This is a genomic window from Actinoallomurus sp. NPDC050550 (assembly GCF_040655075.1).
Taxonomy (GTDB): domain Bacteria; phylum Actinomycetota; class Actinomycetes; order Streptosporangiales; family Streptosporangiaceae; genus Actinoallomurus.
Genome location: NZ_JBFAJC010000004.1, coordinates 57,672 through 288,357 on the forward strand (window position 1 = coordinate 57,672; position 230,686 = coordinate 288,357).

General features: G+C 70.5%; 203 protein-coding genes, 1 tRNA gene and 1 pseudogene (2 of these 205 only partly in view). 121 read left to right on the forward strand and 84 right to left on the reverse strand.

Features of this window, described 5'->3' with window-relative positions; translation table 11 throughout:
• The 3 genes from AB0I04_RS06695 to AB0I04_RS06705 form a co-directional block, all read left to right on the forward strand.
• Positions 1–1,548, forward strand: partial view of a transglycosylase domain-containing protein gene (locus AB0I04_RS06695; RefSeq protein ID WP_360880177.1) — the 3' portion only. Its footprint begins 666 nt before the window's first position; 1,548 of the gene's 2,214 nt are visible here — the last part of the coding sequence; its start codon lies off the left edge, out of view; it ends in the stop codon at positions 1,546–1,548.
• A gap of 99 nt (positions 1,549–1,647) precedes the next feature.
• Positions 1,648–4,038: a penicillin-binding protein gene (locus AB0I04_RS06700; RefSeq protein WP_360880180.1), complete on the forward strand. Its 2,391-nt coding sequence runs from the start codon at positions 1,648–1,650 to the stop codon at positions 4,036–4,038.
• Positions 4,039–4,288: 250 nt separating this feature from the next.
• Positions 4,289–5,809: an MFS transporter gene (locus AB0I04_RS06705; protein WP_360880183.1), complete on the forward strand. Its 1,521-nt coding sequence runs from the start codon at positions 4,289–4,291 to the stop codon at positions 5,807–5,809.
• 85 nt (positions 5,810–5,894) lie between these two features.
• Here AB0I04_RS06705 and AB0I04_RS06710 read toward each other — a convergent pair whose 3' ends face one another.
• The 4 genes from AB0I04_RS06710 to AB0I04_RS06725 all read right to left on the reverse strand — a co-directional run bounded on the left by AB0I04_RS06710 (position 5,895) and on the right by AB0I04_RS06725 (position 10,459).
• A complete protein-coding gene (locus tag AB0I04_RS06710; RefSeq protein ID WP_360880187.1) occupies positions 5,895–7,607 on the reverse strand; it encodes an alpha/beta hydrolase-fold protein in 1,713 nt (570 codons plus the stop codon).
• A 125-nt stretch (positions 7,608–7,732) separates the two neighbouring features.
• The gene (locus AB0I04_RS06715) at positions 7,733–8,620 is read right to left on the reverse strand and encodes an ABC transporter permease (protein ID WP_360880191.1); all 888 of its coding nucleotides are present in this window, start codon (positions 8,618–8,620) and stop codon (positions 7,733–7,735) included.
• On the reverse strand, positions 8,610–9,389 hold the full coding sequence (locus AB0I04_RS06720) for an ABC transporter ATP-binding protein (RefSeq protein WP_360880194.1): 780 nt from the start codon (positions 9,387–9,389) through the stop codon (positions 8,610–8,612). Before AB0I04_RS06720 ends, AB0I04_RS06715 begins: the two co-directional genes overlap by 11 nt.
• A gap of 26 nt (positions 9,390–9,415) precedes the next feature.
• Positions 9,416–10,459 (reverse strand): ABC transporter substrate-binding protein, encoded by a 1,044-nt coding sequence (locus AB0I04_RS06725; protein ID WP_360880197.1) that lies wholly within the window; start codon positions 10,457–10,459, stop codon positions 9,416–9,418.
• Between the two features lie 290 nt (positions 10,460–10,749).
• Between AB0I04_RS06725 and eno the strand changes: the two genes are divergently transcribed.
• From eno to AB0I04_RS06770, 9 genes are all read left to right on the forward strand, one after another.
• Positions 10,750–12,030: a phosphopyruvate hydratase gene (gene eno / locus AB0I04_RS06730; protein WP_360880201.1), complete on the forward strand. Its 1,281-nt coding sequence runs from the start codon at positions 10,750–10,752 to the stop codon at positions 12,028–12,030.
• Positions 12,031–12,042: 12 nt separating this feature from the next.
• Positions 12,043–12,465 (forward strand): septum formation initiator family protein, encoded by a 423-nt coding sequence (locus tag AB0I04_RS06735; protein WP_360880204.1) that lies wholly within the window; start codon positions 12,043–12,045, stop codon positions 12,463–12,465.
• 327 nt (positions 12,466–12,792) lie between these two features.
• Positions 12,793–13,368 carry a DUF501 domain-containing protein gene (locus AB0I04_RS06740; RefSeq protein ID WP_360880207.1) on the forward strand — a complete coding sequence of 192 codons (576 nt, stop codon included), beginning with the start codon at positions 12,793–12,795 and terminating at the stop codon, positions 13,366–13,368.
• Positions 13,365–13,499, forward strand: a complete 135-nt coding sequence (locus AB0I04_RS06745) for a hypothetical protein (protein ID WP_360880210.1) — start codon at positions 13,365–13,367, stop codon at positions 13,497–13,499. The genes AB0I04_RS06740 and AB0I04_RS06745 overlap by 4 nt, the downstream gene beginning before the upstream one ends.
• A complete protein-coding gene (locus AB0I04_RS06750) occupies positions 13,496–14,581 on the forward strand; it encodes a Ppx/GppA phosphatase family protein (RefSeq protein ID WP_360880213.1) in 1,086 nt (361 codons plus the stop codon). Before AB0I04_RS06745 ends, AB0I04_RS06750 begins: the two co-directional genes overlap by 4 nt.
• A 112-nt stretch (positions 14,582–14,693) precedes the next feature.
• A complete protein-coding gene (locus tag AB0I04_RS06755; protein ID WP_360880216.1) occupies positions 14,694–15,518 on the forward strand; it encodes a uracil-DNA glycosylase in 825 nt (274 codons plus the stop codon).
• Positions 15,519–15,882: 364 nt separating this feature from the next.
• Positions 15,883–17,256 carry an NAD(P)/FAD-dependent oxidoreductase gene (locus AB0I04_RS06760; RefSeq protein ID WP_360880219.1) on the forward strand — a complete coding sequence of 458 codons (1,374 nt, stop codon included), beginning with the start codon at positions 15,883–15,885 and terminating at the stop codon, positions 17,254–17,256.
• Positions 17,257–17,355: 99 nt separating this feature from the next.
• Positions 17,356–17,430, forward strand: a tRNA-Leu gene (locus AB0I04_RS06765).
• Between the two features lie 430 nt (positions 17,431–17,860).
• Complete coding sequence (locus AB0I04_RS06770; protein WP_360880222.1) at positions 17,861–18,646, forward strand: Bax inhibitor-1/YccA family protein; 786 nt, start codon at positions 17,861–17,863, stop codon at positions 18,644–18,646.
• Between the two features lie 215 nt (positions 18,647–18,861).
• On the opposite strand, the gene AB0I04_RS06775 is transcribed toward AB0I04_RS06770, so the two are convergent.
• The 4 genes from AB0I04_RS06775 to AB0I04_RS06790 all read right to left on the reverse strand — a co-directional run bounded on the left by AB0I04_RS06775 (position 18,862) and on the right by AB0I04_RS06790 (position 22,917).
• Positions 18,862–19,272 (reverse strand): PPOX class F420-dependent oxidoreductase, encoded by a 411-nt coding sequence (locus AB0I04_RS06775; protein WP_360880225.1) that lies wholly within the window; start codon positions 19,270–19,272, stop codon positions 18,862–18,864.
• A gap of 5 nt (positions 19,273–19,277) precedes the next feature.
• Positions 19,278–19,505, reverse strand: a complete 228-nt coding sequence (locus AB0I04_RS06780) for a DUF4287 domain-containing protein (protein ID WP_360880228.1) — start codon at positions 19,503–19,505, stop codon at positions 19,278–19,280.
• A 494-nt stretch (positions 19,506–19,999) separates the two neighbouring features.
• Complete coding sequence (locus AB0I04_RS06785) at positions 20,000–21,220, reverse strand: acetyl-CoA C-acetyltransferase (RefSeq protein WP_360880232.1); 1,221 nt, start codon at positions 21,218–21,220, stop codon at positions 20,000–20,002.
• A 290-nt stretch (positions 21,221–21,510) separates the two neighbouring features.
• Positions 21,511–22,917, reverse strand: a complete 1,407-nt coding sequence (locus AB0I04_RS06790) for a PQQ-binding-like beta-propeller repeat protein (protein WP_360880235.1) — start codon at positions 22,915–22,917, stop codon at positions 21,511–21,513.
• A gap of 134 nt (positions 22,918–23,051) precedes the next feature.
• Between AB0I04_RS06790 and AB0I04_RS06795 the strand changes: the two genes are divergently transcribed.
• A complete protein-coding gene (locus tag AB0I04_RS06795; RefSeq protein ID WP_360880238.1) occupies positions 23,052–24,422 on the forward strand; it encodes a cystathionine beta-synthase in 1,371 nt (456 codons plus the stop codon).
• Positions 24,423–24,626: 204 nt separating this feature from the next.
• Here the strand turns inward: AB0I04_RS06795 and AB0I04_RS06800 are convergent, their stop codons facing one another.
• Positions 24,627–25,985 (reverse strand): DUF222 domain-containing protein, encoded by a 1,359-nt coding sequence (locus AB0I04_RS06800; protein ID WP_360880241.1) that lies wholly within the window; start codon positions 25,983–25,985, stop codon positions 24,627–24,629.
• Between the two features lie 382 nt (positions 25,986–26,367).
• Between AB0I04_RS06800 and AB0I04_RS06805 the strand changes: the two genes are divergently transcribed.
• Together AB0I04_RS06805 and AB0I04_RS06810 are read left to right on the forward strand one after the other, a co-directional pair.
• Positions 26,368–27,168 (forward strand): alpha/beta hydrolase, encoded by an 801-nt coding sequence (locus tag AB0I04_RS06805; protein WP_360880244.1) that lies wholly within the window; start codon positions 26,368–26,370, stop codon positions 27,166–27,168.
• 36 nt (positions 27,169–27,204) lie between these two features.
• Positions 27,205–28,254 (forward strand): MerR family transcriptional regulator, encoded by a 1,050-nt coding sequence (locus tag AB0I04_RS06810; protein WP_360880247.1) that lies wholly within the window; start codon positions 27,205–27,207, stop codon positions 28,252–28,254.
• Positions 28,255–28,426: 172 nt separating this feature from the next.
• Here the strand turns inward: AB0I04_RS06810 and AB0I04_RS06815 are convergent, their stop codons facing one another.
• A complete protein-coding gene (locus tag AB0I04_RS06815) occupies positions 28,427–30,586 on the reverse strand; it encodes an MMPL family transporter (RefSeq protein ID WP_360880251.1) in 2,160 nt (719 codons plus the stop codon).
• 178 nt (positions 30,587–30,764) lie between these two features.
• Between AB0I04_RS06815 and AB0I04_RS06820 the strand changes: the two genes are divergently transcribed.
• Positions 30,765–31,922 (forward strand): cystathionine gamma-synthase, encoded by a 1,158-nt coding sequence (locus tag AB0I04_RS06820; RefSeq protein ID WP_360880255.1) that lies wholly within the window; start codon positions 30,765–30,767, stop codon positions 31,920–31,922.
• A 7-nt stretch (positions 31,923–31,929) separates the two neighbouring features.
• On the opposite strand, the gene AB0I04_RS06825 is transcribed toward AB0I04_RS06820, so the two are convergent.
• Together AB0I04_RS06825 and AB0I04_RS06830 are read right to left on the reverse strand one after the other, a co-directional pair.
• On the reverse strand, positions 31,930–32,529 hold the full coding sequence (locus tag AB0I04_RS06825; RefSeq protein ID WP_360880258.1) for a hypothetical protein: 600 nt from the start codon (positions 32,527–32,529) through the stop codon (positions 31,930–31,932).
• Between the two features lie 123 nt (positions 32,530–32,652).
• The gene (locus AB0I04_RS06830; protein WP_360880261.1) at positions 32,653–33,843 is read right to left on the reverse strand and encodes an MFS transporter; all 1,191 of its coding nucleotides are present in this window, start codon (positions 33,841–33,843) and stop codon (positions 32,653–32,655) included.
• A 47-nt stretch (positions 33,844–33,890) separates the two neighbouring features.
• Between AB0I04_RS06830 and AB0I04_RS06835 the strand changes: the two genes are divergently transcribed.
• Positions 33,891–35,291, forward strand: a complete 1,401-nt coding sequence (locus tag AB0I04_RS06835) for a PLP-dependent aminotransferase family protein (RefSeq protein ID WP_360880264.1) — start codon at positions 33,891–33,893, stop codon at positions 35,289–35,291.
• A gap of 146 nt (positions 35,292–35,437) precedes the next feature.
• On the opposite strand, the gene AB0I04_RS06840 is transcribed toward AB0I04_RS06835, so the two are convergent.
• Positions 35,438–37,402, reverse strand: coding sequence for a VWA domain-containing protein (locus AB0I04_RS06840; RefSeq protein ID WP_360880267.1), 1,965 nt, complete (start codon positions 37,400–37,402; stop codon positions 35,438–35,440).
• A gap of 177 nt (positions 37,403–37,579) precedes the next feature.
• Entirely contained in the window at positions 37,580–38,962 is a 1,383-nt protein-coding gene (locus AB0I04_RS06845) for a sigma 54-interacting transcriptional regulator (RefSeq protein WP_360880270.1), read from the reverse strand.
• A 608-nt stretch (positions 38,963–39,570) separates the two neighbouring features.
• On the opposite strand from AB0I04_RS06845, the gene AB0I04_RS06850 reads away from it, so the two are divergent.
• From AB0I04_RS06850 to AB0I04_RS06870, 5 genes are all read left to right on the forward strand, one after another.
• On the forward strand, positions 39,571–40,764 hold the full coding sequence (locus tag AB0I04_RS06850; RefSeq protein WP_360880273.1) for an FIST N-terminal domain-containing protein: 1,194 nt from the start codon (positions 39,571–39,573) through the stop codon (positions 40,762–40,764).
• Positions 40,761–41,684, forward strand: a complete 924-nt coding sequence (locus AB0I04_RS06855; RefSeq protein WP_360880276.1) for an ROK family protein — start codon at positions 40,761–40,763, stop codon at positions 41,682–41,684. Before AB0I04_RS06850 ends, AB0I04_RS06855 begins: the two co-directional genes overlap by 4 nt.
• Positions 41,685–41,733: 49 nt before the next feature.
• Complete coding sequence (gene ilvA / locus AB0I04_RS06860) at positions 41,734–42,945, forward strand: threonine ammonia-lyase (protein WP_360880279.1); 1,212 nt, start codon at positions 41,734–41,736, stop codon at positions 42,943–42,945.
• Between the two features lie 165 nt (positions 42,946–43,110).
• Positions 43,111–44,061, forward strand: a complete 951-nt coding sequence (locus AB0I04_RS06865) for an ATP-binding cassette domain-containing protein (RefSeq protein ID WP_360880282.1) — start codon at positions 43,111–43,113, stop codon at positions 44,059–44,061.
• A 4-nt stretch (positions 44,062–44,065) separates the two neighbouring features.
• Entirely contained in the window at positions 44,066–44,842 is a 777-nt protein-coding gene (locus tag AB0I04_RS06870) for an ABC transporter permease (RefSeq protein ID WP_360880285.1), read from the forward strand.
• A gap of 79 nt (positions 44,843–44,921) precedes the next feature.
• Here the strand turns inward: AB0I04_RS06870 and AB0I04_RS06875 are convergent, their stop codons facing one another.
• From AB0I04_RS06875 to hppD, 3 genes are all read right to left on the reverse strand, one after another.
• Positions 44,922–46,400 (reverse strand): M1 family metallopeptidase, encoded by a 1,479-nt coding sequence (locus tag AB0I04_RS06875; RefSeq protein ID WP_360880288.1) that lies wholly within the window; start codon positions 46,398–46,400, stop codon positions 44,922–44,924.
• A gap of 96 nt (positions 46,401–46,496) precedes the next feature.
• Positions 46,497–47,924 (reverse strand): M1 family metallopeptidase, encoded by a 1,428-nt coding sequence (locus AB0I04_RS06880; RefSeq protein WP_360880291.1) that lies wholly within the window; start codon positions 47,922–47,924, stop codon positions 46,497–46,499.
• 154 nt (positions 47,925–48,078) lie between these two features.
• A complete protein-coding gene (gene hppD, locus AB0I04_RS06885) occupies positions 48,079–49,254 on the reverse strand; it encodes a 4-hydroxyphenylpyruvate dioxygenase (RefSeq protein ID WP_360880294.1) in 1,176 nt (391 codons plus the stop codon).
• A gap of 159 nt (positions 49,255–49,413) precedes the next feature.
• On the opposite strand from hppD, the gene AB0I04_RS06890 reads away from it, so the two are divergent.
• Positions 49,414–49,881 (forward strand): Lrp/AsnC family transcriptional regulator, encoded by a 468-nt coding sequence (locus AB0I04_RS06890; protein ID WP_360880297.1) that lies wholly within the window; start codon positions 49,414–49,416, stop codon positions 49,879–49,881.
• Positions 49,882–50,403: 522 nt separating this feature from the next.
• Here the strand turns inward: AB0I04_RS06890 and greA are convergent.
• Together greA and AB0I04_RS06900 are read right to left on the reverse strand one after the other, a co-directional pair.
• Entirely contained in the window at positions 50,404–50,904 is a 501-nt protein-coding gene (gene greA, locus AB0I04_RS06895) for a transcription elongation factor GreA (protein WP_360880300.1), read from the reverse strand.
• A gap of 133 nt (positions 50,905–51,037) precedes the next feature.
• Complete coding sequence (locus tag AB0I04_RS06900) at positions 51,038–51,403, reverse strand: DUF4307 domain-containing protein (RefSeq protein ID WP_360880303.1); 366 nt, start codon at positions 51,401–51,403, stop codon at positions 51,038–51,040.
• Positions 51,404–51,659: 256 nt separating this feature from the next.
• On the opposite strand from AB0I04_RS06900, the gene mca reads away from it, so the two are divergent.
• Both mca and AB0I04_RS06910 read left to right on the forward strand, forming a co-directional pair.
• Positions 51,660–52,517 (forward strand): mycothiol conjugate amidase Mca, encoded by an 858-nt coding sequence (gene mca, locus AB0I04_RS06905; RefSeq protein WP_360881030.1) that lies wholly within the window; start codon positions 51,660–51,662, stop codon positions 52,515–52,517.
• Positions 52,514–52,750 carry a hypothetical protein gene (locus AB0I04_RS06910; protein ID WP_360880306.1) on the forward strand — a complete coding sequence of 79 codons (237 nt, stop codon included), beginning with the start codon at positions 52,514–52,516 and terminating at the stop codon, positions 52,748–52,750. The genes mca and AB0I04_RS06910 overlap by 4 nt, the downstream gene beginning before the upstream one ends.
• A gap of 486 nt (positions 52,751–53,236) precedes the next feature.
• Here AB0I04_RS06910 and AB0I04_RS06915 read toward each other — a convergent pair whose 3' ends face one another.
• Positions 53,237–53,962: a phosphatase PAP2 family protein gene (locus AB0I04_RS06915; protein WP_360881032.1), complete on the reverse strand. Its 726-nt coding sequence runs from the start codon at positions 53,960–53,962 to the stop codon at positions 53,237–53,239.
• A 292-nt stretch (positions 53,963–54,254) separates the two neighbouring features.
• On the opposite strand from AB0I04_RS06915, the gene AB0I04_RS06920 reads away from it, so the two are divergent.
• From AB0I04_RS06920 to AB0I04_RS06930, 3 genes are all read left to right on the forward strand, one after another.
• Complete coding sequence (locus tag AB0I04_RS06920) at positions 54,255–54,950, forward strand: response regulator transcription factor (RefSeq protein WP_360880308.1); 696 nt, start codon at positions 54,255–54,257, stop codon at positions 54,948–54,950.
• The gene (locus AB0I04_RS06925) at positions 54,950–56,422 is read left to right on the forward strand and encodes a HAMP domain-containing sensor histidine kinase (RefSeq protein ID WP_360880311.1); all 1,473 of its coding nucleotides are present in this window, start codon (positions 54,950–54,952) and stop codon (positions 56,420–56,422) included. The genes AB0I04_RS06920 and AB0I04_RS06925 overlap by 1 nt, the downstream gene beginning before the upstream one ends.
• A 707-nt stretch (positions 56,423–57,129) precedes the next feature.
• Positions 57,130–58,743, forward strand: a complete 1,614-nt coding sequence (locus AB0I04_RS06930; RefSeq protein WP_360880315.1) for a trypsin-like peptidase domain-containing protein — start codon at positions 57,130–57,132, stop codon at positions 58,741–58,743.
• Positions 58,744–59,728: 985 nt separating this feature from the next.
• On the opposite strand, the gene AB0I04_RS06935 is transcribed toward AB0I04_RS06930, so the two are convergent.
• Positions 59,729–61,204: an efflux RND transporter periplasmic adaptor subunit gene (locus AB0I04_RS06935; RefSeq protein WP_360880318.1), complete on the reverse strand. Its 1,476-nt coding sequence runs from the start codon at positions 61,202–61,204 to the stop codon at positions 59,729–59,731.
• A gap of 190 nt (positions 61,205–61,394) precedes the next feature.
• On the opposite strand from AB0I04_RS06935, the gene AB0I04_RS06940 reads away from it, so the two are divergent.
• Genes AB0I04_RS06940 through AB0I04_RS06955 form a run of 4 tightly spaced genes read left to right on the forward strand, consistent with a single transcriptional unit; the run spans position 61,395 to position 65,278 of the window.
• Positions 61,395–62,612 (forward strand): HlyD family efflux transporter periplasmic adaptor subunit, encoded by a 1,218-nt coding sequence (locus AB0I04_RS06940; RefSeq protein ID WP_360880321.1) that lies wholly within the window; start codon positions 61,395–61,397, stop codon positions 62,610–62,612.
• Positions 62,609–63,343, forward strand: a complete 735-nt coding sequence (locus AB0I04_RS06945) for an ABC transporter ATP-binding protein (protein WP_360880324.1) — start codon at positions 62,609–62,611, stop codon at positions 63,341–63,343. Before AB0I04_RS06940 ends, AB0I04_RS06945 begins: the two co-directional genes overlap by 4 nt.
• The gene (locus tag AB0I04_RS06950) at positions 63,340–64,623 is read left to right on the forward strand and encodes an ABC transporter permease (protein WP_360880327.1); all 1,284 of its coding nucleotides are present in this window, start codon (positions 63,340–63,342) and stop codon (positions 64,621–64,623) included. The genes AB0I04_RS06945 and AB0I04_RS06950 overlap by 4 nt, the downstream gene beginning before the upstream one ends.
• Before the next feature lie 16 nt (positions 64,624–64,639).
• On the forward strand, positions 64,640–65,278 hold the full coding sequence (locus tag AB0I04_RS06955) for a hypothetical protein (RefSeq protein WP_360880330.1): 639 nt from the start codon (positions 64,640–64,642) through the stop codon (positions 65,276–65,278).
• A 422-nt stretch (positions 65,279–65,700) separates the two neighbouring features.
• Here AB0I04_RS06955 and AB0I04_RS06960 read toward each other — a convergent pair whose 3' ends face one another.
• A complete protein-coding gene (locus AB0I04_RS06960) occupies positions 65,701–66,240 on the reverse strand; it encodes a hypothetical protein (RefSeq protein ID WP_360880333.1) in 540 nt (179 codons plus the stop codon).
• A 298-nt stretch (positions 66,241–66,538) separates the two neighbouring features.
• Between AB0I04_RS06960 and AB0I04_RS06965 the strand changes: the two genes are divergently transcribed.
• Together AB0I04_RS06965 and AB0I04_RS06970 are read left to right on the forward strand one after the other, a co-directional pair.
• Positions 66,539–67,327 (forward strand): MBL fold metallo-hydrolase, encoded by a 789-nt coding sequence (locus tag AB0I04_RS06965; protein WP_360880336.1) that lies wholly within the window; start codon positions 66,539–66,541, stop codon positions 67,325–67,327.
• A gap of 122 nt (positions 67,328–67,449) precedes the next feature.
• Positions 67,450–68,148 carry a class I SAM-dependent methyltransferase gene (locus AB0I04_RS06970; protein WP_360880339.1) on the forward strand — a complete coding sequence of 233 codons (699 nt, stop codon included), beginning with the start codon at positions 67,450–67,452 and terminating at the stop codon, positions 68,146–68,148.
• A 184-nt stretch (positions 68,149–68,332) separates the two neighbouring features.
• Here AB0I04_RS06970 and AB0I04_RS06975 read toward each other — a convergent pair whose 3' ends face one another.
• Complete coding sequence (locus tag AB0I04_RS06975; RefSeq protein ID WP_360880342.1) at positions 68,333–69,889, reverse strand: hypothetical protein; 1,557 nt, start codon at positions 69,887–69,889, stop codon at positions 68,333–68,335.
• A gap of 255 nt (positions 69,890–70,144) precedes the next feature.
• Here AB0I04_RS06975 and AB0I04_RS06980 point away from each other — a divergent pair, with 255 nt between their 5' ends.
• On the forward strand, positions 70,145–71,335 hold the full coding sequence (locus tag AB0I04_RS06980; RefSeq protein ID WP_360880345.1) for a hypothetical protein: 1,191 nt from the start codon (positions 70,145–70,147) through the stop codon (positions 71,333–71,335).
• Between the two features lie 95 nt (positions 71,336–71,430).
• On the opposite strand, the gene AB0I04_RS06985 is transcribed toward AB0I04_RS06980, so the two are convergent.
• Positions 71,431–71,808, reverse strand: coding sequence for a hypothetical protein (locus AB0I04_RS06985; protein ID WP_360880348.1), 378 nt, complete (start codon positions 71,806–71,808; stop codon positions 71,431–71,433).
• Positions 71,809–72,056: 248 nt separating this feature from the next.
• Here AB0I04_RS06985 and AB0I04_RS06990 point away from each other — a divergent pair, with 248 nt between their 5' ends.
• Both AB0I04_RS06990 and AB0I04_RS06995 read left to right on the forward strand, forming a co-directional pair.
• Positions 72,057–74,042 (forward strand): thioredoxin domain-containing protein, encoded by a 1,986-nt coding sequence (locus AB0I04_RS06990; RefSeq protein ID WP_360880351.1) that lies wholly within the window; start codon positions 72,057–72,059, stop codon positions 74,040–74,042.
• 268 nt (positions 74,043–74,310) lie between these two features.
• The gene (locus AB0I04_RS06995; protein ID WP_360880354.1) at positions 74,311–75,459 is read left to right on the forward strand and encodes a C40 family peptidase; all 1,149 of its coding nucleotides are present in this window, start codon (positions 74,311–74,313) and stop codon (positions 75,457–75,459) included.
• Between the two features lie 37 nt (positions 75,460–75,496).
• Here the strand turns inward: AB0I04_RS06995 and AB0I04_RS07000 are convergent, their stop codons facing one another.
• Positions 75,497–76,114 (reverse strand): TetR family transcriptional regulator, encoded by a 618-nt coding sequence (locus AB0I04_RS07000; RefSeq protein ID WP_360880357.1) that lies wholly within the window; start codon positions 76,112–76,114, stop codon positions 75,497–75,499.
• Positions 76,095–77,624 (reverse strand): DHA2 family efflux MFS transporter permease subunit, encoded by a 1,530-nt coding sequence (locus AB0I04_RS07005; RefSeq protein WP_360880361.1) that lies wholly within the window; start codon positions 77,622–77,624, stop codon positions 76,095–76,097. The genes AB0I04_RS07000 and AB0I04_RS07005 overlap by 20 nt, the downstream gene beginning before the upstream one ends.
• A 114-nt stretch (positions 77,625–77,738) precedes the next feature.
• On the opposite strand from AB0I04_RS07005, the gene AB0I04_RS07010 reads away from it, so the two are divergent.
• The 8 genes from AB0I04_RS07010 to AB0I04_RS07045 all read left to right on the forward strand — a co-directional run bounded on the left by AB0I04_RS07010 (position 77,739) and on the right by AB0I04_RS07045 (position 86,156).
• A complete protein-coding gene (locus AB0I04_RS07010) occupies positions 77,739–78,263 on the forward strand; it encodes a hypothetical protein (RefSeq protein ID WP_360880364.1) in 525 nt (174 codons plus the stop codon).
• Positions 78,264–78,627: 364 nt separating this feature from the next.
• Positions 78,628–80,163 carry a phosphoenolpyruvate carboxykinase gene (locus tag AB0I04_RS07015; protein WP_360880368.1) on the forward strand — a complete coding sequence of 512 codons (1,536 nt, stop codon included), beginning with the start codon at positions 78,628–78,630 and terminating at the stop codon, positions 80,161–80,163.
• A gap of 184 nt (positions 80,164–80,347) precedes the next feature.
• Positions 80,348–80,971: a hypothetical protein gene (locus AB0I04_RS07020; protein WP_360880371.1), complete on the forward strand. Its 624-nt coding sequence runs from the start codon at positions 80,348–80,350 to the stop codon at positions 80,969–80,971.
• 33 nt (positions 80,972–81,004) lie between these two features.
• Positions 81,005–81,766: an isoprenyl transferase gene (locus AB0I04_RS07025; protein ID WP_360880374.1), complete on the forward strand. Its 762-nt coding sequence runs from the start codon at positions 81,005–81,007 to the stop codon at positions 81,764–81,766.
• A 162-nt stretch (positions 81,767–81,928) separates the two neighbouring features.
• The gene (locus tag AB0I04_RS07030) at positions 81,929–83,236 is read left to right on the forward strand and encodes a PhoH family protein (RefSeq protein WP_360880377.1); all 1,308 of its coding nucleotides are present in this window, start codon (positions 81,929–81,931) and stop codon (positions 83,234–83,236) included.
• Between the two features lie 531 nt (positions 83,237–83,767).
• Positions 83,768–84,643 carry a lytic transglycosylase domain-containing protein gene (locus AB0I04_RS07035; RefSeq protein ID WP_360880380.1) on the forward strand — a complete coding sequence of 292 codons (876 nt, stop codon included), beginning with the start codon at positions 83,768–83,770 and terminating at the stop codon, positions 84,641–84,643.
• 257 nt (positions 84,644–84,900) lie between these two features.
• Positions 84,901–85,389, forward strand: coding sequence for a transglycosylase SLT domain-containing protein (locus AB0I04_RS07040; protein ID WP_360880383.1), 489 nt, complete (start codon positions 84,901–84,903; stop codon positions 85,387–85,389).
• Positions 85,390–85,691: 302 nt separating this feature from the next.
• The gene (locus AB0I04_RS07045) at positions 85,692–86,156 is read left to right on the forward strand and encodes a lytic transglycosylase domain-containing protein (protein WP_360880386.1); all 465 of its coding nucleotides are present in this window, start codon (positions 85,692–85,694) and stop codon (positions 86,154–86,156) included.
• A gap of 50 nt (positions 86,157–86,206) precedes the next feature.
• Here AB0I04_RS07045 and AB0I04_RS07050 read toward each other — a convergent pair whose 3' ends face one another.
• A complete protein-coding gene (locus AB0I04_RS07050) occupies positions 86,207–87,610 on the reverse strand; it encodes a class II fumarate hydratase (protein ID WP_360880389.1) in 1,404 nt (467 codons plus the stop codon).
• Between the two features lie 428 nt (positions 87,611–88,038).
• Complete coding sequence (locus AB0I04_RS07055; protein WP_360880392.1) at positions 88,039–90,051, reverse strand: protein kinase; 2,013 nt, start codon at positions 90,049–90,051, stop codon at positions 88,039–88,041.
• A gap of 134 nt (positions 90,052–90,185) precedes the next feature.
• Here AB0I04_RS07055 and AB0I04_RS07060 point away from each other — a divergent pair, with 134 nt between their 5' ends.
• The 3 genes and pseudogenes from AB0I04_RS07060 (at position 90,186) to AB0I04_RS07070 (ending at position 93,058) form a co-directional block, all read left to right on the forward strand.
• Positions 90,186–91,466, forward strand: a complete 1,281-nt coding sequence (locus AB0I04_RS07060) for a serine/threonine-protein kinase (protein ID WP_360880395.1) — start codon at positions 90,186–90,188, stop codon at positions 91,464–91,466.
• 137 nt (positions 91,467–91,603) lie between these two features.
• Positions 91,604–91,807 (forward strand): annotated as a pseudogene (locus AB0I04_RS07065) (recombinase family protein); the annotation flags it as partial.
• The gene (locus AB0I04_RS07070; RefSeq protein ID WP_360881034.1) at positions 91,781–93,058 is read left to right on the forward strand and encodes a zinc ribbon domain-containing protein; all 1,278 of its coding nucleotides are present in this window, start codon (positions 91,781–91,783) and stop codon (positions 93,056–93,058) included. The pseudogene AB0I04_RS07065 and the gene AB0I04_RS07070, both read left to right, overlap by 27 nt.
• Positions 93,059–93,152: 94 nt before the next feature.
• Here the strand turns inward: AB0I04_RS07070 and AB0I04_RS07075 are convergent, their stop codons facing one another.
• From AB0I04_RS07075 to AB0I04_RS07085, 3 genes are all read right to left on the reverse strand, one after another.
• On the reverse strand, positions 93,153–93,668 hold the full coding sequence (locus tag AB0I04_RS07075) for a DUF6879 family protein (protein ID WP_360880398.1): 516 nt from the start codon (positions 93,666–93,668) through the stop codon (positions 93,153–93,155).
• Positions 93,652–93,858, reverse strand: a complete 207-nt coding sequence (locus AB0I04_RS07080; RefSeq protein WP_360880401.1) for a hypothetical protein — start codon at positions 93,856–93,858, stop codon at positions 93,652–93,654. Before AB0I04_RS07080 ends, AB0I04_RS07075 begins: the two co-directional genes overlap by 17 nt.
• 174 nt (positions 93,859–94,032) lie before the next feature.
• Positions 94,033–95,676 carry a fumarate hydratase gene (locus AB0I04_RS07085; RefSeq protein ID WP_360880404.1) on the reverse strand — a complete coding sequence of 548 codons (1,644 nt, stop codon included), beginning with the start codon at positions 95,674–95,676 and terminating at the stop codon, positions 94,033–94,035.
• A gap of 140 nt (positions 95,677–95,816) precedes the next feature.
• Here AB0I04_RS07085 and AB0I04_RS07090 point away from each other — a divergent pair, with 140 nt between their 5' ends.
• On the forward strand, positions 95,817–95,978 hold the full coding sequence (locus tag AB0I04_RS07090; protein ID WP_360880406.1) for a hypothetical protein: 162 nt from the start codon (positions 95,817–95,819) through the stop codon (positions 95,976–95,978).
• 188 nt (positions 95,979–96,166) lie between these two features.
• On the opposite strand, the gene AB0I04_RS07095 is transcribed toward AB0I04_RS07090, so the two are convergent.
• The 4 genes from AB0I04_RS07095 to AB0I04_RS07110 form a co-directional block, all read right to left on the reverse strand.
• Positions 96,167–98,248 carry a protein kinase gene (locus AB0I04_RS07095; RefSeq protein ID WP_360880408.1) on the reverse strand — a complete coding sequence of 694 codons (2,082 nt, stop codon included), beginning with the start codon at positions 98,246–98,248 and terminating at the stop codon, positions 96,167–96,169.
• A 195-nt stretch (positions 98,249–98,443) separates the two neighbouring features.
• The gene (locus AB0I04_RS07100) at positions 98,444–99,088 is read right to left on the reverse strand and encodes a hypothetical protein (RefSeq protein WP_360880411.1); all 645 of its coding nucleotides are present in this window, start codon (positions 99,086–99,088) and stop codon (positions 98,444–98,446) included.
• Positions 99,089–99,112: 24 nt separating this feature from the next.
• Complete coding sequence (locus AB0I04_RS07105) at positions 99,113–100,057, reverse strand: EamA family transporter (RefSeq protein ID WP_360880414.1); 945 nt, start codon at positions 100,055–100,057, stop codon at positions 99,113–99,115.
• A gap of 251 nt (positions 100,058–100,308) precedes the next feature.
• Positions 100,309–101,382, reverse strand: a complete 1,074-nt coding sequence (locus tag AB0I04_RS07110) for a DMT family transporter (RefSeq protein WP_360880417.1) — start codon at positions 101,380–101,382, stop codon at positions 100,309–100,311.
• 87 nt (positions 101,383–101,469) lie between these two features.
• Here AB0I04_RS07110 and AB0I04_RS07115 point away from each other — a divergent pair, with 87 nt between their 5' ends.
• From AB0I04_RS07115 to AB0I04_RS07130, 4 genes are all read left to right on the forward strand, one after another.
• Positions 101,470–102,912: a PLP-dependent aminotransferase family protein gene (locus AB0I04_RS07115; RefSeq protein WP_360880420.1), complete on the forward strand. Its 1,443-nt coding sequence runs from the start codon at positions 101,470–101,472 to the stop codon at positions 102,910–102,912.
• Positions 102,913–103,207: 295 nt separating this feature from the next.
• Positions 103,208–103,465, forward strand: a complete 258-nt coding sequence (locus AB0I04_RS07120) for a hypothetical protein (RefSeq protein WP_360880423.1) — start codon at positions 103,208–103,210, stop codon at positions 103,463–103,465.
• A 329-nt stretch (positions 103,466–103,794) separates the two neighbouring features.
• Positions 103,795–104,619: an AraC family transcriptional regulator gene (locus tag AB0I04_RS07125; protein WP_360880426.1), complete on the forward strand. Its 825-nt coding sequence runs from the start codon at positions 103,795–103,797 to the stop codon at positions 104,617–104,619.
• Between the two features lie 78 nt (positions 104,620–104,697).
• On the forward strand, positions 104,698–105,129 hold the full coding sequence (locus AB0I04_RS07130; protein WP_360880429.1) for a VOC family protein: 432 nt from the start codon (positions 104,698–104,700) through the stop codon (positions 105,127–105,129).
• Positions 105,130–105,154: 25 nt separating this feature from the next.
• Here AB0I04_RS07130 and AB0I04_RS07135 read toward each other — a convergent pair whose 3' ends face one another.
• On the reverse strand, positions 105,155–106,366 hold the full coding sequence (locus tag AB0I04_RS07135) for an MFS transporter (RefSeq protein WP_360880432.1): 1,212 nt from the start codon (positions 106,364–106,366) through the stop codon (positions 105,155–105,157).
• A gap of 196 nt (positions 106,367–106,562) precedes the next feature.
• Here AB0I04_RS07135 and AB0I04_RS07140 point away from each other — a divergent pair, with 196 nt between their 5' ends.
• The gene (locus AB0I04_RS07140; RefSeq protein WP_360880435.1) at positions 106,563–107,162 is read left to right on the forward strand and encodes an RNA polymerase sigma factor; all 600 of its coding nucleotides are present in this window, start codon (positions 106,563–106,565) and stop codon (positions 107,160–107,162) included.
• The gene (locus tag AB0I04_RS07145; RefSeq protein WP_360880438.1) at positions 107,159–108,187 is read left to right on the forward strand and encodes a CU044_5270 family protein; all 1,029 of its coding nucleotides are present in this window, start codon (positions 107,159–107,161) and stop codon (positions 108,185–108,187) included. Before AB0I04_RS07140 ends, AB0I04_RS07145 begins: the two co-directional genes overlap by 4 nt.
• 51 nt (positions 108,188–108,238) lie before the next feature.
• On the opposite strand, the gene AB0I04_RS07150 is transcribed toward AB0I04_RS07145, so the two are convergent.
• A complete protein-coding gene (locus AB0I04_RS07150) occupies positions 108,239–109,021 on the reverse strand; it encodes an ABC transporter permease (RefSeq protein WP_360880441.1) in 783 nt (260 codons plus the stop codon).
• On the reverse strand, positions 109,014–109,949 hold the full coding sequence (locus AB0I04_RS07155) for an ABC transporter ATP-binding protein (RefSeq protein WP_360880444.1): 936 nt from the start codon (positions 109,947–109,949) through the stop codon (positions 109,014–109,016). The genes AB0I04_RS07150 and AB0I04_RS07155 overlap by 8 nt, the downstream gene beginning before the upstream one ends.
• 53 nt (positions 109,950–110,002) lie before the next feature.
• Between AB0I04_RS07155 and AB0I04_RS07160 the strand changes: the two genes are divergently transcribed.
• The 4 genes from AB0I04_RS07160 to AB0I04_RS07175 all read left to right on the forward strand — a co-directional run bounded on the left by AB0I04_RS07160 (position 110,003) and on the right by AB0I04_RS07175 (position 114,082).
• Positions 110,003–110,608 carry a DUF1707 domain-containing protein gene (locus tag AB0I04_RS07160; RefSeq protein WP_360880447.1) on the forward strand — a complete coding sequence of 202 codons (606 nt, stop codon included), beginning with the start codon at positions 110,003–110,005 and terminating at the stop codon, positions 110,606–110,608.
• A gap of 336 nt (positions 110,609–110,944) precedes the next feature.
• Positions 110,945–112,198, forward strand: a complete 1,254-nt coding sequence (locus tag AB0I04_RS07165; protein ID WP_360880450.1) for an extracellular solute-binding protein — start codon at positions 110,945–110,947, stop codon at positions 112,196–112,198.
• A gap of 10 nt (positions 112,199–112,208) precedes the next feature.
• Positions 112,209–113,168, forward strand: coding sequence for a sugar ABC transporter permease (locus AB0I04_RS07170; protein WP_360880453.1), 960 nt, complete (start codon positions 112,209–112,211; stop codon positions 113,166–113,168).
• On the forward strand, positions 113,165–114,082 hold the full coding sequence (locus tag AB0I04_RS07175; RefSeq protein WP_360880456.1) for a carbohydrate ABC transporter permease: 918 nt from the start codon (positions 113,165–113,167) through the stop codon (positions 114,080–114,082). The genes AB0I04_RS07170 and AB0I04_RS07175 overlap by 4 nt, the downstream gene beginning before the upstream one ends.
• Before the next feature lie 47 nt (positions 114,083–114,129).
• On the opposite strand, the gene glpX is transcribed toward AB0I04_RS07175, so the two are convergent.
• On the reverse strand, positions 114,130–115,164 hold the full coding sequence (gene glpX, locus AB0I04_RS07180) for a class II fructose-bisphosphatase (protein ID WP_360880459.1): 1,035 nt from the start codon (positions 115,162–115,164) through the stop codon (positions 114,130–114,132).
• A gap of 234 nt (positions 115,165–115,398) precedes the next feature.
• On the opposite strand from glpX, the gene AB0I04_RS07185 reads away from it, so the two are divergent.
• The 5 genes from AB0I04_RS07185 to AB0I04_RS07205 all read left to right on the forward strand — a co-directional run bounded on the left by AB0I04_RS07185 (position 115,399) and on the right by AB0I04_RS07205 (position 120,267).
• Positions 115,399–115,986, forward strand: coding sequence for a TetR/AcrR family transcriptional regulator (locus AB0I04_RS07185; protein ID WP_360881036.1), 588 nt, complete (start codon positions 115,399–115,401; stop codon positions 115,984–115,986).
• Entirely contained in the window at positions 115,970–116,668 is a 699-nt protein-coding gene (locus tag AB0I04_RS07190; protein ID WP_360880462.1) for a DUF4245 domain-containing protein, read from the forward strand. The genes AB0I04_RS07185 and AB0I04_RS07190 overlap by 17 nt, the downstream gene beginning before the upstream one ends.
• A gap of 150 nt (positions 116,669–116,818) precedes the next feature.
• Complete coding sequence (locus tag AB0I04_RS07195) at positions 116,819–118,450, forward strand: substrate-binding and VWA domain-containing protein (protein WP_360880465.1); 1,632 nt, start codon at positions 116,819–116,821, stop codon at positions 118,448–118,450.
• A gap of 3 nt (positions 118,451–118,453) precedes the next feature.
• Positions 118,454–119,632 carry a histidine kinase gene (locus tag AB0I04_RS07200; protein ID WP_360880468.1) on the forward strand — a complete coding sequence of 393 codons (1,179 nt, stop codon included), beginning with the start codon at positions 118,454–118,456 and terminating at the stop codon, positions 119,630–119,632.
• Positions 119,629–120,267, forward strand: coding sequence for a response regulator transcription factor (locus AB0I04_RS07205; protein ID WP_360880471.1), 639 nt, complete (start codon positions 119,629–119,631; stop codon positions 120,265–120,267). Before AB0I04_RS07200 ends, AB0I04_RS07205 begins: the two co-directional genes overlap by 4 nt.
• Positions 120,268–120,275: 8 nt before the next feature.
• On the opposite strand, the gene AB0I04_RS07210 is transcribed toward AB0I04_RS07205, so the two are convergent.
• Complete coding sequence (locus AB0I04_RS07210) at positions 120,276–120,512, reverse strand: exodeoxyribonuclease VII small subunit (protein WP_360880474.1); 237 nt, start codon at positions 120,510–120,512, stop codon at positions 120,276–120,278.
• Between the two features lie 39 nt (positions 120,513–120,551).
• Between AB0I04_RS07210 and AB0I04_RS07215 the strand changes: the two genes are divergently transcribed.
• The gene (locus AB0I04_RS07215) at positions 120,552–121,022 is read left to right on the forward strand and encodes a GNAT family N-acetyltransferase (protein ID WP_360880477.1); all 471 of its coding nucleotides are present in this window, start codon (positions 120,552–120,554) and stop codon (positions 121,020–121,022) included.
• 12 nt (positions 121,023–121,034) lie between these two features.
• Here AB0I04_RS07215 and AB0I04_RS07220 read toward each other — a convergent pair whose 3' ends face one another.
• Both AB0I04_RS07220 and xseA read right to left on the reverse strand, forming a co-directional pair.
• Complete coding sequence (locus AB0I04_RS07220; RefSeq protein WP_360880480.1) at positions 121,035–121,760, reverse strand: hypothetical protein; 726 nt, start codon at positions 121,758–121,760, stop codon at positions 121,035–121,037.
• A gap of 137 nt (positions 121,761–121,897) precedes the next feature.
• A complete protein-coding gene (gene xseA / locus AB0I04_RS07225; RefSeq protein ID WP_360880483.1) occupies positions 121,898–123,103 on the reverse strand; it encodes an exodeoxyribonuclease VII large subunit in 1,206 nt (401 codons plus the stop codon).
• 57 nt (positions 123,104–123,160) lie between these two features.
• On the opposite strand from xseA, the gene AB0I04_RS07230 reads away from it, so the two are divergent.
• Complete coding sequence (locus tag AB0I04_RS07230; protein ID WP_360880486.1) at positions 123,161–123,472, forward strand: PadR family transcriptional regulator; 312 nt, start codon at positions 123,161–123,163, stop codon at positions 123,470–123,472.
• Positions 123,469–124,440, forward strand: a complete 972-nt coding sequence (locus AB0I04_RS07235; RefSeq protein ID WP_360880489.1) for a hypothetical protein — start codon at positions 123,469–123,471, stop codon at positions 124,438–124,440. Before AB0I04_RS07230 ends, AB0I04_RS07235 begins: the two co-directional genes overlap by 4 nt.
• A 177-nt stretch (positions 124,441–124,617) precedes the next feature.
• Here the strand turns inward: AB0I04_RS07235 and AB0I04_RS07240 are convergent, their stop codons facing one another.
• Positions 124,618–125,544: a hypothetical protein gene (locus AB0I04_RS07240; protein WP_360880492.1), complete on the reverse strand. Its 927-nt coding sequence runs from the start codon at positions 125,542–125,544 to the stop codon at positions 124,618–124,620.
• A 160-nt stretch (positions 125,545–125,704) separates the two neighbouring features.
• On the opposite strand from AB0I04_RS07240, the gene AB0I04_RS07245 reads away from it, so the two are divergent.
• The gene (locus AB0I04_RS07245) at positions 125,705–126,652 is read left to right on the forward strand and encodes a 4-hydroxy-3-methylbut-2-enyl diphosphate reductase (protein WP_360880495.1); all 948 of its coding nucleotides are present in this window, start codon (positions 125,705–125,707) and stop codon (positions 126,650–126,652) included.
• Positions 126,653–126,659: 7 nt separating this feature from the next.
• Here the strand turns inward: AB0I04_RS07245 and AB0I04_RS07250 are convergent, their stop codons facing one another.
• The gene (locus AB0I04_RS07250) at positions 126,660–127,292 is read right to left on the reverse strand and encodes a DUF6542 domain-containing protein (protein WP_360880498.1); all 633 of its coding nucleotides are present in this window, start codon (positions 127,290–127,292) and stop codon (positions 126,660–126,662) included.
• 73 nt (positions 127,293–127,365) lie between these two features.
• Positions 127,366–128,580 carry a DNA recombination protein RmuC gene (locus tag AB0I04_RS07255; RefSeq protein WP_360880501.1) on the reverse strand — a complete coding sequence of 405 codons (1,215 nt, stop codon included), beginning with the start codon at positions 128,578–128,580 and terminating at the stop codon, positions 127,366–127,368.
• A 108-nt stretch (positions 128,581–128,688) separates the two neighbouring features.
• On the opposite strand from AB0I04_RS07255, the gene ychF reads away from it, so the two are divergent.
• From ychF to AB0I04_RS07305, 10 genes are all read left to right on the forward strand, one after another.
• Positions 128,689–129,768, forward strand: a complete 1,080-nt coding sequence (gene ychF, locus AB0I04_RS07260; protein ID WP_360880504.1) for a redox-regulated ATPase YchF — start codon at positions 128,689–128,691, stop codon at positions 129,766–129,768.
• 415 nt (positions 129,769–130,183) lie between these two features.
• Entirely contained in the window at positions 130,184–130,969 is a 786-nt protein-coding gene (locus tag AB0I04_RS07265; protein WP_360880507.1) for a conjugal transfer protein, read from the forward strand.
• A gap of 82 nt (positions 130,970–131,051) precedes the next feature.
• Complete coding sequence (locus AB0I04_RS07270; protein ID WP_360881038.1) at positions 131,052–131,315, forward strand: hypothetical protein; 264 nt, start codon at positions 131,052–131,054, stop codon at positions 131,313–131,315.
• A 61-nt stretch (positions 131,316–131,376) separates the two neighbouring features.
• The gene (locus tag AB0I04_RS07275) at positions 131,377–134,646 is read left to right on the forward strand and encodes a TcpE family conjugal transfer membrane protein (RefSeq protein WP_360880510.1); all 3,270 of its coding nucleotides are present in this window, start codon (positions 131,377–131,379) and stop codon (positions 134,644–134,646) included.
• A gap of 163 nt (positions 134,647–134,809) precedes the next feature.
• Positions 134,810–137,347 carry an ATP-binding protein gene (locus AB0I04_RS07280; protein ID WP_360880513.1) on the forward strand — a complete coding sequence of 846 codons (2,538 nt, stop codon included), beginning with the start codon at positions 134,810–134,812 and terminating at the stop codon, positions 137,345–137,347.
• A gap of 83 nt (positions 137,348–137,430) precedes the next feature.
• Positions 137,431–139,731 (forward strand): type IV secretion system protein, encoded by a 2,301-nt coding sequence (locus tag AB0I04_RS07285; protein WP_360880516.1) that lies wholly within the window; start codon positions 137,431–137,433, stop codon positions 139,729–139,731.
• Between the two features lie 7 nt (positions 139,732–139,738).
• On the forward strand, positions 139,739–140,368 hold the full coding sequence (locus AB0I04_RS07290; RefSeq protein ID WP_360880518.1) for a hypothetical protein: 630 nt from the start codon (positions 139,739–139,741) through the stop codon (positions 140,366–140,368).
• A gap of 10 nt (positions 140,369–140,378) precedes the next feature.
• The gene (locus AB0I04_RS07295) at positions 140,379–141,518 is read left to right on the forward strand and encodes an NlpC/P60 family protein (RefSeq protein ID WP_360880521.1); all 1,140 of its coding nucleotides are present in this window, start codon (positions 140,379–140,381) and stop codon (positions 141,516–141,518) included.
• An 18-nt stretch (positions 141,519–141,536) separates the two neighbouring features.
• Positions 141,537–141,929, forward strand: coding sequence for a (deoxy)nucleoside triphosphate pyrophosphohydrolase (locus tag AB0I04_RS07300; protein ID WP_360880524.1), 393 nt, complete (start codon positions 141,537–141,539; stop codon positions 141,927–141,929).
• Positions 141,926–142,225 carry an MTH1187 family thiamine-binding protein gene (locus tag AB0I04_RS07305; RefSeq protein ID WP_360880527.1) on the forward strand — a complete coding sequence of 100 codons (300 nt, stop codon included), beginning with the start codon at positions 141,926–141,928 and terminating at the stop codon, positions 142,223–142,225. Before AB0I04_RS07300 ends, AB0I04_RS07305 begins: the two co-directional genes overlap by 4 nt.
• Here AB0I04_RS07305 and AB0I04_RS07310 read toward each other — a convergent pair.
• Positions 142,220–144,118 carry a serine/threonine-protein kinase gene (locus tag AB0I04_RS07310; protein ID WP_360880530.1) on the reverse strand — a complete coding sequence of 633 codons (1,899 nt, stop codon included), beginning with the start codon at positions 144,116–144,118 and terminating at the stop codon, positions 142,220–142,222. The two genes, AB0I04_RS07305 and AB0I04_RS07310, sit on opposite strands and share 6 nt — an antisense overlap.
• Positions 144,119–144,428: 310 nt before the next feature.
• On the opposite strand from AB0I04_RS07310, the gene typA reads away from it, so the two are divergent.
• Entirely contained in the window at positions 144,429–146,285 is a 1,857-nt protein-coding gene (gene typA / locus AB0I04_RS07315; protein WP_360880533.1) for a translational GTPase TypA, read from the forward strand.
• A 43-nt stretch (positions 146,286–146,328) separates the two neighbouring features.
• Here the strand turns inward: typA and AB0I04_RS07320 are convergent, their stop codons facing one another.
• From AB0I04_RS07320 to AB0I04_RS07345, 6 genes are all read right to left on the reverse strand, one after another.
• A complete protein-coding gene (locus AB0I04_RS07320; protein ID WP_360880536.1) occupies positions 146,329–147,561 on the reverse strand; it encodes a response regulator receiver protein in 1,233 nt (410 codons plus the stop codon).
• Positions 147,558–149,930: a serine/threonine-protein kinase gene (locus tag AB0I04_RS07325; protein WP_360880539.1), complete on the reverse strand. Its 2,373-nt coding sequence runs from the start codon at positions 149,928–149,930 to the stop codon at positions 147,558–147,560. Before AB0I04_RS07325 ends, AB0I04_RS07320 begins: the two co-directional genes overlap by 4 nt.
• A 70-nt stretch (positions 149,931–150,000) precedes the next feature.
• Positions 150,001–150,573: a DUF4282 domain-containing protein gene (locus AB0I04_RS07330; RefSeq protein WP_360880542.1), complete on the reverse strand. Its 573-nt coding sequence runs from the start codon at positions 150,571–150,573 to the stop codon at positions 150,001–150,003.
• A gap of 207 nt (positions 150,574–150,780) precedes the next feature.
• A complete protein-coding gene (locus tag AB0I04_RS07335) occupies positions 150,781–151,551 on the reverse strand; it encodes a succinate dehydrogenase/fumarate reductase iron-sulfur subunit (protein ID WP_360880545.1) in 771 nt (256 codons plus the stop codon).
• Between the two features lies 1 nt (position 151,552).
• On the reverse strand, positions 151,553–153,463 hold the full coding sequence (locus AB0I04_RS07340; protein WP_360880548.1) for a fumarate reductase/succinate dehydrogenase flavoprotein subunit: 1,911 nt from the start codon (positions 153,461–153,463) through the stop codon (positions 151,553–151,555).
• Positions 153,464–153,475: 12 nt separating this feature from the next.
• On the reverse strand, positions 153,476–154,306 hold the full coding sequence (locus AB0I04_RS07345) for a hypothetical protein (protein ID WP_360880551.1): 831 nt from the start codon (positions 154,304–154,306) through the stop codon (positions 153,476–153,478).
• 263 nt (positions 154,307–154,569) lie between these two features.
• Between AB0I04_RS07345 and AB0I04_RS07350 the strand changes: the two genes are divergently transcribed.
• Positions 154,570–155,148 (forward strand): hypothetical protein, encoded by a 579-nt coding sequence (locus tag AB0I04_RS07350; protein WP_360880554.1) that lies wholly within the window; start codon positions 154,570–154,572, stop codon positions 155,146–155,148.
• Positions 155,149–155,232: 84 nt separating this feature from the next.
• Here AB0I04_RS07350 and AB0I04_RS07355 read toward each other — a convergent pair whose 3' ends face one another.
• Entirely contained in the window at positions 155,233–156,159 is a 927-nt protein-coding gene (locus tag AB0I04_RS07355; protein ID WP_360880557.1) for a LysR substrate-binding domain-containing protein, read from the reverse strand.
• Between the two features lie 88 nt (positions 156,160–156,247).
• On the opposite strand from AB0I04_RS07355, the gene AB0I04_RS07360 reads away from it, so the two are divergent.
• The 3 genes from AB0I04_RS07360 to AB0I04_RS07370 are packed head-to-tail and all read left to right on the forward strand — an operon-like array spanning position 156,248 to position 159,665.
• Positions 156,248–156,988 carry a succinate dehydrogenase cytochrome b subunit gene (locus AB0I04_RS07360; RefSeq protein WP_360880560.1) on the forward strand — a complete coding sequence of 247 codons (741 nt, stop codon included), beginning with the start codon at positions 156,248–156,250 and terminating at the stop codon, positions 156,986–156,988.
• A gap of 2 nt (positions 156,989–156,990) precedes the next feature.
• The gene (locus AB0I04_RS07365; RefSeq protein ID WP_360880563.1) at positions 156,991–158,925 is read left to right on the forward strand and encodes a fumarate reductase/succinate dehydrogenase flavoprotein subunit; all 1,935 of its coding nucleotides are present in this window, start codon (positions 156,991–156,993) and stop codon (positions 158,923–158,925) included.
• Positions 158,925–159,665, forward strand: coding sequence for a succinate dehydrogenase/fumarate reductase iron-sulfur subunit (locus tag AB0I04_RS07370; RefSeq protein WP_360880566.1), 741 nt, complete (start codon positions 158,925–158,927; stop codon positions 159,663–159,665). Before AB0I04_RS07365 ends, AB0I04_RS07370 begins: the two co-directional genes overlap by 1 nt.
• A 70-nt stretch (positions 159,666–159,735) precedes the next feature.
• On the opposite strand, the gene AB0I04_RS07375 is transcribed toward AB0I04_RS07370, so the two are convergent.
• The gene (locus AB0I04_RS07375) at positions 159,736–161,112 is read right to left on the reverse strand and encodes a hypothetical protein (protein WP_360880569.1); all 1,377 of its coding nucleotides are present in this window, start codon (positions 161,110–161,112) and stop codon (positions 159,736–159,738) included.
• A gap of 275 nt (positions 161,113–161,387) precedes the next feature.
• Between AB0I04_RS07375 and AB0I04_RS07380 the strand changes: the two genes are divergently transcribed.
• The 7 genes from AB0I04_RS07380 to AB0I04_RS07410 are packed head-to-tail and all read left to right on the forward strand — an operon-like array spanning position 161,388 to position 170,565.
• On the forward strand, positions 161,388–162,980 hold the full coding sequence (locus AB0I04_RS07380) for an ABC transporter substrate-binding protein (protein WP_360880572.1): 1,593 nt from the start codon (positions 161,388–161,390) through the stop codon (positions 162,978–162,980).
• A 1-nt stretch (position 162,981) separates the two neighbouring features.
• Positions 162,982–163,908 carry an ABC transporter permease gene (locus AB0I04_RS07385; protein WP_360880575.1) on the forward strand — a complete coding sequence of 309 codons (927 nt, stop codon included), beginning with the start codon at positions 162,982–162,984 and terminating at the stop codon, positions 163,906–163,908.
• Positions 163,901–164,827, forward strand: a complete 927-nt coding sequence (locus AB0I04_RS07390; RefSeq protein WP_360880579.1) for an ABC transporter permease — start codon at positions 163,901–163,903, stop codon at positions 164,825–164,827. Before AB0I04_RS07385 ends, AB0I04_RS07390 begins: the two co-directional genes overlap by 8 nt.
• Positions 164,827–165,837: an ABC transporter ATP-binding protein gene (locus AB0I04_RS07395; RefSeq protein ID WP_360880582.1), complete on the forward strand. Its 1,011-nt coding sequence runs from the start codon at positions 164,827–164,829 to the stop codon at positions 165,835–165,837. The genes AB0I04_RS07390 and AB0I04_RS07395 overlap by 1 nt, the downstream gene beginning before the upstream one ends.
• Entirely contained in the window at positions 165,830–166,864 is a 1,035-nt protein-coding gene (locus AB0I04_RS07400) for a dipeptide ABC transporter ATP-binding protein (protein WP_360880585.1), read from the forward strand. Before AB0I04_RS07395 ends, AB0I04_RS07400 begins: the two co-directional genes overlap by 8 nt.
• 48 nt (positions 166,865–166,912) lie before the next feature.
• Positions 166,913–168,607: an ABC transporter ATP-binding protein gene (locus AB0I04_RS07405; RefSeq protein WP_360880588.1), complete on the forward strand. Its 1,695-nt coding sequence runs from the start codon at positions 166,913–166,915 to the stop codon at positions 168,605–168,607.
• Positions 168,604–170,565 (forward strand): ABC transporter ATP-binding protein, encoded by a 1,962-nt coding sequence (locus AB0I04_RS07410; RefSeq protein ID WP_360880590.1) that lies wholly within the window; start codon positions 168,604–168,606, stop codon positions 170,563–170,565. Before AB0I04_RS07405 ends, AB0I04_RS07410 begins: the two co-directional genes overlap by 4 nt.
• Before the next feature lie 117 nt (positions 170,566–170,682).
• Here AB0I04_RS07410 and AB0I04_RS07415 read toward each other — a convergent pair whose 3' ends face one another.
• A complete protein-coding gene (locus AB0I04_RS07415) occupies positions 170,683–171,429 on the reverse strand; it encodes a GntR family transcriptional regulator (protein WP_360880593.1) in 747 nt (248 codons plus the stop codon).
• A 199-nt stretch (positions 171,430–171,628) separates the two neighbouring features.
• Here AB0I04_RS07415 and AB0I04_RS07420 point away from each other — a divergent pair, with 199 nt between their 5' ends.
• The 8 genes from AB0I04_RS07420 (at position 171,629) to AB0I04_RS07455 (ending at position 181,385) form a co-directional block, all read left to right on the forward strand.
• Complete coding sequence (locus tag AB0I04_RS07420) at positions 171,629–172,549, forward strand: ABC transporter substrate-binding protein (protein WP_360880596.1); 921 nt, start codon at positions 171,629–171,631, stop codon at positions 172,547–172,549.
• 74 nt (positions 172,550–172,623) lie between these two features.
• Positions 172,624–173,523 carry an amino acid ABC transporter permease gene (locus tag AB0I04_RS07425; protein ID WP_360880599.1) on the forward strand — a complete coding sequence of 300 codons (900 nt, stop codon included), beginning with the start codon at positions 172,624–172,626 and terminating at the stop codon, positions 173,521–173,523.
• Entirely contained in the window at positions 173,520–174,296 is a 777-nt protein-coding gene (locus tag AB0I04_RS07430) for an amino acid ABC transporter ATP-binding protein (protein ID WP_360880602.1), read from the forward strand. Before AB0I04_RS07425 ends, AB0I04_RS07430 begins: the two co-directional genes overlap by 4 nt.
• Entirely contained in the window at positions 174,296–175,558 is a 1,263-nt protein-coding gene (locus AB0I04_RS07435; RefSeq protein WP_360880605.1) for an amidohydrolase, read from the forward strand. Before AB0I04_RS07430 ends, AB0I04_RS07435 begins: the two co-directional genes overlap by 1 nt.
• On the forward strand, positions 175,555–176,685 hold the full coding sequence (locus AB0I04_RS07440; RefSeq protein WP_360880608.1) for a PLP-dependent aspartate aminotransferase family protein: 1,131 nt from the start codon (positions 175,555–175,557) through the stop codon (positions 176,683–176,685). The genes AB0I04_RS07435 and AB0I04_RS07440 overlap by 4 nt, the downstream gene beginning before the upstream one ends.
• Positions 176,686–176,731: 46 nt before the next feature.
• The gene (locus AB0I04_RS07445; RefSeq protein WP_360880611.1) at positions 176,732–179,065 is read left to right on the forward strand and encodes a pyruvate dehydrogenase; all 2,334 of its coding nucleotides are present in this window, start codon (positions 176,732–176,734) and stop codon (positions 179,063–179,065) included.
• A gap of 96 nt (positions 179,066–179,161) precedes the next feature.
• Positions 179,162–180,466, forward strand: a complete 1,305-nt coding sequence (locus AB0I04_RS07450) for an amidohydrolase (RefSeq protein ID WP_360880614.1) — start codon at positions 179,162–179,164, stop codon at positions 180,464–180,466.
• A 40-nt stretch (positions 180,467–180,506) separates the two neighbouring features.
• Positions 180,507–181,385 carry a DUF1963 domain-containing protein gene (locus tag AB0I04_RS07455; protein ID WP_360880617.1) on the forward strand — a complete coding sequence of 293 codons (879 nt, stop codon included), beginning with the start codon at positions 180,507–180,509 and terminating at the stop codon, positions 181,383–181,385.
• Positions 181,386–181,519: 134 nt separating this feature from the next.
• Here AB0I04_RS07455 and AB0I04_RS07460 read toward each other — a convergent pair whose 3' ends face one another.
• From AB0I04_RS07460 to AB0I04_RS07475, 4 genes are all read right to left on the reverse strand, one after another.
• The gene (locus AB0I04_RS07460) at positions 181,520–181,963 is read right to left on the reverse strand and encodes a response regulator (RefSeq protein WP_360880620.1); all 444 of its coding nucleotides are present in this window, start codon (positions 181,961–181,963) and stop codon (positions 181,520–181,522) included.
• Positions 181,960–183,543: an ATP-binding protein gene (locus AB0I04_RS07465; protein WP_360880623.1), complete on the reverse strand. Its 1,584-nt coding sequence runs from the start codon at positions 183,541–183,543 to the stop codon at positions 181,960–181,962. Before AB0I04_RS07465 ends, AB0I04_RS07460 begins: the two co-directional genes overlap by 4 nt.
• Positions 183,540–184,739, reverse strand: coding sequence for a SpoIIE family protein phosphatase (locus tag AB0I04_RS07470; RefSeq protein ID WP_360880626.1), 1,200 nt, complete (start codon positions 184,737–184,739; stop codon positions 183,540–183,542). Before AB0I04_RS07470 ends, AB0I04_RS07465 begins: the two co-directional genes overlap by 4 nt.
• A gap of 73 nt (positions 184,740–184,812) precedes the next feature.
• Complete coding sequence (locus AB0I04_RS07475; RefSeq protein WP_360880629.1) at positions 184,813–186,900, reverse strand: prolyl oligopeptidase family serine peptidase; 2,088 nt, start codon at positions 186,898–186,900, stop codon at positions 184,813–184,815.
• A gap of 98 nt (positions 186,901–186,998) precedes the next feature.
• Between AB0I04_RS07475 and AB0I04_RS07480 the strand changes: the two genes are divergently transcribed.
• Genes AB0I04_RS07480 through AB0I04_RS07490 form a run of 3 tightly spaced genes read left to right on the forward strand, consistent with a single transcriptional unit; the run spans position 186,999 to position 189,784 of the window.
• The gene (locus AB0I04_RS07480) at positions 186,999–188,453 is read left to right on the forward strand and encodes a protein kinase (RefSeq protein ID WP_360880632.1); all 1,455 of its coding nucleotides are present in this window, start codon (positions 186,999–187,001) and stop codon (positions 188,451–188,453) included.
• A gap of 11 nt (positions 188,454–188,464) precedes the next feature.
• Positions 188,465–189,313, forward strand: a complete 849-nt coding sequence (mshB, locus tag AB0I04_RS07485; RefSeq protein ID WP_360880635.1) for an N-acetyl-1-D-myo-inositol-2-amino-2-deoxy-alpha-D-glucopyranoside deacetylase — start codon at positions 188,465–188,467, stop codon at positions 189,311–189,313.
• Positions 189,314–189,319: 6 nt separating this feature from the next.
• Positions 189,320–189,784, forward strand: coding sequence for a DUF6113 family protein (locus AB0I04_RS07490; protein WP_360880638.1), 465 nt, complete (start codon positions 189,320–189,322; stop codon positions 189,782–189,784).
• 137 nt (positions 189,785–189,921) lie between these two features.
• Here the strand turns inward: AB0I04_RS07490 and AB0I04_RS07495 are convergent, their stop codons facing one another.
• The 4 genes from AB0I04_RS07495 to ddaH all read right to left on the reverse strand — a co-directional run bounded on the left by AB0I04_RS07495 (position 189,922) and on the right by ddaH (position 194,370).
• Complete coding sequence (locus tag AB0I04_RS07495; RefSeq protein ID WP_360880641.1) at positions 189,922–191,535, reverse strand: MFS transporter; 1,614 nt, start codon at positions 191,533–191,535, stop codon at positions 189,922–189,924.
• A complete protein-coding gene (locus AB0I04_RS07500; RefSeq protein WP_360880644.1) occupies positions 191,532–192,128 on the reverse strand; it encodes a PadR family transcriptional regulator in 597 nt (198 codons plus the stop codon). Before AB0I04_RS07500 ends, AB0I04_RS07495 begins: the two co-directional genes overlap by 4 nt.
• 153 nt (positions 192,129–192,281) lie before the next feature.
• Positions 192,282–193,475 (reverse strand): ornithine--oxo-acid transaminase, encoded by a 1,194-nt coding sequence (gene rocD, locus AB0I04_RS07505; protein ID WP_360880647.1) that lies wholly within the window; start codon positions 193,473–193,475, stop codon positions 192,282–192,284.
• Positions 193,476–193,524: 49 nt separating this feature from the next.
• Positions 193,525–194,370, reverse strand: a complete 846-nt coding sequence (ddaH, locus tag AB0I04_RS07510; RefSeq protein WP_360880650.1) for a dimethylargininase — start codon at positions 194,368–194,370, stop codon at positions 193,525–193,527.
• 126 nt (positions 194,371–194,496) lie between these two features.
• Here ddaH and AB0I04_RS07515 point away from each other — a divergent pair, with 126 nt between their 5' ends.
• Both AB0I04_RS07515 and rraA read left to right on the forward strand, forming a co-directional pair.
• Entirely contained in the window at positions 194,497–194,952 is a 456-nt protein-coding gene (locus tag AB0I04_RS07515) for an Lrp/AsnC family transcriptional regulator (RefSeq protein WP_360880653.1), read from the forward strand.
• 14 nt (positions 194,953–194,966) lie between these two features.
• The gene (gene rraA / locus AB0I04_RS07520) at positions 194,967–195,446 is read left to right on the forward strand and encodes a ribonuclease E activity regulator RraA (RefSeq protein ID WP_360880656.1); all 480 of its coding nucleotides are present in this window, start codon (positions 194,967–194,969) and stop codon (positions 195,444–195,446) included.
• Here the strand turns inward: rraA and AB0I04_RS07525 are convergent.
• From AB0I04_RS07525 to AB0I04_RS07545, 5 genes are all read right to left on the reverse strand, one after another.
• Positions 195,443–196,177 (reverse strand): hypothetical protein, encoded by a 735-nt coding sequence (locus AB0I04_RS07525; RefSeq protein WP_360880659.1) that lies wholly within the window; start codon positions 196,175–196,177, stop codon positions 195,443–195,445. The two genes, rraA and AB0I04_RS07525, sit on opposite strands and share 4 nt — an antisense overlap.
• A gap of 29 nt (positions 196,178–196,206) precedes the next feature.
• Positions 196,207–196,962: a hypothetical protein gene (locus AB0I04_RS07530; protein ID WP_360880662.1), complete on the reverse strand. Its 756-nt coding sequence runs from the start codon at positions 196,960–196,962 to the stop codon at positions 196,207–196,209.
• On the reverse strand, positions 196,956–197,558 hold the full coding sequence (locus AB0I04_RS07535) for a hypothetical protein (RefSeq protein ID WP_360880665.1): 603 nt from the start codon (positions 197,556–197,558) through the stop codon (positions 196,956–196,958). Before AB0I04_RS07535 ends, AB0I04_RS07530 begins: the two co-directional genes overlap by 7 nt.
• A gap of 109 nt (positions 197,559–197,667) precedes the next feature.
• Complete coding sequence (locus AB0I04_RS07540) at positions 197,668–198,306, reverse strand: hypothetical protein (RefSeq protein ID WP_360880668.1); 639 nt, start codon at positions 198,304–198,306, stop codon at positions 197,668–197,670.
• A 244-nt stretch (positions 198,307–198,550) separates the two neighbouring features.
• On the reverse strand, positions 198,551–199,417 hold the full coding sequence (locus AB0I04_RS07545; RefSeq protein WP_360880671.1) for a class I SAM-dependent methyltransferase: 867 nt from the start codon (positions 199,415–199,417) through the stop codon (positions 198,551–198,553).
• A 197-nt stretch (positions 199,418–199,614) separates the two neighbouring features.
• Between AB0I04_RS07545 and AB0I04_RS07550 the strand changes: the two genes are divergently transcribed.
• From AB0I04_RS07550 to AB0I04_RS07560, 3 genes are all read left to right on the forward strand, one after another.
• Complete coding sequence (locus AB0I04_RS07550; RefSeq protein ID WP_360880674.1) at positions 199,615–200,508, forward strand: hypothetical protein; 894 nt, start codon at positions 199,615–199,617, stop codon at positions 200,506–200,508.
• A gap of 45 nt (positions 200,509–200,553) precedes the next feature.
• A complete protein-coding gene (locus AB0I04_RS07555; protein WP_360880677.1) occupies positions 200,554–201,504 on the forward strand; it encodes a hypothetical protein in 951 nt (316 codons plus the stop codon).
• 260 nt (positions 201,505–201,764) lie between these two features.
• On the forward strand, positions 201,765–202,634 hold the full coding sequence (locus tag AB0I04_RS07560) for an enoyl-CoA hydratase-related protein (protein WP_360880680.1): 870 nt from the start codon (positions 201,765–201,767) through the stop codon (positions 202,632–202,634).
• A gap of 195 nt (positions 202,635–202,829) precedes the next feature.
• Here AB0I04_RS07560 and AB0I04_RS07565 read toward each other — a convergent pair whose 3' ends face one another.
• Positions 202,830–202,973 carry a hypothetical protein gene (locus AB0I04_RS07565; RefSeq protein ID WP_360880683.1) on the reverse strand — a complete coding sequence of 48 codons (144 nt, stop codon included), beginning with the start codon at positions 202,971–202,973 and terminating at the stop codon, positions 202,830–202,832.
• Between the two features lie 205 nt (positions 202,974–203,178).
• Here AB0I04_RS07565 and fdxA point away from each other — a divergent pair, with 205 nt between their 5' ends.
• Together fdxA and dapC are read left to right on the forward strand one after the other, a co-directional pair.
• Positions 203,179–203,505, forward strand: coding sequence for a ferredoxin (gene fdxA, locus AB0I04_RS07570; protein WP_360880686.1), 327 nt, complete (start codon positions 203,179–203,181; stop codon positions 203,503–203,505).
• Positions 203,506–203,695: 190 nt separating this feature from the next.
• Entirely contained in the window at positions 203,696–204,778 is a 1,083-nt protein-coding gene (gene dapC, locus AB0I04_RS07575; protein WP_360881040.1) for a succinyldiaminopimelate transaminase, read from the forward strand.
• 34 nt (positions 204,779–204,812) lie between these two features.
• On the opposite strand, the gene AB0I04_RS07580 is transcribed toward dapC, so the two are convergent.
• From AB0I04_RS07580 to AB0I04_RS07595, 4 genes are all read right to left on the reverse strand, one after another.
• The gene (locus tag AB0I04_RS07580; RefSeq protein WP_360880689.1) at positions 204,813–204,959 is read right to left on the reverse strand and encodes a hypothetical protein; all 147 of its coding nucleotides are present in this window, start codon (positions 204,957–204,959) and stop codon (positions 204,813–204,815) included.
• 79 nt (positions 204,960–205,038) lie between these two features.
• On the reverse strand, positions 205,039–205,464 hold the full coding sequence (locus AB0I04_RS07585; protein WP_360880692.1) for a VOC family protein: 426 nt from the start codon (positions 205,462–205,464) through the stop codon (positions 205,039–205,041).
• A gap of 26 nt (positions 205,465–205,490) precedes the next feature.
• Positions 205,491–206,000 (reverse strand): pyridoxamine 5'-phosphate oxidase family protein, encoded by a 510-nt coding sequence (locus AB0I04_RS07590; protein WP_360880695.1) that lies wholly within the window; start codon positions 205,998–206,000, stop codon positions 205,491–205,493.
• 13 nt (positions 206,001–206,013) lie between these two features.
• Positions 206,014–206,556, reverse strand: a complete 543-nt coding sequence (locus tag AB0I04_RS07595; RefSeq protein ID WP_360880698.1) for a cysteine dioxygenase family protein — start codon at positions 206,554–206,556, stop codon at positions 206,014–206,016.
• Between the two features lie 105 nt (positions 206,557–206,661).
• Between AB0I04_RS07595 and AB0I04_RS07600 the strand changes: the two genes are divergently transcribed.
• On the forward strand, positions 206,662–209,319 hold the full coding sequence (locus AB0I04_RS07600; protein ID WP_360880702.1) for a LuxR C-terminal-related transcriptional regulator: 2,658 nt from the start codon (positions 206,662–206,664) through the stop codon (positions 209,317–209,319).
• 74 nt (positions 209,320–209,393) lie between these two features.
• On the opposite strand, the gene AB0I04_RS07605 is transcribed toward AB0I04_RS07600, so the two are convergent.
• Positions 209,394–210,902, reverse strand: a complete 1,509-nt coding sequence (locus tag AB0I04_RS07605; protein WP_360880705.1) for an MFS transporter — start codon at positions 210,900–210,902, stop codon at positions 209,394–209,396.
• A gap of 134 nt (positions 210,903–211,036) precedes the next feature.
• On the opposite strand from AB0I04_RS07605, the gene AB0I04_RS07610 reads away from it, so the two are divergent.
• The 3 genes from AB0I04_RS07610 to AB0I04_RS07620 are packed head-to-tail and all read left to right on the forward strand — an operon-like array spanning position 211,037 to position 213,155.
• Positions 211,037–211,798: a TetR/AcrR family transcriptional regulator gene (locus AB0I04_RS07610; RefSeq protein ID WP_360880708.1), complete on the forward strand. Its 762-nt coding sequence runs from the start codon at positions 211,037–211,039 to the stop codon at positions 211,796–211,798.
• Positions 211,795–211,953 carry a hypothetical protein gene (locus tag AB0I04_RS07615; protein WP_360880711.1) on the forward strand — a complete coding sequence of 53 codons (159 nt, stop codon included), beginning with the start codon at positions 211,795–211,797 and terminating at the stop codon, positions 211,951–211,953. Before AB0I04_RS07610 ends, AB0I04_RS07615 begins: the two co-directional genes overlap by 4 nt.
• A 59-nt stretch (positions 211,954–212,012) precedes the next feature.
• A complete protein-coding gene (locus AB0I04_RS07620) occupies positions 212,013–213,155 on the forward strand; it encodes an acyl-CoA dehydrogenase family protein (RefSeq protein WP_360881042.1) in 1,143 nt (380 codons plus the stop codon).
• Between the two features lie 85 nt (positions 213,156–213,240).
• Here the strand turns inward: AB0I04_RS07620 and AB0I04_RS07625 are convergent, their stop codons facing one another.
• Positions 213,241–214,164, reverse strand: coding sequence for a zinc-binding dehydrogenase (locus AB0I04_RS07625; protein WP_360880714.1), 924 nt, complete (start codon positions 214,162–214,164; stop codon positions 213,241–213,243).
• 65 nt (positions 214,165–214,229) lie between these two features.
• Positions 214,230–214,655, reverse strand: coding sequence for a nuclear transport factor 2 family protein (locus AB0I04_RS07630; RefSeq protein WP_360880717.1), 426 nt, complete (start codon positions 214,653–214,655; stop codon positions 214,230–214,232).
• A 140-nt stretch (positions 214,656–214,795) separates the two neighbouring features.
• Between AB0I04_RS07630 and AB0I04_RS07635 the strand changes: the two genes are divergently transcribed.
• The gene (locus AB0I04_RS07635; protein ID WP_360880720.1) at positions 214,796–215,722 is read left to right on the forward strand and encodes a LysR substrate-binding domain-containing protein; all 927 of its coding nucleotides are present in this window, start codon (positions 214,796–214,798) and stop codon (positions 215,720–215,722) included.
• On the opposite strand, the gene AB0I04_RS07640 is transcribed toward AB0I04_RS07635, so the two are convergent.
• On the reverse strand, positions 215,712–216,539 hold the full coding sequence (locus AB0I04_RS07640) for a hypothetical protein (RefSeq protein WP_360880723.1): 828 nt from the start codon (positions 216,537–216,539) through the stop codon (positions 215,712–215,714). The genes AB0I04_RS07635 and AB0I04_RS07640 overlap by 11 nt on opposite strands.
• Before the next feature lie 70 nt (positions 216,540–216,609).
• Between AB0I04_RS07640 and AB0I04_RS07645 the strand changes: the two genes are divergently transcribed.
• Positions 216,610–217,446, forward strand: a complete 837-nt coding sequence (locus AB0I04_RS07645; RefSeq protein WP_360880726.1) for a 2,3,4,5-tetrahydropyridine-2,6-dicarboxylate N-succinyltransferase — start codon at positions 216,610–216,612, stop codon at positions 217,444–217,446.
• Between the two features lie 106 nt (positions 217,447–217,552).
• Here AB0I04_RS07645 and AB0I04_RS07650 read toward each other — a convergent pair whose 3' ends face one another.
• Together AB0I04_RS07650 and AB0I04_RS07655 are read right to left on the reverse strand one after the other, a co-directional pair.
• Positions 217,553–218,377 (reverse strand): lysozyme, encoded by an 825-nt coding sequence (locus tag AB0I04_RS07650; protein ID WP_360880729.1) that lies wholly within the window; start codon positions 218,375–218,377, stop codon positions 217,553–217,555.
• A gap of 262 nt (positions 218,378–218,639) precedes the next feature.
• Positions 218,640–219,548 (reverse strand): peptidoglycan recognition family protein, encoded by a 909-nt coding sequence (locus AB0I04_RS07655; protein WP_360880732.1) that lies wholly within the window; start codon positions 219,546–219,548, stop codon positions 218,640–218,642.
• Between the two features lie 213 nt (positions 219,549–219,761).
• Here AB0I04_RS07655 and dapE point away from each other — a divergent pair, with 213 nt between their 5' ends.
• Complete coding sequence (dapE, locus tag AB0I04_RS07660) at positions 219,762–220,817, forward strand: succinyl-diaminopimelate desuccinylase (RefSeq protein WP_360880735.1); 1,056 nt, start codon at positions 219,762–219,764, stop codon at positions 220,815–220,817.
• Between the two features lie 47 nt (positions 220,818–220,864).
• Positions 220,865–221,260 carry a MerR family transcriptional regulator gene (locus AB0I04_RS07665; RefSeq protein ID WP_360880738.1) on the forward strand — a complete coding sequence of 132 codons (396 nt, stop codon included), beginning with the start codon at positions 220,865–220,867 and terminating at the stop codon, positions 221,258–221,260.
• A gap of 133 nt (positions 221,261–221,393) precedes the next feature.
• Here the strand turns inward: AB0I04_RS07665 and AB0I04_RS07670 are convergent, their stop codons facing one another.
• Together AB0I04_RS07670 and AB0I04_RS07675 are read right to left on the reverse strand one after the other, a co-directional pair.
• Complete coding sequence (locus tag AB0I04_RS07670) at positions 221,394–223,550, reverse strand: bifunctional polysaccharide deacetylase/glycosyltransferase family 2 protein (RefSeq protein WP_360880741.1); 2,157 nt, start codon at positions 223,548–223,550, stop codon at positions 221,394–221,396.
• Complete coding sequence (locus AB0I04_RS07675) at positions 223,550–224,026, reverse strand: hypothetical protein (RefSeq protein WP_360880744.1); 477 nt, start codon at positions 224,024–224,026, stop codon at positions 223,550–223,552. The genes AB0I04_RS07670 and AB0I04_RS07675 overlap by 1 nt, the downstream gene beginning before the upstream one ends.
• 115 nt (positions 224,027–224,141) lie before the next feature.
• Here AB0I04_RS07675 and AB0I04_RS07680 point away from each other — a divergent pair, with 115 nt between their 5' ends.
• Entirely contained in the window at positions 224,142–224,948 is an 807-nt protein-coding gene (locus tag AB0I04_RS07680) for a TIGR00730 family Rossman fold protein (protein WP_360880747.1), read from the forward strand.
• Positions 224,948–225,532, forward strand: a complete 585-nt coding sequence (locus tag AB0I04_RS07685; RefSeq protein WP_360880750.1) for a TIGR00730 family Rossman fold protein — start codon at positions 224,948–224,950, stop codon at positions 225,530–225,532. Before AB0I04_RS07680 ends, AB0I04_RS07685 begins: the two co-directional genes overlap by 1 nt.
• Before the next feature lie 7 nt (positions 225,533–225,539).
• Here the strand turns inward: AB0I04_RS07685 and AB0I04_RS07690 are convergent, their stop codons facing one another.
• Complete coding sequence (locus AB0I04_RS07690) at positions 225,540–226,064, reverse strand: hypothetical protein (RefSeq protein ID WP_360880753.1); 525 nt, start codon at positions 226,062–226,064, stop codon at positions 225,540–225,542.
• An 86-nt stretch (positions 226,065–226,150) separates the two neighbouring features.
• Between AB0I04_RS07690 and AB0I04_RS07695 the strand changes: the two genes are divergently transcribed.
• Genes AB0I04_RS07695 through AB0I04_RS07705 form a run of 3 tightly spaced genes read left to right on the forward strand, consistent with a single transcriptional unit; the run spans position 226,151 to position 227,834 of the window.
• On the forward strand, positions 226,151–226,837 hold the full coding sequence (locus AB0I04_RS07695) for a hypothetical protein (protein ID WP_360880756.1): 687 nt from the start codon (positions 226,151–226,153) through the stop codon (positions 226,835–226,837).
• Positions 226,834–227,268 (forward strand): SRPBCC family protein, encoded by a 435-nt coding sequence (locus AB0I04_RS07700; protein ID WP_360880759.1) that lies wholly within the window; start codon positions 226,834–226,836, stop codon positions 227,266–227,268. The genes AB0I04_RS07695 and AB0I04_RS07700 overlap by 4 nt, the downstream gene beginning before the upstream one ends.
• Positions 227,265–227,834, forward strand: a complete 570-nt coding sequence (locus AB0I04_RS07705; protein ID WP_360880762.1) for a DNA-3-methyladenine glycosylase I — start codon at positions 227,265–227,267, stop codon at positions 227,832–227,834. The genes AB0I04_RS07700 and AB0I04_RS07705 overlap by 4 nt, the downstream gene beginning before the upstream one ends.
• A gap of 171 nt (positions 227,835–228,005) precedes the next feature.
• On the opposite strand, the gene AB0I04_RS07710 is transcribed toward AB0I04_RS07705, so the two are convergent.
• Together AB0I04_RS07710 and AB0I04_RS07715 are read right to left on the reverse strand one after the other, a co-directional pair.
• On the reverse strand, positions 228,006–230,597 hold the full coding sequence (locus tag AB0I04_RS07710; protein ID WP_360880765.1) for an ABC transporter permease: 2,592 nt from the start codon (positions 230,595–230,597) through the stop codon (positions 228,006–228,008).
• A 2-nt stretch (positions 230,598–230,599) separates the two neighbouring features.
• Positions 230,600–230,686, reverse strand: the end of a protein-coding gene (locus AB0I04_RS07715) for an ABC transporter ATP-binding protein (RefSeq protein WP_360880768.1). It continues 657 nt past the right edge of the window; the window shows 87 of its 744 coding nt (coding positions 658–744); the start codon falls outside the window, past its right edge; its stop codon occupies positions 230,600–230,602.

The window sequence follows — 230,686 nt, forward strand, 5'->3', positions numbered from 1 at the left end:
GCGGCGACGCTCGCCGGGATCGTACGGGCGCCGCAGACGTACAACCCGAACCTGCACCCGATGCGCGGCCGGGAACGCCGCGACACCGTCCTCGACCGCATGGCGCAACTGAAGGTGATCACGCCGCAGCAGGCCACGGAGACGAAGGCCCTGCCGCTCACGCTGCGGATCACCGGCACGCCGAACGGCTGCGTGGAGAGCTCGGCGCCGTTCTTCTGCGACTACGTCCAGCGGGAGATCCTGGCTAACCGGGCGTTCGGCAAGACGGCGCAGGAACGCCGGTTCCTGTTGCAGCGGGGCGGTCTGCAGATCCACACCACGCTCGAACCCCGCATGCAGAAAGCCGCCCAACGTGCTCTGAACCACTACGTACCGCCCAACAACAAGTCGGGTAAGGCGGCTGCCGAGGTTCTCGTCCGGCCGGGGACGGGGGAGATCACCGCGATGGCCCTCGACCGGAAGATGGGCGACAGCACCAAGCGGGGCACCCTGTGGGTGAACCTCGCCGCCGACTCCGACCACGGCTCCAGCCTGGGCATGCAGGCGGGGTCGACGTTCAAGGTGTTCACCCTGGCGGCGGCGCTGGACAAGGGCATGGCTTTCGGGGACCAGCTCGACGCGCCGAAGTCGTTCGTCCCCACCGGCTTCCGGAACTGCGCCGGGGACCGGGTCGGCGACCCCCACGTCTCCCTCGGCAACGCGGCCGACGGGGAGGGCGGGAAGAAGTTCACCCTCGTGACCGGCACCTGGCATTCGGTGAACACCTTCTTCCTCGCGCTGGAGCGCAAGGTCGGGCTGTGCGGGACGTACAAGATGGCCAATCGCCTGGGCATGCGCCGGGCCACCGGGGAGAAGCTGGAGCAGTACCCGTCGTTCACGCTCGGGTTCAACACCGTCTCGCCGCTGCGGCTCGCGGCCGCGTACGCGGCGTTCGCGGCGCGCGGCCGCTACTGCCGCCCCATCGCGATCACGCGGATCGACGGGCCGACCGGATCGCTGCCGGCACCCCGCGCCAAGTGTCACCAGGTCATCGACAAGGGCGTCGCCGACGCGGTCAGCCACGTGCTCCAGGGGGTGCTGACCAAGGGCACCGCCAAGGGCAACGACATCGGACGGCCGGCGGCCGGCAAGACGGGGACGGTCGACAACTTCTCGGCCGCCTGGTTCGCCGGTTACACCCCTGACATGGCCAGCGCCGTGTGGGTCGGCGACCCGCGGGGCGGATACAAGCATCCATTGCGCGACGTCTGCCTGGGGGAGGCCTGCTACGGGGAGGTGTTCGGCGCGGACGTGCCCGCTCCGATCTGGCGGGAGACGATGGAGGCCGCGCTGCGAGGGGTCCCGGAGCACGGCTTCCACGGCCCGCCCGGGGACTACTTCCGGAAGGGGAACGGCGAGGAGGAGGACAAAGACAAAGACAAGGACAAGAAGGACAAGGACGCGCCCGAGAACCAGGACGGGACGGAGCCGCCGCACGAGCCGGACGGCCGTACGCCGCGCCCCATCATCAAGGGCTTGCCGTTCTTCTGGCCGTGGCTCCCTGATTGAGTGTGAAATGTGTTGCATTCGCCTCGTAAGAGGGGATTCGGTGGTGTTTTGTTAGGGCAGTGAGATCCGCCTGGGGCCCGTTCGTCGTACGCTGACCCCGTGCCATCTGGGGGTAGCCAGCAGCGAGACGCCATGGGGATCATCGGGCGTCTCGCGGGCACCGGCGTCATCGCCGGGGTGCTCGTGGCGCTGATCGCCTTCTCCACCGTCGGGGTGGCCGGCATCGGCGCGCGTAACGGCGCGAACTGGTTCGAGGACATCCCCGGCGATCTGCGCACCCCGCCGGTCGCACAGCGCTCGGTGATCCTGGCGGCCGACGGGTCGAAACTCGCGACGTTCTACTACGAGAACCGCCTCGACGTTCCCCTGGACAAGGTGGCACCCGTCATGCGCAAGGCGATCCTCGCCATCGAGGACAGCCGCTTCTACGAACACGGCGGGCTCGACTTCAAAGCCACAGTGCGCGCTCTCGCCAGCAACCTCGCCGCCGGGCAGGTGACGCAGGGCGGGTCGGGCATCACCCAGCAGTACATCAAGAACCTCCTCGTCGAGACCGCCGACACCGACGCGGAACGACAGGAGGCCCGGGCGGAGACGCCCGCGCGGAAACTCCGCGAGCTCCGCTACGCCGTGGCGATCGAGAAGCAGCTCACCAAGGACCAGATCCTCGACCGGTACCTCAACATCGCCTACTTCGGCAGCGGCGCGTACGGCATCGAGGCCGCCTCCCGGCACTACTTCGGCAAGCCCGCCACCCAGCTGTCCCTCGCCGACGCGGCGCTCCTCGCCGGCATCGTCCGCTATCCGTACGCCTACGACCCGACGGTCAACCCGGGTCTGGCCACCCAGCGGCGCAACACCGTGCTGGATCGCATGCGCGAGCTCGGCTGGATCCCGGCCGCCACCGCGTCGGCCGCCCAGCGGGCGCCCCTGAACCTGCACGTCAAGTCGACCCCGAATGGCTGCGTGGAGAGCTCCGCGCCGTTCTTCTGCGACTACGTCGAACGTGAGATCCTCGACGACTCGGCCTTCGGCGCCACCGCCAAGCAGCGGCAGCAACTGCTCCAGCAGGGCGGGCTGACCATCCGGACGACCCTGGACCCCCGGATGCAGCAGGCCGCGCAGCGCGCGGTCGATCACTACGTGCCGCCGAAGAACTCCAGCCACAAGGCGGCCGCCGAGGCGCTCGTCGAGCCGGGCACCGGCCAGATCAAGGCCATCGCCGTCGACCGAAAACTGGGGCCCAGCGAGCAGCGGGGCAAGACCTGGGTCAACTTCGCCGCCGACTCCGACCACGGCACCAGCATCGGCATGCAGGCCGGGTCCACTTTCAAGATCTTCACGTTGGCGGCCGCCCTGGACCAGGGAATGGCCTTCGGGCACCGCCTCATGGCTCCCGACCACTACACCCCGACCGGGTTCCGCGACTGCGACGGACGGTCGGTGAACTCCAACGAGTCGCTGGGCAACGCCGGCGACGGCGAGGGCGGCCGGACGTTCAGCCTCGTCACCGGCACGTGGCACTCGGTCAACACGTTCTTCCTCCGGCTGGAGAAGCAGGTCGGCCTCTGCGACACGGTGAAGATGGCCGAGAAGCTCGGCATGCGGCGCGCCGACGGCTCCGCGCTGCAGCAGTACCCCTCGTTCACGCTGGGCTTCAACACGGTCTCGCCGGTGCGCCTGGCGGCGGCGTACGCGGCGTTCGCGGCGCGCGGCGAGTACTGCAAGCCGATCGTCCTGACGAAGATCACGGACACGGCCGGCCACGAGCTGAAGGTTCCGAACGCCGGCTGCCACCAGGCGATCGACAAGGGCGTCGCCGACGCGGTCAACCACGTGCTGCAGGGCGTGCTCACCAAGGGCACGGCGGCCGGCATGGGCATCGGCCGCCCCGCCGCGGGCAAGACCGGCACCGTCGACGGGTTCTCGTCGGCCTGGTTCGCCGGGTACACGCCCGACCTGGCGAGCGCGGTCTGGGTCGGCGACCCGCGAGGCGGCTACCGGTACCCCCTGCGGGACGTCTGCCTCGGCGGCAGCTGCTACGGCGAGGTGTTCGGTGCGGACATCCCCGCGCCCATCTGGCGGCAGACGATGCTCGGCGCGCTGGAGGACGTGCCCGAGCACGACTTCCACAGCCCGCCGAGCGACTACTACAGCGAGGGCTCCGGTGAGGACCGCGTCCAGGTCCCGGACGTGCTCGGTCTCAGCCCGTCGGAGGCCGCCTCCCGGCTGACCGCGGCGGGCTTCGACGTGAGCTTCGGGCCGCGCGTCGACTCCGACACCTACGCCAAGGGCACCGTCGCGCGTACCTCGCCCGGTGCCGGCGCGTCGGTCGAGCCCGGCGAGACGGTCACCATCTACGTCAGCAAGGGCGCGAAGAAGGGACCCAAGCCCCCCATCGTCGTGCCACCGCCCGGCGGGCCCAGCTTCCCGCCCGTGCCGACGCCCCCCGGCGGGCCTCCGGTGGGCCGGACTCCCGACGGCCTCTGATCCGCGCCGCCCCTGACTCGATCCGCGTCGGAAGGGCGGCGGCCGGTCCACGCGTTCGTACATTTCGGGCGTATGACGTAATTCACCACATTGTGTGAATGTGGCGACCTTTAGTGCTTAACGGGTGGGAAGCGATGAACCGCGCCCGGAACCTCAGATCTGTCCGCAATCCCTTCACCGCGTCGTGACGGCTTTCTACCGTGATCGAAACCTGACGGTATGCAACCAATCACACGGCAAAGGAGACGACGTGGGCGCTACCCCGCTGCAGCCCACCGTGCGAAGCCTCGTGCCCGCACGGATCGATCGGCTGCCCTGGTCACGCTTCCACACCCGGATGATCGCCGCCCTCGGGGTGGCCTGGGTGCTGGACGGGCTGGAGATTCAGATCGCCAGCATTGTCGGACCGGTCCTACAACACGCCGGAACCCTGCACCTCAGTTCGCAAGAGGTGGGGTTCTCGGCGACCATTTACCTGATCGGCGAGGTGGTCGGCGCGCTGGTGTTCGGCCGGCTGTCCGACAAGCTCGGACGGCGCAAGCTGTTCATCGCCACTCTCGGCCTCTACCTCGTCGCCAACGGCCTGACCGCGTTCTCGTTCAACTACGGGATCTTCCTCGCCTTGCGCTTCATCGCCGGAATGGGCATCGGCGGTGAGTACGCGGCGATCCACTCCGCGATCGACGAACTGATCCCGGCGCGCTTCCGCGGCCGGGTGGATCTGGCGGTCAGCGGCACCTACTGGTTCGGCGCGATCATCGCGTCGCTGAGCGAGTACATCCTCCTCAACAAGGACATCCTCCCGGACAACTGGGGCTGGCGGGTCGGCTTCTTCATCGGCCCGATCCTCGGCCTGGCGATCTGGGGGCTGCGCCGCACGCTCCCGGAGAGCCCCCGCTGGCAACTCGCCCACGGGCAGGCGGAAGAGGCGGAGAAGACCGTCGCGCAGATCGAACGCGAGGTCGAGGCCTCCGGCAAGACCCTCGAGCCGGTCGACCCCGACAAGTACATCGAAGTACGCCCGCAGGAGTCGGTGTCGTTCCTCCAGGTCGCGCGGATCCTGTTCCGGCAGTACCCCTCGCGGTCGCTCCTCGGCGCCACGCTGATGATCAGCCAGTCGTTCCTCTACAACGCGATCTTCTTCACGTACGGCCTCGTGCTCAAGCACTTCTACGGGGTGTCCGACCACGACGTGGCGAAGTACTTCTTCGCCTTCGCGGCCGGGAACCTCCTGGGCCCGCTGCTGATCGGGCGGCTGTTCGACACGATCGGCCGCAAGCAGATGATCGCCGGAACGTACCTCGTGTCCGGCGCGCTCCTCGCGGTCAGCGGCTACCTGTTCAAGATCGGCAGCCTGACGGCGTTCACGCAGACGGCGCTCTGGACGGTGATCTTCTTCATCGCATCGGCGGCGGCCAGCTCGGGCTACCTCACCGTGAGCGAGATCTTCCCGATGGAGCTGCGTTCCCAGGCGATCGCGCTGTTCTTCGCGATCGCCCAGGTCTTCGGGGCGCTCGGCCCGACGATCTTCGGCTCGCTGATCGGCGACCAGGACCACCCGGACCGGGGCAAACTGTTCATCGCCTACCTCATCGCGGCGGGCGTCATGGGCATCGCCGGAGTCGTCGCCGCGATCTTCGGCGTGAAATGCGAGGGGGCGTCCCTGGAGGACATCGCCACTCCGCTCAGCTCGATCAAGAAGGTGCCTGAGCGGCTCGCCGAGACCCTCGACGACATCGAGGCGGGGCCCGGCCCCGCGCCGGCGGTCTGACGCCGCACTGGCGGTTTGAGAAATGCACGGTCCCGCGCCGGAGTCCTCCGGCGCGGGACCGTCGTCTTTCAGTAGGGAAGAGCGGTCAGCGGGGGAGACCGACCGATTTCTCCGGGGGCATGATGACGCCGCCGGAGGCGTTCAGCCGGGCCTTCGCCGCCGGGCCGCGCCAGGCGCGGACGTCGGTGCCGGACGGGGCATGACGGGCGATGTAGTCGGCGTAGACCGTGAACCACTCCTGCGCGGTGTACGGCGACCAGCCGTGCTGCTTGGCGCGGCCGTACACGAACGTCGCGTCCGCGGTGGGCGACGTGCGCGCGTCGAGGGTCTGCTGCAGCAGCTGCACGGCGTCGTTGAGGAAGTAGGTGTCGGTGTCGCCGACGTAGACGTAGAGCTTGCCCTGGAGCTTCGGGCCGAGGGTCGGCCATTCGGCGGCGAGCTTGGCGCTCAGGTCCATCGGCTTCCACCGCGCGGCGACGGCGGGATCGATCGCGCCCGTCCGCTTGTCCCAGGCGAGGGCCGGATAGCCGTCCGCGCCCTGCGGGCCGTACACCGCCTCCCAGATCGCCCAGGCGCCCCCGGACCGGTCACGGTCGCCGCGCGCCAGCTCCCAGAGGTTCTCCTGCGCCATCACGTAGTTGGTATCGCCGGCGACGTTCCGGCTGTCCGGGCGGGGCGTGCGGTCCCAGTCGCGGATCGTGTCGTAGGCGTTCGCGTCGCCGTACACGTTGACGATCTGGTGACGGTGGAAGTCGACCGGATCCGGATAGCCGGCGAACGTCCCGCCGTACACGTCCGGATAGAACACCTGGCTGGCGAGGGCCTCCCAGCCGCCCGTCGAGCCGCCCGCCGTGATCCGCGCCCAGGGCGCCGCGATCGTGCGGAACCTGGTGTCGATCGCGGGGATCAGCTCCTTGGTCGTGGCGTCGCCGTACGGGCCGAGGTTCGCGGAGTTCACCACGTACGAGGAGTCGTAGAAGGGGTTCTCCTCACGGACCTCGACGCTGATGAACCGGGGTGCGCTCCCCGACATCCACCACTTGGAGAAGGCGTTGCCCTGGTCCTCGCGGAACCCGTGCGGCGCGTTCGTCGTGAAGTGCGCGAAGTGGTACTCGACCGGGTAACGCGTGTTCCCGGAGGCGTCGTAGTCGGCGGGCAGGAGCACGTTCGCGCCGACGTACATCGGCTGTCCCCAGAACTTCGACAGGGACGGGCTGAGGATCTTGATGTGCTTGACGTGCGGTGTGTCCGCCGGGTTGCCCTGCTGGCAGGTGCCGCCGGCGGGCACCGGCTCGGCGGGTGTGATCACGTGGTCCAGGTTCAGCCGGATCGTTCCGGAGCGCCTGGGCGCGACGTCGATCGTCTGCGGCGTGCCGTACAGGTTGCCGGGCGAGTTGAACAGGTCCTGTCCGTCGCCGCACGGCATGTGGAGCTTCACGGTCGAGCCGTCGGCGCGGTGGAACGTCGTGTACACGTTGAAGAACGCCTGCACCGTGTAGCGCCCCGACGGCAGGTCGCGCAGCCGCTCCAGGGGATAGCCGTACGCCTGGCCGTCGACGTACGCGGTGCTGCCGGGCCGCAGACCGTCGACGTCCCGGCCCCAGAAGGGCACGCCGCCGGTGATGTCGATCTGCTCGCGTGGTTCGGGCGTGCCCTTGCGGGAGACCACGACGTACACGCGGCCGTCCGCGGCGGCCTGCCGGACGGATGAGGGGAACGATACGGCGAATCGCAGCGACGGATGTGCGTCATCGGCGGCGGCCGTTCCGGCCCCCACCAGCAGCATCAGGCTTGCCACGCCAAGGACACGAGCCCGCACGGGCGTGCCTCCTCTTGATCAAACTCGAGGTTACGGCGTGGACGATGTCACGAATTCGGCCGCTACGGAATGGGTCTTCGGTTAACACTCGGTTCTTGGCCGGTTCAGGACGGGTCGAGGCCGCGCCGGGCGCGCAGGGCGCGGTCGGCGGCGGAGAACAGCCGGTCGATCACGATGCCGATCACCAGGATCACGATCATGATCGCGATCATGTCCGGTGCGTCGATGTTCTCCCGGGCGTACTCCAGGCGGACGCCGAGCGACGTGTGATGCCCGATGATCACCAGCAGCTCGCCCGCCATCAGGCTGCGCCACGCGAACGCCCAGCCCTGCTTGAGCCCGGTCACGAACGCCGGAAGCGACGCGGGCAGGATCAGATGCCGGTACAGCGCGAAGCCGCGCAGCCCCAGGATCTTCCCCGCCCGCAGCAGGATCGGCGGCGTGTAGTCGACGCCCGCGATCAGGCCGTTGGCGATCGACGGCGCCGCGCCGAGCACGATCACGAACATGATCGCGCTCTCGCTGAGCTGGAACAGCAGGATGGCGAGCGGGAACCAGGCGATCGAGGGCATCGTCTGCAGCCCGGTGATCAGCGATCCGAACGCCACCCGCAGGAACCGTACGCGCGACACCACGGCGCCGATCACGGCCCCGACGAGGATCGCGAGCGCGAACCCGATCACGGCCCGGCGCATGGTCAGGCCCAGCCCCGACCAGAACGCCGACTCGCTCAGATCCTTGCCCAGCTGAGGGAAGACCTGGGCCGGCCCGGGGAGGACGTACGTCGGCTTCCAGCCGCTGAGGACGACGAGTTCCCAGACGCCGATCGCGATGGCGACCGCGGCGAGGACCGGCCACACCGACGCCCACAGCCGCCGCAGGAGGCCGGGGCGGGAGCGCGCCGCCATCTCCAGCGCGTCCAGCCCCGCGATCTGACGGTCGAGCACATCGGTTCCGGCCGGTGAACCGCTCTTTCGGATGTCATGATCCATGACGGCCGACCTCCTCGCGCAGCCGATCGGTGATCCGTCCCGCGAGGGTCGCGACCTCGCCGGAGTCGATGCGCCGGGGGCGATCCAGCGGCACGGGGAACTCCTCGACCACGCGGCCGGGACGGCTGGACAGCAGGACGACGCGGTCGCCGAGACGTACGGCCTCGCGCACGTTGTGCGTGACGAACAGCACGGTCAGGGAGCGCTCGGACCAGATGCGCTCCAGCTCGTCGTGGAGCAGGTCACGGGTCATCGCGTCGAGCGCGCCGAACGGCTCGTCCATCAGCAGCACGTCGCTGTCCTGAGCGAGGGCCCGGGCGATGGCCACGCGCTGGCGCATCCCGCCGGACAGCTCGTGCGGCCGCTTCCTACCGAAGCCGTCGAGATGCACGACCTCCAGCAGTTCGGCCGCCCGCCGCCGGCGTTCGGCCTTCGGGACCCCGCGGGTGCGCAGTGCCAACTCGACGTTGCCGGCGACGGTCAGCCACGGGAACAGCGCGGGCTCCTGGAACATCAGGCCCACCCGCGCTCCGCCGACGTCGATCGTGCCGAGCGTCGGCCGGTCCAGCCCGGCGACCAGCGACAGCAATGTGCTCTTGCCGCATCCGGACGCTCCCAGAATGCAGACGAATTCCTCGGGGGCGACCGACAGCGACACCTGGTCCAGGGCCAGGAGCGCGCCGCCGCCGGTGCCGTACGCCTTGGAGACACCCTCGATCCGGACCGAAGGCGCGGTCGTGCGCCGCGGATCCTCTGTCGTCACAGCCATGTCTTCTCCCTCGGGTGAGCGTCCGGTCAGGACTCGCTCACCGCCGGCTTGCCCTTGGACTTCAGGACCTCGTTGAGCGGGCCGAGGTCGTAGATGCCCTTGAGGTCGACGTGGTCCAGCAGGCCGACCGCCTCGGCGTGCTGGGCGCTCGCGTTCAGCGACGACGCGATGGGGTCGTTGGTGAAGGTGACGTTCTTGAACGTGGCGTCCAGGGCGGCCTGCTTGAGCGGCTTGCCGGTCAGGGAGGCCAGTTCGGTGTTCGCGGCCTGCTCCGCGCCGGCCTTGTCGGAGTTGATGTAGTCGGTCGCCTCGACCTGCGCCTCGAGCAGCTTCTTCACCAGGTCGGGGTGCTTCTTCAGGAACTCGGTGCGCACGATCAGGTTGGTGATAACGAACTTGCCGCCCGGCCACAGCGAGGCCTCGTCGACCAGCTTCTTGCCCTTGTCCTCCAGGATCAGCCGGGAGGCGTACGGCTCCGGCACCCACGCCCCGTCGATCTGACCCTGCGCGAACGCCTGCAGGGTCTGGGAGTTGTCCTGGGGGACGACGTGGACGTCGCCACCGCCGGTCTTGTCCGTCTTGAGGCCCTGCTGCTTGAGCCAGTAGCGCAGGGCGACGTCCTGGGTGTTGCCGAGCTGCGGAGTGGCGATCTTCTTACCGCGCAGATCGCCGGCGGACTTGATGGACGGCTTGACGATCAGGGCGGCGCCGCCACTGGCCGCACCAGAAATGATCTTTATGGCCTGGCCGTGCGATTTCACGAAGGCGTTGATGGCGGGGTTCGGGCCGACGTACGTCGCGTCCACCGCCCCGGAGAAGATCGCCTCGGTGGCGGCCGGGCCGGCGTTGAACGTCAACGTTTTCGGCGCCTTGCCGAGGTACTTGGTGAAGATCCCCTTCTGCACGCCGACGAGCGCCGTGGCGTGGGTGATGTTCGGGAAGAAGCCGAGCTTGACGGTGGTGTCGTCGCCGGAGGAGGAGCCGGATGCCTTGTCGCCGCCGCCGCACGCGGTGAGCAGCCCGGTGCCGGCGAGGAGGGCGAGGGCGAAGGCCGCGGACCGCGGTTTCATTGTGACTCCCATTTTGTCGATCGAACAGGTCTGTTTGGTCGCTTAAGTAGACAAGGCACACGAAGTAAGCGTCAAGTAGCCGCGATACGGGTGTAACCGGCCAACTACGGGGCGAAGGGGTGCCAGCTGGGCCCTCGTCCATGGAGGCGGGGCATCCCGTGGCACGATCCGGCCACCGGAGGCCGCCGCGGGACGAGAAAGGCGCAACGGGGGTGGCGTTGCACGACCGTCCTACCCGGGTTGGCTAGGCTCAGGGCGGAAACGTTTGGCAGTGATCACAAGGAGCTCAAGTGTCGTCGATCGATGCCGTACACGCTCGGGAGATCCTCGACTCGCGTGGTAACCCCACAGTCGAGGTGGAAGTGCTGCTCGACGACGGCAGCGAAGCACGCGCCGCCGTGCCCAGCGGCGCCTCGACCGGCCAGTTCGAGGCCGTCGAGCTCCGCGACGGCGGCGAGCGCTACAACGGCAAGGGCGTCGAGAAGGCCGTGCTCGGCGTGCTCGACGAGATCGCCCCCGAGATCCTGGGCTACGACGCGGACGACCAGCGCCTGATCGACCAGGCGCTCATCGACCTCGACGGCACCCCGGACAAGTCCCGCCTCGGCGCCAACGCCATCCTCGGCGTCAGCCTGGCGGTGGCCAAGGCGGCGGCGAAGGCGGCGAACCTCCCGCTCTTCCGTTACGTCGGCGGGCCCAACGCCCACCTGCTGCCGGTGCCGATGATGAACATCCTTAACGGCGGCGCCCACGCCGACACCAACGTCGACATCCAGGAGTTCATGGTCGCGCCGATCGGCGCGTCGACGTACAGCGAGGCGCTCCGCTGGGGCGCGGAGACGTACCACGCCCTGAAGGCCGTGCTCAAGGGCCGCGGGCTCGCGACCGGGCTCGGCGACGAGGGCGGCTTCGCCCCCGAGCTGCCGAGCAACCGTGACGCCCTCGACCTGATCCTCGAGGCCATCCAGCGGGCCGGGTTCCGGCCGGGCACCGACATCGCGCTCGCCCTCGACGTCGCCGCGACGGAGTTCCACTCCGACGGCGCGTACGCCTTCGAAGGTGGCAAGCGGTCCGCCGAGGAGATGGCCTCCTACTACGGTGAGCTGCTCGACGCGTACCCGCTCGTCTCCATCGAGGACCCGCTGTCCGAGGAGGACTGGAGCGGCTGGAAGGCCCTCACCGACGCCGTGGGGTCCCGCGTTCAGATCGTCGGCGACGACCTGTTCGTGACCAACCCCGAGCGGCTGCAGCGCGGCATCGACGCCGGCTCGGCCAACGCGCTCCTCGTCAAGGTCAACCAGATCGGCACGCTGACCGAGACCCTCGACGCGGTGAGCCTCGCCCACATGAACGGCTTCCGCACGATGATGAGCCACCGTTCGGGCGAGACCGAGGACACCACGATCGCCGACCTGGCGGTGGCCGCCGGCTGCGGCCAGATCAAGACGGGCGCCCCGGCGCGGAGCGACCGGGTCGCCAAGTACAACCAGCTGCTGCGCATCGAGGAGCTCCTCGACGACGCCGCGCGGTACACCGGTGCGGCGGCCTTCCCCCGGTTCAGCTGGGAGTAAGAGCCCGCTCCGATGGCCGAGGCGAAGCGGCGACCGCCTGAGCGGAACGCCAGGGAGGCGCGGCGGACTCATCTGACGAGTCGCGCCGCGATCCTGGCGGTCGTCGCATGCGCCATCGCCCTGAGCCTCGCCTATCCCGTCCGGGAGTACATCGCCCAGCGCCGGGAGATCGCCCAGCTGCGCGTACAGCAGCGCGTGGCGCAGGCTCAGGTCGAGCAGCTCTCCCAGCAGAAGCAGCGGCTCGGCGACGAGTCGTACATCAAACGGGAGGCCCGCCGCCGGCTGCACATGTGCGACCCGGGGGCGAAGTGCTACGTGGTGCTGGGCGGGGGCCAGAGCGGCGGCCAGGACGCCGGTCACAAGCGCCGGCCGCCCACCCCGCCCTGGTACGTCACCTTGTGGCGGTCGGTGGACGCGGCCGATCGCCATCGCTGACCGCGTACCCTTTCAGTCGGCATTCGGACTCGGCCGGCATCCGGACGTGGTCTGTATGCGGACTCGGCCGGTATTCGGATTCGGCGCGGCGCCTGCGGTGACGCTCGGTGATGCGAGGTCGAGTGGATGCCGGCTCGGTGGCACCGGGTCGAGCGGGGTCGGTTCCAGAGTTGTGGGTTCGAGCGGCGGCCTCGGCCCCGCGGTTCCGGTCGGTCTGGTTGGAGAGGGTGCACGTTCGACAGGGCAGGATTCGGTGGATGCAGGTTCCGGCGGTACGGGCGTATGCCGGCAGGCGGGACCTGCCGGGTGACTCCGGAGGACGTACCGGTGATCGATGAACGCGACGTCGCGGCGGTGACCGCACAGCTGGGCCGTGAGCCGCGGGGGCTGCGGGCGGTCGCGCATCGCTGCCCTTGCGGACTGCCCGACGTCGTCGAGACCGCGCCGCGACTGCCCGATGGCACGCCTTTTCCGACGTTGTTCTACCTGACCTGCCCCAAGGCGGCCTCGGCGATCGGCACGCTCGAGGCCAGTGGGCTGATGCGCGAGATGACGGCCCGGCTGGCCGCCGATCCGGAACTGGCCGCCGCGTACGAGGCCGCACATCGCGACTACCTCGATCGTCGTGATGCCGCCGCCGAGGACGAGGGTGTCGAGCCGCTCCCCGACGGAATGCAGAGCGCGGGTGGCATGCCGACCCGGATCAAGTGCCTGCACGCCCTCATCGCCCACGAACTCGCCGTACCCGGGGCGAATCCCTTCGGGCGGGAGGCCCTGGAGGCACTGCCCGAGTGGTGGCGTACCGGTCCATGTGCGGTTTCCGGTCCGCGCCCGGCTCTGAGCGGCCCCGAAGGTGAACGGTCTTCAGAAACTGGTGACACAGAGAGTCAAGGGCTGTCATGATCTATGTTGCGCCGGGGGAGGCGGCCGGAACGGACGCCGTGGGGGCGCCGAGCCTGGGCGGCTCGGCCGGAGGTGACGGAGCGCGGCGCCGCCGCGCCGACAAGGTGCGCCTGGAGGCGAACGAATCGTGAGCACAGCGACACGCGTCGCGGCGGTCGACTGCGGTACGAACTCGGTTCGTCTGCTCATCGCCGACATCGCGGACGGTCGGCTGACCGACCTCGAACGGCGAATGGAGATCGTCCGTCTCGGGCAAGGTGTCGACGAGACCGGCCGGCTGGCTCCCGAAGCGCTCGACCGCACGTTCGCCGCCATGCGCGGTTACGCGAAGCTGATCGCCGCACACGACGTCGCCGGCACCCCGATCAAGACGAGGGTCGTCGCCACGAGCGCCACCCGCGACGCGACCAACCGCGACGACTTCGTCCGCGGCGTCGTCGACATCTTCGGAGTCGAACCCGAAGTGATCTCCGGCGACGAAGAGGCCCGCCTCTCGTTCATCGGCGCGACCAAGGACCTGTCGTCGCTACGGCCCATGCGTCCGTACCTCGTCGTCGACATCGGCGGCGGCTCCACCGAGTTCGTCTTCGGAACCACTGAGGTGGAGGCCGCACGCTCGGTCGACATCGGCTGTGTGCGGCTCACGGAACGACACCTCCGCTCCGATCCGCCCTCACCGGAACAGATCGCCGCGGCCGTCGCGGACATCGACGCCGCCCTCGCCAGCGTGCGCTACGGCGAGGCGGAGCCGGAGGCGGCGAGTCCGAACGGGCTCTCCGGACGTGGCCCGGCCGCCGCCGACCCGGCGGTGACCGCCCGCGTCGGCACCGAGGTCACGCCCCCGCGCGAACCCGGCGCCGACCAAGCCCCCGGTGACCTCCCCGCCGTTCCCGTCACCGAGGCGCGCACCCTCGTCGGTCTGGCCGGGTCGGTGACCACGGTGGCGGGCATCGCACTCGGCCTGCCCGAGTACGACTCGGAGCGCATTCACCTGTCTCGTATCCGGGCGCGGCAGGTGCACGACGTGACGCGGACGCTGCTCCGCTCGACACACGACGAGCGCAGCCGGATCGGCGTGATGCACCCTGGACGGGTGGACGTCATCGGCGCCGGAGCGCTCATCCTCGACCGCATCATGCGCGAGTACGCCTTCGCCGACCTTGTCGTGAGCGAGCGGGACATCCTCGACGGCATTGCCTGGTCGCTGGTCTGAGGGGATGTCTGGTGAAATGCCGGACGGTGTGTCTGCTGGGTTGCCGGACGGTACGTCTGGTGGGATGTCGGACGGTATGTCTGGTGGAATGCTGGAGGGTACGACTGGTGGGATGAACGCCCCCTTTGTTCCCCCGGGGTCCGGGCATCCCGAGGATCCGGCCACCCCCGAGACGCCCGTCGCGCGGACCTCCGAGGACGTCCGCGTCCTCGCGCCCGCCGCGCCCACGCTCGGCGAACTCGTGGCCCGGCAGTCGGTATGCCGCGCCTGCCCCCGTCTCGTCGAGTGGCGCGAACAGGTCGCGGTCGAACGCCGCCGGGCGTACGCGGACGAGGAGTACTGGGGACGGCCGGTCCCCGGCTGGGGCGACCCCGAGCCGCGCGTCCTCATCGTCGGTCTCGCACCCGCCGCCCATGGGGGCAACCGCACGGGACGGATCTTCACCGGCGACCGTAGCGGTGACTGGCTCTTCGCGTCGCTGTATCGGACCGGGCTGGCAGCGATCCCCACCAGCACCCATGCCGGCGACGGCCAGCGGCTGCTCGGTGCCCGTGTCGTCGCCTCGGTACGCTGCGCGCCGCCCGCCAACAAGCCGACGACTGCCGAACGCGCCACCTGCTTCCCCTGGCTGGCGCGGGAACTGCGGTTCGTGGCGGGCACGGTCCGGGCGATCGTCGTATTGGGCGGGTACGGCTGGCAGGCTCTGTGGCCGGCGTTGAACGAGACCGGGTACGCGCTGCCCAGACCCCGGCCCGCGTTCGGTCACGGAGTCGAGGTTCCGCTGACCGCGCCAGGCGGCGGATCGACTCTCCTCCTCGGCTGCTATCACCCGAGCCAGCAGAACACCTTCACCGGGCGGGTGACCGAGGAAATGCTCGACGCCGTATTCCTCAGGGCCCGGGAGTACGCGGGGCCGCCGGCGGGCCGGTCCGGCTGAGTCTTCCCGGCTGGGGCTGCGAGAGCGCGCTACGCCCTGCGGTGCGTGCGTACGGACCCAGGGGACGGCGCTCGCGTGTTGAGTCGGGGCGAGGGATCGGCTCGGTGGTGAGAGAGCCAGGCCGGGCGAGTGACGGGCGGAGCGATGCCCAGTGGAGCCCCCGCTTCCACTGGACAGCCCCCGTGGCCCCGCCGGTCACTCGGCTCGGCTTCCTTCTCCTTGTTTGACGCGGCAGCAGGCCGAGTGGTTCGTGCGTGATGCGATTCACAAGGTCACCTCTCCCATCGTGGATCGTCCAGGAGTACGGTAAAAGCGTAGGTTGTGAAAACTTTCACAAAGTGCCGCGCAGTTTCGGGAGGGTCCCATGGGTACCGAAACCGGTATGGCCAAGCACGTGCTCATCGTCGGTGGCGGCTACGTCGGCATGTACACCGCTCTCCGCCTGCACAAGAAGATGCGCCGCGAGCTCAAAAGCGGTGAGCTCAAGATCACAGTCGTCGATCCGCAGTCGTACATGACCTACCAGCCGTTCCTGCCGGAGGCAGCGGCGGGCAACCTCGAGCCACGGCACGTCGTGGTCCCGTTGCGACGTGTGCTGCCGCGAGCGACGATCCTCAATGGCCGCGTCACCCGCATCGAGCACGCGAACCGCCAGGCATGGGTCGAGATCGTGGGCAGCGCCTCCGCGGAGGGGGTGGGCGGCGGCCAGGTGGATCGGTCGCCGGAGACGCGCGTACTGTCCTACGACACCCTCGTCTTCTGCCCGGGATCGATCTCCCGAACGCTGCCGATTCCCGGCCTCGCCGAATGCGGCATCGGTTTCAAGACGGTGGGTGAGGCGATCTACCTACGCAACCACGTCCTCGCCCAGCTCGACATCGCCGCTTCCACCGCGAACCCGCAGACACGGAAACGGGCCTTGACCTTCGTCTTCGTGGGCGGCGGCTTCGCGGGCGTCGAGGCACTGGCCGAGCTCGAGGACCTGGCCCGCGACGCCTGCGAGTACTACCCGAACATCGACCCGTCCGACATGCGGTGGATCCTCGTCGAGGCGAGCGACCACATTCTGCCGGAGGTCGGTGCGGACATGGGTCGGTGGACCGTCGAGGCGCTGCGCCAGCGCCGTATCGCGGTCAAGCTCGAGACGCTCCTCAAGTCCGCCGAAGGCCATCACATCGTGCTCAGCGATGGAGAGGAATTCGACGCCGGCACCCTCGTTTGGACGGCCGGCGTGAAGCCCAATCCCGTTGCCAAGCAGACCGACCTTCCGATCGATGAGAAGAGCCGGGTCAAGGCGACAGCCGAATTGACGGTTGAAGGCGTGTCCGACGCGTTCACCGCAGGCGACACCGCGGCCGTCCCCGACCTGACGGAACCCGGCGCGTTCACCGCGCCGAACGCTCAACACGCGGTTCGACAGGCCAAGACTCTTGGAGACAACGTTGTCGCGTCGCTGCGGGGCAGGCAACTACAGCCTTACAAGCACGCATATGCCGGATCCGTCGCGAGTCTCGGCCTGCACAAGGGCGTCGCTCAGATCTACGGGATCAAGATGCGTGGTCTCCCCGCATGGTTCATGCACCGTACGTACCACCTGTCCCGGGTGCCGACCTTCAACCGCAAGACGCGGGTGACCGCCGACTGGACTCTCGCCGTCTTCTTCAAGCGTGAGGTCGTGTCACTCGGTGCCATCCAGCGGCCACGCGAAGAGTTCGAGCTCGCGGCGCGGAAAGACTGAGCGGTATTCGGCCTGTATTTAGGGCGCGGCACTAATAGGCGTTATTTGTCGCATTTACTGGGTGGTCCCTTATTGGCGCATGCCCGGTATGATTACGCCGCCCCCGTAGCCCAACAGGCAGAGGCAGACTCCCTAAAAGAGTCGGTTGTGTCGGTTCGACTCCGACCGGGGGCACTGTTGCCTTGACAGTTGTCGATGGTGGAGTCGACATGTTTGGTCCAACGTGCCCGCGGAGGCTTATCTGCCTGCCGGTGCCGCCGGTATCGGTCTGCCGATTCGCGACCGATACCGGCCGCGCCGATCCCAGCGATCCATGATATAAACCGGCCACCTGCGGCTCTTATGACGTGAGCGTTGCCGCGGACGTCTGCTCGCCGGAGAAGGTCGCCGGTCGGCGCTCGAGGTCGTCGGCCAAGGGGCCGGCCGACGTTGCGCGGATGCTCTGTGAGGGTCATCGCCCGCGGTCAGGGGAATGTTCGTCGGAGTACGTCGGACCACCCTGCGGTTCCACATGTGGAGTGGTGGGTGACCCGCCGTGGTGGCGGGAACACGGCGACCATGACCGGTCGTTAACGTGATCGACAACGAGTCGGGAGGGTATTGCATGGAGAGTAGCAATCCGGTCTTCTCCCGGCGTGGCGCCTTCGGGCAGCAGGCATCGGGACCAGTGCCGAGCGCTTACCAGTTCGAGGCGATGTACAACGCGCCCACGTACGCGCCGCCCCGGACGATGACCATGGACGACGTCGTCGTGCGTTCGTTCTTGACGCTCGGCACACTCGTCGCGGTCGGCGCACTCGCATGGGTCTTCGTGCCGGAGCGCATCGCGAACGCCGTGGCGGTCGCCGCCGTGGTCGTCGGTCTGATCTTCTGGGCGATCCTGACGTTCGGCCGCAAGGTCAATCCGGTTCTCGTGCTGGGCTTCGCGGCCTCGTACGGTGTGGCGGTGGGCGTGATCAGCCATGCCTACAACTCTGTCTACAACGGGATCGTCCTCCAGGCCGTGGTCGGGACCGCGCTGGCCTTTGGCGCAATGCTCGCCGTGTACGCCTTCCGGATCGTCCGCGTCACCCCGAAGTTCGTGCGTTTCGTGATCGCGGCCGGTCTCGCCCTCGTGGGCCTGATGGTGCTCAACCTGCTGGTATCGATCTTCCACGTCGGTGGCATCGGGATCAGGGAGAACGGTCCGCTCGGGATCATCTTCAGCGTCGCGGCGATCCTCGTCGGCTGTCTCTACCTGTTGCTGGACTTCAGTTCCATCGAGGACGGCGTCCGCTCCGGTGCCCCAGAGAAGGCTTCATGGCTCGCTGCGTTCGGACTCACCCTGAGCCTGGTCTGGATCTATCTGGAACTGCTCCGGTTCCTGTCGTACTTCTACAGTCGCGACTGACGTACGGCGGCGGAGCCGTGTCACCCGGGCAGGGTGCATCGGCGTGGGTTGAGCGCATCGATGTTGTCGATCGAGGATGACGTGCATCTGCGCTGGTCCGTCGAGTCGGCCCCGGGACCGGCCGCCGCCCGGACGCTGGTGTCCGGGCCGAGTCGTCTGCCGGATGGAGCAATACGCTGACGCCCCCGCGTTCGCGCGGGGGCGTCAGCGTCACGTCAACCGTGAATGTCGGGGCCGGTGCGGGTGATCGTCGCCCGGATGACGACCCGGCGATCTCGTTCCATCGCGGCGCGATAGTCGTCCCAGTCGGGATGCTCGCCGGAGATCTTCCGGTAATAGTCGATCAGGGGCTCCATGGCCTCGGGCAGACGAACGATCTCGGCTTCGCCGTCGACCTGCATCCACTCGCCGAAGAAGGCGTCGGTGAAGACACAGAAGGTCACGCGAGGCTCGCGCATCACGTTGCGCGTCTTCACCGCGGTTTCTCGGGTACTGACGACGACCCGACCCGCGTCATCGACCGCGCAGAGAACAGGTGAGGTTTGCGGGCGCCCATCGGCGTGAGACGTCACCATCACCGCTCGATGGTGCTTCGCGATGAAGTCGAGCGCCCTGCGCCGGTCCACCCCGCTCAGAACCGGACGGCGCGGCGGTGCAGCTCGTGTTCGTGCACGAGGGCGGCCGCGTACCCGTGCGATAGCCCGTGTTCGTCGGCCAGCCAGTTCACCCGCTCGTCGCATCGTAGGAAGGCGGGGCCGTTGTCGATGGCTTCGAACCACTCGGGGAGGTCACGTCCTGTGACTTTCGGGATGCGTGCGATGAGATTCTTGTGCGTCTCCGGTGAGTGGTTCAAAGACATAGGCACCTCCTGGCTGGGCGTGCTGCTTGTGATGACTCTGCAACAGCGATCCCAATCACACAACCCCCCGGGGGAGACCTTTCTGTCACGGGACGTAGATCCTTGATTGCATACCGTCCCTGATAAGTTACGAACTGCTAACGAAACCTCCGGGCGATGGTGTCCCGCCGGGGGATTTCTCGTGAACTGGCCGCCCAGTGGGGTGAGCCGGCGCGCCTCGCGCCGCAGGCGTCGCATCAGATGTCGGGCCACGTCCGCGGGAGCGTCGGCGTCCGGTGCGGCTTGGTCGGCACGGCTTGGCTCGGCTCAGCCTGGTTTGCACGGCTTGGCTCGGCTCAGCCTGGTTTGCTCGGCTCAGCCCGGCTTCGTCTGGCCGGGCATCCGGCGTGGCGCGTCCGGGTCGGTGCGACAGGTGGTTTCCGGCGTGGTGGCACGCCGGAAACCACCAGCAGTGCGCTCATCGCATGCCCGGTCCTGCGCAGTAGCCGCTGTGCTCAGCTGAGACGTTCGAAGACCATCGCCATTCCCTGGCCCCCGCCGACGCACATCGTCTCCAGCCCGAAGGTCTTGTCGCGCCACTGGAGACCGTTGAGGAGCGTGCCGGTGATCCGCGCCCCGGTCATGCCGAACGGGTGACCGACCGCGATCGCGCCGCCGTTGACGTTCAGCTTGTCGATGTCGATACCCAGGTCCTGGTACGACGGGATCACCTGCGCGGCGAACGCCTCGTTGATCTCGACGAGATCGATGTCGTCGATGGTCAGGCCGCCGTTCTTCAGAGCGCGCCGAGACGCCTCCACCGGCCCGAGCCCCATGATCTCCGGCGACAGCGCCGACACGCCAGAGGAGACGATGCGGGCAAGCGGAGTGATGCCGAGTTCGGCGGCCTTGGTGTCGCTCATCACAATGACCGCGGCCGCACCGTCATTGAGCGGGCAGCAGTTACCCGCGGTGATCGTGCCATCCGGGCGGAAGACCGGCTGGAGCTGCGAAACCTTCTCCAGTGTCGTACCGGCGCGCGGGCCGTCATCCTTGGCGACGACGGTTCCGTCCGGCAGTTCGACCGGCATGATCTCGCGTTCGAAGAAGCCGTTCTTGATCGCCTCTTCGGCGAGGTTCTGCGAGCGTACGCCGAACTCATCCTGCTCGGCACGGCTGACACCGCGCAGCTGGGCGACGTTCTCCGCCGTCTGGCCCATCGCGATATAGACGTCCGGAAGCGTGCTGTCCTCCCGCGGGTCGTGCCACGTTTCGGCGTTGCCTTCGGCCCGTTTGGCGGTACGGGCCTGGGCCTCGGAGAACAGCGGGTTCTGGGTGTCGGGAAGACCGTCGCTACTGCCCTTGGCGAACCGGCTGACCATCTCCACCCCAGCCGACACGATCACATCGGCCTCGCCGGACTTGATGGCGTGGAAGGCCATCCGCGTGGTCTGCAGGGAAGATGAGCAGTAGCGGGTGATCGTGGCGCCTGGCACGTTGTCGTATCCGAGGAGGATGGCGACCACGCGAGCCATGTTGTAGCCCTGCTCGCCGCCGGGCAGGCCGCAGCCCAGCAGAAGATCATCAATGTCATTCGGATCCAGCTGCGGAACCTTGTCCAACGCCGCCCGCACGACGCGGGCGGTGATGTCGTCGGGACGCAGGTCCTTCAGCGACCCCTTGAACGCTCGCCCGATCGGGGAGCGAGTGGTCGCGACGATGACAGCCTCAGGCATGATGGAGCTCCTCCTCCTTGGCCGACCCGGGCACTGATGGCCCTGTGCCCCGTTCGCAGGCTACTGCCTATCGGCGCTCGAACCTACTGATGGGTAGCCAATCGAAGGGCCATCAACTCGGCAATACCTCGGGCGTCGGGCGAATCCCCCGGACCGGCCGCTGTTCCCTCATCTGGCCCCTGCGGACACCCTTGAGCAAGGACTCTGAGGGCGGAGCGGCCGGCGGATGCGAGTCGCCCGACGGCGCGCCGTCGCGTGCCCTGCGGCTGACGCGTCGGCTGCGCCCGTGGCTAACCGAGCATTCCCGGGACGGTGCCCTCGGCGTCATGTCGACCGTGCAGGCCGCCGTGTTCATCTCGCCATACTCGCCAACCATCGACGGCGCCGGTGTACCAGCCAGGGGGCGGTTCGGTGGACGCGAGTCTTCGGCCGGTCATCATGTCGTACGGACATATGGCGGGGATCGGAAAGAACCCCGTGCTTCCGTTGATCTTCAGTGGTGACGGTGTCGTCGTGCAGAACGACCACGCCTGGACATGCCCGGCGATCAGCCCTCCGGTCCGGAGGTCGTACGTCTGACCGGGGTGGCCTGGTCGGAGCAGGCCCAGCGCTGACAGATCGGCGGGGAACGCGGGCCACCGCTCGGGGCCGGAGTTCGGTGGCGCAGGGATCGTCGCCACGGCCCGGCCGGTGTGTGGGTTGAACTGGGTGAAACCGCCATAGCGGTCATTAGGGTCGACGTCACCGGTCACCAGCGCCACTGCGGGATTGGCGCTCGGGTACAGGCGGAGCGACCGGCGGTGGACCCACTGCAGCGCGCCGTCCTCCGTGCGGAGAGAAAAGAAACCGAACGCCGACATCGATGCCCCTTGGCGTGCCCGGAAGGGAGCGAGATAGCCGATCAGGTCGTCGTCGAGGGTACCGAAGGACCAGCCACCGGACAGGTCGACGGTGCCGCCGAGAGCCTGCTCGACAGGGAACGACCACAGCGACCGGCCGCTCGCCAGGTCGTGAGCCTCTATCACCGGATGTGCGGCGATCCGGAACACCACCACGCGTCGGCGATCGGCCCATTCGACCTCGGCGACGCCCGGCATGGTCCACGACGTCTTGCCGGTGACGGGATCGAGCACCGCGAATCGTGCGTTCTTTCCGGCGGTGAGCTCCGACAGGCAAAGCGAGTCACCGCACCGCGTAGGTCCGAACGTCGTCCCGACGGTGCGCGCCCACCGCTGACTTCCGGTACGGACATCCCGGCCGACCACCTCGGCCCCGGAAGATCGTGGCTCGACGCTTCCCACGACGGCACGGCCGGGCGGCCCGGCCACGGCCGGCGGCGCGACGCCCAGGTCGGCCGGGCGACCCGACGTCGTGGATGGCCGAGACCACAGGCGCCGCCCGGTGGCGAGGTCGAAGACGATCGTCCACAGCCGTCCTGCGTCGTCGAGCGAGGTGACCGCCGTGACGCCTCCGCCGACAGCCGGCCGACTCACGACACCGGCGGATGCGTCCTGCCATCCAGCGGCGGCGGAGGTCGGATCAGGCTGGCCGGACACCGAGCACCCGAGAGCGCCCGACAGCGTGGCGAACTGGAGGGAGACGACCGCGATGCCGTGCCGTAAGCGTCCAGCGTGTCGCCGATGGGTACGAGGGGGCGGTCCGGAACACCCGTCACGCCGTCGGCCGCTTGACGCCATGCTCGTCTCCCGGAGGGTCGTCCACGCCTGGACAGACGGTAACAACAAAACGCGACGACTGCAGCACGGACCGTAATGATGGTAGGTGAGGTACCTTCTGAGCAGAACTATTGCCGACGACAGGGACGTCGCTGGTGCACGTGCACAACTCGCTGACGGAGCTCATCGGGGACACCCCCTTGGTACGCCTCCGCAACGTCACGACCGAAGCCACGGCGCAGGTCCTGGCCAAGGTCGAATATTTCAATCCGGGCGGGTCGGTAAAGGACCGCATCGCCGTTCGCATGGTCGAGTTCGCCGAAGAGTCCGGCGCCCTCAAACCGGGCGGCACGATCGTCGAACCCACCTCCGGCAACACGGGCGTCGGACTCGCCATCGTGGCCCAGGAGAAGGGCTACCGGTGCGTGTTCGTCTGCCCCGACAAGGTGGCGAACGACAAGATCGCCGTGCTTCGCGCGTACGGCGCGGAAGTCGTGGTGTGCCCCACGGCGGTGTCTCCTGACCACCCGGACTCCTATTACTCGGTCTCCGACCGCCTCGCCGCGGAGATCCCGGGAGCCTGGAAGCCTGACCAGTACGCCAACCCGAACAACCCGCGCTCGCATTACGAGACGACGGGCCCGGAGATCTGGGCGCAGACCGAGGGGCGTGTCACGCACTTCATCGCGGGGATCGGCACGGGTGGCACCATCACCGGAACCGGTCGATACCTCAAGGAGGTCTCGGGCGGGCGCGTCCAGGTCATCGGCGCGGATCCGGAAGGGTCGGTCTACTCCGGCGGCACCGGCCGGCCGTACCTCGTCGAGGGCGTTGGCGAGGACATCTGGCCGGAGACGTACGACCGCGACATATGTGACCGGGTCATCGCCGTGAGCGACAAGGATTCGTTCACCATGACCCGGCGGCTGGCGCGGGAAGAGGGGCTACTGGTCGGCGGTTCCTGCGGGTTGGCGGTCGTGGCCGCGCTCCGAGTCGCGGCTGAGGCCGGTCCGGACGACGTGGTCGTCGTCCTGCTGCCCGATGGCGGACGAGGCTACCTGTCAAAGATCTTCAATGACGACTGGATGGCCGACTACGGTTTCCTCACCTCCGAGACCGAGGAGCCGCGAATCGCCGACGTGCTCGCGCGGAAAGGCTCCGGGCTGCCGGAGTTCGTGCATGTTCACCCGCACGAGTCCGTGGGCACCGCAGTGTCGATCCTTCGCGAATACGACGTCTCCCAGTTGCCTGTGATGAAGGAGGAGCCGCCCGTGATGGCCGCCGAGGTCGTCGGCTCTGTGGGGGAGCGTGACCTTCTCGCGGCGCTGGTGAGCGGCAAGGCGGCTCTGGAGGACCCGTTGGGAGACCACATGGCGCCACCGCTGCCGATGGTGGGGTCAGGAGAAGCCGTGAGCAAGGCCGTGAGCGTCCTGGAGAATGCCGGTGCCGCCGTCGTGCTCGTCGACGGCAAACCGGCCGGTCTCATTACCCGGCAGGACCTTCTCGGTTTCCTCGCAAGCGGCTGAGCGCCGCTACGTGGCTGTTCCTCGCGCTAACGGCTGCACCAGGTGCTATCCAGCTGTTCCCGCACCACGTGGTGATTTCCCGGGCTGAGTAGTCGTTCCCCGTGAGGAGGCCCATTGCCTCACGGGGAACAGCTGCACACGGTGAGACGCCGACTCTGAACGAGCGGTGCCTGCGCAGCCCTCGGTGCCGACCCTCGAGAAGCTCTAGTCGTCCGAGTCCGGTGGCTCGCCGTCCGGTGACTCGGTGTCTGGTGGTTCGGTGTCTGGTGGTTCGCCGTCCGGTGGGTCCGGCGGCTTCTGGCGGATGTGACCCACGCGGTCCTCGTGGTTCTGCTTATCGAGGTTGTGCCAGCGGCAGAGGGGCTGGCCATTGTCGAGGTCGGTGCGGCCGCCTTGCGCCCAGGGCTGTTTGTGGTCGATGTCAGCCCAAGCCGGTGGCCGATCGCAGCCCTCCGCGGCACAGGTGTCGTGCAAGGCCAGATAGATGTCGCGTTGGTCGCTGGAGAAGAGCCGACGGGTCCGGCCCCAGTTAAGTGGCTGTCCACCGGCGGTGAACCGGTCGGCGACCGAGCCGTCAGGCCCGATGAAGATCTGATGGATCCCGGCGTGGTGGCGCTGGATCATCTCCCGGATCTGCGCGGCGGTCAGGACGGTGCCGAATTCGGTGCGGCCCGCTGGAGCCTGAGCGGCCGGCACGTCGGGATCAACGGCGGCCGTGCTGGCGATCACGTGGACCCGCACTGGGGCGCCACCGCGCTCGCGGTACCCGTGTCGCCCGGCCGCTTTCAACGCGACCTGGCAGGCGGTGACCAGTCCGCGCAGGCGCCGATGGCCTGGGAGATTCTGCCAGCGCGGCAGCTCGGCGTTCGGCGTCGGCGCGAACGCATCGATCGCCTTCTCTACGATGGCGAGGTCCTCGGCGCCCATTTCCGCGCTGAGGAGTCCGATGCCGTCGATGCCCTGCCCGACGTTGAGGAACGACTGCCGGTCGATCTGACGACGGCGTCGCTCGGCGGTCTCGCCGTCGAGTGTCACCGCGATCCGGGTGGCGGCCTTGCGCAACTGCCCCGGCGTCCCCGCGGAGGCGAACTCAAGTAGCGCCGGCTGCGCGGCCTGCGCCACGCGTTCGGGAGTCCAGGAGTCGGTCATCGTGTCAGCGGCTCGATCGATCCCCTCTGCGATCGTCGCAACGTCCCCGAACTCGATTTCGCCGTCCTCGAAGGCGGCGAGCGTGTCGGCCAGCAGGGAACGGCGAGCCGCGAGGGTGGCGAGCTGTTTGGCCTCCCACGGGCGCAGTCGGCATCGCCGTCCCAGCCACCCGGTGAGGGACGGGCAGCCATCGGCCGCCGGACCGCCCAACGCGTCGAACCTGCCGAGTCTGCGTGCCGCCTCGAGCTGCAGACATCCGATCGCGCGGACGATCAGCGCGCTCTCCTCGCCTATGTCCGCCGCCGTGGAGGCGTCGATGTCACCGGCGGCCAGCATCGCCAGCCCCGCCTGGATCGATTCCAGAGCCTGAGCCGCCGATGCCACCTCACCTGAGCCCGCCTCGCCGGTATCCACCCCACCTTCCTACCGTCCGTAGAGGCACCGATGACAGCGCGTCGCATCGCCCTGTGGATAACCGGCGCCGGTGCCGAAGCGGCGCGACCGACGAACTCGGTCCGACTGTCGTGGGTTGAGTCTCAAGCGACTTGAGCCTTCATAGTCGGTCGCAGAGGGCGCTGAGGAACAGACCCGCTAAGGAACAGAGTCCGCTAAGGAACAGAGTCCGCTAAGGAACAGAGTCCGCTAAGGAACAGAGTCCGCTAAGGGACCTCGCACCGAGGATCCCCGACGCGGCGCCGATTACAGATGCCGACGCAGACCTCGAACGCTGATCCGGATTTGCGGATTGGTCAGTACAGAGAAGCGCATCGGTCGGTACCGAGAACCGGGAGGCGTGATGCCCGAAGCAGTCGCATCATTTTCGGAACACACGGTGATGTCAGGGAACGTCGAGCTCGCTGTTCGAGATCACGGCGGCTCCGGCGATGCGGTCGTGCTGTTGCACGGGGGCGGGCGGAGCATGGAGGACTGGCGGTTGGTCGTGCCTCCGCTGGTAGAGGCCGGACTGCGGGTGGTGACGGCAGACCTGCGGGGGCACGGAGGTTCCGGACCGGGAATGTGGTCCTGGGAAGCCGGGCTGAAGGATCTGGCCGCGGTCGTCGGGGACCGCGGGCTGGACCGGCCGGCCGTGGTGGGACATTCGTTGGGCGGGCTGGTCGCGGCTCTTTGGGCGACGCGACATCCGGAGTGCCCTCTCGCGGTGAATCTCGACGGCCACACCAATCCGATCGGCCCGTTCGCCGGGCTCGATGCTGAGGCAGCGCGAGCCGCGGAGGCGACCATGCGCGACTTCCTCGAGAGCTCCGTGCGGCAGGCCGGTGACCCAACACTGGCACGACTGGTGGCCGAGTTGGGCAACCTTGATCTTTTCGCCACTTACCGGGCGGCGCGCTGCCCGCTGGTGGTGGTCGCATCGGCCGGCCGAGGCATGGCCGAGCTGCTGCCATCCAACGTCGCCGCGGTGTTCCCGGCGTATCAGCGGGGCTTCGCCAAGGAACTGTCCGCTGCGGAGGCCGTAACACCCCTGCTGTCCGTGGTGGACGTCGACACCGGCCATGATGTGCACTTGGAGGATGCCGATCAGGTCGTCCGCCTGGTTCTGGACCGGTTGGTTCCGGAAACACGCCGGACGTCGTAAGCCGACGCTCGGAGGCCGTAGATCCGCGGGGAATGCGTGAGGCTTGACGGTGTGAACGAGGACGGCTGCTACACCATTGGTCAGGTGGCCCGGCTCAGTGGTCTGTCAGTGCCGACGGTTCGCTACTACTCCGACGCGGGGCTGGTTCCGCCCAGCGGCCGGACCGCCGGCGGTTACCGGATCTATGACCGGGCGGCGCTGACACGGCTGGAACTCGTCCGGACTCTCCGCGACCTCGGTGTCGATCTGGCCACAGTCGCTCGCGTGCTCGCCGGTGCGGAGACTCTGGCCGAGGTCGCCGATCGGCAGATCGCCGCCTTGGAAGTGCAGGTACAGGCGCTGCGCGTGCGCCAGGCCGTGCTGCGTCACGTCGTCACGAGTGGTGCGGACGCCGCCGACATGGCGCGCGCGAACCGGCTGGCCAGGTTGTCCGTCGACCGGCGTCGCCGGATGGTGGCGGACCTCATCGAGGAGGCGACCCGAGGGCTCGACATGGAACCGGGCTTCGCGGCTCATCTGCGATCGATGCTGCCCGATCTGCCGGAGGCCGCCGCGCCGGAGCAGATCGAGGCCTGGGTCGAGCTGGCCCGCTTGGTCGGTGACGAAGGATTCCGCGCGGACGTCCGGCAGGCCTTCGAAAGACACGCCGCCGATCGTGCCTCCGGAGCCGACAGGGGCGATCCGGCGAGCTGGCCGCGGGCCGAGAAGGCCACGGTCGAGCTCGCGGGCAAGGCGCTCGCGACCGGCATCTCGCCGATGGCTACGGAGGCCAGGCCCATCGTCGAAGAGCTGGTCGCCGTCTTCGCCGACGCTCATCGACGCCGCGACGACGCGGACTTCCGGTCATGGCTCGCCGAGCGTCTCCGTATCGGCGCGAATGCCCGGGTATCTCGTTACTGGACATTGCTAGCCGTCATCAACGGTCGGCCCGCCAAGACCGACCCGGTGCGGGCCGCTCAGTGGTTCCTGACCGCGCTCAGGGCGGCCGGCACTCCGCCTGCTGCCGACGTCCCACCTCCGGTCGAGGTCCCATCTCCGGCCCAGGTCCCACTTCCAGCCGACATTCCGCCCTCAAACGGCACCTGACCCCCGCCTCGACAATCGATCCGCGACACCCGGCGCGGCCTCTGACCATTGGAATCGCCGGAACGGGGAAGCCCCGGCGACGCGACTGCGTCACCGGGGCTTCCCCGTTCCAACTGCGATGAATCGCTACGACCAGCTGTCAACGGTCGCGCACGGGCGCCAACCCACTGGGTCAGCCCCGACGATCGGCCATGTCGTACCGCTCCACCGTGGGCGGTTCCTCCGGCCGGCGAACGGCGTCACCACGCCCGGGCCACCAGGCCTTGTGACCCATCAGCGCCGTGATGGACGGCACGAAGAACGCCGACATGACGAAGGCGGACAGGAGGATGCCGATGGCGACACCGAACCCGATCTCCGCCGACATCGAGTCGGGTGACAGGGTCAGCACCCCGAACGTACCGGCCAGGATCACGCCGGCCGCCGCGACGGTCGGTCCGGCGTGCTGGATGCCGAGCGCGGCGGCGCGCCGTGGGTCATGCCCCTCGCGTGCCTCCTCGCGCAGCCGCGCGATCATCAGGATGTTGTAGTCCGTGCCGATCGCGAGGACGAAGAGGTACAGGATGATCGGGAGCTGGAACATCAGCCCGCTCTTGCCCTCGACCCCCTGGAACAGCCCGACGGTCGCGCCGAGCGTGGCCGCGAAGCCGAGCAGCACCGCGATCACCAGGTAGACCGGAGCGACCAGCGCGCGCAGCAGCAGCGCGAGGATCAGGCCGATCAGCAGCACCGCCACCGGGAGGATGACCGACAGGTCACGGTTGTTGATCTCGTTGATGTCCGCGAACGCGGCCGTGGTCCCACCCACGAGCACCTTGGTTCCCGGCGGTGCGTTCTGGTGGGCGAGGTCCCGGAACGGCCCCTTGACCAGACTGATCGCCTCGTTCGAGTTGGGGTTCAGCTTGAGGATGACGGTGATCTTGGCGACGGACTGGTCTGTGTTGTACTGCGGAGGCGACACCTGGCCGACGCCCTTGGCACCCCCCAGCGTCTGGTCGAACTTTTGGACCGCGCTCTTGTCGAGCGAGCCGTTGCCCTGGACGTACACCTCGGTGGGAGCGGTCAGGCCGGACGGCAGACTGGCCCGGAAGTCCTTGAGCGCCTTGGCCGACTCGGTGTTCTGCGGGGCCGCGGCCTGGAAGTCGTAGTCGGCCTTGAAAGCGAGAGCGCCCGCGGCGAGGGCCGCGAGGACGAGGCCGGAGGCGATCGCGGCGACGACCGGGCGGCGCCCGACGCCGTTGCCGACGCGCACCCACAGTCCGGGCTTCGGCTCCTTCTTCCACGACTTCGACGGCCAGAACACGACGCGGCCCATCAGCGACACGACCGCGGGGACGAGCGTCAGCGACGTGATGAACATGACGCCGACGGCGATCGCGAGCTGGGGACCGAGCGCGCCGAACGCCTTGAACGAGGCGAGCACCAGGACGATGAACGCGGCGATGACGGCGCCCGCGGCGGAGGCGATGGCCTCGCCCACCCGCTCGACGCTCGTGATCATCGCGGTCTTCTTGTCCTCGCCGGCCCGCAGGCGTTCCCGGTAACGGAAGAGCAGGAACAGGATGTAGTCGGTGCCGATGCCGTACAGGACGACGAGGATGATCGTGTTGAAGCCCTCGTCGAAGCTCAGGTCGAACGCCTTCCCGATGAAGGCGGTGACCGCGTTCGCCACCAGCGACACCAGGACGATCACGATGATCGGTAGCAGCGCCGCGATCGGGCTGCGGAAGATGATCATGATCAGCGTGATGATGAGAACGATCGTCGCGAGTCCGATCAGCGCCATCGTCTGCTGCTGGGACTTCTGGTTGTCCAGGCTGGACGCGAAGTTGCCCGTCACGCCGTACGTCAGCCCGCTGCCCTTGAGCTGGTCGGCGGTCACGCTGCGGATCTGCTTGACGGCGTCCTGGTTCTTCGTCTGCGTCTTGCTGTCGAACCCGTTGGGCAGGCCTGCGACGATGAGCTGAACCTTGTGGTTCTGCGACAGCATCTGCGGGCTGGTGACGACCTGCTGGACGTTCGGGATCGCCTTGGCCTGGATGGCCTTGACGACCTCGCCGATCTTCTGCTGGTCGGCGGTCGTCAGCCGGCCCCCGTCGCTCCGCTTGACGACGACCATCTCGCGGCTGAACTTCTGGTCACCGGTCGGGAAGGCCTTCTCCGCCAGCTTCGACGCCGCGACCGACTCGTACTTGCCCGGCAGGAACGCCTGCTGGTCCGACTTGGTGGTCATTTTGGGGGCGAACACCACCAGGGCGGCCGCCGCGACGAGCCACGCGACGATCGTCCACCATGGGTGCCGTACGACACCACGCCCCAGCCATCCGAACACGGGTGGCTCCCCTTCGTAGATTGTTCTTGAGTACCGTCCGACTGTAGGCAGCCAAAGCCGCCCTTACCTCCCCTTGGCAGTTGATTTCCGGTCTAGTCCCTATGGCGGAGAGGGTTCATCCCTGGGTAGGGACGATGCGGTGCACTTGTGCCCCTCCCGAGGCACTAACCTCGCGTGCATGGACGGTTTCAACCACGAGACCGGCTTCGAGACGCTCGCCATTCACGCAGGTCAAGAGGCCGATCCCGCGACAGGGGCGGTCGTACCGCCGATATATCAGGTGTCCACCTACAAGCAGGACGGCGTCGGCGGCCTGCGCGGAGGATACGAGTACAGCCGGTCGGCCAACCCGACCCGTACGGCGCTGGAGGAGTGCCTTGCCGCGCTCGAGGGCGGCGTACGGGGCCTGGCGTTCGCCTCGGGAATGGCCGCCGAGGACACCCTGCTCCGCACCATCTGCAAGCCGGGCGACCACGTCCTGATCCCCGATGACGCCTACGGCGGCACCTATCGGCTGATCTCGAAGGTCCTCACCCGGTGGGGGGTTACGTACGATCCGGTGCCGCTGACGGACGTCCAGGCCGTACGCGCGGCCGTCCGCCCGGAGACGAAGCTCATCTGGGTGGAGACTCCCACGAACCCGCTGCTGGGCGTGGCCGACATCGCCGCCCTGGCACACGTGGCGCGGGAGACGGGCGCCCGCCTCATCGTGGACAACACCTTCGCCTCGCCCTACCTCCAGCGGCCGCTCGCCCTGGGCGCCGACGTCGTCGTCCACTCCACGACCAAGTACATCGGCGGCCACTCCGACGTGGTCGGCGGCGCGCTGGTCGCGGCCGACGTCGAGCTCGCCCAGGAGCTGGCCTTCCACCAGAACGCCATGGGGGCGGTCGCCGGGCCGTTCGACGCATGGCTCACCCTGCGCGGCGTGAAGACGCTGGGCGTCCGCATGGACCGGCACTGCGCCAACGCGATGCGCATCGCCGAGTTCCTCAGCCGGCACCCCCGGGTCAGCGCCGTGCACTACCCGGGCCTGCCCGAGGACGCGGGCCATGAGGTGGCGGCCAAGCAGATGCGAGCGTTCGGTGGCATGGTGTCGTTCCGGCACGCCGACGGCGAGGAGGCGGCCGTACGGGTCTGCGAGCGCGCCAAGATCTTCACCCTCGGCGAGTCCCTCGGCGGCGTCGAGTCGCTGATCGAGCACCCGGGCCGGATGACCCACGCCTCGGCCGCCGGGTCACCGCTGGAGGTGCCGGGCGACCTCGTACGCCTGTCGGTCGGCATCGAGGACGTGGACGACCTGCTCGCCGATCTGGAGCAGGCGCTCGAGGTCTAGGACACGCCTAGGCGTTCCAGACCATCAGGACGAGGACCACGATCCAGATCAGGGCGACGACGCCGGAGATGGTGGCGATCCGGCCGGTCTCCACTTTGGCGATCTCGCCGAGCGGAGCACGTGCGGGCACGGGCCCTGGCGTTCCGGCGCCCGGGCCCGTCTCGGCTTCCGTCGCCGGGCCGTCACCGGGCGCGGTGACGGTCTCCGCGGCCTCGGCCGGAGTAGCCTCCGCCGGGGTCGCCGGAGCGGCCTCGGCGGGCGTCGGGGCCGGCCGCCGCTCGGCGTCGGCGAGTTCGAGTTTGTGAACGGCCTTGCGCTGATCGCGTTCGACGATCACCAACAGCGCCAGCGCGACGATGAACAGCGTCATCGACGCGGACAGCCACACCTTGCTGAACTGCCCGTGCGCCAGGAGCCCGCCGAACAGGAAGATGCCCAGCGTGAGCAGGCCGTAGATGCGGGTGACACGGTGGAGGTAGCGCACGATGCCCGGCTCACCCCGGCGGATGTAGCGGGGCGTCGCCATGGTCGCCGCGGTCAGCGGCCCCAGAGTGAAGATCGCGAAGCCGATGTGCAGCGTCAGTAGCAAGCGATCAGCGCTCGACATGGTGCCGACCCTAGCCCGAACAAGCCGATACTCCCAGTAAGACTCACTCTATCTCCGCCGGGATCCCAGCCCCTGGAGCCGCAGAGAGCGGCCCGGACACCCCCCCGACAACGCCACCACATCTCACCGGACGGCTCCGACGGCGCGCCGGTCGCGCCAGGCCGGGACGAGCGCGACGGCCATCAGAGCGCCGGTGAGGACGAACGCCCAGGCGTACCCGGTCCGCCCGGCGAGCACCCCGAACCCCGCGGCGCCGACGCCCATGCCCGCGTCGTATGCGAAGTTCCACAGCGCGCCGACGACACCGTAGCCGGAAGACGTCACACGCGCGTACATCATCGTCAGGGTGGCGTTCTGCGTGATCCCGAAGCCGATGCCGAACAGTGCCACGCCCGCGACGACGGTGACAGGGTTTCGAGTCTCCGCCGTGACGAGCATTCCGGCGGCCGACGCCACCAGGCCGGGGATGACAAGTCGCGCGGTTCCGTGCCGGTCGCCGTACCGGCCCGCGAACCAGCGCGCCACCGTGGACGCCGCAGGCTGGACGAACAACGCGACGGCGACCAGGCCCGTGAGCCGCGGCGGAACGGCGAGCGGCAGGAACGTCACGATGATCCCCGCGCCGAGCGCGGTGGCCGCGAAGACGAGCGTGGGCCGGACGAGGGCGGTCGAACGGAGGCCGGCGACGACCCCGATGGGGCGTTCGGACCGGGGTTCGCGCTTGGGCAGGCCCGGAACGACGACGAGCGGGGCCAGTGCCACGACGGCGGCGGCGCCGCAGACCGGGGCGTATCCGACGTGCCGGGCGAGCCACACCCCCAGGGGCAGGGCGACGAGCGACGGGACGCCGGACACGATGCCGGCGAGAGCGAGACCCTCGCCCCTCCGCTCCGCGGGGATCAACGACACGGTCAGCGCGGCCCCCGCGACGATCGTGAGCGCGAATCCCAGGCCGCGTACGAGGCAGATCGCGACGATCCACGCCAGGTTCCCCGAGGCGGTCAGGACGAGCGCGGGCGCGCCGAGAAGGGCCAGCCCGCCCGCCAGCACGCCGCGGTGACCGTATCGGGCGACGAGCCGTGGGGCCGCCAGCTCGCCGATGACGGTGGCCAGCATGAGCGCGCTCGTCGCCAGCCCGGCGGCGCCCCCGCCCGCTCCGGAGGATGCGGTCGCGTAGAGCGGAACGACCGACAGCAGCAGGAAGAAGTTCGCCGAGGCGCCGATCACGGTGACGAAACGCAGGGCCAGCGGCCTGCTCAGGAGGGGCGGTCTCGCCGCGGCGGGCGCGGTCCGGGGGATCATCGGCGTCGTCATGAGCCTGACGGTATGAGGCAGGCGGATCGCCGGTAAGTTCCACTTTCATGCCGCTTGAGTGGTCCAGTTTGTCGCCCGATCTGCTGCTCGCCATCGACAGGGACGGCCGAGAGCCCATGCGCTGCCAGCTGGAACGCCAGATCCGCGACGCGATCCGATCCGGACGGCTGCGGGTCGGCGAACGGCTGCCGTCGTCCCGAGCGCTCGCCCGCGACCTCGGACTCTCCCGGGGACTCGTGCAGGAGTGCTACACCCAGCTCCAGGCCGAGGGCTATCTGGTGGCGCGCGCCGGTTCCGCCACCCGGGTCGCGGCGGGCGCGTGCGTCGCACCGGTGCCGGCCCCGCCACCGGATCGGCGTCCGCGCCTGCTCGCGGACTTCCGGTGGGGCGTGCCCGACCTGGGCGGCTTTCCGCGTGCCGACTGGTCATGGGCGATGCGGGAAGCCGTACGGACGCTGCCGAGGTCCGCGCTCGACTACGGCGACCCCCGCGGCAGCGCGGTACTCCGTGACGTCCTGGCGGGTTACGTCCGGCGGGTGCGGGCCGCGTCGGCGGATCCGGAGAGCATCGTGATCTGTTCGGGCTACGCGCAGGGACTCAACGTCGCCCTGCGGGCGTTGGCCCGTACGGGCGTCCGCACCGTGGCGTACGAGGACCCGGGCTCGCCGGGGACGGTGACCTCGGCCGCGGTCAGGGCCGGCCTGTCGGCGATACCCGTGCCGGTCGACGAGCACGGGATCGACGTCGCGGCGCTCGCCGCGACGGACGCCCGCGCCGTCGTCGTCACGCCCGCGCACCAGTGGCCCACCGGGGTCGTCCTGGCACCCGAGAGGCGGTTGGCCCTGATCGAGTGGGCGGCGCGTCGCGACGCGGTCGTCATCGAGGACGACTATGACGCAGAGTTCCGCTACGACCGAGAGCCGGTCGGCGCACTGCAGGGACTCGCCGCCGACCGGGTGATCGCCATCGGTACCGTCAGCAAATCGCTGGCGCCGGCGCTGCGGATCGGCTGGACCCTCTGCCCACCCGCCCTCGCCCGGCAGATGGCCGAGGACAAGAGCCTGGACGACCGGGGTTCTCCAGCGCTCGACCAGCACGCTCTCGCAAGGATGATCGAGTCGGGCCGATTCGACCGGCATCTGCGCCGGATGCGCGGCGTCTACGCGGCGCGCCGGACGGCACTGGTGGAGGCGCTCGCCGAGCACGCTCCGAGCGTCCGGGTGACCGGTCTCGCCGCCGGTTTCCACGCGGTGGCGCACCTTGACGGATCGCTCGACGAACACGCCGTGATCGCCGCCGCCCGGGAACGCTCGGTCGGTCTGTACGGCATGAGCCCATGCCGTTCCGGGCACGAGGGCACGCCGGTGCAGCTGATCCTCGGCTTCGGCGACGTCGGCGAGCGCGCGATCAGGGCGGGCGTCCCAGCGGTCGCCGACCTGCTGACCTGAACCGACACCGTGACCGAGTCACTCCATTCAAGAGCACGCCCAGCCGCGCGACCGCGTTACTCCGGGCCACGCGGCCCCGTCACTCCGGCCGGGAACGGCGCCTCGCCCGCGCGGCCGGACCGGTCCCGTACCCGCCGCGCGGAGGCTCAGCCGCTCCGGCCGCGGCGGACGCGAAGATAGTCACGGACGACGTACTCGCCAAGCCGGTCGGGCGTGGGAGCGAAGACCCGGCCGCCGTTACGCCGCGCCACCTCCTGGACGAAGGACACGAGGCGTTCGTCGTCGGCGAGCATGAAGATGTTCAGCGTCGCGCGCCGCCGGGTCATCTTGTCCACCTCGGCGAGCGTGAGCTCCAGCGTCTCCCGCGACGGCGGCCAGTCGAACGACGAGCGGCCGTCCCGCAGCAGGTGCGCGGTCGGCTCGCCGTCCGTGATGATCAGCACGATCGGCTCGTGCTCCGGGTGTTTCTCCAGGTGACGTCCTGCGATGAGCAGGGCGTGGTGCAGGTTGGTGCCCTGCACCATGTCCCAGTCCAGGCCGGCCAGCTCGGTGGGCGGCAGCACCCGCGCGTAGTTGGAGAACCCGATGACCTGGATCGCGTCCTGCGGGTACTTGCTGGACACCAGCGTGTGCAGGGCGAGCGCGGTCTGCTTCGCCGATCCCCAGGTGCCGCGCAGCGCCATGGAGTACGACAGGTCCACCAGCAGGCACACCGCCGCCGCCGTACGGCGCTCGGTCTCGAGGACCTCGAAGTCGTCCACGGTCAGGCGCACACCCACACCGCCGGACCGGCGCTCGCCGCGCCGCAGCGCGTTCGACACGGTGCGTACGACGTCGATCGGCTGCTCGTCGCCGTGCTGCCAGGGACGGCTCCCCCCGGTCAGCTCGCCGGCCTGTCCCGCGTCGGACTGGTCATGGTCGCCGCGCCGGGCGGTGTCCAACTGAGCGAACACCCGCCGCAGCGCGGTCTCCCCGAGACGGCGGACCGCCTTCGGCGTCAGGTCGAGGGCACCGCCCCGGCGCTTGAGGTAGCCCTGGCGCTCGAGCTCGGCCTCGATGCGGCGCAGCTCGGCGAGGTCGTCGACCGCCTGCCGTCCCAGGGCGCGGCGCACCGCCTCCTCGTCGATGTCGTCCATCCGCGCGCCGGGGTAGTCCTGCCGCAGCGCGCCTTCCAGCTCGGCCAGGTCCGCGAGCTCCTGCAGCGCGGTCGTCGCGTCGCCCATGGACATCGGGTCGTCGCCGGTCATGCGCTCGGACCCGGACCAGTCGAGGTCGGGCCGGCGCTGCCGCAGCGACGAGGACAGGCGTTCCATCTCCATGGCCAGCCCGGCGTCCTCGAGCGTCTGCGCCATGAGCGCGGCGAGCTCCGCGCGCTGCTCGGGGGTGAGCGAGGCGAGCAGCCGTTCGGTGGCCGCGGCGCGCCGCGCCAACGAGTCGACGAGCTGCTCGAGATTCTGCGGATCATCCGGGAAGAAGTCGCCGTACTCCCGCATGAAGGCGTCGAAGTCCTCCTGGGTGTGCTCACCCCGGGCGTCCTTCTCGAGCATGCCATTGAGCGCGGCCATCATGTCCTTGACCCGCTGCATCGCCGCCGGGTCCGGGTCGCTCAGGGCCTGCTTCATGCCGCGGAACTGCGCGTCCAGCACGTCGCGCCGCAGCAGGTCTTTCAGCTCCTCGAACGTCCGCCGGGCGTCCGGCGACCGCCATTCGTACGACGCGAGGCGGCGGACCGCCTGCGCGGTGTCGGCCGGGAGGGCGTCCAGCTCGGCCTCCCGCAGCCGCGCCTCGTCGCTCGGGTCGGGGAACAACTCCGCGCGCTCCTGGCCGATCGCCCGGTCGAGCAGGGACCGCGCCTCCTCGAGCGTGCCGTCCAGCCGGCCGCGTCCGCGCAGCTCCTGCCGACGGGCCCGGACCTGCCGCAGCAGGTCGTCCAGGCCGCGCCGCCGCTGTTCGCCGGGCAGACCCCGGCGGAGCAGGTCGCGCAGCGCGTCAGCGGGGCTCGTACCCTCCAGCATCGAGTCGCCCATGGCGTCGAGGGCGGCGCGCACGTCGTACGGGGGCGCGAGCGGGTCCGGCCCCTCGTGGTACGAGCCATAGCGATATCCGGCCATGGTGACCTCCTAGGGCGTGTCCGGTGGATCTTGTTCGTAGCGAGCGGTGTCCAGAGCGCGCCTCGCAAGGCGGAGGAGGGAGGCAGCCCGGTGTTGGCTGCCGACCGACGACAACGCGGCGAGGCGCGCTCTGGACGCCGCGCAGCCGGACGGAGATCCACCGGACACGCCCTAGGGTCATATCCGGTACGTCGAGGCTCCGTCGGCGGTGTCCTTGGACAGCCGGCGCATCAGATAGAGCCCTTCCAGCGCGAACTCCAGCGCCGCCGCCGCGTGCCCGGGCGACTCGCCCTCCATTCCGAGGCTGTGCATGATCCGCGCCAGGCCGGACACCGGGCCGATCCGGTGCAGCAGCTCGGCGGCGGGCACCAGCTCGCCGGAGTCGACCGTCGCTCCCCGGTCGAACCGGTCCAGCAGACCGCTGAGGTCGACCGGGCCGAGCGCGCGCCGCCAGGTCTCCGCCGTCGCCCGGCGCAGCAGGTGCGCGAGCACCTCGTCCTCGCGGCCCTCCTCGCTGACCTCGAACTCCACCTTGCCGAGCAGGGTCGGCACGATCGACGGCAGGTCGCACACGCGGGCCACCGGCTGCTCCTCGCCCGCGATCGCCGACCGGCGCATCGCGGACGCCGCCACCGTCTCGGTCGCGGCGATCGCGAACCGCGCGGACACACCGGACCGGGTGTCGACCGCCGGGGACTCCCGGACCAGCCGGGTGAACCGCGCGATGACCTCCATCAAATGGACGGGCACCGCCGCGGAGACCTCGGCCTCCTGGCCGATCAGCACCAGTTCGTCGTCCACGTCCAGGGGGTAGTGCGTCCGGATCTCCGCCCCGAAGCGGTCCTTCAGCGGGGTGATGATCCGGCCCCGGTTGGTGTAGTCCTCCGGGTTGGCGCTGGCCACCAGCAGGACGTCCAGCGGCAGCCGCAGGTTGTAGCCGCGGATCTGCACGTCCCGCTCCTCCAGGACGTTCAGCAGCGAGACCTGGATGCGCTCGGCGAGGTCGGGCAGCTCGTTGACGCAGAAGATCCCGCGGTTCGTCCGAGGCACCAGCCCGTAGTGCACGGTCTCCGGGTCCCCGAGGGTGCGGCCCTCCGCCACCTTGATCGGGTCGATGTCGCCGATCAGGTCGCCGACGCTCGTGTCCGGGGTGGCGAGCTTCTCTCCGTACCGTTCGTCCCGATGCTTCCAGGCGACCGGCAGATCATCGCCCAACTCGGCGAGCAACCGGCGGCAGCGCACGCACACCGGTGCGTACGGATGGTCGTTGATCTCGCAACCGTCGACCACCGGCGTCCACTCGTCAAGCAACCCGCCGAGCGTACGGATCAGCCGAGACTTGCCCTGCCCGCGCTCGCCGAGGAGGACCAGGTCGTGTCCCGCGAGCAGAGCACGCTCAAGGTGCGGCAGGACCGTGTCGTCGAACCCGACGATGCCCGGGAACCGCGGCTCGCCCGAGCGCAGGCGGGCGACGAGGTTCTGCTGGATCTCGGCCTTGACGGACCGGTGGACGTGGCCACCGGCCCGAAGCTCGCGGAGTGTCGTTGGTCGCGTATTCACTGTCGGCACCGCTCCTCACTCGCTGGACGGCCGGCGCGCCGCGTGCCGCGGCACGCGGTCGAACCTCCCCGGCCGGCCACTCCGCTCGCCACGTCTGGCTCGCTGTGTTCAATGGTCGCTCGGCCCTCTTCGCTCGCTTCGCGGGCGGCATCGTTCCTCGGCCGCCCACTCCACTCGCCGCGTCGGGCTCGCGCGTGGTTCAAGGATCGCTCACCGTCCCGGCTCGCTTCGCGGGCGGCGTCGTCGTGTCGGACGCGCGCCAAGAGACGCTGCCGGCCGCCCGCTCCACTCGCTGCGTCGGGCTCGCTGTGTTCAATGGTCGCTCGACCCTCCTCGTTCGCTTCGCGGGTGGCCTCGTTCCTCGGCCGCCCGCTCCGCTCACTGTGTCGGGCTCGCTCCGTTCAAGAGTCGCTTGGGTTCGACCCTATGCCGGGATCTTCGCCGCCGCATCCGACCACGGGGCGCGTCGTCCGAGGGAGAGGGACGCTGCCGGGTGACCGAATGGCGCCGGCGCTGCCATCATTACCGGCCGATCCTGGTCGCGTGGCGTCGTCTGATGCCTGTGGTAGACCGTAATCATCCGCAGTCGCGGGGAGGGGAGGGGGCCGATGGCACGCTTCGGTGACGGGCTGGCGGTCGGGCCGGATCTGGTCGAGGCCGCGGAGTCCGCGGTGACCCAGGCGGTCGCGCCGCTGGACGGTCTTCCGGACCTGGTCTTCGTCTTCGTGTCCGCGCCGGATCCGGACGCCGTCGAGCCCGCGGCGCGGCGGGCGATGGAGATCGCGGGCACTCCCAACGTCATCGGCTGCGGCGCCCCCGGAGTGATCGGTGGGAGCCAGGGGGTCGAAGGGGCGAGCGCGGTCAGCGCCTGGGCGGCCCGGCTTCCGGAGGCCCGCGTCGAGCCGTTCCGGCTGGAGACGCTGAAGTTCCCCGCCGCGGAGACGGAGTCGCTGCCGCGCCTGGCGGTCGTCGGCATGCCACAGACCCGGGACGACGACGTGGTGGCCGTGCTGCTGGCCGACCCGTACAGCTTCCCCGTGGACGCGTTCGTCGAGCGGTCCGGCGAGGTGCTGCCCGGACTGCCGCTCATCGGCGGTCTGGCGACCGGGCAGGGGGGCCGGGGGACCACGCGGCTCTTCGCGGACGGGGAGATCGTCGACTCTGGGGCCGTCGGAGTGCTGCTCGGCGGGTCCGTGATGACCTCGACAGTGGTGAGCCAGGGCGCCCGGCCCGTCGGCCCGACCATGGTGGTCACCAAGGCCGAGGAGAACATCCTGTACGAACTGGCCGGCATGTCGGCGCTGGCCAAGCTGGAGGAGATCGTCACCGACCTGCCGGACGACGACCGGGAGCTGATCGAGGCCGGGCTGCTGATCGGCGTGGCCATGGACGAGTACGCCGACGAGCACGAACGCGGCGACTTCCTCGTCCGCGGGGTGATCGGCGCGGACCCGGAGGTCGGCGCGCTCGCCACCGGCGACGTCATCGAGATCGGCCGTACGGTCCGCTTCCATGTGCGCGACGCCGGTGCGGCGGACGAGGACCTCACCCATCTCCTGGGCGACCTCGACCTGGCCCCCATCGAGGGTGCGCTGCTGTTCGCCTGCACCGGGCGGGGCCGCAGGATGTTCCCGACCTCGAATCACGACGTACGAGCGCTGCGTGACGTGCTGGGAGGGCCGGGTATCGGCGGGTTCTTCGCCGCCGGCGAGATCGGCCCGGTCGCGGGGCGCAACCACGTGCACAGCTTCACCGCGTCGATCCTGGCCTTCGGGCCCGGCAGCAAGGAGGACCCCGCGTGACCGGCTCCGTTCTCGCCATCGATGTCGGCGGCACGAAGATGGCCGCCGCCCTGGTCGAGCCGGGCGGGCGGATCGCCGCCTATGAGCGGATCGCGACCCCGCAGCCGCCGCACGCCGACGCCGACGGCCTCTGGCGGACGGTGCTGACCCTGATCGACAAGTTCCCGGTCGAGCGGCTCGCCGGCGTCGGGGTGGGGTGCGGCGGGCCGATGAGCTGGCCGAGCGGAAAGGTGTCCCCGCTCAACATCCCCGCGTGGCGGGGGTTCCCGCTGCGCGAGCGGCTTCTGGAGCGATTCCCGGGCCTGCCGGTGCGCCTCCACAACGACGCGGTGGCGGTGGCGGTGGGAGAGCACTGGCGCGGCGCCGGCCGTGGACGTGACGGCATGCTCGGCATGGTCGTCTCGACCGGTGTGGGTGGCGGGCTGATCCTCGGCGGCCGCCTGGTCGACGGTGTCAGCGGAAACGCCGGGCACATCGGCCACGTGATCGTCGATCACGAGGGGCCGGCCTGTGAGTGCGGCGGGCGCGGTTGCCTGGAGGCCATCGCCCGGGGTCCCGGGCTGGCCGCCTGGGCGCGGGAGCAGGGCTGGCCGGGCGAGAGCGGTAAGGAGCTCGCCGACGACGCCGCCCGAGGCCACCCCATCGCCGTCCGGGCGATGAACCGCGCCGGGTGGGCGCTCGGCGTGGCGATCGCCTCCGCGACGCACCTGTGCGACCTGGAGGTCGTGGCGATCGGCGGGGGCCTGTCCCAGGCGGGGCCGCTGCTGTTCCGGCCGCTCGAGGAGACGCTGCGGGCGCACGCCCGGATGGAGTTCGCCCGGCAGGTGCGGGTCGTGCCCGCGGCGCTGGGGCAGACGGCGGGCCTCGTCGGCGCCGCGGCGTTCATTCTCGCCGCCGACCGCTACTGGACCGCGGACTGACCGCGCACGTGCGGGCAGGGGTCCGCGATGGCCGTGGGAGACTCTTCGCATGAGCGGTACCGTCAGCGCGGATGACGTTCGCGCGGCTCGCGAGCTGCTGCGCGAGGTCACAGTGACCACGCCGATCCTGGAGTCCCGGTCGCTGTCGGCGAAGGTCGGCGGCCCCGTCCTGCTCAAATGCGAGAACCTCCAGCGCTCGGGATCGTTCAAGTCCCGCGGGGCGTACGTCCGCATCTCCCGCCTCACCGACGAGGAGCGGGCGCGCGGCGTGGTCGCGGCCAGCGCGGGCAACCACGCGCAGGGCGTGGCGCTGGCCGCCACCCTGCTCGGCGCCCGCAGCGTCGTCTTCATGCCCGAGGGCGCGCCGCTGCCCAAGGTCGCCGCGACCCGGGCGTACGGCGCGGAGGTGATCTTCGGTGGGCCGGGCGTGGACGCCTGCCTGGACGCCGCGAAGGCCTACGCACGCGACAACGGCGCCGTGTTCATCCACCCGTTCGATCACGCCGACGTGGTGGCGGGGCAGGGCACGGTCGGCCTGGAGATCCTCGAGCAGTGCCCGGAGGTCCGCACCATCGTCGTGCCGGTCGGAGGCGGCGGCCTGATCGCGGGGATCGCGGCGGCCGTCAAGGAGCTCCGGCCCGACGTCCGGGTGATCGGCGCGCAGGCGGAGCAGGCGGCGGCGTTCCCGCCCTCGCTGGCCGCGGGCCGTCCCGTGGCGGTGGAGCCGGCCGGGACCATGGCCGACGGCATCGCGGTCGGCCGGCCGGGCGACCTGACGTTCGAGCTGGTCTCCAAGCTCGTCGACTCCGTCGTCACCATTTCCGAGGAGACGCTGTCCCAGGCCCTGCTGAACTGCCTAGAACGCTCCAAGCAGGTCGTCGAGCCCGCCGGCGCGGTCGGCGTCGCCGCCCTCCTGGACCGGCCGCACATGTTCGAGCCGCCCGTGGTGACCGTCCTGTCCGGCGGGAACATCGACCCGCTGCTGCTGTCGAAGGTGCTCCGGCACGGCCTGGCCGTGGCCGGCCGCTACCTGATGTTCCGCGTACGGCTCCGCGACCGTCCGGGCGCACTCGTGACGCTGCTCGGTGAGCTGGCCGAGCTGGAGGTCAACGTCCTCGACGTCGTCCACCAGCGGACCGCCGCCCGGTTGAACGTCGACGAGGCCGAGGTGCTGCTGCATCTGGAGACGCGCGGCCCGGACCACTGCGACGAGGTGCTCGGCCGCCTGCGCGCCGAGGGGTACACGCTCAGCTTCACCTGACCCGCGCCAGCCCCTTTGTCCGGCTTCGGGTTTCACCGGGTGGTTAATCGGTTGTGCCTGATCAGGGCGCCGCGTACGGTCGGGGCGCGATCGCCTGCGCCGGAGTGTCGTATCCACCTGATATCACCGGCGGAGATCCCACTTCCGTTCTCTGCGGGGGACCACGTGTCCGACATCATCGTTGCCGAAGGCCTGGTCAAGCACTACGGAAAGGTCACCGCGCTGGACGGCGTGGACCTGCGGGTGCCGGCCGGCACCGTTCTCGGTCTGCTCGGCCCCAACGGCGCGGGCAAGACCACGGCCGTACGAATCCTCACCACGCTGCTGCGACCGGACGCGGGGCGCGCCTCGATCGCCGGTCACGACGTCGCCCGGGAGCCCGGCGCCGTCCGTAAGATCATCGGGCTGTCCGGGCAGTACGCCGCGGTCGACGAGCACCTCACCGGCCGGGAGAACCTCGAGATGGTCGGCCGGCTCTACCATCTGGGCGGCAGGGCGGCCCGGGATCGCGCCGGGGAGCTGCTCGACCGGTTCGCCCTGAGCGACGCGGCCGATCGGGTCACGAAGACCTACTCCGGCGGGATGCGCCGGCGTCTCGACCTCGCCGCGAGCCTCGTCGCGCGCCCGCAGGTCATCTTCCTCGACGAGCCGACCACCGGCCTCGACCCGCGCAGCCGCCTCGGCATGTGGGACGTCATCCGGGAGCTGGTCCGCGAGGGCTCGACGCTGCTGCTGACCACGCAGTACCTCGAAGAGGCCGACGCGTTGGCCGACGACATCGCGATCATCGATCAGGGCAAGGTGATCGCCACGGGCACCGCGAACGAGCTCAAGGCGCAGGTCGGGGGCGAGCGCGTCGAGCTGACCGTCGCCGACCGGTCCGAACTGGCCAAGGCCGCCACCGCGCTGCGCCGGGTCGCCACCGACGAGCCGGTCGTCGACGAGGACAGCCACCTGGTGACCGTTCAGGTCACGGGCGGCACCCGCGCGCTCGCCGAGGTCGTCCGCGAGCTGGACACCGCGGGGGTCGAGGCGCAGGACCTGGCGCTTCGCCGTCCCACCCTCGACGAGGTCTTCCTGTCCCTGACCGGTCACGTCGCCGACGAGGAGAAGTGATCCCATGAGCGTCCCGTACGCCGTCGCCGACGCGGCGGTCATCACCCGGCGTCACCTGAAGCACACGACGCGGATCCCCGAGCTGCTGTTCTTCTCGATCATGCAGCCGATCATCTTCATCCTGCTGTTCACGGTGGTCTTCGCCAACGCGATCAAGATCCCGGGCATGGACTACAAGAACTACATGATGCCCGCGATCTTCGTGCAGACCATGGCGTTCGCCACCGCGGGCACCTCCGTCGGCCTCGCCGACGACCTGCACAAGGGGCTGATCGACCGGTTCCGGTCGCTGCCGATGGCCCGGTCGGCCGTGCTGGTCGGCCGGCTGGTCGCGGAGTCGGCCCGCAACACCCTCACGCTGCTCATCATGGTCGCGGCCGGATACGCCGTCGGGTTCCGGTTCCAGAACGGCGTGGCGCCGGCGCTCGGCGGCATCCTGCTGCTGATCGCCTTCGCGTTCGCGTTCTCCTCGATCGGAACGGTGATCGGCCTGGGCGTGAAGTCGGTCGAGGCGGCCAACATGGCCGGCATGATCTGGATCTTCCCGCTGACCTTCCTGAGCAACGGGTTCGTCGGCATGGACAGTCTGCCCGGCTGGCTCCAGGACGCCGTCCGGTACAGCCCCGTGACCACGATGAACGACGCGCTGCGGGCCATGTTCTACGGCCACGGGCGGGCCATCGCCACGCCGGCCCTGCAGTCGGCCGCCTGGATCGTCGGCATCACGCTGGTCTTCCTGTCCCTCGGCGTCCGCCAGTACAAGAAGGCCGCCAGCCGCTGAGCACCACGGCCGAAGCGAACGACCCGGCGGCCTCGAATGAGGCCGCCGGGTCGCGGTCGTTCTGGCGCCGTGGTCCCGCTCAGAGGGCGGGCTTGCCCGCGGAGTAGACCCACGCCTTGAACAGCTTGTCCAGGTCCTTGTGGGTGAAGTGCTCGGTGAAGGCGATGAACTGCGCCGTCGTGTCGTTGCCGTAGCGGTGCGCCGCCGGCCACGCCTTGATCAGCTTGAAGAACGTCTCGTCGCCGACGGCCTTGCGGATCTGGTGGATCGTCATCGCGGCGCGCGTGTACACGAGGTCGTCGAAGATGTGGTCACGGCCCGGGTCGGCGACCTTGCCGCTCCAGTCGGTCTTCGCGGAGGCGTACGCCTCGTCGAACAGCTGCTGCGCGGTCTTGCCGCCGTGCTGCTCGCTGTACAGCCACTCGGTGTAGGTCGCGAACCCCTCGTTCAGCCAGATGTGCTTCCACTGCGCCGGCGTGACGGAGTCGCCGAACCACTGGTGCCCCAGCTCGTGCGCGAGCAGGTCCGCGCTCGGCAGCGCACCGGCGGCGCGCCGCGCGTAGACCGGACGGCCCTGGGTCTCCAGGGAGTAGCCGACGTTCGGGGCGAGCACGTCGATGCCGCCGACGGAGCCGAACGGGTAACGGCCGAACAGCTTCTGCTCCCACTCGACGACGTTCGCGGTCGCCGTGTTGAAGTCACCGGAGGGGGAGGCCACAGAGACCGCGGGAAGGCGGCGCCGGTCGGTGCTCTCCGACGCGGTGGTACGGGCCGCCGCCTTCACCGCGGCCGGGTCGACCGCGGTGATGTTGCGCAGGCCGCTCGGCGTACGTGTGTCCTTGACGTCGAAGTGGCCGATCGCCACCATGACGAGCTCGCTGGCGGTCGGCTGCCGGTCGATCCAGCGGTAGGTGGTCGTCGACCCGTGCGTGCCGGTGCCGGCGGGCTCGCCGTTCGCGAGCGCCTTCAGGCCCTTCGGCACCGTGATGGTGAAGTCGTAGGTCGCCTTGTCACCGGTGCTGTCGTTGACGGGGTACCAGGTCGCCGAGCCGAACGGCTGCGACAGGGCCACGGCGCCATCGTGGGTGGCGATCCAGCCCGAGACGCCGAGCGCCTTGTCGTTGATCATCTGGGGCACGCCGGAGTAGGCGACGTCGACGGTGAACGCGCGTCCCTTGCGCAGACCGTGCCGGGGCGTGATCACGAGCTCCTGCGCGCCGGTGCGCGTGTACGCGGCCGCCTGCCCGTCGACCGTCAGCTTGCTGATCTTGAGCGGGCCGAGGAAGTCCAGGTCGAACCGGGACAGGTTCTGCGTGGCGGTCGCGAAGATCTTCGCGTGCGCATTGATCGCTTTGGTGCCGGAGTCGTACGCGAGCGACAGGCTGTAGTGCCGGGCGTTGTAGCCGCCGTTCCCCATGTCGGGGAAGTACGGGTCCCCGGCGCCGGGTGCGCCGGGCGTGAAGCCGCTCTGGGCCTCGGCGGCGGAAAGGGGGGTGAGCAGACCGGCCGCCGCCACGATGGCGGCGATCGACAGAGCTCGTGGGGTAAGCCTCGCCATGCAACTCTCCAGTTGTCTTCTGAGCACAACGCCCGAGGGGCAACGCGGGACACAGCATGCTCTCTGTCACCACGCACCACAAGGCCGCTTCGTCTATCACCACGTGGTCGGCCGCGTCGTCCCGTACAGCCACACCTGGAAGAACCGGCCGAGATCCTTACCGGACATCCGTTCGGCGAGCGCGATGAACTGCGGCGTCGTGGCGTTCCCGTGCCGGTGCTGACTCGTCCAGGCCCGCAGGATCGCGAAGAACGTCGCGTCGCCGACCTTCTGCCGGAGGGCGTGCAGGGTCATCGCGCCGCGCTCGTACACCGAACGGCCGAACAGCCGGGTCCGGCCGGGCGCGGCGGGGGGCACGGACCACAGGTCCGGGCTGTCGGTCTGCCGGTACCGCTGGTCGAACTGGGTCTGCACCGACGGCCCGGTGCCGTTCCGCTCGCCCCATATCCACTCGGCGTATGTGGCGAAGCCCTCGTTGAGCCAGATGTCGCTCCAGTGGGTGAGGGTGACGCTGTCGCCGAACCACTGGTGCGACAGCTCGTGGGCGATGGTGGTGGGATCGCCGCCCATCGGCCCGCCGTACTCCGGCTTGGTCTGGGTCTCCAGGGCGAAGCCCACCTGGACGTCGTCGACGACGCCTCCGGTGGAGCCGAACGGGTACGGGCCGAACAGCTTCGCCCACGTGTCGGTGACGCGCGCGGTCGTGTCGTACAGCTTGTCCACGGTCGTCGTCGTGATCGCGGGATCGACGGCCGCGTAGATCGGGATGCCGCCGGGCGTACGGCCGGTACGGACCTTGAACCGTCCCACGTCGACCATGGCCAGGTAGGTCGCCATGGGGGAGTCCTCGCGCCAGGAGTAGGTCGTCGAGTCACCGGTGGTACGGGTGCCGGTCGGCCGGCCGTTGGCGATCGCGGTGAGCCCGCGCGGAACCGTGACGCGGAAACCGAACGTCGCCTTGTCCGCGGGGTGGTCGTTGGAGGGGAACCACGTGTGCGCCCCGCTCGGCTCGTCGCCGGTGAAGACCCCGTCGGAGGTGGGGAGCCAGCCGTACCTGCCGAGTACCGGATCGTTGATCGCGTGCGGGTTCCCGGAGTACTCCACCTGGACGGTGAAGTTCCCACCCCGGGCGATCGACGTACGAGGGGTGACGACGAGCTCGCTGCCGTTCCGGGTGTACGAGGCGGCCGCGCCGCCGACCGTCACCTTCGAGACGGTGAGCCCGCTGAGATCCAGGTCGAAGCGGGTCAGCCGGTCCGTCGCGACCGCGGTGACGGTCGCGGTCCCGGCCAGCTCGGGAGTGGCGCGTGGCTTGATGCGCAGGTCCAGGTCGTAGTTCCGTACGTCATAGCCGCCGTTGCCGTCACCAGGGGTGTAGGGGTCTCCCACGCTGGCGGCCCCGACGCCCGGGGCCGCGGAGGCCACCCGCGACACCGGTGACCGCGCAGGGTCGCCGTTGTCCGAGCAGGCGGTGAGGACGCTGAGGGCCAGCGCGCTCGCAATGATCCGGGACGCATGGCTCACCGACCCAGCCTGACGGCAAAACGGCGATATGGGCAACTCGGCGCTTTACCCGATCCGGCCCGGGAAGGGGGTCTACCGGATCGGGCGGCACCCGCTTTGGCGACTTTTTACCGGCCGATTGCGGTCGATCTCCGCTTTGCCGCCGGCTCGCCGACTAGAGATTTCCGCGGCGTTCCTGCTCGCGCTCGATCGCCTCGAAAAGCGCCTTGAAGTTGCCCTTGCCGAATCCGAGTGAGCCGTGCCGTTCGATCAGTTCGAAGAAGACCGTCGGTCGGTCCTGCACCGGCTTGGTGAAGATCTGCAACAGGTAGCCGTCCTCGTCTCGGTCCACCAGGATCCCGCGCTTCTGCAGCTCCTCGATCGGCGCGCGGACCTCGCCGATGCGTTCGCGCAGCTCCGGGTCCTCGTAGTAGGAGTCGGGCGTGTTCAGGAACTCCACGCCCGCCGCGCGCATCGCGTCGACCGCGTGCAGGATGTCGCCCGTCGCCAGCGCGATGTGCTGCATGCCGGGGCCGCCGTAGAACTCCAGATACTCGTCGATCTGCGACTTCTTCTTGGCGATCGCCGGCTCGTTCAGCGGGAACTTCACCTTTCTGGTGCCGTCGGCCACGACCTTCGACATCAGAGCGGAGTACTCGGTGGCGATGTCATCACCGACGAACTCCTTCATGTTGGTGAAGCCCATGACGCGCTGGTAGAACTCCACCCACTCGTCCATCTTGCCGAGCTCGACATTGCCGACGCAGTGGTCGATCGCCTGGAAGTGCCTCTTGGCGGGCGGCGCGACGATGGGGTCGACCGCGACGTATCCCGGCAGGTACGGGCCGGAGTAGTCGGTCCGCTGGACGAGCGAGTGCCGTGTCTCGCCGTAGGTGGCGATGGCCGCGATCACGACCTTGCCGTGGTCGTCCTCGAGGACGTGCGGGGCCTCGACGCTCCGCGCGCCCTGGGCGATAGCGTGCCGGTAGGCCGTCTCGGCGTCCGGCACCTCGATGGCCAGGTCGATCGCGCCGTCGCCGTGCTCCGCGACGTGCCGGCCGAGGTCGGTGCCGGCGCGGACGGCGCCCTTGAGGACGAACCGCGCGCCGCCGGACTCCAGCACGTACGCGGCCTCGTCCCGGCTGCCGGTCTCCGGCCCCTTGTACGCGACGCACCGCATCCCGAACGCGGTCGAGTAGTAGTGCGCCGCCTGCCTGGCGTTGCCCACGGCGAACACGACGGCGTCCATGCCCTTGACGGGGAACGGGTCCTCGCGGCGCGCCTGCGGTGCCCCACGGTCGTCGGTGCGCTGCTCCGGCGTCAGGTCCTTCTGCTCGGCTACGTCGGTCATGGTTACTCCCTGCGCGGTAGTGAGCGACGTTCCCCCACAATGTCGATCGTCGGCTACATAGTGCGCAAGGCGCGTCGACTTCACTGCACAACCTGTACAGTATGCGCGGGGAGGCAGGGGCATATCTGTACACCCTGACCAGGTGGCCGAGAGGGCGACATGATCGATGACCTGGACGCCCGGCTGATCGGGCTGCTCACGGAGGAGCCGCGCACCGGTGTGCTGGAGTGCTCACGCCGGCTCGGCGTGGCGCGCGGCACCGTGCAGGCGAGGCTGGACCGGCTCCAGGAGCGCGGAGTCATCCGCGGGTTCGGACCGGACGTGAACCCCGCGGCGCTGGGCTACCAGGTCGCCGCGTTCGTCACCCTGGAGATCAGGCAGGCCGGTGGCCACGACCCCGTCGCCGACCGGCTGGCGGCGATCCCCGAGGTGATCGAGGTGCACACGATCACCGGCGGGGGCGACATGCTGTGCCGCATCGTGGGGCGGAGCAACCAGGATCTCCAGCGCGTCATCGACCAGATCGTCGACGTGGAGGGCGTCCAGCGGACGTCGACCGTCATCGCGCTGGCCACGCCCGTTCCGCAGCGGACACTGCCCCTGGTACGAGCGGCCGCCCGACCCTGAGCCCGGCGTCCGGTCCGCGGCGACGGTCCGGCCTGCGGCAAGGCGGCATAAGCCGAGCGCCCGGCCTGAGGCGAAGGTCCGGCGTATAACGGACGTCCAACCTGAGGCTGGCGTCCGATTCGAGGCGAGGGTCCGGAATGTGACGGGCGTCCGGCCTGGGGCGAGGGTCCGGCATATGACGGACATTCGGCCTGAGGCTGGCGTCCGATCCGAGGCATGGGTCCGGAATGTGACCGGTGACCGGTGTCCGGGCCGAGGCGAAGGTCCGACCTGAGGCCGGTGTCCGGGCCGAGGTGAAGGTTTGATTTGAGATGGGCGTCCGATCCGAGGCGAAGTCCGCATAAGACCGGCGTCCGGCCCTGGCGAGCGTCATTGCCCCGCACGCCACGTGCGTGCGGGCAATGACGGATACGACCGTCCGGCCGTCCTCAGCGTGGACCTTTTTCGCCCACGCTGAACGCGCCGGCCCAGAGCCAGGATCCGGCCGGCGCCGGACGACCCAAGCCGGTGATCAGAGGTGGATCAGCCGCCGACGTACGGCGTGGCGTCGAGGATCTCGACCTGCATGCCGCGCCCGTTCGGCAGCGTGTACTTGGCCTTCTCGCCGACCTTCTTGCCGTTGATCGCGGCGCCGAGCGGGGACTTGGGGGAGTAGACGTCGATCGGGGCGCCGCTCTCCTCACGGGAGGCCAGCAGGAACGTGACCTCCTCGTCGTCGCCGACGAACTGCACGGTCACGGTCATGCCGGGTCCGACCACGCCTTCGGTGCGGGGGGCCTCGCCCACGCGGGCGTTCTGCAGGATCTGCTGGAGCTGGAGGACGCGGCCCTCCTGCTTGCCTTGCTCCTCCTTGGCAGCGTGGTATCCGCCGTTCTCCCGCAGATCCCCTTCGTCGCGAGCGGCCTCGATCTTCTGCGCGATCGCGATCCGGCCCTCGCCCGTGAGGTAGTCCAGCTCAGCCTTGAGCCGGTCGTACGCCTCCTGGGTGAGCCAGGTGACGTTCTCATTGCGGGTTTCGGTCACGGGTACTCCTCATCCACATGAAGTGCGGCCGTTGAACTCTCTAGGCTACCGGCATTTGAACGTGAAGTAGCCGAGGGACGAGAGCTTTATGCCGTTATGACGTTCATGTTTGTTCCCCGGCGGGGAACCCTTTTTAACCTGTTCGGCAGTCCGTGACGGTCACGGATGTGGCGCGTGCGGAGGTCGGCAGCTCCTGGTGTCTCTCGACGCTGCCGGTCCCCGGCGGGATGGTGATCTCGGTCCGGCCGAGCTCGCCGTGGTCGGTGCCGTACGCGACGATCGCGCAGCGCACGTTCTCGCCCTTCGGCTTGCTGACCTGGTAGTGCACGCGCGCCGATCGGTCGGCCAGCTGGAAAGAGATTACCTCCGGGGTCACGCCGGGCTTGCCCTCGGAGTATCCCACGATGATCGCCCAGCCCACGGCGCAGACCGCCACGAACACGCCGATGACCCCGTAGGCCACCATGTTGCCCTTGCGGGCGGTACTGCTCGTGCTCATCGGCGTCGCGGCGTGGCCGCCTCGGGGGTGGGACCGAGGGCGAACACCGCATCCCTCCCTCGAATGTCGGTGGCGGTCGTTACCGTGTCCGCGCGCGGGAATCTCCGTGCGGGGGTCCGGTGTTCTCCGGAAGAATCCTTCTCGGCGGGAGCGGCCTCCGGCGATCCGGTGGCCGCGCACGCGACGATTACGACCTTACGCTCACGGGGAGCCTACGTTGTCCGAGGTATCGACCGGTTCGGAGCCGTTGCGCCTGATGGCCGTCCATGCTCATCCGGACGACGAGTCCAGCAAGGGTGCCGCCACCATGGCACGTTACGCCGCCGAGGGGGTTCAGGTGCTGGTGGTCACCTGCACCGGGGGTGAGCGCGGCGACATCCTCAACCCGGCGATGGAGAAGCCGGAGATCAAGGCCAACCTCGCGGCGGTGCGCATGGAGGAGATGGCCAAGGCGCGCGAGATCCTGGGCGTCGAGCAGCAGTGGCTTGGCTTCGTCGACTCGGGGCTGCCCGAGGGCGACCCGCTGCCGCCGCTGCCGGAGGGTTGCTTCGCCCTGCAGCCGCTCGAGGTGGCGAGCGAGCCGCTGGTCCGGGCCATGCGGGAGTTCCGGCCGCACGTCGTGCTGACCTATGACGACAACGGTGGCTATCCCCACCCGGATCACATCATGTGCCACAGGGTCTCGGTGGAGGCCTTCGAAGCGGCCGGCGATCCCGACCGCTACCCCGGCGCCGGTGAGCCGTGGCAGCCGCTGAAGCTCTACTACCACATGACCTTCCACCAGAAGCGGTTCGAGGCCGAGCACGAGGCGATGATCAAGGCTGGCCTCGAGTCGCCGTACGCCGAGATGCTCAAGCGCTGGCAGGACCGCCCGCTCCAGTGGGAGATCACCACGCAGGTGCCGTGCGCCGACTACTTCGAGGTGCGCGATCAGGCGCTGCTGGCGCACGCCACCCAGATCGACCCGAACGGCCCCTTCTTCGCCTGCCCGACGGACATCAAGCGTGAGGCATGGCCGACCGAGGACTACCATTTGGCGCGTTCCCTGGTCGATACGGAGCTGCCGGAGGACGACCTGTTCGCCGGCGTCCGGGAAAAGGTGTGTCTGCCATGATGGTTCTCGCCGTCAACGAAGACCAGGTCACCCCTGGCGTGGTGGCCTTCTTCATCGTCGCGGCACTGGGCCTGACGCTCTTCTTCCTGATCCGTTCGATGAACAAGCAGATCCGGAAGATCGAGGCCCCGAGCGAGGAAGAGCTCCGGCAGGCCGACTGGGAGCGCCGGCAGAAGGAGAGCGCCCGGTCCAAGGAGAGCGCCGAGTCCAAGGAGGACGAGCGCGACGCCTGACCTCTCGCTCGCGGCAGACCTTCCCGCGGCGGCGAGGCGACCAGCGCAGCGAGCCGGCACCACGACCGGATCGGCACCACGACCGGATCGGCACCACGACCGGATCGGCACGGCGGGACGTTGCCGGGCGACGATCGGCGCGGCGGCGTGACCGGCTTCGCGCGGTGACCGGTACGGCGAGACGTTGCCGCGCGGCCACCGGCGTGGCGAACCGGCACCACGACGGGGCCGGCGCCGCGAGGCGGCCGGCGAGTCGACCGGCGCGACGGGATCGGCGCCGCGAGGCGACCGACTCCACGCGGCGACCGGGCCGGCAGGGCGGCCGGCACCGCGATGGGACCGGCGCCAAGGGGCGGCCGGCGCGGCAGAGCGACCGGCTCCGCGCGACGACCGGCGCGATGACCCGGCATCGCGGCGCGACCAGCGCGGCGAGGGGCGGCCAGACCGGTGCGTGCGGCGCGAGTCGTGTGCCCCCGAGCGGCCGGGTCAGGTGAGCGACCGGGCGGCCGGGTCAGGGCGAGGCGGATACTCCGGGATCGCGGCCGACGGCGTGCGGTCGCGAAGGCGATCCAGCCGGCCGGCGATCCCGGCTCCGATGACGATCACGGCCAGCCCGGCGACGGCGTCGGCGAGGTAGTGGTTGCCCGTCCCGATCACGACGGCGACCATGAAGACCGGGTAGGCGACCGCGACGACCTGGAGCCACCGGCGGACGGTGTTGCGGGCGATCTGCCAGCCGCACCAGGCCGCCCAGCCCACATGGAGCGAGGGCATCGCGGCGAACTCGTTCGTCAGCCCGCCCAGGCCCTTCGGCGCGCTGGCATCCCCGGACCACCAGCCCCAGTCCTGGTACTTCGCGAGCGTGTCGACGAAGCCGGGCAGCATCCGCGGCGGGGCCGTCGGGAACAGCGAGAATCCCACGAGCCCGAGCAGCGTGGCCACGACAAGGGTCGTACGGGCCCGCGCGTACTGCCAGGGGCGCTTCTTCCAGAGCCAGACGAGCACGATCGGTGTGACGAGGTAATGCAGGGTCGCGTAGGCGTACGACATCGTGACGCCGAGGATCGGCCAGGCGGAGACGGCGTGGTTGACGGTGCGCTCGTGGGCGACGCGCAGAGCCTGCTCGATGCCCAGCACGTGATGCGCGTCGGCGAGCGCCTGCCCGTGGCCGGCGGCCACCAGCACGCGCACTCCGTCGTACATCAGGTACACAGCCAAGAGCAGGAGCACCTCTCGCCACCAACGGCTACGGGTCCGGAAGGAGGCGGCCTGAAGCGGGGGTGGTGCCGAATACACCCGGGGAACTTTCGTCACCAATGCGGGACCCCCTCCGCCGTCGTACCTCTGGTCGAGGTCGCTCGGTACCCTCATGAAACGGTGTTATGTGTAACGTACATCTACCTACTTCATTCCCCGCAGGGGCCCAGGGGTCCCGTGGTGTCTCACGAGGAGGCTCTCAGGAGGCCTTCAGGTAGTCCTCAACTCCGCAGGTCACTATGGAGGGGTGAGCGAAGCGCGTCTCCTGGTGGTCGAAGACGAACCCAACATCCTCGAGCTGCTGTCCGGCAGTCTGCGGTACGCGGGATTCGAGGTGGCGACGGCGACCGGCGGCACCGATGCCGTCCAGGTCGCCCTGCAGCGCCGGCCGGACCTGATCGTGCTGGACGTCATGCTGCCCGACATGGACGGCTTCGACGTCATCCGGCGGCTGCGCGGCGGCGGGGCGCACATTCCCGTGCTGTTCCTGACCGCGCGGGACGCCACTCAGGACAAGATCCGCGGGCTGACGCTGGGCGGGGACGACTATGTCACCAAGCCGTTCAGCCTCGAAGAGGTCATCGCGCGCATCCGCGCCGTGCTGCGCCGTGCCCAGGGCGGCCCGGCCGAGCCCCCGCCCCGGCTGAGCTTCGCCGACCTCGAACTGGACGAGGAGAGTCACGAGGTGTGGCGGGCGGGCAAGCCCATCCAGCTGTCGCCCACCGAGTTCAAGCTGCTGCGCTACTTCATGACCAACGCCAATCGCGTGTTGTCCAAGGCGCAGATCCTCGACCACGTCTGGGACTACGACTTCCGCGGCGACACGGGCATCGTCGAGTCCTACGTCTCGGTGCTGCGCCGCAAGCTCGACAAGCTCGGCCCGCGCCTCATCCATACGCTGCGCGGTGTCGGTTACGTGCTGCGCCTGCCGCCGGAACGCTGATGACCGTCTGGGTACGGAGCCTGTCCGCCCGGACCCCCCTGCGGATCAAGCTCATCGCGACCATGCTGGCGCTGGTCGTCCTAGCGCTGATCGCGGTGGGAGTGGTCAGCGTCTCGGCGATGCGCTACTACCTGGTGCGCAAGGCTGATGATCAGCTGCACCAGACGGCCGGCCGCGCGGTCGCGGCGGCCCTTTCCGGCAAGCACCTACCCGGCCCGATCGGCCGATCCGTCGTGCAGATACGCGACGCCCAGGGGCAGATCCGTGAGAAGAGTCCTCCTCCGCTCTGGGGGCCCGCTCCGCCGGACCCCGCCGTCCCGGACGACCCGGCCTGGCTGGATCAGCACGCTCAGCGATCGGTGACCATCGGCGCGGTGCGCGGAGACGCTCGCTGGCGCGTGTACGTCCTGCCGGCCGGAAGCGCCTACATCGTCGTCGGCACCGACCTGACCGATGTCGGGCACACCATGGGCAGGCTCGTCGGCGTCGAACTGATCGTCGGCAGCGTCGTCCTCGTCCTCGTCGCCGGGCTCGGGATCGCCATCGTGCGCGCCAGCCTGCGGTCCCTCGAACGGATCGAGCACACGGCCGCCGCCATCGCAATGGGCGACCTGTCACGCCGTGTGCCCGACGCCGACCCGCGTACGGAGGTCGGCCGCCTGGGGGACGCCCTCAACGGCATGCTCGCCCAGATCGAGTCGGCCTTTCACGCGCAGGCGCGGTCCGAGGCCACCGCCCGCGAGTCCGAGGAGCGGATGCGCCGCTTCGTCGCCGACGCCAGCCACGAACTGCGCACGCCGCTCAGCGTGATCAGGGGATTCGCGGAGTACTACCGTCAGCGCGGCGACGTCGACCGCGCCGAACTGGACAAGCTCATCGGCCGGGTCGAGGACGAGGCGGTCCGGATGGGCGCGCTCGTCGACGACCTGCTGCTCCTGGCGCGCCTCGACCAGCAGCGCCCCCTCGACATGCGTCCCGTCGACCTGCTCGCGCTGGCCGCCGACGCCGTCCACGACGCGCGCGTGCTGGACCGCGACCGCGAGATCACGCTCTCGGTGCGCAGCGGTTCGGCGTTCATCGTCACCGGCGATGAGCTACGTCTGCGGCAGGTCATCCGCAACCTCCTGAGCAACGCGCTGCAGCACACCCCCGCCGGCACACCGATCGAGGTGACCGTACGCTCCGGTCGGCTCGGCGACGCTCCCGCGGCCGCACTCGAGGTAGCCGACCAGGGGCCGGGCATGCCACCCGAGGAGGCGGAGCGGGTGTTCGAGCGGTTCTACCGCGCGGATCCCGCGCGGGGCCGGGGCGGTACCGGTCTGGGGCTGGCGATCGTCGCCGGACTGGTCCACGCCCATGGCGGCGTGGTGGAGGTGGAGACGGCCCCTGGCAGCGGCGCCACCTTCCTGGTCACCCTTCCGCTCGACCCGGACGCGATCGACGCGGATCCGGCCGAGGCGGCCCGTACGTAACAGGCGGGCCTCCAGGCTCCAGCCGGGCTCCGACGTCCCTTCGGGCCGGAGACGAGAACGGCGGGCCCCGGAGCAGGATCGGCCGCCGTTCGACGCCGACGGCATCTGCGGGCCGCCGATCCGGCTCGTGGACCCCGCGTGGCGCCCGCTGGCTGGTCGCCACTCTGTCGCCGGCGCCCTCATGAGGCGGGCGGCGCGTCCGTCGCGGCACAGCCGCGCGGCCCGGTTGCACGGCGCCGGCCCGCCGCCGTCGAGCGCGCCGCACCCGGCCGCGCAGCAATCTTGCGGCGGCTCAGGCCGCGCCGGCGCCGACGCCGAGCATTGCGCGGCCGTGGCTGCCGACTCACCGCCCGACGCCATGCTCGATGACCAGCGCACACGCCGCCACCCCGATCGAGCCGCCGCTCGAGCTCTTCAGTCAGGCGGGCAAGCTGTACGCGGACGCGGCTGCCCGACGGGCATCGCCCACGCGACCGCGTATATATGCGAGGCCGTCGGCCATGCGGGCGCCGGCAATGCGAGGCCGTCGTCGCCTGCGACGACGATGCGGCGGGGTGCCGAGTGCGGCCGTTCCTCCCGGGCCCGGCCGTCTTCGGCTCTTATCAGGGCCTTATTGGGAGAACTTTCAGGGTCGCCTCAGGAGCGCTCCAGCCCGGGCGGCCATCCTCAAAGAGTCAGACAAAGTACGGACTTTGGGGGACGAAGCAATGGAAACCCACGACCGGCCCGCGGGCGAGCGTCCCGAGGAGTCGCAGGCCGGGACGACACCATCCGTGGAGTCACGGACGGGTTCCTCGTCCACATCCGAAGCACGGCCCGACGACGTCCGCTCCTGGCCACCATCCGAGCAGCCGCCGTACGGGGAGCGCCCCGGACCGGGGACCCCGGCATCGCCGGCGCACGAGACGCAGGGCGGGCCGCAGGCGTACGGCCCGCAGGGACCGCAGCCTGGACCACAAGCACACGACGGCCGCGACGATCAGCCGTACGGCGCGCCGCAGGAGGCGGCGTACGGGCCTCAGGGAACGCAGCCGGGACAGGAGGCACACGACGGCCGCGACGATCAGCCGTACGGGGCGCCGCAGGAGGCGGCGGCGTACGGTGCGCTGGGAGAGCGACCGTCCCCGGGCGCGTACGGTTCCGGGGCTGAGGCGCCGCCCTACGGGGGCCCGTACGCGTACCACCAGCAGGCGGAGGCGAAGCCGTCCGGCTGGTGGACGGCACGGCGGCGGGCGGCGGCCGGTGGCGTCGCGCTCGCCCTGGTACTCACGGGGGGAATCGCCGGCGGTGCCGTCGCGGCGCTGATCGACAATGGCCGCACCGTGTTCGCGAGCCCGACCGCCGTCCAGCCGGCCTCCAACAAGAGCGCCACCGGCATCGCGGCCATCGCCCAGGCGGTACAGCCGAGCGTCGTGTCCATCACGGTGACCACCGAGACCGGCCAGGGCGAGGGATCCGGGGTCATCCTGCGCTCCGACGGCGTGATCCTCACCAACAACCACGTCGTGGCCGACGCCGCCCAGGGCGGCCAGATCTCGGTGAACTTCAACGACGGCAAGAAGGCGTCGGCCACCGTGCTCGGCACGGACCCGTCGACGGACCTCGCGGTCATCAAGGCGGCCGGCGTGTCCGGGCTCAAGCCCGCGACACTCGGCAACAGCGACCAACTGCAGGTCGGCGATCCGGTGGTGGCGATCGGCAGCCCGCTCGGCCTGGAGGGGTCGGTGACCTCGGGCATCGTCAGCGCGATGCACCGCACCCTCAACGAGGGCGACAACGAGCAGCAGCAGCCTCCCGGGTTCGGGGGTCGGCAGGGCCAGTCGAACAGCTCGTCGGCGACCATCGGTGACGCGATCCAGACCGACGCGGCGATCAACCCGGGCAACTCCGGCGGTCCGCTGGTGAACGCCTCGGGCCAGGTCATCGGCATCAACACGGCGATCGCCACCTCGGGCGGCAGCAACGGAAACATCGGCGTCGGGTTCGCGATCCCGATCGACACCGCCCGGCAGGTCGCCGACCAGCTCATCAAGTCGGGTAAGGCCACGCACGCCTATCTCGGTGTCTCGCTGTCCGACGCGGCCGGCGACCAGCAGGGCGCCCTGATCGCGGGCGTACAGAAGGGAACGCCGGCGGCATCGGCCGGCCTTCAGCAGGGCGACGTCGTCACCCAGGCCGACGGTAAGGCCATCACCGACGCGCAGACCCTGTCCGCGGCGATCCGCGGACACCAACCCGGCGACAAGATCTCGCTGACCTACGTCCGGAACGGCAGCAAGCACACGGCCAGCGTGACCCTCGCGTCCAACTCGGGCAGCTGACCCGAGCGACGCGTCGGGCGGGGAACCGTCCGGACGGCCCGGCGGAGAGCGTCCCACACAGGGACCCTCTTCGCCGGGCCGCCCGCGTCCGCGCGCAGCCGCATGCAGCGCACGTAGTTCCATGCCGACGGGATTGCGCACGGTCTGTCCGGCCCCGACCAGGCCGGTGCCCGCCACGACATGGCCCCCTCCGCAGACCGGCTCGACGAGCAACCGCCATCGACGCCGGCTGGTGACCGCCGACGGTCAGGCGGTCGTCCCCGGAGACCGCTCCGATGGCCGCCGGCCCCGAAAGCCGTCCGCCGGGCCAGCGGACGTCGTGAACCGTGCACACGCCGGGGCGTCGATCACCGCGGACGAGGCAGACGTCCAGGCACGGCCGTCGCGGTGAACTCTCGGTCCGCCAGGCTTTCGGGCACCTCACCGTACGGCCTGGGCGAGGCTGACTCGATACCGCGTACGGCCCCGGTGAGGGAGCCTCGACCATCCGAGGCATCGTTCGCCGGGTGCCAGAGCGCGTCCGATGGATCTCTGTCCGGCTTCGCGGCATCCAGGGCGCGCCTCGCCGCGTTGTCGCCCCAACCGACGAAAACGCGCGGAGGCGGCGTCGCTGACGGTCGCGTATCCGACGCGCCCCAGGCCCCGACCAGGACGCCGACGCACACTGATACCGGCACCGGGCGACAGGACCGGACCGACCCGTGTCAGCGCGGGCGGGGACGGTGCAGCCGATCCGGCGGCCTGACGCGGTCGACCTGGTGGCCTGACGCGGCCGACTCTGAGGGGCTGGCGCGGTCGAGTCGGCCGGCCTGACGCGGTCGACCCGGGGGCCTGGCGCGGCCGATCCCAGGGGGCTGGCGCGGCCGACCTGGCGTGGGTGCCACGGCGGCCTGGGGCTCCGTCCATCGGTCACGGGCGATCGATCTCGTCGGCACCGTAGCCGGAGGCGGGAGCAGCGTCTGGCTTCGAGACGGGCCGGAGGCCGTCAGGCGCCGGGGAAGGTGCCGTCCGGAAAGCCGTCCGTGCCGGTGCCGGTCGGCATCACCACGTGGTCGCCGGGGGACAGGCCGCCGGTGACCGCGACGTATCGGTCACTTCGCACCCCGAGACGTACGGTCCGGGTGATGGTGCGTCCGTCGTGCCGTACGAGCACGGTGGCCGTGCCGTCGGGCTCGGCTCGGACCGCGTCCGAGGGGACGTACAGCACGCTCTCGGCCTGTGCGGTCACGACATCGACGGTCGCGCTCATGCCGACCAGCACGCCGGCCGGCGGGTCGTCGAGGGAGATGTTCACGCCGACCCGCGCGAGGTTGCCGCTGGTGGTGGCCGCCGGGTCGATGCCGGTGACGGTGCCGGAGTACTGCCCGTTCGTCGACATTCCGAGTCCGATCGTCGCCCGCTGGCCGAGCTTGAGCCGTTCGACGTCGCCGAGCGAGAACAGGGCCCGCACCTGGAGGTCGGTCAGGTCGCCCAGCGTGATGAAGCCGCCGGCGCTCGTGCCGACCTGGGAGCCCGCCGTTCCGGCGATCGACAGCACGGTGCCGGCCATGGGGGCCTTGAGTGTGGTCGCGGACAGCGTGCGCTCGGCCTGTCGTGCGTCGACCTGGGCCTGGGTGACCTTGGCGGAGGCCTGTTCGGCCGCGCCCGCCTGGCAGCCGCCTCCCTTGCCCGCACCGCCGCCGGGACTACCACCGCCCGAGCCGGGCTTGCCGCCGTGCGCCCCATGGCCGCCGGGCGTCGGGTGACCGCTCGGCTTGGGGTGACCGCTCGGCCTGGGATGGCCGGTGGGCCGGGGAGACCCGGTCGGCTTTGGACTCCCGGTCGGCCGCGGCGTGTGGGTGGGCGTCGGGGTGGGGGTGGGCGTCGGCGAGGTCGGAGTGGGAGTCGGCGTTGGTGTGGGGGTGGGCGAGGTGCTGGTGGGCTGCGGGGTGGGCGTCCGTGTCGGGCGAGGATGCTGGTAACCGGCCGTCTGTACCGTCGATCCGGCCGCGCTCCCGCTTCCGCCGGCCGCGGCGGTGTTCCCGGACCCGCTCCCCGCGCCGGACCCGCTCCCCGTCCCGGAGCCGCCGGCGCCGCCGGAGCCCGTGCACACGCCGTTCAGCGCGTCGGTGTAGGCGCTCTGCGCAGCCGCGAGCGCGGCGTCGGCGACCTCCAGCTGCTCCTGGGCCGCGGTGTCGTCGAGACGGGCGAGGACCTGGCCGGCCCGTACCCGGGCGCCCGGCGCGACGCCGATCTCCTTCACCGTTCCCGAGGTGCCGAAGACGAGATCGCGGGTGTTCGCGCTCCGTACGCTCCCCGCGGCGCCCGCCGTCGCCGTCACGTCCCCGCGCCGCACCACGGCGTACGCCGTGCCGCTCGCGGAGGTGTCGCCGACGGCCACCACCCCGGTCGTCAGCATGACCACCGCTCCGGCGGTGAGCCACGGTGGTCTCCGAAGGTCGCGCATGGTCGGCCGATTCACGCGTCGGATCCTGGCGGATGAAGGTCACAGGGACCCGAACCCATCCTCAGAGTTCGCTGAAAGCGGGCTCTCCGAGCGCGGCCGGCCACTGGTCGTGGCCTCGGCGCCGGCGCGACGGCCGTACGGGCTCACAGAAAGCTTTCAGGGTCGGATCAGGTTCGCCCAAGCAGTCTCCGGGACGCTGTGGCGAGTGAAATCCCTCCTCCATCGCCGTGGCGTGCTGATCAACGGCGCGCTGGCCGTGGTGCTCATCGGCGGTGCCGGGTTCGCGTACCTTTCGCTGGACGATCACGCGGGCGCTTCGTCGCCGGGCCGGATCGTCCGGGTGAGCCGTGGCACCATCGTCGCCTCGGTGTCGGCCTCCGGCACGGTCGCGAGCGCCAAGTCCCGCGACCTCTCGTTCACCACGAGCGGCACCGTCGACAAGATCAACGTTCAGGTGGGCGACAAGGTCGACAAGGGCCAGGTGCTCGCCACCGTCGACGACGCGAACGCCCGTGACAACCTCGAGGCCGCGCAGGCCGCCCTCGACGCAGCCGAGGCCGGTGACACGTCGACGGCCTCGGGCTACTCGTCGTACATGCAGGCGAAGACGTCCTACAACAATGCCAAGCGCGCCCTGGAAGGTACCGAACTCACCGCGCCGTTCAGCGGCACCATCGTCGCGGTCAACGGAACGGTCGGCGGCTCCTCCAGCGGATCGACCAGCGGGTCGGCCGGAACGTCTGGATCGTCCGGTTCCAGCGGTTCCGGCGGTTCCGCGGGCTCCGGAGGCGGGTCGGGCGGCGGCTCCGGCGGCTCCGGCGGCTCGGGCGGCTCGGCCGGCTCCTCGAGTGGGTCGGGCGGCGGGTTCATGACGATCGCCGACACCTCCAAGCTCGTGGTCACCGGGAACTTCACCGAGGCCGACGTCGCCAAGGTCAAGAAGGGCCAGCAGGCGAGCGTGACCTTCGACGCCGTCCAGAACGCCCAGGCGGCCGGCAAGGTCACCCAGATCGACCAGACCGCGACCACATCGAACAACGTCGTGCAGTACGGCGTGACCGTCTCGCTCACCCACCCGCCCACCGGCCTCCGCATCGGCGCCACCGCCACCGTCAGGGTGACCACCTCGCGGGCGGAGAACGTGCTGTACGTCCCGACCGCCGCCGTCCGGACCGCCGGGGGCCGCAGCACGGTGACCGTGCTGCAGAGCGGTAAGCAGGCGATCCGGCTCGTGCAGACCGGCGTCCAGGGCGACCAGGGCACCCAGATCACGTCGGGGCTGGGCGACGGCGACCAGGTCGTTCTCACGTCCACCGCGACGACGGGCACCGGCGGATTCCCGTCGGGCCGCTTCCCCGGCGTGGGCGGCGGGGGCGGAATCGGCGGCGCCCGCGGCGGTGCCGGCGCCGGAGGCCGAGGGTGACCGTCCTCGACGTCCAGGACGTGACCAAGGTGTATGGGGCGGGCGACACGGCGGTGCACGCGCTGCGCGGCGTCCGCCTCGCCGTCGACGAGGGCGACTATGTCGCCATCATGGGGGCGTCCGGCTCGGGCAAGTCGACGCTCATGAACATCCTGGGCTGCCTCGACGTGCCCACCGGAGGCCGGTACCTCCTCGACGGGCTGGACGTCGGCGCGCTCGACGACCGGCGGCTGGCGATCCTGCGCAACCGGCGCATCGGGTTCGTGTTCCAGTCCTTCAACCTGATCCCGCGGATGAGCGCCCTGGCCAACGTCGAGCTGCCGCTCGCGTACGGCGGCGTGAAGGCCGCGGAGCGGAGGCGGCGGGCCCTCGCCGCCCTGGAACAGGTCGGCCTCGCCGACCGTGTCGGCCACGAGCCGAACGAGCTGTCCGGCGGCCAGCAGCAGCGCGTCGCCGTCGCCCGCGCTCTCGTCACCGCGCCGGCGCTCCTGCTCGCCGACGAACCCACCGGCAACCTCGACACCCGCTCGACCGCCGACGTGCTGGGCGTACTCGACCGGCTCAACGGCGACGGCCGCACCATCGTGCTGATCACTCACGAGGACGACGTCGCGCGCCGTGCCAAGCGGGTGATCCGGCTGGTCGACGGGCGCATCGTCGAGGACCGCCGTACGGCCCCCGTGGCCGGTCCGCCGTACGGACCGGCGGGGATGGGGGCGGACGCCCGATGACGCTGGAAGTACTCCGGTTCGCCCTGCGCGGGCTGGCCGCGAACAAGCTGCGCAGCGGCCTGACCACCCTCGGCATCCTCATCGGCGTCGGCGCCGTGATCATGCTGGTGGCGGTCGGGAACGGCTCGTCCCAGCAGGTGCAGAAGAACATCGAACGGCTCGGCACGAACACCCTGACCGTCATGCCGTCCACCGCGGGCGGCCGCGGCGGCGGTGGCGGGGGGTTCGCCCGCCTCTTCGGCGGGGGAGGCGGCGCCGCCGGGCGGGCACAACAGCAGACCGGGCCGCGCGCGCAGGCCAAGACCCTGACCGTCGAGGACGCCCGCGCCCTGGCCGACTCGGCGAACGCCCCCTCTGTCAAGACCGTCTCGCCGGTGGTCACCTCATCGTCCGTGAACTCGACGTACGAGGGGACCGCCCACGCGATCCAGCAGTTCGTCGGCACCTACCCGGCGTACTTCGAGGCCTCCAACGACCCCGTGGCCCGGGGGACGTACTTCACCGACGACGACGTACTGAACGGCCGCAAGGTCGTGGTCATCGGGAACACGGTGGCCGAGGACCTGTTCGGCACGGTCGACCCGGTGGGCAAACAGATCACCGTCAGCGGGGTGAACTTCACCGTCGTCGGGGTCCTGAAGACCAAGGGCTCGTCCGGCTTCCAGGACGCCGACGACGTCGCGATCGCGCCGCTGCCGGTCGTTCAGCAGAGCCTGACCGGCTACGGGGCGCTGAACCAGATCGTCGTCCAGGCCAAGACGCCCAAGGCGGTGGACACCGCGCAGACCGAGGTCACCGACATCCTGAACCAGCGGCACGACATCACCGGTTCCAACACCGCCGACTTCCAGATCCTGAACCAGGCGAGCCTGCAGTCGGCGATCAGCAGCAGCAGCCGGACGTTCACCGTGCTGCTCGGCGCGGTCGCGGCCATCAGCCTGCTGGTCGGTGGCATCGGCATCACCAACATCATGCTGGTGACCGTCACCGAACGGACCCGCGAGATCGGCATCCGCAAGGCCATCGGAGCGCCGCGCGGCGCCATCCTCGGCCAGTTCCTCGTCGAGGCGACCGTGCTCAGCCTCCTGGGCGGGCTCCTCGGGGTCGCCGCCGGCGTGATCGGCAGCCAGTTCAAGGTCGTCGGTGTGCAGCCAGTGATCGTGCCGTCCTCGATCGCGCTGGCGCTCGGCGTATCGGTCGCGATCGGCCTGTTCTTCGGCAGCTACCCGGCCAACCGCGCGGCCAAGCTCCGGCCCATCGAAGCACTCCGCCACGAATAGCGAATAAGGAAGAACCATGCCTGGTACACGGCGCAAGGGCAGTGACGCACCGCTCGATGACGTGCCGCCGGAAGAGTTGCTGCGCACCTCGCCGTTCGACGGGGACCTGGCCGAGGAACTCGCGGCCGCCGAGCCTCGGCCGGCCCGCCGGATTCCCTCGGCCACCGCGTTCCTCGCGGCCGGAGTGCTGGTCGTCGCCGGCTTCGTCGGTGGAGTGCAGGCGGACAAGCAGTGGGGCACGAAGCAGTCGCCCGCCGGGTTCGCCCAGTTCGCGCGTGGATCCGGCCAGGGCGGGGGCGGCTACCCCGGCTTCGGCGGGGGAACGGGCCAGCGCGGCGCGTTCGGCCAGGGCGGCTTCGGCCAGGGAGGGACGGGCCAGGGCGGCGCGGCGCCCGGTACCGCCCCGGGCGCGGGCGGCGGTGCCGCCTCCGGCGGAGCGGGCACGACCGGCACGGTCAAACTCGTCGACGGCGACGTCATCTACGTCCAGACGGCCAACGGGATCGTGCGCGTGAAGACGACCGGCTCCACCAAGGTCTCCGTCATCAAGAGCGCGAAGCTCACCGACCTCAAGACCGGCGCGCCCGTCGTCGTCCAGGGCACGCCCGGCCAGGACGGCAGCGTGACCGCCACCACGGTGACCCAGAACCACTGAGACGGGGCGCCTGCCCTGAGTGAGCCCCCGGCGCACGGCTGCGCTGGGGGCCGCTGTGGGCCACGTGCCGGGGTCCTACAGAGGGGACTACTTCGACCACGACCGGCGGCCGTCCAGGGGCACCGCCCCCGGTCCGTTCCCGCCTTGGGGCACCGATCCGTCTTGGGTCACCTGCCCCTGCCCGCGTTGGCTTGGGCGCAGCCCTCGGTCCGTTCCGCCGTAGGTCACCGGCCCCTGCCCGCATCGGCTTGGGGCGCAGGCCCCGGCCCGTTCCGCCTTGGGCACCGGCGCCCGGCCGCATCGGCTTGGGGGTGCAGGCCTCGGTCCGTTCCGCTTTGGGCACCGGCGCCCGCCCGCATCGGCTTGGGGGTGCAGGCCTCGGTCCGTTCCGTCTTGGGGCACCGGCGCCCGCCCGCGCGGGCTCAGTTCGGCGACGGCCGCGGGGAGAAGGTCGGCAGCAGCGGGCGGCAGACCTTCAACGCCTTGGCGACCTTCGGGTCCGAGGTCTGGAGCCCGCCGAGGAAGCCCATGCCGCGCCGCGCCCCCGGTGTACGGGCCGCGCCCGGCGAGCGTACGGCCCCGGGTGTCGGGGTCGGCAGCGTCACGCCGTGATCGCCCAGGCAGCTGCGGAACGCCTGGATCTGCTGCATCCCCTGGCGCTGTCCCTGCGGGGCGACCGACCGGCACGCGTCACGCGCCGCCTGGGGCACCTCGCCGAAGGCGCCGAACCCACCGCCGCGCCGCCCGGCCTGACCGGTCGGCCGGCCGCTGGGGCGGGCCGTCGGGATGTTCACGCCGTGACTGCGCAGACAGGCGGCGTACGCCGCGAAGCCGTTCCGGCCGGACCCGGCCGACCCGGAGGGCGAGGCCGCAGCCGTCTTGCCGCCGGAGGATCCGCAGGCGGCGCAGAGCAGCAGTGTGGCCGCCGACGCCAGCAGCGCCCCGCCATGGAGAGTTCGCATGGGGCGCCATGATGGCCGAGCTTCCTGGAGCCCGCCTTCGGCGCAGCTGAGAGATTGCCCAATGCCGCCCGCCCGGACCACGCCCGCGCGGGACCATCACCCCGCCGCCCGCCGCCCGCCGCCCGCCGCCCGCCGCCCGCCGCCCGCCGCCCGCCGCCCGCCGCCCGCCGCCCGCCGCCCGCCGCCCGTGCTGTGTCGTGTCGTGTCGTGTCGTCGAACCCACTTGGCCGTCGGTCGTACTCCGCCCTTCTCGTTATCGTGCGTGGGTGACGCTTCCGCCTCGCCCAGGAGCCCGCTGATGCCCCATCCGCCGAAGGTGTTCGCCGACGTCGAAGTGACCCCGCTGTGCGACGCGGTGGGCCCCATGGGCCCCGCCCTGCGCAGACCGCTCGACGAGACCTTCCCCGGAGCGACGGCCGAGCACTGGGCGGCGGTGGACGCCGCGGACTGGGTGCTGCACTTCCACTGTTACCTGCTGCGCGACCGCGCGGACCGGACGATCCTGGTCGACACCGGGATCGGCGGGACCGACGGTCCGGCGGCCACGTGGGCGCCCGTGCCCGGCAGGCTGATGGCGGAGGTCGCGGCGGCCGGGCTCCGTCCGGAGGACGTCGACGTCGTCGTGCTGACCCACCTGCACAGCGACCATGCCGGAGGAGCCGTCGTGGACGGTGCCCCCGCCTTCCCCGACGCGCGCTACCTCCTCCAGCGTGACGAGCTCGACTGGGTCCGCGGGCCGGTGCTGGACCAGGTCGTACGCCCGTTGGGCGACTCCCTCCAGGTCGTCGACGGCCTGGTGGAGATGGCCTCGGGGATAACCCTCGTCCCCACGCCCGGCCACACGCCGGGACATCAGTCGGTCGAGGTCGGCCCGCTCGTGCTCGGCGGCGACGTCGTCCTGCACCCGGTCCAGCTGGTCGACCCGTCCATCCGCTACGCGCACGACGAGGACGCCGACCTTGCCTCGGCGACCCGTACCGCGCTGCTGACACGAATCCGTGAACGCTCCGGCACCCTGGGCACGGCGCACTTCGCCGAGCCGTTCACCGAACTCCGGCATCCCGCGCCCGGCACGGTGCGCCAGTGAAACCGGCCGGACTCCGGGATCCCGCTCCCGGCTCCGTGCGTCCGTAGAACCGACCGAACGCCCGGCTCCGCGCGCCCGTAAAACCGGATGACGCCGGCGGCCTCCCGGCGCAGAATCCACACGTGGACAGGCCATGGACGCTCGACGAAACGGCGCACGCCGGCCCGGAGCACCTCGACGCCGGCTTCGTGGCCGGGTTCGACCGGAAACAGGGATATCCCGACCCCGCAGGCGATCTCGCGGTGTTCGCCGCTCACGGACTCGGCGGAACCTCGACCATCGCCGACCTCGGCGCTGGGACGGGGACGTTCGCGCTGGCCGCCGCGCGTCGCTTCGGCCACGTCACCGCCGTCGACGTCTCACCGGCGATGGTGGAGTTCCTGACGGACCGTGCCGCCGAGGCCGGGGTGCGCAACCTGGACTGCGTTCGGGCGGGCTTCCTGAGCTATGAGCACCGAGGGCCGCTCCTCGACGGGGCGTACACCCGTCATGCCCTGCATCAGCTGCCCGACTTCTGGAAGGCGGTCGCGCTCGACCGCCTCGCCCGGATGCTGCGGCCGGGTGGTGTGCTCCTACTGCGCGACCTGATCTACGACTTCGCCCCGGCGGAGGCGGAGGAGATCTTCGCCCGGTGGCTCGACGGGGCGGCCGACGATCCGACGCGTGGGTACACCCGGGAGGACTACGCCGAGCACATCCGGACCGAGCACAGTACGTTCCGCTGGCTGCTCGAGCCGATGCTCACCCGGGCCGGCTTCGAGATCGTCGGCGTCGAGTTCCGCGGGTCGCTGTACGGGGCCTACACCTGCGTCAAACGCTGAATATGCCGACCGCCCCGACCGATCGGCGGTCGAGGTCGGCTCGCTGGTACCCACGTCGTCCAGCCCCCGGTGGGGCTGGACGATCCGGCCCTCCGCCACGCGCACGACGAGGACGTGGACCGCGCCGCCGTTTGCCGAGGCCGGTTCCGGAATGTCGCTTGGCGCCGTGGCGTATCGCTGATCCTCAGTCTTTGCGGACCAGACCGGTGTACCCGGCGACGAAGAGGGTGGCCAGGGCCCATCCGAGGATTTGAAACACCCAGCCGACGGCGACGATCCATTCTTCGCTCCATTTTGTCGCCGCCAGGTCGCAGCGGTGTCGGGAGCCCGTCTTGATGAGGGGGAGGGCCAGGTCGACGCCCAGGCCGACCCGGTAGACGAAGAGGCATGGCGTTGGCCGGCTGTTCTCGGTCGCCGGTTTATGCACGGCTGCCGACCAATTCGCGGCCCCGAGCACGACGACCACCGCGAGTGCGAGGTTGAGCAGGAGACCGATCAGCGCCCGCCACGACTGGTAGCCGTATCCGAGGGTCAGCCTCAGCAGACGCAACCGCAGCCGGGTGCGTCGTGCCAGCCGAGGATCGGCCGACCTGTGATCCTGCTGCGCGATCAGTACCACTCGCGCGTCGTCCTCTCGCCCCGCCGATCGATAGGCGGTGGCGAGTTGCTGGTACGGCTGGGCCGCGTGCCCCTCGGTCCGGTGGCGGAGGAATGCCAGCCATTCGTCGCGTTCCATCCCGTGAGGGATGGCCGGATAGGTCAGCCCGTCCAAGACGACCGTGCCTCCATTCCGCGCGGCGAAGAAGTCAGGTCGCAGGCTGAGCGCCTTGCCTACCGACACGAATCTGAGGTCGAGGGACAGGCCTGGGCCGGCGACCTCACCCTTATCGCAGATGAGATGCCCGCCGACCCGCGCGCCGATGAGGGATACCGTCGCGTCCGGCCCGGCACGGCCGGCGCGCAGTCCGGAGAGGATGACGTCGTCATCGGTCTGAAGTCCGTCGGCTACGAGGCCGCCGAGCTCGGCGTTCTTGCAGTTCAACTGGCCGCGCACCGACGCTCTTTGGAGTATGACGTCGCCCCGGGACCGTATCGACCGGAGGATGATGTTGCCGCCTACGCGGGCGCGTTCGCCGTCGAACGCCGTTGCCTGGGCGGAGCTGAACACGGCCCTTTCGCAGTCCAGGTTGCCACCGATCTCGGCGGCCAGCAGACGCACCGCTCCGTCCTTGTCTCCCCGCGCGACGAAGGGACGCCCCGATGGTGCCTGTCGGAGCAGGGCGTCCCCGCCGACCCGCATGCCATCAGCGAGCAGACCGGAGTGACCGTCTCCGGTGATCGTGGCCCCGGTCAGGTTGAGCTGGCCTTCGATCGTCGAGCCGATCAGCCGGAATGCGCCGTCGCAGTGGACGTCCTGAGCGTTGATCCCTTTCTGGACCTGGACGCCGTCGGCTCTCAGGCCGCGGATGCGGGAACCCCGGAGGATGAGACGGATGAGCTGGGCCCCCTGCAGGCAAAGGGAGCCGGTCAGTTCGCAGCGGATCAGATGAAGCCCGACCGGCAGGGTGACGTCGACCAGATCGAGATCGCCGGTGAGGCGCGCGCCGGTGATCTCTATTCCGCGAGGATCGATCTTGTTCTTATCGAGTTCCAGGAGCAGCTCGCGGAGGATCGAATTACGGATTGTCCGTTTTTCGGCCGGAAGGGTGTCCGAAAAATGGATGACCTCATGTTTTGCCATACGTGCACGCAGTTCGGCTTCGGTTACGCTACCGTTACTCACGGTGGCGCAGTTTATCCATGTGAATTAGAAGAAGTTGGCCTTTTGGAGGTAAGGGGAGTTGACTCATCACCTTCGGGTGGTGGCGGGATGTGCTCGGAGCGATTGGCGGGGACATTGATGGCCAATGTGCCGTACCGTCCTGATTGGCCGAGCTCGGGGGGCCATAGCAGGGCGACATGGAACTATGGTCGCCTCATCGCTGGAGCCGGAGAGTTGGCGGGCCTCGTCGCCCACCTTCGGTCGTCGTCGGCCCCGGGAGCTCTCGCTTCGGTTCACGCCGCTTCTTTCGCCTTCGGCCACCCCATTGTGAGAAATCGCGCATTCGGCGAGTGGTATATGGCATCCGCCCTCTGGATCGCATACCGACAGTCTCTAGAACATGCTTCCGCGGTCTTTGCGGCGGTGGCAGGAAACCTGGCGACTGCGGCGCGCCGTCTTGAGGGGAACGCCGCGAGCTATCGTGATCACGAGCGAGTGATCGAGGCGGCGATCGCCGAACTCGGCCGGGACTTCGCCCAGGGATGGGGCGGCCACGAGATGCATGAGTGGCAAAAGGTGACAAGTACGGAAAGGTGGGTGCCTCGGTCGAGCGATCCGGCGGAGAGCACCATTCCGGACATCCCGCTGCCCGGCTCGGATGTCACGCTGCCGTCCGGGCATATGCGAGGGATTCTCACATCATCCGTCGCGCTGCCCGGCAGCGAGCCTCCATTCCTCCACGTCGAAGAGATCGCGGAGCGCCTCCGCGTTCTGCAGCGGACCCCGGCGTGGGGCGAGCATTATTCGCTCAGCCTGATGTGGCGTGGTATGGCCGATCACCTCGATTCGCTGGGTTCGGAGATCTACCGGGTAGCGGTCGAGCTGAGCAGGTCATGGCGCGGCACCGCCGCGTTGGCGGCACAGACGGCTCTGTGGCGAATCGAGGGCACCGTGCGGAGCCTGGGAGGTTTCGCCCGCTCACTCTCCACCACCGCTGAGGAATCGGGGAAGGCGATCGAAGAGATCGTTGCGCCGATCCAGCTGAAAGGTCTTCTCAAGCTGTTTCCCAGCGGCCGCGCCAACGCCGTGACGGACGCCTTCGACCGACTGAACGAGCGCTACCGCCAAGTCGACCATTGGCGTCCTCGGACGCTGGCGTATGACCTGCCCTTCGGCGGACTTCCCGCTCGGCTGCTGGGTGGATCTCCTCCGGGTGCGCCTCCGGGATCTCCTCCGGGTGCTCCTCCGGTCTCCCCGCACGGACCGACGCCTAAGACGCCGGGGCCGACGTCCCCGACGTTCGCCGACGTACGGACCTCACTCACGCCGCCGGTGATCGGCGGATCGCTTCAGGGCCCGGCGACCGAGAACTGGCGTTCAGATCCGTGGTTCGACGACGGGGCGGTTCCAGGCATCATCGGCTAGCCAGGCCGACTTAGGAGGCGATGGCTGTTCGTTGACGCGGGTGCGACCTTGCCTTGCGCGCGGCGGGCGTGTCCTCGTGGATCGCGCCGTTCCGGTTAGAAGGTGATGTCGCCGTGGATGTCGCGAGCCTGGACGACATTCCGGTGGACGTCGCCGGGGATGGTGCTGCTGATGCTCCCGGCGTCGACCAGCTCGCGCTCGGCCCGGGCCACCCAGTGGCGGACCTGGACCGCCCCCTGCGGGTCGCGGGCCGAGTCGGCGACCAGGGCCTCGGCCAGGGACCTGATCGAGTCGGCGTCGCCGGGGCGCTCTCCGAGGCGCTTGGCGGCCTCGACGGACGTGCTACGGCGGCCGAACGCGCGCCGTACGACCGAGGTCAGGTTGTCCCAGAGCTGCTCACCGACCTTGCCGGTCGTCCCGTCGAAGATCTTCGACAGGAGAGTGACGAGCGCCGACACCGATACCGGATCCACTGTGCGCCCTCCGACGTTCGGGACTATGCCGACAGACTAAGTCTTATGGTGACCCGCTGCCCGTGAACCGGCCACGCTGTACCAATACGGTGGGTTCACGGCCCGCACTCCGGGCAGGGGACGCATCGAGGCGCGAGACGCGCGCAGAGAGCGGACGGACGATGCACTGAACGCGCGACGGGCGACGTGCCGCGGAGCCGCGCCCGCACCCGGATGTACGGACGCACCGATCGACGGCGGGACCATTGATGAATCGACTGAAGGACGCCACGAGCCCGTACCTGCTGCAGCACGCGGACAATCCCGTCCACTGGTTCCCGTGGGGGGACGAGGCGTTCGAGGAGGCCCGGCGCAGGGACGTGCCCATCCTGCTGAGCGTCGGCTACTCCGCCTGCCATTGGTGTCACGTGATGGCGCACGAGTCCTTCGAGGACGAGCAGACCGCGCGGCTGATGAACGAGCTGTTCGTCAGCGTCAAGGTGGACCGCGAGGAGCGCCCCGACGTCGACGCGGTCTACATGGAGGCCACTCAGGCGATGACGGGTCAGGGCGGCTGGCCGATGACCGTCTTCATGACGCCCGGCGGCGAGCCGTTCTACTGCGGCACCTACTTCCCCCGGCCGCACTTCCAGCAGCTCCTGCGCGCGGTCGACCAGGCCTGGCGGGACAAGCGCGACGACGTGATCGCCCAGGGGCGGAAGGTCGTCGGCGCGCTCGCCGACCAGGCCGCCATCGGGGGAGAGAGCGCCCCGGAGCCGGAGGTGCTCGACGCCGCCGAACGCGACCTGGCGCGGTCGTACGACGGGGCGAACGGCGGGTTCGGCGCGGCGCCGAAGTTCCCGCCGTCGATGGTGCTGGAGTTCCTGCTCCGCCACGCCGCCCGGGGCGGCGACGGCCTGGCGATGGCCGAGGGCACGCTCGAGGCGATGGCGCGGGGCGGCATGTACGACCAGCTCGGCGGAGGGTTCGCCCGCTACTCCGTGGACGCCCACTGGGCCGTGCCGCACTTCGAGAAGATGCTGTACGACAACGCCCTGCTGGCGCGCGTGTACGCGCACTGGTGGCGGCTGTCCGGCGGCCCGCTCGCCCGCCGCGTCGCCCTGGAGACGTGCGACTGGATGCTCCGGGACCTGCGCACGCCGGAGGGCGGGTTCGCCAGTGCCCTCGACGCGGACAGCGAGAACGCCGAGGGCCGCCACGAGGAGGGCGCGTACTACGTCTGGACGCCCGGCGAACTGGCCGAGGTCCTCGGCGAGGACGACGGGGCGTACGCGGCGGCGCTGTTCCAGGTGACCGGCGCCGGCACGTTCGAGCACGGCACGTCCGTCCTGCAGCTGCGCGCGGACCCCGAGGACGAGGAGCGGTACGCGCGGATCCGGGCCGCGCTGCTGGACGTGCGGTCCCGGCGGGTCCCGCCGGGCCGCGACGACAAGGTGGTCGCCGCCTGGAACGGTCTGGCGATCGCCGCGCTGGCGGAGTGCGGCGCGTACTTCGACCGCCCGGATCTCGTCGCCGCGGCGGAGGACGCGGTCCGGCTGCTGCGGGAGACGCACTGGCGGGGCGGGCGGCTGCTGCGCACCTCGCGCGCGGGGGAGGCCGGGACCAACGCGGGCGTCCTCGAGGACTACGCGGACCTGGCCGAGGGCCTGATCGCGCTGTACGGCGTGACGGGTGAGGCGGCCCACGCGCGGTTCGCCGGAGAGCTCCTGGACGTCGTCCTGGAGCGGTTCGCCGACGGGCACGGCGGCTTCTACGACACCGCCGACGACGCCGAGCGCCTGTGGAAGCGCCCGCAGGATCCCACCGACAACGCCACCCCTTCCGGCCGGTTCGCGGTGGCGGGCGCGCTGCTGTCGTACGCCGCGCTCACCGGTTCGGCCCGGCACCGGGAGGCCGCCCTCGGCGCCCTCGGCCCCGTGACGCCGCTCGCCCGGCAGCACTCTCGCTTCGCCGGGTGGGGGCTCGCCGTGGCGGAGGCGGTCGTCGCCGGACCGCTGGAGATCGCCATCGCCGGCCCGGCGGACGATCCGCGCACGCGTGATCTGCACCGGGCGGCGCTGCTCGGCGCGCTGCCCGCGGTCGTCGCCGCCGGAACCGGAGTGCCGCTGCTGGAGGGCCGGACACCCGTCGACGGGAGGCCCGCCGCGTACGTCTGCCGCGACTTCACGTGCCGGCTTCCGGTCACGGAGGTCGGTGCCCTGCAGGAGCAGATCCGGGCCGCGGCGAAGCGCTGATCACGGCCGGCGGACACCGGAGGTGGATCCGGTCGGTCCATAACGTCGTGTTCCGTCTATTTCGCGGCGGGACTCATTGGAATCTCTGTCAATATTGCGCCGATGCGGGCTTGATCTTTGGGTTACGGCAGTGTTACCTCAGAACGAGCGCCCGCACGGCGTGCCGAACGGGCGGACAACAGTGGCCGACGAGGCGCGTGGGCATCTGGACGACCATCGCGGTCGTAGGTCATAGTCGTACAACGCACTGGGGACGAGGGAGGGCGCCGTGCGCTGGGCGAGCCGCCGCATGCTGCCGACGGTCGTGGGTGTTTCACTGGCCACCACCATCGCCGCCGATTTCGCGATCGTGCTGGCCGGGCCGTTGAAGCCCGTGACGCAGCTCGCCGCAGGGCGCTATGTCGCCGCGGCGGACAGCACGAGTTACCGGGTGGCGGGGCTCCAGAAGACCATCACCCCGCACCTCCTGATCGCCTCCCCGCAGTCCCTTCCCGCGGACGCCATCGAGAAGGTCCGCCAGGCGAAGGGCGTCAAGGCCGTAGAGGTCGTCGACGCGGCGCGCGCGCTCGTGGGCGGCAAACGCGTGGGCGTTCTGGGCGTCGAGCCGTCGACGTTCCGCGCCTACACGCCCGAGGCGAGCGCCAAGTCCGACGCCCTGTGGAACAACATCGCGGGCGGCGACGTCGCGATCTCCTTCACGATGGGCCAGGACGGCGGCATCCCGCTGGCGTCCCAGACGCAGATCGGCGGCCAGAGCCACCAGACGTCCGTGCGCGTCGGCGCCTACGCCACGATGGGCATCGACCAGGTCGACGCGGTGGTGTCGCACTACACCGCGCAGACGATCGGCATGCCGTCCGGCAACGCCCTGCTCGTCAGCGCTCCGCACGCGAACCTCGTCAAGCTCCGCAAGCAGCTGGCCGAGCTCCTGCCCAAGGGCACGAAGATGGCCACGCTCGAGTCGCGGTTCGACGGCCCGACCGTGCCCGGCGGCGGGGCCGGCGCTCCCGGCCGGGTGCTGACCGCCACGCAGGTCAGCACCGTCATCCGGGCCGCCGAGTCCAAGATCGGCATGCCGTACGTCTGGGGTGGCGAGTCGGACCGCGAAGGCGGCTACGACTGCTCCGGGCTCGTGCAGTACGCCTTCGCCCAGGCCGGTATCAAGATGCCGCGCACGGCCGACATCCAGGCGTTCACCGGCTGGCGGCTGCCGTACAACCAGGCCCAACCGGGCGACCTGCTGACGTGGAAGAACGACCCGACCTTCAACGGCGTCTCGCACATCGCGATCTACCTCGGCAACAACAAGATGGTCGTCGCGCGGCACACCGGCACCCTGATCCAGATCCAGGACGTCTACCTGAACAACTTCTGGGGTGCCATCCGCGTCAACCCCCAGCTCGCCGCCACCAAGTGACACCCCGCCGTACGCCGCGTGAGCGGCGCACGGCGTGTCACAGGGGGCAGCCCGCGATGAGGAAGTCGACGCCGCGGTCGAGCAGCTCGACGATGTCGGTCCTGCCGTCGGTCTCCACCCAGCTGAGCATGGCCGTCTCCAAGACCGCGATGACGGCCGCGCCGAACGCCTGAAGCTCGAAGTCGCTCGCGGACCGGCCGAGCCGGTCGGCGAGCGCCTCGATGATCGCGTGCTGGGTGACCTTCGTCTGGTCCCACTGCCGGGACCTCAGGGCCGGGACGGACAGCATCAGCCGCGACCGGTCGAACATCCGCTGCCGGTCGGTCGCCACCATCTCGCCCACCATCTCGTGCATGACGTTGCGCAGCGCCTCCACGGGAGGCAGCTCCGGCGGCTGCGCGCGGACGGCGTCGACGATCAACGCGTCGTACTCGTCGGTGAGCACGGTGTCCTCCTTGGTGGGGAAGTACCGGAAGAACGTGCTCGGTGAGACCTCCGCCGCCTCGGCGATCTGCTCGACGGTCGTCGCGTCGTACCCCTGTTCCTGAAAGAGCCGGAGCGCGTGCTCCTGGATGGAACGCCGGGTCTTCAGCTTCTTCCGTTCGCGCAGGCCGAGGCGTTGTTCGAGCGACCGTTCAAGCGGAGGCGTACTCATGCGTCGATTGTCCGTTACCCAGGGGGGCGGTGGCACCTCGGCGCGGCAGGAGGATGACGGCGAGGACCGCCGCGGCCACCATGATCCCCGCTCCGGCCAGGAGGGTGAGGTCCATGCCGTGGGTGAACGCCGCCCGCGCCGAGTGGAGCAGGTGCGGGTCGTGCAGGCGCCCGGCCACCGCGAGCCCGCCGCCGACCCCGGCCCGCGCCGCCTCGGCGGCCGCGGGCGGCAGCCCGGCCACGTCCACGTGCCCGCGGTAGCCGCCGGACAGCAGGCTGCCAAGGACGGCGGCTCCGAACGCCCCTCCGACGAGCCGGACGGTCATGAGCACGGCGGAGCCGACGCCCGCCCGTTCGGCCGACAGCGCGCCCATGGCCGCCGTCATCGAGGCGGGCAGCATCAGGCCCATGCCGAGGCCCGCGACGGTCAGCCAGGCGGCGGCCAGGCCGTACCCCGATCCGGCGGTGGTGGTGGCGCCGGCGACCATGGCGGCGGCCATCACCAGCCCGCCGGCGGCGATGGTGACGCGGGCGCCGAGCCGCTTGACGAGCAGCGCGCTCAGCCGGGAGGCCGCCAGCAGACCGCCGATGAGGGGCAGGAGCCGGACCCCGGATCCCAGCGGGTTCGTCCCGAGCACGGCCTGGAAGTACTGCGGGGCGACGAAGAGCACGCCGAACATGGCGAAGGTCATCAGCGTGGCCGGAACGATGCCCCCGGTGAAGCTCCGGTCGGCGAAGAGGCTCAGGTCGATCAGCGGGTGGCGGACGCGCCGGGTCCACGCCACGAAGGCCACGAGGGCGACGGCGCTGGCGGTCATCACGCCCCACACGCCAGGGCTCGACCAGCCGTAGTCCTCCTCCTGGATGGTGCCGTACACGAGGGCGATGAGGCCGCCGGTCGACAGCACGAGGCCGGCGAAGTCCGGCCGGGGCGCGGTGGAGGACCGGGACTCGGGGATCAGGACGAGACCGAGCACCAGGGCCACCGCCGAGACGGGGATGTTGATGAAGAAGATCGACCCCCACCAGAAGTGGTCGAGCAGGTAGCCGCCGATGATCGGACCGAGCGGCAGGCCCAGGAACGACGCGCCGGCCCACGCGGCGAGCGCCTTCGGCCGCTCTTCGGGCGGGAAGACGACGAGCAGCACCGACATGGCGAGCGGCGTGATGGCCGCCGAGCCGACGCCCATGAGCGTACGGGCGGTGATCAGGCCGGCGGGACTGGAGACGAGTGTGGCGAGCACGGAGCCGGCCAGGAACAGCGCCAGACCGGCGAGCAGCGTCTTCTTGCGGCCGTACCGGTCGCCGATCAGACCGGCGGGGATGAGGAGGGTCGCGGAGACGAGGGTGTACGACGCGACGATCCACTGGAGCGCGCTGGTGCTGGCGTTCAACTGGGCGGCGAGGGTCGGGAGGGCGACGTTGAGCGCGGTCAGGTCGAGGCCGACCGCGAGGAGGATGACGACGAGGGCGCCGAGCACCCACCACCGCCGGGATCCGAGAGAGGTCATGACAGCTTCTCCTCAATGGTGGTTCCTATAAAAAGAAAGTAACTGTCAAAAACGTCCTCTTGTCAACCTGTCGCACCTCTTGGCGCGGCCTCGATACCGTGTAATCATGATTACATGACTACGACAGAAGCTGCGGAAGAGAAGCTCCGCGGGTGGTTCTCCGGCCGCCTGCCCGAGGATTGGTTCGACGGCCCGCCCAGCGTCGTGCTCGACCGGGAGGAGATCAGCGTCATCGGCCGGCTCGCCGAGCCGGATCTCGCCGAGGGCGCGTCCGACGCCGAGCGGGCGGAGGCTGTCGCCGGGCAGATCCAGCGCTTCCGCGAGGAGACCCGTGATCAGCGGATCGGCATCGCGCGCGAGGCCGAGCACCGCTTCGCCCGCAAGGTCTCCTGGGGCGTCGAGTGCGGCGACGAGAAGGTCATGTTCACCACGCTGTCGGTGCCGGTGATGACCCGGCTCCGCCAGTCCGAGCGCCGCGTCCTCGACACGCTGGTCGACGCCGGGGTGGCGCGCAGCCGTAGTGACGCGCTCGCCTGGTGTGTCCGTCTCGTTGGCAAGAACGCCGACGAGTGGCTGGCCGAGTTGCGTGACGCGCTGCTGCATGTGGAGCGGGCGAGGGCCGCCGGCCCCCAGGTCTGACGTGGAGCCGACGGGGGCGCCGATCCCAGGCCTGACACCGGGTGGGCGCGGGGCCGCCGGCGCCGATCGCGCGCCTCTGCCTGAGACTGCCGAGGCGCGCCCAGCGGCTCCCGCATTCGAGAAAGTCCGAAACACACTTGAAACAATGAGGAATTGTCGAGAAGGCCGATCAAGAGACGCCGTTCGGTCCAGACCAAAGGTCTAATCCAGTGGTCTAATCCAAAGGTCTATACCAATTCGCCATAAACGACCTTCCTTCCGCTGACAAGTGCTTGACGGGGGGATGTTCAAAATGCCGTACGTGGGTACACTCACGAAATCCCGACCAACAACCCATCGGGTGTCCCCGTGCGAAGGAGCGATCGTGGCGTACGAGGTCAAGGCCAGGTCCGTCGAGTGGAATCCGACCGCGGCCCGACTGCGTGAACTCACCGAGAAGATGCCCAACTCCCGGCTGACCGAGTTCGGCAACGTGGTGGTGAAGGCGCGGGTGGACAGCCGGAGCGCCAAGTCCACCTACATCGTCGAGGACTCCACCAACACCACCAAGCAGACGATCACCCGCGACGAGTACGACCGCGTCGCGGCCGCCCAGGACGGCCACCTCGCCGGGCGGGACGTGGTCGTGGTGGACGGCTACATCGGCAGCGACCCCGCCTTCCGCACGAAGGCGCGGCTGGTCATCGAGGCCGCGAACGCCAACATCGCCGGGATGCAGAAGCAGCTCTACTACCCGGCCGGGGAAGCCTACGACCCGGCGACCTGGGACCCCGACACGACCGTCGTGTATACACCGAACCTCCCGATGGAGGGCTACCCGAACGACCGGCTCATCGCGGTCGACCTCAATGCGAACATCACGCGGGTCTTCAATTCGGACTACTTCGGGGAGTCCAAGAAGGGCGGCCTGCGGATGTGGAACAACATCGTTTATGAGCGCGGCGGCCTTTCCCTGCATGCGGGCTGCAAAGTGATCCCGGTGGGCGGTGACAACAAGACGGTCCTCATCGTCGGCCTGTCCGGCACGGGCAAGACGACGACGACTTTCACCACCCAGCTCGGCAGTAAGCCGGTCCAGGACGACTTCCTCGCGTTGATGCCGGAAGGTCGTGTCTACACCACCGAGAACGGCTGTTTCGCCAAGACATTCGGCCTGGACCCGAAATTCGAGCCGACGATCTACAACGCCACGGTGAAGCCCGACGCCTATCTTGAGAACGTCTCGGTCGACGCCGGCGGCAAGGTCGACTTCTTCGACACCTCCTACACCAAGAACGGGCGGACGACCTGGCCGTTCAAGTACGTCGACCCGTGGCCGGCCGACCAGGTGGAGCCCGCCGAGTTCCTGCTGATCCTCAACCGCAACGAGAACATCGTCCCGGGCGTGGCCCGGCTCGACCGCGCACAGGCGGCCGCGTACTTCATGCTCGGCGAGACGACGGGCACGAGCGCCGGCGGCAAGGACGAAGAGGGCAGGTTCCTGCGGGTGCCCGGCACCAACCCGTTCTTCCCGCGCGACATGGCTGACATGGGCAACCGGATGCTCGAGCTGCTCGACAGCCACGAGCTGAAGGTGTTCGTGCTCAACACCGGCCGCGTCGGCGGTGGCGAGGGTGACGACCGTGCCAAGAAGGTGACGATCCCGCACTCGTCGGCGATCGTGCAGGCCATCGTGCAGGACACGATCGAGTGGGAGGACGACCCCGACTTCGGGTACGAGATCGCGTCGTCCCTGCCGGGCGTCGACGACCTCGAGATCCTCCAGCCCCGGCGGCTGTACGAGCGGCAGGGCCGGATGGAGGAGTATGACGCCATGGTCGAGCGTTTGAAAGCGGAGCGGCGGGAATACCTTTCATCCTTCACCGGCCTGGACGAGGCGATCGTCAAATCGATCGGCTGACCAATCCCGCGGATGGGTGGCCCCGGTGGCGGAGCACCGCCACCGGGGCGTTTCACGGCCGGCGGCAGAGCACCCGCCCCCAGACGTTTCACAACCGCCGGTGGCGCGAAGTCAGATTGAACGTCCGGTCAAGTATCCCGTGAGCTCTCGATTTGCTCCAAAACAGCAATCTACGCTTACCCATGTGGCAGAACTACGCTGCGTCGACGGATCGCGGCTCGAGGTGATCATGGTCCCGGCCCGGGACCGGGGCGGCACCCCGTACGAGGTGACACTCGAACTCCGGCGCGACGGGCGATCGTTCGGCGCGGTGGGCGAGCGCTGCGGGTACTTCCTGGCCACGCTCGCACGCCGGGTGACCGCCGCGCGCGTCGACGGCTCGCCGGAGGCCCGCTCCTGGCCCGACGAGGACGATCGCTTTCCCGATCCGGTCCCCGCGGACTCGGGCACGCCGGGACGGGACCGGCTCGTCTCCCGCGAACCCGAGCTCTTCGCGTTCCGGCACCGGGAACGCACGGACACGGCCGGCGCGGGCGAGCTTCGCTGCACGCTCCGTACCTCCTGCACCTGGCTGTCCGGCCCGGGGGACCGCGGCGGAGAGTGGCGGCGGTCCCGCAGGGCCGTCGTGGAGGCCTGGGGTTCGGACGGCCACGGCGTGCGCGCCGTCCTGACCTCCGAGGAGCTCGCCGGCTTCCTGGCGGCCCTGGTGTACGAGGCGCGCCGGGTGGGCGCCGATTACCGAGACGTCTTCGCGAGTTCACCGGTACGCGCCCGGCATGCGCCCTCCGGGGCGATAATTGACTGCTGATCCCCCCTGGCGTCGATGAAGAAGGTGCGGCATATGGGCTTGCGAGACCTGGTCTACAAGCTTTACGAGCGACGGCTCGAGACGAGGCTCAGCCCCGACACCACACCGCGGCACATCGGCGTGATCCTCGACGGCAACCGCCGGTGGGCGCGGTCGATGGGCCACGCCGACGTCGCCAGGGGCCACCAGCGGGGCGCCGACAAGATCTCCGAGCTGGTTCAGTGGTCGCAGGAGACGGGCGTCCAGGTGGTCACCCTGTGGCTGCTGTCGACGGACAACCTCTCCCGCCCGGCGGATGAGTTGGACCCCCTGCTGGGGATCATCGAGAACACCGTTGAGGACCTGGCCGGCCAGGGCTGGCGCGTCCAGCCTGTCGGCGCGCTCGACCTCCTGCCCGACAAAACCGCACGTGTGCTGAAGCAGGCCGCCGAAAGCACATCTGACGCTCCTGGTCTGATTGTGAACGTCGCGGTTGGGTATGGAGGTAGACGTGAGATCGCTGATGCGGTGCGCTCACTCCTGCACGAGCACGCCAGCAGGGGCACCAGCATCGAGGAACTGGCCGAGATCCTCGATGTCGAGCACATCGCGGAGCATCTGTACACCCGCGGCCAGCCCGACCCGGACCTCGTCATCCGGACGTCGGGAGAGCAACGCCTGTCCGGCTTCATGCTCTGGCAGAGCGCCCACTCGGAGTTCTACTTCTGCGAGGCCTTCTGGCCTGACTTCCGCAAGGTCGACTTCCTGCGGGCGATTCGTGCCTACGCCGCGCGGCATCGGCGCTACGGCTCCTGAACCGTCTGTTACGCATCTCCGACAGGCCGGTTACGGCCCTGTTAGGAATCGGTGCGCATCTGTTCTCGGGCGGTTCCATCGGCCTAGCGTCGTACCAGGTCCCCCCGAGGAAAGGGCGCTCTCCCGGGCGACTCGCCTGGGTTGGTGCCCGAAGGAGAACGAGTGGCCACACCTTCCGCCACCCGGCGCACGTACGTCCTCGACACCAGCGTTCTGCTCGCGGACCCGGGGGCGTTGACCCGGTTCGCCGAGCACGAGGTCGTGCTTCCGATCGTCGTGATCACCGAACTCGAGGCCAAGCGCCACCACCCGGAGCTCGGCTACTTCGCGCGGAACGCCCTGCGCACGCTGGACGACCTACGGGTCGCCCACGGCCGCTTGGACGAGCCGCTCCCCGTCGGTGATCAGGGTGGAACGGTCCGAGTCGAGCTCAACCACTCGGACCCGTCCGTCCTGCCGGCCGGATTCCGGCTCGGGGACAACGACACCCGGATCCTCTCGGTGGCGCTGTCGCTGTCCCACGAGGGCCACGACGTCGTGCTCGTGTCCAAGGACCTGCCGCTGCGGGTCAAGGCGGCATCGGTCGGCCTCGCGGCGGAGGAGTACCGCGCCGAGTCGGTGGTCGAGACCGGCCACACGGGCATGGCGGAGCTCGAGATCGGCTCCGAGCAGCTGGAGGATCTGTACGACAGCGGCCGGCTCGACCTGGAGGAGGCGCGGGATCTGCTGTGCCACACGGGTCTCCGGCTGATCTCGGCGGGCGGCTCCGCGCTCGGGCGGGTGATGCCCGACAAGTCAGTGCACCTCGTCCGGGGCGACCGGGAGGTCTTCGGCCTGCACGGACGGTCGGCGGAGCAGCGGGTGGCACTGGACCTGCTGATGGACGAGGAGATCGGCATCATCTCGCTCGGCGGGCGGGCCGGCACCGGCAAGTCCGCGCTGGCGCTCTGCGCGGGCCTGGAGGCCGTCCTCGAGCGCCGCAGCCACCGCAAGGTCGTAGTGTTCCGGCCGCTGTACGCCGTCGGCGGGCAGGAGCTCGGCTACCTCCCCGGAACGGAGAACGAGAAGATGTCGCCGTGGGGGCAGGCGGTGTACGACACCCTGTCCGCGATGACGACGCCGGACGTCGTCGAGGAGGTCCTCGACCGGGGCATGCTCGAGGTGCTCCCGCTGACCCACATCCGCGGCCGCTCGCTGCACGACTCCTTCGTGATCGTCGACGAGGCGCAGTCCCTCGAACGCGGTGTGCTGCTCACCGTGCTCTCGCGCATCGGCACCGGCTCGCGCGTGGTGCTCACCCATGACATCGCCCAGCGGGACAATCTGCGGGTCGGCCGGCACGACGGCGTCGTCGCGGTGGTCGAGAAGCTCAAGGGCCACCCGCTGTTCGCGCACGTGACCCTCACCCGGTCCGAGCGCTCGCCGATCGCCGCTCTCGTCACCGAGACGCTCGGCGACGTCGGCGTCTGATCCGCGTACGGCAAACCACGGGGCTCCCTCGATCCGATCGGGGGAGCCCTTTTTCGTCACGTGCCGGAGTCACTTGAATGACCACTGTCATGGTGTGACCAACATCACATAACGATAGTGGCACTTCGGAAAACCCTGCTAGGAGTGCACATTCGGGTGTCTGTGCCCAGTGTGACGTGATTAGTCGTGAGATCAGTCACGCCGTTCCGGTTGCGGAGTACCCCCCGTCTTAATGCAGTGTTGTCCGCCGTAAGCACTCCTGCGGGACGCCCCCCGGTCCCCGGCGTGATCCCCCTACGCCATGTACCGGGAGAGGCTGTCCCGCCCAGGGTGCCGTGAGTACGACGACGGCACCGGGGTGAAGGCACTCGTACGCGTGCCCATGCGCGTGCGACCGTCGGAAGGACCGCCTTGTACGGAGACCGTTTCGGGTCCCCCGGGCGAGACGATCGACAAGACGGCACGGAGCCTCACGGGCCGTGGGACGACGCTCGTTTCCCCCAGAACCAGCCCTCATCCGAGGACGTGAAGGTGGCGGGTACTCCCATCGCGCCGGAGCCCGAGCGGCCTGATCTTTCGGGTGCCACTTCCGCCATGCCCGTCGCCGGGATGGCCGAAACCGCCCACGGGGACGAATTCGAGGCCACCCGCCACGACTTCGGCGCTCCTCCTCCCGGCGGTCCGCCGCCGCCGACCCCCTCCGGGTCCGGAGACGACGACTTCGAGTCGATGCGCCGTAACTCCCGCTCCTCGAACAAGCTCCTCAAGATCGGCGCGATCGCCGCGGCCGCGGCCGTCGTGGTCGGCGGTGGCACCGCCGCCTTCGCCCTCACCGGTGGCGGTGGTTCCAAGCCCACCGCGAAGGCCGCCGACCCGTCCACGTCGGTGCAGACCCAGGCGCAGCAGCCGGCCCCGCTCACCGACGCGCAGCGCAAGAACATCGAGAGCCAGCGCCAAAAGGTGCTGAAGCAGCGCGCCCTGCGTGCCGCCCGCGACGAGAACGACCGGCCGAAGCTGCTGGCGAAGGGCGAGCCGATCCCGACCAAGACGCCGACCACCGACCCGGGCAGCGGCGGCGGTGGAGGCGCCGGCGACCCGGTTCCGGCCGGCGACGCCCAGAAGATCGCCCGGTCGATGCTGTCGAGCTTCGGCTGGAGCCCGAGCTCCCAGTTCGGCTGCCTGGTCAACCTGTGGAACCGCGAGAGCGGCTGGAACACCCACGCGGCCAACCCCTCGGGCGCGTACGGCATCCCGCAGGCGCTCCCCGGTTCGAAGATGGCCAGCGCCGGGTCCGACTGGCAGAACAACGCCACCACCCAGATCAAGTGGGGCCTCGGCTACATCAAGGACCGCTACAGCAGCCCCTGCGGCGCCTGGGGCCACTCCCAGTCCACCGGCTGGTACTGACAGACCCTCTCCGGCCCGGCGGCCACCGGCCGCCGGGCCTTCCCGCGGGTCGTGAGACACCTCGCGGGAGCCGACCGCGGCGGATCACCGCCGCACCGCCTCGGATGCCCGGCCGTTCGACACGGCCGGACACGGCGTCCCGCAGGGACGCCGACCGGTCGCCCGGTCGCCTTCACCCCCGCTCCACGAAGGCAGCTCCGGCCGAGGCGGACACCGCTCGTCGCGCGACCGGCGCGGTGGCCGATGAAAGGCCCTTATTGTTCCCCAAACGCCCACGTGGGCTTTCCGCGGTCAAGGCCGGAGCACTCGCACTCGGCATGTGCCTCACCATCGGCCTCGCAGCCGAGGCACCGGTCCAGGCCGCGTCGCCGACCACGGCGGCCGAACGCGTCGTCGCCGTCAGCGCGCAGAAGAAGCTGACCCGCAAGCAGCGGAATCAGCGCATCGCCAAGCCGCTCCTGAAGAAGCGCTGGCCTCACCACTCCTCCCTCTGGTACGCCGCGCAGTTCAAATGCCTCGCCAAGCTGTGGGACCGCGAGAGCAACTGGAACCACCGGGCGCACAACCCCTGGTCGGGTGCCTACGGCATCCCGCAGGCACTGCCCGGAAAGAAGATGCGCACCGTCGGCAAGGACTGGCAGACGAACCCGGCGACCCAGATCAAATGGGGTCTGAAGTACATCAAGGGCCGCTACAAGACGGCGTGCGGCGCCTGGTTGTACTCGCGCCACCACGGCTACTACTAGGGCCAAAGGCCGCCGATTCACCTCGACACTCCTGATCGGCGGCAAGGAGTCGGTAAAACAACGGCACAAACGCGGCCGGGAGCGGTGTCGAACCCCGCACGGCACGGAACGTGTCATGGCGTGGTGACGGACCGCTCATCTCGGTGACGGACCGTCACCGTCACTCCGAAGCGCGAGACCTCGCGTACGGCGGCCCCTGAGGGGGCCGCCGTCCGACGGCCCGGTCGCCCTCGGGCAGCCGAACGGCGGAGTGAAGGCCTGCGCGGAGCGCGACCGGCGCTCCGGCTGACGGAAGAGCCGACTTGGATCTCAGACTGACGGGACTCTCCCGGAGGAGCGTGGCCGCGCTCGGCAGCGCCGCCGCCCTCATCTCCGGCCTGGCGGGGGAGTCACCCGCCCGCGGCGCCGTGACCGCCCACGCGTGGCCCGCGATGGTGCCGCCTCGGCCACCGGAGCTGACCATCACCGAGCGCAACAGGATCCTCGCCCTGCCGTTCCTCGTCGAACACGGCTGGTCGTACCGGCAGTACCAGTGCCTGGACCGGCTGTGGACGCGCGAGAGCAGCTGGAACCACCGGGCCCGCAACCCGTGGTCGGGCGCGTACGGCATCCCGCAGGCCCTCCCGGCGGCGAAGATGCGCACCGCCGGGGCGGACTGGAAGACCAGCCCGGCCACCCAGATCAAGTGGGGCCTTGGCTACATTCAGAGCCGGTACGGAAATCCCTGCGCGGCATTGGGCCACTCCGGCTCCGCCGGCTGGTACTGATCCAGGCGTCCCTTCCCGGCCGGCCCTGGAACGGGCCGGCCGGAAAGCGGTCAAGAACCGGCGGGACGGGTCATCGCCAGAACGTCGAGAGCGGCGTCGAGTTGCTCGATCGTCAACCGGCCCGCGTCGACGTGCCCGCGCTCGAGGACGACCTCGCGGATGGTCTTGCGCTCGCGCAGCGCCTGCTTGGCGACGGCCGCAGCCTCCTCATAGCCGATGTAGCGGTTGAGCGGCGTGACGATCGACGGCGATGACTCGGCGTACTCGCGACAGCGGTCCGCGTCGGCCTCGATGCCGTCGACGCACCGGTCGGCGAAGAGCCGGGAGACATTCGCCAGCAGGCGGATCGACTCCAGGAGGTTCCGGGCGAACATCGGCAGCATCACGTTGAGCTCGAAGTTGCCCGCCGCGCCGCCGAACGCGATGGCGGCGTCATTGCCGATCACCTGCGCGGCGACCTGGCACACCGCCTCGGGGATCACCGGGTTCACCTTGCCCGGCATGATCGACGAGCCGGGCTGAAGGTCGGGCAGCCGGATCTCACCCAGCCCCGCACGCGGCCCCGAACCCATCCAGCGAAGGTCATTGGCGATCTTCGTCAGGCCGACCGCGATCGTCTTGACCGCGCCGCTGGTCTCCACGAGGGCGTCGCGCGCCCCCTGCGCCTCGAAGTGGTTCCGGGCCTCGGTGAGCGGCAGGCCGGTGGCCCGCGCCAGCTCGGCGATGACGCGCTCGGCGAAGCCCGAGGGGGTGTTGATACCGGTGCCCACCGCGGTGCCGCCGAGCGGCAGCTCGGCGAGCCGCGGCAGCACGGCCTCCAACCGCTCGACGCCGTACCGCACCTGCGCGGCGTAGCCGCCGAACTCCTGGCCCAGAGTGACCGGGGTGGCGTCCATCAGGTGCGTCCGCCCCGCCTTCACGACGGACGCGAACTCCTCGGCCTTGCGATTCAGCACGCCCTCGAGATGACACAGGGCGGGGATGAGTTCCCGCACGACCAGGCCGGTCGCCGCGATGTGGATGGACGAGGGGAACACGTCGTTGGACGACTGCGAGGCGTTGACGTGGTCGTTGGGATGCACGGGCCGGCCCAGCCGCTCCTGGCCGAGGGTGGCGATGACCTCGTTGGTGTTCATGTTCGACGAGGTGCCGGACCCGGTCTGGAACACGTCGACCGGGAAGTGCGCGTCGTGCTCGCCGCCCGCGACCTCCAGGGCGGCCGCCGCGATCGCGTCGGCCATCCCCTTGTCGATCACCTCGAGCTCGGCGTTGACCTTGGCGGCGGCGGCCTTGACGTGGCCGAGCGCGGCGATGTGCGCGCGGTCCAGCCGCTGCCCCGAGATGGGGAAGTTCTCCACCGCCCGCTGGGTCTGGGCCCGCCACTTCGCCCACGCGGGCACGCGTACCTCCCCCATGGAGTCGTGCTCGATCCGGAACTCCTGCTCTTCGCTCATCGCCCTCTCCCGAGCCGGTCGATTCGTCCCCGTCGCTACCGACTTTAGAGACGGCGGCGCTCCACGGATCGGCGGGGCACCCGGGGCGCCGGCGAGCGAGGGATTCTCATACGCTCCGGCGAGTCCTGGCGGCTCCGTGGTGCGTTGCCGGGGAGGCCTTAGCGAGCGAGGGATTCGTGCGTCCCGGGCGGGTTCCGGTGCTTGGTGGTGGTGACGCCGGGGAGGCTTCGGCGTGCCGGAGACTCGTACGCCCGGCGGGTCCCGGTGCTTCGTGGTGGCGCAGCGGGGAGGCCTCAGTGAGCGAGGGATTCGTGCGTCCCGGACGGGTCCCGGCGCTTCGTGGTGGCGGCACCGGGAGACCTCAGCGTGCCAGGGACTCGAACGCCCGGCGAGTCCTGGCGCTCGGCGGTGGCGGCGCGCAGGGGGGCTCAGCGTGCCAGGGACTCGTACGCTCCGACGAGCCACTCGATCGGGCCGGTGGCGGCCTCCGGACCGCGGCGCAGGCGCACCCGGATCTGGGCGCGGGAGGTGCCGGAGGGAAGGCTCAGCGTGGCCGGCATCGTGATCCGGTGCCCGCTCGCGGCGCAGTCGCCGCTCACCGTCCGGCCGGGGGTGCCCAGCGCATAGGCCGTGAAGGACAGCCGTCGTGCACCGGACCGGCAGACGACAAGGACACCGATGCGGCGACCGCGGTCGGGAACGCTGAGCGTGATGGCCGCGGTGCCCGGCCAGGCGCCGCTCTTCTTCGCGACCCGGCGCGACACCGGCCGGTCCGACGCGTCCAGCAGCGTGGTGGGAAGGACGCCCTGCGACCGTGTGGCGATGGGAGGCGGCGCGGAGGACACGACGGAGGGGGTGCTCGGCGCCGACGTGCCGACGGCGGGCGAACGGCCGTCCGACGGCGCGTCACGGCGGCCGGCACCCCAGCCGTTGAGCCCGGCGAACACGCCGGCCCCGACCGCGAGCGCCAGCACGGCGGCCGTCACGGCGGGGAGCATGCCTGGCCGGTCCAGCAGCCGCCGGCGCCGTGCCGATCCCGAACCCGGCGCATCGGAGACCTCCGGCCGCGGAGGCGGCAGCCATCCGGCCGTCTGCCGCGCCGGCGGTCGTTCCGCCGGTCCGCCCTGCGTCCCTTCGCCCGCCGCGCGGTCCTGACGCGTGCGGTTCTGGCCGGACCGCCCGAAGCCGGGCGGGGTGGCCTGGGCGGACCCGGACCGGTCGAGGCCGGCGGAAGCCCGCCCCGACCGCCGCGCCGGGTCGCGGCTGGGAGGGGTCGGCTCGGATCGCCGTGACGGGTCGTGGCGGGGTGGGGTCGGTTCGGATCGGCGTGACGGGTCGTGGCCGGGAGGGGGCGGCTGGGACAGCTGCGACGGGTGGTGGCCGGGTGGGGTCGGTTCGGATCGCTGCGACGGGTCAAGGCCGGGAGCGGGCGGCTCGGATCGCCGCGACGGGTCGAGGTCGGGCGGTACGGACCGGGATCGTCCGGACCGGCCGAGACCGGGAGGCGCGGGCTGGGCCCGTCCGGGCCGCCGGGGGCCGGACAGCTCCCGGCTCGACCACTCGTGACTGGCCCGCCGGCTCGACCGCGTCCGCGAGGACTCGGCCGGGCGGGGCGGCAGCGGTGGGGCCGTGGAGGCGGTCAGCAGGGCGGCGGCGCGTTCGGAGGTGAGCCGCCGTGCCGCGTCCTTCTGCAGGAGTCCCTCGAGCAGCGGGCGCAACGGCCCGGCGCGCACCGGAGGGTCGGGCTCCGCGGTGACGAGCGCGCTGAGGGTGGCCATCGCCGTCTCGAAGTCGTATGGGGGCCGTCCTTCGACTGCGGCGTAGAGGGTGGCGCCGAGCGACCACAGGTCGGACGCCGGCGACGCCCGCTCGCCCCGGGCCACCTCCGGAGCGACGTACGCGGGCGAGCCCATGAACGTGCCCGCCTGGGTGAGCGTCGTGGCGCCGTCGTACGTCGCGATGCCGAAGTCGGTCAGCACCACCCGCCCGGAGGTCTCCAGCAGGACGTTGCTGGGCTTGACGTCACGGTGGACGATGCCGGCCTCGTGCGCCGCCCGCAGCGCGTCGAGCAGTTGCCGGCCGATCTCCGCGACGCGTACGGGGGAGATCGGGCCGTCGTCGACGAAGACGTCCTCCAGCGACCGGGCCGCGACGTACTCCATGACCAGCCATGGGCGGTCGTCCTCGACCACCACGTCGTACATGGCGATGAGGTTCGGGTGGTCCAGCCGGCCCGCGGACATCGCCTCACGGTTCGTCCGCTTGATGAGGTTGATCCGCTCTCGGGGCCGCAGGCTGGGCGGGAGGTGGACCTCCTTGACAGCGACTTCACACTCTTCGGCCTCGTCGTACGCCCACCAGACCGTGCCCATGCCGCCTCGGCCGATCTCCTCGATCAGCCGGTAACGACCGGAGAGCAAGCGATCCCGGGACTCGGCCACGAAGCGCAAGATACCCGCGTGCGGCGGTCGCGGCACGCGGATCCTTACCGTGATCTTGCACTCAGGTCGGCACCGCTGCAAGATCGGAGCTGACAGGCAGGTCTTGTGTCGACGCCATCGGAAGAGGCGTGGGGATGGAAACCTTTTCGGCTTCGGGGCTCGGCGGACCCACGGTCGTCGCCTCTGGTGTGCTGCCGCTCGAGATCGACGACCCCGTGTCCGTCGGGGGGCACAGCCTGGTCGCGAGGCTGGGCTCGGGCGGCATGGGCGTCGTCTACCTGGGACGCGACCAGAACGGCAGGCTCGTCGCGGTCAAGACCGCGCGCCCCGAGGACGCCGACGACCCCGACGTGCGTCTCCGCTTCCAGAGCGAGGCGAACTGCGCGCGGCGGGTCCCGGCGGGCTGGACGGCACGGGTGCTCGCCGACGGGACCGCCGAGAGGCCGCCCTACCTGATCACCGAGTACGTCGACGGTCCCTCGCTGGCGCACATCGTCGACACCGACGGCCCGCTGCGACCCGAGCAGCTGCGCGCGCTCGCCACGGGCGTCGCGCGGGCGCTGGCCGCGATCCACGGGGCCGGACTGGTGCACCGGGACCTCAAGCCCGCCAATGTGCTGCTGACCCCGACGGGGCCGCGCATCATCGACTTCGGCATCGCGCAGCGCCTCCCCGCGTCGGGTGGGCCCACGAAGGACGGGGTGGTGATGGGCAGCCCCGGCTGGATTCCGCCCGAGCGGCTGACCGGACGGCCCGCGACCAGCGCGTCTGACATCTTCGGCTGGGGCTGTCTCGTGGCCTACGCCGGGACCAGCCGCAACCCGTTCGGCGAGGGCGACGGCGACGAAGTGGCGGGGCGGACGATCCACGACCCGCCCGACCTCGACGGGCTGCACGAGCCGCTCCGCCCTCTGGTCGCGGAGGCGCTCGCGAAGGACCCGGCGGAACGGCCGCGGACCGCGGAGCTGCTGGCGAGGCTCGGGGGCGATGTCACGACGCCCACCGAGATCCGCCACGCGCGGCGGCCGATGGTGCCGACCCTGGCCGCCGTCGCGTTCGCGGCCGCGGCGGTGGCGGTGGCCGTCACGGCAACGGTCGGATCCGGACCCGACGAGAAGCAGAAGCGGCCGGCTCCCGGCAACGGCACCGTCACCTCGCCGCACCGCGGCACCCCCAGCCTCCACCCCGGCGGCCGTCTGCCGCCAGGGCCCGAGGCCGCCCGTACCCCGCCGCCCACTCACCCCACCGCGTCGCACACGCCGGCGAGGACGAGCCCGGCCGTGACCGCCCCGACGACCAAGGCCGCCAAGACCGGCCAGACCGGCAACGGCCAGACCGGCAACGGTCAGACCGGCGACAAGGGCAAGGGCAGGGGCAAGGGAAACGGCGGCGGCAAGAAGGTCAAGGTCAAGTAGCCGCCAGTACGACATCGACCGCGACGGCAAGGGCGCCGTGCACTGGAACTCACCGTCGATCTGATCTCGTCGTCCGGCGCGCCCCGGAGAGCGCGCCGGACGACGGCCGCGGGCGTGTCAGCGGCGCCCGATGGTCAGCAGTGGCCCGGTCGTGTCGGCGAAGAAGTCGACTTGTGGACTGGTGTCGCGAGCGTGGCAAGGCAATCGTCTCTACATCGGAATCGCTCGACTTGTCCACGCCAATGGGCAAGATGTTCGCGCAAATCATCGCTGCGTTCGCAGAAGGTGAGCTGGATACCATCCAGGCGAGGGCGCTGGACGCCTCTCGAAAACTCCGGGAGAAAGGAGCTTGGTTCGGTGGGGTGCTACCGTTCGGTTTTCGCTTCACCGACCGCGATGACGGAGGGAAGGGGCTCATTCAAGATCCCAAGTATGGCCCTCTTCTGCGAGAGTTGTACAAGCGAGTCATGGACGGCACGCCAGTCCATCGACTAATGAAGGAACTCAATGCGTCAGGTACTCCGACGTGGCGTGATCACCTTCGCATCGAGTCAGGGAAGGAATCCAGAGGGACGCTCTGGTCGTCGAAAGCGATCCAGCAGGCGTTGATGAGCCCACGAACTGTTGGCTACCTCCTTCACAATGGTGAGGTCGTCGAAGGTGACGACGGAGAGCCTGTGTTCATTACCGACGAGCCAATCCTCGGTATCGCTGAATGGCAACAAGTCGTTAAGAAGCTGACGGCAATTAAGAAGCCTGCCACTCGAACCCCGAAGGAGCCGTACCTTCTCACCGGTGTCGCCAAATGCGGGATCGATGGTGGATCTCTATACGTCAAGCGGAACGCGGTTAAGCGTTCCTATAAAGACGAGCCGGACGTCTACCGGGTCTACACCTGTAGGCACGCTTATTCCGGAGTCTCGGAGGAGTGTCGTACGGCCTGCGATGAGACAGTTCTCGACGAGGCCATCGAGAATGCGCTTCTAATAGCCACGGGTGACTCCGAGGTTTATGAGCGAACAGTTACGCCGCAACGGGAGCTTGAAGCCGAACTAGCGCGGATTTCTGGGCGACTTAGTAAGCTTGAGGCCGACTATGTGGCCGGAAAGTGCGATGGTGAGGGCCAAGACGAATCTTACCTGCGAATGCATGAGATGATTACCAAGAAGAAGGTAGCGCTTTCGGCGCAAATCGCCCAGCTTCCGGCTTCGGAATACGTAGGCACAGGAAAGACGTTCAAGGAAGTATGGGCTGAGAAGGGGGTAGAGGAACGTCGTTCATTTCTTATCGAGCACGATGTCAGAGTGCTCGTCTGGAAGTCGAAGAGGGGAACGAAAAAGCCTCACATCAAAATAGAGATACCTGACATCCCTAGGATGATGACCAATGTTGGCGTTCGTGACGCCTTGGAATCAGACATCATCGTTGTAGACGTCAACATGCCGGAACATCTAAAAAGTATCTCGGTAGAAGACGCGCTGGGGCAGAAGATCAATCCGGCGGGAAGCGAAATCCGTAACGCGAAGCATCCGGCTATCGTGATAAGTCTGGATGATATATCCGGTCAGCCGACGATCGAAATCAGGAGTTAGGTAGGCTTCTCGCCTGCCTCCTGGACTCCGTAAGCCCCCCGCTGGCAAAGCCCATAGAAGGTCTCCTGTGGTGACGTAGCCTTTAGGTTCGGGATCAGCCGTGCCAGTAGGTTTGGAACGGGATGGCACCATAGAGTGCAATGTCTCGGTATCTCTTGTACTCTTCAATATCTGGATTCTCGACTAGATCGCGCCCGACCTGTGTGCCGTCTTCTCGGTAGAGCATCCGTACGACGGTTTCTTCATCGAACATCCAGAAGTCATGATCAGGCAGGCCGGCGACCTGCCTTCCGGTGACATCGAGAATGCGAATATCTTCGCCTGCCTGGACGTTGAAGGCATAGCCCCATTCGAACTCGTATCGGAGGTAATCCGAGAGGGGCTGCTTGACGACATGGACACGTTGCATGGACTTACCGGACTGGACTGCATTAGCAACCTTGTCGAGCCATGGGTAATGGAGGTCGGCGGGCGGTTTCTCTCCGGATAGGAACCGTTGGAACTCTTCTTGCTCATCCGCCATGGTGTAGACGGAGTGCAACTCCAGCCGGAATGCGGAGTGTTGGAAGCTGGCGGTGTACTTGACCCAGTCCTCAGCCTTCAAGAACACGGGCAGCCTCCAAGAGGATGCTTACCGGGATCTCTATGACTGCTTCACCCTCAGGGGCGTTGATATCGGCTCGCCGGTAGCCCTGTACCGGCACCATGCCGCCGGTAGGCCGGTAGACCTTCGGGCAGTCGTCCGACTTGCAGTCTCCCGCGATGATCTCGGGCTTGTCGTTGAGGTTCTGTGCCGTCATCGCTGAACCCTCCTCAGGGAAGCCGTCTGTCGGCGACGCTAAGAGGCTAAATTCCTGCGGTCAACGGCAACTGGAATATTCGCGATATGGAATATCTGGGGCCGCGTGCAGGCGGCTGGACTGCCTGCACACGACCATGCGTGGAGCCTAGGACTGGACCTATCTCCCGTGGCGTCAGGGGCGCTTGGTGGGCCAGAGGGTGACCTGTGTCCCCTCATGGAAGAAGTCGTCTCCCTTGTCGTTCACGACGATGAAGGCCGGGAAGTCCTCGACCTCGATCTTCCAGACCGCCTCCATGCCCAGCTCGGGGTACTCCAGCACCTCGACCTTCTTGATGCAGTCCTGGGCCAGGCGGGCGGCCGGGCCGCCGATCGACCCGAGGTAGAAGCCGCCGTGCTTCTTGCACGCCTCGGTCACCTGCTTGCTGCGGTTGCCCTTGGCGAGCATCACGAAGGAGCCCCCGGCCGCCTGGAACTGCTCGACGTAGGAGTCCATCCGGCCGGCCGTCGTCGGGCCGAACGACCCGCTCGCGTACCCCTCCGGGGTCTTGGCCGGGCCGGCGTAGTAGACGGCGTGGTCGCGGAGGTACTGCGGCATCGGCTCGCCGGCGTCCAGCCGCTCCTTGATCTTGGCGTGGGCGATGTCCCGGGCGACCACGAGCGGCCCGGTCAGGGCGAGCCGCGTCTTGACGGGGTACCGGCCGAGCTCGGCGCGGATCTCGTCCATCGGGCGGTTCAGGTCGATGCGGACCACGTCGCCGTCGAGGTCGTCGTCGGTGGTCTCGGGGAGGTACCGCGCCGGGTCGGGCTCGAGCTGCTCCAGGAAGACGCCGTCCCGGGTGATCTTCGCGAGGGCCTGCCGGTCGGCGCTGCAGGACACGGCGATCGCCACCGGGCAGGACGCGCCGTGGCGCGGCAGCCGCACCACGCGGACGTCGTGGCAGAAGTACTTACCGCCGAACTGCGCGCCGATCCCGAGCTTCTGCGTGAGCTCGAAGACCTGCTGCTCCAGCTCCAGGTCGCGGAACCCGTGTCCGGTGGGGCTCCCCTCGGCCGGCAGCGTGTCGAGGTAGTGCGCGGAGGCGTACTTGGCGGTCTTGAGGGCGTACTCGGCGCTCGTGCCGCCCACGACGATTGCGAGGTGGTACGGCGGGCAGGCGGCGGTGCCCAGCGACCGGATCTTCTCCTCCAGGAAGGTCAGCATCCGGTTCGGGTTCAGGACGGCCTTGGTCTCCTGGTACAGGAAGGACTTGTTCGCGCTGCCGCCGCCCTTGGCCATGAACAGGAACTTGTACGCCTCGCCGGGCGCGGCGTACAGCTCGATCTGGGCGGGCAGGTTGCTGCCGGTGTTCTTCTCCTCCCACATGGTCAGCGGCGCCATCTGGGAGTAACGGAGGTTCAGCCGCGTGTACGCGTCGTACACGCCGCGCGCGATGTGGCGTTCGTCGTCGCCGTCGGTCAGGACGTGCTGGCCGCGCTTGCCCATGACGATCGCCGTGCCGGTGTCCTGGCACATGGGCAGGACGCCGGCCGCCGCGATGTTGGCGTTCTTGAGTAGGTCGAGCGCCACGAACCGGTCGTTCGGCGACGACTCCGGGTCGTCCAGGATCTTCCGGAGCTGGGTCAGGTGGGCGGGCCGGAGCAGATGCGAGATGTCGTGGATCGCGGTCTCGGTGAGCAGCCGGAGCACCTCGGGCTCGACCTGGAGGAAACTGCGGCCACCTGCCTCGAACTCGCTGATCCCGTCGCTCGTCAGCAGGCGGTACTCGGTCTCGTCCGGGCCCTGGGGGAGAAGCTCGGTGAAGGCGAATTCGGGCATCGGCTTCCTCGCTGATGACGCGGTCATGGGTGTGGTCCCCAAGACTAGAGCGGCGTGCCGACGGTGCCGAACGCGCCTCGGCGCGGAGCGCCCCTTGCCCTGGCCCGCCGGCGGAGGTATGACGGCAAAAGGGGGAAGTCATGCTGCTCAACGTCTATGCCGGGCCAGCGGGAACGTTCCACCACCCGAGCATCTTCTACATCGTGCTCGCGATCGTCGGTGTGGCGTTCGTCGCCGGCATCGTCGTGAGCCTGCTCCTGCTGGTGCTGCGGAACATCAACCGCGAGTGGCCGATCCGCTGATCCGCGGCGACGACCACGGCGCCGCACTCGACGAGGCGGCGCCGGGCTGTGGTCTGTTTCGAGGCGTACGGTCCCGACACAAGGCCCAGCACGAAGGCATGTAGGAGAGCGTCCGACAGTGCTCGTGACCTGGGGGTGCCTCCGACCTCAGTCACAGGGGATGTGTGGCAGACAAGGCCGATTGGCGATCATTGGACTTTCCACAGCCGGGCCTTGTAGTCGAAGCAGCCGGTTGCCAAGGTCTTGCCGTCCGGGCTGAACGCCACCGCTTCGACAGTGTCGCTGTGGGTGAAGGTGGCGATGCAATGTTGGGTGGCCACCTCCCACACACAGGCGGTGTGGTCGGAGCTGCCGGTGGCCAAGGTCTTGCCGTCCGGGCTGAACGCCACCGCTTCGACAGTGTCGCTATGGGTGAAGGTGGCGGTGGTTCGGCGGGTGGCCACATCCCACAGCCGGGCGGTATGGTCGCCGCTGCCGGTGACGAGAGTCTTGCCGCCGCGGCTGAACGCCAGTGCGCCGAGATTGTCGGTGTGGCCGGTGAGGGTGGCGATGTGGTGGTGGGTGGCGACATCCCACAGCCGGGCGGTGTGGTCGCCGCTGCCGGTGGCCAAGGTCTTGCCGTCCGGGCTGAATGCCACGGCGTTGACACTGCCGGTGTGGCCGGTGAGGGTGGCGATGCTGTGGTGGGTGGCGACATCCCACAACCGGGCGGTGTGGTCGATGCTGGCGGTGGCGAGAGTCTTGCCGTCCGGACTGAACGCCACCGCGGTGACACCGTCGGTATGGCCGTTGAGAGTGGCAATGCTGCGGTGCGTGGCCACATCCCACAACCGGGCGGTCTGGTCGTAGACGCCGGTGGCAAGGATCTTGCCGTTCGGGCTGAAGGCCACCGAGGTCGGGGAATCGTAGCCCCGCCTGGGGATGGTGGCGATGCCGCGGCCGGTGGCCACGTCCCAGAACTCCGCGTAGCACGCGTCGCTGGCGGCGGCGAGAGTCTTGCCGTTCGGGCTGAACGCCACCGAGATGATGCGGCCGCCGCCGGGTAGCTGCACCGGGTTCGGTGACTGCTTCGACACCGGGCCTGAGGAGTGCTTCGGCCCCGAGCCTGAGTGGTGCTTTCCGGAATCCGGCAGCATCACCATCGCTGAGATACCGGCGACGGCGGTTGCCCCGAGACCGCCGAGCAGAAGGGTCCGGCGGTTGATCCGACGTCGGTCGGCCTGGGGCGGCGTCGTCGGCCAGGGGGTGGACACCCGGGTCGGCGGCGGCCCGGCGTGGCCCACCGTGGTCTGCCCACGGGGGGCGGCGGTCTGCTCTCGCGGCGCCACCGGTCGCGAGGGGCGTCGCGGTGCGGTGCCGGTCGCGGTTTTGCCCGGGGTATCGGCCACGGCTGCCCGGACGGACGGGTTCTGTCGCCCTTGAGGTGGTTCGCTGGTGACCGGGCGCAGACGATCGGCGACAGTGGACGCGTCCTGGGGCCGGTCCTCCGGTTGTTTGGCAAGCAGGTCCAGCACCAGCGTGCTGAGATGACCGGGAACCTGCGGTCGTATGGCCCGTGGCGGTCTCGGAGGCTCGTTGAGGTGCTGGTAGAGGATCGCGCCAACCCCCTTTTCGGCACCGGCGTCGACCCAGGTGGTCCCGGTGAGCATCTGGTACAGCACGCAGCCGAAGGCGTACAGGTCGGTGCGCCGATCCGGGGTCTGGCCCTGGATCTGCTCGGGCGACATGTACAGCGGAGTCCCCGACATCCCGCCGGTAGCGGTGATCTTCGTGGCATCCGCCAGGCGGGCGATCCCGAAGTCGCAGATCTTCACCCGCCCACCCGTCACCAGGAACAGGTTGGCCGGTTTGATGTCACGATGCACGACACCCTGCTCGTGTGCGACCGCCAACGCCTCGACGATCTGCACGGCCAGATCCGTCACCTGCTCGATCGGCATCCCGGAGGGATGTCCGGCCAGCGCCACAGAGAGGTCCTGGCCCTGCATCAACTCCATCACCAAGAACAACAGGCGCTCACTGTCATGATGATGCTCGTCGATGTCGAAGACCGTGGTGATACCCGGATGGTTCAGTGTGGCGGCGATCTCGGCTTCGCGGCGGAAACGGGCCACCCCGGCCTCATCGGCCGCGGCCGTCAGCCGCAGGCTCTTGACCGCGACCGGACGCCGCAGCCGCAGATCGACTCCCCGCCACACCTCACCCATGCCGCCCCGGCCCAGCAGCGCCTCCAGCCGGTACCGCCCGGCCAGCTCCCACCCAACCTGCACCCCAAGCCTCCGCTCATTACAAAAGAACACTAATGTCTGACATATTCCATCAGAGCGCCGGCTGCACCGTCGCGGAAGCGGTCAAACCGGTTGAGACGTCAGGTCGCTCGCGTGTTTTGTGGAAAATGTCCTTTTGCGGTGTCGAGTGTGGCTGATTGATCCATACCTTGGCCGGGAACGGTGGCGGGCCTTCGGCTACCTCGGGCACTGGAGCGCGCGGCTGGTCGTCGGGACCGGCGTTCTCTCTTTGACCTGCCGGATCAGTTTCTGGTCGCTGGTGTCGCCGGGCCAGGACCAGTAGCGGACCGGGATCCCGTCGCGGGTGACGGCAATCCCGATCACGATCTGCGGGAGATCCTCGCGTGAGTCCTTGGGGTTGTCCCACATCCGGAACCCCACATCCCGCTTGTCGTCCCACTGCCGGTCGCCGGCATCGGGGTGGGGTTCGAGCCGGCCGTGCTCATCGCCGGCGATGGGCTCGTCGGCGTCGGCCAGCCGGTCGATGTGTACGTCATGGGTGATCCAGTTCGCGGCGGCCAGCTTGGAGGAGGGGGCCAGGGCCCGGTTGGCGACCAGGCCGAACAGCACCCGCTCGGTGGCCGTCAGCAAATCCAGCAGCTCCAGCGTGTCATCGACCGACTTGGCCTCCAGGAACCGGACCGTGGCCAGCAGCGTCGCCAGCCGCCGACCCTTTGGATGGCGGCGGATCTGCGAGGCGTCCGCCCGTATCCCGTACTTGGCCAGCTCCGCCAACCTGCGCGCTGGCACCAGCGCCTCGGCGCCCAACTCGGCCGTGCCCAGACCCATCACCTCGGCGACCTGATCCAAAGCCTTGATCATCGTCGGTCCGGCCACTGATCACGCTCAGGCTGCGGGGCGCGCGCTGCGGGAGCGGCGCGCCCCCAGGTCCGCCACGCCGAGGACCACCCCGACGCCCACGAGCACGGACCCGACGAACTCCGCCGGCCGGATCGTGCGGACGCCCAGGAACACCGTGGTGGCCAGGGCGCTCACGGGGGTCAGCCCGGAGAACAGGCCGGCCAGGTCCGCGCCGATCAGATTGATCGCGTCGTACCAGAGGATGAAGGCGGTGATGGCGACGAACGTCGCCAGGTAGCCGATGCTCACAGCCTCACTCACGCTCGGACGCCGTACCACGGCGGTGCCGTCCAGAGCCAGCCCGATGGCGAAGAGGATCATCGCGGCCGCCGCCGAAGAGTACGCCGACACGAGGATCGGCCCGAACTTCGGCAGCAGCGGGATGGCCAGCAGGGAGAAGAGCACCTGGCCGAAGAGAGCGCCCACGGCCAGCAGCAGGCCGAGCGGCCGGTCCCCGCAGAGCCCGCTGGTCAGCCCCGCGCCGGCGGTGACGATGACGGCGGCGGTGACGAGCCGCGCGGTCGGGCGTCTACGCTCCATCAAGGGCCCGATGAGCGCGAAGATGACCGGGGCGGATCCGATCACCGTGCCGATCGTCGCGGGGCTGGTGTAGTGCGTCGCGTCGACGACGCAGAGGTTGAATCCCGCAAGTCCGGTGGCGGCCAGGACGGCGAACAGCAGTCCTTCGCGGACGGTCGGCCGGACGAGGAGGGCATCGGGTTCGACGGACGGGAACCGCGTCGCCTGGCGGCGCCTGCGCCACTGGGCGACACCGAGGAGGAAGACGGTGGCCACGGCATAGCGGATGGCCTGGCCGCCGTAGACGGGGTAGTGGGCGATCACCGCCGCGACGGCGGCGATGGTTCCGGTGGCGACCATGGCGAGGGCTGCCTGCGCCATGCCACGGGCACGGGCTGCGGACTGTTCCATGACAGGCACGCTAAGTAGCAAATGGTCCTCTCGCGAGGGTCGGCTGAAGATCTTTACAGCGGGCCATGTGTTCGAACGCCGCGCCGCGCCGGTGCCCCTGATTCAGGGGTTTAGCCTGGTCAGGCCGTTCGGCGGCGTCGGCGGACCGCCCGGCGCGGCCCCGCGCCGCTCGGTTTCCGCGATCTGCCGCTCGCGCTCCGCCGCCCACCCGCGATCGCGCCCGCGGAGGGCCCGTCGCCCGCACCCCCGCGTCACGAACACGACGCGTCGCCGACACGCACTTGTCCCTGATCCGCCGACGGCGTGACGGCCACCGCCGAGGGGTCCCCGGTCGCACTCGCCCTCTCACCCGCTCCGCCGTCGGCTCGTGCCTCACCGGCCGCTCCGTTCGCTCGGCGGCTCGCCGCTCCTCCTCCGAGACCGGCCGCGACACCGCATCCGACGAGGAGCGATCCGGCGAGTTCCGCGCGGCTCGGCGTGCCGAGCCCGAGCACCATCGTGGTGACCGCCGCGCTGACCGGGATGAGGCCGGCGAACAGCCCGGCCCGGTCCGCGCCGATCCGGCCCAGCGCGTCGTACCACAGGACGAACGCCCCCACCGTGACGACGATCGCGAGGTAGGTGAATCCCGCCACCTCGCCCGGCGTCGGCGTCCGCACGACGGCGGTGCCGTCCACGAGAAGGCCGACGGCGAGCAGCATCGGAGCGGCGGCCGCCGCCGAGTACGCCGACACCCGGACCGGCCCGAGCCGGGGCAGGAGCGGCACGGCCAGCAGCGAGAAGGCCATCTCGCCGGCGAGCGCGCCGAGGGCCAGCAGCAGCCCGGTGAGGCTGCCGCCCCCGAGCCCGTTGGCCGCCGCCGCGCCCAGCGCCACGACGACCGCGGCGGCCACCAGGCGCGGCGTCGGACGGCGGCGTTCCGCCAGCGGCGCGACGACCGCCAGCAGGACCGGGACGGCGCCCACCACCGTGCCGATCATCGCGGGAGTGGTGTGCCGAGTCCCCTCGACGATGCAGATGTTGAACCCGGCGAGGCCGGTCGCGGCGAGCGCGATGATGAGCGCCCACTCCCGCAGCGTGGGGCGGGAGCGGGGCCGCCCCGTACCGTGCCCCGGCGGAGGCGGACCCGCCGGCCGCCGGCCGGCGGCACGCTCGCGCAGTCGTGCGACGGCCAGGAGGATGAGCGCGGCGACGGCGTAACGCACGGCCTGGCCGCCGTACACCGGATATCGGGCGATCGCCGCGGACACGGCGGTCAGCGTGCCGACGAGGATCATCGCGACGGCGGCCTGAACGACGCCGCGCGGACTGGTGGTCTGCTCCATGGGCTGAGACGCTAAGCACTGATTGGTCCGCGAACGAGGACCAATCGGACACTGTGGATGAGGACCATTGCGAAGGAGGGATGCGGGGTGGACCTGCATCTGACGCTCGATCGCGCCGCCGGACGGCTGGCCGGGCAGCTCGCCGACCGGCTGCGCGACCTCGTACGGCGCGGAGCGCTCGTCCCCGGCCACCGCCTGCCGTCCACCCGCGACCTCGCCGGTGACCTGAACGTCTCCCGGGGCGTCGTGGTCACGGCGTACGAGCAGCTCGTCGCCGAGGGGTTCCTCGTCTCGCGGCAGGGCGACGGCACGCGGGTGGCCAGCGCCCCCGTCGCCGAACCTCCGCCGGCGTCCGGCAGCGCGGCGCACCGGCGCGTGCTCCGGCTCGCCGCCGGCACGGACGCCGGACCGGCCGACCCGCCGGGCATCGCGTACGACCTGCGCCCCGGCAAGCCCGACCTGACGTCGTTCCCGAGGGAACGGTGGGCGACGGTCACGCGGGACGTGCTGCGCGAGCTCCCGCACGCCGAGCTGAACTATCCGGACCCGGCCGGAACCGGGGTGCTGCGGACGGAGCTCGCGGGCTACCTGGCGCGCGTCCGCGCCGCCGCGGCCGAACCGGGGGCGGTCGTGGTCACCGCCGGGGTCGCTCACACGCTGGCGACCGTCCCGCGGATCCTCCTGGAGGAGGGGCACCGGCTGCTCGCGGTCGAGGACCCGCTCGCCCACCAGCAGCTCCCGCTGATCCGCGCGACCGGCGTGCGCATGGTCGGCGTGCCGGTGGACGAGGAGGGCATCGACGTCGCCGCGCTGGCCCGGACCCGGGCGCGGGCGCTGCTCATCACCCCGGCGCACCAGTTCCCCACCGGGGTGGTGCTGTCGCCCGGGCGGCGCGCGGCCCTCGTCGAGTGGGCGCGGGCCGCCGACGCGCTGATCATCGAGGACGACTACGACGGGGAGTTCCGGTACGACCGAGAGCCGGTCGGCTGCCTGCAGGGCCTCGCTCCGGAGCGCGTGGTCCTCGCCGGGTCGGTGAGCAAGGCGCTGTCACCGGCGCTGCGGCTCGGCTGGGCGGTCGCGCCGGCGTGGCTGGCGACCCGGCTGCGCGCCGCGCGGGCGCTGTACGACCTCGGCTCTTCGGTGCCGGACCAGCACGTGCTCGCCCGGATGATCGCGACCGGCGCGTACGACCGGCACCTGCGCCTCATGCGGCGCCGCTACCGGGACCGCCGTGACGCGTTCATCTCCGCCCTGACCCGCCGCCTGCCGGAGGTCCGGGTGCACGGCGTGTCCGCGGGGCTGCACGCCTACCTCGAGCTTCCCGCGGGCACCGACGAGGCCGAGGTCGTCGCCCGGGCCGCGGCCCTCGGCGTCGCCGTCGAAGGCGTCACCCCGATGCGCCTGCGGCACCCGGGGCCGCCCGCGATCGTCGTCGGCTACGCCCGCGTGCCGGAACGCAGGCTCGCCGAGGCGGTGAACCTCCTCACGCGCGCCGTATCCGGCGCCGGCGGCCCCGAACCCGCGACCTGAGAGGCGCGGGCGGACCGACCCAGGTGACGGCTCCTCCCCGATCGAAGAGACCACCACCCCTGGGGCGAGGGCGGTGCTCGCCGTTCCTGGGGCGAGGGCGGTGCTCGCCGTTCCTGGGGCGAGGGCGGTGCTCGCCGTTCCCGGGGCGAGGGCGGTGCTCGCCGTTCCCGGGCCGAGGGCGGTGCTCGCCGTACCGGGTGCCACAGCGCCCTCTGCAGTCCCTTACGTCACCGGGGAATCGGCTGTGTCGATCGCTCATCCGCGGGTACGACGTGCTGCGATGAGGAGGACGACAATGAGTCTTGACGAAGCCGCCCGCCAGCTCGAACTCGCCGCCCACGACACACAGGTCGCTTTCGACTGCATCGGTCTCGGTGACATCGAACGCGCCCACACCCATGCGATCACCGCCCGCGCGGCGGCAGACGCGGCCGAGGCCGCACTGCGGATCGCCCTCACCCAGCTGAAGACCCCCGAGGAGGCCGAACGCGCCGGTGAGGAGGCCATACAGCGCCTCCAGCGGGAGACGAGCCCGCGCGCCTCCCAGCTCTAGAGCCCGCGGTCGACCGCGTCACCACCAGCGGGACGCGGTCGTCTCTTACCCGATGCTCGGGCGGCCAGGTGCGCCCGGCCGCAATCGGCGGACAGAGGGGACGCGCGGGCGCTCCACCCGGAACGCTCGGCGACGGCGACGGCATCCGCGGAGCCCTTCAGCCGGATCGATCAGCCACTGTGACGCCGGTAGTGACGTCACAGGCCTGGCGAACCGATCATTCATCCGTCAACGTCGGCGGCAATGTGAGCACAACGACGGCAATGAGATGACGGCGGCGGCTTCACCGAGCATTACGCACGCCTCTGGAGGCCGCCTACGATCGCCTTGTGCGTGTGGGACCACAGCCCTTGGAAAGCTCCGGCGGACGCCGCGCCTCAGTCGACGGCCGTCCAGCCCCGGCTCTGCGTGGCCGCGTCCTCGCCTACACGGGCTACCGGGAGACGGCCCCGACATCGGTCCGCCGGCGGGAGACACCCGCCGGCGAGGTGATCCTCATCCTCGGGTTCGGAAAAGCGCACCACGCGCAGCCGACACCGGACGCCCACGGCCTGCGCCCGTTCACCTCGTTCATCGCCGGGTTCCACGACCGGCCGACTCTGACCGGCCACGACGGTGGCCAGTTCGGCCTCCAGGTCCGACTCGACCCTCTCGGCGCCTTCGCCCTGTTCGGCGTGCCCGCCCATGAGCTGAGCAACCGGATCGTTCCCCTGTCGGACCTGTTCGGCGCGGCCGCTGAGCACTGGACGGAGCGCCTGGCGGATCTGCGATCCTGGCCAGCGCGCTTCGCGCTCCTCGACGCGCTTCTCGCCGAGAGGATCGCGGCGGGCCCGGCGCCGTCGTCGGAGGTCGCGTCGGCGTGGCAGGCGATGCGCCGCGTCCACGGCGCGGTAAGGATCGCAGAGCTGGCCACCCGGACCGGGCGCAGCGACCGGTACCTCGCCGCCCGCTTCCGGCAGCAGATCGGCACGACGCCCAAGAACGCCGCGCGCGTACTGCGCTACGAGCACGCGGCGCGACTGTTGGCACGCGGCGATCTGCCTCCGGCCCACGTCGCGGTGGTGTGCGGGTACGCCGACCAGGCCCATCTGACGCGGGAGTTCACCCGGTTCGCGGCCACGACCCCGGCCGTCGTCCGCCGGTGGGCCGCGTAAGCGGTCGATTTTCTTCAAGACCCGGACGCCGGACTCCTCCTACGGTCGTCGCGTCGGTCCGGAAGAAGGGAATCGATCATGTACGACCCGCGACGCGGCTATCCGATCATCGTGCCCTGTGTCCTGTACGACGATCCGCCGGCGGCGGCTCGGTGGCTCTCGGCCGTCATCGGGGTCCGTGAGGTGGTCCGGGCGTCGCTGCCGGATGGCTGGGTCGGCCACGTGGAGGTGGAACGCGACGGCCTGATCATCCTCCTCGGGCGTCGTGGAGGGCAGTTCGCCGGCACGTCCAGCCTCACTCAGGTCTTCGTCGACGACCTCGACAGGGCGTGCGAGCAGGCGGTCGCCGGAGGAGGCGTGATCCTAGAACCGCCGGAGGACCGGCCCTGGGGCGTTCGTCAGGCGGTGGTCGCCGACCCGGAGGGGCAGCGCTGGGCCCTGACCCGGCATGTCCGCGACACCGACCCGGCGGCCTGGTACGGCAGGATCCTCGGGCCGGTGCCCGGCTGAGCGCTCGGTAGCGCTCGCCCCGGCTTCAGACGACCGGGCGTTCGGCGACCGCCGGATTGGGTCCCGCGCCGGCGACCGGTGTCGGCTCGAACCCCCGGGCCGTCACGAGGACGACGAGGCAGAGTACGGCGCCGATGGCGTACGCGATCCACAGGTCGGAGGCGACCGCGCCCGCGACCACCGCCCCGAGCACGAAGCCCGCGTAGTTGAAGACGTTGACCCGGGATACGGCGATGCCCAGCCCCGTCGGATCGAGCCGGCCGGCCGCCGAGAACGACGTGGGCACCACGACGGACAGGCCGAGCCCGGCGACGGCGAACCCGGCGATGGCGACGGCGGGGTTCGGAGCGGCGGCCGCGGTGAGCAGCCCGACACCGCCGATGAGGCCACCCGCCGCGACGACCTTCGCCGCGCCGCGTGCGCGGACGAGCAGGTCCGCGCCGGTCCGGCTCAGCATCATGAAGATCTGGTACGCGACGTACCCCAGGGGAGCGACGAAGCCGGAGGCGTGCAGGTCGTCCTTGAGGTACTTCGCGCTGTAGCTCGAGGTCGCCGAGTCCGCGATGTACATGCAGGTCACGGCCGCGCCGATGATGATGATCGGCTTCCAGGGCACCCTCTTGGCCGCGGCCTTCAGCTGCTCGTCGCTGGGCCCGGTGGCCTCCATCGCCTTCGGGTACAGGCGGCGGCCGGCCAACACGGACACCACGAGGCCGAGCGCCGCCGGGATGGCGAAGCCGGTCCCCAGCCCCATGTCGATCTTGTTGGCGAGTGCGCTCCACAGGCCCGCGAGGATGCCCGCCGCGCTCCACACGGCGTGGAACCCGGTGAGCAGGCTCTTGCCGTACCGTGTCTCGGCGGTCACCGCCTGGGCGTTCATCGACGCGTCCACCGCGCCGACGAACAGGCCGAACAGGGCCGTCGCCCCGTACAGCGCGAGGTCCCCGGGTGCGATCCCGATCGCGACGATCGACAGGAGGACGAGCGGCTGGGCGATGCGCAGCACCGGGCCGCTGCCGTGCCGCGGCATGAGCGAGCCGGCGAGCACGCTGCCCAGCCCGGCGACCACCGGCACGGCAAGGAGCACCAGTGCGAGGGTGCCGTCGCTGAGGTTGTGCGCCTTCTGGATCTCCGGGATGCGGGTCACGAGGGCGGCGAAGGAGAGCCCCTGAACCCCGAACGCCGCGTACGCCGCGCGCCGACCTCGCCGAGTCCGTTGATCGATGTCCGCCGCCACGCTGTCCTCCGGAACGTGAAATACGTTCGCGTCAGCGTAGGTAGTGGATCTCGGCAGGTCAATAGACCGGGAAGCGATCCGGCGGTTGTGACCGCCCCGAGGTGAACGAGGCGACCGAACACTACCCGGGCGATCGGTGAAAGAGAGGTGACCATCCCCCCTGTGGAAGGCAGACGATGAGACGAAGGACCTGGACATGGCCGCGGTGATGCGAGCGCTCCCCACGGAGGAGGCCACCGACGCCGCGATCATCGAGCAGTCCTTGGGCGATCCGGAGACCTTCGCAGCGATCTTCGACCGCTATTACGCGCTGATCCACGGGTACGCCGCCCGCCGCCTCGGCGGGAGCCTGGCCGACGACGTGGCCGCCGAGACGTTCCTGATCGCGTTCGACAACCGGACGAAGTACGACCTGTCCCGCGCGGACGCCCGGCCGTGGCTGTACGGGATCGCCTCCAACCTGATCGCCAGGCACCACCGGGCGGAGGTCCGGCAGTACCGCGCGCTGGCCCGTACGGGCGTCGACGAGGTCAGCGAGGGCCACGCGGACCGCGTCGTGGTCCGCCTCGACGCGCAGGCCCACCGCGGGCGGCTGGCGGAGGCACTGGCCGAGATCTCCGACGGCGACCGGGACGTGCTCCTCCTGGTCGCCTGGGCCGACCTGACCTCGGAGAAGGCGGGGGAGGCCCTCGGCATCCCCGCCGGAACGGCACGGTCGCGGCTGCACCGCGCCCGCAAGCGGATCCGCGCGGCCCTGGGCCGGACCGACCCGACGACCACCCGAAAGGACCGATGACGATGGACGACCTCACCACGCTCCGCGACGCCTGGGACCGCCCGGCGCCCCCGTCGGCGGCCGCGCACGCGGCGGCCCGCGCCGCCCTCCTCGACCGGGCCTCCGCCCGTACCGCCGGAACGACGCCCCGGCGTGCCCGCCGGTTCCGGCTGCCCCGGATGGGCGTACGGCTCGCCGCCGTCGGCGCGCTGGCCGTCACGATCGCCGCCGGCGTCACCGTCGCCCAGAACCTCGGAGGTACGGACAAGAACGGCCACCCCCGCCCGGTCGTGCCCGGCCTGCCCGGCGGCCCGGTGGCCAACGCCCAGACCGTGCTCTACAAGGCGGCCGAGCGCGCGCAGGCTCGCGCGTTCACCCCACCCCGGCCGGGCCAGTGGACCTACCTCGAGACCCGGTACACCTCGCCGGGAAACCCGCCGGTCGGTAAGACACAGACGCCGAAGTGGCCGCTGAAGAGCCGCGTCGACCGGATGTGGATCCGGATCGACGGCACGCGGCTGGCCGAGTACCGCGATGGCAAGCTGGAGATCTCGCCGACCGGCGGAGGCATGCCGCCGGTGGACTACGCCTCCGTGGTGAAGATCCCGCTGGCTCCGGACGCGTTGCTGGCCTGGGTGAAGAAGGACGCGCCCAACAGCAGCACCGTCGAGTCGAGCAACTACACCGCCTTCCAGATGCTCGCCTCACTGCTGAACAACAACCTCGTGCCGCCTCGGCAGGAGGCAGCGGTGTACCGCGCGATGGCCAAGATCCCCGGCGTCACCCTCAACAAGAGCGCCGTCGACGTCGCCGGACGCCCGGCGCTGGCCGTCTCCCGGGTCATCGAGGGCTGGATCCGCCAGGAGGTCCTGCTGGATCGCACGTCCTACGCGTATCTCGGCGAACGGAGCCTCGCGATCAAGGACCACACCGGTGACGCGGGCACCGGTGAGCACGGCACCTGGACGGTCAAGAAGGGCACCATCGACGTGTTCTCGGTGCGTCTCGCGGCGGCCTTCGTCGACAGGCCCGGAGAACGTCCCTGAGCGACGCACACGGGCCCACCGGTTCCGGTGGGCCCGGCCATTCCCATCCGGTCAGTCGATGAGGCGGCGGCGCATGCCGCGTACGGCGAGGACCCACACGAGCGCGGCGAACAGCGCGAGCGCGCCCACGTGGCCGAGGTCGGCCAGCGGCCGGAAGCCGAACGCCGCGTGCCGGACCAGCTCCACGCAGTGGTACAGCGGATTGATCCGGGCGGCCGTGCGGGCCCAGCCCGGCAGCCCGTCGATCGGGAAGAACGTGCCCGCGACCAGGAAGATCGGGGTGAGCACCCCGGTGATCACATAGTCGAAGCTGTTGATCGACGGGACGACCGTGGACATCCAGACGCCGAACAGCGCGAACCCGATCGCCGTGAGGATCGTGAAGACCGGCACGACGAGCATGCCGGCGGCCGGGTGCAGGCCGAAGGCCAGCGCGACCAGCAGCGGCACGCAGGAGAACAGCCCGCCCTTGACCGCGATCCACGACGTCTCGCCGGCCACGAGCTCGTGCACGTCCACCGGCGCCGCCAGCACCGCGTCGTACGAGTGCTGGTAGGTGCGCCTGATGTAGGTGTTGAACATCCCGGGGAACGCCGACGTGAACAGCGACGCGGTCGCCACGACGCCCGTGCCGACGAAGTCGACGTAGCGGTAGCCGGCGATGCTCCCCAGCAGCGACCCGAACCCGAAGCCGAACGCCAGCAGGTAGATCGTCGGCTCGACGGTCGCGGCGAACGACGTGGAGGTCCAGTAGCGCCGGAACAGCGCCAGCTCCCGCCGCCAGACACCGCGCACCGGCGCCCACTCGAATCTGCGGAGTCGCGTGTCAGCCAACGTTCTCTCCGGTCAGGACGACGAACACGTCCTCGAGGTTGGCCGCCCGCCGTACGACCCGATCCCCGTTGCCGAGGGCGTCGGCCAGCGAGGGCGGGATGTGCTCGGCGCGCAGCACCGACACGGTCGGGCCGGTGCGGCGGGTGGGCAGGCCGGCCCGCCGTACGAGGTCCTCGATCTCCGCGAGCCGGTCGGGCGGGCCGTGGTGCTCCTCGACGCTGCCGCCGGCGTGGTGGGCGATGAGGTCTCCGGGGCTGCCCTCGGCGACGATCCGGCCGCCGGACATCAGCGCGCAGGTGTCGGCGAGCCGCTCGGCCTCCTCGATGTAGTGCGTGGACATCAGCACGGTGGTGCCCTCGTCGCGCAGCCCGGCGATCAGCCCCCACAGGTCGGCGCGGACCTGCGGGTCGAGGCCGACGGTGGGCTCGTCGAGCAGGACGAGGCGGGGCGAGTGCACGAGCCCGCGGGCGACGAGGAGCCGCCGGCGCATGCCGCCCGAGAGGTTCACGACGCGGGTCCCGGCGCGGCCGGCGAGCTGGGCGATCTCCAGGGCGCGGTCGACGGCCGGGCGGCGCTCGGCCCGGGGCACGCGGTACAGGTGGGCGAAGACCTCGAGGTTCTGCCGGACGGTGAGCTCCTCGTCGAGGTTGTCGGTCTGCGGCACGACGCCCATGAGCGCGCGCGCCTCTTTGGACCCGGCCGGGACGGGATGGCCGAGGACGGTGATCTCGCCCTCGTCGGCGCGGGACTGGGCGGTGAGCATCCGCATCGTCGTCGACTTGCCCGCGCCGTTCGGGCCGAGCAGTCCGAAGCAGACACCGGCCGGGACCTCCAAGGTGAGCCCGTCGACCGCGGTGATCTGCGATCCGTCCTTGTCGCGGTACCGCTTGACGACGTCGCGCAGGATGATCGCCGGGAGGTCCGCCATGAGCCCACGCTACGAAGCGCGCCCGACTGCGCGCCAGCGAATATCGTCGAGCCGTGGAGTTGCCGTGGAAACCGAACGAGCAGCACGTGCCGGCGCGTGACCTGCGCGCCTCCGACGCGGACCGGGAACGGGTGGTCGAGCTGCTGCGCGACGCCCATGGCGACGGCCGGCTGACCGTCGACGAGCACGCCGAGCGCGTCGAAGGCGCGTACACCGCCCGTACGCTGGGCGAACTGGCCGAACTGACCGCCGATCTGATCCCCGCCGAGCAGCAGCCGATCCAGATCGAGCACCGGCCCCTGATAGCCCTCTTCGGCACCGTACGGCGCGGCGGGCGCTGGGTGGTGCCGGTGAGCCTGCCGGTGTCCGCGTTGTTCGGCACCGTGGAGATCGACCTTCGGGAGGCCCTGCTGCAGCGCCGGCACGTCGTCGTGCGGGCGGCGATGTTCGGCGGGCGGCTCCGCCTCGTCGTCCCGGAGGGGGTGCGCGTGGAGTTCACCGGCCGCTCCGTCCTCGGTTCGCGGGACCTGCGGGTGCGGGCGCCGTACGCCGACGACGCCCCGGTGGTCGAGGTCAGCGGCGTGGTCGTCCTCGGGTCGGTGGGCGCCCGTACGCCCAAGCAGCGCCGGCGCTGGCGGGTGACCCGCCGCCGCCCGTGACGAGGCGGCGGCAAGACCAGCAGGTCATGGCCCGTTCGATAACGGTTAAGACTCCTCCCCTTGCCGCCTCTTGAACTGGTACGGACCAGCTCCTATCGTTCAGAGCCATGCGCGATTTTGCTCAATGAGCGGCTCAATCGTGCAGAACCTTTCATGCCCGTGAAAGGAGGCGGCGGCGCGAGCCGCACAGCTGTGCCACGCCAAACGGCTGCTCGAAGGGTGACGGTCGAGGGGTCGGGCCGGGGGATTGGCGAACCCATCAGAAGACAATGACCGGGGACGTCGCGCGCACCCGCGTGGCCCCGGAGCCGATGCAGGAGCAGAAGGCGGGGACAGGTGAAACGGCATCTCATGGGCGCCATCGCCGCGGGTCTCACGGTGGCCCTCGGTGTGAGCGGATGCAGCAAGGGCAGTTCGTCCGGCGGCGGCGGTGACAATAAAACGATCAGGTTCGTCGCCGCGATCTACGATGACAAGACCAAGGGCCTCTGGGACAGTCTGATCAAGACGTTCGAGGCGCAGAACAAGGGTTACAAGGTCAACCTGGAGATGGTCGACTGGACCCAGATGGACGCCAAGGTGAAGACCTACGTCCAGACGAAGCAGACGCCCGACATTCTGAACTACAACGCGTTCGCCGACTTCGCCCGCGACGGTCTGCTCTTCCAGGCCTCGGACGTGCTGTCCTCGCAGGTGTCCAGCGACATCCTCCCGTCGTTCGTCGACGGCGACAAGTACAAGGGCACGCAGTACGCCGTGCCGCTGCTGTCCAGCGTCCGGCTGTTCTTCTACAACAAGGACGTCTTCGCCAAGGCCGGCATCACCACGCCGCCCAAGACGTGGGCCGACGTTCAGTCCGACGCTCAGAAGATCAAGGACAAGGTGAAGGGCGTCTTCCCCTTGGGTCTGCCGCTCGGTGCCGAGGAGTCCCAGGCCGAGTTCTTCATGTGGGCGATGAACAACGGCGGTGGCTACGTCGACCAGTCCGGCAACTGGGCGATCGACAGCCCGGCCAACGTGGACACGGTCAACTACCTCAAGGGCCTGACCAAGAGCGGCCTCACCCAGCCGAACCCGGAGACGACCGACCGTAAGGACGTCTTCAACGAGTTCGCGCAGGGCAAGATCGGCATGCTCAACGGCGCGGTCTTCATGCCCGCGGGCTTCATCAACAAGGTCAACGCCAAGCTGCCGTACGGCATCGCGCCGCTGCCCAGCAAGAGCGGCTCGGCGTCCAGCACGCTCGGTGTGCAGGACTTCCTGGTGGCGTTCAAGAACAACGGCGGTAAGAAGAAGGACGCCGTCTCCAAGTTCCTGAACTTCTTCTACCAGACGAACAACGTGGCCAACTTCCAGAAGGAAGAAGGCTTCCTGCCGGTGACCAAGTCGGCCGGTGACGTGATCTCGGGCGCCGTGCCGTACGACAAGCCCTTCATCGACGCGCTGCCGAACGCGAAGTTCTACCCGACGGGCAACGCAGCCTGGGGACCGCTGGCGAACACGATCAAGGAGAAGCTCGGCACCGCCATCACCGGCGACCCGAAGAGCGTCCTGAGTGGCCTCCAGCAGACCGCGCAGAAGAACGGCTGACGGACCGCCCGTGCACGACACCGTTGAGGCGCGCGGCGCCGGGGCCACGACCCCGGCGCCGGCGCCGCCGTCGACGAGCGCCCTCCGCCGGCTCGGCCGGGCGCTCGCCCCGCTTCCCTGGATCGGCCCCGCCGTCATCTTGATCGGGGCCGTGGTCCTGTGGCCGGTGATCGAGATGGTCCGGACGTCGCTGCTGAGGATCAGCTCGTCCGGGGCGACGCTCGGCACCCGTGGGACCGGCAACTACCGTGACCTGTTCGACGAGTCGGACCTCGTCAGCGTGCTGCTGCGCACCGTGGTGTGGGTGGTCGGCGTCGTCGTGGTGACGATCGTGGTGTCGCTGGCGCTCGGGCAGTTGCTCAACGCCCGCTTCCCCGGGCGGCGCGTGGTCCGCTGGGCGGTCATCGTGCCCTGGGCCGCGTCGGTCCTGATGACCGCGCTGACGTGGAAGTGGATGCTCAACTACTACTACGGCGTCGTCAACAAGGTCCTGCAGGGCCTCGGGCTCATCGATCACCCGGTGAACTGGCTCTCGCACCCCACGCAGGCGCTGATGTGGATGATGTGGGTGGCGGTCTTCGTCTCGCTGCCGTTCACCTCGTTCGTCATCCTGGCCGGCCTGCAGACCGTCCCGGGCGACGTCTACGAGGCGGCCCGGGTCGACGGCGCCGGCCGCGCACGGACGTACTTCCGCATCACACTGCCGCTGCTGCGGCCGTCCCTGCTGGTCGCGGCGATCATCAACGTGATCAACGTCTTCAACTCCTTCCCGATCATCTACGCGATGACCGGGGGCGGGCCGGGGAGCAAGACCGACACCAGCACGACCTTCATGTACAAGCTCGCCTTCACCGGCACCGGTGACGTCGGGGAGTCCGCCGCGATGGCGGTCGTGAACTTCGCGCTGATCCTGATCCTGGTGCTGGTGTACCTGCGGGTCGTCGGCTGGCGCGGGGAGGCGGAAGCATGAGCAGCCTGAGCACGCCACGCCCGCAAGGCCGGTCGGGGTCGGTTGGTCGGGAAAGGCAGGTTGGTCGGAAAAGATCGGCCGGGCGCGACTGGTCGAAGCTGGCCCGCCGGACCATCCTCGCCGGTGTCGGCTACCTGGTCGCGTTCGTCTTCGTCGCGCCGTACCTGGAGATGGCGCTGACGGCGCTCAAGCCCGATCGCGAGCTGACCAAGTCGCCGACCACGTTCCTGCCGAAGCACTGGGACTTCGCCAACTTCGTCAACGTGTGGAAAGCAGCGCCGATCTGGAAGAACATGCAGGTGTCGCTCATCGTCGCCGCCGTGGCGACGCTGATCGCACTGGCGGTGGCACTGCCGGCGGCGTACTACACCGCCCGCAACCGGTTCCGCGGACGTGGCGCGTTCCTGCTGCTCGTGCTCGTCACCCAGATGTTCGCGCCGACCGCGCTGGTGATCGGCATCTACCGCGAGATGGTGGCGCTCAACCTGACCGACACGCTGTTCGGGCTGATCCTGGTCAACGCCGCCTTCAACCTGCCGTTCTGCGTGTGGATCCTGCACGGCTACTTCTCCAGCATTCCGAAGGCGCTGGAGGAGGCTGCCTACCTGGACGGCGCGGGGAAGATCAAGGCCCTGACCCGGGTGACGTTGCCGCTGTCCCTACCCGGTCTGGTCACCGCGGTGATCTACACGTTCATCGGGGCGTGGAACGAGTACGTGGTCGCCCTGACGATCACGTCGTCGCCCGACCGCCAGCCGCTGACCGTGGCCGTCCCCGGATTCGTCACGTCGTACCAGCAGCACTGGCAGTACCTGTTCGCGACCTCGCTGATCGCGATCGTGCCGGTGGTCGTCCTGTTCGTCCTCATCGAGCGCTACCTCATCGGCGGCCTCACCGCCGGCTCGGTGAAGTAGCCGCCGTGGGAACGGAGCGGGGGCGGTCGTGCCCCCGCTCCGTGCGTTCAGGAGGCGGCGTCGAAGTCGATCGCGGAGTAGGCCCGGAGCTTGGACAGCCGGTGCTCGCTGTCGATCCGGCGGATCGTCCCGCTGCGCGAGCGCATGACCAGCGAGTGCGTGGACGTGATCCCCTTGCCGTACCGGACGCCCTCGACCAGCTCGCCGTCGGTGATGCCGGTCGCCGCGAAGAACACGTCGTCGGAGGTCACCAGGTCGTCGGTGGTGAGCACCCGCGACAGGTCGTGCCCGGCGTCGATCGCCTTCTGCCGCTCCGCGTCGTCCTTCGGCCACAGTTTGCCCTGGAGGATGCCGCCGAGGGCCTTGATCGCGCAGGCGGCGATGATGCCCTCCGGGGTGCCGCCGATGCCGAGCATCAGGTCGATGCCGGTGCCTTCACGCGCCGCCATGATCGCGCCGGCCACGTCGCCGTCGGTGATGAACTTGATGCGCGCCCCCGCCTCGCGGATCTCCTTCACGATGCCCTCGTGCCGCGGCCGGTCGAGGATCACGACCGTCACGTCACCGGCCGAGCAGCCCTTGGCCCGGGCGACGGCGTGGATGTTGTCGGCGACGGGCGCCTCGATGTTCACCACGTCGGCCGCTTCCGGCCCGGTCGCCAGCTTCTCCATGTAGAACACGGCGGACGGGTCGTACATCGTGCCCCGGGGCGCCACCGCGATCACGGCGATCGCGTTGTTCTGTCCCAGCGCGGTCAGCCGCGTCCCGTCGATCGGGTCGACGGCCACGTCGCAGTCGGCGCCGCTGCCGTCACCGACCTGCTCGCCGTTGAACAGCATCGGCGCGTGGTCCTTCTCACCCTCACCGATCACCACGACGCCGTTCATCGACACGGTGTTGATGAGCTGGCGCATGGCGTTCACGGCGGCCCCGTCGGCGCCGTTCTTGTCACCCCGCCCGACCCATCGGGCCGCGGCCATCGCCGCCGCCTCCGTCACGCGTACCAGTTCCAGGGCGAGGTTGCGGTCGGGGGCGTGGGCTTCGGTGGCCAGCGGGGACGATACGGTCGTTTCTTCAGTCATGGCGATCCGGGCCTTTCCTGCGGGCTTTACCTGACGGGTCACCCCGGCGGGTCTCCTCCGATCGTATTTCCGAGCAGACAGGGCGTAATCTAGGGCCGTCATGAGCAGCGACATCGAGTGGCAGGCCGGCGAGCGGCCGACGCCGGGCGCGGAGCGCGCCGGCAGCGGGCACATGCGCCGCGTGGCCCCGACCCGACGAGGAGCGCGCCAGTGAGCGTCGAACCGGTTTCGCGTATGTCGGATCGAGGCGCCGCCACGCGGAGCGCGCTGCTGCAGGCCGCCCGCGACGTGTTCTCCGAGGCCGGGTTCGCCCAGGCGGCGGTCACCGACATCGTCGCCAAGGCGGGGGCCAGCGTCGGCAGCCTCTACCACCACTTCAGCGGCAAGGCCGATCTCTACCTGACGCTGTTCGGCGAGTTCCAGGCCCGCCAGCAGGAGCGCACGCGCGAGGCCGTCCACACGGCCCGCGATGCGGGCGAGACCGACCCGATGCGCGTGTTCATCGCGGGGGCGCGTGCCTACCTCGACGGCTGCCTCGCCGAGCCGGACCTGTCCCGGTTGTTCGTGTCCGGCGACGGCCCGCCCGGGTTCGACCGGGTGCTGCACGACCGGCTGCGGACCTGGGCCCGGCGCAACGCCGCGCTCTTCGACGTGGGCGACGGCGACGTCGATGAGGCGCTCGTGGTGGTGCTGACCGGTGCGGTGTCCGGCGCCGTCGCGGAGGTGGCCCTGTCGGAGGACGAGGAGGCCTCCCGGCGGCTGGCCGATGACGTGCTCGCGATCATTTCGAGTCTGGAGGGCCGGCGTGAGCGAAGGCCGTGAGACGGCCCCGGTGACGAACGACCCCGTCACCTCCGCGGATGCACCGGAGTCGCCGGTGAGCACCGTCTCCCCGGAGCAGGAGGAGCAGGCGTCACAGGCGCCGGCCGGCGAGGGGCCCATCGTCGTGTCGCCGTCGGTTTACCGGCGTCTCACGTCCGGGTTTCCGGGATTCGCGATGGCGATGCTCTCCTGCCTGGTGATCGTCGGATTCGTGCTGCTGGTCACTCCCCGGCGCAACCAGAACGCCACGCCGCAGGTGGACTACCGCGGCGACCTGAACGGCCTGGTGGCGACCGCGCCGTTCACCGTGCAGGCGCCCCAGGGACTGGGCCCGAAGTGGTATCCCACGAGCTCGCGGCTGACGGGCCGGGCGAACGGCCCGGTGGGCTGGCATCTCGGCTTCTACACGCCGGACAAGCAGTACGCCGCGCTCGAGGAGAGCAATGAGGGCCCCGACGGCAGCGCCGGGTTCGTGTCCCGCATGACGAGCCAGGGCAAGCCGGACGGCTCCCTGCAGGTGGCCGGTGCGACCTGGGACAGGACGTTCCGGAAGGACAAGCATCAGCGGTCGCTGGTGCGGCGGCTGCCCGGCGTCACGCTGGTCGTCACCGGTACGGCCTCGTACGAGGAATTGGCCATGCTGGCGGGCTCGCTCAAACCGCAGCCGAAGAGCCACTCCTAGGATGTCCGTAACCCCCCGGTAGCGGGGAAATTCATGTAACTTGTGGGGCTATGGGGACCCTACTGATCTTCGCGCTTGCGGAATGCAATGCAGGCACACACCTCCCCATGGAGACACACCACGGTGGACTCCTCATTCGCAGAACATGAAGTGCTTTCGGATTCCGCGGGCGGGCGGTTCACGTCCCTGAGCGGACGCGAACGCACGAGCATGGCGGCGGCCGTCGCCCTCGTCGTAGGACTTGCCCTCGGCGGTGGAGGCTGGCTCGTCTACCGCAACCACACGGCCTGTCAGGACCGGACTCTCACCGTGACGGCCGATCCGGCCATCGCGGCGGCGGTGACCGAAGTGGCGACCCACTACAACGCGTCGAAGTGCGCCGACGTGAACGTCGTGACCGGCGACTCCGCGCAGACGGCGCGGGGCCTCGCCGACGGTGACACGACGGCCGACGCCCGGCCCGACGTCTGGATCGCCGACTCCTCGCTGTGGTTCGACGGCGTCAAGGATCCCGGGGTCCGCTCCGCGACGTCCGTGGCCTCGTCTCCGGTCGTGTTCGCCATGACGCCGACCGGCGCCGAGCACTACGGGTCCGCCCTGGCGAAACAGGGCTGGGGCGGTTTCCGTGACGACACTTACCGTCTGCGGTTGCTCGACCCCGGGCCGTCCGCGACGGGGATGGCGTCGCTGCTGGCGCTCTCGTCCGCCGCCGGGAGCGGCACGGCCGGCCTTCAGGCGTTCAGCCGCATGCTGGAGGACGTCAAGCCGTCGTCCGACGCCACGGAGGCCGTCAACGCCCTCGGCGACCAGGGCGAACCGCCCGTGCTGCCCCTCTCGGAGCAGGCGATCTGGCGGCAGCGGCAGCAGGGACGCCAGGTCGCGGCGGTCTACCCGCAGGCGGCGCCGGTGCTCGACTTCCCGTACGTCGCCCTCACCACGGACCGGCAGCGCAGGCGGATCGCGGCGGGCCTGCTCACCGCGCTGCGCTCGCCCGACGGAGCGGCCCGGCTGCACGACGCCTGGCTCCGCACGCCGGACGGCGCCGCGGGCCGGCTCGTCTCCGCCGGCCTGCCGGCCGCCGCGCCGCGCGTACTCCCGGTGACGAGCCCGGGAGCGGCACGCGCGATGCGCGACACGTGGCGGAAGATGCGAACGAGTCTGCGGGCGCTCGCCCTCGTCGACGTGTCGGACGCCACGCTCGCCCGCATGGGGTCGGGCACGCGAACGCAGATGATGGCGGCGTCGCTGAACAACGGCTTCTCGCTGCTGGACGACGACACCGAGTTCGGGCTGTGGTCCTTCCCCGGCGCCCGTTCCCGCCCGTACCGGCGGCTGGTCGAGGTCGGCCGGCTGCAGGAGATCGGCACCGGCGGCACCCGCAGGGCACGGCTGCAGAAGCAGATCTCCGGGCTGCGGCCGCAGAAGGGGAGAGACGGAGGCCTGTACGACGCGATCCTCGACGCGTACCGCGAACTGTCGCGGGACTACCGGCCCGGCATGCTCAACGAGGTCCTCGTCCTGACCGGCGGCGCAACCGGCGAGCACGACAAGATCTCACTGGACCGGCTGGTGGCCGAGCTCAAGAAGGACTTCGACCCGGAACAACAGGTGAACATCACCTTCCTCGCCTTCGGGAACGGCATCAAGATGGCGCCGCTCAAGAAGATCGCCGAGGCCACGCAGGGCGCCGCCTACAACATCCAGAACGATCGGCAGATCATGACGTTGTTCCGGTGCGCCATCCCGCTGCGGGTCAAGGACGACCTGCGCTGTTCCCAGTGACCTATGAACGGCACTCTGTCCTCGCGGCTGAGCGTTACCGTCCGGCTGCTGATGTACGCGCGTCTGCTGTTGCTCGCGATGGCCGTGGTCCTCGTGCCGAGCGAGCAGTTCACCCCCACGGTGCTCGTCCCGATGGGCGTCGTGGCCGCGATCTCGCTCGCGGTCGCCCAGATGCCCCGGCGGCTGCTGCCGCTGGCCCGCAGGCCGCTCGCGCTCGCCGTGGACGCCGCGGCGGCCTACCTCGTGCTGCAGGCCGCCGGGGCCTTCGGCCCTTACTTCCTGTTCAGCGTGGTCACGTCGGCGCTCGCCGGGGTGCTGTACGAGTGGCGGGGACTGCTGTTCGTCTGCGCGCTGCAGATCGCCCTGTACGACCTCGCGGCCCGCTCGATCGAGAGCGTCAACCTCCAGGCGGTGGTCGCGCTACCCGTCTTCTACCCGGTGGCGGGGTGCATCGGCGTCGCCGTGCACCGGCTGCTCGTGCAGTTCGCCGAGGCGGAGGAGGCCCGACGCAGGGCCGAGGTGGTGGCGGCGTCCGCGGAGGAACGCCTGCGGCTCGCCCGTGACATGCACGATTCACTGGCCAAGACGCTGCACGGCGTCGCGCTCTCGGCGGCCGCGCTGCCCGCCTGGGTGCGCAAGTCACCGGAGCGCGCCGAGCAGGAGGCACAGAACATCGCCACCGGTGCGAAGGTCGCGGTGGCCGAGGCCCGCGAGCTCATCGCTGGCCTGCGGGACGGCGGGCAGAGCCGGCCGCTCGCCGCGGCCGTCCGCCAGATGGCGGAGGACTGGGCGGCGGGCACCGGCGTCACGGTGGTGGTCGTCACCGAGGACGACGTGGAGCTTCCGCCCGTGCGGCGGGCGGAGACGCTGGCGATCCTGAAAGAGGCGCTGACCAACGTGGAACGACACGCGGCCGCCAGGACGGTGCAGGTCGGCCTGACCACGGACGACCGCGGCGTGCGGCTGTGGGTGCGCGACGACGGGAAGGGCTTCGAATGCCCGCCCGAAATGGCGGACCTGACGACCGACCTGGCGCGGGGCGGTCACTACGGGGTCGTCGGAATGGGAGAACGAGCCAGGCGGGTCGGCGGCGAACTCACGCTGGCGTCCTCGCCCGGGAAGGGCAGCACCCTCACGGTCAGCCTGCCGGAGGTTCACGGAGCACGGGAGACGGTTCGATGATCAGCGTCTTGGTGGCGGACGACAACCCGGTGGTCCTCATGGGGCTCGTGGCCCTGCTCGAGACCGCCGACGACGTCAAGGTGGTCGCGACGGCCGGAGACGGCCGGCAGGCCATCGACCTGGCGCGACAGCTGCGCCCGGACCTCGTGCTCCTCGACGTGCGCATGCCCGACGTCGACGGCGTACGGGCGGCGCGGACGCTCAGCACCATCACCAAGGTGCTGATGCTCTCCTACAGCGACGACTCCGAGTCGATCCGCTCGTCCATCCAGGCCGGCGCCGTCGGCTACCTCATCCACGGGTCCTTCTCCCCGGACGAACTCGTCGTGGCGATCCGCGACGTGGTCGCGGGCCGGGCCAACCCGCTGTCCGCGGTGGCGGCCCGCGTCGTGGTGCAGACCCTGCAGTCCGCGTCGGGCGCCTCACCGGCGGGCGACGAGTGCCTGGGCCTGTCCACACGCGAGGTCGAGGTGATGCGGCTCATCACGCAGGGACGCTCGAACGTCGAGATCGCCGACGAACTCGTCCTCTCCGAGAAGACCGTCAAGAACCACGTCAGCCGCATCTACGCGAAGCTAGGCGTGCGGACGAGGGCGGCGGCGATCGCCCGCTGGCTCGGCACGGCGAGCTCCTGATCGCCGCGTTAGAACGGCGCGCTCTCCGGGCGTTCCGCGGGCTCGGCGCGCTCGGCCATGGCGGCCGCGAGCCGGGCCCGGGCCCCCTCGAGCCACTCCTCGCAGATCGCGGCCAGTCTCTCGCCGCGCTCCCAGAGCGCCAGGGACTCCTCCAGTGTGAGCCCGCCCGCCTCAAGCCGCCGCACGACGTCCGTCAGCTCGTCGCGCGCCTGTTCGTAGGACAGCTCCGGTTTCTCCTCCGCCACATTCTCCACCCTAAGGGCGGCCGCCCTAGGATTCCGCCCATGCCCCCCGAACGCGCCGCGGTCGTCTCCGATATCCCCGAGCTCATACGGCTCAGGGCGCTGCTCTTCGGCGACCTGGGCGCCACCGGCTGGGAAGCCCCGCCTCCCGGCGAGGACTGGCTGCGGGCGTGCGCGGACGCGCTGCGGGAGCAGCTCACCGACGACTCGGTGAAGATCCTGGTCATCGACGGGGACACCGGCCTGGCCGCGTGCGGCATCGGCGCCATCGACCGGCGGTTGCCCGGCCCGTACAACCTGTCCGGCCTGATCGGGCACGTGTACGGCGTGGTCACCGACCCGGCGTACCGGCGGCGCGGCCACAGCCGCGCGATCATGGAGGGGCTGCTCGGCTGGTTCACCGATCGGGAGGTCCGCAGGGTCAATCTGAACGCCAGCCCGGACGGCGAGCCGCTGTACCGCTCCCTCGGCTTCACCGAGCACCCTGCCCCGACGCTCAGCCGCAAACGGTAGAGCGCCCTCCGGTCAGTGGGACGACAGGTTCCCGATGATCACGAGCATCCAGAACAGAACGAAGATCACCGGATAGATGTAGGCGGTCGGCCGCTGGAACACCGGCGGGCCCGGGTCCAGGGGCGCCCGGCCGGCGAGCGGCTGCGGGGCCGGCAGGTTCGCGACCTTGCCGCGGGCGATGATGTTCATCAGCAGGAAGATCGGGGCCAGGACCAGCGCACCGATGCTGCACCAGCCGCCGGCGAGCGTCTTGGCCGTCTGCTTGCGGAACGTCGCCAGACCGCAGTCACGGCAGTACGGCCCGGTCGCGGTCCAGATCGTGTGCATGACGACGGCGCCCACGACACCCCGGAAGGTCGCGTGCGCGGCGGGCGCGCTGCCGCAGACGCGGCAGGTCACGCCATTGTTGAACGACGCCGCCGGGTAGTCCTGCGGCGCCTGCTGGTAGGCGGCCGGATATCCCTGGGGCTGTGCTTGAAAGCCCTGCTGCTGTCCCTGGTAGCCCTGCTGTCCTTGGTAGCCCTGTTGCGGTCCCGGATACCCCTGGGGCTGTCCCTGGTAGGGCTGCTGGTAGCCCTGCCCGGCCGGGTACGGCTGCTGGTATCCCGCCGGTTGCCCCTGCGCGGGCGGGTATCCCTGCGGCGCCTGATAGGGCTGCTGGCCCTGGTACGGCTGCTGGTAGCCCTGCTGACCGTAGGGATCGGGGGAGGGCTGCTGGTACGGCGGAGGCTGGGTCAACGGAGGTCCTTAAGCGACGATCTCGGGCCCTTGCCGCTGTCACGATCGGCCCGAAGCGGGAATTCTGGGACAAGACCCTATCTTCGCGACCCGTGTGACCGGTGCGCATCCCGTTTCGAAGAGTGTGCAATCGTTCGTCAGACCGCGTCCACCCGCACCGTTACCCGGCCGTCCTTGAACCGCAGCAGCAGCTCGTCGTCCTTGCTCACGTCCGCCGCCGCGCGTACGACGGACTCGTCGGGGCGCTGCGCGATCGCGTAGCCCCGCTCGAGCGTGGCCGCCGGAGACAGGGCGACGAGCCGCGCGCGGGTGTGGGAGAGGCCGTCCTCCGCCCGGTCCAGCGCCGCGGACAGGCAGCGCCGGGACCGGTCCCGCAGCGTCGCCACACCCTCCGCCTGACGTTCGATCTCGCGGGCCGGATCGGCCAGCGCGGGCCGGGAGCGCATCCCCGCCAGCCACTGGACCTCCCGCTCGACCCGCCCGGACAGGCACCGGCGCCCCCGGTCGCGCAGCTGCCCGATCAGCGCGAGCTGCTCGCGCACGTCGGGCACGGTCTTCTTGGCAGCGTCCGTCGGGGTCGAGGCGCGCAGGTCGGCGACGTAGTCGAGCAGAGGCGTGTCCTGCTCATGGCCGATCGCCGAGACCACGGGCGTACGGGCGGCCGCCACCGCGCGGACCAGCGCCTCGTCGGAGAACGGCAGGAGATCCTCCAGAGATCCGCCGCCACGGGCGATGATGATCACATCGACGTCGGGGGCGGCGTCCAGCCGGTGCAGCGCGTCGATGATCTCGTTCACCGCGTACGACCCCTGCACGGCGGTGTTCTCGACCGTGAAGCGGACGGCGGGCCAGCGGCGCCGGGAGTTCTCCAGCACGTCGCGCTCGGCGGCGGAGTCGCGGCCGCAGATCAGCCCGATCGTGCCGGGCAGGAAGGGCAGCGGCCGCTTCCGCTCGGCGTTGAACACCCCTTCGGCGGTGAGGAGCTGCTTGAGGCGTTCGAGCCGGGCCAGCAACTCGCCGACGCCGACCGGCCGGATCTCGAACGCCGAGAGCGCGAACGAACCCCGGTTGATGTAGAAGTCCGGTTTGGCGTGCACGACGACGCGAGCGCCGTCGACGACGGCCGGACCGGCGTTGTCGCAGACCGCACGGGGGCAGACCACCCGCACGGAGACGTTGGCGACCGGGTCGCGCAGCGTGAAGTACACCGTGCCGGCCCGGCGGTTCAGCTCGGTGATCTGCCCCTCGACCCAGATCCGGCCGAGCTTGGCGATCCAGCCGCCGACCAGCTGCAGAACGGTGCGGACCGGGGTGGGCGACTCCGGTGAGGTCTCCAAGGCCATGGCCGAAGCCTAGCCAATACTTCGCCACTCGATATATGGTTCGGCGTCATGCGGTCGATGAGCGAACCCACGTACTTCATTCTGGCAGCGCTCCTCGACGGTCCCCTGCACGGCTACGCGATCATCAAGCGCGCCGAGGAACAGTCCGGCGGCCGGGTGCGGCTCGCGGTCGGCACGCTGTACGGCGCGCTCGACCGGCTCGCCGGCACCGGCCTGATCACCGTGGACCGTGAGGAGACCGTCGGCGGGCGGCCCCGCCGTTACTTCCGGATCACCGAGGACGGCGCCGACGCCGTCACCGAGGAGGCGAAGCGCATGGCCCGAGCGGCCAGGATCGTGTTCGGGCGGCCCGGGACGGCGCTGTCGTGAACGGCCCGGAGCCGCACGACGCCGAGCGGATCGAGGCGCGCCCAGGCGTGGCGGAGCGGTGCTACCGCCGGCTGCTGCGGGCGTACCCGCTCGCCTATCGCGCCGCGTACGGAGAGGAGATCGTCGGAACACTCCTGGAGGTCTCGGCGGGGCGCGGGCGACCGTCCGTCCGCGAGGCCGCCGGCCTGGTGCGCGGCGGTCTCGCGGCCCGCCTCCACGAGCACACCGCGCACCCCACACCATGGTGGGCGGATGGCCTGGCCCTGGGTGCCTTCCTCATCGCTCTGAACAACCTCGTCGCGGACCTCGCGAACCAAGGCTTCGCGGTGATTTCTTCGCTCCTGCTGGTCGCAGCCCTCATGCGCGGCCGGTTCCGGGTGGCGCTCGCTGTGGCGCTGGCCGTGGCGCTGATCCAGGCGCTCGGGGTCGGCCGCTGGCTGATCAGCGGGGTGCTCGCCGGCGACCTGCCGTCCACTTCGATCTACGGCGGCGTGATCGGCTTCACCGCGTACGCCGTCATGGTGGCCGCCCTGATCGTCCTCGTCGTGCGCCGCCCGCCCAGGCCGCGGAGCCGATCATGGTGGTGGCTCGCCACCCTGGCGGTCATGTCCATGACCCGGTACATGCGCATGCCGACCGGCATCCTCTCCGAGACGCTCTGCGCCCTCGGCGACGGGTGTTCCGGGGGATGGGTCACCACGTACGCTCCGACCTTCGCGGAGGTCTACATCCCCCTGACGATGCTCCTGCTGTCGGGCGGGATCTGGGCGGCGGCGGTCACCCGGGACCTGCGCTGGTCGATTGCCGCGACGTTCTTCCTCCTGGCGAACGCCGGCCCCTACGTCCTTCACACGATGGCCGGCGGTCTCGGCCCGGCGGCGCTCGCGGCCGCGCTCTGGGGCGTCCAGGCCCTGCTCGTCGGCGCGATGATCGTCACGGCACGTCGAGGTGTCCGCGCCCGGGCCTGAGGTCCTCCCGGTGATGCGTGTCCGTCAGCTCGAGTCGGGGCCGCTGGTTCCCGCGGTGGTCCGACCGGCCGCGGCCCTCCCGGTACGACGGCCAGGTCGCGTATGCCCCATCCTCCCCGAGTGCGCTGAAAGTGCCCTCGGGGAGGCGCCGGTGATCACAACCCGTCGCGATGCGGGTCAGCTCTGGCTTCGCAGTTTGGCGATGCGGTTCTCGTACATTCGCAGGAAGTCGGCGCGGGCGGCGTGCGCCCGCTCGTAGTCGCGCAGTTCGTTGACCTGACGCGCGTTGAGGTTGCGTAGCCGGGCCCGTACGGACGCGATCGAGGCGCTGTCGTAGTCGGGGATCGGCAGCTCCTTGCCGGACACCGACCCGGTGCTCGGCGCGGTCGTGCCCGCGCTCCGGGCGGCCGGCGCCCCCTTCGCCGGGGCGGCGGGCGCGCTCTTGGCCGGAGCGGCCTTCTCCTTGGCCGGAGTCGCAGGCGCGGCCGTCGCCTTCGCGGCGCCGGCCGCGGTCTTGCCCTTCGCGGTCGGCGCCGTGGTCTTCGCGGACGTCGCGGACTCGGCGGCGGGCGCGGCCTTGGCCGGCTTCGCTTCGGTCGTCTTGGCCTCGGTCGTCTTCGTCTCGGCCGCCTTGGTCCGGCGTGCGGCCGTGCCGGACCGCGAGGCCGGCGTGGTGGCGCCCTTCGCCCGGGCCGCGGCCGGCTTGCCCTTCGCCGGAGCGGACTCGGCCCGCGAGGCGGCCGACGGCCCCGTACGGCCCGCCGCCGTGCGTGTGCGCGCGGACCCGCTCGGCTTGCCCACGGCGATCTCGGAGCTCGCCGCGGACGGCGCGGGGCCTTCCTCGGCGTCCGCCCGCTCATCGGGAGCGGTGCGTCCGGTGACCTTGCCCACGATCCGGCCGGTGAGGTCCTCCGCGTCGCCGCGAAGCCGACCGAGCACGGGTCCAAGGCCCGCCTCACGGGCCTCCTTGTAGTCCTTGCGGACACGGTCCGTGAGCAGCAGCGCCTGGCCGACGCCCATCACGGCCAGCCGGGCGGCGTGGATGGGGAGCTCGCTGACGGTCTCCCGGACTTGCTCCTTCAGTCGGCGCGGCGATCGTGTCATCGTTGTTTCAGCTCCCTCCAGCCCCGCGGACGCGGACTGGTCGGTATGACGGATCTGTTATCCACCACTCTGCCCTACGGTGCAGTGGCGTTCACGCGCCGTGGCCGGGTTTTTCTTCGCCCGAAACCGGCGCACTCCGATCACACCTACCATGGAACACATGACTCGTCGGGTTCTTCTGGCCAAGCCGCGCGGCTACTGCGCGGGCGTCGATCGTGCGGTGCAGACGGTGGAGCTGGCGCTCGAGCGCTATGGCGCGCCCATCTACGTCCGCAAGCAGATCGTGCACAACGTCCACGTGGTGAAGACCCTCGAAGAACGCGGCGCCGTCTTCGTCGAGGAGACCGAGGAGGTGCCGGAGGGCGCCATCGTCGTCTTCTCCGCGCACGGGGTCGCCCCGGTCGTCCACGACGAGGCCGCCGGTCTGAAGCTCCGTACGATCGACGCGACCTGCCCGCTGGTCACCAAGGTCCACAAGGAGGCCAGGCGGTTCGCCACCGACGACTACGACATCCTCCTGATCGGGCACGAGGGGCATGAGGAGGTCATCGGCACCAGCGGCGAGGCCCCCGAGCACATCCAGCTGGTCGACGGCCCCGACGACGTCGCGAACGTCCAGGTGCGCGACCCGGAGAAGGTCGTGTGGCTCTCCCAGACCACGCTGTCGGTCGACGAGACGAACGCCACGGTCGAGGCCCTCCGCGCCCGCTTCCCGAAGCTTCTCGACCCGCCGTCCGACGACATCTGCTACGCCACGCAGAACCGCCAGGTCGCGGTCAAGGAGATCGCCGCCGAGTCGCAGCTGGTCATCGTGGTCGGCTCGCAGAACTCCTCCAACTCCAAGCGTCTCGTCGAGGTGGCCAAGGACCACGGCGCCGACGCCGCGTACCTCGTCGACTACGCCGAGCAGATCGACGCGGCGTGGCTCGAGGGGGTCGACACCATCGGGCTGACCAGCGGCGCGTCGGTGCCGGAGGAGCTGATCGAGGGCGTGCTGGCCCGCCTCGCGGAGTTCGGCTTCGACAGTGTCGAAGAGGTCGAGTCCGTGCGCGAGCGGATGGTCTTCGCGCTGCCCCACGAACTCCGCCGCGACCTGCGCTCGGCGTAGGGGAGCGTCACTCGCCCGCGGACTCCTCCGCGGGCGGGGCCTTCGCGGCCGGGAGCCGGCCGGGGCTCTCGTCCCACCGGACCGGGTCGTCGTCCTCGTCCTTCTTCCGGCCGCGCAGCGACGTGCGGCCGCGGAACGGGTTGTCGGCCGCGACCCGGGCGCTCAGATCCCGCAGGTTCGCGGGAAGCCCCCGTGGAACGGCGATCAGCACGACGAGCACCGCGCCGACGAAGAGCCACGGCACGCTCGAGGTCAGCTTCGCCGCCACGGCCACCACGGTGCTCAGCAGGAACGATTTCTCCCCGACCGACCCGATGAGCGCCGACACCAGCGTCACCAGGAAGAACAGCAGCGGCGGGCTCACGACGAGCGTCAGCAGGTCCGTACGGCGGGTCGCCAGCACGGCCAGCAGGCACCCGACGACGAAGAAGAGCCCCTGCGCCGACCGCAGCCCGAACATTCCGCCGATCACCGCGCCGAGCAGTGTGCACGCGAGCACTACGGCGGTGCCGCCCCGGCCGGTCAGCGTGACGGCCGAGCGGGCCCGTGAGCGCTCCGCCGGGGGCGCGGCCGGAGGCCGCGTCGTCTCACGTCGCCGAGCGGAGACCGTCTCAGGATCTCCGCGCGTGTCCGTTGCCACCAGCCCGCCTCAGGGTCGACAGTGCCTCCCTCCACGGTAACCCGTTCAGTACGCCGCGTCTCGCGACACGACGTCAGGGCAGCAGGCGGATCTGACGGTGTTCCTCGGCGTCGTCGGCGAGCTCCGCGGCGGACGGCGAGCGGGCCGGTTCGTCCACGGAGGCGGGCGGGTCGAGGTCGGCGTCGGTCACGCCCAGCTCGTTGAGCCGGCGCGCGGTGACCAGGACCCGGCTCTCCAGCGACCCGATGGTCCGGTTGTACGCGACGACGGCGTTCGTCAGGGACTTGCCGAGCTGGTCGACGTGGCGGCCGAGCGTGCCGAGCCGCTCGTACAGCTCCCGGCCGAGGTCGAACACCGCGCGGGCGTTCTCCGACAGCGCCTGCTGCTGCCAGGCGTAGTGGGCCGTGCGCAGCAGGCTGACCAGCGTCGTCGGCGTCGCGATGTGCACGCGGCGGCGCATCGCGTACTCCAGCAGCCCGGGGTCCCGGTCCAGCGCCGGCGCCAGGAACGCCTCGCCCGGCACGAACAGCACCACGAACTCCGGGGCCGGGCTGAACGCCTGCCAGTACGACTTGGCCCCCAGGCGGTCCACATGCTCACGCAGGTGCCGCGCGTGCGCGTCCAGCCGCGCCTCCCACGCCGCCGGGTCGTCCGCCCCGGCGGCGTCCAGATAGGCGGCCAGGGACACCTTCGAGTCGACGACGATGTTCTTGCCGCCCGCCAGCCGTACGACCATGTCGGGCCGGAGGCCGTTCCCGGCGGTGGCCTGCTCGTCGAAGTCGCAGTGCCGGGTCATCCCGGAGATCTCCACCACCCGGCGCAGCTGGAGCTCCCCCCACCGGCCGCGGGCCTCCGGCCGCTGCAGTGCCCGTACGAGCGTCTGCGTCTCCCGGCGGAGCTGGTCGGAACTCTGGCGTACGAACTCCACCTGCTTGGCCAGCATGGCGTGCGACTCACGCCGCCCGGTCTCGACCTCGCGCAGCTGCGCCTCGACCTTGTTCAGCGTGTCCCTGAGCGGCGCGATGCGCTTGTCCAGCTCACCGGCGGCCTCGGCGTTGGCGGTCGCCAGGCGGGTCCCGGCGAGTTCGAGGAAGCGCTGGTTGCTCGCGTCGAGCGCCTCCGCCGACAACGCCTGGAACCGCTCGGTCAGCCGCTCCTCGACGTAGGCGAGCTTCTCTTCGGCGGCCTTGGCCCGCGCGGTGATCACCGCGGTTCGGCTCCGCGCCCACGCGACGCCGAGCGCCGTACCCACGACCAGACCGATCACCAGTCCGAGGAGAACGTCCATGTCCGCATCGTGACAAAAGCAGTGCGCGAATGTCGGCCCGACGCGCGGGGAAGACCGTTGACCTCGGGCCGTCCGGCCAGTCTCCGAGGGCCCGTAGACTCTGCGTCCGTGAGCCTGTCCATCGGAATCGTCGGGCTGCCCAACGTGGGCAAGTCGACCCTGTTCAACGCGTTGACCAAGAACACCGCACTCGCGGCGAACTACCCGTTCGCGACGATCGAACCGAACGTCGGTGTCGTGGCCGTGCCCGACCCGCGCCTCGACGAGCTGGCCAGGCTGTACGACTCGGCCAAGATCGTCCACGCGACCATGCAGTTCGTCGACATCGCGGGCATCGTGAAAGGTGCGTCCGAGGGGCAGGGGCTCGGCAACCAGTTCCTCGCCAACATTCGGGAGACCGACGCGATCTGCCAGGTCATCCGGGTGTTCGACGATCCGGACGTCACCCACGTCGACGGCGACGTCGCTCCGCTGCGCGACATCGAGACCATCAACACCGAGCTGATCCTCGCCGACCTCCAGACCCTCGACAAGGCCCTGCCGCGCCTGGAGAAGGAGGCGCGGACGACGAAGGACCGCGACAAGCTCGCCGTCATCGACGCGGCCCGGGCGGCGCAGAAGACCCTCAACGACGGCACCACGATCTACGCCTCCGGTCTCGACCCGGTGCCGCTGCGCGAGCTGCACCTGCTGACCGCCAAGCCGTTCCTCTACGTCTTCAACGTGGACGAGGACGAGCTCGGGGACGAGGCGCTGCGCGCACGGCTGCAGGAGCTCGTCGCCCCCGCCGAGGCCATCTTCCTCGACGCCAAGATCGAGTCGGAGCTCATCGAGCTGCCCGACGAGGAGGCCCTGGAGCTCCTGCGGTCCACCGGGCAGGAGGAGCCGGGCCTGCTGCAGCTCGTCCGTGTGGGATTCGACACCCTTGGGCTGCAGACGTTCCTCACCGCCGGCCCCAAAGAGGCCCGCGCCTGGACCATCCGCAAGGGCTCCACCGCTCCGGAGGCCGCCGGGGTGATCCACACGGACTTCCAGAAGGGCTTCATCAAGGCCGAGATCGTGTCGTACGAGGACCTGGTGGCCGAGAGGTCCGTCGCCGCCGCCCGCGCGGCCGGAAAGGCCAGGATGGAGGGCAAAGAGTACGTCATGCAGGACGGCGACGTGGTCGAGTTCCGCTTCAACGTGTAGGAGGGGAGACGAACCTCGCTGTCCGGTAATGCTCCACCGGCTACCGAGTTGTCCACAACCGCGCGGCGGGACTGTGCATCCTCGCTCGGCACTGGAACAATTGACCGCCGTGGTTAAGGTGGTAAACCGAACTCGACCAGACGGATAAGACGGCGCGCCGATCCGGGGGGAAGGCGCGAGCGGAGGCATGATGGCTCGCAGGTCGTCCGGCGTTGTAGACGCCGGCGCGTCCGGTTACCCGCCGGGCGGTTACCCGCCCGCCGACCCTTGGGATACTCCGGACGACAAGGGGCGCCGAGGCAAGCGCCGTGGCGGCTCCGGTGGTGACGGCGGCGACCGTCCCGGCTGGGGTGGTTCCGGTGGGCGCTGGTTCATCTACGTCGGCCGGGCCATCCTCTGGGCGTTCCTCATCGTCGTGCTGGTCAACGGCATCCGGGCGCCGTTCGAGCGGTTCACCTCGGAGCGGTCCAATACCCCGGCGAGCGGTGACGCCGCCAAGCCGCGGTTTCCAGAGACGGCGGCGTCCGCGTTCGCCCTGTCATTCGCCCAGGTCTATCTGAATTACGACCAGACGACGGCGCAGGATCGGCCGAGACAACTCGCCCAGTTCATCGCCGGTGGGATCGATCCGCAGCTCGGCTGGGACGGCACCGGTAAATCGGTGTTGCAGTCCGCGTATGTCGCGTCGGTGCGCGCGAATGACGATGCGCACGGCGTCGTCACCCTTCTCGCGCGGGCCAACGGACGGTTCTTCCAGCTCGCCGTCCCCGTCTATGCCAAGGACGGGGCGATGGCGATCACGGGGCGTCCCGCCACGCTCCCGCCCCCTCCCACGGCGTCGGTTCCCCCAGTGGCCCAGGAGCGTGACTCCGGGCTGGAGACCGAGCTTCAGCAACCACTGACGGACTTCTTCAAGGCCTACGCGGCCAGCGACGCCGGTTCGCTTCAGCGCTACTCCGATCCTCCCGCGACCGGACTGGGTAACACCGTCACCTTCGGCCAGTTGAAAGACATCGTCGCCCCGCGCGGCGACGTCGGATCCCGGACGGTGACGGCGACCGTCGTCTGGCAGATTCCCGCTGGTCAGGCCAAGCCGGCGGGCGGCACGCTCGAGCAGACATACCAGCTGACAATGGTGAAGAAAGGCGGATATTGGTTCGTCAGGGACATTCAAGGTTCTACGCTTCCGGCCGGATCATGACGTCCCGGCCGCCCCGTCCCGAACGTTACGCTTCACTCCCCGACCAAGGAAGGCCAGCCCGATGATCCAACACATGTTGGCGATGCTGCCTCAACATGTCGGCGCGGCGCCTAACAACGGTCTGGACACCGACAATCTCGCGAAATGGCTGCGGGATATCTTCGGACCGCTGTTCCTGGTCGTCGTCTCCATTGTCGCGATCTTCTTCCTCTTCACGCGAGAGATAACGCGATTCGTCCAATTCATTCTGTTGGCGATCGGCATCGGAGTCATTTTCTACGTCCCCAATATCATCGAGACGACGGCCAAGGCGATTGCGACGGCGCTTGGAATCAAAACATCCTGAACACGGCCGGTGTCATGCCGGTCTAGTCATGGCTGGTCTCAATTAGGGGAGTGGGGCCCGGGTGGATCTGCCTACGTACACCAATATCTGGCGCATCGAGAAGCGGCTTTACAAGCTCTACGACCTGCGGCTGCCGATGCCGTTGCCGCTGGTGCAGATCGGTGTGTTCGTCGGCGTCTTCCTACCCTGGATCGTCCTGCTCCAGGTGGCCGGCCTGCCGTTCCACGCGCCCTGGCATGTCGTCTATCTCGTGCCGCCCGGCGTCCTGACCTGGCTGGCCACTCGTCCCGTCATCGAAGGCAAACGCCTCACCGAGCTGCTGATCTCCCAGGTGCGCTACCTCACCGAGGCCCGCACCTGGGCCCGGCTGACGCCCATCCACGAGCCGGGCGAGGTCGCCGTCGTCGGTCGCGTGTGGCGGCGCGGCCACCTGTCCGGCCAACGGGTGCACGCCGCGCATCCCGCGCCCGAACGGGTCGAGCGCGCACCCGCGTTGGCGGCCACGGCGACGCCGGCGGTGGCCGCTCCGCCCATACCCGAGCGCGCCGGTGCCGGACACGCGGCGCACGGCGCGGCCCGCCGTCCCGCCGCCCAGCGCCCGCCCGCTCCGAGCCTGCAACCGACACCTCACGACGGCACCGCGGCCGTGCCACCGGCCGGAGGGCGTCGGCTCACCCCGCCCCGCGTCGAGCCGACGCGGCCACAGCCGGTGCGCTCCGAGCCCACGGCCCGGCCCACGCCGATCCGGCCGCCCCGTCCTCAGCCCACGGCGCCCCAACCGGTCCGCGGCCTGCCGGCGGCCGGCACTCCTGCCACTCCGGTGACGCCGGGTACTCCCACGACGCCGGGCACGCCCGCGCGGCCCGGCTCACCGGCGAGGCCCGGGCTCCCGGCCGCGCCGGCCGCCCACGCCACCGGTCCGGCGTCCGCCGAGCCGGACAGCGCGGACCGGCGTGCGACCGAGCGCGGACGTCCCGCGGAGGGCGGTCCCGAGATCGCTCCCCAGGGGCCGGGGCGAGAGGCCGACGTGCCACGCCGCGTGACGCGGCAGCGCAGCGCCTCCCACGAGCCGGAGGCCTCGGCGGCCACCACCCGGCCGACGCCGACCCTGCCGCCGGCCCCCACGGGGCCGTCCTCTGACACACCCGCAGCCAAACCCGCCGGTCCGGCCACTCCCGCTCGCCCTGAGGCGCCGGCACGCCTGGACGCGCTGGCACCTCCCGACGCGCCCGCTCGCCCTGACACGCCTGCCACCCCGAACACGCCCACTCGCGCCGACACTGCGGCGAAGCCGGACGAGTCGCCCGGCTTCGGCCGGCACGCCGCTCCGCCGAGGCCACCGGCGGCGCATCCCGGCGCTTCGCCGACGACCGCCTCAGACGATGCCGGCACGCCCCGTCCTACGGGCGCCACGCCCGCGCGGCCCCCGGCGGCCGGCCGGTCCGACCGGCCGGCCGAGACCGGTGAGCCCGGCCGCCCGGCCCGGCCGGGCCGACCCGCCGCGCCGGAGCAGGCCGACCAGGGCGGGCTGCCGGCCCAGGTGATCCCGCTGCCGCACGGGCGGCACGCCAAGCCCGCCGACGACCCCGCCGCCCATGGCTCCGCCGAGCCGCCGACCGGGACCGACGGACCGGCACGGCCAGGCGGCGGACGGCCGGCCGAGCCGCCGGCGGACCACGGCGCGGCGGCGCTGAGCGACGAAGAGCAGGCCATCGCCGAGGCCCGTACCGACCAGATCGTGTGGCCGACGCCGTCCCGGCGCAACCGCGCGCCGCGACCCGACGCGGGCAACGCCGCTCCACCGCCGGCGGACGCGGACACCACCACTCCACCGCGCGTGGGCAGTGCTCCGCCTCGGCCGGAGGAGGGCACCCCTCAACCGCGACCGGATACGGGCCCCGCCCAGCCTCGGGTGGACGCGGGTGCGGCTTCGGCTCAGCCGGAGAAGGACACCGCCCGACCGCGGGCGGACACCGGCACCACCCCACCGCGCGACGCCTCTCCCGGCCGCCCGGGCAGGCTCGCGGCGGCCCCTCGAGGCCGGTCGCATGGGGAAGAGGCGACTCCTTCCCGCGAGGCGCGACCACCGGCCGCCCGCGAGACGTCCACCCCGGCACCAGGGTGGACGCCGCCCGCGCCCGGAGTGCTTCCGTCCCGCCCGGCGACACCGCCCGCGCCTCCGCGGGCGCCGGCGGCCGGGCCCGCATCGCCGCCCGCCGCGTCACCGCGGCCGACCTCGCCGCAGGCACCCGCCCAGCCGCCTCGTACGCCGCCGGCCAGGCCGGCGCAGGTTCCGGCGGCACGGCCCGCCCGTCCCACGACGCCGCCACGGCAGGGCGCGGACCAGCAGGCCTGGCCGGCGCGGCCGGATGCCGCCGCGGCATCACCGGAGTCGCCGCCCCGCGCGGTTCGCTCCGGCCCCGCCTCACCGGTGCGTCCCGGGCCGATGCCCCAGACCGGGCACGAGGACGAGGCACGCGACGACGGCCGCGGCCGCCGGCGGATCTTCTCGGGCGGGGGCAGCGGCGACGGCGACTATGAGCAGCGCGTACGGACCGCGTTCGCGGGCGCGCGGCGCGTCGTCGTGCTCGGCTGCACCGGCGGAGCGGGGCAGACGGTCACCGGCCTCATGCTCGGTCACACCTTCGCCCAGCACCGCGGCGACCGGATCGTGGCGGTCGACGTCAACCCCGGCCCGGGCGCCATGGCCCGTCGCACCAAGACCGAGACGCGGGAGACGCTCACCTCGCTGATCACCCATGCCGAGCAGGTCACCGGCTACCAGATGATGCGCCGCTACACCTCCATCTCCAAGTCGGGGCTGGAGGTCGTCGCGGCCGGCAAGAACCCGGTCCAGGCCCTCGACGACCGCGACTACGCCCTCGCGATGCGGACGCTCGACCGGTTCTACTCGATCACGCTGCTCGACGCCGCGGCCGCCGTGGTCGCCCGCGTATTGCCGTACGCCGACCAGATCGTGCTGGTCGCTCCGGCCAGTTCCGACGCGCCGCGGGCGGTGGCCATGACCTTCGAGTGGCTCGACGGCCACGGCTACGAGGACCTGCGCTCCCGGGCCGTCACCGTGATCAACGGAGTGAGCCGCCGCAGTATGGACGACGTGGAGCAGGCCGAGGCGGTGGCCCGCGGGCGGTGCCGCGCGCTCGTGCGCATCCCCTGGGACGACCACCTCAGCCTCGACCGCGCCCCGCGCAACGAGCTGCGGTCCCTGCGCGCGCCCACCCGGAAGGCGTACATCGCGCTCGGTGGCGTCGTCGCCGGCGGCCTCGTCCAGACGCCGGGCCGCTATCCACAGCAGGAGGTCTCCCGATGAGCCGGCAGCGTCCGGCGGACGTTCACCCGCTACGGCGGGACGTGCCGCCGAGCGGGGTGCCGCGAAGCGGCCCGGAGAAGGCGGCCCGCAGGCGACGGGCCGGAGACGTGAGACGACCGGGCCGTGCACGATCAGCGTGTTCAGTGAGGACGGGGAGTTACCGATGAGCAGGGCATCCAAGGCCCGCAGCCGGCTGGCCGTGCGGTATTTCGACGACCGGATCCTCCTCACCGACAACGCCGCCTGGGCATATTTCCGGTTGCCCACGGTCTCGTACGAGTTCACGACGAACGAAGAGCGTGAGGCGCTCGCCACCAACATCACCATCGCGATGGCCGGCATCCGCATGCAGGACGCCGAGATCCACCTGCGGATCGCGCACCGCACCTACCCGGCGGCGGAATGGGCGCTGGCCCTCGACGAGACCTCCGACGGCGGTTCCGGGTGGCGCGAGTACCTCGAGGAGATGTACGCCCACGTCTGGTCCAAGGACTTCTGGACCAAGGAGGTCTACCTCGGCGTACGCCTCGGCCAGCGCGGGGTCGGCGCCCAGCTGTCCGGCGGGGCTTTCAAGCAGCTCTTCGGGCTCTACAAGCGCAGCGAGGAGGTCCTCGGCCTGCACGACGACGCGATCCCGGAGAAGGAGATCACGCGCTGGACCGAACAGGCCGAGCGGCTCGGCCGTTCCCTCGGCGGCAGCGCCCTCTACGCCAGGCACGCCTCGTCCACCGAGCTCGCCTGGCTGTTCCAGCACGCGGCGACCGGCGCCCTGACCGACCCGCCGCCCTCGGCCACCCCCCGCCGCACCTGGGGCGCCGGCGAGATCGAGAGCCTCGTCGAGGGCACGATCGTCAACGGCCGCTCGAACCTCCGCATGGAGCAGCCGAGCGGATCGTCCCACGTCGCGTACCTGTCCTTCGCGCGCTTCCCCGACCTGATGCCGTTCCCGGACGGCGAGCCGTGGATGCACTTCGCCGACGCGCTGCCCTTCCCGGTCGAGGTGTCGGCACGGATGAAGCTCGTCCCGCCGGCGAAGGCGTCCAAGGACGTCTCCCGCAAGCTCGCCCACGCCCGGGACATGGACCAGCACATCCGGGAGGCCGGAGCGGAGGCCCCCATCGCGCTGGCGGAGCAGATCGACGCGGCGCGCATGCTCGAGCACGGCATCACCAAGGAGCGCCTGCCGTTCGTGTACGGCTGGCACCGGCTCATCGTCTCCGCACCGACCGAGGAGCTCCTGCAGCAGCGCGTCGACGCGGTCGTCGAGCACTACCGAGACCTCGGCATCGACATCGTCTGCTCGACCGGCGACCAGTTCTCGCTGTTCTGCGAGTCGCTGCCCGGCGATCGGATCCGCGTCAACGCCTATGCCCAGCGGCAGCCGCTCCGGACGATCGCGGGCGGCATGCCCACGGCGACCGTCGACCTGGGGGACCGGCGAGACGACACCGCCTCCGGCTGGGTCGGGCCGTACATCGGCGAGACCCTCGGCCGCGCCCGTTCCATCGTGCACTTCGACCCCCTCGTCGCCGCTGCGCGCAACCGCCCCACCGCCGTCGCCATCACCGGCGAGCCCGGTGGTGGAAAGACGACACTCGCGCTCCTGCTGCTGTACCAGATGGCCCTGCGCGGGGTGACGATCGCGGCGATCGACCCGAAGGGCGACGCCGAGTCCCTGGTCGAGCTCCTGCGCCGGCGCGGACGCCGCGCTCGCGTGCTGCCGTTGGGCTCCGCGGCGCCCGGCCTGCTCGACCCGTTCAGCTTCGGCGACGACCTCGCGGCCAAGAAGACCATGGCCACCGAGACGCTTCGGCTGCTCCTCCCGCGCATGTCCGAAGAGCGAGAGTCCGCCATGATCCAGGCGGTCGGCGCGGTCGCGAACCAGCCGCAGCCGTCTCTCGGCAAGGTCGTCGACTACCTCGACGCCTCCGAGGACCCCGCGTCGAAGAACCTGGGCGCCGTCCTGCGATCCATGTCGGAGATGCGCCTCGCCCGGCTCTGCTTCGACCCGTCCGGCGGCGAGCGGATCGACACGGCCGGCTGGACGACCGTCTTCACCCTCGGCGGCCTCACCCTGCCGGACGTCGCGATCAACCGTGAGGACTACTCCTACGAGCAGCGGCTCTCCGTCGCCCTGATGTACCTCGTGTCGCAGTTCGCCCGCCGCCTGATGCACGGCCTGGACCGCCACCTCCCGAAGACCATCTTCCTCGACGAGGCGTGGGCGATCACCCAGACGCCCGAGGGCGCCAAGCTCATCCCCGAGGTCTCCCGGATGGGCCGCTCCCGCAACACCGCCCTGATCCTCGTCTCGCAGAACGCCGGCGACCTGCTGAACGAACAGGTGACCAACTGCCTCTCGTCCGTCTACTCGTTCCGCTCGACGGAGCGCAACGAGGTCGGCAACGTCATGGCCCTCCTCGGCGTCGAGAACTCCGACGAACACCGCGCCGTGCTCCGCAACCTCGGCAACGGCGAGTGCATCTTCCGCGACCTCGACGGCCGCGCCGGCCGCATCGGCGTGGACCTCATCTCCGAGGAACTGCTCCGCTGGCTCGACACCAACCCGACACGCTCCAAGCCCGGTGAAACCGGTGCGCAGGAGCTGTCCGACGCGCATAGTGGGAACGAGCGACCAACTCGTCCCTCCACCGCCCCCCGCGACCCCGCCACAGAGGTCACCCAGGAGGTCCCCCGATGAGGGTGCCAGGCATCCGCCGCCGACGAACAGCGGCAACCGCCCGACCACGGGGGAAGCGCCGGTCGCTTCTCGTCCTCATCCTGATGGCCCTGCTGGTCCTCAGCCCCCTGGGCATCGCCAGCGCCGATCCCATCCCCACAGCGCCAGGCTCCAACCCGAACGACGTTTGCGCGCCCGCCGATCACCCGGCCCCAGAGCAGTACGGTTCGGGAATAGATGGGATGGTCGAGCCTCCGGACTATCCGAGTAACCAGCTGAAGGCGACGGCAAAGAAATCACCGGAGCAGCTGACCTACTACGACCGGTACGGAACGCGCGGTCAGTCATGGCATGCCGTGGATATGGGCTGTTCCGACATGCCCGCCATGATCGGGAACAACATCGCGAATACTGTCTTCGTCTTCGCGCAGGCGATCGATCGGACGACCATCACCATCTATCAGGCGGCGGCCTCTGAATCGCTCCTTGGGTGGCTGAAGAAGACGGTCGATGGCGTCATCCGCGGAATGGGGAACACATTCGGCGCCAAATACTGGTCGTGGGTCGTCATCCTTGGCGCTCTGTGGCTGGCCTGGTGGGGGTTGATTCGCAGGAGGGCCAGCCGGGTAGCGGAAGGCACCATCTGGATGGTGCTGGCGATGGTCGCTCTCATTTGGTTGATCGGCAGACCCGGCGACTTCACGACATTGGGAACGAAGGTCTCGAACGGGGCGACTGCGGCCTTCAATGCCGCTCTCCCGCAGAGCGATGCCAACAGCGCCACGTGCATTCCTCAGAACGGGAAGGGAAAACCGCAGCAACCGGCGTCGAACGATGCGGCGACTCGGAATGCCAACGGCCTATGGGTGACGCTCGTCTGTAAACCATGGCTGATGGGCGAGTTCGGCTCCGATGACCCGCAGGCTAAGATTGTTCAGGACAATGCGGCTAACCTCCTGGCTTCTCAAGCTGTCGATCTTCATGAGAGTGTCAGCGGGCAGAAGCCGGATCTCGGCAAAAAATCCGACGCTTATAAAGCAGTCACGAAGAACATCAAGGATAATTATCCTGGCGCGTACTCCCTCTTCCAGGGGAAGGACTGGACGTCGCGTCTCGCTGTCGGATTCGGAGCGCTGCTCGCGGCCCTGGTCGCCGGGTTGCTCGTCCTGGTCGTCTCGGTCATGCTGATAATTTTGAAGATCTCGTTCCTGCTGCTCCTTGTCGCGGGACCGATCTTCCTGGGTATCGGCATCCATCCCGGCATCGGCCGGGTCATCGCGGTGCGCTGGTTCGAGTTGCTCCTGTCAACGTTGCTGAAGCAGGCCGCCTTGATCGGAGTGTTGGCGCTCCTGCTGTGGTGCTACGGGCTGGTCATGGCCGAGAGTCTGCCGTGGGGCCTGCAGATTCTGCTCATCTCGCTGGTCACACTGGCCGCCTTCGTCTATCGGAAACCGTTCCAGCACCTGTTCGCCGCGGTCGGCTACTCCGCCATCGGTTCCCGTAAAGGCGAGCAGCACGTTGAGGAGGCGATCCGGGAGACGCGGAAGCGGACCACCGCGGTCGCGACCGCGGCCGTTCCCGGAGCGGCGGGCTACCGGCTCGGTCGCTGGGGGAAGCGTGATACCGGCAACCTTGCGGGCGCACCCGCGCTCAGAGGCGACGAATCGGCCGACTTCGACACGGCGGGTCGTGAGGTGGTCGGTGCGTCCGACCGCCGTGGGCGCGCCACACAACTCGCCGCGAAGGCCGCTGGTGCGGCGCGAGGCAGTGCTCCTCCGCTGAACCTGTCCCCGCGTGCCCAAGCCGCCGCATCACCGCCGGTCGGAAGGGCGAACGGCGGCAGCCTGTGGGGCTCGCGTCCGTCCGGGGCAGCCCGTCCGCCGGCTCCGCGCCCGCCGGCGGATTCACCGGCGCGCGAGGAGCGCCGACCGAGCGCCGCCGCCGGAGGTGGGGGTTCGCGTCCGCCTGCGGCGCCCAGCGGCCCGAGCCGGGCTGCTGCCGGGAAGACCGGCGCGGACCAGGGGTCTGGTACCCGCACACCACCTCGCAGACCCGCTGGCGGAGGCGAGAGCGGCCGCGGCAGGCCCGGCGGCGGCGGGAACGACGGCGCGGTGAGTGGCGGTGCTGGTGGAGGCCGGAGCTGGTTCGGTGGCGGATCCGGCGGCCGTACGACTCCGCGACGAGACTCCGGTGGTTCGGGGGAGCGGCAGCAGAATCCGCCGGCGCGCGGAGCAGCGTCCGGAGCGAGGCCTGGCCCTGCGCCCGCGGCCAATCGGCGTGAGGAGAGCCCTTCCGAGCGGAAGGCGCCGCCGCCACTGTGGTCGGGAAGGTCTCGGGACGACGGCCCGGCCATGCCGTTCTGGTTGCGCCCGGTGAAGCGCGAAGACGGGGACGACGAACGATGAGGGGCCGATGGATCTGACTGATCGCCAGCGCAAGTTCCTGTTCGCCGCGCTGGTGGTGCTCCTTGTCGCGGCCGGAGTGGTCCTGACGCTCGGCACCGGAAGCGGTAAGCACAAGGGCTCGGCACGGCGGGGCGGGGCGACCTCGTCCCCGTCGCCGTCCGTGCCGTCGGCGACCGCGCCCGGAGTGACCGGTCCTCCGCCGAGCGGTGGTTCGTACGACATTTATTCACTTCTGCCGTTCACGCAGAAGGACTTCAGCGCGGCGGCGGACCTGGCCCGTCGCTTCACCATCGCGTACGGCACGTATCGGTACGACGAACAGCCAGGCGCCTTTATCGGGCGGATGCAGGGCATGGTGACCGCCGATCTCTCGGCGCAACTGCAGCGTGACTCGTCGGCGCCGGGCGTCCTCGATCAGCGGAAGCAGGACAAGGAGGTCTCGACCTCCGACGCGCATCTGGACTCTCTCCGGGACATGGAGAAAGACCAGTTCATCTTCCTGGTCACCGGAACGCAGCACATCAACAAGGGAGGAAGCTCCAGCGACAGCAGTCAGCAGTACGCCGTCACGGTGACGAGGTCTGGTGGGGGCTGGGTCGTTTTCGCCTTCCAGCCGGCCAATGTAGGGGACAAGTGAAGGGAAAGAGATGAGGCTTCGCCGGCACTCGCAGCTCGGCGTCGGCTTGGGGGGACGGAGTGGTAGCCGTCGTATTGTCTCTCTTCATCATTTCACGCGATCGGATCGGGGTGCGGTCCGCCTGCCGATCATCATCGCCGGAGGCGCTGCGGCTCTGTTCTTCATGAGCCTGGTGTCCATTCCTCTGTTTTTCGGAGCCAACAACCTCTACCAGAGTGCCGGTGGCGGCGGAAACTGCACGGACACCTCCGGTGCGGCGTCACAGCCGCAGCAGTCCAGTGACGCCAACGGGATCCCGTCCAACTACTTGGCGCTCTACAAGAAGGCGGGTCAGCAGTACGGCATCCCCTGGAACGTGCTCGCCGGAATCGGATGGGTGGAGACCCATCACGGCCAGCTCAAGGCGCCCGGTGTCCTCAGCGGCGAGAATTCCATGCACGCGGGTGGCCCCATGCAGTTCATTCCGGGTACGTGGGCGGAGTTCGGAGTCGACGGCAACGGCGACGGCAAGAAGGACCGTTATGATCCGGCGGATGCCATTCCCGCCGCCGCTCGGTATCTGAAGCACAACGGTGCGCCGGATCGTATGCGCACGGCCATCTTCATGTACAACCACTTGGTGTCCTACGTCAACAACGTGCTGTCCATGGCGAAGAAATACGCTTCAGGCAGTTTCGACGTGGTCCAAGCCAACGGCCCGAACTGTACCGATATGAACGGTGCCCCGGTCGCCCCGAGCGCGGTGGCCGCGACGGTGATCGCCTTCGCCAAGGCACAATTGGGTAAACCCTATGTCTACGGCGCGACCGGACCGAACAGCTTCGACTGTTCCGGACTGACGCTGTCCGCGTACAAGAGCGCCGGCGTCACCATCCCCCGGCTTTCGGATGATCAGTATTGGTGGGGGGCGTCGGTGCCCCGAGGACAGGAGCAGCCGGGCGATCTCGTCTACTTCGAGTACCTGCCGGGGCATACCGGTCCGGGGCATGTCGGTATCGTCTACAACCCTCAGAAAGGCATCATGATCGTCGCGCCGCATACCGGCGACGTCGTCAAGCTCCAGAACTACAAGACCTATCCCGGTGGCGCCGTCGGCTTCACTCGTCCCACGGCTCACAACGGCCATAACGGCCCGACCAAGAGGCTCTGAGTGCACGGTGAGCGGCGGATGCCGCGTCTCGTGGTGGGAGCGGCGATCATTCACCGGGGCCGGCTTCTGGCGGCGCGCCGCGCCGAGCCGCCGGAACTGGCCGGTGGATGGGAGTTTCCGGGCGGGAAGCTCGAGACTGGAGAGACCGAGCAGGACGCTCTCGTCCGGGAATGCCGTGAAGAGCTGGGGATCGACGTGGTGGTCGGCGAGCGGGTCGGTGAAGACTGTCCCCTTCACAACGGAATGGTGATGCGGGTCTGGACCGCCTCGCTCGTGCGCGGCGAGCCCGAGGCTCGCGAGCATTCCGAGCTTCGGTGGCTGAGCGAGGCCGAGCTGTTCGACGTACCCTGGCTGCCGGCCGACCTGCCCGTGGTCGAGGCCGTGCGCAGACACCTGAAGGAATCTGGATGATCGTCGCCTTTTCGATCACCCCGCTCGGGGTGGGTGAGTCCGTCGGAGAGTACGTCGCCGAAGCGGTCCGGGTCGTCCGGGAGAGCGGACTGCCCAACCGGACCGACGCCATGTTCACCAGCGTCGAGGGCGAGTGGGACGAGGTGATGGACGTGGTGAAGCGCGCCGTCGACGCGGTCGCCGCCCGCAGTCCAAGGGTCAGCCTCGTCCTGAAAGCGGACATCCGGGAGGGAGTCGTCGACGGCCTGACCACGAAGGTCGAAGCGGTCGAACGGCACTTGGGTGAGACCTCATGAAGGTGAAGGCGCCGGCTCCGCGGACGACGTGCGGATGAGCGCCAGAATCTCGGGCCGAACGAGGTCGGAGATCCTGGCGTAGGGAACCGTGATCACCGTCTCGAGGCACGAGTAGGCATATCCCAGCATCGGCGGCGTGACGTCGAACTCGATCCCGTCTCGGGTGGGCATCAGGTCCAGCACGCGCTTGTCCTTGTCATCATCATCGACGGTGGCGGCACTGAGATGGCTCGGATCGACCTTCGGGTCCCCATTGCACAGCGCGCCACCGGGTGCGGCCTTGTCGATCCGCCCTTCGAGATCTTTCAGCCCGGACTTGTTGAAGACGGCGTCGCGGAGGATGTCCCGAGCCTTCAACCGTTGCCCGGTGACCAGGTCGACCACGACGGCTCGCGTGGTGGTCAGGTCGAAAGGGGTGAGAGGCGCATCGTGGGGGAGGAAGGCGTACCGGGCGGACATCAGCCGGGGGCCCCGCATGCCCAGCTCCACCTTCGTCGTCACCGTCGGATGGCCGGAGGTCGGGACGCTGGATTCACGAGCGATCTCGTATCTCTTCAGCTCCTGATCGAGAGGGAGCCGCAGGGCCTGGTTGACCGCCTGCTCGATGGCCGGGTCCCGCAGTCCGCCGACGTGGACGTATCTGCCTTCGACCGTCATCGCCGGGTGCGTGTACGTCCGCTCCATGGAGGCGTAAGAGATGGTGAACGGCTTCCGAACGGCCACCGGCGCGGGGCGCTTCTCATGGTGCTTGCCTTGATGCAGCAGAGCAGCGGTGCTGGCGATGCCCACGATGATCGCCCCGACGGCGCCGACGCCGACCTTGGTGCCGGTCTTGCCGAGCAGAGTCCTGCCCACCGTACGACCGGCGGTTCCGCCCGCCCCGCCGGCGCCTCCCGCACTCGTGGTTCCGCCCGCGCCCGCACCGGTTCCCGTCCCCGCCGCGCCTGCTCCGCTCCCCGCTCCCGCACCTCCGCCACCCGCGCCGATGCCGCCTGGGGTGGTGCCGCCTGGGGTGGTGCCGAGAAGGAGGGCGAAGGGCAACAGCGCGGCCAGGCCCGCGACGGCCTCGGCGAGGCGCCTCCAGCCGTTGCGCTCCCAGTCCGGGCCGTACGCCTCCCTGGCCGCGGCCTCCAGCTCGGCCACGAACTCGAGCGCTCCCGGTGGCCGATCGGCCGGGTCCTTCGCCATGCCGCGCATGACGAGCGGCCGCACCGGCTCGGGGAGGTCGTCGAGGGGAGGCGGTGCGGTCACGTGCTGACGCCGTAGCGCCGCCTGATCACCGTCGTACGGCCGATGGCCCGTGACGCACTCGAAGAAGACGCAGGTCGCCGCGTAGACATCGGTCGCGGGACCGGCCGGCCCGCCTTCCCACTGCTCCGGTGACATGTAGGACGGCGTGCCGGCCGGTCGGCCGGATTCCCCCGACCACACGGCGATCCCGAAGTCGGCGACCTTGCTCTGGCCGTTCTGCCCGACCAGGACGTTCGCGGGCTTGTAGTCGCGGTGCACGACCGAGGCGGCATGGGCCGCGGCGAGCCCGAGCAGAGAACCCCTGAGCACCGACAGGGCCGCCTCCGGCCCCGCCGGGCCGTGGACGTCCAGCACCGCCCGGAGGGATGCGCCGTCGACGGCCTCCATGACGATCGCCGCCTGGGCCTCTCCCTCGACGTACTCGTACAACCGGGTCACGTGGGGGCTGTCCAGCATCGCCAGGACGCGTGCCTCGTCCCGGAACCGGGTCAGGAAGGCCTCGCCGCCAAGCCGGTCGGTGTCCAGGTATTTGATGGCGACGATGGTGCCGGAATGGTCATGGCGGGCCAGTACGACCCGTCCGAAGCCACCGGAGCCGAGTTCGCCCAGTGCGGTGTAGCCCGGCACCGTCCACTGGCTCACGTACGCTCCTCGCTCTCGCGGATGGCCCATCATGCGGCGCGACGGCAGCGGCGTGCAAGATCAACAGGGTGGGACGCCTCGGTGAATGCTCCGGCCAGGATCGAGGCGTCCCACCCATGATTCGACGCGAGACCCAGTGCTCCGGTTGCCATCGCGGCCGAACGGATCAAAAGATGTGCGCTCGCGCAGCGTCCGTGTCCTCGTACGGGCCGGACGGCGGCGCGATCGGGGGCCTCGGCGGGCCAAGTAGAATGAGATTGCCGCGCGGATCCCGCGGCGACTCCCACACCACGAAGCGAGACCCGCACGCATGCCCATCGCCACTCGGGACGATCTCCGTAACGTTGCGATCGTCGCCCACGTCGACCACGGCAAGACAACGCTCGTTGACGCCATGCTCTGGCAGTCCGGCGCGTTCCGTGAGAACCAGGACGTCGATGAGCGGGTCATGGATTCCAATGACCTCGAACGCGAGAAGGGCATCACCATTCTCGCGAAGAACACCGCCGTGCTGCACGGTGGCATGACGATCAACATCATCGACACCCCGGGCCACGCCGACTTCGGCGGCGAGGTCGAACGCGGCCTGTCGATGGTCGACGGTGTGGTCCTTCTCGTCGACGCCTCCGAGGGACCGCTGCCGCAGACCCGATTCGTCCTGCGCAAGGCCCTCGCGGCCAAGCTGCCGGTCATCCTCGTGGTCAACAAGGTCGACCGACCGGACGCCCGCATCTCCGAAGTGGTCGACGAGACGTACGAGCTGTTCATGGACCTCGACGCGTCCGAGGACCAGATCGACTTCCCGATCGTGTACGCCTCCGCGAAGGCCGGGCGGGCCAGCCTCAACAAGCCGGAGGACGGCGGCCTGCCGGACGCCGAGGACCTCGAGCCGCTGTTCCAGGTCATCCGGGAGACGATCCCCGCGCCGTCGTACGAGCCGAGCACGCCGCTGCAGGCGCACGTGACCAACCTCGACGCCAGCTCCTACCTCGGCCGTATCGCGCTGTGCCGGGTGCACGCCGGGACGATCAAGAAGGGCCAGCAGGTCGCCTGGTGCAAGCACGACGGCACCATCGAGCGCGTCAAGATCACCGAGCTGCTCATGACGGAGGCGCTAGAGCGCAAGGCGGCCGAGCAGGCCGGTCCGGGCGACATCATCGCCATCGCCGGCATCCCGGACATCATGATCGGTGACACGCTCGCGGACCCGGACGACCCGCGGCCGCTCCCGTTCATCACGGTCGACGAGCCGGCCATCTCGATGACCCTCGGCACGAACACCGGCCCGCTGGCGGGCCGCGAGAAGGGCACCAAGGTCACCGCCCGGCTGGTCAAGGACCGGCTCGACCGCGAGCTCATCGGCAACGTCTCCATCCGCGTGCTGGCGACCGACCGTCCGGACTCCTGGGAGGTCCAGGGCCGCGGCGAGCTCGCGCTGGCCATCCTGGTCGAGACCATGCGCCGGGAGGGGTACGAGCTCACGATCGGCAAGCCGCGGGTCGTCACCAGGGAGATCGACGGAAAGCTGCACGAACCCGTCGAGCACCTGACCGTCGACGCCCCGGAGGAGTACCTCGGCGCGATCACCCAGCTGCTCGCCGTCCGCAAGGGCCGAATGGAGCAGATGACCAACCACGGCACCGGCTGGATCCGGATGGAGTTCATCGTCCCGGCCCGCGGCCTGATCGGATTCCGCACCGAGTTCCTCACCGAGACCCGGGGCACGGGCATCGCGCACCAGGTCTTCGAGGGCTACGAGCCCTGGTTCGGCGAGCTGCGCACCCGCCCGACCGGCTCGCTCGTCTCCGACCGCACCGGTGCCGCCACCGCCTACGCCATGTTCAACCTGCAGGAGCGCGGTTCTCTCTTCGTCGAGCCCGGCACCGAGGTGTACGAAGGCATGATCGTCGGTGAGAACTCCCGCGCCGACGACATGGACGTCAACATCACCAAGGAGAAGCAGAAGACGAACATCCGGTCCTCGACGGCGGAGACGTTCGAGCGGCTCACCCCGCCGCGCGTCCTCAGCCTGGAGGCCGCACTGGAGTTCGTCGCCGACGACGAGTGCGTCGAGCTCACCCCGGGCGCGATCCGCCTGCGCAAGGTCATCCTCGACTCGAAGGAACGCGAGCGCACCCGCGCCCGCGCCAAGCGCGGCCAGGCCTGAGCCGTACGGCGAGTGACCGAGTGGCCGGACGACGTCTACCCGGTCACTTGCCGAGTTCGCGACGGCGTTCGTTCTGCTGCCGACTCGACCGCTGACGCTGTGCCACGGGCAGACGCTGCGTCCCCGGTTCGATCCGCCAGCGTACGTCGGCGTTGATGCCCGCCTCGGCCAGACGCCGGCGCGCCTCGTCGAACGACGCGCACCACTGCTCCTCCCGCTCGACGTCGAGACGACGCTGCTCGTCGCTCTCCGCCGGTTCGGTGCGCAGCAACGCCATCCGCACCTGCAGCGCGTCGTCGACGCGGACCTTGACGGCGTGCTGCGGCCAGTCGCCTCGCGTGAGCACCGCGTCGCCGTCCTGAGCGGTGAGCGTCTCGAATCCGTCGCCGACCTCGTAGCCCAGTTCGCCGAACGCTTCGCGCAGTACCGTGGCGACGTACTCCTGCTCGGCCTGCCGCTGAACGTCCTCGACGAGACGAACGGCCTCGGCACGCAGCTCCTCGTCGAAGAGACGCACGCCGTCCGCGACCTCGCGGAGTCGGACTCGTACGTCTTCTGCGGCCGGATGCGCCTCCAGCTCTCGGAGGAACCGCAGCGCGGCGGCCCTGCCGTCACGGCGCTCACGAGCCCGTTCGTTGGCCTCCTGGATACGAATACGGACCTCGGTGAGCCGTCCTTCGGCCTCTGACGCGGTGGACGCGCTCGCGGAGTGTTCCGCGGCCTCGGTAACGGCCCGCCGATCCTCATCGGTGGCGTCCGGCGCAAGTCGTTTGAGGAGACGGGTGAGGTCTGCCGGGGACGCCGTGGGAAGAGGGGCGGCCGTCGACCGGCCGTCCGCCGGTTTCGCCCGGATCGACGTCGAGACGGCGTCGAAGATCCGCCCGGTGGCCGCTTCGGCGATCGCCTCCGCCAGCGACTCCTCAGCCACCGCGATCCGTGCGTCGGCCTCGGTGATCCATGCGGCGAGCTCATCGGCGGACCGGCCAGAGAACTCCACGGGAACAGGGAGCTCGACGGCCACGCCGTGACGGCGAGCCGCCTGTGCCAGCGAGGCGATCCGGGCGGTCCGGTCCAGTGCCTCGCCCACCGCCTTCTCCAGCTCCTGCGCCTCCTGCAGTTCTTGCGCCCGCGCTTCGGCACGCCCCTCCGCGAGAGCGGCGAGCGCGCCTGCCCCGGCCGCCGCCAGGCCGGCCGCACCCCCCATCACCCGCACGAGCCCGAGAGACGCGATCACCGCCGCGTCCAGGGCGATGTCCGCCTCGACACCGCTGCTCACAGTCGTCCTCCTACAGCCTGTTCCCGAGCCCGTTCATGTGCCTGTCGCCAGCGCTGCATGCGTACCCCCACCATGACGACGTGCCCGAGCGGCACCAGCACCAGCACCGCCAGCCAGAGCAGCCACGAGACGGAGACCAGCGCGGGGATCAGAACGAGAAGCATGAGGAGAGGTAGGACGCAGAGCAGAACCGCGAGTCCGCAGCCGCGGTTGCCGGTTCTCCGGCTCCTCTGCGACACCGCCTGAGAAGCACCGGACAATACCCGGCTCGTCGAGCCGAAGATTTTTGCCAGCCCTGACCACGGCCCGGAGGCGGTGTAGTCGGCACCCAGCTTTGACGCGAGAAAGACTTCGGATCCAGCATCGACGGCCCAGGCAATGGCACCGATCAGGAGAAATGGCGCAGTGAAGGCGGAGGTGTCGACTGCCTGGCTGCCCCGCTCCGAAGATGCGAGCCGGACGATGCTCAAGATCACCCAGCTACCGCCGATCCAGAGGACGGCCAGCGGGAGGGTCCACAGGACGGCGCGGATCATGGCCGCCCGGCGTCCGGACAACCGGTGCCGTTCGCGTTCCTCCCAGCGCCGATGGCCCTCGGCGGCTCGTTGTTCCGACTCGTATCTCTGGCGAGCTGCGGCCTCGACCTCCAGTACCGCATCGGGGGCCGCCCGGACCAGTGCGAACATCCGGAGGGGATCGTCACCCGTCTGATCGGAGAGCCAGGAGAACCAGGGGACTGGTTCACGTACCGATTCGCGGGCCCGACCGGCCGCCGTGACCAGTGACTCCTGCGCCTGGTCGGGCCGACCGGCGAGGGCGAGCAGGGTGGCCAGCACGACCGGAGGCTCGTCCAGGCCCCTCGCCCCGGCGTCGGGAAGGCGGCCGGCCGATCGGGGGAGCTGGGAACGCAACCACTCGGCCTGCCGGTTCCAGGACGTCACCAGTCCCTGCCAGCGATGGTCGATGGTGGTCAGTTCATCGGTCCCGGCGAAGCCGGCCAGGACGGGGAGCAGCCGATGCTCCCACAGGGCGCGGGCCACGCTCGCCGCCGTGCGGTGGTCCGGGTGGTGCTGGTCGTCGACGATGGCCGCGAGGACCGGGAGGTCGTCGAGGAGCAGGCGCAGCCCGAGGAAGTGGGGTTCGAGGGTGGGATCCAGCCAGCGCAGTAGGTACAGCAGCTTGACGTCGGGCGAGTGGTCGCCGGTCAGGTGCTCGTCGATGAGGCGGATGCGGCCTTCCGGATCGTCGTCGAAGCCGTTCAGCCAGCCGCGGAGCGCCTGCCAGGCCTCGCTCGGACCGACGGGGGTGTACATCGTCCCGAAGAAGTAGCGTGCCGCGGACTCCCAATCGGCGAGCAACGCGCGCGCCGACTCGCCGCGGTCGGTGTACGTCCGGCCGCCGAAGGCCAGTGCACCCGCGGAGGTGCCCGCGGTGAGCGGCGACGCGCCGGGCGGCGTCGGCGTGGCCACCGCGGGGCTCGCCCCGTCGAGCCACTGCCTGACCTCTTCGCCACCCCATCGCCGACGTGGGTCCCGGGTCAGCAGGCCCTGACAGAGCAGGCGCATCCGCGGATCGGCGATGTCGTCGCAGTCGATGGTGCGGGTCGCGAGATGGTCGACGACTGCCGTCTCGCTCATGCCCGCGAACGGGGTGCGGCCGGTCAGCAGCTCGCGCGCGATGATGCCGAGCGACCACCAGTCGCGGGCGGGGGAGACCTGGCCGGACAGCGACTCCGGTGCGGCGTACGCGAGAGTGCGTGACGAGGACGCGAACACGACGCTCTGCTCGATCACTCGGCTCAGGCCGAAGTCGGTGATGGCGAGACGGAGAGGAGTGGTCCCGCGAACCAGGACGTTCTCCGGCTTCAGGTCGCGGTGCACGATCCCGGCCGCGTGCAGCCGGTCCAGCCCGGCCGCGAGCTGTGCGACGACCTCGGCGACGAGGGCCGGAGGGAGTTGGGCGCCGAGTACCCGCAGGTTGCCCGCCGGGACGTACTCGATGACCTCGTAGTCGCGGCCCTCCGCGTGCCCGGTCTCGATGATGTGCACGACATTCGGGGAGTCGAGCGTCGGCAGTTCCCGCCACACCGAACGGTCGGCCGTGAAGCCCCGCCGGAAGATCTTGACGACGAGCTCCGTGCCCGCAGCGTCGCGGACGTGCAGCAGGTCGGATTCGGCCCCCTGAGCGGGGAGCTCGCCGAGGACGGTGAAGCGGTCGGCGAGGTCGGCGGGAAGCCGGACGAGCGACGGGCCGGGCGCGCCGCCGTCACGACGGGTGAGGCCGGCCGGGTCGCGCTGGGACGGAACGGTGTCCCGGCGCGTCTCGAACCCCTCGCGCCGCGTCTCGGACGGCCCTTCGATGTCCGCCACTACCCGTTCCTCGCCCCGTCAGTAGGTGCCTCCGAGAGCCTAACGCCCTCGCCACGGCGGGCCACAGCGCTCAGCGCGGATTCCCTTGTTCGCGTATCGCCTTCAGGTGTTCAGTGATCTTGAACTGGTTGATCACGAACTCCATGGAGACGCGAAGGACGAGCACGTTGAAGAGCCAGGTCAGTGGCGCGGCGAAACTGACCATGATCCCCAGCAATGCGTTCCACTGGAGGATCGAGTAGCCGTACCACAGGATGACCAGGGCGAAGAGACTGATCAACAGTACGAAGATCACATAGATCACACGGGCCAGCTTGACCGTGATCATGTGGTCGAAGTTCATGTCGAAGATCGAGCCGAAGAAACCCTTGCCGCTGGGGCGGGGTGGATAGCCCTGAGGGCCCTGGGGAGGAGGACTGTAGCCGGGCGGCGGGCCCTGCCAGGGGCCGGCCGGAGGCGGGGGCTGGTTGGGGGGTGGTGCGTATGCGCCGTACGGTGGCTGTCCGTCGGGGGGCGGCTGAGGAGGGCCTTGGTGCGGTTGAGGATCGCCCTGGTAAGGCTGGGGGTCGCCCTGGCGCGGGGGTGGGGGGCGGTGCCCGGGATCGTCGGGGGCGTTGGACATCTCGGTCTCCTCGGCTTCCACCTGTCAAAGGCTAGAGCGCGGAGGGTCTCAGTTCACATGACCAGGCCGTGCTGATCCCGTTTGTCCGTTTCATTCGGTCTATCAACGGCCGACCCTCGTACGCCACCCGGCCGGAAGACGGCCACCTTGCGGCACCACGCTCTCCGGGTTCCGCCGGATACGGCCGCGCCCCGGCCGATGGGCCGGGGCGCGGTGAGGACCGGTCGGTCAGGCCTTGGGGGTTTCCTTGGTGCGCTTTACGACGCCGATCTTGGAGCCGAGCCAGACCAGGGGGTCGTAGCGGCGGCCCACGACGCGCTCCTTCATGGGGATGAGCGCGTTATCGGTGATCTTGATGTGCTCGGGGCAGACCTCGGTGCAGCACTTGGTGATGTTGCAGTAGCCGAGCCCGAAGTCGTCCTGCGCGATCTGCCGGCGGTCGGCGACGTCGGCCGGGTGCATCTCCAGCTCCGCGACCCGCATGAGGAAGCGCGGGCCGGAGAAGTGCTCCTTGTTCTCCTCGTGGTCGCGGATGACGTGGCAGGTGTTGTTGCACAGGAAGCATTCGATGCACTTGCGGAACTCCTGCGAGCGCTCGACGTCCACCTGCTGCATCCGGAACTCGCCGGGCTCGACCTCGCCGCCGTCGAAGGCGGGGATCTCGCGGGCCTTCTCGTAGTTGTACGAGACGTCGGTGACCAGGTCGCGGATGACCGGGAAGGTGCGCATCGGCGTGACCGTGACGGTCTCGTCCTCGGTGAACGTCGACATCCGCGTCATGCACAGCAGCCGCGGCCGGCCGTTGATCTCCGCGGAACAGGAGCCGCACTTGCCGGCCTTGCAGTTCCAGCGGACGGCCAGGTCGGGCGCCTCGGTGGCCTGCAGCCGGTGGATGACGTCGAGGACGACCTCGCCCTCGTTGACCTCGACGGTGTAGTCCTTGAGCTCGCCCTCGCCGGCGTCGCCGCGCCAGACTCGGAACTTCGCCTTGTAGCCCATCTCAGTTCTTCTCCTCAGCGGGGAGCTCGCTCTCGGTCAGGTACTTCTTCAGCTCGTCGAGTTCGAAGAGCGAGAGGAGGTCCTCACGCATCGGCTCCATGTCCTGGTGCTTGAGCTCGACGACACCGTCGGTGAGGCGGCACACGAGGTTGAGCTTGCGCCAGTCGGCGGACATCTTCGGGTAGTCGTCGCGGGTGTGGCCGCCGCGGCTCTCCTGGCGTTCGAGGGCGGCGCGGGCGACGCACTCCGAGACGATCAGCATGTTGCGCAGGTCGAGGGCGAGGTGCCAGCCGGGGTGGTAGGCGGGGCCCTGGCCTTCCCGCACGACCGCACCGGCCGAGGGGGCGACCGCGACGTTGGCCACGCGCTCGCGGAGCTTGCCGAGTGCCTCGATGGCCTGCTCGAGCTCCTCCTCGCGGCGGATGATGCCGACGAGGTCGTTCATGGTCTGCTGGAGCTCCTGGTGGACCGCGTAGGGGTTCTCCCCGGCCTCGCGCTCGTACGGCTCCAGGGCCTCGGCGATCGCGGCCTCGACCTCGGACTCGGGCACCGACACGGTGGTCTCGGAGGCGTACTCGGAGGCGCCCAGGCCGGCCCGGCGTCCGAAGACGAGCAGGTCGGACAGGGAGTTGCCGCCGAGGCGGTTGGACCCGTGCATGCCGCCGGAGACCTCGCCGGCCGCGAACAGGCCGGGTATGAGCGCGGCGCCGGTGTCGGGGTCGACCTCGACGCCGCCCATGACGTAGTGGCAGGTCGGCCCGACCTCCATGGGCTCGGCCGTGATGTCGACGTCGGCCAGCTCCTTGAACTGGTGGTGCATCGACGGCAGCCGCTTGATGATCTGTTCGGGCTTGAGCCGGGAGGCGATGTCGAGGAAGACGCCGCCGTGCGGGGATCCGCGGCCGGCCTTCACCTCGGAGTTGATCGCGCGGGCGACCTCGTCACGGGGCAGCAGCTCGGGCGGGCGCCGGTTGTTGTCCGGGTCCTCGTACCAGCGGTCGCCCTCTTCCTCCGACGTCGCGTACTTGTCCTTGAAGACGTCGGGGATGTACTCGAACATGAACCGCTTGCCGTCGGAGTTCTTCAGCACGCCGCCGTCGCCGCGTACGGACTCGGTGACGAGGATGCCCTTGACCGACGGCGGCCAGACCATGCCGGTCGGGTGAAACTGCACGAACTCCATGTTGATCAGCGATGCCCCGGCGAGGAGCGCGAGAGCGTGGCCGTCCCCGGTGTACTCCCAGGAGTTGGAGGTCACCTTGAAGGACTTGCCGATGCCGCCGGTGGCCAGCACCACGGCGGGGGCTTCGAAGACCACGAACTTGCCGGTCTCGCGGATGTAGCCGAACGCGCCGCAGATCTTGCCCTGCTCGTCCTTGAGGAGCCGGGTGATGGTGGTCTCGGCGAAGACCTTGAGCCGGGCGTCGTAGTCGCCGAGCTCCCGGTGGTCCTCCTGCTGGAGGGCGACGATCTTCTGCTGGCAGGTGCGGATCAGCTCCAGGCCGGTGCGGTCGCCGACGTGCGCCAGACGGGGGTACTCGTGCCCGCCGAAGTTGCGCTGGCTGATCTTGCCTTCCTTGGTGCGGTCGAACAGCGCGCCCCAGGCCTCCAGCTCCCAGATGCGGTCGGGGGCCTCCTTGGCGTGCAGCTCGGCCATGCGCCAGTTGTTGAGGAACTTCCCGCCGCGCATGGTGTCGCGGTAGTGGACCTGCCAGTTGTCGTTCGGGTTGGCGTTGCCCATGGCCGCGGCCGCGCCGCCCTCGGCCATGACCGTGTGGGCCTTGCCGAACAGCGACTTGGAGATGATCGCGGTCTTCTTGCCCTGCAGCCGCGCCTCGATCGCGGCGCGCAGTCCGGCGCCGCCGGCGCCGATGACGACGACGTCGTACTGCAGCCTCTCGATGTCAGTCACTTGTGGTCGTCCTTAGTTGAAGATCCGCAGGTCGGAGAATGATCCGTGCGCCACGAGCGCGACGTACGCGTCGGCCAGCGCGAGCGTGCCGAGCGTGATCAGGGCGAACTGCCCGTGCCGGGTGTTCAGCCTGCTGATCTGCGTCCAGAGCCAGTAGCGGACGGGGTGCTTGGAGAAGTTCTTCAGGCGCCCGCCCATGACGTGCCGGCAGGAGTGGCAGGACAGCGTGTAGGCCCACAGCAGGATCACATTGACCCACAGGATGATGGTGCCGAGCCCGATGCCGAAGCCGCCGTCCTTGCCGTGGAAGGCGTTGATGGCGTCCCAGGTGTTGACGATGGAGATCAGCGCGGCGATCACCCAGAAGTAACGGTGGGCGTTCTGCAGGATGAGCGGGAGGCGCGTCTCGCCGGAGTAGGCGCCCGGGGTCTTGCGGGCCGGGCTCTTGTCCGGGACCGCGCACGCCGACGGCGTGAGCCAGAACGCCCGGTAGTACGACTTGCGGTAGTAATAGCAGGTCAGCCGGAACCCGAGCAGGAACGGCAGCGAGATCAAGGCGTACGGGATGAAGAACGGCAGGTGGGCAGGGACGAACCTGCCGAAGTCCGCGGCACCCGCCGGGCACGCCTTGCTGACGCACGGCGAGTAGAACGGCGTCAGGTAGTGGTACTTCTCGACCCAAAAGCTGCTGCCCATCATCGAGCGTACGGTCGCGTAGATCACCCAGGCCGTGAACACGATGAACGTGGTCAGCGGGCTGGTCCAGTAGCGATCCGTTCGTAGGGTGCGCGCCGGGATCTGGGCCCGATCCTTGGCCGGCGCGTCAACCGTCGTCTGCGTCATCCGGAGTCTCCATCGAAGGCACATCGCCTGGGAGGGCCGCTTATACTCCAGCCTCTCCTCTGCGGGCGCACTACGTTATTAGGGAGTTGTCACGAGCAAGATACGAGGCGCGAACACGCAATGTGAAACTGCCCACTTACCAGTGAGTAACAGGGCAAATAATGCGCCTAATGTGCCGTAAATCGACATATGCGAATTATGGTATCTAATGAGTGCTTGCTGCGCTAGTGTCCGGTTGTGACTCGCGAGGCTAGGATCGTCACATGGGACAGCGGTCACGCGGGACGACGGGTCGGCGCACACGGTCGAGCTTCGGCCAGGGCGCGTACGTCGTGCGCTACGCGTGGTGGAGCCCGCTCGTCCCTGCCCTCGTGGGCGCGGCCCTCGTCGCCGGATTCCTGATCGTCGAGCTGCGGCGTCCGGGGAACGAGCGCTGGCGACCGGCCGTCCATCCGGGCGTCGACGACTGGATCAACTTCGTGGCCCGCTGCCTGATGCCGCTCGCCGGTATCGCCCTCTTCGTGCTCGCGGCCGTCTACCTGCGCCGTGTCGTACGGGGCCGGGTGGCGTTCGCCATCGCGCGCGACGGCGTCTACTGGTGCCCCTCCGGGAACCGTGCCAAGGGCGAGTGGTTCTCGTGGGACGACGTCGCGGCGATCGAGTTCCACGCGGCCGAAGGCGGCTCCACCGGCCATGGCGCTGTGGCGCTGCTCGGGTACGCGCCGCCGGACGAGGATCTCCCACGCCTGGTCTCCACCCGCCTCGGCGGCTGGCGGATCGGCCGGCGTCGGCTGGTCCGGGCGCTTCGCGAGTTCGCCCCGCACGTCGAAGTGCTCAGATGACGCGCGTGCGGAACGATCCGTTGGTCGAGATGACGAGCGTCGGGACGAGCCGTTGATCGAGATGGTGAGCGTACGGACGGGCCGTTAGTCGAGCCGCTGGACGCCCGGCGGCAGCGCGTCGCCGGCCTCGGCGTCGCGCAGGAAGCCGAGCAGCGTCTCGCGGAACGCCCGCGCGGCGTGCGTCGGGTCGACGTCCTTGCGGTGGGCCAGCGCGATCGTGCGCTGCAGCCCGGGCGGGGCCAGCGGAGTGCCGACGAGGCCGGGCCGTCCGGCGAGGACCATCGACGGCACGACGGCCGCGCCGAGGCCGGCCTCGACGAACCGCAGCACCGCGTCCATCTCCCCGCCCTCGACGGCGAACCGCGGCTCGAACCCCGCCTGCCGGCAGGCCGCCTGCGTCGCCTCCCGCAGGTCGTACCCGCGGCGGAACATCACCAGCGGCCGCGACCGCAGGTCCTCGATCCGCAGCCGGGACCGCTTCGGCGCGTCCGCGTGCGACGACACGACGACGAGCTCCTCGCGCAGGATCGGCGTCGTCTCCAGGGCCGGGTCCGTGCTCTGCAGCGGCAGGATGATCAGCGCCAGGTCGAGCTGCCCGCGCGCGAGGTCCCGTACGAGGTCGCGGGAACCGCCCTCCTCGACGCGCAGCTCGATCCCGGGGTAGCGGGTGCGGAAGCGCATCAGCGCGTCGGCGAGCAGCCCGGCGAACAGCGACGGGGTCGCGCCCAGCCGCACCCGTCCGCGCCGCAGCCCCGTCAGGTCCTGCACCTCGCGGCGGGCCGTCTCGACGTCGGCGAGGATGCGCCGTGCGAGCGGCAGCAGCGCCTCGCCGGCCGGGGTCAGCGTGATGTTGCCGCGGGCCCGGCTGAACAGGGGGGCGCCCAGCTCCGCTTCCAGGGTCCTGATCTGCTTGGACAGGGACGGCTGTGCGACGCGCAGAGTTTCCGCCGCTTGTGTGAAGTGCCTCACCTCGGCCACCGCGACGAAGTACGAAAGCTGCTGTAGCTGCACGCTTCATAGCCTACGGCTATGGAAACGAGCGTCATCATGTCTTGGACCGCACGATCGAATCGGACATACCTTCCGCCATGTGTCGTCCGTGACTCGATCCACGCCGGTGGCCACCCGCTCCCGCCCGAAGGCCCCGACGCCCGCGGCCGGTCCGCTGAAGCGGTACCGCTCGTCCGTCGGCAAGAAGGCCGTCATGGCGGTGACCGGCGCCGTCCTCGTCCTGTTCCTCATCGCCCACGCGATCGGCAACCTCAAGGTCTTCCTGGGCCGCCAGGACTTCGACCACTACTCCCACTGGCTGCGCACGATCGGCGAGCCCGCGATCCCGCACCGCGTCTTCCTGACCGTTCTGGAAGCGGTCCTCGTCGTCGCCGTGATCCTGCACATGTGGGCGGCGGTCTCCCTCGCCCGCCAGGCGCGCCGGGCCCGCCCCGTCCGGTACGCCGCGCGGCCGAAGGCGCATGAGAACCGCTACGCCACGCACGTCATGCGGTACGGCGGGATCGTCATCCTGCTGTTCGTCATCTGGCACCTGCTGGACCTGACCTTCGGCGCCGTCAACCCGAAGGGCGGGAACGCCGAGGCGTACGACAAGGTCGTCGCGGACTTCGACCCCTCCCGCTGGTACATATCGCTCTTCTACGTCGTCGCCGTCATCCTGGTCGGCCTCCACCTGCGCCACGGCCTGTTCAGCGCCGTGCAGACGCTGGGCTGGGGCCGCCAGGGCCGGTACCCCGCCGTCCGCCTGGCCGCCGACGTCGTCGCGGCGCTGCTGGTGATCGGCTTCGTGTCCGTTCCCGTCATGGTCACGATCGGAGTGGTGAAGTAGCCATGAGCGAACTGTTCACCGAAGGCACCTCGATCGAGGACGACAGGGCGCCCGCCGGCCCGATCGAGGAGCGCTGGGACAAGCGTCGCTTCGGCGGCAGGCTGGTCAACCCGGCCAACCGCCGGAAGATGTCGGTCATCGTGGTGGGCACCGGCCTGGCGGGCGGCTCGGCCGCCGCGACGCTCGGCGAGCTGGGCTACCACGTCAAGTCGTTCTGCTACCAGGACAGCCCCCGGCGCGCGCACAGCATCGCCGCGCAGGGCGGCATCAACGCGGCCAAGAACTACCGCAACGACGGCGACAGCATCCAGCGCCTCTTCTACGACACGGTCAAGGGCGGCGACTACCGCTCCCGCGAGTCGAACGTCTACCGCCTCGCCCAGGTCAGCGTCGAGATCATCGACCAGTGCGTGGCGCAGGGCGTACCGTTCGCCCGCGACTACGGCGGCCTGCTGGACACCCGGTCGTTCGGCGGCGTGCAGGTCTCCCGGACGTTCTATGCCCGGGGCCAGACGGGCCAGCAGCTGCTGCTCGGCGCGTACCAGGCCCTCGAGCGGCAGGTCGCGGCCGGCACCGTGGAGATGTTCGCCCGGCACGAGATGCTCGAGCTGATCATGGTCGACGGCGTGGCCCGCGGCATCATCGCCCGCGACATGGTCACCGGCGAGATCGAGACGCACACCGCCGACGCGGTCGTGCTGGCCTCCGGCGGGTACGGCAACGTCTTCTTCCTGTCGACCAACGCCAAGGGCTGCAACGTCACCGCCACGTGGCGGGCGCACCGCAAGGGCGCGCTGTTCGCCAACCCCTGCTACACGCAGATCCACCCGACCTGCATCCCGCAGAGCGGCGAGCACCAGTCGAAGCTGACCCTGATGTCGGAGTCGCTGCGCAATGACGGTCGGGTCTGGGTCCCGGTGAAGAAGGACGACACCCGCAAGCCGGCCGACATCCCCGAGGACGAGCGCGACTACTACCTCGAGCGCATCTACCCGGCCTTCGGCAACCTGGTGCCGCGCGACATCGCCTCCCGCGCCGCCAAGAACGTCTGCGACGAGGGCCGCGGCGTCGGCCCCGGCGGCCTGGGCGTCTACCTGGACTTCGCCGACGCGATCGCGCGGCTGGGCCGGGACGCCGTCGCCGCGAAGTACGGCAACCTCTTCGAGATGTACGAGCGCATCACCGGCGAGGACCCGTTCGAGGTGCCGATGCGCATCTACCCGGCGGTGCACTACACGATGGGCGGGCTGTGGGTCGACTACGACCTGCAGTCGACCATCCCGGGCCTGTTCGTGATCGGTGAGGCGAACTTCTCCGACCACGGCGCGAACCGCCTCGGCGCGTCCGCGCTGATGCAGGGCCTGGCCGACGGCTACTTCGTGCTGCCGAACACCATCAGCGACTACCTCGCCAAGGGCCCGCTCGAAAAGATCGGCGACGACCACGAGGCCGTCGTCGAGGCCCGCGACTCGGTGCGGGACCGCATCGAGAAGCTGCTGTCCATCGACGGCGACCGTACGCCCGACTCCTTCCACCGCGAGCTCGGCGCGGTCATGTGGGAGTACTGCGGGATGGAGCGGACCGACGCCGGCCTGCGCAAGGCCATCGACCGGATCCGCGAGCTCCGGCAGGAGTTCTGGACCCGCGTCAAGGTCCCCGGCGAGAACGAGGAGCTCAACCAGAACCTGGAGAAGGCCGGCCGCATCGCCGACTTCTTCGAGCTGGCCGAGCTGATGTGCATCGACGCCCTGCACCGCGAGGAGTCCTGCGGCGGCCACTTCCGCGCCGAGTCGCAGACCCCCGACGGCGAGGCGCTCCGCGACGACGAGAGGTTCGCCTACGTGGCGGCGTGGGAGTACACGGGCCACGCGCCCGTCCTCCACAAGGAGAACCTCGAGTACGAGTACGTCAAGATGACCCAGAGGTCGTACAAGTAATGAAGCTCACGCTGAAGATCTGGCGGCAGAAGAACGCCGCCGACGAGGGCCGGATGGCCTCGTACGAGCTCGACGGCGTCTCGCCGGACATGTCGTTCCTGGAGATGCTCGACGTCCTCAACGAGCGACTGATCCTGGACGGCGAGGACCCGGTCGCGTTCGACCACGACTGCCGTGAGGGCATCTGCGGCATGTGCTCGCTGGTGATCGACGGCACGCCGCACGGCCCGGAGAAGGCGACGACCACCTGCCAGCTCCACATGCGGAAGTTCAGGGACGGCGACGCCATCACGATCGAGCCGTGGCGGGCGCGGGCGTTCCCGGTCATCAAGGACCTGGTGGTGGACCGGTCGGCGTTCGACCGGATCATCCAGGCCGGCGGCTACATCAGCGCCCCGACCGGCTCGGCGCCCGAGGCCGCGGCCCTCCCGGTGCCGAAGGAGGACGCGAACGACGCGTTCGACGCCGCGACGTGCATCGGCTGCGGTGCGTGCGTGGCGGCCTGCCCGAACGCCTCCGCGATGCTGTTCACCGCGGCGAAGATCACCCACCTGGGCCTGGTGCCGCAGGGCCAGCCGGAGCGGTACGACCGCGTCACCGCGATGGTGGACCAGATGGACGCCGAGGGCTTCGGCGGCTGCACGAACACCGGCGAGTGCACCGCGGTCTGCCCGAAGGGCATCCCGTTCGAGACGATCTCCCGTCTCAACGCCGACCTGCTCAAGGCCGTCCGCGGCTGAGCGGGCGGCGACCCGGACTTCACGGCCCGGGCGGAAGGTACGTCCCCCCTTCCGCTCGGGCCGTGGACATTCAGCCGACCGCGAGCTGCGTGACCGACGGCCCCGGCAGGGTGAGGCTGATCTGCCCGGACTGGACGGGCAGCGAGCCGAGCGACGCGGGCGTGGCGTAGGAGACCGAACCGCCGTCCTTCTGGAGGCCGGTGGCCGTGGTGCCGCCGTCGACTCCGATGACGGCCTGCCGGCTCGTCGCGCCCTTGTTCACGATCACGATCACCTTGGGGTTCGCCGACGCGTACACCTCGACGTCCGGGAGGGTCGTCGACGAGGAGACCAAGCTGGTGCCGAAGTGCTTCAGCGCGGTGCCCTGCTGGCCGGTGAAGAAGCCCATGCCGCTGTAGATCGGCATTCGCTCGTCCAGGCCGGCGCCGTTCTGGGCGTACGACGGCCGGTCCGCGTTCGCCCGGTCGTACAGCAGGCCGAGGTCGCCGTTCTTGTCGGCGAACGCCATGCCGGTCCCGCCGGCGTCGACCACGTGGCCGAAGGCGCTGGCGGCCCACCAGATGGCGGCGTTGCGGTACTGCACGGGCTCGGTGCCGATGTTCCCGCAGCTGCTCGGCGCGGTGTGCACACTCCAGTCGGAGTTCATCTCACCGACCTCGACGCCGATCGACGACGCCCGGCTCGGGACCGTCGCCTGGATCATGCCACGGAGGCGGGTGATGTCGTTCTCCCACTCGACGGTGTTCGCCAGCAACCGGTCGTCGCAGAGGAACGTGTCGCCGCCCATGCCGTACTTGTGGAAGTCGACGAAGTCCGCCCGTGAGCCACTGCCGTCCAGGAAGGTCTGGAGGAAGTCCCAGTTCGGGTAGGCCGTGGCGGGTCCACCGATCGTGATGGTCGGGTCGACGGCCTTCATCGCGTCGTAGGCGGCGTTGAACTTCGCGGAGTAGTCCGCCGCGTCCATCTTGGCCCCGTCGGGCTCGTTGCCGAGGATCCAGCGGGTGACCGTGTTCGGCGCGCCGCCCGTGTTGAAGTGGCGGACGAGCCCGGCGGCGTCGACGGGGTCCAGGGGCGCGATCACGACCGGCGCCGCGCCGAGATCCTTGATCGAGGACACCCACTCGTCGCCGGTCGGCCCACGGTCGGCGCCGTCACCACCGGCCACGATCTTGCTGGTGGTGTCGCCGGGGACGCTGTAGACGAGCTGCATGCGCGCCAGGCCGTACCGGCCACCGCCGAGCATGGCCCGCTGGGTCGCGTCGTTGGTGATGTAGTTCCCGTAGCCGTACCCGGAGATGTCGATGCCGAAGGCCTCCGGCGGCACGGAGCGGACCGCCTGGCCGAAGGCGACGGTGACGTTGGCCGTCGCGGCGTCGGCGGGGCCGGCGGCGGACAGCAGGGCGGCGGTGACCGCACCGGCGGACAGCAGGGCTCTGAGCGTTCTCATGTGTGGACCGGCTCCGGCAGGGAAATGATCTTGAGTGATGCGGGTGGATGATCCACTCCGCGCGGTGATCCTCGCACTCACGGATGCCCTCCGACAGGGACCTGCGGCCCAATCGCGAGCCGTACGGACGCCGTCGCCGGTCGGCGCCGGACGATGAGGATCGTTGGTAGGTATATTTCAATATCAAAACGGTTGACGTAAAGATCTACCACCGCCGGGCCGTATTGCCCCACGCTAGGGCCGATCCCCGTACGATCCCGGAGGTGGACGGCCCGATGACCGTGAAAAAGAGCCGCTGGCTCATCTCCCTGACCGCGGTTGCGCTCGCGGCTTCCGCCTGTGGCGGCGGCGGGTCCGGCGGTACCAAGGACAAGTCCTTCAGCTTCGCCATCACCGAGCCGGAGCACCTCACGCCGGGCAACACCAACGACGGTCAGGGCCTCAACGTCGACGAAGCGCTGTTCGACCGGCTCATGGCGCTCGACCCGACGGGCAAGCCCGTGCCGCAGGAGGCCGAGTCCCTCACCTCCACGGACCAGAAGGTCTGGACCGCCAAGATCAAGCCAGGGCTCACCTTCCACAACGGCGAGCCGGTCACCGCGCAGAGCTACATCGACGCGTGGAACCAGGCCGCGTACGGCCCCAACGGCTGGGGCAACAACGCCTACTTCGCCACCATCGACGGCTACGACGACATGAACCCGTCGGACGAGAAGGCCAAGCCCAAGGCCGACAAGCTCCGCGGGCTGAAGGCCATCGACGACCACACCCTCCAGATCACGCTCTCCAGGCCGTTCAGCCAGCTGCCGCTGGTGCTGTCCTTCGCCGGCACCGCGCCGCTGCCCAAGGCGGCGCTGAGCGACCTCAAGGGGTTCGAGCAGAAGCCGATCGGCAACGGGCCGTTCATGCTGGACGGCGCCTGGGAGCACAACCGGCAGCTCAAGCTCAAGAAGTTCCCGGGCTACAAGGGGCCGCGACCCGCCCACGCCGACGGGCTCACCTTCAAGATCTACGCCGGCCGTGACGCCGCGTACACCGATCTGCAGGCCGGGAAGGTCGACTTCGACAGCCAGATCCCGGCGGCCAAGGTCCCGCAGGCCAAGCGGGTGCTCGCCAAGCGCTTCCTGAGCGTGCCGAGCGGCACGATGGACTTCCTCGAGTTCCCGCTGTACGACAAGGCGTTCACCAACCCGGACCTGCGCAAGGCCATCTCGATGGCCATCGACCGGCAGTCGATCGTGGACTCCGTCTACAACGGCGCGTTCAAACCGGTCGGGTCGCTGCTCGCGCCGATCGTCCCCGGCTACCGGGAGAACGCCTGCGGCCAGGCGTGCACGTACAACCCGCAGGCGGCCAAGCAGCTGTTCGACAAGGCGGGCGGCTTCAACGGCACGCTGCACCTGATGTTCTCCAACGCCGACTCGACGTACGAGCAGTGGATGACCGACATCGCCAACCAGCTCAAGCAGAACCTCGGCATCAAGAACATCGTCTTCGACAAGGTGCAGGTGTCGGACTACCTGACCAAGCTGAGCGACCACAAGGCGACCGGCCCGTACCGCAGCAACTGGATCATGGACTACCCGAGCGCGGAGGACTACCTCACCCCGCGCTGCACGCCGCCGATCCGCTCGGGCTACGAGGGTGCGGCCTGCCTCGACCTGATCAAGAAGGGGAACGCCGCCGGTGACCCGCAGCAGGCACAGCAGTTCTACCAGCAGGCCGAGGACGTCGTGCTGAAGGACATGCCGCTCACCCCGCTGTGGAACTGGCGGGACCAGGCCGGCTACTCGAACCATGTCTCGAACGTGGAGGTCGACCCGTACACCATGCCTCTGCTGCGGCTGGACAAGGTGACGGTCAAGTAGCGTGTGGCGTTTCGTTCTCCGGCGCCTGCTGCAGATGGTGCCGGTCGTCCTCGGGACGACCTTCCTGATCTACGTGCTGGTGTTCGCGCTGCCCGGTGACCCGATCCGGGTCCTGGGCGGCGACAAGCCAATGCCGCCGTCGGTCTACCAGGCGCTCCGGCACCACTACCACCTGGATGAGCCGCTGATCGCGCAGTACGGCCGGTACCTGTTCGGGCTCTTCCGCGGTGACTTCGGCGAGACGCTCAACGGCCAGTCCGTCTCGAGCCTCATGGCCTCGAGCTGGACGGTGACGGTGCAGCTCGCCCTGACCGCGTGGATCTTCGAGCTGGTCGTGGGGATCTCCCTCGGCGTGTGGGCGGGGCTGCGCAAGGGCGGGATCGTCGACTCGCTGGTGCTCAGCGGCACGACGTTCGTCATCGCGGTCCCGGCCTTCGTGCTCGGCTACTCCGCGCAGTTGATCTTCGGGCTCAAGCTCGGGTGGTTCCCGACCGTCGGCATCGACGACGGCTGGCCGTACAGCTACCTGCTGCCCGGCATGATCCTCGGCTCGTTGAGCCTGGCGTACATCGCCCGGCTCACCCGCACCAGCCTGATCGAGAACATGCGGGCCGACTACGTGCGGACCGCCCTCGCCAAAGGGTTGCCGCGTCGGCGGATCGTCGTGCGGCACACGCTGCGCAATTCGCTGATCCCCGTGGTGACCTTCCTCGGGATCGACCTGGGGAACCTCCTGGCCGGGGCGATCGTCATCGAGGGCATCTTCAACCTGCCCGGCATCGGCCAGCAGATCTTCCTGGCGATCCAGGTCAAGGACGGGCCGACGGTCGTCGGGATCACGACCTTCCTGGTCCTGATCTACCTGGCGGCCAACCTGGTCGTCGACATCCTGTACGGCGCTCTGGACCCGAGGATCCGGTATGAGTGAGACGACGGACACGCTCGCGGTCGCCCAGACCGGGTCGGAGGTCGTCGGCGCGTCCGCGTCGCTGTGGAGTGACGCGTGGCGCGAGCTCCGGCGACGTGTCATCTTCTGGGTGTCGGTCGTGATCCTCCTGGCGATGGGCCTGATGGCGGCGTTCCCGGCGCTGTTCACCGACCGTGGGTCCAACGACCGGTGCGACGTGAAGCTGGCCAAGCACGGACCGTCGTCGTGGAACCCGTTCGCGGCCGACGGCCACCCGTTCGGGTACGACACGCACGGCTGCGACTACTGGGCCCAGGTCGTGCACGGCGCCCGCGCCCCGATGATCGTCGGGTTCGTGGTGACCGGGATCGCGCTCACGCTGGCGATCGTGCTCGGCTCGCTCTCCGGGTACTTCGGGCGCTGGCTCGACGCGCTGATCTCCCGGATCACCGACATCGTCTTCGGGCTGCCTCTGGTTCTCGGCGCGCTGGTGATCCTGACGGCGTTCCCCGACCATGGCGTGTGGACGATGTCGCTGGTGCTGGGCGTGCTGTGGTGGCCGACGATGACCCGGCTGATGCGCGGGCAGGTCCTGGCGGTCCGCGACGCGGACTACGTCCAGGCGGCCCGGATGCTCGGTGCCGGAGACGTGAGGATCATGGCCCGGCACATCCTGCCGAATGCCATCGCGCCCGTCTTCGTCTACGCCATGCTCAACGTGGGCGTGGTCATCGGTTACGAGGCGACGCTCGACTATCTGGGCGTCGGCCTGGGGTATCCGACCGTCTCGTGGGGGCTACAGCTGAGCCAGGCCCAGGAGCTGTTCACCGATTATCCCTACCTGCTCATCTATCCCGCGATACTCCTGACGGCGACCGTACTGAGCTTCCTGCTGCTCGGCGACGCCGTACGCGACGCCCTGGACCCGAAACTGCGCTGATGAACACACCCGACCCCGTTCCGGGGACACCGCTGCTCCAGGTCGAGGATCTGCACGTCGAGTTCCGCATGCGCGGATCGACGGTGCACGCCGTCAACGGGCTCTCCTACGAGCTCCAGGAGGGCGAGACGCTCGCGATCCTGGGCGAGTCCGGGTCCGGCAAGAGCGTGAGCGCGCAGGCCGTGATGGGCATCCTCGACACCCCGCCCGCGTACGTCACCGAGGGCGCCGTGCGGTTCCGCGGGACCGAGCTGCTCGGCCTGCCGGAGAAGAAGCGCCGGATCTACCGGGGCGCGCACATCGCGATGATCTTCCAGGACGCGCTGTCGGCGCTGAACCCGGTGCACCGGGTCGGCGACCAGATCGCCGAGATGCTGCTCGTCCACCGGGGCATGTCCCGCGGCGACGCCCGGAAGCGGGCGATCGAGCTGATGGACCGCGTACGGATCCCGTCGGCCGCCGACCGGGCGACCGACTACCCGCACCAGTTCTCCGGCGGCATGCGGCAGCGCGTGATGATCGCGATGGCGCTGGCCCTCGAACCCGACGTGCTCATCGCCGACGAGCCGACCACCGCCCTCGACGTCACCGTGCAGGCGCAGATCATGAAGCTGCTGCGGGACCTGCAGGACGAGATGGCGATGGGCCTGATCCTCATCACCCACGACCTCGGCGTCGTGGCGGACGTCGCCGACCGCATCGTGGTGATGTACGCCGGGCGGGTGGTCGAGCAGGCCGAGGTCAAGGAGCTGTACGCCCGGCCCGCGCACCCGTACACCGAAGGGCTGCTGGCGTCGGTGCCGCGCGTCGACGTACGCGAGAGCGCGCTGACGCCGATCAAGGGGGCGCCGCCGAACCTGGCCGCGATCCCCTCCGGCTGCGCGTTCCATCCGCGCTGCCCGCGGGCGCGGGAGGAGCGCTGCCCGGACGAGGTGCCCGAGCTGCGCGACGTCACCGGCACCGGGCACGGGAGCGCCTGTCACTACGCGGAGGAGGTGCTCGGTGGCTGACGAGATCCTTCAGGTCGAGAACCTGGTCAAGCACTTCCCGCTCACCCAGGGCGTGGTGCTCAAACGCCAGATCGGGCAGGTCAAGGCGGTCGACGGGGTCTCCTTCGGGCTGCGCAAGGGCGAGACGCTCGGCCTGGTGGGGGAGTCCGGCTGCGGCAAGAGCACCCTCGCCAAGCTGCTCATGGCCCTCGAACGCCCCACCTCCGGCACCGTGCGGTTCGAGGACCGGGACGTCTTCGCGCTGTCGAAGGCGGAGCTGCGACGACTGCGGCGCCGGGTGCAGATGGTGCTGCAGGACCCCTACACCTCGCTGAACCCGCGCATGACCGTCGGCGACATCGTCGGCGAGCCGTTCGCGATCCACGGCGACCCCGACGGCGGGCGCCGCCGCCGCGTCGGGGAACTGTTGGAGATCGTCGGCCTCGACCCCGACCACGTCAACCGCTACCCGCACCAGTTCTCCGGCGGGCAGCGGCAGCGGATCGGTATCGCCCGCGCGCTCGCGCTCCGGCCCGATGTGATCATCTGCGACGAGCCGGTGTCCGCGCTGGACGTCTCGGTCCAGGCGCAGGTCATGAACCTCCTCGCCGAGCTGCAGGAGGAGTTCGGCCTGTCGTACGTCTTCATCGCGCACGACCTGGCCGTCGTCCGGCACATCTCCGACCGGGTCGCGGTGATGTACCTCGGGAAGATCGTCGAGGTCGGCGACGAGGAACAGATCTACGACCATCCGACGCACCCGTACACGCAGGCGCTGCTGTCGGCCGTTCCGGTGCCCGACCCGACGCGGCGCGGGACCCCGATCGTGCTCGAAGGCGACGTGCCGAGCCCGACGAACCCGCCGTCCGGCTGCCGGTTCCGTACGCGCTGCTGGAAGGCCCAGGACGTCTGCGCGACGGAGGAGCCCCTCCTGGAGATCAGGGCCGCGCGCGGCCCCGAGGAGGGCCCGGACGGGGGGACGACGGGCTCGCACCATCCGAGCGCCTGCCACTTCGCCGACGAGAAAATCATTCGCGCCGGATCGTGAGCGCTCGGTAGCGTCGAAGGATCTGCCGTCTCCTGATCGGCGGTTCCCATGCGCTCATTTCCCGTGCCGGACCCCGGCATGCCCGACCACCGGTCGCCCGCGCGCTACCTGCTGTGGGCGGCACGCGCCCAGGCCGGCACGATGGCCGCCGCGGCCGGTTCCGGCGTGGTGTGGATGGCCAGCCAGGCCCTCATGCCCGCCGTGATCGGCCGGGCGATCGACGCGGGCCTGACCTCCCGCGACGCCGGGGCCCTGCTGACCTGGTCCGGAATGCTGCTGGCCCTCGGCGTGATCCAGGCGATCACCGGCGTGCTGCGGCACCGCTTCTCCACGGTCAACTGGCTGGGCGCGGCGTTCCGCACGGTCCAGGTGACGACCCGCCAGGCCACCCGGCTCGGCGCGACGCTGCCGAAGCGGCTCGCGAGCGGCGAGGTCGTCAGCGTCGGGATCGCTGACATCTCCCACATCGGCGCGGCGATGGACATCTGCGGACGCGGGAGCGGCGCGGTCGTCTCGATCGGCGTGGCGGGCGCGGTCCTGCTGACGACCTCCTGGCGGCTCGGCCTGATCGTGCTCGCCGGAGTGCCGCTGCTGGCCTTCGTGGTGGGCCCGTTGCTGCGCCCGCTGCACCGGTACCAGCAGCGCCAGCGCGAGCTGCAGGGCGAGCTGGCCACCCGGGCGGGCGACATCGTCGCCGGACTGCGCGTGCTGCGCGGGATCGGCGGCGAGCAGGTGTTCGCCGCGCGGTACCGCGAGGAGTCCCAGACCGTTCGTGCGGCCGGTGTCCGCGTCGCGCGCACCGAGTCACTCCTGGACGGCGCGCAGGTGCTACTGCCCGGCCTGCTCGTCGCGCTGGTCACCTGGGCGGGGGCGCGGTTCGCCCTGAACGGCGAGATCACGACCGGCGAGCTGGTCGCCTTCTACGGATACGCCGTCTTCCTCGTCGACCCGCTGCGGACCCTCACCGAGGCGGCCGACAAGCTCACCAAGGCGCACGTCGCCGCGCGCCGGGTCGTGCGGATCCTCCGGATGACCCCCGAGCCGCCCGACCTGGGGACCGGCTCCCCGGCCGACGGCGACCTGGTCGACGGGGAGTCCGGCGTCGTCGTACGGCCCGGCCGCCTCACCGCGATCGCCGCGACCACTCCGGAGGACGCCCAGGCCATCGCGGACCGGCTCGGCCGCTTCGCCGACGGGGCGGTCACCTGGGGCGGCGTCCCGCTGCGCGAGCTGTCCCTGCCGTCCGTGCGCGAGGCGATCCTGGTCGCCGACAACGAGGCGCGGCTGTTCTCCGGGCGGCTGCTGGACGAGCTCGGCGGCCCCGGCGGGGCACCGGAGCCCGCCGTCCGGGCGGCACTGCGCACGGCGTGCGCGGAGGACGTCGTCGACGAGCTGCCGGACGGCCTGCACTCGGCGGTCGCCGAGGGCGGCCGGGAGTTCTCCGGCGGCCAGCAGCAGCGGCTCCGGCTCGCCCGCGCCCTCGCCGCCGACCCGGACGTCCTCGTCCTCGTCGAGCCGACGTCGGCGGTCGACGCCCACACCGAGGCCCGGATCGCGGGCCGCCTCGGGGCGCACCGCGAGGGGCGCACGACGGTCGTGTGCACGACCAGCCCGCTCGTGCTCGACCACGCGGACGAGGTGATCTTCGTCCAGGACGGCAAGGCCGCGGCGACGGGCCGCCACCACGAGCTGCTCACCGCCGAGCCCGCCTACGCCACCACCGTCACCCGAGAGGAGCCATGATCGTGTCGGAGGGGCGCGACGCCACGACGGAGATCGTCGAGGAGACGCAGCGGCCGAGCCAGGGGGAGAACGTCACGGCCGAACAGCGCGGCGGCGAGGGGACTCGGCGTCCGGAGGCAGCGCGGCGGCCGGGCGAGGGGCACGACGCGGCTGAAGAGCGCGGCGACCGGACCGATGACGGGACCCGGCGGCCGGGAGAGGCGCACGACGTGACTGGGGCGGCCACGCGGATCCTGCCGGTCGCCTCGGCGGCCCAGGTGCGGGCGTACGCGCGGCGGCTGACACTCGCCTACCCCCGGGAGCTCGCCGTCGTGCTAGGCCTGCACGGCCTCTCCGCGATCGCCGGGCTGGTCGCCCCGCGTCTCCTGGGCGAGCTCGTGCAGAACGTCCGCGACGGGTCCTCGCACGTGACGGTCGACCGGATCGCGATCGCCATCCTGGTCTTCGTCGTCGCGCAGGGCGTGCTGCTGCGGTACGCCGTCTTCATGTCCGCGCGGCTCGGCGAGAAGGTCCTGGCGCGGTTGCGCGAGGAGTTCGTCGACCGGGTCCTGGAGCTGCCGCTGTCCACGGTCGAGCGGGCCGGCACCGGCGACCTGGTCACCCGCACGGCACGCGACGTCGACGCCCTCGCCCGTACGGTGCGGCACGCGGTGCCCGAGACGCTGATCGCGATGGTCACCGGCGCGTTCGCGGTCGGCGCGCTGGTCCTCGTCGGGCCGCTGCTGGCCCTGCCGTGCCTCGTCGGGGTGCCGCTGCTGTGGTGCGGCACCCGGTGGTACCTCAAGCGCGCCCGCGACGGGTACCTCTGGGAGAACGAGGCGTGGGGCGGCGTGACCTCCGGGCTCACCGAGACCGTCGACGGCGCGCGGACCATCGAGGCGCTGCGCTTGGAGCGCCGCCGCGTCGCGCGGACCGACGCCGACCTCGCCGGCGCGTGGAAGGCCGAGCGGTACACCCTCGGGCTGCGCCTGGTGTGGTTCCCGCTGGTGGAGATCGGCTACGTGCTCCCGGTCGCGGCGACGCTGCTGATCGGCGGGCTGTTCTACCTCCACGGCCTGGCGTCGCTCGCCCAGGTCACCGCCGCCACGCTGTACGTCCAGCAGCTCATCGACCCGCTCGACCGGTTCCTGTCCTGGGTCGACGAGCTGCAGGTCGGCGGCGCGTCCCTGGCGCGGCTGCTGGGCGTCGCCGAGGTGCCGACGGACCGCGTGCCGAGCGACGAACGGCCCGACGGCGAGCGGATGGCGGTCGACGCGGTGCGGTACTCCTACCGGGACGGCCAGGACGTGCTGCACGGGGTCGATCTGCGCCTGCGGCCGGGAGAACGGCTCGCCATGGTGGGGCCGAGCGGCGCGGGCAAGTCCACCCTCGGCCGCCTGCTCGCCGGCGTGCTGCGGCCCCGCACCGGGGCGGTCACCGTCGGCGGGGTCCCGCTGGTGGACCTGCCGCTGGAGGACCTGCGCCGCAACGTCGCCCTGGTCACCCAGGAGCACCACGTGTTCCGGGGTACGGTGCGCGACAACCTGGTGCTGGCCCGGCCGGACGCGACCGACGAGGAGCTGGCGCGGGCACTGGACGCGGTGGACGCGTCGTGGGCGCAGGCGATGCTGGACACCGAGGTGGGCACCGGCAACACGGCGCTGTCACCGGCCCAGGCGCAGCAGCTCGCGCTCGCCCGTCTCGTCCTGGCCGATCCCCACACGCTCGTGCTGGACGAGGCGACCTCGCTGCTGGACCCGCGCGCCGCACGGCACCTCGAGCGCAGCCTGTCGGCGGTGCTCGACGGCCGCACGGTCGTGGCCATCGCGCACCGGCTGCACACCGCGCACGACGCCGACCGCGTCGCCGTCGTGGAGGACGGCCGGATCATCGAGCTCGGCGGTCACCAGGAGCTGATCGCGCGGGACGGCTCCTACGCCGCGCTGTGGCGGTCCTGGCACGGCTCGCCTGGGCATTGACCCGGGCGAACGCCACTTGGTTACGAAAGTCCCCGGCAGAGGCCTCGGCTCGGCTGCGCACCGACCCCGGCCACCGAGCGCAGGTCACGACATCTGACGGGTCGGCCGGCACCGGCGTCAGATGGGGAGGACCGGGCCTGCCCCGGCGCGATCTTCCAGCGCGGACCTGACGTCACGGAACAGGGTCCGGCCGTAGTCACGGTAGGGGACGGACTCCGCGTACCGGAAGTGATCACGTACCGCGGCCCGCGTGGTCTCGGGGTCCCCGGACTCCAGCGCTTCGACGATCGGGTCATGCGAGCCGATGCCCCACTGTTCTCCGCTTTCCGGATCCGGGGGGATGGAGCTGACGATGATCAGCTCCTGGAGGGGTTCGATCAACAACTCCAGCGCCGGCAGTTGCAGTGCCTTGATGATCGACAGGTGGAACTGCAGGTGCTCCTGGTGCGCCGTCGACCAGTCCCTGGCCCGGACCCCGTCCTCAAACCGCCGCAAGTGCCCGCGAATCGGCTGCAACGTCTCATGGTCGCCCACTCGCGCGGCCTCGGCGGCGAGCGTCGACTCCAGCGTGACCCGCGCGGCCAGGACCTCGCCGATGGTGACCTCCGACCGTTGCATCCGCAGGGTCAACGCGGTGGTGAGGATGTCGTCGCGCGGGACGGCGACGAAGATGCCGTGTCCATGCCGCACCTCGACGAGCCCCATGGACGACAGCGTGCGCAAAGCGTCGCGCACGACGCTCCGGGAGACCCCGAGCGACTCTGAGAGCGCCTCCGCGGTGGGCAACCGGCTGCCCGGTGCGTACTTCTCGTGCACGATCGCCTGCCGCAGTTGCGCCACGACCTGGTCGCTGAGCCTACCCACGTGCTCTCCTCGGTGCGCTCGCCGGACGGCACTGCGCTGGTGCGGGACCGCCACGCGGCGCTAGCGCCGCCGGTGTGGCCGTACCGGCATGGTCTTGTCGGAAATAAGCATTATACGTATCATCCCATACATCATAAGTATGATCTTTCGAGCTTCCGGGGGACTCTGCTCGTCAGAGCATCGACATGGGAGTGTGCAGATGAGAGTTCTGCAAGGGATCGCCGCGACGGCCGTCGCGGTGGCGGCGCTCGGGATGAGCGCATGCAGCAACGGCACAAGCGCGCAGCCCAAGGATGCCGGTCTGCCCTCCACACCCCTCGAGGTGAAGAGTGCGGTCGACTCGGCATTGCGGGCGAAGTTCCCCGAGAACATCCGGGCGAGCGGAGCGCTGCGCGTCGCGACCGACCCCAGTTATCCGCCGAGCGCGTTCAAGAGTTCCGCAGGAAAGATCATCGGTGTCGGCGCCGACTTCGCCGCGGCCATCACGGCCAAGACGGGCCTGCGTTTCGAGTGGGTCGAGGTGCCCTTCGACGGCATGCTCGCCGGTCTGAAGGCACACCGCTTCGACGCCAGCTGGTCCGCGTGGACCGTCACCCGCGAGCGGACGGAAGTGCTGAACCTGGTCACCTACGTCAACGGGGGCACGTCCGCACTGGTCAAGACCGGGAACCCCAAGGGGATCAAGAAGCCGCTCGACCTGTGCGGGCACACGGTCGCCGCGCAGACCGGCACGCTCCAAGCCCAGGGCGATATGGACGGCCTCCGGCAGCAGTGCGCGGCGGCGGGCCGACCGGCGATCAAGCCGATGATCGTGCCGCAGCAGACCAACGTCAACCAGGCGGTCGCCACCGAGCGCGCGGACGCGATGCTCGCCGACAATACGGCGGTCGCGTACCAGGCGAAGCTCCAGCCCGACCTGTTCGAGTCCGTGAGCACCATTTTGATCAGCCCGGAGCCGGCCGGAGTCGCGGTGCCCAAGGACGACTCGCAGCTCGCCACCGCGCTCGCGGCGACCTATAACGCCCTGATCGCCGACGGAACCTATACGAAGATCCTCAAGCGCTGGGACATACCGAACGCGGCGCTCCCGAAGTCCCAGGTCAACCCGGTGACCTCGTGAGCGGGCCCACGACCTCGCCAACAGGTACGGCAGCGCCGCGAACAAGATCGATGAATGCCGGCGAAGAGGGGCGTATGAGCACCGACGTTCGTTTCGACCACGACCGGGTCGACCTGGCGGACCTCATCTCCATAGCCGATCACGAACCGGTCCGGCGGCGCCCCGTCGGGCAGGCGGTCGGCGGCGGCGTGATTCTCGTGCTGGCCGGATTCGCCGTCGCCATCCTCGTCACCAACCACTCGTTCGACTGGCCGACGGTCGGCGACTACCTCTTCGACGTCGGTGTCCTCAAGGGCATCGCCGTGACACTGGAACTGACGATCATCGCGATGTTCGTCGGCATCGTGTGCGGTGTCGTCCTCGCGGTGCTGCGTCTGTCGGGGAGCCCGATTCCCCGCTCCGCCGCGGCGCTGTACATCTGGTTCTTCCGCGGGACACCGGTGCTGGTCCAGGTGTTGTTCTGGGGATTCGCGGCGTCGCTCTTCCCTCGGGTCGGGCTCGGCATCCCGGGTGTGGGGTTCCTCGTGAGCTGGGATACGAACACGGTGATCCCGATCTTCGCGGCCGCGGTGCTCGGCCTCGGACTCAACGAGGCCGCGTACGTCGCGGAGATCGTCCGAGGCGGACTGCTCAGCGTGCCGTCAGGGCAGTCGGAGGCCGCGGACGCGCTCGGCCTGGGCCGGTTCGCGACGCTGCGGTTCGTCGTGCTGCCGCAGGCGATGCGGGCGATCATCCCGCCGATCGGCAACCAGTTCATCTCGATGCTGAAGATGACCTCGGTCGTGCTGGTCATCGGCGTCGGGGACCTGCTCGAATCGGTCACCCAGATCTACTCGCGCAACTACCGCCAGATCCCGCTGCTGATCGTCGCGAGCATCTGGTACCTGGTCATGACCACGCTGCTCACCCTGGTGCAGGCGCGCCTGGAGAAGAGGTTCGGCCGCAGCCTCACCCGAGTGGGGGGCGCCCGATGACCGGTGCCGGGATCGGGCCGGTCGTCCAGGCCCACGACGTGCACAAGAACTTCGGCACGATCGAAGTGCTGAAGGGGATCGACCTGACCGTGGAGCGCGGCGAGGTGGTGTGCCTGCTGGGAGCCTCGGGCGCGGGCAAATCCACCTTCCTCCGCTGCATCAATCACCTGGAGACCGTCGACCGCGGGTTCATCCTCGTCGACGGGCGGCTGATCGGCTCCGATCTCGTCCGGGGACGCCTGCACGAGGCGCGTCCATCCGTCGTCACGGAGCGCAGGTCCCGGATCGGAATGGTGTTCCAGCAGTTCAACCTGTTCGGGCACATGACGGTGATGGAGAACGTGATCCTGGCGCCGATGCGGGTGAAGAAGGAGAGCCGGGCGGTCGCCGTCGAGCGCGGTGTCCGGCTCCTGGAGCGGGTCGGGCTCGGGGACAAGCAGGATTCCTACCCGGGTCACCTCTCCGGCGGGCAGCAGCAGCGCGTGGCCATCGCGCGGGCGCTGGCGATGGAGCCGACCCTGATGCTCTTCGACGAGCCGACCTCCGCCCTCGACCCGGAGCTCGTCGGCGAAGTCCTCGACGTGATGCGGGACCTCGCCGCCTCGGGGATGACGATGGTGGTGGTGACACACGAGATGGGGTTCGCCCGTCAGGTCGCCAGCACCGTGGTCTTCATGTGCGAGGGCCGCATCGTCGAACAGGGGCCGCCGGAAAAGGTCATCGGCGCACCGGCCCACGAGCGCACCCGCTCCTTCCTGGGGAAGGTGCTGTGATGGCCCCGGAGACGTTGGCGCGGCAGGTCACGGACCGAATCGAGAGGCTCGCTCCCGAGTTGACGAGTCTCAGCCGGGAGATCCACGGGCTGGCCGAGCTCGGGTTCGCCGAGCACGGATCCGTCGCTGCCATCGCCGAGCTGGTGGCGGCGCACGGGATCGAGGCGCGGGTCGGCGTTCACGGCATGGAGACCTCGATCGAGGCCTGTGCCGGGGATCCGGCCGGTCCGCGGATCGCGATCCTGGCCGAGTACGACGCGCTGCCCGGCATCGGGCACGGCTGCGGGCACAACGTCATCGGCGCGGCGGCGGCCGGGGCGTTTCTCGGGCTGCTCGACGTGGTCGCCGGGACGGGCGGCTCGGTCGTTCTGCTCGGCACGCCGGCCGAGGAGAACGGCTCAGGCAAGGAGATCATGGCCCGCGCGGGCGCGTTCGCGGGGATCGACGCCGCGATCATGCTCCATCCCGCCGACCGCGACAGCATCCACTTCGCCACTCTCGGGCTACGTTCGGTCGAGGCGACCTATCACGGGATTCCGGCGCACGCCTCGTCCCGGCCCGAGGTCGGCCGCAACGCCCTCGACGCCGTCGTCGCCGCGTACCAGGGCATCGCCGCCCTGCGTCAGCACATGCCGCAGACCGATCGTGTGCACGGAGTCATCACCGAGGGGGGCGAGGTCGCGAACGTCGTGCCCGCCCGGGCTTCGCTGAGGCTGCTGATCCGGTCCCCTGAGCTGGACCCGCTGCTCGCCCTGAGCGAGCGGGTACAGCGCATCCTCGAAGGCGCGGCGCTGATCACAGAGACCAGGCTGGAGGCGGTCTGGGACCGGATCCAGCCATGCCTGCCGGTCCGCGGCAACGACACGCTCTGCGCCCGCTTCGGAGTGCACATGGCCGGGCGCGGGCGGACCCCGAGCTCGGGCCGGAGCGCCCCGGGTTCGGAGCCGAGCGCCCAGGGCTCGACCGACCTGGGCAACATCAGCTTGCGCGTCCCGTCGATCCATCCCACCCTCGCCATCGCGCCGCCGGAGACCGCGCTCCATACCCCCGCCTTCGCCGAGTACGCCGGCTCGGAGTGGGGCGACCGGGCGGTCGTCGACGGGTCGGTCGCCCTGGCCATGACCGCGCTCGACTTCCTCACCGACGCCGAGCTGCGGGAACGCAGTCGCGCCGAGTTCGAGGCCGCCGGCGGCGTCGTCGACGTACCGGCTCTGCTCACGCCTCCCGGCGGGCGGCCGGACACCTCGGAAGGTCTTGAATGAGCCACGATGACCGCGGGTTCGCGACCAGGTTGGTGCATGGCCGGGGAGCGAACCCGCTGGGAGCGGTCGCGACTCCGGTCTTCGACACGGCGTCGTTCGCCATGGCGGACATGGCAATGCACGAACGGACCGTCGAGGCTCCGTCGGTGCACGACTATTACTCGCGCGCAGGCAACCCGACCGTCGCCGCGCTCGAGTCGACGCTGGCGTCGATCGAGTCGGCGCCACGCGCGCTGGCCTTCGCCTCGGGGATGGCGGCGATCACAACGGCGTCGCTCGCCCTGGGTCGCAGCGGGGGCCACTTCATCGCGTCCGACCAGCTGTTCGTCAACACCCGGCAGTGGCTGGCGCACGACCTGCCGGACTTCGGATGCGAGGTGACGTTCGTCGACCTGACGGATTTAAAAGCGCTGGAGGCCGCCTTCCGGCCCACCACCCGCGTGGTGTTCTTCGAGGAGTTCACCAACCCGCTGCTCGACGTGCTCGACATCGAGGCGATCGTCGCGATCGCGCACGATCACGAAGCGCTGGCGGTGGTGGACAACACGTTCGCCACCCCGGTGCTGTTCCGGCCGCTGGAGCTCGGCACCGACCTCGTGATCCACAGCGCGACCAAGTACCTGGCCGGGCACGGCCGGGTACTGGCCGGGGCGCTCGCCGGGAGCGGGCCGGCCATGGACGCGATCGCCGTGCTGCGCCGCAGACTGGGAACGATCATCACCCCGCACAACGCCGCCGCCGTCATCGAGGGGATGAGCACGCTCGAGCTGCGAGTCGACCGGGCCAGCGCGACCGCGCTGCGGCTCGCGGAACTCGCCGACGCCCACGAAGCGACGAGCACGGTCAACTATCCGGGGCTGCCGAGCGCACCGGCGCATGAGCTCGCGTGCCGGCTGACGGGCGGACGCCGCTTCGGCGGGATGCTCTCGTTCGCACTGTGCAGGCCGGAGCGCAAGGCCGCGGTCTACAACGCGTTCACGCGGTTCGTCAGGGCCACCAGCCTTGGTGACGTCGTGAGCCTGGTGGACTCGGTGGACGATCCCGATGTCCTGCGTCTTTCCGTCGGTATCGAGAGCCCCGACGACCTGCTCACCGACTTGGAGAAGGCACTCGACGCGGCCTTGTGAAAACGGGACCGCCCTCACATGACTACCGAAAGAGGATGGTGCACCAGTGAGCAACCCGGCGATCGGCCTGTCCGGGACCACTGCCGAAGACAAGGTGCTGCGCGAGGTGGAGGACCGGGTGCTGTGGCTGTCGACGGCCATCATCCACCACGCGAACCGGGTTCGCCCGAATCAGTCGGGGTTGAAGGTGGGAGGGCATCAGGCATCATCGGCGTCGATGGTGTCGATCATGACGGCGCTGTGGTTCCGGCATCTGCGTCCGGACGACCGGGTGTCGGTCAAGCCGCATGCCTCGCCGGTACTGCACGCGATCAACTACCTACTGGGCGGGCTGGACGCCGGATACCTGACCAGACTGCGCGAGTTCGGGGGGCTGCAGAGCTATCCGAGCAGGGTGAAGGATCCGGATCCGGTCGACTACTCGACCGGCTCGGTCGGGATCGGCGCGACGGCGCCGATCTGGGGCGCCCTGTCCCGCCGGTACGTGGACGGCCTGGTAGGGGGTGCGGGTACCGGGCGGCAGTACTCGCTGTTGGGCGACGCGGAACTGGACGAGGGCGCGGTGTGGGAAGCCGTGCTCGACTCGGCTGTGGCCGAGCTCGGCGAGATCGTGTGGATCATCGACCTGAACCGTCAGTCGCTGGACCGTGTCGTGCCGAAGATCGCGGCCGACAAGTTGCAGGGCATGTTCACCGCTGCCGGCTGGCAGGTGATCACGCTGAAGTACGGCAGGCTGCTCCAGGAACTGTTCGCCCGTCCCGGCGGCGGCGAACTGCGGCGCCGCATCGACGCGATGCCCAACCCCGAGTACCAGCGGCTGCTGCGCTGCGGAGCGGCCGAGCTGCGGCAGCGCCTGCCCGGCGACGGGCCGGGCGCCGGGCGGATCGCCGAACTGGTCGAGCAGGTGGACGACACCACGCTGGTCGACGTGATCGCCGACCTCGCCGGTCACGACCTGGCCGCCCTGGACGAGGCGTTCTCCGCGATCGACGACACCCGCCCGACGGCGATCTTCGCCTACACGATCAAGGGCTACGGCCAGGCCACGAAGGGCCATCCGCAGAACCACTCGGCCCTGCTCTCCGACACGCAACTACGCGAAATGGCCCTCCGGGTCGGCGCCGACCCGGACGAGCCTTGGCGGTCGTTCCCCGATGACAGCCCGGCGCACGCGCTGTGCGTGCGAACCGCGCAGCGGCTGCGCCGCCAGGACATCCCTCAGGTGGCACCGCCCGGCCTGCCCGTGGACATCGGCCGGACCCCGTCCGGCATGGCGACCACGCAGGCAGCACTCGGCCGCGTCCTGCTCGACCTGACCCGGGAGGCACCCGAGGCGGCGCGCCGGGTGGTGACGGTCAGCCCGGACGTCTCCTCGTCCACGAACCTGGGCGGCTGGGTGAACAAGGCCGGCGTGTGGTCCGCGACCGAACGTCCCAACTGGTTCGCCGACGACAGTGAGACCATCCTGCACTGGCGTGAGAGACCCACCGGCCAGCACATCGAGCTGGGCATCGCCGAGGTCAACCTGGTCGGCCTGCTCGGCGAGCTGGGCGCGACCTGGAGCCGGTGGGGACAGCCGCTGCTGCCGATCGGGGTGCTCTACGACCCGTTCGTGGAGCGTGCTCTGGAACCCTGGTCGTACGGCATCTATGCGGGCGGGCAGTCGATCCTGATCGGCACCCCGTCCGGAGTCTCACTGGCACCCGAGGGCGGAGCACACCAGTCGATCAAGACGCCGTCCATCGGCCTCGAGCAACCCGGCTGCGTCAGCTACGAGCCCGCGTTCGTCGTCGACACGGAGTGGAGCCTGCTGGCCAGCCTGGCCCGGCTCGGTAGGCCCGATGGCTGTTCGGCCTATCTGCGGCTGTCCACCCGCCCGGTCGATCAGACTTTGGCCGCCGTGCCCGTGGACCCCGCGGCCCGGGAGCGACGCCGCCGGCATGTGGTGGCGGGCGCCTACCTGCTGCGGCGCACCGACAGACCAGCGGTCGGCATCGCGGCCATGGGCGCCGTCGTGCCCGAGGCCCTGGCCGCAGCCGAACGCCTGGAGCACGTCGGCATCGCCGCGGACGTGATCTGCGTGACCAGCCCCGACCTGCTCTACCGGGCCGTGCGCGCACGGCAGGGCCACGGGGCGGCCGAGTCCTGGATCCTCGACCAGGTCTTTCCGGCCGACCGCGCCACACCGCTGGTCACCGTGCTGGACGGGCACCCGCACACGCTGGCGTTCCTGGCCACCATCAACCGGGTGCCGACCACCGCGCTGGGAGTGACCCGCTTCGGGCAGTCCGGTTCCCTCGAGGACGTCTACCAGCACCACGGTCTCGACACCGACAGCATCATCCGCGCAGCCCTCGACCTCGCCCACCGGAACGCCTGACGGCCTGATGCTGACCGGAACAGTGGACCTGAGTACATCCCCGGACGGTGGCCAGCCGTATGGGGGGCGCGGCCCGGGATCCGTAGCGTCCGGGGTATGACTGATCGCCGCCTTGGAAACCCCGCCCTGACCCGCCGGAGTGTGCTCGGCGCTGCCGTCGCGCTCGGCGCGGGAGGCGTCCTGACCACCGGCATTCCAGCTCAGGCGGCCGAGCCGTCCAAGCTCGAAGGTCAGATCGACGCCCTCGCCGGACGGCTCGAGGCCGACCTGATCGCCCTGCGCCGCGACATCCACCGCCACCCCGAACTGTCGGGCGGCGAGGTCCACACCGCCGCGCTGGTCGCGGACCGGCTGCGCGCCGCCGGCCTGGAGGTGACCACGGGCGTGGGCGGCCACGGGGTCGTCGGCGTCCTGCGGGGCAAGGGGCGCGGTCGGACGGTCGCCTACCGGGCGGACATGGACGCCGTGCCGCCAGACTCGCAGATCAACGGCGGTCCGGATCCCGCGCACGTGTGCGGCCACGACCTGCACACCACGATCGGCGTCGGGGTCGCCGAAGTGCTGGCGCGCTTGCGGACCCGACTCCACGGCCGGGTGGTATTCCTCTTCCAGCCGGGGGAGGAGGCCCTCGCCGGGGCGCAGGCGATGATCTCCGACGGCGTGCTGGAGCGGACGAGGCCGGACGAGATCCACGCACTGCACTGCGGTCCCTTCCCGGTCGGCACGTTCGCGGTCACGCCGGGTACCGGGCTTCCGGGTCTGGACCACGGCAGCATCACGCTGACCGGGCCCGATGCGTCCGACCGGGCTGAGCGGCTCGTCGCCGACATCAGCGCGCTGTCGACGGTCGCGGTTCCGCAGACGTCCGCCGACCTCGAACGGCTCATCCGGGAGGTGGAGACGCCGCACGGGCCGCTGGCCCGGTTCGTCTGGATGAGGGCCGGCGCGCGTCCCGCCGCCAACGGCGATGTCGAGGTGCGCGCGATGTACCGGTGCTGGCCGCAGGAGCGCGTCCCGGAGATCCGCGACCAGTTGCGGCGCCTGACCGGCCGGTACCCGGACGCCCGCATCGAGTTCCCCGCCGACGCGTTCCCAGCGATGGTGTGCCCGCCGCGTCCGGGACGGGAGGTCCGCGACTACCTGGCGCGCAGACTCGGCCGTCCGGCCGTCACGACCATGCACGCGGCGATCCCGTTCAGTGGCGAGGACTTCGCACTGTTCCTCCGCCGCGTCCCCGGGACGTTCAGCTTCCTCGGCGTCCGACGGCCCGGCGTGGACATCACCACTGCGTACCCGCACTTCGGCGCCTTCGACCCGGACGAGCGCGCCATCGGCGTCGGCGTCCGTGCGATGGCCGGCTGGCTCGCCCACCGCACCGGAACTGGGCACTCTGCATCGTAACGAGCGCTTGGTCGATAGATGGGCGTGCTTTCATGATCACATGAGGTATGAGGAGGCGCTGTCCGGCGTCCGTGAGCTGTGCGTCGAACATCTGGGGGAACACATCGGGGCTCAGCTGGCGGCGTTGGCACGGCCCGGGTTCGAGCTGAAGCCCGCGGATGAGGATGCCGCGGTGACCGGCTTGTGCCGGTGGGGCGGCCCGGCGCTGCTGGAACCGGGCACGCAGTGGCCCGTGTACGCGGGTGTGCCGCTCAGCGTGTACACCGTGCTCGATGTCGGTGCGCTCGGCCCGTGGCTCGGTGATCAGGTCCCGGCGACCGGGTCCGCGCTGCTCAATTTCTTCTTCCTGGATCCACGGACCGGCTCCGAGGAGGTTCCGAAAGACGCCGGCGGCTTCAGCTACGAGGATCCGTGGGTATGCCGGGTCGTTCCCGCCGATCCACGACGCGCGGTCGAGGTGCCGGCGCCGGATCCGGCTCCGAGATTCGACCGAGTTCCGCTGCACGCCCACCCTGTCGTCACCTTGCCTTCGGCCTCGTCCTACGACTGCGATCCGGTGCTCGGCACGCTCGACTATGGAGACGCGATCGAGGAGTCCTCTCTTTACCAGGTGGATCCCGCCTGGCTGGTGGTCGACAGGTTCGGCGAGACCGCCTGGCCGCAGTACTGCGTGGACGAGCAGGGCCTCGAGTGGGGCGGCATGCGCAATCAGGCGTTCGGCTGGCCGCCGATCCACAGCTATGGCGTTGGCCTGTTGGAGGATCTGTCGCAGGACGAGCCCTACGCTCACCTGCTCACTCTCGGCGCCACCGACATGTGGGAATGGGGCGATGGGGGCATCGTGAGGTTCGTCGCCCCGGCCAAAGCGCTCCGTGAAGGCGACCTGAACCAGGCGCGAGCCAATCCCGACGCCTGGTAGCGAGCGACTGGTAGCGAGCGACTGGTTGCGGGGTGCCTTCCTTGCCGTCGGCGTTGACGTCACAAAGTGCGCAAACGGGGCATCCGTCGGTCCACTACGGCGGCAAAGTGTCCACTACGGCGGCAAAGTGGCGGTCAGGAGCGGGGGAGCTTGACCACGCCGACGAAGAAGTCGTCGATCTGGCGAACCACCTTGATGAACTGGTCGAAGTCTACGGGCTTGGTGACGTAGGCGTTGGCGTGCAGGCGGTAGCTGCGGAGGATGTCCTCTTCGGCCTCGGAGGTGGTGAGGACGACGACCGGGATCGTGCGCAGCGTCTCGTCGGCCTTGATCTCCCCCAGCACCTGCCCGCCGTCCATGCGGGGCAGATTGAGGTCGAGGAGCACCAGGTCGGGACGCGGCGCGTCGGCGTAGTCGCCCTCCTGCCGCAGGAAGCGCATCGCCTCTTCACCGTCGCCGACGATCGACAGCCGGTTGCTGACCTTGTTGTCCTTGAACGCCTCTTTGGTCAGCACGACGTCACCGGGATCGTCCTCGACGAGGAGCACGTCGATCGGGCGGATGGTCACGTCGTTCATTCCTCGGCGTTCTCTGCGGTGTCGTCGGCGATGGCGGGCAGCGTCCATCGGATCGTGGTGCCCTGCTGCTCCGGCTCGGTGTCCAGCCAGATCCGCCCGCCATGGTATTCGACGATTTTCTTGCACAACGCCAGCCCGATCCCGGTCCCGGCGTATTCGTCCTTGGGGTGCAGGCGCTGGAAGATGAGGAAGATCCGGTCGGCGTACGCGGCGTCGATGCCGATGCCGTTGTCGCTGCAGGCGAACTCCCAGACCTCCTCGTCCCGCCGGGCCGAGACGTGCACGCGCGGCGCCTCCTCGCTGCGGAACTTGATGGCGTTGCCGATGAGGTTCTGGAACAGCTGGGTCAGCAGGGTCGCGTCGCCGGTCACCTTGGGCAGCGGGTCCCAGCTGATCCCCGCGTCCGACTCGGAGCGGGCGAGGCCGAGGTTGTCCATGGCCCGCTGCAGGACCGTCTCGCAGTCCACGACCGCCATGTCGCGGCTCACCCGGCCGACCCGGGAGAAGTTCAGCAGGTCGTTGATGAGCGACTGCATGCGCTTGGCGCCGTCGACCGCGAAGTCGATGTACTGCCGGCCGCGGTCGTCGAGGACGTCGGAGTAGCGGCGTTCGAGCATCTGGCAGAAACTCGCGACCTTGCGCAGGGGCTCCTGCAGGTCGTGGCTGGCGACGTAGGCGAACTGCTCCAGCTCGGCGTTGGAGCGGCGCAGCTCCTGGGTCTGCGCGTCGAGCTTGGTGCGCGCTTCGGACGCCTCCCGCCACTCCTCCAGGATGTGGTTGCGCATCGCGTCGATGTGCGCGGCCAGCTCGGCGATCTCGGCCGGCCCGGAGACCTGCAGCGGATGCGTCAGGTCGCCCTGGGAGACGCGGCGGACCTGGCCGGTCAGCGCGGACACGGGACGCAGGACCGTGCGCCGGATCAGGAGGGTGAGCCCGAGGGCGCCCACGACCAGGGCGATCGCGCCGCCGAGCAGGGTCTCGTACAGCCGGTTCACCTGGTCGTTCAGCCGGCCGGCGGCGCGGTGCTGCAGCGCGGCGAGCCGGGTGCGCTCGGTCGCGACCGCGTCACGGACCGTGGCGAACCGCTGCTCGCCCAGGATCTCGGACGGCTTCCCCGTCTTGGTGATCACCGGGTCGGCGTAGTCGTGCCGCCAGGCGGCCAGCCGGGAGCCGACCTCGGTGAGCCCGGCGCGGGCCGTCCCGGCGTCGTGGGTGTCGCGCAGGAGCCGCGTCGTCTCGGCGATGGCGGCGGAGGTCTCGGCCTCGGCGCGCCGGTAGTCCGCGGGACCCGTCGCGGCGCCGGTCAGCGCGTACGCGCGCACCGCTCCGACCTCCGCCGAGATGGACGTGCTGAGCCGGCCGGACTGCAGCACGGCCGGGTCGATGTGCCGGAGCAGCGTCGAGCGGGCCGAGGCGCCGTCCTGGACCGCCAGCCCGATGACGGTGCCGACAACGACGACCGCGAGCAGCAGGAGGACGATGCCGAGGCCGTACCAGTGGCCGACGCCGAACCTCGGTACGCCCTCCGCGTCGACCTGGAGCGTCGGCTGGCGCGGGCGGCGTATCGAGGGAGTGGTCACCGGGTGGCCTTCCCGGACAGCATCACCACGGCGAGGTCGTCGGTGAGCGCCTCGCCGTTGAGCGCCTCCACCTCTGTGACGAGGTGGTCGATGAGCAGGTCGCCGGTGAGCCCCTGGGCGCGCGCGCCGGAGGCCATCTCGACCAGGCCCTCGGTACCGAGGCGCTCGGGCCCGCCGCCGACGCGGCCCTCGATCAGCCCGTCGGTGTACAGCATGAGCGACCAGCGGCCGGTCAGCTCGACCTCCGCGGCCGGCCATTCGGAGCCGGGGAACAGCCCGAGCGCCGGGCCGTACGCGTCGTCGGGCAGCGCCGCGGCCGAGGTCTCGCCGAACAGCAGCGGCGCGGGATGGCCGGCCATCTGAAACCGCGCGCGCTGCCGGTCGGGTGCGATCGTGACCATGCTGAGCGTCGTGAAGATCTCCTCCGACCAGCGCTCGTGGCACAGGACCGTGTCGAGCGTGCCCAGCAGGTCCATGCCGGTGTGCCCGGCCAGCACCAGGGTGCGCCAGGCCATCCGCAGCCGGACGCCGAGGGAGGCCTCGTCCGGGCCGTGCCCGCAGACGTCGCCGATGACGAGGTGGACGGTGCCGTCGGCGGTCTGCACCGTGTCGTAGAAGTCGCCGCCGAGGAGGGCGCGCTCGCGGCCGGGCCGGTAGCGCGTGTGGTGCTGCAGCTCCGTGTCGTCGATCAGCGGGACCGGCAGGAGCCCCAGCTCGATCCGGGCGTTCTCCTCACTGCGCAGCTCGGCCTCCATGAGCTGCCGCTCGGAGTCCTCGGCGCGCTTGCGCTCCAGGGCGTACCGGATGGCACGGGCCAGCAGTGGCCCGTCGACCTCGTGCTTGATCAAGTAGTCCTCGGCGCCGGCGGCCACGGCGGCGACGCCCACCGCCGCGTCGCTGCGCCCAGTGAGGACGAGAACGGCCGAGCGCGGAGCCATGTCGAGCACCGCGCGCAGCAGGTCGAGCCCCTCGGCGTCGGGCAGCGACAGGTCGGCCACGACGCAGTGGACGCCCGGGCGCAGCCGCTCCCGGGCCTCGCGGAGCGTGCGCGCCTGGATGATGCGGGCGTCGGGCAGCTCCTCGCCGAGGAGCTCCTCGAAGAGGAAGGCGTCGCCCGGGTCGTCCTCGATCAGCAGGATCTCCAGCTTGCCGTCGCCGGGAACGACCGAGGTCGAGTGCTCGATTATCGCGCTCACGTCTCGTCGGGGGTCGGGGTGCCCATCGCACCGTCGGAAGAATGGTGCCCGCTCCGGGGCGTCGGAGCAACGGTCACGCGAGCGCTTCCTTCAAGAACCGTATTTGAAGCAGCAGAAGGTTCTCGGCGACGACCTCCTGCGGCGTCATGTGCGTGACCCCGGACAGCGGCAGCACGCTGTGCGGCCGGCCCGCGGCCAGCAGCGCCGAGGACAGCCGAAGCGTGTGCGCGGCGACGACGTTGTCGTCGGCCAGCCCGTGGATGAGCAGCAGCGGCCGGGTGACGTCGGCGCCTTCGGACGCCGCGCGCGTCAGGCCGCACTTCTCGTACGGCTCGGGGTCCTCGCCCGGGTGGCCGAGGTAGCGCTCGGTGTAGTGCGTGTCGTACAGCGTCCAGTCGGTGACCGGCGCGCCGGCGATCGCGGCGTGGAAGACGTCCGGCCGGCGCAGGACCGCGAGCGCGGCGAGGTACCCGCCGAACGACCAGCCCCGGATGCCCACCCGCGACAGGTCGAGGGGGAAGCGCTCGGCCGCCGCGCGCAGCGCCGCGATCTGGTCGTCCAGCACCGGGTCCGCGAGGTTCCTGTGGACGGCCCGCTCCCACGCGCCGCCCCGGCCCGGGGTGCCGCGCCCGTCCGCGACCACGACCGCGAACCCCTGGTCGGCGAGCCACTGCGGCTCGGCGAAGGCACGCCGCGCGGCCATGACGCGCTGGGCGTGCGGCCCGCCGTACGGGTCCATCAGGACCGGCAGCGGATCGTCCCCGGTGTACCCCGTCGGGAGCAGCACCGCGGTGCGCAGCTCCCGCTCGCCGGCGCGGATCAGGGTGACGCCGACGTCGAGAGACGGCTGTTCGGCGTGCGAGGCGATCCGGCCGACCGGCCGGCCGTCGCGCAGCACCGTCGTCTCCACGCCGAACCGGTCGAGCCGGCTGCCGGTGACGACGGTGGTGCCGCCGCGTCGCCGCGCGCCGAAGACGCCCGCGCCGTCGCTCACCCGGCTCAGGCCGCCGGGGGCGTACGCCCAGACGTGGATCTCGGTCGGCTCCTCGGAGGCGGTGAACAGGACGGTGTCGCCGTCCACGTCGAGCACCGAGCGTACGTGCAGGTCGTCGGGGGTCACGCGCTCGCCGCCGACGATGAGGCCGCGCGCGTCGTGCCCGTCCTCGGCGGCCCACACCAGGTCGCCGCCTCCGGTGCGGGCGGGCACGCCCGGCACGATGTCCAGCCAGACCGGGTCGGTGTCCTCGCGGACGAGCGTGGTCCGGCCGGTCGCGGGGTCGGCCTCGAGGATCCGCATCGTCTTCTGGTCGCGGGTCTGGACGACGAGCAGGACGCCGCGGGAGTCCCAGCGGGCGGTGACGAGGTACGGGAACGCGGCCCGGTCCCACTCGACCGCCTGCCGTCCGCCGTCGAGCCCGAGGACGACGAGGGAGACGTCGGCGTTCGGCGTGCCGGCGGCCGGGTAGCCGACCTCGCGGGGCGCCGCCTCCGGGTGGGCGGGATCGGCGATGTGCCACCGGCGCACCGGCGACTCGTCGACGCGGGCGGCCAGGATCGCGGTGCCGTCGGGCGCCCACCAGTACCCGCGCATGCGCTGCATCTCCTCGGCGGCGATGAACTCCGCGAGGCCGTACGAGACCTGCCCGTCCTCCGGCTCGGCCAGCGCGCGGTCGGCGCCGGTGGCCACCTCGATCACGCGCAGGGCGCGCCCGGAGACGTACGCGACGCGGGTCCCGCTCGGGTCCGGGCGCGGGTCGAAGACCGGGACGGCGGCGTCCAGGGGCCGGACCTCCGTGTCGAGGTCGGTGACGAACAGCCGCCCGGACAGCGCGAACGCGGCGAGCGAGAGCCGCTCGTCGGCGGCGTACGCGACCACGCCGCCCGCCTGCTCACGGGCGCGCTCGCGGCGGGCCCGCTCCTCGGCCGGCAGATCCTCCTCGCCGGGCAGGTCGAGGGTCCGCGGGTCGACGATGAGGCGCTCCTTGGCCTCCGCGCCGTCGCCGGGGACGTCGAGCGCCCACAGGCAGGTGACCGGATCGGTGCCCCCTCGTGAGCGGAGGAACACCACCCGTGAACCGTCGGGAGAGACCTGGAAACCGCGCGGGGCTCCGAGTGTGAACCGCCGCGTACGGGCGCTCTGCCGGGGAAAGCTCGTCGTCATGGCTCGATCCTGCCAGGAGCGTGTGAATGCTCCGTGCAAGTCCGTCGGTCATGCGGAAGACTGTTCCCATCCATGTGCCGTTCCCCCCAGGAGTATTGATGCCCGACGCCCGTCCCCTTCAGCCCGGTGACCCGGACAGACTGGGGTCGTTCGAGATAACGGGTCGCCTGGGCGAGGGCGGTCAGGGGACCGTCTACCTCGGCCGTTCCGCCTCCGGTGACCCGGTCGCCGTCAAGCTGCTCCGCGGCGACCTCGCCCATGATGACACCGCGCGCGGCCGGTTCCTGCGGGAGCTGTCCGCCGTCAAGAGCGTCGCCCGGTTCTGCACCGCCCAGGTGCTGGAGGCCGACGTCGACGGCGACCGGCCCTACATCGTCAGCGAGTTCGTGCCCGGGCCCTCGCTGCAGCAGCTCGTCACCGGTGAGTCCCCGCGCTCGGAGGCCGAGCTCGAGCGCCTGGCCATCGGCACGGTCACCGCGCTCGTCGCGATCCACCAGGCGGGGATCGTCCACCGTGATTTCAAGCCGCAGAACGTCCTGATCGGCCCCGACGGCCCCCGCGTCATCGACTTCGGCATCGCCAAGGCCCTCGACGCGGCCGCGACGATGACCAACTCCGCCATCGGCACGCCCGCCTACATGGCGCCCGAGCAGCTCACCGGCAAGGAGATCACCGCGAAGGCGGACATCTTCGCCTGGGGCTCGACGATGGTGTACGCCGCCACCGGCGCCGCGGCGTTCGGGCAGGACACCGTGATGGCGGTGATCAACCGCATCCTCAGCGAGCCGCCGGACCTCGGCGGCGTACAGGAGCCGCTGCGCGGCATCATCGCCGACTGCCTCGCCAAGGACCCGGCCGCGCGTCCGACCGCCCAGCAGCTGCTGATGCGGCTGCTCGGGGAGGAGGGTGCCGCGCCGACCGCTCCGATGGCCGGCGGCGGTCCGCAGACGGCGATCCTGGACCAGGGGGCCGCGTACGCCGACACGAGGATGGCCGGGGCGGCGCCGACCGCGCCGGTCACCCCGGCCGCGCCCACGGTCGCGGGCGCCGGTCTCGGGGCCATGGGCGCGGCCGGCGGCCCGCCGACCATGCCGCACTACCCGGGGATGACGCATCCGGGCGGCGCGGACCGCCGCGGGATGTCGCCGCGGATGGTCCTGGCGGCGGTGGCCGGTGTGGTGCTGGCGTTGGGGATCGCCGCCATGATCATCTGGGCGGCCCAGCACCGAGCCGACACCACCGGCGACCACGGGCCGGCGCAGACCGTCGAGAGCTCCAGCGGGCCGTCGGAGGGCACCGATCAACCGGAACAGCCCGCGCCGACCAACACGCACCGCGAGCCGTCGTACACCCAGCGGCCGACGTCCCACCGGCCCACCGCCACCCACACGGTGACGAGCTCGCCCCCGACCGAGCCGAGCGGCGGCACGTCCCCGACCGGCAGGCCGACGGACGGCGGGAAGCCCACCGGAGGCAGCACCGGAGGCACCGGCGGCGACGGCACGGGCGGGAAGAAGCCGACCGGCGGGGCGACCAATCCCGCCTCCGGATAACGTGTTCGGTCATGGCCGACCTGCGCATCCTGTTCGTGCACGCCCACCCGGACGACGAGTCGATCGAGACCGGGGCGACCATGGCGAAGTACGCCGCCGAGGGCGCCCACGTCTGCCTGGTCACGTGCACGCGCGGCGAGGAGGGCGACATCATCCCCGCGGAGCTGCGCCACCTGGACGGTGACGCGCTGGGGGAGTACCGCGTCGGCGAGCTCGCGCGGGCGTGCGCCGCCCTCGGCGTGACGGACCACCGGTTCCTCGGCGGCCCGGGGCGCTGGCGCGACTCCGGGATGATGGGCGTGGCGTCCAATGACCATCCCCGGTGCTTCTGGCGGGCGGACGTCGACGAGGCCGCCACCGAGCTCGTCGCGATCGTGCGGGAGGTACGCCCGCAGGTCGTCGTGACCTACGACGCCGACGGCTTCTACGGCCATCCGGACCACATCCAGGCGCATCGGGTCGCGTGGCGGGCGTTCGAGCGGGCTGGGGACCCGTCCTTCGGTGCCGGCGCGCCGTGGCGGCCCTCGCGGTTCTACGCGACCGCGCTGCCCCTGTCGGTGCTCGAGGAAGGGGTGGGCCGGGGGCCGTTCCAGCAGGTCGAGTCCGTGTCCGACTTCGGCTTCGGCGTGCCCGACGAGCAGGTGACCACGCGCGTCGACGCCCGCGACCACCTGCCGGCGAAGGTGGCCGCGATGCGGGCGCACCGGACGCAGCTCACCGTCGATCTACCGTACTTCGCGCTGTCCAACGACATCGGGCAGCCGCTCCCCGGCGTCGAGTACTACACGCTGCTGGCCGGGGAGCCGGGGCCGCTGGGCGAGGACGGCCGTGAGTCCGGCTTCGCCGAGCCGGTAGCCTGACCCGCTGTGGACGGATGGACGGGCCCTCACGCCCCTCAGGAGACGGGCTTCCCTGCCCCTCAGGAGCCGCCGCGCGAGCCGGGCCTGGTGACCGGCGCCGCGTACGGCGTGCTCGCCGTGCTGGGCCTGCTCATCGGCCTGGTGGGGTCGTTCGAGTTCTCCTGGACGGCCGGGAGCGTTCCGATGGCCGCCATCCTGCTGTCCCTCGTCGAGTTCGCGGCCTTCCGCCTCGCGGGTTGGGGGATGAGCGGCAGGCTCGGCGTGGCCGCGATGGCCATACCGTGGCTGATCGTCGTCGTCCTGCTGTCGAGTCGGCGCCCGGAAGGCGACCTCATCGTCACCGGCACCACCGGCGGGTACGTCTTCATCTTCGGCGGGGCGATCGCCGCCGTCGCCGCCGCGGTGGCCACCCGGCCGGCGCGGCCGTGGATCCTGCAGGGCGTGCCGTCGGCCTCTCCGCCGAGGGACTGAACGCGAACGCCGGGCCGCGCGCCGCAGAACGGCTCGTACGGCAACGGCCCGGCGCGTCCGGCTCCCGCTCGTAGCGAGCGGTGCCGGAGAGGTCACGGCCTGGATCGGGTGCGCGCCCCCGCGCACCCGGTCCTCGGTCAGCCGGTGGTCGCCTCGACCGTCTCGGGAGAGCGTTCCGCGGTCTTGCGGCGGTACCCGCGCATCGCGAGGCAGGCGAGGGATCCGACGAACACCAGGATGATCGGCAGGGTCATCGTCGGTTTCATCGCGTCGACGAATCCGTGCGCGAACACGCTCTGGGCGGCGTGAGTGATCTGGTCGACGACCTGCTGGGGGAGGTTCTGCGGCAGGTGCTGAGCCGCACCCGTCTGCCCGGGGCCGGCCTCGATGCCGCTCTTGGCGGCCTTCTTGAAGCCCTCGATGAAGGGGGCGCGGGCCTGGGCGGGCAGTTGCCCGGCGCGCTTCTCGGCCTCCTCGCGGAGGTGGGAGGCGAGCTGGTTCTGCAGGATGGCGCCCGCCGTGGCACTGCCGACCACGGAACCGACCTGCCGGATGGTGTTGTTGACGCCGGAGGCCGCGCCGGCCATCCGGGGGTCGACCCCGCGCATGGCCTCGGTGGCCATCGGCGCGAACACGCCGCCGATGCCGACACCGGCGACGACCAGTCCGGGCACGAAGGCCGGCCAGTGGGTGCCCGCGCCGGCGATCAGCACGATCCAGCCCATGCCGATGCCGTACAGCGCGAGGCCGGCCATGAGGATGAACTTGCCGCCGATCTTGTCGGAGAGCCGTCCGGCGACCGGCGCGAGGAACATCGACACGACCGAGGACGGCGCCATCACCAGGCCTGCCTTGAGCGCGCTGAAGCCGAGCACCGACTGCAGGTAGATCGTCAGCGGCAGGAACATGCCGATCATCCCGACCGACACGATGGCGCCGACGAAGTTCATGACCGTGAAGTTGCGGTCCCGGAACAGCGCGAACGGGACCAGCGGCTCGCGGTCCTGCCGGCCGCGCTGTTGCACGAGGAAGATGACGAACGCGACGACCGCCGCGGCGAACAGGGCCCAGATGACGCCGTTCCAGTCGTACCGCTGCCCTTCGGTGAGGGCGAAGGTGAGGCAGAACAGCGCGATCGAGGCGATCAGCACGCCGGTGAGGTCGAGACGGTGCGTGCGTTCGACGCGGACGCCGGGGATCACGGTGAACGCCAGGAACAGCACGATCACGCCGATGGGCAGGTTGACGAAGAAGATCCACCGCCAGTCGAAGGCGGTGACCAGGAGCCCGCCGAGGGTCGGCCCGGCGATGGTCGCGACGCCCGCGACCGCCCCCCAGATGCCGAGCGCGGCGCCCCGGCGTTCGGCGGGGAAGGTGGCGATGATGATCGCCATCGTCTGCGGCATGAGCATGGCCGCGCCCAGGCCTTGAACGGCGCGGGCGGCGATCAGCTCGGCGGGGTTCTGGGAGATCCCGCAGGCCAGGCTGGCGATGGTGAAGATTGCCACCCCGCCGATGAACAGCGTGCGCTGGCCGCGCAGGTCGCCCAGCCGGCCCGCGGTGATCAGCAGGACGGCGAGGATGAGGACGTAGGCGTTGACCACCCAGAGGACCTCGTCAAGCGACGCGTTCAGCTTGTCGATCATGCTGGGCATCGCGATGTTCACGATCGTGAGGTCCAGCAGTGTCATGAAGAACCCGAGACTGAGCGTCACGAGGATCGCCCAGGGGTTACCTTGCCATTTCTTCATTTGTCGTTGTTCTCCCCGTTTCGGCGGTCGTGGGGCCGCCATGTCATCCGGCCGTTCTTGATGTCCTCGCTCACCGCGTTGACGAACTCGAGCTCGGAGCGCAGCCGGGCGTTGCACAACTCCAGCTCGATCACCGACACGCGTTCGAGGCCCTGCTTCGCCAGGTTCGTGAGGACCGTGTCGTGCGCCGCCAGCTGCGCCTCGAGCCGGACGGTCCGGCGGTCGAGCAGCTGGGCGGCCTCCTCCGGCGGCAGCATCTTGAGGAACGACAGCGCCATGTCGAAGATCGGGTACTCCTGAGCGGGGTGGCGCAGGAACTCCCGGAGGCGGGAATACGCCTCGTCGCGCCCCTGTTCGGTGATCGCGTAGACGGTGCGCTCCGGGCGGCGGCCCTCCCGCGTGGTCTCGACGGGCTCGATCAGGCCTTGGCCGGCGAGCCGCTCCACCGTGTGATACAGCGACCCATGCGCGACCTTGACCACCTGGTCGATGGAGTAGTCGCGGATGCGCTGCTGCATCTCGTACGGGTGCATGGGCTCCTCGTTGAGCAGTCTGAGGACCGCGAGCGCGAGGGGCGTGAGCGGTCGTGACATGGGCCTCGTTTCTCGTCCGTTCCGAATAATCCATGTGGACTATAGGCCCGAGCTGTGACGGCTGCAATCCGATTTAGGGCAACAAAGGGGTAAACGTCGGAGACCCGGACCGGGCGGTCCGGGCCTCCGACGGCGGATGGGAGGAGAGAGGCGTCACACCTCGGTGATCACGGCCTCCAGCTGGTCGAGGGCCCAGTCGAGGTCCTCCTGGCTCACCACGAGCGGCGGCGCCAGCCGGAGCGTCGTCTCGTGCGTCTCCTTCGCCAGCACGCCCCGCTCCATGAGCCTCTCGCTGACCGGGCGGGCCTTGCCGTTCAGCTCGACGCCCGCCCACAGGCCGCGCCCGCGCACCTCGCGGACGTGGTCGGACGGCAGCCCGCCCAGGCGCGCGTGCAGGTGCGCGCCGAGCGTGCGGGACCGCTCCTGGAACTCCCCGGTCCTCAGCATGGCGATGACCTCGCGCGCCACCGCGCAGGCGAGCGGGTTGCCGCCGAACGTCGACCCGTGCTGGCCGGGCTTGAAGACGCCCAGCACGTCGCGGTCCGCGACGACCGCCGAGACCGGCAGGATGCCGCCGCCCAGCGCCTTGCCGAGGATGTAGACGTCGGGCACGACGTTCTCGTGCTCGACGGCGAAGGTCGTGCCGGTGCGGCCCAGCCCCGACTGGATCTCGTCGGCGAGCATCAGCGCGCCCCGCGCCGTGCAGATCTCGCGCACCGCCGTCAGGAACCCGCTCGGCGGGACGTTCACGCCGGCCTCGCCCTGGATCGGCTCGATGAGCACGCCGACCGTGTCGTCGTCGACGGCCGCGCGCAGCGCCTCGACGTCGCCGTACGGCACGGTGCGGAAGCCCGGCGTGAACGGACCGTAGGAGTTCCGGGCGTCCGGGTCGGTGGAGAAGCTGACGATCGTGGTCGTCCGGCCGTGGAAGTTGCCCTCGAACGTGACGATGTTCGCCTGGTCGGCGGGCACGCCCTTGACCTCGTAGCCCCACTTGCGGGCGGTCTTCAGCGCCGTCTCGACGGCCTCGGCGCCGCTGTTCATCGGCAGGACCATGTCCTTGCCGGCCAGCTCGGCCAGCTCGGCGACGAACGGCCCGAACTGGTCGTGGTCGAACGCCCGGCTGACCAGCGTCACCCGGTCGAGCTGCCGCCGCACGGCCTCGACCAGCCGCGGGTGGCGGTGCCCGAAGTTGACCGCGGAGTACGCCGACAGCATGTCGAGATACCGCTTGCCCTCGACGTCCGTCACCCAGGCGCCCTCGGCCTCGGCGATGACGATCGGCAACGGGTGGTAGTTGTGCGCGCTGTGCTCCTCTGACAGCGCCCGCAGCTCCTTCGTGTTCAACGGTGCTCCTTTTCGGACCCGCGGGGTCTCCCGAGTCCTATTGTTCCTGCTACGGGCGGAGTTCGAGAGTGCAGCACTTCGGGCCGCCTCCCGCCTTGCGCAGCTCGGTCATCTCGATCGGGATGACCTGGTAGCCACGCTCCGTGAGCCGGGCGATCAGCGTGGTGGCGCCGTCCGGGACGATCACGTGACGTCCGTCGCTGACCGCGTTGAGGCCGAACGCGAGGGCGTCCTCCTCGGTGGCCTCGATCAGCTCGGGGAACAGCGTCTTGAGCTTGATCAGGCCGTCCTCGTCGAAGGCGCCCGGGTAGTACGCCGCCGTGAACGGGTCGATCACGCACAGCGCCGTGTCGAGGTGGTAGAAGCGCGGGTCGACGAGTCGCACGCTGACCACGGGCAGCCCGAAGGCGTCGTGCAGTTCGTTGTGCGCGACCGGGTCCGTACGGAAGCCGTGCCCCGCAACGATCGCGCGGTAGGCGAAGGCGTAGTCGCCCTCGCCCTCGTTGACGTACTCGGCCGCCCGGATGCGGCGGTAGCCGTGCTCCTCGAACCACGCCCGGTGCGCGTCGGCCTCGGCGGCGCGCTCGGAGTGGCGGAACTTCGCGCCCAGCACCATGCCGCCCACGACGGTCGCGCCGTTCGCGGCGAACACCATGTCCGGCAGGCCCGGGACGGGCGGCAGCACGTGCACGGTATGCCCGAGTGAGACGTACGTAGCGCGCAGGCGCTCCCACTCGTGGCGGGCCCGGTCACGGTCGACCGGGGCCTTGGGGTCCATCCACGCGTTGATCGCGTATTGGACGTCGAAGTAGGTCGGCGGGCACATCAGGTAGGTCCGTGCCGGCTGCCCCGCCGAGATGCCCGCGCCGTCGCGGGCAAGGGTCTGCATCGTCATCGATGTGGTTCTCCTGGCAATGCGGGCCCGATATCGCGCCCAGTGGTTGGTGAGGCACCACTCGAAGCGTAAGGTCGACATGTCCGCAACACCAATAACGGATATGCGCGTGGGAGGGTCTGATCATTGCGTCTTGACGACCTGGATCGGCAGATCGTTGCGTGCCTGCTGGAGAACGCCCGGGCGTCCTTCGCCCAGATCGGTGACCAGATCGGACTGTCCGCGCCCGCGGTGAAACGCCGGGTCGACCGGCTCCGGCACGACGGCGTGATCACGGGCTACGCCGCGGTCGTCGATCCCTCCGCGCTGGGCTGGACCACGGAGGCGTTCGTCGAGCTGTTCTGCGCTGGGCGTACGTCCCCCGACGAGATCTCCGCGAGCGTCCGCCGGCACCCCGAGGTGGTCGCCGCGTACACGGTCACGGGGGAGGCCAACGCGCTGATCCACCTGCGGGCCCGCGACATCCAGGCCCTCGAGGAGGCCCTGGAGCGGCTGCGCAACGAACCGAACATCGTGCAGACCAAGACGTCCATCGTCCTGTCCCGACTGATCGGCCGCCCGACCGGCGGGCCGGACACCTGATTACCATGCGGTGGATGAGCTTCACGACGGCTGATCTGTTCGACGAGTACGGTCCGGAGCTGGCGAGCTGCGAGACGCAGTTCCGCTCGTACGGGGCGCGGGAGCGGTTCGCGGGGCAGCTGGCGACCGTCCGCTGCCTCGAGGACAACGCGCTGCTCAAGAAGGTCCTCGCCACGCCGGGAGAGGGCCGCGTGCTCGTCATCGACGGCGGCGGATCGCTGCGCACCGCGCTGATGGGCGACATGATCGCCGGGTCGGCGGTCGCGAGCGGATGGGCCGGCGTGGTGATCAACGGCGGGGTCCGCGACGTCGTCGCGCTCCGCGGGCTCGACCTCGGGATCAGGGCGCTGGGCTCGAACCCGCGCAAGAGCGCCAAGGACGGCGCGGGCGAGGCCGACGTGCCGGTCGTCTTCGGCGGGGTGGAGTTCCGGCCCGGGTCATGGCTGTACGCCGACGAGGACGGCATCGTCGTGGCGGCCCGCCGTTTGGTCTAGGAGAGCCTTCCGAACTGCTTCGTCAGCAACGCCGTCGCCTTCTTGGCGACCGGGTCCCCGGACGCCTTTGGGCCGACGCGCTCCCAGTACATCGACACCAGGACGACGTTGCCGCGGCTCACGTAGTCGTACACGCGGTAGAACACGTTGATCACGCTGGACGACGGTGAGATCAGCGACTTCTCGAAGCCACGGACGTGCGACCAGCCGGGCGTCGTCTCGTCCGAGGCGCGCCAGGTGTCGTCGTGCGCGAGCGCGACGCGGTCCCCGGAGAGGGTCTTCTGCGAGACATGCTTTGTGGCCGGGCACGCGGTGACCTTGGCACGGACGGTCGCGAACATGGCCGACGCGGCGGCCGCGTCCGGGTAGGTCAACGCGATCTGCCCGAAGTTCGCCCCGCCGTACTGGCTCGTGTTGAACTCGTGGGCCTTGATCTCCGGGCTTCCCGACGGCTTGATCGCCGACAGCGAGCAGGACGGGACGGCGTGCTCCTTCAGGGCCGGCGTGCTCAGCGGCTGCTCGGCGACGTGCGGGTCGACGTCGCGGGTCGACAGGAGGGCCGCCGCCACGCGGCCGGGCGCGTAGCTCGGTGCCGGAGACGGGCTCGCCGGCGTCGTACGGGCGGACGGCCCGGCGGACTTCGCCGTCTTGTGGTCGCCTCCGCTGCCGCACCCGGCGAGGAGGACGCCGGCGGCGAGCAGGGCGAGGACGTACGGGCGTGGTCGGAACACCGGTCGCTCCTCCTCCGGGGCGGTGTGGGTCAGCCGGGCTGGGACTGGGTCTGGACCTCGCCGACCGCGAGGGCGAGGTTTCCGGCGGGACCGTTCATCTGCCCGAACACCCCGCCGGCGGTGTCGCACTCGGCACCCTGGCACGCCCAGGTGACGCGGTAGCTGATGGTCGCGGTGACCGTGTACTTGCCGCCCGGCTGGCTGGCCGAGGACTTCTCGTAGGTGTATCCGCAGTCGGTGTCACCGGGCGTGCCCGCCGTCGCCCCGGCGCACGTCACGCTCTTCCCCTCGCCCATGTTCCAGGTCACGTTCTGCAGGGTGGCGGTGACCGTCACCTGCTGGCCCGGCACCGCGGCCTGCGCCGTCTTGTTGCCCACGTCGTCCACCCACAGGCCGGTGGTCATCCGGATGTACGTGCGCGGGCTCGGAGCCGTACCGATCTTCGGGACGGGCAGCTGGAGGTTGTCGCGGGCGTCGTAGGCGACGTCGATCGTGGGGATGTGCGGCGCGGCCTGGGGCGCGGCGCCGCCCGGGGCGCAGACCACCTGGCCGCCCACGGTCGGGCAGCCGAGGCCGGGGCCGGTGTTGCCGCCCCCACCGCCGCCGCCCCCGCCCCCGCCTCCGCCGCCGGTGCCGCCTCCACCGCCCGGGATGGTGACGTTGCTGTGGGCGCAGGCGTTGGGGAGGCACATCGGGGCCGCGGACGCCGTCCCGGTCGCCAGGCCGACGACGCCGCCCGCGAGGAGGACCGGCAGGACGGCGATGGAGGATCGTCTGGTCAGCATTTCCTGCCCTCCGTCGCGTCGGAGATCTTGTAGGTGCCGTCGGTGTAGCGCATGATCGCCTGATATAGGTGGCTGCCGTCGTGCCAGGCCGCGAGCCGCTTTCCGGTCTTCGCGGAGAAGCGGTACGACCCGAGGGTCCGCACACAGTCGAGGACCACGACGATCGAGTCGTCCTTGGAACCGCCCTGAACGCGCGGATTCAGCACGTTGTGAAATCGCCAGAAGACACCCTGTCGCCGGACCTTCGCGACATCTTTGTCAATGATCGACAGAAGGGGATCCATGGCGACCGCGTCGAGCCGGCTCGTGTCGTTCGTCTCGTACGCCTGTTCGTACATTCGCTGATACTCGCGGTAGGCGGTGAGGGCGGACTGCGGGGTCCTGGGGAGCGGGCCGCCACCGGCCGCCGGCGAGCCCGCCGGGTCCGCTGTGCCCGCCGTGCCGTCGGACTGCGGCGCGGAGCCGGCGGATGAGGAGGTCGTGGGGGAATCCGGCTGGACCTGCCCGCTGGGATGGAAGCCGCCGCTCGCACGGCCTCCGCAGGCTGTGAGCAGGCCCACCAGAGTCAGTGTGCCGACGCACAAGCGGAATCGCATCGTCAATTCCCGGGCATCGGGGCAAATTACCTCATGAGCTTACTGAGACGGTAGGGGCAAGAAAAGAGGTTCCCAAGAACCGGTGGATCGGTCCGGGACTTATCCCGGATTAGAGACAGCCGACCAGCCGAACCAGGTCAAGCCCCAGAATCATGTCGAGCGCGATCGCCGTCTCGAATTTCGCCCCAGGCGCTACTGAGTCGTCCGTCGCGAGCCGGGACAGCGTCGACAGCGCGGCGGGAGTGTCCAGGTCGTCGTCGAGGCGCGCGACCGCCTCGGCCACGTATGAGCGGTCGAGCGGCCGTCCCGGCGACTCGGCCCAGCCGGCGACGCCGCGCCGCCACGCGGTGAGCGAGGCGTCGGCCCGGGTCAGGTCCACCCGGGTGTGGGCGACGTCAGCCCGATAGTGGGCCTCCAGCAGCGCCAGGCGGACGGCGAGCGGGTCCAAGCCGTCCCAGGGCGCCGGGTCCCAGCGTCCGACGGCCGCGCCGACGTGCACGTCGGCCGGTCCCGACGACAGTTGGGCGGGGCGGACCCCCAGGTCCGGGGCACCGGGCACGGCGTTCCAGACCCCCACCACGCGCACCCGATGGTGTTCGACGAGCCGGCGGATCAGGTCGCCGACGACCTGGGCGCGCAGCCCTTCGGCGCAGGCCACCCGGAGGACTCCGGGGCGGGCCGGGACGACCTCCGCGACTTGGCCGGTTCCGGGGTCGTACAGGCGCAGCATGCCGACGACAGTACCCATCTCTCCGCGAATCCGACCTCCCGCCCGGGACCGCGGCCGGCAACGCTCGGCGTGGGCCGGGACGACCTCCGCGATGTGACCGGTTCCAGGGCCGTACAGGCGCAGCATGAACTCCCGCCCGGGACCGCCGTCGGGCAACGCTCGGCCCTGCGGGCTGATCGCCGCCGGAGACGCTCACCGTCTCCGATCGACCAGGCGAATCCTCGGGAATCGCGCCGAGGGATGTGAGCTTTGCGGGAGATGTTCAGGTGTGCGGAGCCGACGGCGCCTGTGGGGTGGGTTGCGGCTGCGGGGCCGGTGGCGGCGGAGGAGTGGGCGATGCCTGGGGGGTCGGTGGCTGGACGAGTTCGTCGCCGCCGGGCTTGCGCACGGCGGCGAACCGGAGCCGTACGTAGTCGGCCATCCAGCCGGACTCGCGGCGCAGCGCGGGCGCGGCGAGCTCGTTCACCCGGTCGAGAAGTGGGCCGGCGATCTCCGGGGGGACCTCGGCGATCAGTTCCGGAGCGAAGAGCCGGACCCAGTCGGCGGCGCCGTCCGGGCACTCGGCCAGGCGGGTGGGCCGGTCGGCGTACTCCATGAGCCGGATCACGAAGCCGCCCTCCTCGAGGCGGGCGGCGTACTCGGCCGGGGTGGGGAAGTACCAGGGCAGCTCGGGCTCGGGCAGGCCGAAGACGCGCCACGCCGTCTGCACGGCGGCGATCAGCTCGGCGCAGTTGCCCGCCCCGCCCATCTCCGCGACGAACCGTCCGCCCGGCCGGAGGGCGGCGTGCACGCGGGAGATGACCCCCGAGGGGTCGCGGGACATCCAGTGCAGCGCCGAGTTGGAGAAGACCGCGTCGTACCGCTCACCGGTCGCGAAGTCGTGGGCGTCGCCCACGGCGAACGACAGGTGAGGGTGCTCGGATCGCGCCGCGTTGACCATCTCGACCGATTCGTCGATGCCGAGCACCTCCGCGCCGCGCGCGGCGATCTCGACGGTCATCGTGCCGGTCCCACAACCCAGGTCGATGATGCGCTCGTCGGGCTGAGGATCGAGCAGGTCGAGCAGCGGCGCCCCGTGCGCGGAGACGTACCCGAACGCGGTGTCGTACGTCGCCACGGCCCATTGCATGAGCCGAAACATATAGGACAAAGACGGCAAGTGCCGTAACGTCTCGCATCCTGGATCGTTAGTAGTGACTCGTGTCACGTCGGTGTCAGGATCCTTCTCCTCGGAGGGTGGGTTATCCACAGACCGGGGTGGAGGACTTACGGCGCACGAGCGGGCCGGGTCAGGCTTGCCGGGAGACCGATTCCCGGAGGCTTTCCATGATCGACCTGACGATTCCCGAGTCCGTGACGGCCCCCTTCGTCGTGGCCACCGCGCATCCGCTCGACGACCCGGCGGCCGCCGCGCGCGGCCGGGTGCGACTGCCGTTAGCGGCCGAGCTGCTCGGCTCGTCGCTCCTGCGGTTCCGCAGCCGCCCCGCGGCCGAGTCCGGCTACGCCGACCTGCTCGGCAGCGCCGCCTGGGCGCGTCCGGAGCAGGCGCACCTCCTCGACAAGGCCCGGCACCACATCGTCATCACCGGGCACGCGCCGCCCGTCTCGCAGCCCGAGCACGCGCAGGCGGCCCGCGAGATCGCCCGGGTCGTCGCCGAGGCCTGCGAAGGCGTCGTCTACGACGCCTGGTCCCACCAGGTGCTGCCGCATGCCTTCCGGTTCGGCGCCGAGCATCCCGAGTTCTGCCTGGCCGACGACTGGCTCGCGACCTTCGTCACCGGCGAGGAGGATGGCGATCTGCAGCTCGTGACCGCCGGGCTGCACCGCTTCGGCCTTCCCGAGTTGGAAGCCGTCGGCGTCCCCGGCGGCAACCTGTTCGCGGCCATCACGCTGCTGCGCTGCCTGGCCGTCGGACTGCTCGACGAGCACTGGGCGTGGCTGGCCTGCAACCCCGGCGCGCGGCACCGCCGCATCCCCGACGAGACGCGGGTGGACGGCGCCGACGTGTGGCGCTACTGGGCGGCCGAGCCGGCCGGCGCCACCGGTGCGCCCGTGCGCGTCCGCCTTCGGCCCGCCCCGCCCGAGGGCGGCGACACCCTGCCCTACCTCGTCGCCGGGCCGCCCGCCGGCTTCGACGCCCCCGCCGCCCTGTGGTGGAACGACGTCGTCGACCTGGCCATGCCGTACGTCCCCGAGGCACCGCGCCGCACCGCCGCCTGAGCCGCGGAGCGCGCGCCCGTCCACCACGAACACCAGGAGACGGTCATGTCCCCCTTCGTGCTGTCCGTTCCCGAGGTCGTCACCTCGCACTACGTGATCGCGACCAGCGAGCCGCCGGCCGACCCCTACTCGGTCGTCCCGTGGCGCGTGCCCGAGCCGTTCCGCAAACCGGCCATCGAGGCGCTCAAGTCCCCGCGGCTCGGCATCTTCACCATCGACGCCGGCGAGGCGACCTGGCGTCTCGACGACGTCCTGGCCTGCGAGGAGGATCGGCGGCGCATCCGCGAGTCCTCCCACCAGATCCTGCTCGTGCACCAGGCGCTGACCGCGGAGCAGCCGCACCGCGAGCAGGTCGCGCGCGCCGTGGCGCGGGCCCTCGCCGACGCCACGGGCGGCGTCCTCATCGACCCCCAGGCCCGGCAGGTCCTCCTCCGCGACGGCCTGGCCCGCGCCGAGCGCGGCTGGTTCCGCATGGGCGACCAGTGGTTCGGCACCCGCTACGACGTCGACGAGGCGGCGCGGCGCCTCCATCCGCCCGCCGGTGATCCCACCGCCTGCGGGTGCCTGCGCATCACCCTCCTCGGGCTGCGGCGGTTCGGGCTGCCGGACCTCGCGATCGACAAGGTCGCCTGCGCCCAGGACCTGCCCGCGCTCAACCTCCTGCGCGCGGTCGCGTCCCGGCTGCTCACCGACCAGTGGCGGTGGTGCCGGGAGCGCCCGGCACGACCGACGCGCCGGCTCGACGACCATCCGAAGATCGAGCCGGACGACTTCTGGGCCTTCTGGGGCGCCACGCCCTACCTGGACGGCCGCCCGGTCGTCACACGACTCGTGACGAGCTCGGCCACGACGCTGGAAGTCGCCCCGCCCGACGGCTATGCCGGCACCGTGGCCGACTGGAGCCGGGAGGTCCTCGCTCCGGCGATGCCACCCGTGGTCGGCTGCCCCGCCGACGAGGACTCGGCCCACGCGCACTCCGCCGGCGGAGGCGCGTGACGGTCGGCTGGGCGCGTGATGGCCGGCGGTGGGCGTGATGGCCGGCGGCAGGGCGTGACCGTCAGCGGGGACGCCATGACGGCCGACGGAGGGGGGCGATGTCCGGCGGAGGCGGGGCGTGACGGTCGGTGGGGCGGACCGGCTCGCCGAGCCGAGCGCGCTCGTCGTACGGGTGGGTTGACCCGGCTGTGGCCGTGGCGGTCACCGACCACAGCTCTAGAATCCGATTCTGTATTCGTCCGCGGGCGCGAGGAGCAGCAGTGACGTACACCGAGATCGCCTACACCGTGGCCGGCGGGATCGCCACCATCACCCTCGACCGGCCCGATCGGCTCAACGCCTTCACGCTCGTGATGCGCGGCGAGCTGATCGACGCCTTCGACCGCGCCGACGCGGACGACGCCGTACGGGCGGTCGTCGTCACCGGCCGGGGCCGGGCCTTCTGCGCCGGCGCGGACCTCGAGCGCGGCGGCTCGACCTTCGACTACAAGGCCGCCAAGGAGATGTTCGGCGGCGAGGACACCTTCGAGGACGGCGCGCCCCGCGACGGCGGAGGCACCGTCGCCCTGCGGATCGCCCGGTCCCTCAAGCCGGTCATCGGGGCGATCAACGGCCCGGCGGTGGGCGTGGGCGTCACGATGACCCTCCCGATGGACATCCGGCTCGCCGCCGACGGTGCGAGGTTCGGCTTCGTGTTCGCCCGGCGCGGCATCGTCACCGAGGCCGCGTCGAGCTGGTTCCTGCCGCGGATCGTCGGCATCTCACAGGCCATGGAGTGGGCCGCGACGGGCCGGGTCTTCGGCGCCGAGGAGGCGCTCCGCGGGCGGCTCGTGTCCGCCGTGCATCCCGCGGACGAGCTCCTGGACGCGGCCTACGCCCTCGCCGGGGAGATCGCGGCCAACACCTCGGCGGTGGCCGTCGCGGCCGTGAGGCGGCTGATGTGGTCCGGCCTGGGCCTGTCCACCCCGTGGGACGCGCACCGGGCCGACTCCCGCCTGATGTACACGCTCGGGTCCGCACCGGATGCGGCCGAGGGAGTGACGTCGTTCCTGGAGAAGCGTGCGGCGGACTTCCCGATGAAGGTCAGCCAGGACCTGCCCGCGGAGGTCCCCGACTGGCCGGCCCGGTGACCGGCCACCGGCCGTGCTCGATCGCGATCTCTCGGAGCATGATCAACACATGGTGCGGGGGTGGAAGATGTAACCGATCTCGCCTGCCGGCCAGTGGGTCGGGTCCGGGTGGCCGGGCGGGCTTTCGCGCTCGTGTCGGCCGGGCGGCCGGGTGGGCTTCCGGGTGCGTTGACCGGGCGGCCCGGGCGGCGGGGATCAGGAGCGAGGGGCGCGGCGTGGGGGAGGCGGGGGCACGACCTTGCCCGCCACCAATTCTGCCTCGGGGACCGAGACGATCGAGCCGTCTCGGCGGCGTACGGTCAGCCGACCGTCCACCCACTCCTGTAGCTCACCGACCACGTCGCTGTACGATCCGCTCTCAAGGCGGCGTCGGAGCGACACCCGACGTCCGATGTCGGACGGAGCTATCGAAACGACATACCGGGCGGAGAAACGCGGTCCGATGTGACGCCCCCCATGGTGAAAGCGTTGACTGACAGCAGCAATACTAGGCAATGACACCGCTGCGAGCGTGGCGATGGCCACAGACGTTGAGGAGTAGGACGTGACCTACGTCATCGCGCAGCCTTGCGTGGACGTACTCGACAAGGCGTGCATCGAGGAATGCCCCGTCGACTGCATCTACGAGGGCAAGCGCATGCTCTACATCCACCCGGACGAGTGCGTCGACTGCGGCGCCTGCGAGCCGGTGTGCCCGGTCGAGGCGATCTTCTATGAAGACGACACGCCGGATCAGTGGAAGGACTTCTACAAGGCGAACGTGGAGTTCTTCGACGATCTGGGCTCGCCGGGAGGGGCGTCCAAGGTCGGCAAGATCGACAAGGACCACCCGATCGTGGCGGCGCTGCCGCCGCAGGGCGAGGACGCCTGAGCCCACGCGCCCGGTGCCTTCCGGACGCGTGAGTTCAACACAGGCTGAGGCGCGCCGTCTGTCCGTCAGCGGCAGGCGGCGCGCGAACGTTCGAGCGAACGCGCCGCAGTGAGCCCTGTGTCCGGCCGGGGAACGAGGCTGGACACAGGGCGAGTGAGAAGCGTGAACGCCATGGGCAGGGGGACAGATGATCAAGACGCTGCCGGACTTTCCCTGGGACCTGCTGGCCCCGTACAAGGAGCAGGCGCGGCAGCATGCCGGCGGTATCGTCGACCTGTCGGTCGGCACGCCGGTCGACCCCACGCCTGAGATCGTCCGGCGGGCGCTCGTGGACGCGGCCGACGCGCCGGGGTATCCCGCGACGTACGGCACTCCCGAACTGCGCGACGCCGTGGCGGGCTGGCTGACCCGCCGGCTCGGTATCGAGGCCGACCCGGCCGCGGTCCTGCCGGTCATCGGCACCAAGGAGGCCGTCGCCTGGCTGCCCACGCTGCTCGGCGCGGGTCCCGGCGACACCGTGGCCTTCCCGGAGCTGGCCTACCCGACGTACGACGTCGGCGCGCGGCTGGCCGGCGCGACGCCCCGGGCCGTCGACGGGCTGTTCTCTCTCGGCCCGGAGGCCCCGAAGATCGTCTGGATCAACTCGCCGTCGAACCCCACCGGCAAGGTGCTGCCGGCCGAGCACCTGCGCAAGGTCGTGGCGTGGGCGCGGACGCGCGGCGCCATCGTCATCAGCGACGAGTGCTACGTCGAGCTCGGCTGGGACGCCGAGCCGGTGTCGGTCCTGCGCCCCGACGTCTGCGACGGGGACCACCGCGGCCTGCTCGCCCTGCACTCGCTGTCCAAGCGCTCCAACCTCGCCGGGTACCGCGCCGGTTTCATCACCGGCGACCCCTCCCTGGTCGCCGCGCTCCTGGAGGTCCGCAAGCACGCGGGCATGATCGTGCCCGCGCCGGTCCAGGCCGCGATGACGGCCGCCTTCGGCGACGACGCGCACGTCGAGGAGCAGCGCGTCTGCTACGCCCGCAGGCGCGCCGTCCTCCGTACGGCCCTGGAGTCGTACGGGTTCCGCATCGACCACTCCGAGGCGGGGCTGTACCTCTGGGCGACCCGCGACGAGCCCTGCTGGGACACCGTGAAGGCCCTCGCCGAGCTGGGCGTGCTCGTCGCCCCCGGCGAGTTCTACGGTGAGGCGGGCGCCCGGCACGTGCGCGTCGCCATCACCGCGACCGACGAGCGCGTCGACGCCGCCGTTGCCCGGCTGACCGCCTGATCCACCCGCGCGTGCCCCGGGTCGCGTCCCGCCTTCACCGGGAGTCTCCCGCGGCGGCGGGCGTCGGCAGGGCGACGTGGGCGTGGGTCATCGTGGTCACGCTCGGCTGCGCGGTGCCGGGAGGCGCCGCGCTGCCGGCGCATCCGCGGGCGTCGTCCGCCGACGAGATCTCCCTCTTCATCGTCGGCCGAACCCCGTCTGTGGCGTGGAGGTCGCCGTCCAGCAGTCCGATTGCTGGACGCGGCAGCAGGTGACGCTCCTCACCGAAGCTGCTCGGCCAGCGCGACGATGATGCCCTGGGGGCCGCGGACGTAGCAGAGCAGGCAGATGTCCTCGTACCGCGCGATCTCGCCGATGAGTTCGGCGCCGTGGGGGCGAAGGCGGGCGACGGTGTCCTCGATGCCGTCGACCTCGAACATGATGCTGCGGATGCCCAGTGTGTTCGATGGTGCGGGGTCCGGTTCGGCGCTGATCGCCGCCGGCGAGTGGAACTTCGTCAGCTCGACCTTGCCGTGGTCGTCCGGGGTCCGCATCATCGCGATGTCGACGCGGAGGTCGTCGAACCCGTTGACCCGCTCCGCCCAGCGTCCCTCGACCGGGGCCCTGCCCTCCAGCTCCATGCCGAGTTCGGTGAAGAAGGCGATGGCGGCCTCAAGGTCGGCGACGACGATGCTGACGTGGTCCATTCGCACAAGTGTCATGTCCCCTGCCCTCAGGAGTCGGTTGCCTGGCGTTCGGCCTGCTGCTGGATCAGTTCCGCGACGGCGCTCGGGAGGGTCGTCTCGAAGTCGATCAGTTTCGCCCAGGTCGGGGTGACGACGATGCGGACCATGCCCTCGTGGTAGAGCGAACGCACCCCGGCCTCCCACTCGACCCGTTGCTCGGGCGTCATCTGGTAGGTGCCGTTCATCTCGAGGTACTCGCTCGGGATGCCGTCGGTGACGTCGAGCTCGGCCTGGCCGCGGATGAGCAGGATCTTGGGCGGGTGTACCTCGGTGTCGATCGTCAGGGCGACCGCCGGGTTCTGGCGGAGGTGGGCGAGCTTCGGGGCGTTCTTCGCGGTGCACATGACGATCTCGGTGCCGTTCCAGCTGAACCCGATGGGAACGTTCCGGGGCGTGCCGTCCTCGGCGACATATGCCAGGCGGGTGAGGTCGCGGGCCAGCAGCTCCCGGCTCAGCGGGCGGTTCAGGATCTCGGTGGTCTCGTTCGGCGCGGTCATGTCGTGTCTCCTGTCAGCTCTGGACCGGGAGGTCGTAGAAGCGGCGGGCGCTGGAGCCGACGCGGTTCAGGTCGGTGCCGTAGATGTGCAGGGAGACGGCGGTCTCGTCGCCGATGTTACGGACGCGGTGGATGTCGCCGGGCGGGGCGAAGGCGCTGACCTCGCCGGTCGTGTTCGGGTTGTGGCCGGCCTCGATCAGGGTCGTGCCGTCTTCGGAGAGGGTGAACAGGTCCTCGTACTCCACGCCGGTCAGGACGCCGAACACGCACCAGGTCACGTGGTCGTGGATGCGGGTCAGCGCGCCGGGCTGCCAGGCGATGGCCACCATCGAGAACGAGCCGTCCGGCTCCACGTGCAGGCGGTGGCTGCGGTACGTGCCGCGCTCGCCGCTGAGCAGGTCCGCGGGAAGCAGGCCGGGCGAGGGCAGGTGCTCGCGGAGTGCGTCCCCCACGTACGACGCGGTCTCGCGCCAGCCGGCGTTGCGGGCGATCGCGCCGCGTACGGCGGTGAGGAGTTCGTCCAGCTCTGCGGCGGGGCGCACGGTTAGGGTGTTCATGGTTCCTCCCCTGTCAGGTGCCTCCAGCGTCGCCCCGACGGGGAGGTGTGGTCATCCGTGCTGACCGCAGAACACCACGGATGCTGCCACGGAAAGGGGCCCAGGGTGGCGGAGCGGATCTCTGAGCGGGAGGCCGAGGTGCTGGCCGCGCTGGGTGCGCGGCTGTCCAACGCGCAGATCGCGAATCGGCTGCACATCTCCGTGCGCACGGTGGAGAGTCACGTGTCGTCGCTGCTGCGCAAGTACGGCATGGCCGACCGGTGGGCGCTGGCCGAGCTGGCCCGCTCCGGGGAGCGGGACCCGGGCCGGGTGGCCGGGTTGCCGGTGTCCGGGACGACGTTCGTGGGCCGGGCGGCCGAGCGCGCCGCCGTACTGGCCGCGGTCGAGCAGGCCCGGCTGGTGACGCTGCTGGGCCCTGGCGGGGTGGGCAAGACCCGGCTGGCCGCGGTGGCGGCCGAGGAGGCCGTGGCGCTGTTCCCGTCCGGCGGGGCTTTCGTGGACCTGGTGCCGGTACGCGACGGGTTCGTGGCCCGCGCGGTCGCGACCACGCTCGGGGTGACCGAGGGCTCGCACCAGCCGCTGGAGGAGGCGGTCGCGGCGTGGCTGGGCACCGGGCGGTCGCTGCTCGTGCTGGACAACTGCGAGCACGTGATCGACGAGGCCGCCGAGTTCGCCGAGCGGATCCTGGCCGCCTGCCCGGGCACTCGCGTGCTCGTGACCAGCCGGGAACGCCTCGGCGTACCGAGCGAGCGCAGCGTGCCGATCGCCCCGCTGCCGCTGGGCTCGGACGCCGAGCGACTGTTCCACGACCGGGCGCTGGCCGCGGACCCCCAGTTCGTGGCCGATCCCGCGGTGATCGCGGAGCTGTGCGCGCGGCTGGACGGCATGCCGCTGGCGATCGAGCTGGCCGCGGCCCGGGGTGCGTCGCTGGGCCCCACGGGACTGCTCGCGGCGCTCGACGACGCGCTGCGGCTGCTGTCCGGCGTACGCGGCGGCGACGAGCGGCACCGATCGTTGCGCGCGGTCCTGTCGTGGAGCTACGACCTGCTCGATGAGGAGGAGCAGACGCTGTTCCGGCGGCTCGGGGTGTTCGTCGGGACCTTCGACATGGACGCCGCGGCCGCCGTCGGCGGGGACCGCGCGGGCGTCGCGGACCTGCTCGGCCGGCTGGTCGACAAGAGCCTCGTGGTGCACGTACGCGGGCGGGTCAGCCGCTGGCGCCTGCTGGAGACCGTACGCGCGTTCGCGCTGGCGCAGATGACGGCCGCGGGCGAGGAGGACAAGACGAGGGCGCGGCACCTCCGCTGGGCCGCCGGCGCGGCGTCCGCCACCGAGGGCAGGATCGGCGATCCCACATGGCGCGAGGACTTCGACGCCATGGCCGCGGACCTGCGCGCCGCACTGGCCGCGGCCGGCGGCCCGGGCGAGGTGACGCACCGGCTGGCGAGCGCGCTGGCGCACCTGACCTTCGCCCGCCGCCACCTGCTGGAGTCCTTCGCCCACCACCGGACCGCCGCCGCGCTCGCGACGAGCGCCGCGTCGGCCGCGCGCGACCTGCGCGCGGGAGCCGGGTGCGCGCACGTGAGCACCACCTCTGACCAGCACGTGTTCGAGCTGCTCCTGGAGGCCGCCGAACAGGCGGCGCGGGCCCGCGACGACCGCGGCCGGGCGATCGACCTGGCCCGCGCGGTCGAGACGGCCTGCCGGTTCCCCGAGGCGTTCGAGACCAGCGTCCCGTACGAGCGACTGCGCGGCCTCCTCGACGAGGCGGCCGCGGCCGGACCCGGCGACGACCCGGAGGTCACGGCGCGCCTGGCGCTGGCCCACGCGTGGCTGGCCGGCCCGGACAAGGGCGCACCCGACCCCGCCCTCGCGGCCGCCGCCCTCGCCGCCACCCGGGCGACCGCGGACCCGGTCCTGGTCAGCTCCGGCCTGTGCGCCGCCGGGAGCGCGGCCCTGCACGCCGGACGACTACGCGAGGCCAACCGCATCACCCGCGAACGCCTGGCGCTGCTGCCGTCCATGGACCGCGACGACCCGTACTGCGCACCGGAGATCTGCAACACCTACGGCCGCGCCTGCGTCTACGCGATCATGACCGGCGACCTGCCCGGCGCGATGGCCGCCGCCCGCGCCGGCATCGACGACGACCTGCTGCGCGATACCCACATCACGGCCAGCCGCCTCGTCCAGCCCCTCGTGCTGACCGGCCGCTTCCAGGATGCGATCGGCCACGCCGAACGAATGCTGGACCAATGGGAACGCGCCGGACGCCCCGCCCCGCTCTGGATGCTGCCGGCCGTGAGCCTGACGGTGCTGGCCAGCACGATGCTCGATGAGCCGGGGCCGGTGGCAGTGTGGCGGGCGCATGCCGCGGAAATGGCCGGCGGCACGCTCGGCACGGCACCGGTCGCGGCGTTCGTCGACGCCCGCCTCGCCCTCCACAACGAGCGGTACGACACCGCCGAACCCCTCGTACGCACGGCCTTCACCGTCGACGCCCCACTGGACAAATACCTCGCGTACGCGCGGGCGGCGGGCGCGGAATTGGCCGTGGCCGCACGCCTGCCCGACGCGGCGGACCTGCTGGCGGCGGCCACCCCGCTCGCCGAAGAGAACACCTGGGCGGCGGCCTGCCTCGCCCGTGCCCGCGGGCGCCTCCACGACGACCACGCCGAACTCGCCCGCGCCCTCACGGGGTTCGAACGCCTGGACGCACAGGCCGAACGCGACCACACCCAGGCGTTGCTGGCGCGGCTTTAAGCCGAAAATCGGTGCTCGGCAGGGCACCACCGCATGCCCCGCCGAGCACCGATTTTCGGATTAGACCGCTGTGATCATGCGTTGCTCTCGACGGCCGGTTCGGGGGTCTTCTCCGGTTCGGGGCGGGGCTTGGGGCGGAGCACCGAGAAGGCCAGGACGGCGGCGGCGATGCCGCCGAACACCCCGACGATGGAGGTGGTCGACATGGCGTCGACGAACGCGTCCTTCGCGGTCCGGGCCAGCGTCGCGTCGCCGCGTGCCGCCGCGATGGCGAGGGCCTCGCCGATCGAGTGCCGCGCCGGGCCGGTGACGCTCTTGGGCATGTTGGAGGTGTAGGCCGCCGTGAGGACGCTGCCCAGGATGGCGACGCTGAGCGCCTGGCCGACCTGCTGGACGGTGTCGTTGACGGCCGAGCCGACCCCGGCCCGCTCGGGGGGCAGGGCGCCCAGCAGGGTGCCGTAGGCGGCGGGTCCGGCCGTTCCGCTGCCCGCTCCGATGACCACGAGGGCGATGGAGAGCTTGAGGTAGCCGTCGCCCGGAGAGATCGAGTAGAGCACCGCGAACCCGCCGGCCAGCAGGATGAGCCCGGCGGCGAGCGCGACCCGGGCGCCGAACCTCTTGTCGACCACCACACCGAGGCCGTTGAAGGCCATCGCGGTGATGACGAGCGGGATGAGCGCGGTCCCCGCCTTCATCGGCCCGTAACCCAGCACGAACTGCAGGTACTGCGTGAGCGCCAGCAGCACGCCGCCGGCGGAGAACGACAGCAGGACGATCGACAGGCTGGCGCCGCTGAAGTTCCGGTCGCGGAACAGGGCGAGCGGCAGCATCGGCTCCCGGCAGCGCCGCTCCCACAGGACGAAGGTGGTGAGCGCCACGACCGCGACGGCGAACCCGCCGAGCGTCTGGGCGGAGGACGAGCCGTCCTTGGCCGAGTTGATGACCCCCCACACCAGGGCGGTGATGCCGACCATGGACAGGAGGGCGCCGACGAGGTCGGGGCGGACGGCGGGTCCCCGCGACTCGGGGATGATCAGCAGCGCGGCGATGATGCCGAGGATGGCGATCGGCACGTTGAGCAGGAAGACCGAGCCCCACCAGAAGTGCTGCAGCATGAAGCCGCCCAGGGTGGGGCCGCCGACCGCGCCGAGCATGAGGACCGAGCTCCAGATGGCGATGGCCTTCTTGCGCTCCGTGTCGTCGAAGACGGTGGTGAGGATGGACAGCGTGCCCGGCATCAGGAACGCGCCGCCGATCCCCATGGCCGCGCGGGCGGCGATGAGCTGACCCGGGTTGCCGGCGAAGGAGGCGACGAGGGACGCGCCGCCGAACAGGACCAGCCCGATGATCAGCCCGCGGCGCCGGCCGTGCCGGTCGGACAGGCTGCCCGCGGTGAGCAGGAGCCCGGCGAAGACCAGGATGTACGCGTCGATGATCCACTGGATGTCGGAGCTGCTCGCGTGGATGTTCCGGATCAGTGACGGGATGGCGACGTTGAGCACCGTGTTGTCGATGACCAGGACGAGCAGGCTCAGGCACAGCACGCCGAGGATCCACCAGCGGCGCGGATGAGAGGTCGACATGAGCGTCCGTTCGTACGGTGTGCGATTTTCTCGAACACCGTACCACGCTGCTCGCACGCCGTACCACGCCGCTCGAACACTGTACGAGCGACGGTAGGCTGGAAGGACAACCCACCCCTGGTGAAGGACGTCGAATGTCGTCGAACGCGGATTCCGTCGCGAACTCCGTCTGGAACCGGCCGCCGCGCTCGCGCGGTGGCCAGCCGACGCTGAGCCGCGAGCAGATCGTGCGCGCCGCCATCGAGCTGCTCGACGAGAAGGGGCTCGACGGCCTGAGCATGCGCCGCCTCGGCAGCAGGCTGGCCGCCGGTGCCACCTCCCTCTACTGGTACGTCGCGACAAAGGACGACCTGCTCGAGCTGGCCCTCGACGAGGTCATGGGGGAGATCGAGATCCCGGACACCGATGCGGCGGACTGGCGGACCGCGGCCTCCGCCGTGGCCCACGGACTGCGCGCGATGATCCTGCGCCACTCCTGGGTCACGGGTCTGTTCGGCATCCGCCCCGCCATGGGTCCCAACGCGATGGGGACGAGCGATCGAGTGGTCGGGGTGCTGACGGACGCCGGCTTCTCGGGCATGGAGGTCGCTTACGCGAGCTCGCTGCTGATGTCCCATGTCATCGGCTCGGCCACGACGGAGGCCGCGTGGCGAAGGTCGATCGCCCCGTCGGGCAAGACCGCCAATGAGGTGGTCGAGGAGATGCGGCCGTACATCGACCAGGTCGCCTCCCGCTACCCGAACTATGGCGCGTGGTGGGAGGAGAACAAGGCGCTGGACGCCGATGCCATGCAGGACGACAACTTCGCCTTCGGGGTGGAGCGGCTCCTCGACGGCCTGCAGTCGTGGCTCGAACGGCGGGACGCCGGGGACCGTCACGACGCCGGCCGTGCGTGAGCGGAAGTGACCGTCCCCGGACCGGCGGACGGTCACCGTCGCGGTACGCGCTCGTGCTCGCGGGTGTCGCGGTCCTCGGCGTGCTGGTGAGCGTCCTGTCGGCGGGGATGGTGCTGCGCCATCGGCCGATCGCGGCCCTCTGGAGCCGGGAGTGACCGCCATGTAAGTGATAAATTACTCGCGAGTCGGTTGTTCAGTCCGAGGGAGGCCGATGGTGCGGCGCGAGATCTTCACGGATGAGCACGAGGCCTTCCGGGACATGGTGCGGTCGTTCATCGCCAAGGAGATCGCACCCTTCCACGAGCAGTGGGAGAAGGACGGCGTCGTCTCGCGCGACGTGTGGCTGGCCGCCGGACGGCAGGGGCTGCTCGGCATCGACATCGCCGAGGAGTACGGCGGCGGAGGCGACCCCGACTACCGCTACTACGTCGTGTTCAACGAGGAACTGGCCCGCGCGGGCGTCCACGGCCCCGGCTTCGCGGTCCACAACGACATCAACGGCGCGTACCTGAACCGGCTCGCCACCGACGAGCAGAGGCGGCGGTGGCTCCCCGGCTACTGCTCCGGCGAGCTCGTCACCGCGATCGCCATGACCGAGCCGGCCGCGGGTTCGGACCTGCAGGGCATCCGCACCACCGCCGTACGGGACGGCGGCGACTACGTCCTCAACGGGCAGAAGACGTTCATCTCCAACGGCATCCTGTCCGACCTGGTCATCGTGGTCGCGCGGACCGACCCGGACGCCGGGCACCAGGGCATCAGCCTCCTCGTCGTCGAACGCGGCATGAAGGGCTTCGAGCGCGGCCGCAACCTCGAAAAGATCGGCATGCACGCCCAGGACACCGCCGAGCTGTACTTCGAGGACGTCCGCGTGCCCCGGGAGAACCTCCTCGGCGAGGAGGGGCAGGGATTCATCCACCTGATGCAGAACCTCCCGAGGGAGCGGGTGTCGATCGGCGTGACGGCCCTGGCGGGCGCGGAGAAGGCCTTCGAGCAGACCCTGGAGTACTGCAAGACCCGGGAGGCGTTCGGCCGCCCGATCGGCCGCTTCCAGCACAACCGGTTCACCCTGGCCGAGATGAAGACCGAGCTGACGGTGGCCCGCTCCTTCACCGACCGGTGCATCACCGAGCACGTCGACGACCGCCTCGGCACCGAGGAGGCCTCCATGCTCAAGTGGTGGAACACCGAGCTGTGCAACCGGGTCATCGACCGCTGCCTGCAACTGCACGGCGGTTACGGCTACATGAGCGAGTACCCGATCGCCAAGGCGTACCTCGACTCCCGGATCCAGACCATCTTCGGCGGCACGACTGAGATCATGAAGGAGATCATCGGCCGCGGCCTCGGCGTCTAGTGCCGCGTCGATCAACGTTGTTCGTCATGGATTCCAGCTACGTAGATCCGAGCTACATGGATGGGGTCGTTGCGTCCTCGCGCCATCACCCGACCGTGAGGACCGCGTTGCCGCGGATCCTGCGGGCGCGCAGGTCGGTGATGACGTCGGCGGTGCGGCTCCAGTCGAGCACCGTGCCGATCTCGGGGTGCAGCCGGCCGCCGGCGACCAGTCTGACGAGTGCGGCCAGGTCCCGGCCGTAGGTCACGTCGGACACCGTGTAGTCGAAGTGCCTGATGGCGGCCTGGTCGGGGCCTTTGAAGAAGCCGAAGAAGTCGAGCGTCACCGGGGTACGGCTGGCCTGGCCGAACCAGACCAGCAGGCCGCCCGGCGCCAGGTGCGCGAGTGCCGCGGGCAGGCTGTCGCCGCCGACCGACTCCAGCACGATGTCGTACGGGCCCGTCGCGTCGTTCACCGAGGTCAGCAGGTCCGTCGCGCCGAGCTCCAGCAGCCGGGCACCGCGTTCCTCGGTGGCGCTGACGGCCGTGACCTGGGCGCCGGACGCGGCGGCGAGCTCGGTGACGTAGTGGCCGACGCCGCCGCTGGCGCCGGTGAGGAGCACGCGCCGGCCGGCGAGCGGGCCCGCCGCGCGGAGGAGCCGCAGCGCCGTGATCCCGGCCAGCGGCAGCGCCGCCGCGGTCACCGCGTCCACGCTGTCGGGCAGTTCGGCGACGCTCGATGTGGGCACGGTGACCCGCTCGGCCCATCCGTAGGCCGGAGGGTGGGCCACGACGCGGGTGCCCGGCGCCGGTCCGGTGCCGTCCGCCGCGGCGCGCACGACGGTGCCGGCGACGTCCTTGCCCGGGCGCCAGCCCGGCCAGCGGCGGTCGAGCGCGCCGTCGAGCTGGAACGTCTCGCCGCGGTTGACGGAGTACGCCTCCACGGCGACCACCACCTCGTCGGCTGCGGGCTCGGGCTCGGCGGCCTCACCGAGGACGACCGGCTTGTCGGCGGCGGGATTTGGAAGCATCGCCTTCATTTTGGAACTTTGCCTTTCGGGGTGTTCGGGAATGGGTGGACCGGCGGGCCGACAGGTCAGTCGAAAACGACGTTCTTCGCGTGCAGGGTGTCGAAGTACTCGCGGACCGCCGCGATCTTGCCGTCGCGGACGGTGAAGATCGCCAGGCAGTGCTGGTCGTAGCGCCCGCCGGACTTGCTGAGCGCACGGGTGTTCCACTCGGCCAGCACCTGGTCGCCCTCGGCGATCACTCCCGTGAATTCCAGCGCCAGGGATTCCGGCACCAGCCGGGACACCATCGCCGGCACGAACTCGCCGAGGATCTCGTCCGGCCCGGTCCACGTCCGCGACAACGGCAGGTCGCCCGCCAGCGTCCAGGTCGCCTCGGGGGTGAAGAAATCGCGGAGCACCGCGAAGTCGCCGTCGGTGAGGGCATTCATGTAATCGAGGACAACGGCCTTGCTCTGCGCAGTTACGTCATCGGCATTCAGCGTGGAAGTCATTTCCCGCGCCTTTCTCGAGGAGGTCCTTTCTGACGTCTCGAACCTAGGCGGCACCGGACGGAGAAGGGAAAGACCTGTTGCTTCTCGGCTTAGAACGTTGCGGCATAAGTGCAGGTCGGAGCCCGTGTATGATGACTCGCGTGCCGGATCTTCACCGCCTTCGCTGCTTTCTGGCCGTCGCGCGGGAACGCAACTTCACCCGTGCCGCCGAGCAACTGCACATCGCCCAGCCCGCGCTGAGCCGCCACGTCCGGCAGCTCGAGCAGGAATTGGGCGTACGGCTGCTGGACCGGACCACGCAGTACGTCGAGCCCACCGAGGCCGGCCGGGTGCTGATGGAGCGCGGGGCGGCCCTGTGCGAGGAGGCCGACCGTCTGTGGCGCGACGTGCGCGCCTACGCCGACGGCGAGCACGGCACCCTCACGATCGGCTACAGCGCGAGCCTCGGCTACGAGACCGCCCCCGCCCTCCTCACGGCCCTGGCCGAACGGCACCCCGGCATCACGGTCGACACCCGGCTGCTGGCCACGACCGACATCGTCGGCGGCGTCGCCGACGGCACCCTCGACGCGGGCCTGGTGCGCTGCCCGCCGCCCGTACCCGACCTGGTGCGCACCATGCTCAGACTGGAACCGCAGGGCGTGCTCATGCACGCCGAACACCCGCTCGCCGGCCGTCGCGCGGTGGCCGCCGCCGACCTCGGCGAGGAGACCCTGCTCGTGCACGCCCGGGAGGCCAACCCCGGCCACCACGACGCGATCATGGAGATCCTGCGCCGCACCGGCGTCTCCCCGCGGCTACGACCGCGTCAGTTGTCGTTCGACGCCGCGCACACCCCGGTGGCGCGGGACGACGCCGTCTCCATCGTCGGGCAGTCCGCGGCCGGAAGCCTGCCGCCCCACCTGGTGTGGCGGCCGTTGACCCCCGCGACCACGATCGAGATTCACCTGCTCACCCGCGGCAAGGGCACCGCCCCCGCCCTCGCCCGGCTGCTGCGGACGGCGTCCGCCACGGCCCGCGCCCACGGCTGGCTCCGCACGGCCGACGCGGCGGGCCTCAGCGGATGACGATCCGGTCGGGGGGCGCTTCCTTGTCGCGCGTCCAGCCGTCGTGCCCCTGCTCCGACCGCCAGTGCTTACCGGCGTAGCGCACCTCGCGGAGCCCGAACGGCTGGGCGTGCGCGACCATCCAGGTCGCCATGGTCCAGCCCGCACGGGAGTTCGCCGTCGCGGTGATCGCGTCGCCGCCGGTGTCCTTGCGCTTCAGCGCCTTTTCCAGCGCCTCCAGAGCCTGCCGCGGGTCGCTCTGCTTCTTGCGCTTGTTCGGGGGGTACCAGCACCGCACGGCGCCGGGCACGCGCCCGGTATAGGCCGCGGCCATGATCTTGGCGTCTTCCTCGTGCCGGGCGTACGCCGTGCCGTCCGCGCTGCGCTGGACCTTCTGGGCCGCCTCGTGGACGGGCATGCCGGTGTAGTCCTTGATCTTGACGAGAGCACTGAAGAACCGGTTCGCGGCGTACACCGGGTCCTTCAGCTGGTTGACCGTCCCCCATCCCTGCGACGGGCGCTGCTGGAACAGGCCGACCGAGTCGCGGTCGCCGCTCTCGAGGTTGCGCAGGTGCGACTCCTGCAGCGCCGTCGCATACGCGATGATCACCGCCTCTTCGGGCAGTCTCTTGCGCAGCGCGACGGCGGCGATGGTCGCGGCGTTGCCCGCCTGGTCCAGGTCGAGCGGCATCACGCCGGCGGTCGTCCGGGCCTCGCAGTTGGTGCCGTGGAGGTACGGGCGGAAGTGGACGTACAGCGCTATGGCGCCGCCGACGATGACGAGCGTCGTGGCCAATCCGATGATGGCGAGCCGTAGCCGCCCACTCCTCCGACTCACGGCACGAAGGTACCCGGTTCGCACACCCTGCCGGACATCTTGCGCCGAGGCCGCCGCTATCCTCACCGGCATGACCGACACGTTCACCAGCCCGATCTCAAGCGCCATCGATGAGCTGTGGGAGCGCCGGGCCGACCTGAGCCCTGAGGACACCGACGCCCGTTCCGTCATCGTGGCCGCCGTCGATCTGCTCGACGCCGGGCAGGCACGTGTGGCGTTCGTCGACGAGGCCACCGACGAGGTGATCGTCGACGAGCGCGCCAAGCGGGCCATCCTGCTCGGCTTCAAGGTGCTGGGCATGGCTCGGGCGCAGGTGGGCGACTTCCACTACCACGACCGGATCCCGCTGAAGACCCGCCTCGACGGCGTGCGCGTCGTGCCGGGCGCCATCGCCCGCTGGGGCTCCTACCTCGCGCCGGGCGTCGTCCTGATGCCGTCCTTCACCAACATCGGCGCCTACGTCGACTCCGGCACGATGGTCGACACCTGGGCGACGGTCGGATCCTGCGCGCAGGTCGGCAAGAACGTCCACCTGTCCGGTGGCGTCGGCATCGGCGGCGTGCTGGAGCCGCCGAACGCCAAGCCGGTCATCATCGGGGACGAGGCCATGATCGGCAGCCGCTCGATGATCGTCGAGGGCGCCCGCGTGGGCACGGGCGCGGTCGTCGGCTCCGGCACGAACCTCTCCGCCTCGATGCCGGTCATCGACGTGGAGACGGGCGAGGAGCTCGGCCGCGGCCGGATCCCCGACTGGTGCGTCGCCGTCGGCGGCACGCGCCTGAAGGAGTTCTCCGGCGGCACCTTCGGGATGCCCGCCGTCCTGGTGATCAAGCGCCTCGAGCCGGGCGTACGGCACGACAAGTCGCAGCTGAACGACGTCCTGCGCGACCACGGCCTGAGCGCCTGACGGACCCGTACGGGGGCATCCGGCGACCCGGAAGCCCCGACGGACCGGACGCGAACGCGCACGGCGCCGGAGCCCTGCCCCGGCGCCACGCCGCGCCGTCACACGATCAGGTGTTGTCGGCCAGGGCGAGCAGACGTGCCGAGGTTCCGTTGAAGACGTCCTGGTCGCCGGGGAACGTCCCGCTGTCGGCGTACTGCCAGAAGGTGTAGAAGCCCCAGCCCGCCGGCAGCGTGCCCGCGGAACTCGACCACTTCGCGATCCACAGCGGGCTGTTCGTGGCGAACGTCGTGTCGCTGTTACCGGTGCAACTGGTCCACCAGCTCAGGCTGGTGTAGATGACCGCCCACCGGCCACTCTTGGCGTGGTACTCGTTGATGAACGCGTGGATCCAGCTGCGCATCGACGCCTGGCTGAGCCCGTAGCAGGACGCCCCGTACGGGTTGCTCTCCAGGTCGACCGCGCCGGGCAGGGTGTGGTGGTCCGCCGACCAGCCGCCGCCGTGGGCGGCGAAGTAGTCGGCCTGCGCCGCGCCGCTCGAGGTGTCCGGCGTGGCGAAGTGGTAGGCGCCCCGGATCAGGCCGACGTTGTACGACCCGACGTACTGCTGCGAGAAGTAGGGGTTCTGGTACGACGTGCCCTCGGTGGCCTTGACGTACGCGAACTGCGCGCCGTTGCTCTTGACCGAGCTCCAGTTGACGTTGCCCTGGTGGCTGGAGACGTCGAGGCCGAGCGGGCCGGACACGAGCGGGGTGACGGTGCCGGACCCGCTGCCCTCGAGGCTGGAGCCGGCGTGGTCCTTGTCGGGGTGGGTGATCGGGTTGGGTGACGCGCCGGCCGCGGGGCCGGCGGCCAGGACGCCTCCGGCGAGAGTGAGCGCGGCGAACGCCGTGCTCAGCCGGCGGATGATGCGGTTGCGGGGGGACGGGGCCACGGTTCCTCCTGGGGTCGTGTGGCGGGACGGGAGGGGCCGCCCCTGGGGGCGGGGCATGCCACGTGCGCGGGCCCGGTGACGGCGGGTCGCCGTGGGCGGGCGGATCGGTCGACGGCGAGTCGTCGTGAGCGGGCCGAGTCAGGTGACGGCGAGTCGTCGTGAGTGGGCGGGGCGATCGATGGTGGGTCGTCCGCGAGTGGGCGGGGCGGTCGACGGTGGGTCGACCGTGAGCGGGCCGGATCAGGTGACGGCCGGTCGGCCGTCAGGGGCGGGGTTCGGTGGCGCCGACGGCGGGGCCGTGGTCGCCGAGGGTGCGTGGGCCGGGCAGGCCGGATCGTGTGACGGAGCCGGCGCGAGCGGCGGACGCCAGGCCGAGCGTGCCCGCGACCTCCGATCGGAGCCGGGACAGTTGGGCGTAGAGCGCGTCACCGGGGCACTGGGTGGGGTTGTAGTCGCGGTGGCCGACGATCGCGGTGTCCGGGGACAGCCCGTACAGGTCGCAGAGCCAGGCGAGGGTCTGGACGAGGGCGTTCCAGAGGGCGGTGGGCGGGAGCTCGGTGGTGTAGGTGCCCTCGTTCTCGATGCCGAGCGTGTGGCCGTTCTCGTTGGCGCACTGGGCGCCGAAGACGTTCTTGCGCTGCCCGATGGCCTCGAGCGTGCGGTTGCGGCCCTCCATGACGTAGCCGCCGCGGCTGATGGTCAGCTGCTGCCCGGTGTCGCTCCAGCCGTTGGTGTCCATGTGGAGGTTCTGGCAGTCGCGGGACAGCTGGAAGGCGTGGGCGAGGGAGTAGTCGGTGGAGTTGGGGAACGCCATGTGGTGCACGATCAGGTGGTCGGGCGCCTTGATGATCGTGGCCGGCGAGGTGGGCGGACGGGCGCTCCACTCGGCGCGCGTGTAGACGCGAGGCGCGGTGACGGCCCGCGCGCGGCGGGGCCGGGCCAGGTCGGCGGCGCCGATGAGAGCGGCACCGCCCGCGATCGCGGCGGCCCGCGTGAGCAGATCGCGACGGCCGAGACCACCGGGCGCGGCGGTCGCTCGTACGAGCGGGTGGCGGTCGGTGGTACCGGGTATGGCTGCGGCTGAGGTGATCGGGTCGTGACGGTCGGGGACGGGGCTGTCGTACGTGAAGGCCACCCCTGGGGTGAGGCGGCCGGCGGGGGGTTCCGGCATGGTGGGAGCTCCTTCCGGCGGGGGTGAAAGGGGCCCGCTCCCACATATGTAAATATCCAACGGCAGGACCATCGAATAGGTGGAAAATTCCCCTAAGCTCAGCCGTTTTTTGGCAGATCGTCACATCCGCGCAGCTGATACCAGGTCGACGCCGGTTTCCGGTGGGAGGGCGACTGGCCGGATCCGGGCACGTCTGGCGTAGGCTCATGCGGCATGCGGCTTGATCTGACCCAGGACGTCGCCTCCCTCACCGCGGCGATCGTCGACATCGAATCGGTGAGCGGCAACGAGAAGGCGCTCGCCGACGCCGTCGAGGAGGCGCTGCGCGCCCTGCCCCACCTGTCCGTCGAACGCGACGGCGACACGGTGATCGCGCGCACGTCGCAGGGCCGGAGCGAGCGGGTGGTGATCGCCGGGCACCTCGATACGGTCCCGGTCAACCACAACCTCCCCTCCCGGGTCGAGGGCGACCGCCTGTACGGCTGCGGGACCGGCGACATGAAGGCCGGCGTCGCCGTGCAGCTCAAGCTGGCCACCATCGCCGAGACGACCCGGGACGTCACCTACTTCTTCTACGAGTGCGAAGAGGTCGAGGAGGCACGCAACGGGCTCAGGCGCATCGGGCAGACCCGCCCCGAGCTGCTGCAGGCCGACTTCGCGGTCCTCATGGAGCCGTCGGGTGGCATCGTGGAGGGCGGCTGTCAGGGCACCATCCGCGTGGAGGTCAAGGTCCCGGGCGAGCGGGCGCACAGCGCGCGGTCGTGGATGGGCTCGAACGCCATCCACCACGCCGGCGCGGTCCTCGACGTCCTGCGGGCGTACGAGCCGAGCCGCCCCGTGGTCGACGGCCTGGAGTTCCATGAGGGCCTCAACGCGGTGTTCATCGGGGGCGGCGTCGCGGGCAACGTGATCCCCGACGAGTGCGTCGTCACGATCAACTACCGGTTCGCGCCCGACAAGTCCCTGGGCGACGCGGAGAAGTACCTGCGCGAGCTGTTCGAAGGCTACGAGGTGACCGTGGTCGACGGCGCTCCCGGTGCGCGGCCGGGCCTGACGCATCCGGTCGCGTCCGCGTTCGCCGCGGCCACCGGCGGCGAGGCACGTGCCAAGCTCGGCTGGACGGACGTGGCGAGATTCTCCGAATTGGGCATTCCGGCCGTCAACTACGGCCCCGGCGAGCCCAGCCTGTCGCACACGCGTGACGAGTACGTGGAGATTCCGCGTATCTTCGCCAGCGAGGAGCGAATGCGGGCCTGGCTCACCACGTGAGCCGTGCCCGGCCCTTGACCCGGTTATCGACGCGGAAGGGCGACCTCATGGCCCAGGCACTGGCCCACGGACTGACGATCGCGGAGGCGGCCGAGCATACCGGCGTCTCCACGCACACCCTGCGCTACTACGAGCGCATCGGCGCGTTCCGGGAGCCGCCGGAGCGCGACTCCAGCGGGCACCGCCGCTACACCGAGCGGGACCTGTCCTGGATCACGCTGCTCACCCGGCTGCGCGCGACGGGGATGCCCATCGCGACGATGCTCCGCTACGCCGAGCTGGCGCGGGAGGGCAACGGAACGGCCGCCGACCGCAAGGCCCTGCTCGTCGCGCACCGCGCCGAGGTGGCCGCGCGCATCGACGAACTGCAGCAGGACCTCGAGCTCATCGACCACAAGATCAACGTCTATGAGGAGATCGACCGCACCCGCTTCGGCCGGTGACGGCTCCGTACGGTCGGCGGCAGGGGCGTACGACTGGTGATCGGTCCGCGCGAGCGTGGCCGGTCCGCGTGACCGGCGGCCCGGTGAAGACGTCCGACGCTCCGTACGGGCGTCGGACGGCTCCGTACGGGTCTCAGGCGCCGACCTGGGAGGGCAGCGGGTCGCCCTCCGAGAACGTCCCGGTGCGCCGGATGACGTGCCAGCGCAGCCGGGCGCCCAGGACGGCCGTGACGAGTGACTGGATGACCACCAGGTACATCAGCTGCCGGTAGACGATCTGCTGGAAGGGCATCACCCACAGCGTGGTGAGGCGTTCGCCGTCGAGCCGCAGCGCGTACATCGCGGCCGCCGCCTGGGCCACCGTGAACAGCACCCACGACCCCGCGACGGTCAGCGGGTCGAGGACGAATATGCCGTAGAGGGCGAAGACGTCGACCACGGGCGCGAGGCACGGCAGGGCGACCTGGAAGAGCGCCAGGTACGGCAGGCAGCGGCGGCCGAACCGGCCGGACCGGCCGCGTTCGACCAGCGCGCGCTTGTGCTTCCACATCGACTGCAGGGTGCCGTAGCACCAGCGGTACCGCTGCTTCCACAGCTGCCGCAGCGACGACGGCGCCTCCGTCCACGCCACGGCGGTCTCCTCGTACACGACCCGCCAGCCCGCCCGGCAGATCGCCATGGTCAGGTCGGTGTCCTCGGCGAGGGTCTCGGTGCTGAGCCCGCCGACCGACGCGAGAGCCTGCCGCCGGAAGGCGCCGATCGCGCCGGGCACGGTGGGCATGCACTCCAGCACGTCGAACATCCGCCGGTCGAGGTTGAACCCGATGACGTACTCCAGGTGCTGCCAGCGGCCGATGAGACCCTTGCGGTTGGCCACCTTGGTGTTGCCGCTGACCGCCCCGACGCGCCGGTCGACCAGCGGCCGCACGAGGTTGCCGATCGTGTCGCGCTGGAAGACGGTGTCGCCGTCGACGAGGACGAGGACGTCATGGCTCGCCTGCGCGATGCCCGTGTTCAGGGCGGCCGGCTTGCCGCCGTTGGGCCGGCAGATGAGCCGGACGTTCCTGAACTCCCGCTGCAGCCGGTCGCCGATGACGGGGGTGTCGTCGGTGGACCCGTCGTCGACGATCAGCACCTCGATCGGCGACGGGTAGGTGGTGTTCACGAGGGAGCGGACCGTCGCCGCCAGGCCGACCTCCTCGTTGTACGCCGGGACGATCACCGACACCGGTGGCGGGACGCCCCCGGCGGTGAGCCATGGCGAGGGCCCGCGGCGGGGTCGGCGCCGGACCCGCCGTACGTGGACGTGCGCGAACAGCGGGAGGGCCAGCAGCCGCAGCGTGGTCAGCGCGCCCGCGATCGCGAAGAGGATCCCGAACCAGCCGGCCCACAGGTCGGACCAGCGCTGCGCGGCGGTCAGGGCCGTTCCGGTCACCTTGTCGAAGGTCGAGGCGGGCACGTCGGTGGACGGCAGCCGCGTCGCCTGGCTCAGCGTCGTGAACCGGTACCCCTTGGCCGACAGCCGGGTCAGCAGCGCGTCGAGGGCCTGCACCGTCTGGGCCCGGTCTCCTCCCGAGTCGTGCATCATCACGACGGCGCCGGCGCCCTTCGTGGGCGTCGCGGCCTGGATGATCTTCTCCACGCCCGGCCGCCGCCAGTCCTCGGTGTCCTGGTCGGTGAGCGCGACGACGTAGCCCTGCCTCCCGGCCTCCTGGGCCGCTCGGTACTCCGGTGCGGACAGGCCGTCCGGCACGGAGGAGTACGGCATTCGGAGGAGCCGGGTGTTGATGCCGGCCGCGCCGGCGAGCGCCCGCTGGGTCAGGCCGAGTTCGAAGCGGATGCGCCATGGCGGGGAACTGGCCATGTCGATGTGGGTGTAGGTGTGCGAGCCGATCTCGTTGCCCTCGCGGATCGCCCGCTTGACGATGGCGGGGTGGTCGGCCACGCGTGCCCCGATGACGAAGAACGTCGCGTGGGCCCCATGACGCCGCAGCACGTCGAGGATCCGCGGTGTCCATCGGGGATCGGGCCCGTCGTCGAAGGTGAGCGCGATGGTGCGGCGGGGTGTCCGGATGCTCTTCGGTTCGCCGCCCGACAGGTTCACGACGGGACCGCCGTCCGCGACCGCGGACGGCGCCGAACCGCTTTTCGCGTAGTTGTGCTGCGTCGACTCCCCGACCACGTTGTGCGCGTAACCGGTCAGCAGGAGTCCTGCGACGAGGGTGACGGCGCCGAGGAAGAGCAGGATCCAGTGGCCGCGCGGATCACGCCGGCGGTCCCGGCGTGCCATCAGGGCTTCCTCGGGTTGGGGCTCTTGGTCCGGCCGTAGGCGTGCCCCTTGCCGGGGACGGTGGTTGCGGATGTCGGCGTCACCGGCGGCGTGGTCGCTCCGGTGGTCGGCTTGGAGGACGTCGTGGCGCTCGGGTGGGTGCCGCCCGCGGGCGCGTGGGACGCGCCGGCCGTCGGCGCCGGGCCGCTCGGAGCTCCGCCGGCGGCGGAGCTCCGGTTCGGAAGCGGGTTGTGTCCTCCGCTGCGAGGCATGAGCCCGTCCTCGGCGGGGCCGCGGCCCGACTTCGAGTGCTTCGTCTCGGGCCACGGGGTTAGCGGCACCCGCGATCCGGTGGCCAGCCCGATGCCGACGAGCACGAGATAGGCGGCGACGACGCACCCGAGCGCGATCCCCAGGCGGCGCGCGATCCGCGCCCGGCGGCCTGTCGCATCGACGAAAACGGGCTCCGGCTCGAGCACCTCAGTCGCTTGGTTCACGGCCGAAGTCTAGAGCCCGACAAAACGACAAACAGCACAAATGGGTTTGTTGTCCTGTAGTTAGGGTGGTGTCCGATTGCTCAAAACCGCTTGCGGGGCTGGCTAACGTTGGGCCATGCAACCTGACGAGACGCGGCGCCGGAGGCGGCAGGGCCCCGTAACGCTTCGCGGCAAGGCGATCCCCTCGACGACGACCGACCAGCGACTGCTCGACGCCCGCGGTCCGTCCGACTGGGTGCACACCGACCCCTGGCGGGTGCTCCGCATCCAGGCGGAGTTCGTGGAGGGGTTCGGCCTGCTGTCGGAGCTGGGGCGCGCGGTGAGCATCTTCGGCTCCGCCCGCACCAAGCCGGAGTCGGAGGAGTACGAACTGGCCGAGCGGATCGGCGCCCTGCTCGTCGAGGCCGGGTACGCCGTGATCACCGGTGGCGGCCCCGGGATCATGGAGGCCGGGAACAAGGGGGCCGACGAGGCCGGAGGCGTCTCGGTCGGACTCGGCATCGAGCTGCCGTTCGAGCAGGGGCTGAACGACCACATCGACGTCGGCCTGGAGTTCCGCTACTTCTTCGTCCGTAAGACGATGTTCGTCAAGTACTCCCAGGCGTTCGTCGTGCTCCCCGGCGGGTTCGGAACGCTCGACGAGCTGTTCGAGGCGATCACCCTCGTGCAGACCAAGAAGATCACCCGCTTCCCGATCGTGCTCGTCGGCACGCAGTTCTGGGGCGGTCTCGTCGACTGGATCAAGAACCAGATGGTGCCGTCGGGGAAGGTCTCCCGGGAGGACATCGACCTGATCCACCTCACCGACGACCCGGAGGAGGTCGTCAAGGTCATCAGGCGGGCCCACGAGACCCAGGAGCGCGAGCTGGAGGAGCGCGCCGCCCAGGAGGCCGACGCGCACCTCGGAGGGAACGGAAGCTGATGCGGATCTGCGTCTTCTGCTCCTCCAGCGGCCGCATCGACCGCCGCTACGTCGAACTGGCCGCCGAGGCCGGCGCCGAGCTGGCCCGGCGGGGGCACGCGCTCGTCAGCGGCGGCGCCACCGTGTCCTGCATGGGGGCCGTCGCCCAGGCCGCGCGCGAGGGCGGCGCGCACACCGTCGGCGTCATTCCGAAGGCCCTCGTCGACGTCGAGATCGCCGACGACGACTCCGGCGAACTGATCGTGACGGAGGACATGCGGTCCCGCAAGGGCGAGATGGACCGCCGATCCGACGCGTTCCTGGTCCTGCCCGGCGGGCTCGGCACCCTCGAGGAGCTCTTCGAGGTCTGGACCGCGCGCGTGCTGGGCCTGCACGAGAAGCCCATCGCGATCCTCGACCCGGACGGCCTGTACGACCCGCTGCGCGAGCTGATGAAGCACCTGCTGGACGAGGGTTTCGCCCGGCCCCGCATCTTCGACGCGATCGGCTGGACCACCACCGTCGAGGAGGCGTTCGACCACCTGGAGCGCTCGCCGGTACGCCTGCAGCCGACCGCCGAGGACTACATCGAGGCCGAACCCTGAGCGATCGTCAGGCGAGGCCGCGGCGTGAGACGGCGGGCGGGCGGGTTCCGGTGATCGACGCGACCATGTCGAGGACCTGCCGGGTCGGGTCGGGGTCGGCCGTGCGGAAGACGCGCGCGCCGGCCCAGGCGAACACCGAGACGACGGCGGGCTCGGCCTCGTCCACCAGGACGGCGTGACCGGCCCCGGCGAGGCGCTCGGCCTCGTACGGGTCCGTGGCACGGACCAGCACCCCGTCCGGCCGCACCCCCGCCGCCCGCTCCGGCGCCGAGCACAGGAGCGCCGCCCCGGTCGCCGCGGCGACGCCGGCGAAGGCGTCGCCGGCCAGCAGGTCGGCCCCGGCCCGTACACAGGCGACGGCCTGCTCCTCGGACGACGGCGCCACCGCGATCACCCGCCGGTGCTCCCGGGCCGCGCGGACGGCCTCCGGGTCGGCGGGGACCTCGGCGATGTCGGCGCCGTCGACCAGGCCGACCGCCATGATCGCGAATTGCCCGGGGCGAATGATCCGGGTCCCGAGGCGCAGGTCCATGTCCCGATCGTGGCATACGCGGCCGAGCGCAAGTCCGTCCGACCGGGTTGACGCACTGTACGTCATGGTTGTGGCACGATCGGCATATGCTCGTCACCATCACCGTGGCCCTCGCCGCGCTGGCCGTCCTGGCGGCGATCGTCGTCGTGGCCATCGGGGGCGGCGGGGAGCTGTCCGTAGAGCACCCCGACCACCCGCCACTGGCGTTGCCGGGCCGGCGTTCCGCCGGCGGCACCGACGCCGCGCTGCTCCGCCTGCCGATGGGGCTGTGGGGCTACCACAAGCAGATCACCGACGAGGCGCTGGAGCGCTTCGCCCATGAGCTGACCGAGCGCGACACGCGGATCGCCGTGCTCGAGCAGGAGCTCGCGGAGGCGCGGCAACACCTGTACGAGCCGCCGGAGCAGTCCTCGTGGCGGCCGTCCATCCCGTCGGCGTCCCCGGCGCCGGACACGCTGACCACGCACCGCGACTTCGACCCGGCGGACACGCTCGCGCCGCGCGAAGACGACCTGCCGCCCCTGCCCCAGCGCGCGGACGAGCCGCCCCGGGAGCGGGCCATCGAACCGCCGCAGACCATCGTCGACAAGGTCGTCTTCGACCCCAAGGCCACCGTCGCCGACCACGACGCCGGCAAAGACGCCGGCCGGGACGTCGAGCACGACGCAGGCCGGGCGGCCGAGAACGACACCGGCTGGGACGCCGACCACGGCGACGCCGGCGCGGGTCACCGGCCGGGCGAGAGCATCCGGTGGCGGGAGCGGGACGAGTGAGGGCGAACACGGTCGCGGTGCACGCCTCCGCCGACGTCGCCGCCCCCGCGGAGCGGGTCTGGGAGGTCCTCGTCGACTGGCCCCGGCACTCCGAATGGGTGCCGTTCACCCATGCGGAGGGCGGCGCGGGCGACGGCGCGGGCCTGGAGGCGTGGACCGGGATCGGGCCGGTCGGATTCCTCGACACCATGGTGATCAGCGAGTGGCGACCACCGCACCGGGTCCGGGTGCGGCACACCGGGGCGCTGGTCCGCGGGGAGGGCCGGTTCGACCTGCTCGACCTTCCGGAGGGCCGGTGCCGGGTCACCTGGGCGGAGCTGATCCACCTGCCGTTCGGGCCGCTCGGCCGGGTGGGCTGGTTCGCGGTCGGGCCGCTGGCTCGGCTCATGCTGCGGACGTCGCTGCGCCGCCTCGCTACCATGTTCGAATGACTGTGATCGGCCCGGACGGGCTGGCGCGGTGCCCGTGGGGCGTCTCCGCGCCCGACTACATCGCCTACCACGACGACGAGTGGGGCCGCCCGGTCCGCGACGACCGGGGCCTGTACGAGCGACTGTGCCTGGAAGCGTTCCAGTCCGGCCTGTCGTGGCTCACGATCCTGCGCAAGCGCGAGGGGTTCCGGCGGGGGTTCGACGACTTCGACCCGGAGAAGGTCGCGGCGTACGGCCCGGCCGACGTCGAGCGGCTGATGGCCGACGCCTCGATCGTCCGGAACCGCCGGAAGATCGACGCGACGATCGCGAACGCCCGCGCGGCGCTGGACCTGCCCGACGGCCTGGCCGCGCTGGTCTGGGCGTACGCCGACCCGGACGCCCCGGCCCCCAAGGACGGCACCGACGTGCCCGCCACCACCCCCGGCTCCACGGCGCTCGCCAAGAAGCTGAAGAAGCACGGGTTCAAGCACGTCGGCCCGACGACCGTCTACGCCCTCATGCAGGCGTGCGGCCTGGTCGACGACCACCTGGTGGACTGCCACCGGCGCGGCGCCTACCGCTGAGAGCCGGTCGGCGGCGTCGACGATCCTCGGGTGGGCATGCCCCGGCGCCGGTGGGCATCCCTCGGCGGCGTCGACGGCCCATGGGTGGGTCTGCCGTCGGCGCGGCGTGACAGTGAGAGTCCGTCGGCGGCGTCGGCGGTCCTCGGGTGGGTCTGCCGCCCGCGCGGCGCGTCATTCCGCCTTGGCGGCCTCCAGGACCGGTACGCCGGCGGCGCGGCGGGCGGGCAGCGCCGACGTCGCCCACGTCACGGCGGCCGCGCCGCCGACGACCACGGCGAGCAGCCACCACGGCAGGTGCACCCGGATGTACGAGCTGCCGGTGGCCACGTGCAGCAGCGCGACGGTGCCGACGGCGGTCGCCATGCCGAGCAGCACGCCCAGCAGCACGACGGTCGCGGCCTCCCAGCGGACCATCGACCGGATCTGCCGCACCGTCGTCCCGACCGCGCCGAGCATGCCGAACTCCCGCGTCCGCTCGAAGACGCTCAGCGACATCGTCGTGGCCATCCCGAACAGGGAGATCACCAGCGACATCCCGATGAACCCGTAGACCACCCGCAGGCCCTTCTCCATGGACGCGACGGCGACCCGGACGTAGGCCGCCGGGTCGTACACCCGCGCGACCGGGACGTCGGCGACGGCCGCGGCGAGGGCCCGCGTGGACGCGGTGCCCCGGACCAGCACGGCCGACGTGGTCGCGCGCGGGTCGAGCATCGCCATCGTGGCCGGGGCGACGAGCGCCTGGTCGGCGAACACGTGCGACGGGTCGTGGTATCGGCCGGCCACGGTGAGCGTCACATTGCCGCGCGCTCCGTGCACGACGATCCGGCGGCCCGGCCACAGGTGATATGCCTTCACCAGCGGCGACGCGACTCCGATCTCTCCGGGCCGCAGGGCGGGCAGGTACCCGCCGAAGCGCAGCACCGGCCGTACGTCGGACGCGCCGGTCACATTGAGGAAGACCGGATCGCCGGGGTCGCCGTCGACGACCTTCGTCTTCGGCGACACGAGTTGTACCTCCGTGCGCGTCAGCGCGACCGCGGAGGTCACCCCGGGGACGCGCGCGACCCGGGCCGCCGTGTCGCCGGGCAGCGGGGCGGCCCCGTCCGAGGTGCGGCTGTTGGTCGCGATGACGTGGTCGGCGGCGAGCGTCTGCGCGCCGGCCTCGGCGCCGCGCTGATGAACGGAGGTGATCAGCAGTCCGGTCGCGGCGACGAGCGCCACGCCGAGCATGAGCGAGGCGGCGGCCGAGGAGACCCGGCGGGGGCTGCGCGTGATCGTCGCGCGGGCGAGCCGGCCCGACTCGCCGCTGACGAGCATGCCGAGCCGCCCGACCAGGCCGCCGAGCGGCCCGACGAAGAACGGCGCGAGCACCGCCAGCCCCGACACGCACACCATCGAGCCCATGAGGATGAGCACCACGATCCCGATGGTCCGGTCGATCCCGACCTCGGTCTTGTCGTTCGCGACCGCGAAGACCGGGCCGAAGAACATCCACGACGCCCCGAAGATCGCCAGGGCGCCGACGAGCCGAGGCCAGACCCGTCCCCGGCCCTCCGCGGTGGACGACCGCAGCGCCTCGATCGGCGCGATCCGCGCCGCCCGGCGCGCCGCCCGGCGCGCCGGCCGCCAGGCGGCCAGCTGCGTGGTCACGACGCCCGCCGCGAACGGGAAGGCCAGCGCGACCCAGCCGACCTGCACTTCACCGGCGGAGATGTCGAAGCCGTCCTGGGCGAACAGCCGCGTCAGGACCTCCGAGACGCCGTACCCGGCCACGAGGCCGCCCGCCGAGGCGACCACCTCCAGAACCAGCGCCTCGAAGCGGACCAGCCGCTTGATCTGCCGGGGCCGGGCCCCGATCGCCGACAGCAGGGCCAGCCGCCGGGTGCGCTGGCGGACGAGGGTGCCGAAGGCGTTCGCGACCACGAACAGGCCGGTGAACACCGCGACCGACGCAAGCATGCCGATCGCCCCGCCGACGGACGCCCCCGCCCCCTGCAACTCGGCCGACTGCCGGTGCCGTACGTCGGAGGCCTTCCGCACGACGGCCGGGCGCATCACCGGGACCAGCCGGGCGCGCAGCGCGGCGGCCGTGACGCCCGGCGCGGCCTTCACCCACAGGCCCTGCCAGGTGCCCGGCCGTAGCCCGGCGGCGCGATGAACGGCCGTGGGCGTGCCGAGGATCAGGTCGCCGGAGGCCACGGCCCCCCGGCCTCGTACGGTGACGACGCCGACGACCCGCACGCGCTGCGTGGAGTTCGGCAGCAGCAGCGTCGTGGCCGAGCCGGCGTGGAGCCCCCCGGCCCTCGCGACGTGCCGTACGACGGCCACCTCGTCATCGGCGGCCGGCGCCCGCCCGGAGACCAGGTGATAAGCGCTCAGGCGGGCGTCGGGGATCCAGGGTCGGAGCGCGGTCGCCGCGCCCGCCGGCGGCGTCACCGGCTTGCCGTGCGCGCCGACGATCGTGACCGGCACGGACGCGTCACCGGCGACCGCCGCCACGCCCGGCACCGAGGCGATCGCCCCGGGCCGTACCTCGCCCTGCGGCACACTGAACACGTCATCCGGGTCGGCGCCGCGCGGCTGCACGAGCACGTCGACCCTGGCGTACTCGCTGGCGTCCGATCCGGACACCGACGCCTCCGCCCGCAGCGCGAACTGCAGCGCCCCCGACATCAGCCCCACGGAGAACAGCACGGCGAGCATCGTCGCGGTCAGCCGCGCCCAATCCTGCGCGAACGACCGGCGGGCGATCAGCCACATGCTCAGGCCTCCATCCCGCGCATCACGTCGTGCACCGCGTCGATCGTCGGACCGGCCAGCTCGTACACGATCCGGCCGTCCGCCAGGAA

Excerpts from the sequence above, each read along its gene's own strand:
- AB0I04_RS07545 (WP_360880671.1), bottom strand. The coding sequence starts at position 199,417 with ATGCAATGGGCCGTGGCGACGTACGACACCGCGTTCGGGTACGTCTCC.
- AB0I04_RS07440 (WP_360880608.1), top strand. The coding sequence starts at position 175,555 with ATGAGCCACGATGACCGCGGGTTCGCGACCAGGTTGGTGCATGGCCGG.
- AB0I04_RS06805 (WP_360880244.1), top strand. The coding sequence starts at position 26,368 with ATGCCCGAAGCAGTCGCATCATTTTCGGAACACACGGTGATGTCAGGG.
- AB0I04_RS07685 (WP_360880750.1), top strand. The coding sequence starts at position 224,948 with ATGCGGATCTGCGTCTTCTGCTCCTCCAGCGGCCGCATCGACCGCCGC.
- AB0I04_RS06925 (WP_360880311.1), top strand. The coding sequence starts at position 54,950 with ATGACCGTCTGGGTACGGAGCCTGTCCGCCCGGACCCCCCTGCGGATC.
- AB0I04_RS06715 (WP_360880191.1), bottom strand. The coding sequence starts at position 8,620 with ATGGATCATGACATCCGAAAGAGCGGTTCACCGGCCGGAACCGATGTG.
- AB0I04_RS06825 (WP_360880258.1), bottom strand. The coding sequence starts at position 32,529 with ATGTCGAGCGCTGATCGCTTGCTACTGACGCTGCACATCGGCTTCGCG.
- AB0I04_RS07105 (WP_360880414.1), bottom strand. The coding sequence starts at position 100,057 with ATGGAACAGTCCGCAGCCCGTGCCCGTGGCATGGCGCAGGCAGCCCTC.
- AB0I04_RS06760 (WP_360880219.1), top strand. The coding sequence starts at position 15,883 with ATGGGTACCGAAACCGGTATGGCCAAGCACGTGCTCATCGTCGGTGGC.
- AB0I04_RS06875 (WP_360880288.1), bottom strand. The coding sequence starts at position 46,400 with ATGGCGAGGCTTACCCCACGAGCTCTGTCGATCGCCGCCATCGTGGCG.
- AB0I04_RS07530 (WP_360880662.1), bottom strand. The coding sequence starts at position 196,962 with ATGCTGACCAGACGATCCTCCATCGCCGTCCTGCCGGTCCTCCTCGCG.
- AB0I04_RS07480 (WP_360880632.1), top strand. The coding sequence starts at position 186,999 with ATGCCCGACGCCCGTCCCCTTCAGCCCGGTGACCCGGACAGACTGGGG.
- AB0I04_RS07025 (WP_360880374.1), top strand. The coding sequence starts at position 81,005 with ATGGGCTTGCGAGACCTGGTCTACAAGCTTTACGAGCGACGGCTCGAG.
- AB0I04_RS07080 (WP_360880401.1), bottom strand. The coding sequence starts at position 93,858 with ATGACGGCACAGAACCTCAACGACAAGCCCGAGATCATCGCGGGAGAC.
- AB0I04_RS07405 (WP_360880588.1), top strand. The coding sequence starts at position 166,913 with ATGCGCTCATTTCCCGTGCCGGACCCCGGCATGCCCGACCACCGGTCG.
- AB0I04_RS06770 (WP_360880222.1), top strand. The coding sequence starts at position 17,861 with ATGGAGAGTAGCAATCCGGTCTTCTCCCGGCGTGGCGCCTTCGGGCAG.
- AB0I04_RS07270 (WP_360881038.1), top strand. The coding sequence starts at position 131,052 with ATGCTGCCTCAACATGTCGGCGCGGCGCCTAACAACGGTCTGGACACC.
- AB0I04_RS06890 (WP_360880297.1), top strand. The coding sequence starts at position 49,414 with ATGATCGATGACCTGGACGCCCGGCTGATCGGGCTGCTCACGGAGGAG.
- AB0I04_RS06820 (WP_360880255.1), top strand. The coding sequence starts at position 30,765 with ATGGACGGTTTCAACCACGAGACCGGCTTCGAGACGCTCGCCATTCAC.
- AB0I04_RS06870 (WP_360880285.1), top strand. The coding sequence starts at position 44,066 with ATGAGCGTCCCGTACGCCGTCGCCGACGCGGCGGTCATCACCCGGCGT.
- AB0I04_RS07540 (WP_360880668.1), bottom strand. The coding sequence starts at position 198,306 with ATGGGTACTGTCGTCGGCATGCTGCGCCTGTACGACCCCGGAACCGGC.
- AB0I04_RS06755 (WP_360880216.1), top strand. The coding sequence starts at position 14,694 with ATGAACGCCCCCTTTGTTCCCCCGGGGTCCGGGCATCCCGAGGATCCG.
- AB0I04_RS07365 (WP_360880563.1), top strand. The coding sequence starts at position 156,991 with ATGAGCGAACTGTTCACCGAAGGCACCTCGATCGAGGACGACAGGGCG.
- AB0I04_RS07495 (WP_360880641.1), bottom strand. The coding sequence starts at position 191,535 with ATGAAGAAATGGCAAGGTAACCCCTGGGCGATCCTCGTGACGCTCAGT.
- AB0I04_RS06850 (WP_360880273.1), top strand. The coding sequence starts at position 39,571 with ATGGCACGCTTCGGTGACGGGCTGGCGGTCGGGCCGGATCTGGTCGAG.
- AB0I04_RS07205 (WP_360880471.1), top strand. The coding sequence starts at position 119,629 with ATGATCAGCGTCTTGGTGGCGGACGACAACCCGGTGGTCCTCATGGGG.
- glpX (WP_360880459.1), bottom strand. The coding sequence starts at position 115,164 with ATGACTGAAGAAACGACCGTATCGTCCCCGCTGGCCACCGAAGCCCAC.
- AB0I04_RS07060 (WP_360880395.1), top strand. The coding sequence starts at position 90,186 with ATGGAAACCTTTTCGGCTTCGGGGCTCGGCGGACCCACGGTCGTCGCC.
- AB0I04_RS07435 (WP_360880605.1), top strand. The coding sequence starts at position 174,296 with ATGGCCCCGGAGACGTTGGCGCGGCAGGTCACGGACCGAATCGAGAGG.
- rraA (WP_360880656.1), top strand. The coding sequence starts at position 194,967 with ATGAGCTTCACGACGGCTGATCTGTTCGACGAGTACGGTCCGGAGCTG.
- AB0I04_RS07200 (WP_360880468.1), top strand. The coding sequence starts at position 118,454 with ATGAACGGCACTCTGTCCTCGCGGCTGAGCGTTACCGTCCGGCTGCTG.
- AB0I04_RS07655 (WP_360880732.1), bottom strand. The coding sequence starts at position 219,548 with ATGCCGGAACCCCCCGCCGGCCGCCTCACCCCAGGGGTGGCCTTCACG.
- AB0I04_RS06900 (WP_360880303.1), bottom strand. The coding sequence starts at position 51,403 with ATGAGCACGAGCAGTACCGCCCGCAAGGGCAACATGGTGGCCTACGGG.
- AB0I04_RS07285 (WP_360880516.1), top strand. The coding sequence starts at position 137,431 with ATGGCCCTGCTGGTCCTCAGCCCCCTGGGCATCGCCAGCGCCGATCCC.
- AB0I04_RS06930 (WP_360880315.1), top strand. The coding sequence starts at position 57,130 with ATGGAAACCCACGACCGGCCCGCGGGCGAGCGTCCCGAGGAGTCGCAG.
- AB0I04_RS07680 (WP_360880747.1), top strand. The coding sequence starts at position 224,142 with ATGCAACCTGACGAGACGCGGCGCCGGAGGCGGCAGGGCCCCGTAACG.
- AB0I04_RS07410 (WP_360880590.1), top strand. The coding sequence starts at position 168,604 with ATGATCGTGTCGGAGGGGCGCGACGCCACGACGGAGATCGTCGAGGAG.
- AB0I04_RS07350 (WP_360880554.1), top strand. The coding sequence starts at position 154,570 with ATGGGACAGCGGTCACGCGGGACGACGGGTCGGCGCACACGGTCGAGC.
- AB0I04_RS07475 (WP_360880629.1), bottom strand. The coding sequence starts at position 186,900 with ATGACGACGAGCTTTCCCCGGCAGAGCGCCCGTACGCGGCGGTTCACA.
- AB0I04_RS07175 (WP_360880456.1), top strand. The coding sequence starts at position 113,165 with ATGAGCAGCCTGAGCACGCCACGCCCGCAAGGCCGGTCGGGGTCGGTT.
- AB0I04_RS06830 (WP_360880261.1), bottom strand. The coding sequence starts at position 33,843 with ATGACGACGCCGATGATCCCCCGGACCGCGCCCGCCGCGGCGAGACCG.
- AB0I04_RS06975 (WP_360880342.1), bottom strand. The coding sequence starts at position 69,889 with ATGGCAAAACATGAGGTCATCCATTTTTCGGACACCCTTCCGGCCGAA.
- AB0I04_RS06790 (WP_360880235.1), bottom strand. The coding sequence starts at position 22,917 with ATGGCGTCAAGCGGCCGACGGCGTGACGGGTGTTCCGGACCGCCCCCT.
- AB0I04_RS07375 (WP_360880569.1), bottom strand. The coding sequence starts at position 161,112 with ATGAGAACGCTCAGAGCCCTGCTGTCCGCCGGTGCGGTCACCGCCGCC.
- AB0I04_RS07085 (WP_360880404.1), bottom strand. The coding sequence starts at position 95,676 with ATGCCCGAATTCGCCTTCACCGAGCTTCTCCCCCAGGGCCCGGACGAG.
- AB0I04_RS06955 (WP_360880330.1), top strand. The coding sequence starts at position 64,640 with ATGCCTGGTACACGGCGCAAGGGCAGTGACGCACCGCTCGATGACGTG.
- AB0I04_RS07335 (WP_360880545.1), bottom strand. The coding sequence starts at position 151,551 with ATGGGCTACAAGGCGAAGTTCCGAGTCTGGCGCGGCGACGCCGGCGAG.
- AB0I04_RS07395 (WP_360880582.1), top strand. The coding sequence starts at position 164,827 with ATGAACACACCCGACCCCGTTCCGGGGACACCGCTGCTCCAGGTCGAG.
- AB0I04_RS07425 (WP_360880599.1), top strand. The coding sequence starts at position 172,624 with ATGAGCACCGACGTTCGTTTCGACCACGACCGGGTCGACCTGGCGGAC.
- AB0I04_RS07645 (WP_360880726.1), top strand. The coding sequence starts at position 216,610 with ATGACCGACACGTTCACCAGCCCGATCTCAAGCGCCATCGATGAGCTG.
- AB0I04_RS07670 (WP_360880741.1), bottom strand. The coding sequence starts at position 223,550 with ATGGCACGCCGGGACCGCCGGCGTGATCCGCGCGGCCACTGGATCCTG.
- AB0I04_RS07005 (WP_360880361.1), bottom strand. The coding sequence starts at position 77,624 with ATGACCTCTCTCGGATCCCGGCGGTGGTGGGTGCTCGGCGCCCTCGTC.
- AB0I04_RS07140 (WP_360880435.1), top strand. The coding sequence starts at position 106,563 with ATGGCCGCGGTGATGCGAGCGCTCCCCACGGAGGAGGCCACCGACGCC.
- AB0I04_RS07090 (WP_360880406.1), top strand. The coding sequence starts at position 95,817 with ATGCTGCTCAACGTCTATGCCGGGCCAGCGGGAACGTTCCACCACCCG.
- AB0I04_RS06910 (WP_360880306.1), top strand. The coding sequence starts at position 52,514 with ATGATGGTTCTCGCCGTCAACGAAGACCAGGTCACCCCTGGCGTGGTG.
- AB0I04_RS07605 (WP_360880705.1), bottom strand. The coding sequence starts at position 210,902 with ATGTCGACCTCTCATCCGCGCCGCTGGTGGATCCTCGGCGTGCTGTGC.
- AB0I04_RS07555 (WP_360880677.1), top strand. The coding sequence starts at position 200,554 with ATGTCCCCCTTCGTGCTGTCCGTTCCCGAGGTCGTCACCTCGCACTAC.
- AB0I04_RS07280 (WP_360880513.1), top strand. The coding sequence starts at position 134,810 with ATGAGCAGGGCATCCAAGGCCCGCAGCCGGCTGGCCGTGCGGTATTTC.
- AB0I04_RS07110 (WP_360880417.1), bottom strand. The coding sequence starts at position 101,382 with ATGGAGCAGACCACCAGTCCGCGCGGCGTCGTTCAGGCCGCCGTCGCG.
- AB0I04_RS07625 (WP_360880714.1), bottom strand. The coding sequence starts at position 214,164 with ATGCTTCCAAATCCCGCCGCCGACAAGCCGGTCGTCCTCGGTGAGGCC.
- AB0I04_RS07580 (WP_360880689.1), bottom strand. The coding sequence starts at position 204,959 with ATGAAGAGGGAGATCTCGTCGGCGGACGACGCCCGCGGATGCGCCGGC.
- AB0I04_RS07000 (WP_360880357.1), bottom strand. The coding sequence starts at position 76,114 with ATGAGTACGCCTCCGCTTGAACGGTCGCTCGAACAACGCCTCGGCCTG.
- AB0I04_RS07695 (WP_360880756.1), top strand. The coding sequence starts at position 226,151 with ATGCTCGTCACCATCACCGTGGCCCTCGCCGCGCTGGCCGTCCTGGCG.
- AB0I04_RS07535 (WP_360880665.1), bottom strand. The coding sequence starts at position 197,558 with ATGCGATTCCGCTTGTGCGTCGGCACACTGACTCTGGTGGGCCTGCTC.
- AB0I04_RS07295 (WP_360880521.1), top strand. The coding sequence starts at position 140,379 with ATGAGGCTTCGCCGGCACTCGCAGCTCGGCGTCGGCTTGGGGGGACGG.
- AB0I04_RS07345 (WP_360880551.1), bottom strand. The coding sequence starts at position 154,306 with ATGACGCAGACGACGGTTGACGCGCCGGCCAAGGATCGGGCCCAGATC.
- typA (WP_360880533.1), top strand. The coding sequence starts at position 144,429 with ATGCCCATCGCCACTCGGGACGATCTCCGTAACGTTGCGATCGTCGCC.
- AB0I04_RS07420 (WP_360880596.1), top strand. The coding sequence starts at position 171,629 with ATGAGAGTTCTGCAAGGGATCGCCGCGACGGCCGTCGCGGTGGCGGCG.
- AB0I04_RS06725 (WP_360880197.1), bottom strand. The coding sequence starts at position 10,459 with ATGAAACCGCGGTCCGCGGCCTTCGCCCTCGCCCTCCTCGCCGGCACC.
- AB0I04_RS07595 (WP_360880698.1), bottom strand. The coding sequence starts at position 206,556 with ATGAACACCCTAACCGTGCGCCCCGCCGCAGAGCTGGACGAACTCCTC.
- AB0I04_RS07585 (WP_360880692.1), bottom strand. The coding sequence starts at position 205,464 with ATGGACCACGTCAGCATCGTCGTCGCCGACCTTGAGGCCGCCATCGCC.
- AB0I04_RS06785 (WP_360880232.1), bottom strand. The coding sequence starts at position 21,220 with ATGCCTGAGGCTGTCATCGTCGCGACCACTCGCTCCCCGATCGGGCGA.
- AB0I04_RS06840 (WP_360880267.1), bottom strand. The coding sequence starts at position 37,402 with ATGGCCGGATATCGCTATGGCTCGTACCACGAGGGGCCGGACCCGCTC.
- AB0I04_RS07300 (WP_360880524.1), top strand. The coding sequence starts at position 141,537 with ATGCCGCGTCTCGTGGTGGGAGCGGCGATCATTCACCGGGGCCGGCTT.
- AB0I04_RS07145 (WP_360880438.1), top strand. The coding sequence starts at position 107,159 with ATGACGATGGACGACCTCACCACGCTCCGCGACGCCTGGGACCGCCCG.
- ilvA (WP_360880279.1), top strand. The coding sequence starts at position 41,734 with ATGAGCGGTACCGTCAGCGCGGATGACGTTCGCGCGGCTCGCGAGCTG.
- AB0I04_RS07455 (WP_360880617.1), top strand. The coding sequence starts at position 180,507 with ATGAGGTATGAGGAGGCGCTGTCCGGCGTCCGTGAGCTGTGCGTCGAA.
- hppD (WP_360880294.1), bottom strand. The coding sequence starts at position 49,254 with ATGACCGACGTAGCCGAGCAGAAGGACCTGACGCCGGAGCAGCGCACC.
- AB0I04_RS07230 (WP_360880486.1), top strand. The coding sequence starts at position 123,161 with ATGAGCGAACCCACGTACTTCATTCTGGCAGCGCTCCTCGACGGTCCC.
- ddaH (WP_360880650.1), bottom strand. The coding sequence starts at position 194,370 with ATGACGATGCAGACCCTTGCCCGCGACGGCGCGGGCATCTCGGCGGGG.
- AB0I04_RS07690 (WP_360880753.1), bottom strand. The coding sequence starts at position 226,064 with ATGGACCTGCGCCTCGGGACCCGGATCATTCGCCCCGGGCAATTCGCG.
- AB0I04_RS07185 (WP_360881036.1), top strand. The coding sequence starts at position 115,399 with ATGTCGGATCGAGGCGCCGCCACGCGGAGCGCGCTGCTGCAGGCCGCC.
- AB0I04_RS06950 (WP_360880327.1), top strand. The coding sequence starts at position 63,340 with ATGACGCTGGAAGTACTCCGGTTCGCCCTGCGCGGGCTGGCCGCGAAC.
- AB0I04_RS07500 (WP_360880644.1), bottom strand. The coding sequence starts at position 192,128 with ATGTCACGACCGCTCACGCCCCTCGCGCTCGCGGTCCTCAGACTGCTC.
- mca (WP_360881030.1), top strand. The coding sequence starts at position 51,660 with ATGGCCGTCCATGCTCATCCGGACGACGAGTCCAGCAAGGGTGCCGCC.
- AB0I04_RS06780 (WP_360880228.1), bottom strand. The coding sequence starts at position 19,505 with ATGTCTTTGAACCACTCACCGGAGACGCACAAGAATCTCATCGCACGC.
- AB0I04_RS07215 (WP_360880477.1), top strand. The coding sequence starts at position 120,552 with ATGCCCCCCGAACGCGCCGCGGTCGTCTCCGATATCCCCGAGCTCATA.
- AB0I04_RS07120 (WP_360880423.1), top strand. The coding sequence starts at position 103,208 with ATGAGTCTTGACGAAGCCGCCCGCCAGCTCGAACTCGCCGCCCACGAC.
- AB0I04_RS07390 (WP_360880579.1), top strand. The coding sequence starts at position 163,901 with ATGAGTGAGACGACGGACACGCTCGCGGTCGCCCAGACCGGGTCGGAG.
- AB0I04_RS07710 (WP_360880765.1), bottom strand. The coding sequence starts at position 230,597 with ATGTGGCTGATCGCCCGCCGGTCGTTCGCGCAGGATTGGGCGCGGCTG.
- AB0I04_RS07630 (WP_360880717.1), bottom strand. The coding sequence starts at position 214,655 with ATGACTTCCACGCTGAATGCCGATGACGTAACTGCGCAGAGCAAGGCC.
- AB0I04_RS07705 (WP_360880762.1), top strand. The coding sequence starts at position 227,265 with ATGACTGTGATCGGCCCGGACGGGCTGGCGCGGTGCCCGTGGGGCGTC.
- AB0I04_RS07100 (WP_360880411.1), bottom strand. The coding sequence starts at position 99,088 with ATGATCAAGGCTTTGGATCAGGTCGCCGAGGTGATGGGTCTGGGCACG.
- AB0I04_RS06960 (WP_360880333.1), bottom strand. The coding sequence starts at position 66,240 with ATGCGAACTCTCCATGGCGGGGCGCTGCTGGCGTCGGCGGCCACACTG.
- AB0I04_RS07450 (WP_360880614.1), top strand. The coding sequence starts at position 179,162 with ATGACTGATCGCCGCCTTGGAAACCCCGCCCTGACCCGCCGGAGTGTG.
- AB0I04_RS07430 (WP_360880602.1), top strand. The coding sequence starts at position 173,520 with ATGACCGGTGCCGGGATCGGGCCGGTCGTCCAGGCCCACGACGTGCAC.
- AB0I04_RS07130 (WP_360880429.1), top strand. The coding sequence starts at position 104,698 with ATGTACGACCCGCGACGCGGCTATCCGATCATCGTGCCCTGTGTCCTG.
- AB0I04_RS06990 (WP_360880351.1), top strand. The coding sequence starts at position 72,057 with ATGAATCGACTGAAGGACGCCACGAGCCCGTACCTGCTGCAGCACGCG.
- mshB (WP_360880635.1), top strand. The coding sequence starts at position 188,465 with ATGGCCGACCTGCGCATCCTGTTCGTGCACGCCCACCCGGACGACGAG.
- AB0I04_RS07155 (WP_360880444.1), bottom strand. The coding sequence starts at position 109,949 with ATGGCGGACCTCCCGGCGATCATCCTGCGCGACGTCGTCAAGCGGTAC.
- AB0I04_RS07370 (WP_360880566.1), top strand. The coding sequence starts at position 158,925 with ATGAAGCTCACGCTGAAGATCTGGCGGCAGAAGAACGCCGCCGACGAG.
- AB0I04_RS07050 (WP_360880389.1), bottom strand. The coding sequence starts at position 87,610 with ATGAGCGAAGAGCAGGAGTTCCGGATCGAGCACGACTCCATGGGGGAG.
- AB0I04_RS06720 (WP_360880194.1), bottom strand. The coding sequence starts at position 9,389 with ATGGCTGTGACGACAGAGGATCCGCGGCGCACGACCGCGCCTTCGGTC.
- AB0I04_RS07550 (WP_360880674.1), top strand. The coding sequence starts at position 199,615 with ATGATCGACCTGACGATTCCCGAGTCCGTGACGGCCCCCTTCGTCGTG.
- AB0I04_RS06735 (WP_360880204.1), top strand. The coding sequence starts at position 12,043 with ATGGCCGAGGCGAAGCGGCGACCGCCTGAGCGGAACGCCAGGGAGGCG.
- AB0I04_RS07290 (WP_360880518.1), top strand. The coding sequence starts at position 139,739 with ATGGATCTGACTGATCGCCAGCGCAAGTTCCTGTTCGCCGCGCTGGTG.
- xseA (WP_360880483.1), bottom strand. The coding sequence starts at position 123,103 with ATGGCCTTGGAGACCTCACCGGAGTCGCCCACCCCGGTCCGCACCGTT.
- AB0I04_RS07380 (WP_360880572.1), top strand. The coding sequence starts at position 161,388 with ATGACCGTGAAAAAGAGCCGCTGGCTCATCTCCCTGACCGCGGTTGCG.
- AB0I04_RS06745 (WP_360880210.1), top strand. The coding sequence starts at position 13,365 with ATGATCTATGTTGCGCCGGGGGAGGCGGCCGGAACGGACGCCGTGGGG.
- AB0I04_RS07305 (WP_360880527.1), top strand. The coding sequence starts at position 141,926 with ATGATCGTCGCCTTTTCGATCACCCCGCTCGGGGTGGGTGAGTCCGTC.
- AB0I04_RS07010 (WP_360880364.1), top strand. The coding sequence starts at position 77,739 with ATGACTACGACAGAAGCTGCGGAAGAGAAGCTCCGCGGGTGGTTCTCC.
- AB0I04_RS07610 (WP_360880708.1), top strand. The coding sequence starts at position 211,037 with ATGTCGTCGAACGCGGATTCCGTCGCGAACTCCGTCTGGAACCGGCCG.
- AB0I04_RS07460 (WP_360880620.1), bottom strand. The coding sequence starts at position 181,963 with ATGAACGACGTGACCATCCGCCCGATCGACGTGCTCCTCGTCGAGGAC.
- AB0I04_RS07590 (WP_360880695.1), bottom strand. The coding sequence starts at position 206,000 with ATGACCGCGCCGAACGAGACCACCGAGATCCTGAACCGCCCGCTGAGC.
- AB0I04_RS07240 (WP_360880492.1), bottom strand. The coding sequence starts at position 125,544 with ATGACACGATCGCCGCGCCGACTGAAGGAGCAAGTCCGGGAGACCGTC.
- AB0I04_RS06965 (WP_360880336.1), top strand. The coding sequence starts at position 66,539 with ATGCCCCATCCGCCGAAGGTGTTCGCCGACGTCGAAGTGACCCCGCTG.
- AB0I04_RS06835 (WP_360880264.1), top strand. The coding sequence starts at position 33,891 with ATGCCGCTTGAGTGGTCCAGTTTGTCGCCCGATCTGCTGCTCGCCATC.
- AB0I04_RS07245 (WP_360880495.1), top strand. The coding sequence starts at position 125,705 with ATGACTCGTCGGGTTCTTCTGGCCAAGCCGCGCGGCTACTGCGCGGGC.
- dapE (WP_360880735.1), top strand. The coding sequence starts at position 219,762 with ATGCGGCTTGATCTGACCCAGGACGTCGCCTCCCTCACCGCGGCGATC.
- AB0I04_RS07255 (WP_360880501.1), bottom strand. The coding sequence starts at position 128,580 with ATGGACGTTCTCCTCGGACTGGTGATCGGTCTGGTCGTGGGTACGGCG.
- AB0I04_RS07665 (WP_360880738.1), top strand. The coding sequence starts at position 220,865 with ATGGCCCAGGCACTGGCCCACGGACTGACGATCGCGGAGGCGGCCGAG.